The organism is Streptacidiphilus sp. PAMC 29251, from assembly GCF_054208735.2.
Map to the genome: position 1 here is coordinate 3403221 of NZ_CM135725.2, position 230686 is coordinate 3633906.

At 71.8% G+C, this 230686-nt stretch carries 192 protein-coding genes, 8 tRNA genes and 7 pseudogenes (1 of these 207 running past the window's edge); 80 read left to right on the top strand and 127 right to left on the bottom strand.

All coding sequences use genetic code 11. The features are described 5' to 3' along the window. Positions 1–1231 carry the 3' portion of an MFS transporter gene (locus ACXKR8_RS15930; RefSeq protein ID WP_458273565.1) on the top strand. Its footprint begins 263 nt before the window's first position, so the window shows 1231 of its 1494 coding nt (coding positions 264–1494); its start codon lies off the left edge, out of view; the stop codon is at positions 1229–1231. Positions 1232–1321: 90 nt separating this feature from the next. Here ACXKR8_RS15930 and ACXKR8_RS15935 read toward each other — a convergent pair whose 3' ends face one another. The 6 genes from ACXKR8_RS15935 to ACXKR8_RS15960 form a co-directional block, all read right to left on the bottom strand. Beyond that, complete coding sequence (locus ACXKR8_RS15935; RefSeq protein ID WP_458273566.1) at positions 1322–1738, bottom strand: hypothetical protein; 417 nt, start codon at positions 1736–1738, stop codon at positions 1322–1324. Between the two features lie 435 nt (positions 1739–2173). Beyond that, a complete protein-coding gene (locus ACXKR8_RS15940) occupies positions 2174–2362 on the bottom strand; it encodes a hypothetical protein (RefSeq protein WP_458273567.1) in 189 nt (62 codons plus the stop codon). Between the two features lie 58 nt (positions 2363–2420). Then, positions 2421–2624 (bottom strand): hypothetical protein, encoded by a 204-nt coding sequence (locus tag ACXKR8_RS15945; protein ID WP_458273568.1) that lies wholly within the window; start codon positions 2622–2624, stop codon positions 2421–2423. A 62-nt stretch (positions 2625–2686) separates the two neighbouring features. After that, positions 2687–3541, bottom strand: a complete 855-nt coding sequence (locus tag ACXKR8_RS15950; RefSeq protein ID WP_458273569.1) for a helix-turn-helix domain-containing protein — start codon at positions 3539–3541, stop codon at positions 2687–2689. Between the two features lie 15 nt (positions 3542–3556). Further along, positions 3557–4009, bottom strand: a complete 453-nt coding sequence (locus tag ACXKR8_RS15955; RefSeq protein ID WP_458274995.1) for a DUF6879 family protein — start codon at positions 4007–4009, stop codon at positions 3557–3559. Positions 4010–4052: 43 nt separating this feature from the next. Beyond that, positions 4053–4277, bottom strand: a complete 225-nt coding sequence (locus tag ACXKR8_RS15960) for a hypothetical protein (protein WP_458273570.1) — start codon at positions 4275–4277, stop codon at positions 4053–4055. Between the two features lie 217 nt (positions 4278–4494). On the opposite strand from ACXKR8_RS15960, the gene ACXKR8_RS15965 reads away from it, so the two are divergent. Further along, complete coding sequence (locus ACXKR8_RS15965; protein ID WP_458273571.1) at positions 4495–5085, top strand: NADAR family protein; 591 nt, start codon at positions 4495–4497, stop codon at positions 5083–5085. Positions 5086–5098: 13 nt separating this feature from the next. On the opposite strand, the gene ACXKR8_RS15970 is transcribed toward ACXKR8_RS15965, so the two are convergent. After that, positions 5099–6055 carry an SMP-30/gluconolactonase/LRE family protein gene (locus ACXKR8_RS15970; RefSeq protein ID WP_458273572.1) on the bottom strand — a complete coding sequence of 319 codons (957 nt, stop codon included), beginning with the start codon at positions 6053–6055 and terminating at the stop codon, positions 5099–5101. A 103-nt stretch (positions 6056–6158) separates the two neighbouring features. On the opposite strand from ACXKR8_RS15970, the gene ACXKR8_RS15975 reads away from it, so the two are divergent. Then, positions 6159–6602, top strand: coding sequence for an Lrp/AsnC family transcriptional regulator (locus ACXKR8_RS15975; protein ID WP_458273573.1), 444 nt, complete (start codon positions 6159–6161; stop codon positions 6600–6602). An 11-nt stretch (positions 6603–6613) separates the two neighbouring features. Here ACXKR8_RS15975 and ACXKR8_RS15980 read toward each other — a convergent pair whose 3' ends face one another. The 3 genes from ACXKR8_RS15980 to ACXKR8_RS15990 are packed head-to-tail and all read right to left on the bottom strand — an operon-like array spanning position 6614 to position 9311. After that, positions 6614–7384, bottom strand: a complete 771-nt coding sequence (locus ACXKR8_RS15980) for a DUF4097 family beta strand repeat-containing protein (protein WP_458273574.1) — start codon at positions 7382–7384, stop codon at positions 6614–6616. Continuing rightward, complete coding sequence (locus ACXKR8_RS15985; protein WP_458273575.1) at positions 7381–8025, bottom strand: response regulator transcription factor; 645 nt, start codon at positions 8023–8025, stop codon at positions 7381–7383. Before ACXKR8_RS15985 ends, ACXKR8_RS15980 begins: the two co-directional genes overlap by 4 nt. After that, positions 8013–9311, bottom strand: a complete 1299-nt coding sequence (locus ACXKR8_RS15990; RefSeq protein WP_458273576.1) for a sensor histidine kinase — start codon at positions 9309–9311, stop codon at positions 8013–8015. Before ACXKR8_RS15990 ends, ACXKR8_RS15985 begins: the two co-directional genes overlap by 13 nt. 199 nt (positions 9312–9510) lie before the next feature. On the opposite strand from ACXKR8_RS15990, the gene ACXKR8_RS15995 reads away from it, so the two are divergent. Next, positions 9511–9945: a hypothetical protein gene (locus ACXKR8_RS15995; RefSeq protein WP_458273577.1), complete on the top strand. Its 435-nt coding sequence runs from the start codon at positions 9511–9513 to the stop codon at positions 9943–9945. Beyond that, positions 9942–10352 carry a hypothetical protein gene (locus tag ACXKR8_RS16000; RefSeq protein ID WP_458273578.1) on the top strand — a complete coding sequence of 137 codons (411 nt, stop codon included), beginning with the start codon at positions 9942–9944 and terminating at the stop codon, positions 10350–10352. Before ACXKR8_RS15995 ends, ACXKR8_RS16000 begins: the two co-directional genes overlap by 4 nt. 99 nt (positions 10353–10451) lie before the next feature. Here the strand turns inward: ACXKR8_RS16000 and ACXKR8_RS16005 are convergent, their stop codons facing one another. Further along, complete coding sequence (locus ACXKR8_RS16005; protein ID WP_458273579.1) at positions 10452–11840, bottom strand: glycine--tRNA ligase; 1389 nt, start codon at positions 11838–11840, stop codon at positions 10452–10454. 301 nt (positions 11841–12141) lie between these two features. Here ACXKR8_RS16005 and ACXKR8_RS16010 point away from each other — a divergent pair, with 301 nt between their 5' ends. After that, positions 12142–12558, top strand: a complete 417-nt coding sequence (locus ACXKR8_RS16010; RefSeq protein ID WP_458273580.1) for a Fur family transcriptional regulator — start codon at positions 12142–12144, stop codon at positions 12556–12558. 171 nt (positions 12559–12729) lie between these two features. On the opposite strand, the gene ACXKR8_RS16015 is transcribed toward ACXKR8_RS16010, so the two are convergent. The 4 genes from ACXKR8_RS16015 to leuA form a co-directional block, all read right to left on the bottom strand. Beyond that, positions 12730–13563, bottom strand: a complete 834-nt coding sequence (locus ACXKR8_RS16015) for an isoprenyl transferase (RefSeq protein ID WP_458273581.1) — start codon at positions 13561–13563, stop codon at positions 12730–12732. A gap of 50 nt (positions 13564–13613) precedes the next feature. Beyond that, a complete protein-coding gene (gene recO / locus ACXKR8_RS16020; RefSeq protein ID WP_458273582.1) occupies positions 13614–14360 on the bottom strand; it encodes a DNA repair protein RecO in 747 nt (248 codons plus the stop codon). A gap of 61 nt (positions 14361–14421) precedes the next feature. Further along, a complete protein-coding gene (locus ACXKR8_RS16025) occupies positions 14422–15084 on the bottom strand; it encodes a TerB family tellurite resistance protein (RefSeq protein ID WP_458273583.1) in 663 nt (220 codons plus the stop codon). Between the two features lie 171 nt (positions 15085–15255). Then, positions 15256–17025: a 2-isopropylmalate synthase gene (leuA, locus tag ACXKR8_RS16030; RefSeq protein WP_458273584.1), complete on the bottom strand. Its 1770-nt coding sequence runs from the start codon at positions 17023–17025 to the stop codon at positions 15256–15258. Between the two features lie 217 nt (positions 17026–17242). On the opposite strand from leuA, the pseudogene ACXKR8_RS16035 reads away from it, so the two are divergent. Continuing rightward, a pseudogene (locus ACXKR8_RS16035) lies at positions 17243–18406 on the top strand (M4 family metallopeptidase). A 49-nt stretch (positions 18407–18455) separates the two neighbouring features. Further along, positions 18456–18725, top strand: coding sequence for a protealysin inhibitor emfourin (locus ACXKR8_RS16040; RefSeq protein ID WP_458273585.1), 270 nt, complete (start codon positions 18456–18458; stop codon positions 18723–18725). A 62-nt stretch (positions 18726–18787) separates the two neighbouring features. Here the strand turns inward: ACXKR8_RS16040 and ACXKR8_RS16045 are convergent, their stop codons facing one another. Genes ACXKR8_RS16045 through ACXKR8_RS16055 form a run of 3 tightly spaced genes read right to left on the bottom strand, consistent with a single transcriptional unit; the run spans position 18788 to position 23293 of the window. Continuing rightward, positions 18788–21289, bottom strand: coding sequence for a beta-glucosidase (locus tag ACXKR8_RS16045; protein WP_458273586.1), 2502 nt, complete (start codon positions 21287–21289; stop codon positions 18788–18790). Positions 21290–21291: 2 nt separating this feature from the next. Then, positions 21292–22005: an alpha/beta fold hydrolase gene (locus ACXKR8_RS16050; RefSeq protein WP_458273587.1), complete on the bottom strand. Its 714-nt coding sequence runs from the start codon at positions 22003–22005 to the stop codon at positions 21292–21294. 13 nt (positions 22006–22018) lie between these two features. Beyond that, on the bottom strand, positions 22019–23293 hold the full coding sequence (locus ACXKR8_RS16055) for an MFS transporter (RefSeq protein WP_458273588.1): 1275 nt from the start codon (positions 23291–23293) through the stop codon (positions 22019–22021). 138 nt (positions 23294–23431) lie between these two features. Here ACXKR8_RS16055 and ACXKR8_RS16060 point away from each other — a divergent pair, with 138 nt between their 5' ends. Beyond that, on the top strand, positions 23432–24535 hold the full coding sequence (locus ACXKR8_RS16060) for a LacI family DNA-binding transcriptional regulator (RefSeq protein ID WP_458273589.1): 1104 nt from the start codon (positions 23432–23434) through the stop codon (positions 24533–24535). Positions 24536–24587: 52 nt separating this feature from the next. Here the strand turns inward: ACXKR8_RS16060 and era are convergent, their stop codons facing one another. The 5 genes from era to ACXKR8_RS16085 all read right to left on the bottom strand — a co-directional run bounded on the left by era (position 24588) and on the right by ACXKR8_RS16085 (position 27359). Beyond that, entirely contained in the window at positions 24588–25583 is a 996-nt protein-coding gene (gene era, locus ACXKR8_RS16065) for a GTPase Era (RefSeq protein WP_458273590.1), read from the bottom strand. Between the two features lie 27 nt (positions 25584–25610). Then, entirely contained in the window at positions 25611–26204 is a 594-nt protein-coding gene (locus ACXKR8_RS16070; RefSeq protein WP_458273591.1) for a Uma2 family endonuclease, read from the bottom strand. A gap of 84 nt (positions 26205–26288) precedes the next feature. Continuing rightward, a complete protein-coding gene (locus tag ACXKR8_RS16075; RefSeq protein WP_458273592.1) occupies positions 26289–26447 on the bottom strand; it encodes a hypothetical protein in 159 nt (52 codons plus the stop codon). Positions 26448–26547: 100 nt separating this feature from the next. Beyond that, on the bottom strand, positions 26548–26904 hold the full coding sequence (locus tag ACXKR8_RS16080) for a cytidine deaminase (protein WP_458273593.1): 357 nt from the start codon (positions 26902–26904) through the stop codon (positions 26548–26550). Continuing rightward, the gene (locus ACXKR8_RS16085) at positions 26901–27359 is read right to left on the bottom strand and encodes a nitroreductase/quinone reductase family protein (protein ID WP_458273594.1); all 459 of its coding nucleotides are present in this window, start codon (positions 27357–27359) and stop codon (positions 26901–26903) included. Before ACXKR8_RS16085 ends, ACXKR8_RS16080 begins: the two co-directional genes overlap by 4 nt. A 66-nt stretch (positions 27360–27425) precedes the next feature. Here ACXKR8_RS16085 and ACXKR8_RS16090 point away from each other — a divergent pair, with 66 nt between their 5' ends. Continuing rightward, entirely contained in the window at positions 27426–28310 is an 885-nt protein-coding gene (locus ACXKR8_RS16090; protein ID WP_458273595.1) for an LLM class flavin-dependent oxidoreductase, read from the top strand. A 22-nt stretch (positions 28311–28332) separates the two neighbouring features. Here ACXKR8_RS16090 and ACXKR8_RS16095 read toward each other — a convergent pair whose 3' ends face one another. Then, complete coding sequence (locus ACXKR8_RS16095; protein ID WP_458273596.1) at positions 28333–29541, bottom strand: M20 metallopeptidase family protein; 1209 nt, start codon at positions 29539–29541, stop codon at positions 28333–28335. 82 nt (positions 29542–29623) lie between these two features. Further along, the gene (locus ACXKR8_RS16100; RefSeq protein WP_458274996.1) at positions 29624–30442 is read right to left on the bottom strand and encodes a helix-turn-helix transcriptional regulator; all 819 of its coding nucleotides are present in this window, start codon (positions 30440–30442) and stop codon (positions 29624–29626) included. A gap of 141 nt (positions 30443–30583) precedes the next feature. Between ACXKR8_RS16100 and ACXKR8_RS16105 the strand changes: the two genes are divergently transcribed. Then, the gene (locus ACXKR8_RS16105) at positions 30584–32059 is read left to right on the top strand and encodes an MFS transporter (RefSeq protein WP_458273597.1); all 1476 of its coding nucleotides are present in this window, start codon (positions 30584–30586) and stop codon (positions 32057–32059) included. A gap of 79 nt (positions 32060–32138) precedes the next feature. On the opposite strand, the gene ACXKR8_RS16110 is transcribed toward ACXKR8_RS16105, so the two are convergent. From ACXKR8_RS16110 to hrcA, 9 genes and pseudogenes are all read right to left on the bottom strand, one after another. Beyond that, positions 32139–33488 (bottom strand): hemolysin family protein, encoded by a 1350-nt coding sequence (locus ACXKR8_RS16110; protein WP_458273598.1) that lies wholly within the window; start codon positions 33486–33488, stop codon positions 32139–32141. Next, positions 33485–33973: an rRNA maturation RNase YbeY gene (gene ybeY, locus ACXKR8_RS16115; RefSeq protein WP_458273599.1), complete on the bottom strand. Its 489-nt coding sequence runs from the start codon at positions 33971–33973 to the stop codon at positions 33485–33487. Before ybeY ends, ACXKR8_RS16110 begins: the two co-directional genes overlap by 4 nt. Positions 33974–33987: 14 nt before the next feature. Beyond that, positions 33988–35054 (bottom strand): annotated as a pseudogene (locus tag ACXKR8_RS16120) (PhoH family protein). A 136-nt stretch (positions 35055–35190) separates the two neighbouring features. Then, positions 35191–36108 (bottom strand): ribonuclease Z, encoded by a 918-nt coding sequence (locus ACXKR8_RS16125; protein ID WP_458273601.1) that lies wholly within the window; start codon positions 36106–36108, stop codon positions 35191–35193. A 7-nt stretch (positions 36109–36115) separates the two neighbouring features. Next, positions 36116–36490: an HIT domain-containing protein gene (locus ACXKR8_RS16130; RefSeq protein ID WP_458273602.1), complete on the bottom strand. Its 375-nt coding sequence runs from the start codon at positions 36488–36490 to the stop codon at positions 36116–36118. A 95-nt stretch (positions 36491–36585) separates the two neighbouring features. After that, positions 36586–39867, bottom strand: coding sequence for a S41 family peptidase (locus ACXKR8_RS16135; protein WP_458273603.1), 3282 nt, complete (start codon positions 39865–39867; stop codon positions 36586–36588). 114 nt (positions 39868–39981) lie between these two features. Beyond that, complete coding sequence (locus ACXKR8_RS16140; RefSeq protein WP_458273604.1) at positions 39982–40725, bottom strand: 16S rRNA (uracil(1498)-N(3))-methyltransferase; 744 nt, start codon at positions 40723–40725, stop codon at positions 39982–39984. Positions 40726–40767: 42 nt separating this feature from the next. Continuing rightward, positions 40768–41916 carry a molecular chaperone DnaJ gene (dnaJ, locus tag ACXKR8_RS16145; protein ID WP_458273605.1) on the bottom strand — a complete coding sequence of 383 codons (1149 nt, stop codon included), beginning with the start codon at positions 41914–41916 and terminating at the stop codon, positions 40768–40770. Positions 41917–41969: 53 nt separating this feature from the next. Further along, on the bottom strand, positions 41970–43001 hold the full coding sequence (hrcA, locus tag ACXKR8_RS16150; RefSeq protein ID WP_458273606.1) for a heat-inducible transcriptional repressor HrcA: 1032 nt from the start codon (positions 42999–43001) through the stop codon (positions 41970–41972). Between the two features lie 197 nt (positions 43002–43198). Here hrcA and htpX point away from each other — a divergent pair, with 197 nt between their 5' ends. From htpX to ACXKR8_RS16165, 3 genes are read left to right on the top strand one after another with little or no spacing between them, the layout of a single operon-like run. Further along, on the top strand, positions 43199–44119 hold the full coding sequence (gene htpX, locus ACXKR8_RS16155) for a zinc metalloprotease HtpX (RefSeq protein WP_458273607.1): 921 nt from the start codon (positions 43199–43201) through the stop codon (positions 44117–44119). A gap of 57 nt (positions 44120–44176) precedes the next feature. Beyond that, positions 44177–44761, top strand: coding sequence for a PspA-associated protein PspAB (gene pspAB / locus ACXKR8_RS16160; RefSeq protein WP_458273608.1), 585 nt, complete (start codon positions 44177–44179; stop codon positions 44759–44761). After that, positions 44758–45582, top strand: coding sequence for a DUF3097 domain-containing protein (locus ACXKR8_RS16165; protein WP_458273609.1), 825 nt, complete (start codon positions 44758–44760; stop codon positions 45580–45582). The genes pspAB and ACXKR8_RS16165 overlap by 4 nt, the downstream gene beginning before the upstream one ends. A gap of 6 nt (positions 45583–45588) precedes the next feature. Here ACXKR8_RS16165 and hemW read toward each other — a convergent pair whose 3' ends face one another. Continuing rightward, the gene (gene hemW, locus ACXKR8_RS16170; RefSeq protein WP_458273610.1) at positions 45589–46818 is read right to left on the bottom strand and encodes a radical SAM family heme chaperone HemW; all 1230 of its coding nucleotides are present in this window, start codon (positions 46816–46818) and stop codon (positions 45589–45591) included. An 84-nt stretch (positions 46819–46902) separates the two neighbouring features. Here hemW and lepB point away from each other — a divergent pair, with 84 nt between their 5' ends. Further along, positions 46903–47766 carry a signal peptidase I gene (gene lepB, locus ACXKR8_RS16175; protein ID WP_458273611.1) on the top strand — a complete coding sequence of 288 codons (864 nt, stop codon included), beginning with the start codon at positions 46903–46905 and terminating at the stop codon, positions 47764–47766. Positions 47767–47804: 38 nt separating this feature from the next. On the opposite strand, the gene ACXKR8_RS16180 is transcribed toward lepB, so the two are convergent. Further along, positions 47805–49712 carry an AMP-dependent synthetase/ligase gene (locus ACXKR8_RS16180; RefSeq protein ID WP_458273612.1) on the bottom strand — a complete coding sequence of 636 codons (1908 nt, stop codon included), beginning with the start codon at positions 49710–49712 and terminating at the stop codon, positions 47805–47807. Positions 49713–49990: 278 nt separating this feature from the next. On the opposite strand from ACXKR8_RS16180, the gene ACXKR8_RS16185 reads away from it, so the two are divergent. Together ACXKR8_RS16185 and ACXKR8_RS16190 are read left to right on the top strand one after the other, a co-directional pair. Next, a complete protein-coding gene (locus tag ACXKR8_RS16185) occupies positions 49991–51724 on the top strand; it encodes an ABC transporter ATP-binding protein (protein ID WP_458273613.1) in 1734 nt (577 codons plus the stop codon). Further along, positions 51721–53691: an ABC transporter ATP-binding protein gene (locus ACXKR8_RS16190; protein ID WP_458273614.1), complete on the top strand. Its 1971-nt coding sequence runs from the start codon at positions 51721–51723 to the stop codon at positions 53689–53691. The genes ACXKR8_RS16185 and ACXKR8_RS16190 overlap by 4 nt, the downstream gene beginning before the upstream one ends. A gap of 4 nt (positions 53692–53695) precedes the next feature. Here the strand turns inward: ACXKR8_RS16190 and ACXKR8_RS16195 are convergent, their stop codons facing one another. Further along, on the bottom strand, positions 53696–54541 hold the full coding sequence (locus tag ACXKR8_RS16195; protein ID WP_458273615.1) for an AraC family transcriptional regulator: 846 nt from the start codon (positions 54539–54541) through the stop codon (positions 53696–53698). Positions 54542–54606: 65 nt separating this feature from the next. Between ACXKR8_RS16195 and ACXKR8_RS16200 the strand changes: the two genes are divergently transcribed. Beyond that, complete coding sequence (locus tag ACXKR8_RS16200) at positions 54607–55188, top strand: TIGR03086 family metal-binding protein (protein WP_458273616.1); 582 nt, start codon at positions 54607–54609, stop codon at positions 55186–55188. A gap of 18 nt (positions 55189–55206) precedes the next feature. Here ACXKR8_RS16200 and ACXKR8_RS16205 read toward each other — a convergent pair whose 3' ends face one another. The 4 genes from ACXKR8_RS16205 to ACXKR8_RS16220 all read right to left on the bottom strand — a co-directional run bounded on the left by ACXKR8_RS16205 (position 55207) and on the right by ACXKR8_RS16220 (position 59675). After that, on the bottom strand, positions 55207–56772 hold the full coding sequence (locus ACXKR8_RS16205; protein ID WP_458273617.1) for a protein kinase domain-containing protein: 1566 nt from the start codon (positions 56770–56772) through the stop codon (positions 55207–55209). Between the two features lie 12 nt (positions 56773–56784). Then, positions 56785–57120, bottom strand: coding sequence for a protein kinase family protein (locus ACXKR8_RS16210; protein WP_458273618.1), 336 nt, complete (start codon positions 57118–57120; stop codon positions 56785–56787). 148 nt (positions 57121–57268) lie between these two features. Further along, positions 57269–59140 carry a translation elongation factor 4 gene (lepA, locus tag ACXKR8_RS16215; protein WP_458273619.1) on the bottom strand — a complete coding sequence of 624 codons (1872 nt, stop codon included), beginning with the start codon at positions 59138–59140 and terminating at the stop codon, positions 57269–57271. A gap of 112 nt (positions 59141–59252) precedes the next feature. Beyond that, the gene (locus tag ACXKR8_RS16220) at positions 59253–59675 is read right to left on the bottom strand and encodes a DoxX family protein (RefSeq protein WP_458273620.1); all 423 of its coding nucleotides are present in this window, start codon (positions 59673–59675) and stop codon (positions 59253–59255) included. Positions 59676–59737: 62 nt separating this feature from the next. Here ACXKR8_RS16220 and ACXKR8_RS16225 point away from each other — a divergent pair, with 62 nt between their 5' ends. Then, the gene (locus ACXKR8_RS16225) at positions 59738–60052 is read left to right on the top strand and encodes an antibiotic biosynthesis monooxygenase family protein (RefSeq protein WP_458273621.1); all 315 of its coding nucleotides are present in this window, start codon (positions 59738–59740) and stop codon (positions 60050–60052) included. 188 nt (positions 60053–60240) lie between these two features. Next, positions 60241–60507 carry a 30S ribosomal protein S20 gene (gene rpsT / locus ACXKR8_RS16230; RefSeq protein ID WP_458273622.1) on the top strand — a complete coding sequence of 89 codons (267 nt, stop codon included), beginning with the start codon at positions 60241–60243 and terminating at the stop codon, positions 60505–60507. A 208-nt stretch (positions 60508–60715) separates the two neighbouring features. On the opposite strand, the gene ACXKR8_RS16235 is transcribed toward rpsT, so the two are convergent. From ACXKR8_RS16235 to ACXKR8_RS16250, 4 genes are all read right to left on the bottom strand, one after another. Then, on the bottom strand, positions 60716–61903 hold the full coding sequence (locus ACXKR8_RS16235; RefSeq protein WP_458273623.1) for a hypothetical protein: 1188 nt from the start codon (positions 61901–61903) through the stop codon (positions 60716–60718). Between the two features lie 122 nt (positions 61904–62025). Then, complete coding sequence (holA, locus tag ACXKR8_RS16240) at positions 62026–63009, bottom strand: DNA polymerase III subunit delta (protein WP_458273624.1); 984 nt, start codon at positions 63007–63009, stop codon at positions 62026–62028. 127 nt (positions 63010–63136) lie between these two features. Further along, positions 63137–63403 carry a hypothetical protein gene (locus ACXKR8_RS16245; protein ID WP_458273625.1) on the bottom strand — a complete coding sequence of 89 codons (267 nt, stop codon included), beginning with the start codon at positions 63401–63403 and terminating at the stop codon, positions 63137–63139. Between the two features lie 7 nt (positions 63404–63410). After that, positions 63411–63635, bottom strand: coding sequence for a hypothetical protein (locus ACXKR8_RS16250; protein WP_462100536.1), 225 nt, complete (start codon positions 63633–63635; stop codon positions 63411–63413). Positions 63636–63674: 39 nt separating this feature from the next. Here ACXKR8_RS16250 and ACXKR8_RS16255 point away from each other — a divergent pair, with 39 nt between their 5' ends. Further along, the gene (locus ACXKR8_RS16255; protein ID WP_458273627.1) at positions 63675–65099 is read left to right on the top strand and encodes a recombinase family protein; all 1425 of its coding nucleotides are present in this window, start codon (positions 63675–63677) and stop codon (positions 65097–65099) included. Between the two features lie 217 nt (positions 65100–65316). Here ACXKR8_RS16255 and ACXKR8_RS16260 read toward each other — a convergent pair whose 3' ends face one another. Next, a complete protein-coding gene (locus ACXKR8_RS16260; protein WP_458273628.1) occupies positions 65317–66741 on the bottom strand; it encodes a replication initiator in 1425 nt (474 codons plus the stop codon). Between the two features lie 215 nt (positions 66742–66956). Between ACXKR8_RS16260 and ACXKR8_RS16265 the strand changes: the two genes are divergently transcribed. Continuing rightward, entirely contained in the window at positions 66957–67745 is a 789-nt protein-coding gene (locus ACXKR8_RS16265) for a GntR family transcriptional regulator (RefSeq protein ID WP_458273629.1), read from the top strand. Positions 67746–68307: 562 nt separating this feature from the next. Here the strand turns inward: ACXKR8_RS16265 and ACXKR8_RS16270 are convergent. Both ACXKR8_RS16270 and ACXKR8_RS16275 read right to left on the bottom strand, forming a co-directional pair. Beyond that, the gene (locus tag ACXKR8_RS16270) at positions 68308–68628 is read right to left on the bottom strand and encodes a hypothetical protein (protein ID WP_462100537.1); all 321 of its coding nucleotides are present in this window, start codon (positions 68626–68628) and stop codon (positions 68308–68310) included. An 830-nt stretch (positions 68629–69458) separates the two neighbouring features. Next, on the bottom strand, positions 69459–69659 hold the full coding sequence (locus ACXKR8_RS16275) for a hypothetical protein (protein WP_458273631.1): 201 nt from the start codon (positions 69657–69659) through the stop codon (positions 69459–69461). A gap of 231 nt (positions 69660–69890) precedes the next feature. Here ACXKR8_RS16275 and ACXKR8_RS16280 point away from each other — a divergent pair, with 231 nt between their 5' ends. Beyond that, positions 69891–71177, top strand: coding sequence for an XRE family transcriptional regulator (locus ACXKR8_RS16280; RefSeq protein ID WP_458273632.1), 1287 nt, complete (start codon positions 69891–69893; stop codon positions 71175–71177). Positions 71178–71182: 5 nt separating this feature from the next. Here ACXKR8_RS16280 and cutA read toward each other — a convergent pair whose 3' ends face one another. The 3 genes and pseudogenes from cutA to ACXKR8_RS16295 all read right to left on the bottom strand — a co-directional run. Then, entirely contained in the window at positions 71183–71515 is a 333-nt protein-coding gene (gene cutA / locus ACXKR8_RS16285; protein WP_458273633.1) for a divalent-cation tolerance protein CutA, read from the bottom strand. Positions 71516–71541: 26 nt separating this feature from the next. Beyond that, positions 71542–72930 carry a ComEC/Rec2 family competence protein gene (locus ACXKR8_RS16290; protein ID WP_462100538.1) on the bottom strand — a complete coding sequence of 463 codons (1389 nt, stop codon included), beginning with the start codon at positions 72928–72930 and terminating at the stop codon, positions 71542–71544. Between the two features lie 76 nt (positions 72931–73006). Continuing rightward, a pseudogene (locus ACXKR8_RS16295) lies at positions 73007–73063 on the bottom strand (hypothetical protein); the annotation flags it as partial. A 166-nt stretch (positions 73064–73229) separates the two neighbouring features. On the opposite strand from ACXKR8_RS16295, the gene ACXKR8_RS16300 reads away from it, so the two are divergent. Next, positions 73230–73415: a hypothetical protein gene (locus tag ACXKR8_RS16300; protein WP_462100539.1), complete on the top strand. Its 186-nt coding sequence runs from the start codon at positions 73230–73232 to the stop codon at positions 73413–73415. Positions 73416–73872: 457 nt separating this feature from the next. Here the strand turns inward: ACXKR8_RS16300 and ACXKR8_RS16305 are convergent, their stop codons facing one another. The 5 genes from ACXKR8_RS16305 to ACXKR8_RS16325 form a co-directional block, all read right to left on the bottom strand. Beyond that, positions 73873–74565, bottom strand: a complete 693-nt coding sequence (locus ACXKR8_RS16305) for a helix-hairpin-helix domain-containing protein (RefSeq protein ID WP_458273635.1) — start codon at positions 74563–74565, stop codon at positions 73873–73875. 602 nt (positions 74566–75167) lie between these two features. Beyond that, positions 75168–76007, bottom strand: a complete 840-nt coding sequence (locus tag ACXKR8_RS16310) for a DegV family protein (RefSeq protein ID WP_458273636.1) — start codon at positions 76005–76007, stop codon at positions 75168–75170. 97 nt (positions 76008–76104) lie between these two features. Then, a complete protein-coding gene (locus tag ACXKR8_RS16315) occupies positions 76105–76680 on the bottom strand; it encodes a hypothetical protein (RefSeq protein WP_458273637.1) in 576 nt (191 codons plus the stop codon). Between the two features lie 151 nt (positions 76681–76831). Then, positions 76832–79720 carry a leucine--tRNA ligase gene (leuS, locus tag ACXKR8_RS16320; RefSeq protein WP_458273638.1) on the bottom strand — a complete coding sequence of 963 codons (2889 nt, stop codon included), beginning with the start codon at positions 79718–79720 and terminating at the stop codon, positions 76832–76834. Between the two features lie 255 nt (positions 79721–79975). After that, positions 79976–82117, bottom strand: coding sequence for a S53 family peptidase (locus ACXKR8_RS16325; protein WP_458273639.1), 2142 nt, complete (start codon positions 82115–82117; stop codon positions 79976–79978). A 282-nt stretch (positions 82118–82399) separates the two neighbouring features. Between ACXKR8_RS16325 and ACXKR8_RS16330 the strand changes: the two genes are divergently transcribed. The 3 genes and pseudogenes from ACXKR8_RS16330 to ACXKR8_RS16340 all read left to right on the top strand — a co-directional run bounded on the left by ACXKR8_RS16330 (position 82400) and on the right by ACXKR8_RS16340 (position 85226). Next, the gene (locus ACXKR8_RS16330; protein WP_458273640.1) at positions 82400–83716 is read left to right on the top strand and encodes a hypothetical protein; all 1317 of its coding nucleotides are present in this window, start codon (positions 82400–82402) and stop codon (positions 83714–83716) included. 11 nt (positions 83717–83727) lie between these two features. Next, positions 83728–84228: pseudogene (locus ACXKR8_RS16335) on the top strand (oxidoreductase); the annotation flags it as partial. Between the two features lie 272 nt (positions 84229–84500). Next, positions 84501–85226 (top strand): NADH-ubiquinone oxidoreductase-F iron-sulfur binding region domain-containing protein, encoded by a 726-nt coding sequence (locus ACXKR8_RS16340; RefSeq protein WP_462100682.1) that lies wholly within the window; start codon positions 84501–84503, stop codon positions 85224–85226. Here ACXKR8_RS16340 and ACXKR8_RS16345 read toward each other — a convergent pair. Beyond that, complete coding sequence (locus ACXKR8_RS16345) at positions 85186–85716, bottom strand: NUDIX hydrolase (RefSeq protein ID WP_458273642.1); 531 nt, start codon at positions 85714–85716, stop codon at positions 85186–85188. The two genes, ACXKR8_RS16340 and ACXKR8_RS16345, sit on opposite strands and share 41 nt — an antisense overlap. 128 nt (positions 85717–85844) lie before the next feature. On the opposite strand from ACXKR8_RS16345, the gene ACXKR8_RS16350 reads away from it, so the two are divergent. Beyond that, complete coding sequence (locus tag ACXKR8_RS16350; RefSeq protein WP_458273643.1) at positions 85845–86240, top strand: cupin domain-containing protein; 396 nt, start codon at positions 85845–85847, stop codon at positions 86238–86240. A 20-nt stretch (positions 86241–86260) separates the two neighbouring features. Here the strand turns inward: ACXKR8_RS16350 and ACXKR8_RS16355 are convergent. Both ACXKR8_RS16355 and ACXKR8_RS16360 read right to left on the bottom strand, forming a co-directional pair. Next, positions 86261–86333: transfer RNA gene (locus ACXKR8_RS16355), tRNA-Ala, on the bottom strand. A gap of 160 nt (positions 86334–86493) precedes the next feature. Beyond that, positions 86494–88017 (bottom strand): MFS transporter, encoded by a 1524-nt coding sequence (locus tag ACXKR8_RS16360; protein ID WP_458273644.1) that lies wholly within the window; start codon positions 88015–88017, stop codon positions 86494–86496. A gap of 101 nt (positions 88018–88118) precedes the next feature. On the opposite strand from ACXKR8_RS16360, the gene ACXKR8_RS16365 reads away from it, so the two are divergent. Next, complete coding sequence (locus ACXKR8_RS16365; protein ID WP_458273645.1) at positions 88119–89027, top strand: helix-turn-helix transcriptional regulator; 909 nt, start codon at positions 88119–88121, stop codon at positions 89025–89027. Here the strand turns inward: ACXKR8_RS16365 and ACXKR8_RS16370 are convergent. The 8 genes from ACXKR8_RS16370 to ACXKR8_RS16405 all read right to left on the bottom strand — a co-directional run bounded on the left by ACXKR8_RS16370 (position 89009) and on the right by ACXKR8_RS16405 (position 93432). Further along, positions 89009–89081 (bottom strand) — tRNA-Ala (locus ACXKR8_RS16370). The two genes, ACXKR8_RS16365 and ACXKR8_RS16370, sit on opposite strands and share 19 nt — an antisense overlap. A gap of 26 nt (positions 89082–89107) precedes the next feature. Further along, positions 89108–89180 (bottom strand) — tRNA-Ala (locus tag ACXKR8_RS16375). A gap of 103 nt (positions 89181–89283) precedes the next feature. Continuing rightward, positions 89284–89931 (bottom strand): histidine phosphatase family protein, encoded by a 648-nt coding sequence (locus ACXKR8_RS16380; protein WP_458274997.1) that lies wholly within the window; start codon positions 89929–89931, stop codon positions 89284–89286. After that, positions 89928–90398, bottom strand: coding sequence for a ribosome silencing factor (gene rsfS, locus ACXKR8_RS16385; RefSeq protein WP_458273646.1), 471 nt, complete (start codon positions 90396–90398; stop codon positions 89928–89930). Before rsfS ends, ACXKR8_RS16380 begins: the two co-directional genes overlap by 4 nt. 190 nt (positions 90399–90588) lie before the next feature. Continuing rightward, positions 90589–92229, bottom strand: coding sequence for an LCP family protein (locus tag ACXKR8_RS16390; protein WP_458273647.1), 1641 nt, complete (start codon positions 92227–92229; stop codon positions 90589–90591). Next, positions 92226–92894 (bottom strand): nicotinate-nucleotide adenylyltransferase, encoded by a 669-nt coding sequence (gene nadD / locus ACXKR8_RS16395; RefSeq protein ID WP_458273648.1) that lies wholly within the window; start codon positions 92892–92894, stop codon positions 92226–92228. The genes ACXKR8_RS16390 and nadD overlap by 4 nt, the downstream gene beginning before the upstream one ends. Positions 92895–93008: 114 nt before the next feature. Then, complete coding sequence (locus ACXKR8_RS16400) at positions 93009–93161, bottom strand: hypothetical protein (protein WP_458273649.1); 153 nt, start codon at positions 93159–93161, stop codon at positions 93009–93011. Between the two features lie 127 nt (positions 93162–93288). Continuing rightward, positions 93289–93432, bottom strand: a complete 144-nt coding sequence (locus tag ACXKR8_RS16405) for a hypothetical protein (RefSeq protein ID WP_458273650.1) — start codon at positions 93430–93432, stop codon at positions 93289–93291. 248 nt (positions 93433–93680) lie between these two features. On the opposite strand from ACXKR8_RS16405, the gene ACXKR8_RS16410 reads away from it, so the two are divergent. After that, the gene (locus ACXKR8_RS16410) at positions 93681–94751 is read left to right on the top strand and encodes a M48 family metallopeptidase (RefSeq protein WP_458273651.1); all 1071 of its coding nucleotides are present in this window, start codon (positions 93681–93683) and stop codon (positions 94749–94751) included. A 75-nt stretch (positions 94752–94826) separates the two neighbouring features. Here ACXKR8_RS16410 and ACXKR8_RS16415 read toward each other — a convergent pair whose 3' ends face one another. The 13 genes and pseudogenes from ACXKR8_RS16415 to ACXKR8_RS16475 form a co-directional block, all read right to left on the bottom strand. Then, positions 94827–96182, bottom strand: a complete 1356-nt coding sequence (locus ACXKR8_RS16415; protein WP_458273652.1) for an SCO2583 family membrane protein — start codon at positions 96180–96182, stop codon at positions 94827–94829. 140 nt (positions 96183–96322) lie between these two features. Beyond that, entirely contained in the window at positions 96323–96760 is a 438-nt protein-coding gene (locus ACXKR8_RS16420; protein WP_458273653.1) for an SCO2583/SCO2584 N-terminal domain-containing protein, read from the bottom strand. Between the two features lie 169 nt (positions 96761–96929). Continuing rightward, positions 96930–98261, bottom strand: coding sequence for a glutamate-5-semialdehyde dehydrogenase (locus tag ACXKR8_RS16425; RefSeq protein WP_458273654.1), 1332 nt, complete (start codon positions 98259–98261; stop codon positions 96930–96932). Positions 98262–98348: 87 nt separating this feature from the next. Beyond that, positions 98349–98852, bottom strand: coding sequence for a hypothetical protein (locus ACXKR8_RS16430; protein ID WP_458273655.1), 504 nt, complete (start codon positions 98850–98852; stop codon positions 98349–98351). Between the two features lie 145 nt (positions 98853–98997). After that, positions 98998–100116 carry a glutamate 5-kinase gene (gene proB / locus ACXKR8_RS16435; RefSeq protein ID WP_458274998.1) on the bottom strand — a complete coding sequence of 373 codons (1119 nt, stop codon included), beginning with the start codon at positions 100114–100116 and terminating at the stop codon, positions 98998–99000. A 105-nt stretch (positions 100117–100221) separates the two neighbouring features. Further along, a complete protein-coding gene (locus ACXKR8_RS16440; RefSeq protein WP_458273656.1) occupies positions 100222–101250 on the bottom strand; it encodes an adenosine deaminase in 1029 nt (342 codons plus the stop codon). Between the two features lie 2 nt (positions 101251–101252). Then, entirely contained in the window at positions 101253–102752 is a 1500-nt protein-coding gene (gene obgE, locus ACXKR8_RS16445; protein WP_458273657.1) for a GTPase ObgE, read from the bottom strand. 105 nt (positions 102753–102857) lie between these two features. Continuing rightward, entirely contained in the window at positions 102858–103112 is a 255-nt protein-coding gene (gene rpmA, locus ACXKR8_RS16450) for a 50S ribosomal protein L27 (protein WP_458273658.1), read from the bottom strand. A 12-nt stretch (positions 103113–103124) separates the two neighbouring features. After that, on the bottom strand, positions 103125–103439 hold the full coding sequence (gene rplU, locus ACXKR8_RS16455; protein WP_380506924.1) for a 50S ribosomal protein L21: 315 nt from the start codon (positions 103437–103439) through the stop codon (positions 103125–103127). Positions 103440–103737: 298 nt separating this feature from the next. Beyond that, positions 103738–107540, bottom strand: a pseudogene (locus ACXKR8_RS16460) (Rne/Rng family ribonuclease). A 282-nt stretch (positions 107541–107822) separates the two neighbouring features. Further along, on the bottom strand, positions 107823–108617 hold the full coding sequence (locus ACXKR8_RS16465; protein ID WP_458273660.1) for a TIGR03936 family radical SAM-associated protein: 795 nt from the start codon (positions 108615–108617) through the stop codon (positions 107823–107825). A gap of 51 nt (positions 108618–108668) precedes the next feature. Next, positions 108669–108911 (bottom strand): S26 family signal peptidase, encoded by a 243-nt coding sequence (locus ACXKR8_RS16470; RefSeq protein ID WP_462100540.1) that lies wholly within the window; start codon positions 108909–108911, stop codon positions 108669–108671. A gap of 31 nt (positions 108912–108942) precedes the next feature. Then, the gene (locus ACXKR8_RS16475; RefSeq protein WP_462100541.1) at positions 108943–109227 is read right to left on the bottom strand and encodes a hypothetical protein; all 285 of its coding nucleotides are present in this window, start codon (positions 109225–109227) and stop codon (positions 108943–108945) included. A gap of 230 nt (positions 109228–109457) precedes the next feature. On the opposite strand from ACXKR8_RS16475, the gene ACXKR8_RS16480 reads away from it, so the two are divergent. The 4 genes from ACXKR8_RS16480 (at position 109458) to ACXKR8_RS16495 (ending at position 112819) form a co-directional block, all read left to right on the top strand. After that, the gene (locus tag ACXKR8_RS16480; RefSeq protein ID WP_458273662.1) at positions 109458–109667 is read left to right on the top strand and encodes a hypothetical protein; all 210 of its coding nucleotides are present in this window, start codon (positions 109458–109460) and stop codon (positions 109665–109667) included. Between the two features lie 122 nt (positions 109668–109789). Then, the gene (locus ACXKR8_RS16485) at positions 109790–110350 is read left to right on the top strand and encodes a MauE/DoxX family redox-associated membrane protein (RefSeq protein WP_458273663.1); all 561 of its coding nucleotides are present in this window, start codon (positions 109790–109792) and stop codon (positions 110348–110350) included. 192 nt (positions 110351–110542) lie between these two features. Then, entirely contained in the window at positions 110543–110932 is a 390-nt protein-coding gene (locus tag ACXKR8_RS16490; protein WP_462100542.1) for a TlpA family protein disulfide reductase, read from the top strand. A 3-nt stretch (positions 110933–110935) separates the two neighbouring features. Continuing rightward, on the top strand, positions 110936–112819 hold the full coding sequence (locus ACXKR8_RS16495; RefSeq protein ID WP_458273665.1) for an ABC transporter ATP-binding protein: 1884 nt from the start codon (positions 110936–110938) through the stop codon (positions 112817–112819). Between the two features lie 62 nt (positions 112820–112881). On the opposite strand, the pseudogene ACXKR8_RS16500 reads toward ACXKR8_RS16495, so the two are convergent. From ACXKR8_RS16500 to folC, 9 genes and pseudogenes are all read right to left on the bottom strand, one after another. Further along, positions 112882–114845: pseudogene (locus ACXKR8_RS16500) on the bottom strand (TIGR03960 family B12-binding radical SAM protein). Positions 114846–114935: 90 nt separating this feature from the next. Beyond that, positions 114936–116072, bottom strand: a complete 1137-nt coding sequence (gene rodA / locus ACXKR8_RS16505) for a rod shape-determining protein RodA (RefSeq protein ID WP_462100683.1) — start codon at positions 116070–116072, stop codon at positions 114936–114938. Between the two features lie 70 nt (positions 116073–116142). After that, positions 116143–118341, bottom strand: a complete 2199-nt coding sequence (gene mrdA, locus ACXKR8_RS16510) for a penicillin-binding protein 2 (RefSeq protein WP_458273668.1) — start codon at positions 118339–118341, stop codon at positions 116143–116145. A 22-nt stretch (positions 118342–118363) separates the two neighbouring features. Beyond that, entirely contained in the window at positions 118364–119050 is a 687-nt protein-coding gene (mreD, locus tag ACXKR8_RS16515; protein ID WP_458273669.1) for a rod shape-determining protein MreD, read from the bottom strand. Between the two features lies 1 nt (position 119051). Next, positions 119052–119993, bottom strand: a complete 942-nt coding sequence (gene mreC, locus ACXKR8_RS16520; RefSeq protein ID WP_458273670.1) for a rod shape-determining protein MreC — start codon at positions 119991–119993, stop codon at positions 119052–119054. A 48-nt stretch (positions 119994–120041) separates the two neighbouring features. Continuing rightward, positions 120042–121068, bottom strand: a pseudogene (locus tag ACXKR8_RS16525) (rod shape-determining protein). 277 nt (positions 121069–121345) lie between these two features. After that, a complete protein-coding gene (gene ndk / locus ACXKR8_RS16530) occupies positions 121346–121756 on the bottom strand; it encodes a nucleoside-diphosphate kinase (protein ID WP_458273671.1) in 411 nt (136 codons plus the stop codon). 114 nt (positions 121757–121870) lie between these two features. After that, positions 121871–122203, bottom strand: a complete 333-nt coding sequence (locus ACXKR8_RS16535; RefSeq protein ID WP_458273672.1) for a DUF4233 domain-containing protein — start codon at positions 122201–122203, stop codon at positions 121871–121873. A 35-nt stretch (positions 122204–122238) separates the two neighbouring features. Next, positions 122239–123618, bottom strand: coding sequence for a bifunctional tetrahydrofolate synthase/dihydrofolate synthase (gene folC, locus ACXKR8_RS16540; RefSeq protein ID WP_458273673.1), 1380 nt, complete (start codon positions 123616–123618; stop codon positions 122239–122241). Positions 123619–123697: 79 nt separating this feature from the next. Here folC and ACXKR8_RS16545 point away from each other — a divergent pair, with 79 nt between their 5' ends. Continuing rightward, complete coding sequence (locus ACXKR8_RS16545; RefSeq protein ID WP_458273674.1) at positions 123698–125077, top strand: glycosyltransferase family 2 protein; 1380 nt, start codon at positions 123698–123700, stop codon at positions 125075–125077. Positions 125078–125133: 56 nt separating this feature from the next. Here the strand turns inward: ACXKR8_RS16545 and ACXKR8_RS16550 are convergent, their stop codons facing one another. Continuing rightward, complete coding sequence (locus ACXKR8_RS16550; protein WP_458273675.1) at positions 125134–127773, bottom strand: valine--tRNA ligase; 2640 nt, start codon at positions 127771–127773, stop codon at positions 125134–125136. Positions 127774–127855: 82 nt separating this feature from the next. Between ACXKR8_RS16550 and ACXKR8_RS16555 the strand changes: the two genes are divergently transcribed. Both ACXKR8_RS16555 and ACXKR8_RS16560 read left to right on the top strand, forming a co-directional pair. Next, entirely contained in the window at positions 127856–128647 is a 792-nt protein-coding gene (locus ACXKR8_RS16555) for a peptidylprolyl isomerase (RefSeq protein ID WP_458273676.1), read from the top strand. A 71-nt stretch (positions 128648–128718) separates the two neighbouring features. Next, complete coding sequence (locus ACXKR8_RS16560) at positions 128719–129588, top strand: hypothetical protein (RefSeq protein WP_462100543.1); 870 nt, start codon at positions 128719–128721, stop codon at positions 129586–129588. 89 nt (positions 129589–129677) lie between these two features. Here the strand turns inward: ACXKR8_RS16560 and clpX are convergent, their stop codons facing one another. From clpX to ACXKR8_RS16590, 6 genes are all read right to left on the bottom strand, one after another. Next, complete coding sequence (gene clpX / locus ACXKR8_RS16565) at positions 129678–130967, bottom strand: ATP-dependent Clp protease ATP-binding subunit ClpX (protein ID WP_458273678.1); 1290 nt, start codon at positions 130965–130967, stop codon at positions 129678–129680. A 279-nt stretch (positions 130968–131246) separates the two neighbouring features. Continuing rightward, entirely contained in the window at positions 131247–131909 is a 663-nt protein-coding gene (locus ACXKR8_RS16570) for an ATP-dependent Clp protease proteolytic subunit (RefSeq protein WP_458273679.1), read from the bottom strand. A gap of 97 nt (positions 131910–132006) precedes the next feature. Further along, a complete protein-coding gene (locus tag ACXKR8_RS16575) occupies positions 132007–132630 on the bottom strand; it encodes an ATP-dependent Clp protease proteolytic subunit (RefSeq protein ID WP_458275000.1) in 624 nt (207 codons plus the stop codon). Positions 132631–132956: 326 nt separating this feature from the next. Next, entirely contained in the window at positions 132957–134366 is a 1410-nt protein-coding gene (gene tig, locus ACXKR8_RS16580) for a trigger factor (protein ID WP_458273680.1), read from the bottom strand. Between the two features lie 278 nt (positions 134367–134644). Beyond that, complete coding sequence (locus tag ACXKR8_RS16585; RefSeq protein ID WP_458273681.1) at positions 134645–136138, bottom strand: DHA2 family efflux MFS transporter permease subunit; 1494 nt, start codon at positions 136136–136138, stop codon at positions 134645–134647. A gap of 164 nt (positions 136139–136302) precedes the next feature. Further along, positions 136303–136379, bottom strand: a tRNA-Pro gene (locus ACXKR8_RS16590). 222 nt (positions 136380–136601) lie between these two features. Here ACXKR8_RS16590 and ACXKR8_RS16595 point away from each other — a divergent pair. Next, positions 136602–136672, top strand: a tRNA-Gly gene (locus ACXKR8_RS16595). A 272-nt stretch (positions 136673–136944) separates the two neighbouring features. On the opposite strand, the gene ACXKR8_RS16600 is transcribed toward ACXKR8_RS16595, so the two are convergent. The 3 genes from ACXKR8_RS16600 to ACXKR8_RS16610 form a co-directional block, all read right to left on the bottom strand. Beyond that, positions 136945–137166 (bottom strand): hypothetical protein, encoded by a 222-nt coding sequence (locus ACXKR8_RS16600; RefSeq protein WP_458273682.1) that lies wholly within the window; start codon positions 137164–137166, stop codon positions 136945–136947. A 177-nt stretch (positions 137167–137343) separates the two neighbouring features. Beyond that, positions 137344–137658, bottom strand: a complete 315-nt coding sequence (locus tag ACXKR8_RS16605; RefSeq protein WP_458273683.1) for a DNA-binding protein — start codon at positions 137656–137658, stop codon at positions 137344–137346. Positions 137659–138247: 589 nt separating this feature from the next. Further along, positions 138248–139144, bottom strand: coding sequence for an RpnC/YadD family protein (locus tag ACXKR8_RS16610; protein ID WP_458273684.1), 897 nt, complete (start codon positions 139142–139144; stop codon positions 138248–138250). A gap of 145 nt (positions 139145–139289) precedes the next feature. Between ACXKR8_RS16610 and ACXKR8_RS16615 the strand changes: the two genes are divergently transcribed. Then, positions 139290–140048: a DUF6348 family protein gene (locus ACXKR8_RS16615; protein ID WP_458273685.1), complete on the top strand. Its 759-nt coding sequence runs from the start codon at positions 139290–139292 to the stop codon at positions 140046–140048. 39 nt (positions 140049–140087) lie between these two features. On the opposite strand, the gene ACXKR8_RS16620 is transcribed toward ACXKR8_RS16615, so the two are convergent. The 6 genes from ACXKR8_RS16620 to ACXKR8_RS16645 all read right to left on the bottom strand — a co-directional run bounded on the left by ACXKR8_RS16620 (position 140088) and on the right by ACXKR8_RS16645 (position 144703). Further along, complete coding sequence (locus ACXKR8_RS16620; RefSeq protein ID WP_458273686.1) at positions 140088–140285, bottom strand: hypothetical protein; 198 nt, start codon at positions 140283–140285, stop codon at positions 140088–140090. Between the two features lie 254 nt (positions 140286–140539). Next, positions 140540–141697 (bottom strand): PP2C family protein-serine/threonine phosphatase, encoded by a 1158-nt coding sequence (locus ACXKR8_RS16625; protein WP_458273687.1) that lies wholly within the window; start codon positions 141695–141697, stop codon positions 140540–140542. 205 nt (positions 141698–141902) lie between these two features. Then, positions 141903–142715 carry an Fpg/Nei family DNA glycosylase gene (locus ACXKR8_RS16630; RefSeq protein ID WP_458273688.1) on the bottom strand — a complete coding sequence of 271 codons (813 nt, stop codon included), beginning with the start codon at positions 142713–142715 and terminating at the stop codon, positions 141903–141905. A 14-nt stretch (positions 142716–142729) separates the two neighbouring features. Next, positions 142730–143215 carry a ribose-5-phosphate isomerase gene (locus ACXKR8_RS16635; RefSeq protein WP_458273689.1) on the bottom strand — a complete coding sequence of 162 codons (486 nt, stop codon included), beginning with the start codon at positions 143213–143215 and terminating at the stop codon, positions 142730–142732. 80 nt (positions 143216–143295) lie between these two features. Further along, on the bottom strand, positions 143296–143898 hold the full coding sequence (locus ACXKR8_RS16640; protein ID WP_458273690.1) for a biotin transporter BioY: 603 nt from the start codon (positions 143896–143898) through the stop codon (positions 143296–143298). Positions 143899–144067: 169 nt separating this feature from the next. Continuing rightward, complete coding sequence (locus tag ACXKR8_RS16645; RefSeq protein WP_458273691.1) at positions 144068–144703, bottom strand: DsbA family oxidoreductase; 636 nt, start codon at positions 144701–144703, stop codon at positions 144068–144070. A 226-nt stretch (positions 144704–144929) separates the two neighbouring features. On the opposite strand from ACXKR8_RS16645, the gene pepN (ACXKR8_RS16650) reads away from it, so the two are divergent. Both pepN (ACXKR8_RS16650) and ACXKR8_RS16655 read left to right on the top strand, forming a co-directional pair. Further along, positions 144930–147542 (top strand): aminopeptidase N, encoded by a 2613-nt coding sequence (gene pepN / locus ACXKR8_RS16650; RefSeq protein WP_458273692.1) that lies wholly within the window; start codon positions 144930–144932, stop codon positions 147540–147542. Between the two features lie 140 nt (positions 147543–147682). After that, entirely contained in the window at positions 147683–149212 is a 1530-nt protein-coding gene (locus tag ACXKR8_RS16655) for an outer membrane protein assembly factor BamB family protein (protein ID WP_458273693.1), read from the top strand. On the opposite strand, the gene ACXKR8_RS16660 is transcribed toward ACXKR8_RS16655, so the two are convergent. From ACXKR8_RS16660 to ACXKR8_RS16680, 5 genes are all read right to left on the bottom strand, one after another. Then, positions 149131–150231 (bottom strand): cation diffusion facilitator family transporter, encoded by a 1101-nt coding sequence (locus ACXKR8_RS16660; protein WP_458273694.1) that lies wholly within the window; start codon positions 150229–150231, stop codon positions 149131–149133. The genes ACXKR8_RS16655 and ACXKR8_RS16660 overlap by 82 nt on opposite strands. Positions 150232–150302: 71 nt before the next feature. Continuing rightward, entirely contained in the window at positions 150303–151769 is a 1467-nt protein-coding gene (locus ACXKR8_RS16665; RefSeq protein WP_462100544.1) for a S8 family serine peptidase, read from the bottom strand. A 111-nt stretch (positions 151770–151880) separates the two neighbouring features. Next, a complete protein-coding gene (locus ACXKR8_RS16670; RefSeq protein WP_458273696.1) occupies positions 151881–153365 on the bottom strand; it encodes a WXG100 family type VII secretion target in 1485 nt (494 codons plus the stop codon). Positions 153366–153395: 30 nt separating this feature from the next. Further along, positions 153396–153719 carry a hypothetical protein gene (locus ACXKR8_RS16675; protein WP_458273697.1) on the bottom strand — a complete coding sequence of 108 codons (324 nt, stop codon included), beginning with the start codon at positions 153717–153719 and terminating at the stop codon, positions 153396–153398. A gap of 99 nt (positions 153720–153818) precedes the next feature. Next, the gene (locus ACXKR8_RS16680; RefSeq protein WP_458273698.1) at positions 153819–154526 is read right to left on the bottom strand and encodes an alpha/beta hydrolase family protein; all 708 of its coding nucleotides are present in this window, start codon (positions 154524–154526) and stop codon (positions 153819–153821) included. 140 nt (positions 154527–154666) lie between these two features. Between ACXKR8_RS16680 and pepN (ACXKR8_RS16685) the strand changes: the two genes are divergently transcribed. Further along, on the top strand, positions 154667–157261 hold the full coding sequence (gene pepN, locus ACXKR8_RS16685) for an aminopeptidase N (RefSeq protein ID WP_458273699.1): 2595 nt from the start codon (positions 154667–154669) through the stop codon (positions 157259–157261). Positions 157262–157301: 40 nt separating this feature from the next. Here the strand turns inward: pepN (ACXKR8_RS16685) and malQ are convergent, their stop codons facing one another. After that, positions 157302–159545, bottom strand: coding sequence for a 4-alpha-glucanotransferase (malQ, locus tag ACXKR8_RS16690; protein ID WP_458273700.1), 2244 nt, complete (start codon positions 159543–159545; stop codon positions 157302–157304). 158 nt (positions 159546–159703) lie between these two features. On the opposite strand from malQ, the gene ACXKR8_RS16695 reads away from it, so the two are divergent. Together ACXKR8_RS16695 and ACXKR8_RS16700 are read left to right on the top strand one after the other, a co-directional pair. Continuing rightward, on the top strand, positions 159704–163621 hold the full coding sequence (locus tag ACXKR8_RS16695; protein WP_458273701.1) for a beta-N-acetylglucosaminidase domain-containing protein: 3918 nt from the start codon (positions 159704–159706) through the stop codon (positions 163619–163621). Continuing rightward, positions 163618–163986 carry a YrdB family protein gene (locus ACXKR8_RS16700; RefSeq protein ID WP_458273702.1) on the top strand — a complete coding sequence of 123 codons (369 nt, stop codon included), beginning with the start codon at positions 163618–163620 and terminating at the stop codon, positions 163984–163986. The genes ACXKR8_RS16695 and ACXKR8_RS16700 overlap by 4 nt, the downstream gene beginning before the upstream one ends. Positions 163987–164043: 57 nt before the next feature. Here the strand turns inward: ACXKR8_RS16700 and ACXKR8_RS16705 are convergent, their stop codons facing one another. Continuing rightward, positions 164044–164613 carry an HNH endonuclease gene (locus tag ACXKR8_RS16705; RefSeq protein WP_458273703.1) on the bottom strand — a complete coding sequence of 190 codons (570 nt, stop codon included), beginning with the start codon at positions 164611–164613 and terminating at the stop codon, positions 164044–164046. A gap of 247 nt (positions 164614–164860) precedes the next feature. On the opposite strand from ACXKR8_RS16705, the gene ACXKR8_RS16710 reads away from it, so the two are divergent. The 7 genes from ACXKR8_RS16710 (at position 164861) to ACXKR8_RS16740 (ending at position 173398) form a co-directional block, all read left to right on the top strand. Next, complete coding sequence (locus ACXKR8_RS16710; RefSeq protein ID WP_458273704.1) at positions 164861–165943, top strand: mechanosensitive ion channel family protein; 1083 nt, start codon at positions 164861–164863, stop codon at positions 165941–165943. Positions 165944–166129: 186 nt separating this feature from the next. Continuing rightward, positions 166130–167326: an ROK family transcriptional regulator gene (locus ACXKR8_RS16715; RefSeq protein ID WP_458273705.1), complete on the top strand. Its 1197-nt coding sequence runs from the start codon at positions 166130–166132 to the stop codon at positions 167324–167326. Positions 167327–167493: 167 nt separating this feature from the next. Next, positions 167494–168873, top strand: coding sequence for an ABC transporter substrate-binding protein (locus tag ACXKR8_RS16720; protein ID WP_458273706.1), 1380 nt, complete (start codon positions 167494–167496; stop codon positions 168871–168873). A 94-nt stretch (positions 168874–168967) separates the two neighbouring features. Further along, positions 168968–169936: a carbohydrate ABC transporter permease gene (locus ACXKR8_RS16725; RefSeq protein WP_458273707.1), complete on the top strand. Its 969-nt coding sequence runs from the start codon at positions 168968–168970 to the stop codon at positions 169934–169936. Positions 169937–169971: 35 nt separating this feature from the next. Then, on the top strand, positions 169972–170904 hold the full coding sequence (locus ACXKR8_RS16730) for a carbohydrate ABC transporter permease (protein WP_458273708.1): 933 nt from the start codon (positions 169972–169974) through the stop codon (positions 170902–170904). After that, complete coding sequence (locus ACXKR8_RS16735) at positions 170904–172223, top strand: 6-phospho-beta-glucosidase (RefSeq protein ID WP_458273709.1); 1320 nt, start codon at positions 170904–170906, stop codon at positions 172221–172223. The genes ACXKR8_RS16730 and ACXKR8_RS16735 overlap by 1 nt, the downstream gene beginning before the upstream one ends. A 116-nt stretch (positions 172224–172339) precedes the next feature. Continuing rightward, on the top strand, positions 172340–173398 hold the full coding sequence (locus ACXKR8_RS16740) for an N-acetylglucosamine kinase (protein ID WP_458275001.1): 1059 nt from the start codon (positions 172340–172342) through the stop codon (positions 173396–173398). A gap of 91 nt (positions 173399–173489) precedes the next feature. On the opposite strand, the gene ACXKR8_RS16745 is transcribed toward ACXKR8_RS16740, so the two are convergent. Beyond that, positions 173490–173864, bottom strand: a complete 375-nt coding sequence (locus ACXKR8_RS16745) for a cupin domain-containing protein (RefSeq protein WP_458273710.1) — start codon at positions 173862–173864, stop codon at positions 173490–173492. A gap of 110 nt (positions 173865–173974) precedes the next feature. Here ACXKR8_RS16745 and ACXKR8_RS16750 point away from each other — a divergent pair, with 110 nt between their 5' ends. The 10 genes from ACXKR8_RS16750 to ACXKR8_RS16795 all read left to right on the top strand — a co-directional run bounded on the left by ACXKR8_RS16750 (position 173975) and on the right by ACXKR8_RS16795 (position 186002). Beyond that, the gene (locus ACXKR8_RS16750) at positions 173975–174424 is read left to right on the top strand and encodes a MarR family winged helix-turn-helix transcriptional regulator (protein ID WP_458273711.1); all 450 of its coding nucleotides are present in this window, start codon (positions 173975–173977) and stop codon (positions 174422–174424) included. A 100-nt stretch (positions 174425–174524) separates the two neighbouring features. Further along, complete coding sequence (locus ACXKR8_RS16755) at positions 174525–175241, top strand: hypothetical protein (protein WP_458273712.1); 717 nt, start codon at positions 174525–174527, stop codon at positions 175239–175241. Positions 175242–175358: 117 nt separating this feature from the next. Then, positions 175359–176726, top strand: a complete 1368-nt coding sequence (locus ACXKR8_RS16760; protein WP_462100545.1) for a hypothetical protein — start codon at positions 175359–175361, stop codon at positions 176724–176726. A gap of 23 nt (positions 176727–176749) precedes the next feature. After that, positions 176750–177703, top strand: coding sequence for a glutamate ABC transporter substrate-binding protein (locus tag ACXKR8_RS16765; protein ID WP_458273714.1), 954 nt, complete (start codon positions 176750–176752; stop codon positions 177701–177703). Between the two features lie 72 nt (positions 177704–177775). Next, the gene (locus ACXKR8_RS16770; RefSeq protein ID WP_458273715.1) at positions 177776–179074 is read left to right on the top strand and encodes a hypothetical protein; all 1299 of its coding nucleotides are present in this window, start codon (positions 177776–177778) and stop codon (positions 179072–179074) included. Positions 179075–179114: 40 nt separating this feature from the next. Next, positions 179115–181832 (top strand): serine/threonine-protein kinase, encoded by a 2718-nt coding sequence (locus ACXKR8_RS16775; RefSeq protein WP_458273716.1) that lies wholly within the window; start codon positions 179115–179117, stop codon positions 181830–181832. A gap of 84 nt (positions 181833–181916) precedes the next feature. Continuing rightward, entirely contained in the window at positions 181917–183143 is a 1227-nt protein-coding gene (locus ACXKR8_RS16780) for a PP2C family protein-serine/threonine phosphatase (RefSeq protein ID WP_458273717.1), read from the top strand. Positions 183144–183146: 3 nt separating this feature from the next. Next, positions 183147–184502, top strand: a complete 1356-nt coding sequence (locus ACXKR8_RS16785) for a vWA domain-containing protein (RefSeq protein WP_458273718.1) — start codon at positions 183147–183149, stop codon at positions 184500–184502. Between the two features lie 63 nt (positions 184503–184565). Then, entirely contained in the window at positions 184566–185564 is a 999-nt protein-coding gene (locus ACXKR8_RS16790) for an FHA domain-containing protein (RefSeq protein ID WP_458273719.1), read from the top strand. A gap of 33 nt (positions 185565–185597) precedes the next feature. Beyond that, positions 185598–186002, top strand: coding sequence for a globin (locus tag ACXKR8_RS16795; RefSeq protein ID WP_458273720.1), 405 nt, complete (start codon positions 185598–185600; stop codon positions 186000–186002). A 4-nt stretch (positions 186003–186006) separates the two neighbouring features. Here ACXKR8_RS16795 and ACXKR8_RS16800 read toward each other — a convergent pair whose 3' ends face one another. Beyond that, positions 186007–187149, bottom strand: a complete 1143-nt coding sequence (locus ACXKR8_RS16800) for a dihydrofolate reductase family protein (RefSeq protein ID WP_458273721.1) — start codon at positions 187147–187149, stop codon at positions 186007–186009. A 25-nt stretch (positions 187150–187174) separates the two neighbouring features. Further along, positions 187175–187972 carry an alpha/beta hydrolase gene (locus tag ACXKR8_RS16805; RefSeq protein ID WP_458273722.1) on the bottom strand — a complete coding sequence of 266 codons (798 nt, stop codon included), beginning with the start codon at positions 187970–187972 and terminating at the stop codon, positions 187175–187177. Positions 187973–188109: 137 nt separating this feature from the next. On the opposite strand from ACXKR8_RS16805, the gene ACXKR8_RS16810 reads away from it, so the two are divergent. The 3 genes from ACXKR8_RS16810 to ACXKR8_RS16820 all read left to right on the top strand — a co-directional run bounded on the left by ACXKR8_RS16810 (position 188110) and on the right by ACXKR8_RS16820 (position 191781). Further along, on the top strand, positions 188110–189711 hold the full coding sequence (locus tag ACXKR8_RS16810) for a CYTH and CHAD domain-containing protein (RefSeq protein WP_458273723.1): 1602 nt from the start codon (positions 188110–188112) through the stop codon (positions 189709–189711). A 94-nt stretch (positions 189712–189805) separates the two neighbouring features. Next, complete coding sequence (locus tag ACXKR8_RS16815; RefSeq protein ID WP_458273724.1) at positions 189806–191290, top strand: MFS transporter; 1485 nt, start codon at positions 189806–189808, stop codon at positions 191288–191290. 26 nt (positions 191291–191316) lie between these two features. Then, entirely contained in the window at positions 191317–191781 is a 465-nt protein-coding gene (locus tag ACXKR8_RS16820; RefSeq protein ID WP_458273725.1) for a YchJ family protein, read from the top strand. Between the two features lie 56 nt (positions 191782–191837). Here the strand turns inward: ACXKR8_RS16820 and ACXKR8_RS16825 are convergent, their stop codons facing one another. Then, the gene (locus tag ACXKR8_RS16825; protein ID WP_458273726.1) at positions 191838–192206 is read right to left on the bottom strand and encodes an SCO5918 family protein; all 369 of its coding nucleotides are present in this window, start codon (positions 192204–192206) and stop codon (positions 191838–191840) included. 307 nt (positions 192207–192513) lie between these two features. Between ACXKR8_RS16825 and ACXKR8_RS16830 the strand changes: the two genes are divergently transcribed. Continuing rightward, a complete protein-coding gene (locus ACXKR8_RS16830) occupies positions 192514–192717 on the top strand; it encodes a cold-shock protein (RefSeq protein ID WP_034088259.1) in 204 nt (67 codons plus the stop codon). 81 nt (positions 192718–192798) lie between these two features. On the opposite strand, the gene ACXKR8_RS16835 is transcribed toward ACXKR8_RS16830, so the two are convergent. Continuing rightward, a complete protein-coding gene (locus ACXKR8_RS16835) occupies positions 192799–193434 on the bottom strand; it encodes an NAD(P)-dependent oxidoreductase (protein WP_458273727.1) in 636 nt (211 codons plus the stop codon). Between the two features lie 109 nt (positions 193435–193543). Here ACXKR8_RS16835 and ACXKR8_RS16840 point away from each other — a divergent pair, with 109 nt between their 5' ends. The 3 genes from ACXKR8_RS16840 to ACXKR8_RS16850 all read left to right on the top strand — a co-directional run bounded on the left by ACXKR8_RS16840 (position 193544) and on the right by ACXKR8_RS16850 (position 198230). Next, positions 193544–194152 (top strand): TetR/AcrR family transcriptional regulator, encoded by a 609-nt coding sequence (locus ACXKR8_RS16840; RefSeq protein ID WP_458273728.1) that lies wholly within the window; start codon positions 193544–193546, stop codon positions 194150–194152. A gap of 311 nt (positions 194153–194463) precedes the next feature. Then, the gene (locus tag ACXKR8_RS16845; protein WP_458273729.1) at positions 194464–195924 is read left to right on the top strand and encodes a ricin-type beta-trefoil lectin domain protein; all 1461 of its coding nucleotides are present in this window, start codon (positions 194464–194466) and stop codon (positions 195922–195924) included. Between the two features lie 56 nt (positions 195925–195980). Then, complete coding sequence (locus ACXKR8_RS16850; protein ID WP_458273730.1) at positions 195981–198230, top strand: RICIN domain-containing protein; 2250 nt, start codon at positions 195981–195983, stop codon at positions 198228–198230. Between the two features lie 77 nt (positions 198231–198307). On the opposite strand, the gene ACXKR8_RS16855 is transcribed toward ACXKR8_RS16850, so the two are convergent. The 4 genes from ACXKR8_RS16855 to ACXKR8_RS16870 all read right to left on the bottom strand — a co-directional run bounded on the left by ACXKR8_RS16855 (position 198308) and on the right by ACXKR8_RS16870 (position 202437). Next, a complete protein-coding gene (locus tag ACXKR8_RS16855) occupies positions 198308–198949 on the bottom strand; it encodes a hypothetical protein (RefSeq protein WP_458273731.1) in 642 nt (213 codons plus the stop codon). A gap of 73 nt (positions 198950–199022) precedes the next feature. Then, complete coding sequence (locus tag ACXKR8_RS16860) at positions 199023–199865, bottom strand: transglutaminase family protein (protein ID WP_458275002.1); 843 nt, start codon at positions 199863–199865, stop codon at positions 199023–199025. 5 nt (positions 199866–199870) lie between these two features. Then, positions 199871–200842: an alpha-E domain-containing protein gene (locus ACXKR8_RS16865; RefSeq protein ID WP_458275003.1), complete on the bottom strand. Its 972-nt coding sequence runs from the start codon at positions 200840–200842 to the stop codon at positions 199871–199873. Positions 200843–200853: 11 nt separating this feature from the next. After that, positions 200854–202437: a circularly permuted type 2 ATP-grasp protein gene (locus ACXKR8_RS16870; RefSeq protein ID WP_458273732.1), complete on the bottom strand. Its 1584-nt coding sequence runs from the start codon at positions 202435–202437 to the stop codon at positions 200854–200856. A gap of 81 nt (positions 202438–202518) precedes the next feature. Here ACXKR8_RS16870 and ACXKR8_RS16875 point away from each other — a divergent pair. From ACXKR8_RS16875 to ACXKR8_RS16885, 3 genes are all read left to right on the top strand, one after another. After that, positions 202519–202592, top strand: a tRNA-Gly gene (locus ACXKR8_RS16875). Positions 202593–202604: 12 nt separating this feature from the next. After that, a tRNA-Ala gene (locus ACXKR8_RS16880) sits at positions 202605–202676 on the top strand. A gap of 22 nt (positions 202677–202698) precedes the next feature. After that, complete coding sequence (locus ACXKR8_RS16885) at positions 202699–204048, top strand: SDR family NAD(P)-dependent oxidoreductase (protein ID WP_458273733.1); 1350 nt, start codon at positions 202699–202701, stop codon at positions 204046–204048. Here ACXKR8_RS16885 and ACXKR8_RS16890 read toward each other — a convergent pair. After that, positions 204027–205787: an AAA family ATPase gene (locus ACXKR8_RS16890; RefSeq protein ID WP_458275004.1), complete on the bottom strand. Its 1761-nt coding sequence runs from the start codon at positions 205785–205787 to the stop codon at positions 204027–204029. The two genes, ACXKR8_RS16885 and ACXKR8_RS16890, sit on opposite strands and share 22 nt — an antisense overlap. 53 nt (positions 205788–205840) lie before the next feature. Further along, positions 205841–207253, bottom strand: coding sequence for a DUF2201 family putative metallopeptidase (locus ACXKR8_RS16895; RefSeq protein ID WP_458273734.1), 1413 nt, complete (start codon positions 207251–207253; stop codon positions 205841–205843). Between the two features lie 42 nt (positions 207254–207295). Between ACXKR8_RS16895 and ACXKR8_RS16900 the strand changes: the two genes are divergently transcribed. Further along, positions 207296–207368, top strand: a tRNA-Trp gene (locus tag ACXKR8_RS16900). Between the two features lie 1052 nt (positions 207369–208420). Here ACXKR8_RS16900 and ACXKR8_RS16905 read toward each other — a convergent pair. After that, positions 208421–209221: a heavy metal-binding domain-containing protein gene (locus ACXKR8_RS16905; RefSeq protein ID WP_458273735.1), complete on the bottom strand. Its 801-nt coding sequence runs from the start codon at positions 209219–209221 to the stop codon at positions 208421–208423. Between the two features lie 26 nt (positions 209222–209247). After that, positions 209248–210732, bottom strand: coding sequence for an MFS transporter (locus ACXKR8_RS16910; RefSeq protein ID WP_458273736.1), 1485 nt, complete (start codon positions 210730–210732; stop codon positions 209248–209250). Positions 210733–210798: 66 nt separating this feature from the next. Between ACXKR8_RS16910 and ACXKR8_RS16915 the strand changes: the two genes are divergently transcribed. Both ACXKR8_RS16915 and ACXKR8_RS16920 read left to right on the top strand, forming a co-directional pair. Further along, positions 210799–211770 carry a LysR family transcriptional regulator gene (locus ACXKR8_RS16915; RefSeq protein ID WP_462100546.1) on the top strand — a complete coding sequence of 324 codons (972 nt, stop codon included), beginning with the start codon at positions 210799–210801 and terminating at the stop codon, positions 211768–211770. Between the two features lie 380 nt (positions 211771–212150). Then, positions 212151–214406, top strand: a complete 2256-nt coding sequence (locus tag ACXKR8_RS16920) for an endonuclease/exonuclease/phosphatase family protein (RefSeq protein ID WP_462100547.1) — start codon at positions 212151–212153, stop codon at positions 214404–214406. Between the two features lie 30 nt (positions 214407–214436). Here the strand turns inward: ACXKR8_RS16920 and ACXKR8_RS16925 are convergent, their stop codons facing one another. Then, complete coding sequence (locus tag ACXKR8_RS16925) at positions 214437–215654, bottom strand: hypothetical protein (RefSeq protein ID WP_458273739.1); 1218 nt, start codon at positions 215652–215654, stop codon at positions 214437–214439. Between the two features lie 86 nt (positions 215655–215740). On the opposite strand from ACXKR8_RS16925, the gene ACXKR8_RS16930 reads away from it, so the two are divergent. From ACXKR8_RS16930 to ACXKR8_RS16955, 6 genes are read left to right on the top strand one after another with little or no spacing between them, the layout of a single operon-like run. Next, positions 215741–219079, top strand: coding sequence for a DUF4132 domain-containing protein (locus tag ACXKR8_RS16930; RefSeq protein WP_458273740.1), 3339 nt, complete (start codon positions 215741–215743; stop codon positions 219077–219079). Positions 219080–219114: 35 nt separating this feature from the next. Next, positions 219115–222471 (top strand): DUF4132 domain-containing protein, encoded by a 3357-nt coding sequence (locus tag ACXKR8_RS16935; protein WP_458273741.1) that lies wholly within the window; start codon positions 219115–219117, stop codon positions 222469–222471. After that, complete coding sequence (locus tag ACXKR8_RS16940) at positions 222468–223577, top strand: ATP-binding protein (RefSeq protein WP_458273742.1); 1110 nt, start codon at positions 222468–222470, stop codon at positions 223575–223577. Before ACXKR8_RS16935 ends, ACXKR8_RS16940 begins: the two co-directional genes overlap by 4 nt. Continuing rightward, positions 223577–225907 carry a DUF5682 family protein gene (locus tag ACXKR8_RS16945; RefSeq protein WP_458273743.1) on the top strand — a complete coding sequence of 777 codons (2331 nt, stop codon included), beginning with the start codon at positions 223577–223579 and terminating at the stop codon, positions 225905–225907. Before ACXKR8_RS16940 ends, ACXKR8_RS16945 begins: the two co-directional genes overlap by 1 nt. After that, positions 225904–227055, top strand: a complete 1152-nt coding sequence (locus tag ACXKR8_RS16950; protein ID WP_458273744.1) for a VWA domain-containing protein — start codon at positions 225904–225906, stop codon at positions 227053–227055. The genes ACXKR8_RS16945 and ACXKR8_RS16950 overlap by 4 nt, the downstream gene beginning before the upstream one ends. Continuing rightward, positions 227052–229058 (top strand): hypothetical protein, encoded by a 2007-nt coding sequence (locus ACXKR8_RS16955; protein ID WP_458273745.1) that lies wholly within the window; start codon positions 227052–227054, stop codon positions 229056–229058. The genes ACXKR8_RS16950 and ACXKR8_RS16955 overlap by 4 nt, the downstream gene beginning before the upstream one ends. A gap of 9 nt (positions 229059–229067) precedes the next feature. Here ACXKR8_RS16955 and ACXKR8_RS16960 read toward each other — a convergent pair whose 3' ends face one another. Further along, positions 229068–230495, bottom strand: a complete 1428-nt coding sequence (locus ACXKR8_RS16960; RefSeq protein WP_458273746.1) for an alkaline phosphatase family protein — start codon at positions 230493–230495, stop codon at positions 229068–229070. Positions 230496–230686 lie beyond the last annotated feature (191 nt).

Genomic DNA, 230686 nt, shown 5'->3' on the forward strand with positions numbered 1-230686 from the left:
CGGCATCGCCTATGCGGTCCTGCTCGTCCTCGGCGGACGCCTCGGCGACCTCTTCGGGCGGCGACGGCTGTTCATCGCCGGATCGCTCGCCTTCGGCCTGGCCTCGCTGGCCTGCGGCCTGGCCCCCACCGCGCTGACCCTGGTCGCCGCCCGGGTCGCCCAGGGCGCGGCGGCGGCGCTGATGCTGCCGCAGGCGCTGGCCACCATCCAGTCCGCGACCGAGGGCGAGCGCAAGGCCCGCGCCATGGGCATCTACGGCGCGGTCGCCGGGATCTCGGTCGTCATCGGCCAGGTGGTCGGCGGGGTGCTGCTCTCCGCGAACCTCTTCGGCACCGGCTGGCGCTTCATCTTCCTGGTGAACGTCCCGGTCGCACTGGTCGCCGCGGTGCTCGCGCTGCGCTCCGTCCCGGAGACCCGCTCGGCCAACCCGGCCAAGGTGGACCTGCCCGGCACCGCGCTGCTCGCCGGCACCCTGCTCGCCCTGCTGGTACCGCTGATGGAGGGCCGCGCCGTCGGCTGGGCCTGGTGGACCTGGACCCTGCTCGCCGCCTTCCCGTTCCTCGCCGCCGCCTTCATCACCGTGGAGCGCCGGGCCGAGGCAGCCGGGGCGATCCCGCTCATCCCGCTGTCGCTGCTCCGCATCGACGGGCTGCGCACCGGCCTGACCATGGCCGCGCCCTTCTTCACCGGCTTCGGCGGCTTCATGCTGGTCATGGCCGTGGCCCTGCAGCAGGGACTGCACGAGGGCCCGATCGCCTCCGGCATGGCCATGGTCCCGATGGCGGTCGGCTTCTTCGTCGCCTCACTGGCCGGACCCCGACTGCTGACCCGCTACGGCACCAAGGTGATCGTCACCGGGACCGTCGTCCAGACCGTGGGCCTGATCGTCCTCACCCTCACGGTGCTCACCGACTGGTCCGGACTCAGCCCGCTGGTGCTGCTGCCCGGCATGGCCATCGCCGGCACCGGCCAGGGCCTGGTGATGCCCCCGCTGATCCGCCTGGTCCTCTCCGAGATCCCGCCGGCCCGCGCGGGCGTCGGCGGCGGCATCCTCGCCACCACCCAGCAGTCCAGCCTGGCCCTGGGCGTGGCCACCCTCGGCACGCTGTTCCTCACCCTCTCCCCCACCTGGGGCATGCAGAACGCCCTGGCCCTGGTCCTCGCCCTGCAACTGGCGCTGACCCTGGTCGTGGTGGGGCTGTCCACCCGCCTCCCCAAGCGCATCGGCTGACCCCGGGGCGGCGCTCCGGCGCTCCGGCGCTTCGGCGCTCCGGCTTTCCGGCTCTCCGGCCGGTGGGGCCGGGGCGGTCGGACACGCTGGTCAGGCGTCGGCGGCGTGGTCGGCGTCGGCGGCGCTGACGTGGTCGGCGTCAGCGGCGGTGGCGTGGTCGGCCCAGACGCGGTCGCGTTCGTGCAGCCAGAGCCGGTCGCCGCGGAGGGTGCGTGAGAACGGCGGCTGCGCGGCGAACTCGAAGAAGCCGACCGCCGGGACGCCGAAGTCACGGGTCACCACCAGCGCCGAGAGCATGCCGCGGGAGCCGTCCTCGTTGTTCAGGGTGGACGCGTCGCTCAGCAGATAACGCATCAGATCCCCGTGCGGGGAGATCCGGAACTTGCGGCGGGCCAGCAGATCGCTCAGTTCGCCGTATTCGATGGTGCGCCGCTGCCGGGCGCATTCCTTGAGGATGTCGACAGTGGCGAATATCGCCTCGGGGTAGTCCGGGTCCGTCTTCCGCACGGTCTACCTGCTCTCTCCGTAGTCGCGGCCCGGTTCAGCCGCGCGTGGGCTCCAGGAGGAGCACGCCGACGCTCTCAGAGCTTCGACTGAACTCCCCTGCGTGACAGTACCGCTGTCAGCGCTGTCTGGAATGCTCCGTATTATGACGGCAGTTCAACGAAAGGATCCCGCCCAGGCGCGCAGCCGCGAGGAGTTGGCGACCAGGGCGGCCCCCGCCGGGGCGCGGCCGACGTCAAAGGGAGTACCGCCGAGGTTCGGTGCCGCTGCCGGGGGCGCGCCGCCGGGTCGGACGCAGGTCGCAGGCCCGGCAGCGGACCACGGTGCCCCCGGCCCCTGAGTCCGTGTGGATCTCGGCAATGATCCGCGCCTGCGCCGACCATGTCCCACACCGGTGGCAGTAGCCTGCGGCATCGCCAGTCGGCTGCTCGATGTCCTTCACGACACCTCCGTGGTGTGGTGCGGGCATGCGCAGGAGACAGGCATCCATCCGAGGACCGGGTGCTGGTAGCCGGGCGCCTGGCACATGGGGCAGCCATGACGCCATGTCGGGTCGGTGCGGCCGACGGAGCACTCCGGGGTGACGTACGGTTCGGGCTTCTGCAGCGCGGTGGGTGCGGTCGTCATTCCTGCACCTCGACGCAGCAACGGAAGCTCTGCATCGTGTCCAGCACGGGAGGGCTGCTCATGCCGCCCACCGGTGCTCGGGGCAGGCGACGACGGGCCAGCCGTGCCGGCTGCCGTCACCATCACCGGTGTAGGCGTGCCCGGCGGAGAGCAGCGGCCCGGTGGTGCTGCCGCAGGTGATGCAGGCCTGGCCGTGCAGGCGGACGAGCAACGCGTCGTCCACCGGCAGGGAGAGCGTTGAGGGAGCCGCTGTGTTCGCCATGCAATCGACGTTAGGGACGGCCGGAATCAGTCTTCAAGGAATGTGCGGCAACGTGCGCCCGGCTACCCCAGGGCCTGGATGGCCGCCCCGATCAGCCGCCGCGCATTCCCTCCGTACACGGCCAGCGCTGCCAGATCGGAGAAGGTCCGGCCGTACATCGCGACCTCATGAGGCTGGGTCACCGTCAGATGGGCGGCGACGAGCTCCACGTTCACCTGCTCGTCGTCGTAGAGCGTGAATGACTCCACGGGCCAGCCCGCGCCTCGACGCGCGCCCATCGGGATGACGCCCAGGCTGACCGAGGGAAGCAGCGCGACCTGCACCAGGTGGCCGAGTTGGGCACCCATGATGTCAACATCGCCGATCACCGTTCGCAGGACCCACTCTTCGACCAGGACCGCGAAGCGGTGGTCGTGCGAGCGCAGGATGTGTTGTCGGGCCATGCGGACCGCTACGGCTTCGGCGACATCATCGTGGACACCACGCAGAGCAACGATCGTGTTCAGCACAGCCGTGCTGTAGGCCTCGGTCTGGAGCAGCCCGGGGATCACCCAGGACTGGTACATGCGGAATCGCCGAGTGCGCTCGAACAGCGGTTGCACGCTCTCCTGGACCTGCCTGAGGCCGGCACGCTCGAAGCGTCGCCATTCGACGTACATGCCGTCGATGCCGCGAGCCACGGCGATCAGATCCGGGGCCCGGTCAGGGACACCGCAGTGGAGCGTCCAGGCTCGAATGTCCGCGTCCGAAGGTGTCATCCTGCCGTGTTCGATGCGTGAGCACTTCGATTCGTGCCACCGGCACAGCGCGGCCAGCGCCCGCGCGGTGATCCCGAAGTCGAGCCGGATCTCGCGCAGACGCCGGCCCAGGGCCTGCTTGGCCTGCTCAACGGTTGACGCTGGTGAAGTGGGCGACACGGTCCCAACTGTCGGCTAGACGGGCCGGTAGTCCTCGTGCGGAACGGCGCGATCCCAGACTGCCTCGAATGCGGAGGCGCAGAGCTTCACCACAGCCGCGTCACGGGTGACCTCCTCCGTGACGAAGTCACCGTCGCCGCTGAAATGATGGACCATGACGAGGTCGTCATCGATCAGCCAGAAGTCATTGCCGGGCAACGCCAGATCCGTGCTCCTCGCCCGCGGAAGCCACCGAACCTGCTCCCCCGCAGCCGTGTTGGTGAACGTGATCTCATGCTCGAACCGGATGTACTCGCTGATCGGCTCGGAAACGATCCGTGCCCGGCGCAGGACGACGCCTCGATCCCTGGTGTCCGCGATCAGTTGCAGCCACGGACGCCACCACGACGACCGGTCGGCCGGGTCGAGACGGCTCCCGGCCTTCCACTCCGTGTAGAGCGGGTCGTCCAGCATGTAGCCGTCCCGCATCTCCAGATGCACCGCGGATCGCTCGCAGGCGCGAAGGAGATCTTCAAGCGTTGGAGCCGCCACCGTTGACCTCCGGGAAGAACTGCATCATCCGCCGGGGGAATTCGATCACAGTCTCGTGGTCGGGGATGTCCATCTGGGCGAGCCGGTCGGCATCCACCACCTTCCAGCCCTGCAGCACGTAGTTACCAGTGGCGTCGTCGAGGTACACGGTCGGCGACTTCCCGTCGGGCGACTCAGGATCCTTGCCGAGCTTGTGCAGGGCCATGACTGTGCCTCTCTCAGTCGGAGAAATGCTGTGACTGATCCTGCACGCTCCGTCATCGACCAGGCCATGGGTATGCGGAAACTTGCGCCCCCACGCGCAGTGGCACCACCGTGGCGGACTTCGCCTTCGCTTCGACGTCAGCGAGTAGGTGCAGTCGTTCGCCCGAACCCCCTGCGCGACGGTAGCGCTGTCAGGGGTGTCTGGAATGCTGCTCGGTATGACGACAGGCGAACGGCAGGATCCGGCCCAGGCGCGCAGTCGGGAGGAGTTGGCGGGGATGGTGGCGGGCGGGGCTCGGCCGAAGTGGCTGATGTTCTGGGGGCATCAACCCGAGCGGGACGGGTCGGTCGGGGCCGGGAGTCTGAGTCAGTGGTGGCCGTCGCGGTTCACCGTGGACGGGGTGGAGTACGCCACCGCCGAGCACTGGATGATGGCCGGCAAGGCCCGGCTGTTCGGGGACGAGGCGGCCGTGCCGGGCATCCTCGCGGCGCGGACGCCGGCTGAGGCGAAGAACCTGGGCCGGCTGGTGCGCGGGTTCGACGACGCCCGGTGGAAGGCGGCCCGGTTCGAACTGGTGGCGGCCGGGAACGTGGCCAAGTTCGGGCAGGACCCGGCCCTGCGCGCGTACCTGCTCGGGACGCGGAACCGGGTGCTGGTGGAGGCCAGCCCGCGGGACCAGATCTGGGGCATCGGTCTGGGCGCGGCCAATGAGCGCGCGGTCGACCCGTCCCGCTGGCGCGGGCTGAACCTGCTCGGCTTCAGCCTGATGGAGGCGCGGGCGCGGTTGGCGGAGCCGATCGCGCCCTGACAGCGATCAGCACTCAGGCGGTGTCGAGCCAGGGGCGGCGGCCGGGGCCGGTCGGGTGGGTGCCGGTGACGGCCATGACGATCGAGTAGAGGCTGGTCTCGGCGGTGATGAAGAGGCGGTTGCGCTTGGCGCCGCCCCAGGAGATGTTGGACACGCTCTCCGGGATGTTCAGGCGGCCGAGCAGGGTGCCGTCCGGGTCGTAGCAGTGCACGCCGTCGTTCATCGCGGCGGCCCAGAGCCGGCCGCCGTCGTCGAAGCGGAGGTTGTCGAAGCGGGCTCCGCTGTCGGACTCGGCCTTGGCGAAGACCTCTCCGGCCGAGAGGGTGCGGCCGTCCGCGTGGACGTCGAAGACGCGGATGAAGCCGGCCCGGGTGTCGGAGACGAACAACTGCCGCTCGTCGTGGGAGAAGACCAGCCCGTTGGGGGCGCCGAAGCAGTCGGCGACCAGCTGGACCTCGCCGGTGGCGGGGTCGATGCGGTACACATTGCAGGCGCCGATCTCGCTCGTCGCGCGATAGCCCTCGTAGTCGCTGTTGATGCCGAAGTCCGGGTCGGAGAACCAGATCGAGCCGTCGGACTTCACCGCCGCGTCATTGGGGCTGTTGAGGCGCTTGCCCTGCCAGCGGTCGGCCAGCACGGTGACGGTGCCGTCGTACTCGGTGCGGGTGACCCGACGGTTTCCCTGCTCGCAGGTGACCAGGCGGCCCTCGCGGTCCAGGGTGTTGCCGTTGGTGTGCCCGGCCGGCTCGCGGAAGACGCTGACGGTGCCGGTGGTCTCGTCCCAGCGCAGCATGCGGTCGTTGGGGATGTCGCTCCAGATCAGCTGGCGCCAGGCAGGGAGGTAGATCGGACCCTCCGCCCAGCGGCAGCCGGGGTACAGCACCTCGAGACCGGCGTCGCCGTTCATGCACTTGCCGATGCGGAAACGGTCGTCGAGGCACTCGTAGAGACCGGGGTGTTCGGTGGCCATGTGCGTCTTCCTTCCCTGGAGTCAGCCGCGAAGCTCGTTCGGCTTGAGGCGAGTATGGCAGGATGAAGTATGGTCGTTTCAAGTTATTAGCGAATGGAGTGTTGTGGATCACGTGGACCGCGCCCTGCTGACGCAGCTTCAGCAGGACGCCACCCAGTCCTACGCCGCCCTGGGACAGTCCGTCGGCCTCTCCGCCGGCGCCGCCCATGAACGCGTCCGAAAGCTGCGGGAGCGCGGCGTGATCCGGCACACGGTGGTCGAGGTGGACCCGGTGGCGGTGGGACGCGGCGTGCTCGCGTATGTGATGGTCGACTCGACGTCCTGGATGGGCGATTCCAAGGAGCGCTTCGCCGCGCTGCCCGAGATCCAGGAGGCGCACATCATCGCGGGCAGTGCCTCGGTGATGGTGAAGGTCAGAACCGCGACCACCGAACAGCTCCAGGACGTGCTGCGCCGGATCTACTCGATCGAGGGCGTCAGCGGGACGCAGGCCACCATCGTGCTGGAGACCTTCTTCGAGCGGCCGATCCAGCTCCTGGAGGAGTGAGGAGTAGGGGCTCAGGAGCGGTAGGCGATGTCGACCGGGCCCGAGTCGCTGGTCGCGGTGAGGGTGTCGGCCGCCGTCGGGGTGTCGAGGCCGTCGTCGACCGAGGCGGGGCCGCTGTCCGACTGGGCCGTCGCCCGGTAGTGGTCGCCGCGCGGGACGTCGATGTCGATCGGGCCCGAGCTGGTCCGCGCGGTGACCTGGTGCGGTGCGTCGGCGAAGGTCAGGCTGATCGGGCCGGAAGCGCTGCGGACCTGGGCCAGGGCCGACCGCAGGTCGTTCCCCTGGATCGGTCCCGAGGCGGAGTCCAGATCCAGCGCCCCGGACAGCCCGGACACGGTGAGGGCACCCGAGGTCGACTCCGCGTCCACCGGGGTGCCCGCGGGCACCTGGATCCGTACGTCGGCCTGGCAGCCCAGCAGCACCAGCGGGCCGCCGGCACCGGGGCAGATCACGGTGACCGCCAGGGTGTCGCCGTCCCAGTGGCGTTCGACCCGCGGCCGGCTGGTCACCCAGCCGAGGTCCTGACGCAGCACCAGCTGCCCGGCCGGGCCCGCCTCGATCGCCACCGCGCCCCGGCCGGCGTCGATCCGGAGCAGGGTCAGCGGATGGGCCGAGGTGTAACTGCCGGAGGAGTGCTGGGTCGCGATCCGGCTGACCAGGGTCGCCCCGGTGAGGCTCGCGACGACCAGCCCGGTGACCGCCGCCAGCGCCCACCACAGCCGTCGGCGCAACCGCAGCTCGGACCCGCCTGTACGTGTCCCGCCCCCACGTGACTCGCTCACGCGTTGTCCAGGAACTGCAGCACCGCCATCACCCGGCGGTGCTCGCCCTCCGTCGGGGAGAGGTCCAGCTTGGTGAAGATGCTGTTGATGTGCTTCGCCACTGCGCTCTCGCTGACCACCAGGGCCTGCGCTATCGCCGCGTTGGAGCGCCCCTCCGCCATCAGCGCCAGCACCTCCCGCTCGCGCGGGGTGAGCGAGTCCAGCGGGCCGCTCTGCCGGCGCAGCAGCAGTTGCGAGACCACCTCGGGATCCAGCGCGGTGCCGCCGCCGGCCACCCGCTCCAGCGCGTCCAGGAAGTCGTCCACATTGGCGACCCGCTCCTTCAGCAGGTAGCCGACGCCACGGGTGTCGCCGACCAGCAGGTCCGCCGCATAGCGCTCCTCCACGTACTGGGAGAGCAGCAGCACCGCGGTCCGCGGCCACTGCCGGCGGATCACCAGGGCGGCCCGGACCCCCTCGTCGGTGAATCCCGGCGGCATCCGGACGTCGGTCACCACCACGTCGGGGCGGTGCTCCGCCACCGCCGAGAGCAGTGCTTCCGCGTCGCCCACGGCGGCCGGCACCTCGTACCCCACGGCTTCGAGCACCTTGACCAGCCCGACCCGGAGCAGGACCGAGTCCTCGGCGATCACAGCGCGCACGGCAACTCCACGGTGAGGACGGTCGGACCCCCGAGGGGGCTGGTCATGGCCAGGGTGCCGTCCACCGAGGCGGCGCGCTGCCGCAGCCCGGCGAGCCCGGTTCCCCTGGCCGGGTCGGCACCGCCGACACCGTCGTCGGCGACGGTGATCACGATGCGGGTGCCACTCTGCCGTACCGCGACCTCGGCGCGCGAGGCCCGGGCGTGCTTGGCGATGTTGGCGAGTGCCTCGGAGACCACGAAGTACGCCACCGCCTCCACCGCCGGGGCGGCCCGCCGGGGCAGCTCCACCACCAGCCGCACCGGCAGCGGCGCCCGGGCGGCGATGCCGGACAGGGCCGCGTCCAGCCCTCGGTCCTCCAGCACCACCGGGTGCAATCCCCTTACCAGATCCCGGAGTTCGACGATGGCGGCCTGCGCCTCCAGATGCGCCTCGTCGAGGGCGGCCATGGCCTGGGCCGCCTGCTGCTCCACCGGCAGTCCGCGCAGCATCCGCCGGGCCAGGCCCAGGTTCATCGCCAGCGCCACCAGCCGCTGCTGGGCGCCGTCGTGCAGATCCCGCTCGATCCGGCGGCGCTCGGCGTCGGCCGCGTCCACCACCTCGCTGCGGCTCTCGGCCAGCGACTCGACCCGCTGCCGCAGTTCCCTGGCCCGGTTCGGCCCGAGCAGCGCGGCGGCGGCGTAGGTGTCCAACTGCCTTACCAGCCGGGCTGCCCAGGGCATGGCGAGCAGCAGGGCCAGCCCGAGCGCCGAGAACCAGATGTCGCCGAAGTCCTGCGCGCTGAAGACATAGCTCTGCGGCGGGGAGGCCCAGGCCCAGGCGAACACGGTGGCCAGCACCGCCCCCGCGGCCCAGCCGGCCAGCACGCCCGCCGCCAGCGCGGCCACCAGCGGCGCGGCCAGGAAGTGGTAGCCGAGCTGCCGCCAGGTGGTGTCGGAGGACAGCCAGCGCAGGGTCGCCCGGCTCAGCAGCCGGCCCGGCCGACCGGGCGCGGCCGGGATGTCCAGCCCCAGCAGCGTGCTGAACCGGTCCCGCTGCAGCCGGGTCAGCGGCCGGTGCAGCAGCACCAGCGCCACCACCAGCACCGGGGCCGAGGTCGGGTGCAGCAGCAGGGCGGCCACCGGCAGCAGCGCCAGCGGCACCCCGGCCGCGACGAAACCGGTGTCGCGCCAGGCCCAGCGGCTGAACGGGGCCCCGACCGCCCGCAGCACCGCATGCCACAGCCTGCCCGGGGCGACCCCAGTGGTACGGGTCGCCCGGGTCGCCCGGGGATCGGTGGTTGCCATGACCGAGAGCCTAGGGGGCCGGATCAGCCGCCCACCATGAACCCTGATGCCGTCTCAGGGTGTAGCAGGCACCACCCCCAAGTCGGTTCTGTGCACTACCGACTCGTCCGGCGCGTTTCGGGAAGCTGGTTACTGCGGGCAGCCGACTGGTTGCTGCAAGGCCCTGTGCAGGAAACGCACAGCTTGGGGAGGAATCCTGATGACCATGCAGTATCCGACACCTGCTCCCGATCTCCACTCCGACCACGACGGCCTGCCGCTGCTGGGCTCCCCCTGGTCCGTCCGCTTCGGACAGGGCACCCGGGGCCGGGTGGCCCTGGAGGTCTACAACGCCGGCCTGCTGCTGGACGTGCTGGTGGCCCAGCCGCTGGCCGCGGACCTGCTGCGCGGCGCCCGCAGGACCGAGCACGAGGGCCGGTCCTCGGTGCTCGCCTGGGGCCATCTGCCACCCGACGGGATCCCCCCGGACGTGGTCCTCACCCAGCGGCACCGGGCCCGGTACGCCGCCGAGCCCGCCGCCAGCGCCGGAGCGTTCTGGATCGCCCTGGCCGAGGGCTGCTTCGACCGGGTCACCGCGACCCACCGCGACGGTACGAGCGAGCAGTTGCGGGTCCGCGCGGGGTGGTCCCGTTGAGCATCGCCCTCAGCCCCGGCACCGGAAGAACCAGCACCCTCACCGGCACCGGCCTCGGCACCGGCCGCGCCCGCCCCGCACCCCTGCTGCCCTGGCTGCTGGTCGGGCTCGGCACCGTGCTGCTGCCCTGGCTCGGCGCGCTGGCCGCTGCCGGGCAGTGGAACTGGGTCGGCCTGGACTCCCTGGAGGCGGCCGGGCTGATCACCACCGGACTGCTGCTGCGCCGCGCCGACCCGCGGCACAGCCTCACCGCCGCCGCGACCGCCGTGCTGCTGCTCACCGACGCCTGGTTCGACAGCACCACCGCGGCGCCGGGGCCCGCGCTGGCCACCGCGCTGGGGCTGGCCTTCCTGGTCGAGCTGCCGCTGGCCGGGCTCTGCGCCCGGATCGCGCTGCGCCGGCCGTAAGCACGCACGCAACGCACAGCGCGCCGCCGCCCCTTCCGAAGGTCAGGAAGGGGCGGCGGCGCGCTGCGTTCAGCGTCGCGATTCAGCGTAGGGCAGGCCTCAGCAGCCCAGGAGCTTCCCGGCGAGGAAGCCCTCGACCTGGTCCAGCGAGATCCGCTGCTGCTCCATGCTGTCGCGGTCACGCACGGTCACCGCGTTGTCGTCGAGGGTGTCGAAGTCGACGGTGATGCAGAACGGGGTGCCGATCTCGTCCTGGCGGCGGTAGCGGCGGCCGATCGCGCCGGCGTCGTCGAACTCGACGTTCCAGTGCTTGCGCAGGTCAGCGGCCAGGCCGCGGGCCTTCGGCGAGAGCGCGGCGTTGCGCGACAGCGGCAGCACCGCGACCTTGACCGGGGCGAGCCGGGGGTCGAGCCGCATCACGACGCGCTTCTCCATGACGCCCTTGGCGTTGGGCGCCTCGTCCTCGCGGTAGGCGTCGAGCATGAACGCCAGCATGGCGCGGTTCACGCCTGCCGCCGGCTCGATCACGTACGGGAACCAGCGCTCGCCGGACTCCTGGTCGAAGTACTTGAGATCCTGACCGGAGTGCTCCGAGTGCTGCGCCAGGTCGTAGTCGGTGCGGTTGGCGATGCCCTCGAGCTCGCCGAACTCGTTGCCGCCGAACTGGAAGCGGTACTCGATGTCGACGGTGCGCTTGGAGTAGTGCGAGAGCTTCTCCTTGGCGTGCTCGTAGAAGCGCATGTTCTCCTCGCGCAGCCCGAGGTCGAGGTACCAGTTCCAGCGCTCCTGGAGCCAGTACTCGTGCCACTGCTCGTCCTCGCCGGGCTTGACGAAGAACTCCATCTCCATCTGCTCGAACTCGCGGGTCCGGAAGATGAAGTTGCCGGGCGTGATCTCGTTGCGGAAGCTCTTGCCGGTCTGGGCGATGCCGAACGGCGGCTTCTTGCGCGAGGTCTGCTGCACGGCGGCGAAGTTGATGAAGATCCCCTGGGCGGTCTCCGGGCGCAGGTACGCCAGGCCCGCCGGGTCACCGGCGTTGAACGCGCCGAGGTGGGTCTCCAGCATGCCCGACATCGGCTTGGGCTCGGTGAAGCCGCCCTTGTTGCCGCAGTTGGGACAGTTGATGTCAGCGAGCCCGTTGGCGGGGACGTGGCCGTGCTTGGCCTCGTACGCCTCCTCCAGGTGGTCGGCCCGGTACCGCTTGTGGCAGGAGACACACTCGGTCAGCGGGTCGCTGAAGGTCGCGACATGGCCGCTGGCCTCCCAGACCTCGCGGGCGAGGATGACGGACGAGTCGAGGCCGACCACGTCCTCACGGGCGGTGACCATGTTGCGCCACCACTGCCGCTTGACGTTCTCCTTCAGCTCGACACCCAGCGGTCCGTAGTCCCAGGCGGCCTTCTGGCCGCCGTAGATCTCGCTGCAGGGGTAGACGAAGCCTCGGCGCTTGCTCAGGCTGACGATGGTGTCGATCTTGTCGGCGGCCACAGTGCTCTCTTCAGTACGACGAATGCGGTCAGTGATGGATTTCATTGCACGCGGGGCACGCCAGAGCCGCCCGAACGGGGGCCGAGGACGCGACCGAATACCTCAGGTTACCGGCCTGGGCGGTGGACGTTTCAAATCCATTCCGCCGCATCTGTTCGAAGCGGCGGTGTCGCCCGCGCCGCTGGTGGCTGACAAACGCCACCCGGCTGGCACAATGGCGGCGGGAGCCCCTGTACGAGACCGGTTCGGGACCGGTACGGGCCGATGTTCGGGATCAATGAGAGTTCGAGGAGACCACAAGGTGACGCCGCCGTCAGCGAACCAGTCGTCCCCGGCCCGATCCACCCGGCAGCGGACGGCCGTCGCCTCGCTCCTCACCGAGGTCGACGACTTCCGCAGCGCCCAGGAGCTCCACGACCTGCTGAAGCACCGGGGCGACTCGGTCGGTCTGACCACGGTCTACCGCACGCTCCAGTCGCTCGCCGACGCCGGCGAGATCGACGTGCTGCGGACGGACGACGGCGAAGCCGTCTACCGACGGTGCAGCAGCGGTCACCACCACCACCTGGTCTGCCGCAGCTGCGGGCGGACGGTCGAGGTGGAGGGACCTGCGGTCGAACGCTGGGCGGAGGGGGTCGCCCGCGACAACGGGTTCGTGGACGTGGCCCATACGCTGGAGATCTTCGGCACCTGTGCGGAGTGCGCGGCCCGCGACTAGGCCTCCGCTGCGGGGGGGTGCTGCGGGCGGGGGGTGACACGTCGGCGGTGGTTGCTGTTCGCGCAGTTCCCCGCGCCCCTGAGGTACGACGTGGCTCAGCCAGGCAGTTCGCTGGGGGCGCGGGGAACTGCGTGAGGAACCACCCGCGACGAGTGACCCTCCGCGCGACGCTCACCCCTGCTGCGGGAGGACCACCTCGTTGGGGAGGGCCCCGCCGTAGCGCCGGTCGCGCGAGGCGAATTCCTCGCAGGCGCGCCACAGGTCTCGACGGTCGAAATCCGGCCAGAGAACGTCCTGGAACACCATCTCCGCGTACGCCGACTGCCACAGCAGGAAGTTGGAGGTGCGCTGCTCCCCGCTGGGGCGGATGAAGAGGTCCACGTCCGGCATGTCGGGGTGGTACATGTACTTGGCCAGGGTCTTCTCGTTGACCTTCCTGGGGTCCAGCTTCCCGGCCGCCACGTCGGCCGCCAGCGCCGCCGCCGCGTCCGCGATCTCGGCCCGGCCGCCGTAGTTGACGCACATGTACAGGGTCATCGCGTCGTTGTCGCGGGTCATCTCCTCCGCGACCTGGAGCTCCTGCACCACGCTCTTCCACAGCTTGGGCATACGGCCGGCCCAGCGGATCCGGATGCCCATCTCGTTCATCTCGTCCCGGCGGCGGTGGATCACGTCCCGGTTGAAGTTCATCAGGAAGCGCACCTCCTCCGGCGAGCGCTTCCAGTTCTCGGTGGAGAAGGCGTACAGGGAGAGGTTCTTCACGCCCAGCTCGATGCAGCCCTTGAGGACGTCGAGCACGACGCTCTCGCCGACCTTGTGGCCCTCGGTACGGGGCAGCCCGCGCTCCTTGGCCCAGCGGCCGTTCCCGTCCATGACCACGGCGACGTGCTCGGGCACCAGCTCGCCCGGGATCTTGGGCGGCTTGGCGCCGCTGGGGTGCGGCGGCGGGGGGAGGTACTCCCGCTGCCGAGCGCCGCCGAAGAGTCCACGTCGTGCAGTTGCCATGAGCTTTCAGTTCTCCCGTAGGTCAGCGGTGACCGGTCAGCGGTAGCCGGTCAGCGGTCCACATAGCGGAGCGACCGCAGGCCCCGCTCCAGGTGCCACTGGAGGTAGGCCGCGACCAGGCCGCTGCCCTCCCGGGCGTGGCGGGGTTCGGCGGCGTCCGCCGTCTCCCAGTCGCCGGACAGCAGCGCGCCCAGCAGTTCCAGTGTCTCAGGGGAGGGTACGACACTGCCGGGAACCCGGCAGTCGGGGCAGAGCGAACCGCCGGTCTGCACCGAGAAGAAGCGGTTGGGGCCCGGCATCCCGCACTTGGCGCAGTCGTCGAACGACGGAGAGTAGCCGTTCACCGACAGCGAGCGCAGCAGGAAGGCGTCCAGGACCAGCGGTGAGTCGTGCCCGGCGGCGGCGAGCGTCCGCAGCGCCCCGACCAGCAGCAGGTACTGCTGGACCGCGGGCTCGCCCTCGTTCTCGGTGAAGCGCTCGGCGGTCTCCAGCATCGCGGTCGCCGCGGTGTAGCGGCCGTAGTCGTCGACGATCCGGCTGCCGTACGGGGTGATCGTCTCGACCTGGGTGCACAGCGCCAGATGCCGTCCGACCAGCTCCTCCCCCCGGGAGAAGAACTGCACGTCGACATGGGAGAAGGGTTCCAGCCGGGCGCCGAACTTGGACTTGGTGCGACGCACCCCGCGGGCGACGGCGCGGACCCGGCCGTGCTGGCGGGTCAGCAGCGTGATGATGCGGTCCGCCTCGCCCAGCTTCTGGGTGCGGAGCACCACCCCGTCGTCGCGGAACAGACTCATGCCCGCCATTGTCGCCCATGGGGGCGACAACCAGACCCAGGACAACCAGACCCAGGGTCGGTCAGGAGTGCGGGGTCCTAGCCGCCGCGACCAGCGTGGCCTCGATCCGTCCGGCGCTGAGCTTGAGGCAGCGGCCGGCCGCGCGCAGCGCCTCCTGCTCGGCGGGGCGGTAGGGGCCGTCGGCGAGGGCGATCCAGGCGCCCTGGGTGAGCAGCCGCTCCCGCCCCGGCTCGGCCAGGTGCGGGGCCAGCGGTTCGAGCGCGGTGTGGAGTTCGACGGCGAGGCCGCTGCCGCAGCCGTACAGCTCGCCCAACTCCTCGTCGCCCGCCGTCAGCGCGCCGAGGGCGGCCAGGATCTGCGGTTCGTCCAGGTCGCTGTGGCCGGCCTCGTGGACCACGCCGAGGGCGGCGTCACGGGCGCTGCGGGCGGTCCCGCCGGCGGCCAGCATCGCCAGCACGATGGTGAACTGCGCGGTGCGCAGCATCGCCAGCAGATTGCCGGAGGTCGGGTGCTCCAGGGCGTCCAGGCCGTAGCGCTCGCGGCAGGCGGTGCACTGGAGGGTGGTTCCGGCGTCGCCGAGCGGCAGCACCGGCAGTCCGAGCAGCCGCAGCCATCTGCGCCCGCCCTGGCGGCGGTAGTTGCGGTCGCCACCGCATCCCGGACAGAAGAACTCTCCGAGCGCCTCGGTACGCCACCGGGCTCGGACACCTGCCAGCTGTGCCACGGCGCACTCCCACCTGACTGCAGACCGACTCCGATGTCGGTCGCACCGATGCTGCCATGCGCAGTGACACCCTGTCAGTACCCCGGGCGGCCGACGGATCAGAAATTTGTGGCCGAGAACACACTGGCTCCCCGCCGGGACGGCGGGGAGCCAGTGCTGTAACTGCGGGTGTCAACCGCGCTGCGCCCGGTTGACGGCGCTGACGACGGCCTTGATGGAGGCCAGCACGATGCTGGTGTCGATGCCGACGCCCCACAGCACCTGGCCGTCCACGGCGCACTCCCAGTAGGAGGCCGCCTGGGCGCCGGAGCCCTGGCTCAGGGTGTGCTCGACGTAGTCCAGCAGCCGGGCGTCGATGCCGATCGAGGCCAGCGCCACGAAGAAGGCGTCCAGCGGGCCGTCGCCCACCCCGGCCAGCTCGACCGGGGCGCCGTCCACCGTGGCCTGGACGTTGATCGCGTCCTTGCCCTCGGGGGTGCTGCTCAGCCGGTACGCGCCCAGCTGGATCCGGCCCCAGGGGGCGTCCGGGGTGGGCAGGTACTCGTCCTCGAAGGCGGACCAGATCGCGGCGGGGGTGACCTCGCCGCCGTCGGTCTCGGTCTTCGCCTGGATGATCTTCGAGAACTCGATCTGCATCCGGCGCGGCAGGTCCAGCTTGTGGTCGTTCTTCAGGACGTAGGCGATGCCGCCCTTGCCGGACTGGCTGTTGACCCGGATCACGGCCTCGTAGGAGCGGCCGACGTCCTTGGGGTCGATCGGCAGGTACGGCACGCCCCAGGTGTGCTCGCCGACCGGGTGCCCGGCGGCCGCGGCGTCGGCCTCCAGCGCGTCGAAGCCCTTCTTGATGGCGTCCTGGTGCGAGCCGGAGAAGGAGGTGTAGACCAGGTCGCCGGCGTAGGGGTGGCGCTCGGGGACGACCATCTGGTTGCAGTACTCGTACGTGCGACGGATCTCGTCGATGTCCGAGAAGTCGATCATCGGGTCGACGCCCTGCGAGAACAGGTTCATCCCGACGTTGACCAGGTCCAGGTTGCCGGTTCGCTCACCCTGCCCGAACAGGCAGCCCTCGACCCGGTCGGCTCCGGCCATCACGGCCAGCTCGGCGGAGGCGACGCCGGTGCCCCGGTCGTTGTGGGGGTGGGTGGACAGCGCGACGAACTCGCGGCGGGACAGGTTGCGCGACATCCACTCGATCATGTCGGCGTAGACGTTGGGGGTGCAGCGCTCCACCGTGGTCGGCAGGTTGAGGATGATCTCGCGGCCCGCGGCGGGCTGCCAGACGTCCATCACCGCCTCGCAGACCTCCAGCGCGTAGTCCAGCTCGGTGTCGATGAAGATCTCCGGCGAGTACTGGTAGCCGAAGACCGTGTCCTCGGCCAGCAGCTTCTCGGCGTACTCCATCACCAGCCGGGTGCCGTCCACGGCGATGTGCTTGATGTCGTCCTTGGAGCCCTTGAAGACCACCCGGCGGAACAGCGGCGCGGTGGCGTTGTAGAGGTGGACGGTCGCGCGGGGGGCGCCGACCAGCGACTCCACGGTGCGGGCGATCAGATCCTCGCGGGCCTGGGTCAGCACGCTGATGGTGACGTCCTCGGGGATCGCGCCCTCGTCGATGATGGAGCGCACGAAGTCGAAGTCGGTGGCCCCGGAGGAGGGGAAGCCGACCTCGATCTCCTTGTAGCCCAGCCGCACCAGCAGGTCGAACATCGCCCGCTTGCGGGCCGGGGACATCGGGTCGATCAGCGCCTGGTTGCCGTCCCGCAGGTCGGTGGACAGCCAGCGCGGGGCCTTGCTGATCACCTTGGACGGCCAGGTCCGGTCCGGCAGGTCGACCGTGCCGAAGGGTACGTACCGCTGGAACGGCATCTTCGAGGGCTGTTGGCGGACCGAGGCCGCGGTGATCGGAGTGGGCCGCTCGCTGAAGGGGGTGGTGTCTGACATGGGTGCTCCCTCGGGTAGGTACGGGCTAAAACCCGACCGACGGAACTGCGGCATATGGAGAGCGCACAGCACGAGTCCCCGCGGCGAGGGAGTCGGCCTTGTGTGAACTACAGGCCCTCGCCGCGGCAGCTAAGAAGAAGCAGCCCGGTACGCATGATGCGAACCACACTAGCCCAGCCCTGTGGGATGCCACAACGCCGTCCCACGAACGAGGGACATGACAGGCAGTGAGATCTCTGTCACTTTTGGTGAGGTGAGTACTCAGCCCGCCGCCCCCGCCTTCTGCGGCATCGTCCCGCCGCACATCCTCGAACACCTGGTCGCGCACGCCACGGACCTCGCCGTCCGCGAGGCCGCCGAACGCTCGCTGGCGCTGGACGCGCTGCACCGCGAGCAGCGGGTACTGGCCCCGCCGGGCGGCAGGCGGTCGCTCGGCGAGCGGTCGCTCAGCGCGCGCGAGCGGTCCGCCGACGCCCTCGCCGACACCCCGGAGCGGACCGTCAGCGACGACCGCCACACCGAGAAGCTGCCCGGCCGCACCGTGCGCACCGAGGGCGCGGCGGCGGTCGCCGACCTGGTCGTCGACCGCGCCTACGACGGCCTGGGCGCGACCTTCGACTTCTACCTGGCCGCCTACCAGCGGCACTCCATCGACGGCCGGGGCCTGCCGCTGGACGCGACCGTCCACTACGGGCGGAAGTACGACAACGCCTTCTGGAACGGCTCCCGCATGATCTTCGGCGACGGCGACGGGGTGCTCTTCAACGACTTCACCGTCTCGGTGGACGTGATCGGGCACGAGCTCACCCACGGGGTGACCCAGTACAGCGCCAACCTCGACTACCAGGGGCAGTCCGGGGCGCTGAACGAGTCGGTGTCGGACGTCTTCGGCTCACTGGTCAAGCAGTACGCGCTGGGGCAGACCGCGGCGCAGGCCGACTGGCTGATCGGCGCGGGGCTGCTCGCGCCCGGCGTGCACGGGGTCGCCCTGCGCTCCATGAAGGCGCCGGGCACCGCCTACGACGATCCCGACCTGGGCACCGACCCGCAGCCGGCCACCATGGCCGGCTATGTCGACAGCAGCGACGACAACGGCGGGGTGCACCTCAACTCGGGCATCCCCAACCACGCCTTCTACCTGGCCGCGACCGCGATCGGCGGCCACGCCTGGGAGCGGGCCGGGCAGATCTAATACGACGTGCTGACCGGCGGCCGGCTCGCCGCCTCGGCCGACTTCGCGGCCTTCGCCGCGGCCACCGAGGCGGCGGCCCAGGCCCGCTACGGCGCAGGCGCGGAACTGCGGGCGGTACGGGACGCCTGGACCCAGGTCGGGGTCGGGGTCGGAGCCGGAGCTGAGTTGAGCAGAAGTGAACGAATGTGACCAGGCAACCCCTGTTCCCGCCGCTACTAAACGGTGCACACTGGCCACTATGCGTATCCAGGTCACCCGCTCCGGCGGGATCCTCGGCGCCGAGCGCCGCTCCGTCCTCGACACCGAGGGACGTCCGGACGCCCCGCACATCCATGCTCTGGCCAGGGAGGCCCTCGGCTCCTGCGACCGCAGGCCCGGCTTCGGCGTGCCGGACGGCTTCCACTATGCGATCAGCGTCGACCAACGCAGCGTCGGCCACTGTGCGGAGCCGCAGTTGACGGACAGTCAGCGGAGCCTGATCTCACTGGTGCTGACCCAGGGACGCTGAGGCGCGCGCCGCCTCGCCGGTCCGGGAAGGCACTCCCGGGCGGGCGAGGCGGCTGCCCCCCGTCAGCCCTCGACAGGCACGTCGAAGGCCACCGCCAGCCTGCGGTCCCCGGCGCTGCGGCCGGCCTCCACCGCGTAGCTGCCGGGACGCAGGGTCCAGCCCGTGTCGCCCCAGGTCTGGAAGGCCCGCAGCGGCAGCTCCACCCGCGCCTCGACCACCTCGCCGGGCTCGGCCGTCACCACCGCGAAGCCGGCCAGCCGCCGGTCCGGACGGGTCCGGTCGGCGCCGTCCGGGGCCAGATAGACCTGGACGGTCTCCCGCCCGGCCCGGGCCCCGGTGTTGCGGACCCGGACCACGGCCACCGCCCGGGCCGCATAGGGGTCCTCGCCGCCGCCCGAACCGGCGGCATCGGCCGCGTCGGCCAGCCGCAGCTCCAGCCCTTGGTACTCCCAGTCGGTGTAGCCGAGGCCGTGGCCGAACCAGTAGGCGGGCTGCGCGGTGCCGCGGCGCTGCCAGGCCGGGTAGCCGATGAACAGTCCCTCCGCATAGGCGAGGGCGCCGTCGGTGGTCTCCACCTCCCAGACCGGGCAGTCCGCCTCCTCGGCCGGCCAGGTGGTGGGCAGCCGGCCCCCGGGCTCGGCCAGGCCGAGCAGCACATCGCCGAGAGCGGCCCCGGCCTCCTGCCCCGGGAACCAGGTCAGCAGCACCGCGGCGACCTCCTCGCGCCAGGGCATCAGCACCGGCGCACCCGCGTTGACCACCACCACGGTGCGCGGGTTGACCGCGGCGACCCTGGCCACCAGCTCGTCCTGCCGGCCGGGCAGGACCAGGCCGGTGCGGTCCACTCCCTCGCTCTCCACCTCCTCGGTGGTGGCGACCACCACCACCGCGACATCGGCGGCTGCGGCCAGCGCCACCGCCTCCTCGATCAGTTCGTCAGCGGTGGCGACCGGCTCGGAGTGCCCCAGTGCGAAGGACACCAAGCCGAAGCCGGCGAACGCCGACGCCTCGGGCAGGGTGTGGGTGAGGATCAGCTCGACCGGCGCGGTGCTGGGCAGCTCCAGCTCGAACACCGCCTCCGGAGGGTTGAGGAAGGCAGCGGCCGGATCGGTGCCCTCGACCTGCACCACCCCGTCGAACAGCAGCTCGCCGCGGGCCTCCAGCCGGAACCGTCCGGCGCCCCTGATCGCCACCCGGTGGGTGCCGGCGGACCGCGGGGTGAGCCGGCCGGTGGCCCGGACCGAGCCCAGCACGTCGAAGCCGACACCGGCCGGCAGCTCACCGATCCAGCGGACGCCGCCGTCCGGCAGCGGTACCGCGGCCAGCGCGGCGCCGTCCCGGCCGATCAGCTCCGCGCTCAACGGCGAGGCCAGCGGCGGCACATGGGTGCGCGGGTCGGCGCCCAGGGCGTAGCCGAGCGAGGTGCTCGGCGGCAGCGCCGCGCGCAGGCCGTCCAGCGGGCTGACCACCCGGGTCGGGAAGACCTGGGCGCTGCCCCCGCCGCCGATCCTGGCCTCGGCCGCCGCCGCGCCGATCAGCGCGATCGAGGCGGGGGCGGGGTCGAGCGGGAGGATGCCGTCATTGCGGACCAGGGTGAACGAGCGCGCGGCCACCTCGCGGGCCAGCGCCTCGCCGTCGATCTGCGCGGGCGGTGCGGGCACCGCGGCCGGGGCGTCCGCCAGCAGGCCGACCCGGGCGGCCAGCCGCAGCACCCGGCGGGCCAGCTCGTCCACGGACTGCTCGGGCACCCGTCCGTCGCGGACGGCGGCGACCAGGTGCTCCCCGTACACGGTGACCGGGCCCGGCATGGCCACGTCCAGGCCGCCGAGGGCGGCGCGGACGGTGTCGCGGGCACCGGTCCAATCCGAGACCAGGACCCCGTCGAAGCCCCACTCCTCGCGCAGCAGACGGTTGTTGAGCTCGTCGTTCTCGCTCATGCTGACGCCGTTGACCCGGTTGTAGGCGGCCATCAGGCCCCACGGGCGGGCCTTGCGGACGATGGCCTCGAAGGGGGCCAGGTAGAGCTCGCGCAGGGTCCGCTCGTCCGCCCGCACGTCCACGGTGTAGCGCTCGGTCTCGGAGTCGTTGGCGACCCAGTGCTTGGGGGTGGTGGCCACTCCCCCGGCCTGGACGCCGCCGACCAGGGCCGCGCCGATCTCGCCGGTGAGCAGCGGATCCTCGGAGTAGGCCTCGAAGTGGCGTCCGCCGCGCGGGCTGCGGTGCAGGTTGACGGTGGGCGCCAGCACCACGTGCGCGCCCTTGCGGCGGGCCTCCTGGGCCAGCAGGCCGCCGAGCCGGCGGGCCAGCTCCGGATCCCAGGTGGCGGCGAGGGCGGTCGGCGAGGGGACGGCGACGGACGGGTCGTCCGGGGTCCAGTGCTCGCCCCGGACGCCGGCCGGGCCGTCCGACATCACCATGCGGCCCAGGCCGATGTCCGCGTTGGCGGGAAGGGACCACATGTCGGCGCCGGCCAGCAGCGCCACCTTCGCGGTCAGGTCCAGCTTGCCGAGCGCGGCCTCGACGGCGGCCTCGCGCAGGTCATCGTTGGCTACGTCCTTGCTCATGGTCAGATCCAGCCTTCCAGCGAGGTGATGAAGCCGTCGAAGTCGTCCCGGTGGATGGTGTGCCCGGCCCCGGCGACGGCCCGCACCTCGAAGCCGCGGTCGCGCAGGGTCGCCGCGTCCTCCGGGTCGATGAGGAAGCTCGGGTCGGCCAGCTGCACCAGCGAGGGGACCACCGGCTTGTCCGGCAGCACCGCCCCGACGGCGAAGGGGGCCAGCGCGGTCGCGGTGGCGCTGTCCCAGTCGGCCAGGGTGGCCAACTCGACCTGGATGTCGGCCTCTTCCCAGCGCGGGTTCATCGCGGCGATGGTGTCGTGGTCCGCCATAGCGGCGAACTCCACGAACATGGACGGGTCGAAGCCCGGGCCGGGCTGGGCGCCGCGGCTCTTGCCCAACTGCCAGGCCGGGTCCGAGTAGACGGCCCGCTGCGGGAGCAGCCGGTCCACCGCGCCGACCAGGGTGAGACCGCCCAGCGAGTGGCCGATCGCCAGCTCGGCGCCCTGCGGCAGGGTCTCCACCAAATCGTCGGCATACAGCGCGGGGGTGTACTCGCCCCGGCCGGAGGCGCCGTGGCCGCGCAGGTCCACCGCGATGACGCGGTAGCCGCGCTCGGCCAGGGCCGGGCCGACCCGGCGCCAGGTCCGTGAGTCCGACATGATGCCGTGGACCAGCAGGGCGACCCGGTCGCCGCTGCCCCACTCGCGGGTGTTGAGCTTCATGATGTGGTGCCTTTCAGCGAACGCTGCGGATGGGACGGACGGCCAGTGCGCCGAGGATGCTCAGCACACCGCCGACCAGGAACAAAGTCGTGTAGCCGGCCAGGCTCACCACCACGGAGGCGACGAACGGCGCGACGATCTGCGGGGCCGCGTTGGCGATGTTCAGCACACCCAGGTCGCGGGCGGCGTCCTCGGCCCTGGGCAGGACCAGGGTGACCAGCGCGGTGTCGACGGCCATGTAGCAGCCGAAGGCCAGGCCGTTGACGACGCCGAAGACCACCATCCCGGTGAAGGTGGGGCTCACCATGGGGATGACCATGGCACAGCCGGCCGCCGCGGCCGAGACGCCGACGAAGCCCTTCCGGGCGTCCAGCCGGTCCGAGAGCGGTCCGCAGACGGCGATGGAGACCAGCATGGCGACGCTGGCGACGGGGGTCAGCACGGCGACGGCGCCGGCCGGGGACATCCCGTGCGGCAGGCTGATGTGGTCCTGCAGGATGTAGAGCTGGTAGCCGCTGACCGAGAAGTAGCCGAGCACCAGCAGCGCCCGGCCGACGAAGGCCCAGCGGAAGTCGTGCGCTCGCAGGCTGTCGGCGAAGGCGGCGAGCTGCGCCCTGAAGCCGCCGGACTCGCGCAGCTGGGTGGTGACCGCCGGTTTCGGCTCCCGGCTGAGCCCGGTGAAGAGCACCGCGCCCGCCGCGACCAGCGCCCCCAGGGTGAGGTAGCCGGTGCGGAAGTGGTCCGCGAAGCCGTTGGCGACGACCACCCCGACGATGCTGCCGACCGGCAGGCCCAGGCCCACCGCGGCCGAGGCCGCGCCGCGCCGCCGGGCCGGGATCCGGTCCGGGACGACCGAGGTGATCGCGGCCTGGTAGATGTTCATGACGGCCTGGCCGAGGCACCAGGCCACGGCGACCAGCAGGATCGAGTTGACCGCGCCCATCAGCGCCATCACCGGCACCGCCAGCAGGCCGCCGGTGAGGATCCACGGGTTGCGCCGGCCCGAGCGGTCCGAGAGGGCTCCCGCGACCGGGTTGAACAGGGCCGCGAAGACCGCGCTCACCCCCGAGACCAGGCCCAGCATGGTGACCTTGTCGTCCGGGGCGATGTGCTCGACCTGCAGTGGCAGCAGGATCCCGCCGACGCCGATGTAGAGCGCGTACATCACCGAGTTCCCGGCGAACAGCAGCGGCAGGAGTCCGCGCTGCACCGGTCTTGGCAGGTCCGGATCGGCGTCGGCGGAGACCGGGGTGCTCGACGCGGCTTCGGTGGCGGGAGACAGGGCCACACTGCCCTCCATCTTCGGGTGCGGTGGGAGCGCGCCGCACAAGCAGGGTTACACGTGTCGTGGTGACTCGTGTAACCATAGGTTTAACACCTCCGCCCGCCCCGCACCAGCCCTCGGTCTGGAAAGATGCCGAAAGCGATGACTCAGCAACCGACCACCCCCACCGGCATCCCCACCAGTGCCGACGTCGCCCGCCGGGCGGGCGTCTCCCGGGCCACCGTCTCGTACGTCCTCAACGACACCGCGGGCGGGCGGGTCGGCGAGGAGACCCGGCAGCGGGTCCGCGCCGCCGCCGACGAGCTGGGCTACATCCCGCACGCCGCCGCACGCGCGCTGCGCGCCGGGCACAGCGGGATCGTGCTGCTGGCCACACCCGAGATCACCTTCGGACCGCTGTTCAGCGAGTTCTTCGCCGAGCTGCGGGCCGGGCTGCGGGACCACGGCTACACCGCGGTGATCTACGGCGACAACGGCCAGGGCGGCGCCGCCGGGCCGGGTGACGACCGGGTGGGCGGCGAAGAGTCCGCCGCGCGGGTCTGGGCCGAGCTGCGTCCCACCGCGGTGCTGGCCGGACTGGGCACGCCCGTCACCGCCCGCTCCGCCGAGCTGCTGCGACGCTCGGGGACCAAGGCGGTGATCACCATGGCCGGCCCGCCGGTGCCCGGCACCCACGCCCTGCTGCTGGACCAGAGCCAGGTGGGCGCCGCGGCGGCGGAGCATCTACTGGCACGCGGCCACCGCGCCATCGGCGTGGTGGTCCCCACCGACCGCTCGCTGGAGCTGTTCAGCCTGCCCCGACTGGAGGGAGCGCGGACGGCCGCGGCGGCCTTCGCCGAGGCCCTCCCCGGTACCTCAGGCGCCGCAGCCGCCCCAGCCGCCTCAGGTGTGCGGATCGAGCGGATCGACCTGGACTACACCGAGCAGGCCGCCGCCCGGCTCGCCGCCGACTGGCGCGGGCTCGGCCTCAGCGGCCTGTTCAGCTACAACGACGAGTTCGCGATGCTGCTGATGAGCGCCTTCCAGGACGCCGGCATCGGCATCCCCGACGAGGTCGCCCTGGTCGGCGCGGACGATCTGATGCTGGCCCGGCTGCTGCGCCCGCGGCTGACCTCGGTCCGGCAGATCCTGCCCTCGGGCCGGATCCTGGCCGACCTGATCGACCGGCTGATCCGCAACCCCGGCACCCCGCCGGAGATCCACGACCTGAGCACGGCCAACATCGTCACCCGCGACTCCAGCTGAGCGGCCGTCAGCCGAACAGCTGACCGGCCGTCAGCCGCCGGCTGTCACGACGTCAGAAGCCCAGCTTGCGCAGCTGCTTGGGGTCGCGCTGCCAGTCCTTGGCCACCTTCACATGCAGGTCGAGATAGACCGGGGTGCCCAGCAGCGCCTCGATCTGCTGCCGCGCCACCGTGCCGACATGCTTCAGCCGGGAGCCCTTGGAGCCGATCACAATGGCCTTCTGGCTCTGCCGCTCGATGTAGACATTGGCGTGGATGTCCAGCAGCGGCTTGCCCTCCGGACGGCCCTCGCGCGGCAGCATCTCCTCGACCACCACGGCCAGCGAGTGCGGCAGCTCGTCCCGCACGCCCTCCAGCGCGGCCTCGCGGATCAGCTCCGCGACCATGATCTGCTCGGGCTCGTCGGTGAGGTCGCCCTCCGGGTAGAGCATCGGGCCCTCGGGCAGCATCGGCACCAGCAGGTCCGCCAGCAGCCCCACCTGGACGTCCCCGGTGGCCGACACCGGGACGATCTCGGCCCACTCGATCCCCAGCTCGGCGCCCAGCTGGGCGATCGCGATCAGCTGCTCGGCCAGCTGCTTGGAGGTCACCAGGTCGGTCTTGGTGACCACGGCGACCTTGGGAGTGCGCTTGATCCCGGCCAGTTCCTTGGCGATGAACTTGTCGCCCGGGCCGAGCTTCTGGTCGGCGGGGAGGCAGAAGCCGATCACGTCGACCTCGTTCCAGGTGGCCCTGACCACGTCGTTCAGCCGCTCGCCCAGCAGCGTCCGCGGCTTGTGCAGACCGGGGGTGTCCACCAGGATCAGCTGCGCGTCGGGGCGGTGCACGATGCCGCGGACGGTGTGCCGGGTGGTCTGCGGGCGGTCGGAGGTGATCGCGACCTTGATCCCGACCAGGGCGTTGGTGAGGGTCGACTTGCCCGCGTTGGGACGCCCGACGAAGCAGGCGAAGCCCGACCGGTGCGGGCGGGCCCCCTGGGGGGCGGCGTCGGCGGAGTCAGTGGCGGGCTTGGCGGACTGCTGGGTGGGGCGAGAGCTCATAGGGACCATTCTCCCCCATGCCGGGGAGCAGCATGGTCACAGCCAGCGTTGCGGATCGGTCAGGTCGATGTCGACCGGAAAAGGCAGCTCCAGCGCGAGCCGCTTGCGATGGATCCCCATTGGCGCGTAGGTGCCGGTGGCGACCCCGCGCTCGAAGACGTGCACGGCGAGTTCGCCCTCCTCGTTCTCGACCCGCCAGTAGTGCGGGAAGCCGGCCTCGGCGTACTTCCGGGGCTTGACCTCGCGGTCCCGCTGAACCGAGTCCGGGGACACCACCTCGACGGCGAGCAGGATGCCCTCGGGCGAGTAGGTGGTCTGCTTGTCGCTCACCACGGCGGTACGCGGGACCACCATGAGATCCGGTTCCGGCCGATCCCTCTTACCGAGGGTCACCGTCATCTCCTGCATGACAACCAGATGCGCAGGCCTGAACTGGAGCAGAGCGAACTCCAGCAGCCTGATTGCATAAACGTGGAAGTTGGACTGCGGACTCATGAAGACGAGACTTCCGTCGAGCAGTTCCGTGTGCGGAGGCAGGTCCGGAAGCTGGTCGAGGTCGTCCGCGATCCACCCGCGCTCGGGCGGGACGGGCCACGTGAGGTGAGGTTCGACGGTCACTAGTGCTCCCATGGGCAGGATCATCGCCGACAGGTCAAGCGTACCCACGGTGGATTGGTGATCACTCACCCGAACGAGGGAGCGCAGGACAGCGCACTACTTGCCACGTTTGAAGAGGGCGCCCAGGCCGCCGAAGAAGGTGAAGAGGGCGACGATGATCGAGGCGGCCAGCCAGCCCGGGTTGCGGTGTTCCTGCCAGTGGCCCATGCCCATGAGCACGAACAGGACACCCGCGATGAAACCTATGCCCCCCACGGCAGCATCCCTCCCTCGAACAAAACGTCCGCCCCGACCCTAGCGGGGTCGGGGCGGATGGCAAGACGTTCGTTCGACACCCGGGCGATACCGGCCGGGGTCAGCCGGTTTCGGTGGTCGACCGCAGGGCGCCGTCGGGGGCGGCCAGGAGGACCGGGGTGCCCGGGCCGCCGAGGTCGTGGACGGCGGCGAGGTCCGCGGTGGCGACCTGTGTCGCGGCGCTGACCACGGCCGCCGCCTCCAAGCTCTTGGCGCCGCTGGCCACGGCCATCGCCACCGCGGTCTGCAGCGCGCTGAGGCGCAGCGACTCCAGGGCGACCGTCCCGGCGACGTAGGTGCGCCCGGTCTCGTCCCGCACCGCTGCTCCCTCGGCCACGCCGTTGCGGGCCCGCACCGAACGCGCCAGCGTGATGATCTTCTTGTCCTCGGGATCGATTCCCGCCAGGTCGTCGCTCATGCGTCCGAGGATACGGCCCGGTCCTGCCTGGTCAGCACGACCACCGGGATCGGCCCCGGTGCGGTGGCCTGGAAGTCCGCCAGCGCGGGCAGTCGGGCCAGCTGGGTTGCCCACAGCTGCTCCCGCTCCGCGCCCGCCGCGTCGGCGGCCACCGCCGCGAAGGACTCCGTGCCGATCTCCACCGTCACCGACGCCGGGTCGGCGAGCAGGTTGTAGTACCACCCGGGCCGGGCCGGCCGGCCGCCGTTGGCGGCGAACACCGCCCAGCGTCCCTCCCCCGCCGGAAGCGCCGCCAGCGGCATGGTCCGCTGCTCACCGCTGCGGGCGCCCCGCGTGGTGAGCAGCAGCAGCGTCGCCCCGGCGAAGGGGCCGCCGACCACCCCCTGGTTCGCCCGGAACTCCTCGATGATCTGCTGGTTCCACTGCAACCGCTGGGCCTGTTCCTGCTCCGTCACCTGGACTCCTCCGCCGCTCGACCGGTCGGAGTGAATCCTGGCAGGTTCCGGCGATAGCGTGCGGGTATGACGAGTCATCGGATCGGTGTGATGTACGACCGCGACTGGGCGCCGGAGGAGCTGCCGCAGTTCGCCAGGGACGTGGAGCGGCTCGGGGCGGACGAGCTGTGGGTGGTCGAGGACCTGGAGTGGACCGGGGCGATCGCCTCCGCCGCCACCGCGCTCGCGGTGACCGAGCGGCTCCGGGTCGGCATCGGGATCACCCCGGCGCCGCTGCGCAATCCCGCGCTGCTGGCGATGGAACTGGGCGCACTGGCGCGGATGTTCCCGGGACGGCTGACCGCCGGGGTGGGCCACGGGGTGCGGGAGTGGATGGCGAAGGTCGGGGTCGCCCCGCGCAGCCCGCTGGCGCTGCTGGAGGAGACGGTGACCGCCGTGCGCGGGCTGCTGCGCGGCGAGGAGGTCACCGTGGACGGCCGGGAGGTGCACCTGGACGCGGTCCGGCTGGTCCATCCGCCGGCCGTGGTGCCGCCGGTGGTGGCCGGGGTGGTCCGGCCGCGCTCGCTGGAACTCGCCGGCCGGGTCGCGGACGGCACGATCCTGGCCGAGGGCCACGGTCCGGCCGACCTGGCCGAGGCGCTCGCCCATATCGCCAAGGGAGCCGAGGGAAGGGCCGAACCGGCCGAACACAGCCTGACCGTGTTCAGCTTCCTCTGTGTGCAGGACGACCCCGAGCTGCTGCAGGCCACGGTCGGCCCGGCCCTGGACGGCCACGCCGCCTGGCTGCAGCGTCCGACCGAGCAGGTCTTCGCCGCGGTCGGCCCCGCCGCCACCGCGGCCGCGCGGGTGCGCGAGCTGTGGGCGGCGGGGGCCGACACGGTGGTGCTGCGGGCGGTCGGGCCGGAGCCGTTCGAGCAGGTGGCGGCGACGGTCAGGGAGCTGCGCGGCTGAAGGGAGCTGCGCGGCTGAACGGTCAGGGAGTCGCGCGGCTGAGCCGTCCCAGCGCCAGCGCCGCCAGCAGCGCCGCGCCGTCGGCCAGCACCGAGTCCGCGAAGGCGGCCAGCGGTGAGTGGTTGTACGGCGCGGTGGCCGGGTCCTGGCCGTCCACGCAGGCGCCGAGGAAGAGGAAGGCGGCCGGGACCTGCTGGGCGACGAAGGAGAAGTCCTCGGCCCCGGCCAGCGGCTGCGGCATCGTGGTCCAGCGGTGCTCGCCGAGCAGCTCCCGGGCGGTGTCGGCGGCGAACGCGGCCTCGGCGGCGTCATTGACGGTGGGCGGGTAGACGTCCACGTACTCCACCTCGGCCTCAAGGCCGTGGGCTGCGGCGATGCCGTGGACCACGCGCAGCGACTCGGCCCGGACCAGCGCCCGTGCTTCCGGCGAGAAGGAGCGGATGGTGGCCTCGAAGTAGGCGTCGTCCGGGATGACGTTGTTGATGGTCCCGGCCCGGAGCAGTCCGGTGGTGACCACCACCGGGTCGAAGACGTCGAAGCGCCGGGTCACCATGGTCTGCAGCGCCAGCACCGCCTCGCAGGCGGCCGGGACCGGGTCCACCGCGGCGAACGGCGCGGAGCCGTGGCCGCCGCGTCCGCGCAGGGTGACCACCAGGGTGTCGGCGGCGGCCATCATCGGGCCGGGACGGCCGAGCACCTGCCCCTGCGGCATCGAGGACGAGACATGCAGCGCGTAGGCGGCCACCGGTATCGAGCCGCTGGCCAGCAGCAGCCCCTCGTCGATCATCACCTGGGCGCCGCCGCGCCCCTCCTCCCCCGGCTGGAACATGAACACCACGTCCCCGGCCAGGGTCTCCCGCCGCTCGCAGAGCAGCCTGACCGCGCCGACCAGCGCCGTGACATGGAGGTCGTGGCCGCAGGCGTGCATCGCCCCGGCCAGCGCGGAGGCGTACGGCAGGTCCGCGGCCTCCTGCACCGGCAGCGCGTCCATGTCCCCGCGGAGCAGCACGGTCGGCCCGGGCAGGGCGCCGCGCAGCACCGCGGTCACCGAGCTGAGCTTCTGGCCGAGGGTGATCTCCAGCGGCAGCCCCTCCAGCGCGGCCAGCACCTTGGCCTGGGTGAGCGGCAGGTCGAGGCCTATCTCCGGTTCCCGGTGCAGGGCGTGCCGCAGCGCCGCCAGCTCGGGCTGCAGCGTGGCGGCGGAGGCGCGGAGGACGGTGGCAGCGGTCATGGGCGGGACTCCTGAACGGAGGGAGGATGTACCAGGGAGAGCACTATCACTGGACGGCGGTTCCGGTCACCACCGCCTGCCCTCAGCCGACGACCTGCCGCATCGCTCCGCGGCGGCCCTCGGGCGAGGCCAGCCACTCCAACTTCCGTGCGGTGTCCGTCCCCTGGCTGGGGTTGTGCAGCACGATGGTGAGGTCGGGGCGGGCCGGCACCTTCAGCTGGGTGGCTTCGAAGGAGAGCTCGCCGACCAGCGCGTGGTCGATCCACTTCACCCGCTGGCCCGGCGCCCGGACGTCGCCCCTGGCCCACAGCTCCGCGAAGAACGGGTTCTGCCGGGCGAGTTCGTCGGTGACCACCCGGAAGCCCTCGTCGTCGGGGTACTCGGCCGCGGCGTAGCGGTACTCGGCGACGACCAGGGCCGCGTCCTCCTCCCAGCCCCGGTGCCGGCCCCGGTAGACCGGGTTGGTGAAATAGCTGACCAGGCAGTTGCGCCAGGTGTCGTTGAAGTCGTAGACCGCCGCGCCGGCCTCGTTGTAGACGATGTTGTTCCAGTACCGGTCGATGATGTTCGCCGGGAACGGCATCCAGGAGTCGATGATCCTGGTCAGCCCGTCCGACACGGGTGCCTGCACCGCATCGGCCCGCAGCAGCGGCGGGTTGAGCCCGGCCAGCACGTAGAGGTGGCGGCGCTCGGGGTCGTCCAGCCGCAGCACCCGGGCGACCGCGTCCAGCACCTGTCCGGAGACGGTGATGTCGCGGCCCTGCTCCAGCCACTGGTACCAGGAGACACCGACGCCCGCCAGCACGGCGACCTCCTCCCGACGCAGTCCGGGGGTGCGTCGGCGGGCTCCGCCGTCCGGCAGTCCTGCCTCGCGCGGGGTGACCCGGCCTCTGCGGTTCATCAGGAACTCGCGCAGATCGGCGCGGCGACGGTCGTCGACGGTCTTGGTGCTCGCTTCCACGTGGCTCCCCTACCTGGTGGTCGTACCAACAGGATAAGCACACTCTCTCCAGCCCCTGCGGCCCGCAACAACCATGGGGTCATGGCAATCGACACCTCAGCGGCGACAAAAGGCACCCCCGCCGGAACAGCGGGCACCGGCTCCGATCCAACGGCCGCCAGGCTGTCCGTCCGGGCCCGACTGGTCCTCTTCCTCCTGTGCGCCGCCCAGTTCGCGGTCGCGCTGGACTTCTCCATCCTCAACATCGCGCTGCCCACCCTGGGCCGCGACCTGCACATGACGCAGGCCAACCTGCAGTGGGGCATGACCGCCTTCGCGCTGCCCTCCGGCGGCTTCCTGCTGCTGTTCGGCCGGATCGCCGACCAGGTGGGCCGGCGCCGGATCTTCATCACCGGCCTGGCCCTGTTCACCGCGGCCTCGGTGCTGGCCACCGCGGCCTGGTCGCCGGGGGTGTTCCTGGCCGGACGCGCGCTGCAGGGGCTGGGCGCGGCGGCCATCGTCCCGTCCGGGATGGCGCTGCTGACCACCACCTTCAAGGAGGGCCCGCAGCGGGACCGGGCGCTGGGCATCATGGGCAGCCTGATGGCGCTGGGCTTCACCTTCGGCATGGTCCTGGGCGGCGTGCTGACGCAGACCCTGACCTGGCGTTCCACCATGGCGCTGAACGTGGTGATGGGCCTGCTGGTGCTGGTCGGCGCCCCGCTGCTGCTGACCGAGTCCCGCAACGAGGTCCGCGGCCGGATCGACGTGCCCGGCGCGATCACCGTCACCGGCGGTCTGCTGGCGCTGATCTACGGCCTGTCCACCGCCGCGCAGTCGGGCTTCGGCGCCGTCTCGGTCGTGGTCTCGCTGGTGGCGGCGGTGCTGCTGCTGTCCGGCTTTGTGGTGATCGAGTCCAGGACCGCCGAGCCGCTGGTCTCGCTGCGGATCCTGCGCCGCCCCACGGTGGCCTTCGGCAACCTGGCCGGGCTGGCCACCTTCTCGATGATGAGCGCCGTGATCTTTCTGGGGACGCTGTACCTGCAGCAGGTCAACGGCCTGTCGCCGGTCAGCACCGGGCTGATCTTCGGGGTGCTCGGGGTCTCCTGCGCCGTCAGCGGCAGTGTCGCCCCCAGGGTGGTGGCCAGGATCGGCTCCGCCCGTACCGTGGTCGGCGGCCTGCTGCTGCAGGCGGCGATGACGGCAGTACTACTGACGATCAGTCAGGGCAGCGCCGGGGCCTGGGTGTTCACCATCGCCGGGTCGGCCGCGGCGTTCGGCCACCTGGCCGCGATCGTGGCCTACAGCGTCACCGCGACCTCCGGACTGCCGAACGAGGAGCAGGGGCTGGCGACCGGGCTGGTCACCACCACCCAGCAGGTCGGCCTGACCATCGGCATCCCGCTGCTGAGCGCGCTGGCCTCGGCCCGCTCCGACAGCCTGCGGGCGGCGGGCCGCAGCCTGGGCCAGGCCACCCTGGGCGGGGTCCGGCTGGGCCTGGGCGCGGACGCGGCCCTGGTCGCCGCGCTCGCCGTGGTGGTCGCCCTGGGCCTGCGGACCCGGCGCGGCAGCCGCTGAGCCGGAGGTCCGCTGAGCCCAGGCGTGCCGCAGGGCCGGACCCCGATCGGGTTCCGGCCCTGCGGCACGCCGCGACAGCTCAGTCCGACTCCGGCAGCTGCCCGCGGTCCTCGGCGTCGTCCTCGCCGGCCCGCTTGAGGGGCACCGGTTCCGCCAGCAGTGTGCCGATCCGGTTGCGGCGGCCCGCCGTGCTCTCCGCGGTCAGCCGGATCGCGCTGATCGGCAGCTCGTGCTCCTCCGGCACCGGCACCTCGATGCCGGAGCCGGGGATCGGCACCCGGCCCAGCGCCTTCGCCAGCAGCCCGCCGACGGTCTCGACGTCCTCGTCCTCCAGCTCGATGCCGAACAGCTCGCCCAGCTCCTCCACCGGCAGCCGCGCGGTGATCCGGTAGGAGCCGTTGCCCAGCGGCTCGACCGGCGGGGACTCGCGGTCGTACTCGTCGGTGATCTCGCCGACGATCTCCTCCAGGATGTCCTCGATGGTGACCAGACCGGCCGTGCCGCCGTACTCGTCGATCACCACCGCGACGTGGATCCGGTCCCGCTGCATCTCCCGCAGCAGGTCGGCGACCGGCTTGCTGTCCGGGACGTAGGTCGCCTGCCGCATCACCGCGGCCACCGGCTCGGTCTCGGCCTCGCGGTTCACATGGGTGCGCCGGACCAGGTCCTTGAGGTAGACGATGCCGACCACGTCGTCCTCGTTGTCGCCGACCACCGGCATCCGGGAGAAGCCGCTGCGCAGCGCCAGCGTCAGCGCCTGCCGTACGGTCTTCTCCCGCTCGACCATCACCAGGTCGGTGCGCGGCACCATCACCTCGCGGACGATGGTGTCGCCGAGTTCGAACACCGAGTGCACCATCCGGCGCTCGTCGTCCTCGATCAGCGAGTCCTTCTCGGCCAGGTCGACCAGCGCCCGCAGCTCCGCCTCGGAGGCGAACGGGCCTTCGCGGAAGCCCTTGCCCGGGGTCAGCGCGTTGCCGAGCAGGATCAGCAGCCGCGGGATCGGGCCGAGGATCCGGTTCAGCGGCAGCAGCACCACGGACGCGGCCGTGGAGACGTTCATCGGGTGCTGCCGGCCGATGGTCCGCGGCGAGACGCCCACCGCCACGTAGGAGACCAGCACCATCGCGCCGATGGCGACCAGCAGGGCCAGCCAGGTCTCGTGGTAGGAGCGGACGCAGACCACGGTCACCAGGACCGCGGCGGCCATCTCGCAGGTGACCCGGATCAGCGTGGCCAGGTTGAGGTAGCGGATCGGGTCGGCGGCGAGGGTCAGCATCCGCGCCGCCCCGCGCCGGCCGTTGCGGACGGCTTCCTCGGCGCGGAAGCGGGACACCCGGGAGATGCCCGCCTCCGCACACGCCGCCAGCCACGCGAGGATCACGAGCAGGACGGCGATGACGAGGAAGCCGGTACTACTGCCGCTCATCGGGTCGTCGGGGCCGGGGACGGCCCGGTATCGCCGCGCTCGGCGCGCCAGTCGTCCAGGATCCGCTTCTGCAGCCCGAACATCTCGCGCTCCTCGTCCGGGTCCTCGTGGTCGTACCCGAGCACGTGCAGCACCCCGTGGACGGTGAGCAGCTGCAGCTCGGCGTCCATGGAGTGGCCGTTGGCGGTGCCCTGGGTCTCGGCCACCTCGGGGCAGAGCACGATGTCGCCGAGCAGGCCCTGCGGCAGCTCCTCGTCCTCCTTGCCGGGGCGCAGCTCGTCCATCGGGAAGGACATCACATCGGTCGGTCCCGGCTCATCCATCCACTGGATGTGCAGCGCCTCCATCGCCTCCGCGTCGATGACGATCACGGACAGCTCGGAGAGCGGGTGGATGCGCATCCGGTCCAGGGCGAAGCGGGCGATGTCCAGGATCGCCTGCTCGTCCACCTCCGTGCCGGACTCGTTGTTGATGTCGATCGACATGAGGGGTGTGGTTCTCAGCTTTCGGTACGTCGGGGCTTGCCGGGTTTGCCTGCGTCCTGCGCTTCATGTGCTGCGTCGTACTGCCCGTAGGCGTCGATGATCTTGCCGACCAGCTTGTGGCGGACCACGTCCTGGCTGGTCAGACGACTGAAGTTGATGTCCTCGACATCGGCCAGGATGTCCTGGACGATCTTCAGCCCGCTGACCGTGCCACCGGGCAGGTCGATCTGGGTGACGTCGCCGGTGACCACGATCTTGGAGTTGAAGCCGAGCCGGGTCAGGAACATCTTCATCTGCTCGGCGCTGGTGTTCTGCGCCTCGTCCAGGATGATGAAGGCGTCGTTGAGGCTCCGGCCGCGCATATAGGCCAGCGGAGCGACCTCGATCGTCCCCGCGGCCATCAGCCGGGGGATGGAGTCCGGGTCGATCATCTCGTGCAGGGCGTCGTAGAGCGGCCGCAGGTACGGGTCGATCTTCTCGTTGAGGGTGCCCGGCAGGAAGCCGAGCCGCTCCCCCGCCTCGACCGCGGGGCGGGTCAGGATGATCCGGCTGACCTGCTTGGCCTGCAGCGCCTGGATCGCCTTGGCCATCGCCAGGTACGTCTTGCCGGTGCCGGCCGGGCCGATGCCGAAGACGATGGTGTGGCGGTCGATGGCGTCGACATAGGTCTGCTGGTTGAGCGTCTTGGGGCGGATCGAGCGGCCCCGGCTGGACAGGATGTTGGTGGTGAACACCGCCGAGGGTTCTGCGAGCCCTCGGGGCTGTTCGGGTCCTCGGCGGCCTTGCGCAGCATGGCGATCGAACGCTCCACGGAGTCCTCGGTCAGGGGCTGGCCGGTGCGGAGCACCAGCATCATCTCGTCGAACAGGCGCTGGACCAGGGCGATGGCGACCCGGTCGCCGGTGGCCGTGATCTCGTTGCCCCTGGCATGGAAGTCCAGGTCGGGGAACGCCTTCTCGATCACCTTCAGGAGTGAGTCCCCGGCGCCGAGAACGGTCACCATCGGGTGGTTCTCCGGAACGATGATCTTTGCCTGGGCCTGCGCGGGCACCTGCTGGGCGCGTGGTTTCGTTGATGTCATGGGTCGGCGCTGTGGCCTGCCTCTTCCCAATCACTGTCGGGTCCGTGGTGTGACTAAGGGTACGACGGACGGTAGGGCTGGAATGCATGATGCTCCGCCTGTGCCGGGCGTGGCGCCAGTCGTTTTATGGGTCCGGTTACCCACGGTTCGGCACCGGCACCCGGATCAGGTCCTCGGCGAGCACGATCTCGCCGTCGAAGAACCGCCGGGCCTCGGCCAGATGCCCCTTGGTGTCGGGGTAGCGCTGGGAGAAGTGGGTCAGCACCAGCCGGCGCACCCCGGCCTCGGCCGCGGTCCGGGCCGCCTCGGCCGCGGTGAGATGCCCGTGGTCGCGGGCCAGCTGGGCGTCCGCCTCCAGGAAGGTGGCCTCGATCACCAGCAGGTCCACCCCTTCGGCCAACCGGGCCACGCCCTCGCAGAGCCTGGTGTCCATGACGAAGGCCGCGCTCTGGCCCGGGCGCGGCTCGCTGACCTGCTCCAAAGTGACCGTGGAGCCGTCCGCCAGGGTCACCGCGCCCTCGCGCTGCAGTCGGCCGACGGCTGGCCCGGCCAGGCCGTGGGCGGCCAGCCGCTCGGGCAGGATCCGGCGGCCGTCCGGCTCGGTCAGCCGGTAGCCGAAGGACTCGACCGGGTGCGAGAGCCCCACCGCCTCCAGCGTGAAGGGGGCGCCCGGGGCCTTGAGCTCACCCGGCTCGGTGATCGGCTCCGGGCACAGTTCCACCGTCTCGTGGAAGGCGCTGGCGTGCCGCAGCCGGTCGAAGAAGTGCTGGCCGGAGGCCGGGTAGTAGGCGCTCACCGGGTGCGGCGCCCGGTCCAGGTTGAGCCGCTGGATGATGCCGGGCAGCCCCAGGCAGTGGTCGCCGTGGAAGTGGGTGACGCAGATCCTGGTGATCGTGGAGGCACTCACCCCGGCCCGCAGCAGCTGCCGCTGGGTGCCCTCGCCGGGGTCGAACAGCAGGCCCTCGCCGTCCCAGAGCAGCAGGTAGCCGTTGTGGTTGCGGTTCCGGGTCGGCACCTGGCTCGCCGTCCCGAGCACCACCAGTTCGCGTGGCACGACCGGGTCAGACCAGCTTCTCGCGGAGGCCGTCCCCGCCGCCGAGGACATGGACGTGCGCGTGGAACACGGTCTGGCCGGCCCCGGCCCCGGTGTTGAAGATCAGCCGGTAGCCGGCCCCGCCGACCGACTCGGCCACCTTCTCGTCCTCGGCCACACGTCCGGCCTCGGCCAGCAGCGCACCGGCCAGGGCCGGGTCGGCGTCGGCGAGGGCGACCGCGTTGGGGTGGTGCGCCTTGGGGACGACCAGCACATGGGTCGGCGCCTGCGGGGCGATGTCGCGGAAGGCGAGGGTGGTCGGGGTCTCCCTGACCACGGTCGCCGGGATCTCCCCCGCCACGATCCTGCAGAACAGGCAGTCCGCCTGCGGCTCTCCCGCCACGTCGTCAGCTCCTTCTGGTTCCAGCCCCGATGGCCCGGCTGCCTCGGCCGCTCCAGCCGCATCGTACCCGCGGCCGGAGCGGCAGCCGGGCACTCCTACAGCGCCGGGATGCTCGGCGGGGTGACCGCCGGGGTCTCCGCGAGGGCGGCCAGGGCGATCCGGATCGCCTCGTCCAGCTGCGGGTCCCGCCCGGCGGCCCAGTCCTGCGGGGTGCAGACGACCTCGACGTCGGGGTCGACGCCGTGGTTCTCCAGGTTCCAGCCGTAGCCCTCCATCCAGGTCGAGTAGCGGGGCTGGGTGACCCTGGTGCCGTCGACCAGGCCGTAGCGGCCGTCGATGCCGACCACCCCGCCCCAGGTCCTGACGCCGACCACGGGGCCGAGCTTCAGCGCCTGGAAGGCGGCGTTGACGATGTCGCCGTCCGAGCCGGAGAACTCGTCCGCGACCGAGACCAGCGGGCCGCGCGGGGCGATCTCCGGGTAGGTGTGCGGGGTGAGGTCGCGGACCACGCCCCAGCCGATGACCCGGCGGTTCAGCTTCTCGATGATCAGCTGCGAGGTGTGGCCGCCGCGGTTCTCCCTGACGTCCACCACCAGGCCGTCCCTGGCCATCTCGGTGCGCAGGTCGCGGTGCACCTGGGCCCAGCCGTTGGCCACCATGTCCGGAACGTGCAGGTAGCCGAGCGCCCCGGCGGACCGCTCGTGCACGTAGGCGCGGCGGTCGGCGACCCAGGCGTGGTAGCGCAGCGCCTCCTCGTCGGCGAGCGGAACCACGACCACGGAGCGGGTGCTGCCGGCCTCGGCGGCGTCCCCCTCGGCATTGGTCGGAGTGGCCGAGCCGATGGTCAGCTCGACCGGCTTGCCGGCCGTGCCGACCAGCAGCGGTCCGGGACCTGACACGGTGTCGACCGGGCGGCCGTCCACCTCCAGGATCGACTCCCCGGCCCGGACGCTGACGCCGGGGGCGCCCAGCGGGGAGCGGGCCGCCGGGTCCGAGGACTCGCCGGGCAGCACCCTGGTCACGCGCCAGACCCCGGCCGGGTCCCTGGCCAGGTCCGCGCCCAGCATGCCCTGGCGGCGGTTTCCGGCGACGCCGTGCCCGCGCGGGGTCACATAGGCGTGCGAGGTGCCGGGCTCGCCCTGGAGCTCCCAGAGCAGGTCCACCAGGTCGCTGTGGCTGCCGACCCGCTCCACCAGCGGGCGGTAGCGGGCCTGCACGGCCGGCCAGTCCAGGCCGCCCATGTCGATCCGCCAGAAGTTGTCCCGCATCAGCCGGGCGGTCTCGTCGAACATCTGCCGCCACTCGGCGGCGGGGTCGATGGTGACCCGGATCCGGGAGAGGTCCACGGTGACGGCGTCGTCCCGCTCGTCCTTGCCGACCCTGCGGTCGGCGGGGACGATCCGCAGCTCGCCGTGGTCCACCACGGCCAGCCGGGAGCCGTCGCCGGAGATCTCGAACCCGTCCAGCTCGTCGACCAGGGTCTCGGCCCGGCGGGTGGCGAAGTCGAAGCGCTGCAGACTGCTGCGCTCGGCCTCGTCCTCGGGAGTGGCCTTGCTGGTGCCCAGCTCACCGGCGAGCGGGTGCTCCAGCCAGACCACCCCGCCCTTGACCGCGCGCAGCCGGCTGTAGCTGCCGCTGGGCACCGGGAAGGGCACGATCCGGTCGGCCAGGCCCTCCAGGTCCAGCCGGGTCACCGCGGGGGCCTCCTCGGCCCCGTCAGCGGCCCCGCTGTCGGTGCCGGCCTCGTCGCCCTCGGCGCCGGTCGCCGCGGCGGCGTCCTTGCCGTCCTTGCCCTCCGCCTCGTCGCCGCCCTTGCCCAGGGCGCGGCCCTGCGGCTGCGGGCCGAACGGGGAGAGCGTGTCCGCGGCCAGGGTCAGCAGATAGGGGCGGCAGGCGACCGGGAAGGACAGGTCGAAGACATGGGCGTCGTAGACCGGGTCGAAGTCGCGCATCGACAGGAAGGCGAGGTGCTTGCCGTCGGTGGTGAAGGCCGGCGCGTAGTCGGTGAAGCGCGGCGGCGTCAGCTCGGTGACCGTGCCGTCCGCCAGTTTGGCCATCCGCAGCTGGCGCGGCACCTCCTCGACGCCCAGCGCGTGCGACCAGACCAGCCACTGCGAGTCCGGGGAGAAGGCGAGGTCGGTGGCGTGCGAGCTGGTGCCGCGGTCGATCTGGCGGACCGTGCCGTCGGCGACCTGGACCAGCAGCACCAGGCCGTCCCGGTTGGCGACGGCCAGCTGCTTCCCGTCCGGGGAGGCAGCCAGCTCCTCGACCCGGCCGAGCTGTCCGTGCGCGATCCGGCGGCCGTCGGAGAGCTCCAGGCCGTCCTCGCCCCCGGCGTCGGAGACCCAGGCCGACGCACCGTCAGGAAGCGCCTGCGGCAGCCGGTTGCGCACCCCCGGCACGGCCGAGAGGGTGCGCGCGGGGCCGTCCCGGTGGGTGACCCGGTGGATGGTGCCGCGGACCTCGACCACGCTGGAGCGGGCCTCCGCGTCCGGGGCGACCCGGCCGAGGTGCCGGCCCGCCGCGACCGGGAACGGCTGGCGGTCGACCCGGGGGCCGCCCAGCCTGATCTCCAGGCGGCGCGGCTCGGCCCCGGCCAGGTCGTCGACCAGGAAGAGGTCGCCGCCGCTGTGGTAGACCACCCGGGCGCCGTCGGTGGCGGCGTTGCGGGCGTAGAACTCATGGTCGCTGTGCCGACGCAGGTCGGAGCCGTCCGGCAGGCTGGACCAGAGCTGCCCGATCCCGTCGTGGTCACTCAGGAACGCAACTCGGTCTCCGACCCACATCGGCGATTCGATGTTGCCGTCGACCTCGGCGTGCAGCCGGGCGAAGTCACCCTCGACCCCGATCCACAGCTTGCCCGCCGTACCGCCCCGATAGCGCTTCCAGTGGGCCGGCTCGCGGCCCATCCCGGCCGAGGAGAGCAGCACCCGCCCCGCGCCGCCGGCCGGCTCCTGGGCCACCCCGCCGATCCGTCCGTACGGGAGCTGCCGGGCCGGGCCGCCGTCCAGCGGCACCGCGAAGGCCCACGGGTGCGCCCGGGACATCCGGCCGACCGAGCTGCGGGCGAGGATCTCGCCCTCGGCCGTCCAGCCCAGCACCGCCGTCTGCGCGCTGCCCCAGAACGTCAGCCGCCGGGCCGGACCGCCGTCGACCGGGGCGACATGCACCTCGGGCGCACCGTCGCGGGTCGAGGTCCAGGCGAGCAGGGTTCCGTCGGGCGAGATCCGGGGGCGGGTCACCGGCACCTGGTCGGCGCTCACCCGCCAGGCCCGGCCACCCGCGAGGGGGGCCAGCCAGACGTCGTCCTCGGCCACAAAGGTGACCAGGTCAGCATGGATATGGGGGAACCGGAGATAGCTGTCGGCTTCAGTCACGCGGCCACCCTAGCCGCCACCACTCTCCGTGCGACAGAAGATTCAGCTCGCAGCGGACCGACCCGGACGATCAGCGCAGGCGGCTCGGACGATCAGCCGCAGCCGCTCGGACGATCAGCCCCAGCGTCCGGTGCGCCCGAGCAGCAGGGCTCCGGCGGCGACCCCCGCCGTGGAGGTCCGCAGCACCGTGGACCCGAGCCGGTACGGGGCGGCGCCCGCCTCGGCGAAGCGCGCCAGCTCGTCCGGGGAGACCCCGCCCTCGGGGCCGACCACCAGCACCAGCTCGCCCCGGGCCGGCAGCCCGGCCGAGGCCAGCGGCAGCGAGCCCTCCTCGTGCAGCACCGCGCCCAGCGCGGCGCCGGCGAGCAGCTCGGCCACCTGCCGGGTGCTCATCGGGTCCCGGACCACCGGGAAGCGCAGCCGGCGGGACTGCTTGCCGGCCTCACGGGCGGTGGCCCGCCACTTCCCCAGGGCCTTGAGGCCCCGGTCGCCCTTCCACTGGGTGATGCAGCGCGAGGCCGCCCAGGGGACCACCTCGTCCACGCCGACCTCGGTCATCAGCTCGACCGCGAGCTCGCCCCGGTCGCCCTTGGGCAGCGCCTGCACCACCACCACCCGCAGCGCGGGCTCGGGTTCGGCCAGCAGCCCGGAGACCTGAACCTCCAGCGCCTCCTTGCCGAGCACGGCGGCGACCGAGCCGGACACCCCCTGGCCCGCGCCGTCGGTCAGCACCAGCTGCTCGCCGACGGCCAGCCGCCGCACCGCGACCGCGTGCCGGCCCTCCGCGCCGTCCAGCCGGACCACCGAGCCCACCGGGCCCAGCTGCGAGGTCTCCACCACGAACACGGGGGCTGTCACGACGTACGTTCCTGTCCTTGCTGTTCCTGGGAGCCGTGCGGCTCAGGCGCGGCCGTTGAAGGCGTCCTTCAGCCGGGAGAAGAGGCCCTGCTGGCCCGGCTCGAAGGTGCCCTTGGGGCGCTCCTCGCCGCGCAGCGCGGCGAGCCGCCGCAGCAGGTCCTCCTGCTCCGGGTCGAGCTTGCCGGGGGTCTGCACCTCGACGTGCACTATCAGGTCGCCGCGGCCGCCGCCGCGCAGGTGGGTGATGCCGCGCCCGTGCAGCGGGATGGACTGCCCGGACTGGGTGCCGGGGCGGACGTCGATCTCCACCTGGCCGTCCAGGGTCTCCAGCGGGACCTTGGTGCCCAGCGCCGCCGCCGTCATCGGCAGCGTCACGGTGCAGTGCAGGTCGTCGCCGCGGCGCTGGAAGATCTTGTGCGCGTTCTCGGCGATCTCGACGTAGAGGTCGCCGGCCGGGCCGCCGCCGGGGCCGACCTCGCCCTCGCCGGCCAGCTGGATCCTGGTGCCGTTGTCGACACCGGCCGGGATCTTCACGGTCAGCGTGCGGCGGGCGCGGACCCGGCCGTCGCCGGCGCACTCGGGGCAGGGGGTGGGCACGACGGTGCCGAAGCCCTGGCACTGCGGGCAGGGGCGGGAGGTCATAACCTGGCCCAGGAAGGACCGGGTGACCTGCGACACCTCGCCGCGACCGCGACACATGTCACAGGTCTGGGCGGAGGTGCCGGGGGCCGCGCCCTCGCCGTTGCAGGTGGTGCAGACCACGGCGGTGTCGACCTGGATGTCCTTGGTGGTGCCGAACGCGGCCTCTTCGAGGTCGAGGTCGATCCGGATCATCGCGTCCTGGCCGCGCCTGGTCCGCGACCGCGGTCCGCGCTGCGCGCCGCCGGCCGCGCCGAAGAAGGCGTCCATGATGTCGCTGAAGCCGAAGCCCGCGCCCGCGCCGAAGCCGCCGGGGCCCGCGCCGCCGCCGTTCGCCGACAGGGGATCCCCGCCCAGGTCGTAGACCTGCCGCTTGTTGGGGTCCGAGAGGACCTCGTAGGCGGCGTTGATCTCCTTGAACCGCTCCTGGGTCTTCGGGTCGGGATTGACGTCAGGATGGAGTTCGCGCGCCAGTCGGCGGAACGCCTTCTTGATCTCGTCCTGACCGGCGTCACGCCGGACGCCGAGTACCGCGTAGTAGTCCGTGGCCACCAAAATGCTCCGCTTGTTCTATTCGCGCCGACGTTCCCGACACCGCTGTAAGGCTATGACGCAGCCAGGATCTGACCGACGTACCGTGCAACCGCCCGGACGGCACCCATGGTTCCCGGGTAGTCCATCCTCGTCGGCCCGAGCACACCCAGTTTGGCGACGGTCTCGTCGCCCGAACCGTAGCCCACCGACACGACCGACGTGGAATTGAGCCCTTCGTAGGCGTTCTCGTGACCGATACGGACCATCATGCCCGCGTCGGCGGTCTCCCCGAGCAGCTTCAGCAGGACCACCTGCTCCTCCAACGCCTCCAGCACGGGGGCGATGGTGAGCGGGAAGTCGTGCGGGAAGCGGGTGAGGTTGGCGGAGCCGCCGATGACGATCCGCTCCTCGGTCTGCTCGGCCAGCGCCTCGAACAGCGCGGTGAGCACGGCCGTGACCGCGCCCCGCTCCTCGCGTTCGAACGCCTCGGGCAGATCCTGCAGCAGGGTCGGCACCTCGGCGAAGCGCTGGCCCGCGGCCCTGGTGTTCAGCCGGCTGCGCAGATCGGCGAGGACCGTCTCACCGACCGCGCCGGGGCAGTCGATCAGCCGCTGCTCCACCCGGCCGGTGTCGGTGATCAGCACCAGCATCACCCGGGTCGGCGTCAGCGCCACCAGTTCCACATGGCGCACCGTCGATCGGGACAGCGAGGGGTACTGCACCACGGCGACCTGCCGGGTCAGCTGCGCCAGCAGCCGCACCGTACGGGCCACCACGTCGTCCAGGTCCACCGCGTGGTCCAGGAAGCTGCCGATGGCCCGGCGCTCGGGCGCGGACAGCGGCTTCACCTCGGTCAGCCGGTCGACGAACAGCCGGTAGCCCTTGTCGGTGGGCACCCGTCCGGCGCTGGTGTGCGGCTGGTGGATGTAGCCCTCGTCCTCGAGTGTCGCCATGTCGTTGCGCACCGTGGCCGGCGACACGCCGAGGTTGTGGCGTTCCACCAGGGCCTTGGAGCCGACCGGCTCCTCGGTCCCGACGTAGTCCTGGACGATGGCACGCAGAACCGCCAGCTTGCGGTCGTCGAGCTTGCGCTCCTCATGCACGGGCCACGCACCTCCTGTCCTCGGACACCGGCTGTCCTGTGGAGACTGGCACTCTGGCCGAACGAGTGCCAACGCCTGTTCGGCCAGTGTAAGGCGCGAGGGTAGGCCACCGGAACGCCCGCGCCCTCCCATACGTACCTGTTGGTAGGCCCTACAGGGCAGAATTGCAGCACAGGTCCATCTTGAGGAGTGGCTACATGCCCAGAACACGCTTTGCACCCGACCGCGGACTGACCAGCCGGATGCTGCTGACGATGTTCCTCATCGGGCTGCTGTATGTCGTCTTCGTCGGCGCCCTGCTGGTCTTCCTCAAGGGAGCCTGGCTGATCATCGTGATCATCGCCGGCGGCCTGTTCATCGCCCAGTTCTGGTTCAGCGACCGGATCGCCTCCTTCAGCATGGGCGCCCGCGAGGTCAGCGCCCAGGACTACCCGGAGCTGCACGGCACGGTCGACCGGCTCTGCGCCCTGGCCGACATGAAGAAGCCCAAGGTCGCCGTCGCCCAGAGCGACATCCCCAATGCCTTCGCCACCGGCCGCAACGAGAAGAACGCCGTGGTCTGCGTCACCACCGGGCTGCTCCGCCGGCTGGAGCCGGAGGAGCTGGAGGGCGTGCTCGCCCACGAGATGTCGCACGTGGCCCACAAGGACGTGATGGTGATGACCATCGCCGGCTTCCTCGGCGTGCTGACCGGCATCCTGACCAGGGTCGGCCTGCAGGCCGGGCTGTTCGGCGGCTTCAGCAGCCGGGACAACCGGGACGGCGACAACACCGGCATGGTGCTGCTGATCGTGATCGGGGTCAGCGCCGTGGCCTACAGCATCAGCTTCCTGCTGACCCGGCTGCTCTCCCGCTACCGCGAGCTCTCCGCCGACCGCGCCGCCGCGCTGCTGACCGGGCGCCCCTCGGCGCTGGCCTCCGCGCTCACCAAGGTCAGCGGGGAGATGGCGGCCATCCCCACCGAGGACCTGCGCCGCGCGCAGCCCTTCAACGCGTTCTACTTCGCCCCGGCGGTCTCCGCCCGCAAGGCGGCCAGCCAGGCCTTCTCCACCCACCCCTCGCTGCAGCAGCGGCTGGAGCAGCTGGGCCGGATCTCCGCCGAGCTGGGCCGTCCGTAGTCCTTCGCTGTATCCATCACCTCCCGTGTTTTCCGTCACCTCCCGAGGAGTGAACCCGTGGGCTTCCTGGACACGCTGCTGGGCCGTACCAAGCCGGTGAAACCGGACCTCGACCAGCTGTTCGGCCTGCCCTCGGCGGCGATCACGCTGGAGGCGGCCGCCGACTTCCGGCCGACCGGGGTCGGCTCGGTCTGCTTCTCCGCCGTCGAGGGCGGCGCCTTCGCCCAGGTCCAGCAGGAGGTCCAGGCGCTGCTGGACGCCGACACCGGGCGCGGGGGCGTGCCGATCGAGTCCACCCAGGACTCCTACGGCTACACCTGGCTGACCGCCCGGCAGAGCCCGGACGACATCGTCTCCCTGGTCAACGACGTGCACGCGGTGAACTCGGCGCTGGAGAGCACCGGCTTCGGGCCGCAGCTGCTCTGCTCCCTGGTCAACTTCACCGACAGCAGGCACCGCTCGCTGGCGCTGGTCTACCTCTACAAGCGCGGCACCTTCTACCCCTTCGCCCCGGCCGCGGGCGGCGGCGAGAAGCGGGACAACTCGCTGGAGCTGCAGATCAAGGCGATGCTCGGGAACGACCTGCGGGTCGAGCAGGACCTGACCCGCTGGTTCCCGGTCTGGGGAGCGCCCGGCCTGTGACCCGTAGCTACGGCCCCGACCTGACGCCCCCGTGGAAGCGCTCGGTCCCGGCCCCCGAGGTGCCGGCCGAGCGGGATCTGGTGGTGGAGGAGGTCGTCACCGGCTTCTGCGGCGCGGTGGTGCGCTGCGAGAAGACCGCCGAGGGCTTCACCGTCACCCTGGAGGACCGGCACCGCAAGCACCGGGTCTTCCCGCTCACCCCGAGCGGCTTCCTGCTGGAGGGGCGTCCGGTGACCCTGGTCCGCCCCGGCTCGGTCGCCCCGCCGGTCCCGGTCGCCCCGGCCCGCACCGCCTCCGGCTCGGTCGCGGTGCGGGGGGTGCGGGCCCGGGTGGCGCTGCCCAGCCGGATCTACGTCGAGGGCCGGCACGACGCCGAGCTGGTCGAACGGGTCTGGGGCGACGACCTGCGGATCGAGGGCGTGGTGGTCGAGTACCTGGAGGGGGTGGACGACCTGCCCGCGATCGTCGCCGAGTTCCGCCCCGAGCCGGGGCGGCGGCTGGGGGTGCTGGTGGACCACCTGGTCCCGAACTCCAAGGAGTCCAGGATCGCCGCCCAGGTCAGCGGGGCGGACGTGCTGGTGGTGGGGCACCCCTTCATCGACATCTGGGCCGCGGTGAAGCCCTCCTCGGTGGGCATCGCGGCCTGGCCGGAGGTCCCGCGCGGCGAGGAGTGGAAGGAGGGGGTCTGCCGCCGGCTGGGCTGGCCGGTGAACACCCCGGCGGCCTGGAAGCGGATCCTGGCCTCGGTGGACTCCTTCAAGGACCTGGACCCCTCGCTGCTGGGCCGGGTCGAGGAACTGATCGACTTCGTCACCAGCTGACGGAAATCAGTCGACCAGGTCCCGGACCACCGCGTCGGCCAGCAGCCGTCCGCGCAGGGTCAGCACGGCCCGGCCCTCGGCATAGGGCGCCGGGTCGAGCAGACCGTCCGCCAGGGCCTGGTCGGCGGCCTTGCGGCCGGCCTCGTGCAGCAGCTCCAGCGGGCAGCCGTCGGCGAGGCGCAGTTCCAGCAGGATCCGCTCCACCCGGCGGTCCTCGTCCGCCAGGCGCTCGCGCCCGTGCGCCGGGGTGCGGCCCTCGGCGAGCGCCTGCGCGTACGCCGCCGGGTGCTTGACGTTCCACCACCGCACGCCCCCGACATGGCTGTGCGCGCCGGGGCCCGCGCCCCACCAGTCCGCGCCGGTCCAGTACAGCTCGTTGTGGCGGCAGCGGGCGGCCGGTCCGGTGGCCCAGTTGGACACCTCGTACCAGTGCAGCCCGGCCGCGCTGAGCAGCTCCTCGGCGATCAGGTAGCGGTCGGCGTGGACGTCGTCGTCGGTCATCGGGATCTCGCCGCGGCGGATCCTGGCGGCGAGCTTGGTGCCCTCCTCGACGATCAGCGCATACGCGGAGACATGGTCGGGCTCGGCGCCGAGGGCCGCCTCCAGCGAGGCGCGCCAGTCCTCGTCGCTCTCCCCCGGGGTGCCGTAGATCAGATCCAGGTTGATGTGCTCGAAGCCGGCCGCGCGGGCCTCCGCGACGCAGGCCTCGGGCCGTCCCGGGGTGTGCCGGCGGTCCAGCAGCTGCAGCACGTGCGGGCGGGCGCTCTGCATGCCGAAGCTGAGCCGGTTGAAGCCGCCCTCGCGCAGCTCCGCCAGGTAGGCCGGGTCGACCGACTCCGGGTTGGCCTCGGTGGTCACCTCGGCCCCGTCCGCGAGCCCGAACTCCTCCCGGATCGCGGCCAGCATCCGGACCAGGTCCCGGGCCGGCAGCAGGGTGGGCGTGCCGCCGCCGAGGAAGACGGTCTGCACCGGCAGCTCGGCCTCCCCCAGCACCCGGCGGGCGTGCCGGATCTCGGCGACCAGGTTGTCGGCGTAGGTGTCCTGGGAGGCCACCGCGCCGGACGAGCGCAGCTCGGTGGCGGTGTAGGTGTTGAAGTCGCAGTAGCCGCAGCGGGTGGCGCAGTACGGCACATGGACGTAGAAGCCGAAGGGCCGCTGCCCCAGCTCGCTGAGCGCGGACGCGGGCAGGGCCCCGTCGGTGGGGACGGCTTCACCGTCGGGAAGTGCGGAGGGCATGGGCCCATTGTCCGGCATTGCGCGGGCAGGGAACTCCCGAACGTTGGGTTGATGGGTTTGATCGGTGTCGGAGGGGGCGCGGGGATGGGTCAGCAGACTGCAAGCGAGGTCGCGGCGGGGGACGCCGGCACCGGGCGGACGGAGAAGCCGCGGCGGCCGCTGTGGAAGGAGCTGCCGCTGCTGGTGCTGTTCGCGCTGGTGCTGGCGCTGGTGGTGAAGACCTTCTTCGTGCAGGCCTTCTCGATCCCCTCGGACTCGATGAACAACACCCTGATGAAGAACGACCGGGTGCTGGTCGACAAGTTCAGCCCCTGGTTCGGGGCCCAGCCGCAGCGCGGCGACGTGGTGGTCTTCCACGACCCGGGCAACTGGCTGTCCAACGCCGACCTGCCGCCGCGGAGCAGCAGCGCCACCGTGCGGAACATCCAGTCGGCGCTGAGCGACATCGGGCTGCTGCCCTCGGCGACCGAGAAGGACCTGATCAAGCGGGTGATCGCGGTCGGCGGCGACACCGTGGTCTGCAACGCGGGCGCGCCGGTCTCGGTGGACGGGGTGAAGCTGCAGGAGCCGTACGTCTTCCCGGGGGCCACCCCCTGCGACGACTACTCGGTCGGCACGGTGACGGTGCCCAAGGGCTACCTCTGGGTGATGGGCGACCACCGCAACGACTCCGAGGACTCCCGCTACCAGCGGCTGCACAACAACGGCGGCGGCTACGTCCCGGTCGGCGACGTGGTCGGCCGGGCCTTTGTGGTGGCCTGGCCGGTCAGCCACTGGGCCACCCTGCCGATCCCCTCCACGTTTGACCAGGCCGGTCTCTCCCAGCCGGCCGGCAGCCCGGCCCCCTTCGCCTTCGGCGGCCTGGTGGCGCTGCTGGCGGCGGTGCCGCTGACGGTGTGGTGGCGCAGGCGGCGGCACCGCCGGGCAGCGACCGCCGCCCGGCGGTGAGACCTGTGTAGGGAGAGACCCGCGGAGCAGGAAGCGGTTCAGGCCTCGTTGGCGCCCGCGTACATGGCCTCGATCGCGGCGGCGTTCTCGCGCTCCACGACCGGGCGCTTGACCTTGAGGCTGGGGGTCAGCTCGCCGTGCTCGATGTCCAGGTCGCGGGGCAGCACGGTGAACTTCTTGACGGTCTGCCAGCGCTGCAGGTCGCCGTTGAGCCGCTGGACGAAGCCGTCCACCAGCGTGTGCACCTCGGCCGAGGAGCAGACCTCCGCGTAGGACTTCCCGGCCAGGCCGTGGGCGCCGGCCCACTGCATGATGGTGGGCTCGTCCAGGGTGATCAGCGCGGAGCAGTAGTTGCGGCCGTTGCCGATCACCAGGATGTTGCTGACGAAGGGGCAGACCGCCTTGAACCGGCCCTCGACCTCGCTGGGCGCGACGTACTTGCCGCCCGAGGTCTTGAACATGTCCTTCTTGCGGTCGGTGATCTTGACGAAGCCGTCCTTGTCGATCTCGCCGATGTCGCCGGTGTGGAACCAGCCGTCGCTCTCCAGCACCTCGGCGGTCTTCTCCGGCTGGTTGTGGTAGCCGCGCATCACGGCCGGGCCGCGCAGCAGCACCTCGCCGTCCTCGGCGATCCTGACCTCGGTGCCGGGCAGGGGGGTGCCGACGGTGCCGATCCGGTAGCCCTCGCCGGGGTTGACCGTGGATCCGGCGCTGGTCTCGGTCAGCCCGTAGCCCTCCAGGATGTGCACGCCCGCGCCGGAGAAGAAGAAGCCGATCTCCGGGGCCAGCGCGGCGCTGCCGGAGACGCAGGCGCGCATCCGGCCGCCGAAGGCCGCGCGGATCTTGGTGTAGACCAGCTTGTCGGCGATCGCGTGCTGGGCGCGCAGCCCGAACGGGACGGTCCTGACCCCGGTCGCGATCTGGGACTCCTGACCGGTGCGGGCGTAGTCGCGGGCCACCTTGGCGGCCCAGAGGAAGATCTTGTACTTGGCCCCGCCCTCGGCCCTGGCCTTGCCGGCGATGCCGTTGTAGACCTTCTCGAACACCCGCGGCGCGGAGGCCATGTAGGTCGGCTTCACCACCGGGAGGTTGTGGATGATCCGGTCCACCCGGCCGTCGACCGCGGTGATCGAGCCCAGCTGGATCTGACCCGAGGTCAGCGTCTTGCCGAAGACGTGCGACAGCGGCAGCCACAGGTACTGCACGTCGTCGGCGCTGAGCAGCCCGGTGCTGGACTGGGCGGCGGCCTGGTAGGCCCAGCAGTCGTGGACCAGCCGGACGCCCTTGGGCCGGCCCGTGGTGCCGGAGGTGTAGATCAGGGTGGCCAGCTGCTCGCGGTCGATGGCGGCGACGGCGGTGGTGACCGCGTCCGGGTGCTCCTTGAGGTACGCGGCGCCGCGCTCCTCCAGCTCGGCCAGCGACATCACCTCGACCCCCTCGGGCGGCTCGGCGCCCTCGGCCGGCTTGCTGCCGTCGATGGTGATGACGTGCCTGAGCTCGGGCAGGTGGCCGCACTCGCCGAGGATCTTGGCGAGCTGCTTGCCGTCCTCGGCGATGATCGCCCGGCTGCCGGAGTCGTCCAGGATGAAGGAGGTCTCGTCGGCGTTGGTGCTGGGGTAGACGGCGGTGACCGCCGCGCCGGTACACATGATGCCCAGGTCGGCCAGGATCCACTCGATCCTGGTGGAGCAGGAGATCGCCACCCGCTCCTCGGGCTGGATGCCCAGGGCCATCAGGCCGCCGGCGATGGCGTACACCCGTTCTGCGGCCTGCCCCCAGGTGAGCGAGCGCCACTGCTCGGCGCCGGGCGCGCCGTCCGCGGCGTGCTCGTCCACCGGGACCGGGTAGCGGTACGCCTCGCGGTCGGGCGTCTCCGCGACCCGGGAGAGGAACAGCTGCGCCACCGAGGCGGGACGGCTGTCGATCAGCGGTGCTGCGGAATTCACGGCTACCTCCGGGGCCCGGATTCAGGGGCCGAGACGTTTGTTAACTCACGAGTAACTAGCTGGCAACGATCAGATTAGGACGTTCGGGCGGCGAGCGTAAGAGGGGTGTTTCCGCCCCGGGCCAAAATACCTTGCCGGTCGGCAGGTAAGTTGCCTACGATGACCGTCCTGAAGCGATGCCCTCCCCGGTTCGCGCAAAACCGAGTACGGTGTACGCAGATATGCTGAGCAGATTCTCCCGCCCGCCGACCCGCCCTTCGAACTCCTGAGAGAACCGTGTGCTGATCCGACTCCTGCGGGCCCACCTGGGCCCCTACACCAGGCCCATCACGCTCCTGGTGCTGCTGCAGCTGATCCAGACCATCGCCACCCTGTATCTGCCGACCCTCAACGCCGACATCATCGACGACGGCGTGATCAAGGGCGACACCACCTACATCCTGCAGACCGGCGGGATCATGCTGGGGGTGACCCTGGTCCAGGTCGTGTGCGCCGTCGGCGCGGTGTTCTTCGGCGCCAGGACCGCGATGGCCCTCGGCCGGGACATGCGCGCCTCGGTGTTCGACCGGGTGCAGTCCTTCTCCTCCCGCGAGGTCGGCCACTTCGGCGCCCCCTCGCTGATCACCCGCAGCACCAACGACGTCCAGCAGGTCCAGATGCTGGTGCTGATGACCTTCACGCTGATGGTCTCCGCGCCCATCATGTGCGTCGGCGGCATCATCATGGCACTGAACCAGGACGTGCCGCTCTCGCTGCTGCTGGTGGCCATCGTCCCGCTCCTCGCCGTGGTGATCGGACTGATCATCAGCCGGCTGCGCCCGCTGTTCCGGTCCATGCAGGTGCGCATCGACAGCATCAACCGGATCCTGCGCGAGCAGATCACCGGTATCCGGGTGATCCGGGCCTTCGTCAAGGACACTCATGAGCGCGAGCGCTTCGCGGTCGCCAACGACGCGCTCACCGACAACGCGATCCGCGTCGGCAAGCTGCTGGCGCTGATGTTCCCGCTGGTCATGATGGTGGTCAACGTCTCCAGCGTGGCCGTGCTGTGGTTCGGCTCGTACCGGATCAACAGCGGCGGCATGCAGATCGGCGCGCTCACCGCGTTCCTCAGCTATCTGATGCAGATCCTGATGTCGGTGATGATGGCCACCTTCATGTTCATGATGGTGCCCCGCGCCGAGGTCTGCGCCGAGCGGATCCAGGAGGTGCTGGACACCGAGAGCACCGTGGTCCCGCCGCTGGCCCCGGTCCGCGAGCTCAAGCGGGCCGGCTACCTGGAGCTGCGCGGCGCCGAGTTCCGCTACCCCGGCGCCGAGTCGGCGGTGCTGCGCGACGTCAGCATCGACGCCCGCCCGGGCCAGACCACCGCGATCATCGGCAGCACCGGCTCCGGCAAGACCACGCTGCTGACCCTGATCCCGCGGCTGTCCGACGCCACTGACGGCAGCGTCCTGGTCGACGGCGTGGACGTGCGCGACCTCGACCCGGTCCTGCTCGCCAAGACCGTCGGGCTGGTCCCGCAGAAGCCGTACCTCTTCTCCGGCACCGTCGGCAGCAACCTCCGCTACGGCAACCCCGACGCCACCGACGAGGAGCTCTGGGCGGCCCTGGAGACCGCCCAGGCCAAGGACTTCGTGGAGAAGCTGGCCGAGGGCCTGGACGCCCCGATCGCCCAGGGCGGCACCAATGTCTCCGGCGGGCAGCGCCAGCGCCTGGCCATCGCCCGGGTGCTGGTCCGCCGTCCGGAGATCTACCTGTTCGACGACTCCTTCTCGGCCCTGGACTACGCCACCGACGCCCGGCTGCGCGCGGCCCTGCTCCGGGAGACCGCCGACGCCACCGTCATCATCGTCGCCCAACGTGTCAGCACCATTCGCGACGCCGACCGGATCATCGTCCTGGACGAGGGATCCGTCGTCGGCACTGGAACCCACCACGAGTTGATGGACAGCAACGAGACCTACCGCGAGATCGTCCTCTCCCAGCTGACCGAGGAGGAGGCCGCATGAGCTCCGAACAGGAAGCGGCGGCCAAGCGCCGCGGCCCCGCCCCGATGCCAGGACCCGGCCGGATGATGGCCGGCGGACCGGTCGAGAAGTCGATGAACTTCAAGGCCTCCGGCAAGCGGGTGCTCGGGCTGCTGCGCCCGGAGCGCGCGCTGCTGAGCATCGCGGTGGCACTGGCCCTGGCCGGCGTCACGCTGTCGGTGATCGGGCCGAAGATCCTCGGCCACGCCACCGACCTGATCCTGGCCGGGGTCTTCGGCAAGCAGCTGCCGGCCCATGTCACCCAGGCCCAGTACGCGGACCAGCTGCGCCAGGCCGGCCACGGCAAGCAGGCCGACCTGATCGCCTCCATGCAGCACGTCAACCCCGGCCACGGCATCGACTTCCACGCCGTCGGCGGGGTGCTGCTGTGGGTGCTGGGGATCTACCTGCTGGCCGGGCTGTGCGGCATCGTCCAGGCCCGGCTGATGAACCGGGCGCTGCAGCGCGCGGTCAAGCGGCTGCGCGGCAATGTCGAGGACAAGATCGCCAGACTGCCGCTGAGCTACTTCGACCAGCAGCCGCGCGGGGAGGTGCTGAGCCGGGTCACCAATGACATCGACAACATCGGCCAGACCCTGCAGCAGACGCTCAGCCAGATCCTCACCTCGCTGCTGACCATCATCGGCGTGCTGACCATGATGTTCTACATCTCCTGGATGCTCGCGCTGATCGCCCTGGTCAGCGTCCCGGCCTCGATCCTGGTCGCCACCAAGGTCGGCAAGCGGGCCCAGCCGCAGTTCGTCGCCCAGTGGAAGACCACCGGCAAGCTGAACGCCCACATCGAGGAGATGTACAGCGGGCACGCCCTGGTCAAGGTCTTCGGCCGGCAGGAGGAGTCGGCGGAGCTGTTCCGCGAGCAGAACGAGAAGCTCTACGCCTCCAGCTTCAAGGCGCAGTTCGTCTCCGGGCTGATCCAGCCCTGCATGATGTTCATCGGCAACATCAACTACGTGCTGGTCGCGGTCGTCGGCGGGCTGCGGGTCGCCTCCGGCGCGCTGTCCATCGGCGATGTGCAGGCCTTCATCCAGTACTCGCGGCAGTTCAGCCAGCCGCTGACCCAGGTGGCCAGCATGTCCAACCTGGTGCAGTCGGGCGTCGCCTCCGCGGAGCGGGTGTTCGAACTGCTGGACGCCCCCGAGCAGGAGCCGGACCCGGTCGAGCCGCTGCGTCCGACCGAGCTGCGCGGCCAGGTCTCCTTCGAGCACGTGGCCTTCCGCTACGACCCGGCCAAGCCGCTGATCGAGGACCTCTCGCTCACCGCGGCACCGGGCCACACCGTCGCCATCGTCGGCCCCACCGGCGCGGGCAAGACCACCCTGGTCAACCTGCTGATGCGGTTCTACGAGGTCAGCAGCGGCCGGATCACCCTGGACGGGGTGGACGTGGCCCGGATGTCCCGGGAGGAGCTGCGCTCCGGCATCGGCATGGTGCTCCAGGACACCTGGCTGTTCGGCGGCTCCATCGCCGAAAACATCGCCTACGGCAGGGAGGGAGCGACCCGCGAGGAGGTCGTCGAGGCGGCCAAGGCCGCCCACGTGGACCGCTTCGTCCGCACCCTGCCGGACGGGTACGACACCGTCATCGACGACGAGGGCACCGGGGTCAGCGCCGGCGAGAAGCAGCTGATCACCATCGCCCGCGCGTTCCTGGCGAACCCGTCCATCCTGGTCCTGGACGAGGCCACCAGCTCGGTGGACACCCGCACCGAGGTGCTCATCCAGCGCGCCATGGCGACGCTGCGCACCGGCCGCACCGCCTTCGTCATCGCCCACCGGCTCTCCACCATCCGCGACGCGGACACCATCCTGGTGATGCAGGACGGCGCGATCGTGGAGCAGGGCAGCCACAGCGAACTCCTCGCGGCGGGGGGCGCGTACGCGCGGCTCTACGCGGCGCAGTTCTCGCAGGCCGTGGCCGAGGTCGACTGACGGCTTACCTCTGTACGTAGCGGGCCGGGGGCAGGCCCACCACAGCCGTGAAGTCGCGGGTGAGGTGGGCCTGGTCGGCGTAGCCGAGGTCGGTGGCCAGGGCGGACCAGTCGACCGCGGCGTCCTCGGCGCGCTGCGCCGCCTCGTGCAGCCGGGCCCGGCGCAGCACCCACTTGGGCCCCGCGCCCACGTACTCGGCGAACAGCCGCTGCAGGGTGCGGACGGACACCCCGTGGCGTTCGGCGAGCTGCTCCACCCGCAGCAGGGTGTGGTCGCTGGTCGCGGTCGCGACCATGGCCGCGACCTCGGCCGCCTGCGGGTCGGTCACGCCTCGTTCGGTCGCTCCTGGGCCGGTCGCGCCCGGGCCGGTTCTGGGGAGGCGGGCGAGCAGGAAGGCCTCGGCGAGGCCGGCCATCACCACGGAGTCCTGCTCGGCGAGGATCTGACGGCTGGTCTCCTCGACCGCCGCGCCGAAGACCTCGGTCGCCGGGACCACCTGGTCGGCCAGCTCCTGGACCGGCCGCCCCCAGAACGCACGGAACCCGCCCGGCCGGAACCTCACCCCCAGCACCTGCCCCTGGTCCACCAGCCGCCGCACGAACAGACCGCGGTCGACCCCGTAGACCGCCGCCCTCGGCTCCTCGAAGACCAGGTGGATATTGGGGTGCGCAAGCACCTTCTGCTCATACGGAGGCCGGTCGCGCAGATCCCAGCAGACCCGCCAGTAGTACTCGACCAGCGGCTCCAGCGCCGGGGAGGGCGGCTGCCGGTCGAGGGTGAAGCGCCCGGCCGCCCCCTGCGGGTGGAGCACTCCGCGCGGTGCGTCCGAACCGGCCGTGTCCGCTGTCATCTGCCCAGCCTAGGCTGTCGCGTTTCTTCAAGACAGGTGATCGCGCCGCGCCTAGCGTGGTGGGCATGACGAATCTACTTCCGCAGCTCACCGCCGCCTCCGCCGAGGCCGCCAGGATCACCCGCGCCGTTTCCGACGACCAGCTCTCCGCCCCCACTCCGGACACTGAGTGGGATGTCAAGACTCTTGCCAATCACCTGGTCCTCTGGACCTCCTACAACTTCGAGCTCCGCGCCCGCGGCGAGTCCGTCCCCGACGACTGGCAGCAGCGCGACTTCACCGCCGAGCCCGGCTGGGCCGAGGCCTACGCCGCACAGCTGGACCGGGCGCTGGCGGCCTGGTCCGACCCGGCGGTCTGGGAGGGCGAGCTCAAGATGGGCGACGCCAGCATGCCCGCGGCGGCCATCGCCGGGATGATGCTGCTGGAGCTGGTGCTGCACGGCTGGGAGCTGGCCGTGGCCACCGGCCAGGAGTTCCACGTCCCCGGCAGCGCGGAGGCGGCCACGGTCGGCCTGGTCGAGGAGTACGCCGAGATGTACCGGCAGTACCAGGGCTTCGCCGAGGCGCTGCCGGTGCCCGCCGGCGCCACCCCGTTCGACCGGGCGCTCGCCCTGTCCGGCCGCGACCCGAAGTGGTCGGCGGCCTGAACCCTTTTGCTTGCAAGGCTAGTTGGCGCTGCGGAGAGCGGCCCAGGTCTGCGGTCCGACCTGGCCGTCCACCTCCAGGTGCTTGGCCGTCTGGAACTTCTTCACCGCGTTCTCGGTGTCCTTGCCGAACTGGCCGTCCACCCCCGAGGAGCCGACGCTGTAACCGCGGTGCACCAGCAGGCACTGCAGCTCGGTGACCCGGACGTTCGCGGCGCCGTACTCGGTTTCCGCGTTGCCCGAGTAGTAGGTGCAGGCCTGGTCCCAGGGCGGCACCGCCTTGGTGGCCGGGGCGGAGGTGTGCGGCGCGGGCGGGGGCGCGGCGGTGGTGGCCGCGGGGGGCTGGGGTTGGTGGGCGGCGGGCGGGGTCGGCGCCGCTGCGCCGGACGTTTTCGCCGCGCCGGTGGCCGGCGGCTGCTGCCCTGGCGTGCTGTTGGCGGGGGCCGAGGGGTGGTTCCCGGCCGAGGGCGGTGCCGAGACTGCCGTGGTGCTGGTCGGAGTCGACGCCGAGGCGCTGCTTGGATCCGTCGTTGCGGACGAGGTCGCGGCGGTTGTCCCCGCCGTGCCCACCGCCGCCGCGGAGCCGCCCGGGGAGCCGGTCAGCAGCACCGCCGTCCCGGCGATGGCGGCGACAGCCAGCACCGCGCCCGCGACCAGCGTCCAGGTCCGCGCCCCGCGCCGACCGGCCCGGGTCTCCCGGGGTGGAGCCGCTGGGACTGGTGGGACTGCTACCGGCGGCGGCAAATAGGGGGCCATCGGCGCGGGGATCGCCGCGACCGTGGGCGGCGTGGGCGGCTGATGCGGCCCCTGCAGCGGCGTGGGCGGCAGCACCGGCTCGGCTGCCGGCTCGGCTCGTGGCTCAGCTGCCGGCTCGGCTCGTGGCTCAGCTGCCGGCGCGGGCACCGCACCGCGGCCGAGCACCACCGTCTCCTCCACCGGAACCAGGTCCAGCGGCAACTGCCGTACCGACGCCGCGATCTGGATCCGGCTCTGCACCGCGTCATTCAGCGCCTGCGGCCACGGGGCCGGGACCTGCCGGGTCGCCGCCGTCTCCATCACCGCCTCGGGACCGGGCCGCCGTTGCTGGTCCTTGTCCAGGCAGGAGGTGACCAGCTCGGCCAGATCCGGGTCGATCCCGGCGATCCGCTCCAGCACCTCCTCCTTGGGCGGCTCGTAGGCGACCCGGTGCAGCACGTCGACGCTGGTGCCGTCACCGAAGGGGGCGTTCCCGGTGAGCGCGTAGGCCAGCACCGAGCCCAGCGCGAAGATGTCCGAGGGGGTGCCCACCGGGAGGCCGCGCACCTGCTCCGGTGACATATAGGCCGGGGTGCCGACCTGCTGGCCGGTCAGCGTGATCGAACTGCGGTCCCCGGCCTGGGATATGCCGAAGTCGATCACCCGGCAGCCGTCGGGTCCGAGGATCACATTGGACGGTTTGATGTCCCGGTGCACCACCGCGGCCTCGGCCATCGCCGACACCGCCTGGCCCAGGTCGGCGGCCAGCCGCCAGGTCGCCGCGAGGTCCAGCGTCCCGTGCTCGGCGACCGTCGCGCTGAGGCTGAGGCCCGGGATGTACTCGGTGGCCATCCAGAGCAGGTCCTAGTCGAAGCCGCTGCCGAGCAGCACCGCGGTCTGCCCGCCCTGGACCTTGGCCAGCGCCTCCGCCTCACGCTTGAAGCGACGGCGGAACTGGTCGTCCTCGGCGTACTCGGGCCGGATCACCTTGACCGCGGCCAGGCCGCCCCGCCCGGGGTCGCGGTCGGTGTCGCGCGCGAGGTAGATCCGGCCCATGCCGCCGCTGCCGAGCAGGGCCACGATCGCGAACGGGCCGACCCGCCGGGGGTCGGCGCCGCGCAGCGGGGCGGCTCCGAGCCGGTCGAGGCCCAGGTTGGCGAAGACCCTCGGGTCGGACAGGGGCTGGCTGTGCTCTGGCATCAGGCGTCCCGGCTTCCACGCACGACAGCGGTTGGCAGCGGGAGGCTACCGCACCTCTGTGCACGGCGCCGTTCATGCTGGTGGGGCCCGTCGTTCGACGGGCCCCACCCATGCTGCTGACGCTGCGGTGCTACTGACGGCGCCGGCGCTACTTCTTCTTGTCGGCCGGGGCGTCGGCGTCGGTGGACAGCGCGGCGATGAAGGCCTCCTGCGGGACCTCCACCCGGCCGACCATCTTCATCCGCTTCTTGCCCTCCTTCTGCTTCTCCAGCAGCTTCCGCTTCCTGGAGATGTCACCGCCGTAGCACTTCGCGAGGACGTCCTTGCGGATCGCGCGGACGGTCTCGCGGGCGATCACCCGGGAGCCGATGGCGGCCTGGATCGGCACCTCGAACTGCTGGCGCGGGATCAGCTTCTGCAGCTTCCCGGCCATCATCACGCCGTAGTTGTAGGCCTTGTCCTTGTGCACCACGGCGGAGAAGGCGTCCACCGCGTCACCGTGCAGCAGGATGTCGACCTTCACCAGGTCGGCCGCCTGCTCGCCGATCGGCTCGTAGTCGAAGGAGCCGTAGCCGCGGGTCTTGGACTTCAGGATGTCGAAGAAGTCGAAGACGATCTCGGCGAGGGGAAGGGTGTAGCGGAGCTCCACCCGGTCCTCGGAGAGGTAGTCCATGCCCTGCAGGTTGCCGCGGCGGTTCTGGCAGAGCTCCATGATCGCGCCGACGAACTCGTTGGGCGCGAGGATGGTGCCGCGCACGATCGGCTCGTTGACCTCGGTGATCTTGCCGCCGGGGAACTCGCTGGGGTTGGTGACGGTGATCTCGCTGCCGTCCTCCAGCACCACCCGGTAGACCACGTTGGGGGCGGTGGAGATCAGGTCGAGGTTGAACTCGCGCTCCAGGCGCTCCCGGATGATCTCCAGGTGCAGCAGCCCGAGGAAGCCGCAGCGGTAGCCGAAGCCCAGCGCCACCGAGGTCTCCGGCTCGTAGACCAGCGCGGCGTCGTTGAGGCGCAGCTTGTCCAGCGCGTCGCGGAGCAGCGGGTAGTCGGAGCCGTCCAGCGGGTAGAGGCCGGAGAAGACCATCGGCCGCGGTTCCTTGTAGCCGCCCAGCGCCTCGGTCGCGCCCTTGTGCATCGAGGTGATGGTGTCACCGACCTTGGACTGCCGGACGTCCTTCACCCCGGTGATGATGTAGCCGACCTCGCCGACCCCCAGGCCGTCCGCGACCTTGGGCTCCGGCGAGATGACGCCGATCTCCAGCAGCTCGTGGGTGGCGCCGGTGGACATCATCTGGATGCGCTCGCGCTTGGTGAGCTCGCCGTCGACGACCCGGACGTAGGTGACCACGCCGCGGTAGGTGTCGTACACCGAGTCGAAGATCATCGCGCGGGCCGGGGCGTCCTTGACGCCGACCGGGGCGGGGACCTTCTTGACCACCTCGTCCAGGATCGCCTCGACGCCCAGGCCGCTCTTGGCGCTGCAGAGCAGCACGTCGGCGGGGTCGCAGCCGATGATCCGGGCGAGCTCCTCGGAGTACTTCTCCGGCTGGGCGGCCGGCAGGTCGATCTTGTTGAGCACCGGGATGATGGTGAGGTCGTTCTCCAGCGCCAGGTAGAGGTTGGCGAGGGTCTGCGCCTCGATCCCCTGCGCCGCGTCCACGATCAGCAGGGTGCCCTCGCAGGCCGCCAGCGAGCGGGAGACCTCATAGGTGAAGTCCACGTGACCGGGGGTGTCGATCATGTTCAGGATGTGAGTGGTGCCCTGCTGGTCGCCGCTGAGCGGGGCCCAGGGCAGCCGGACCGCCTGCGACTTGATGGTGATGCCGCGCTCGCGCTCGATGTCCATGCGGTCGAGGTACTGGGCGCGCATCTGCCTCGGGTCGACCACGCCGGTGATCTGCAGCATCCGGTCAGCGAGCGTGGACTTGCCGTGGTCGATGTGGGCGATGATACAGAAGTTGCGGATCAGCGCCGGGTCGGTGCGGCTGGGCTGCGGAACGTGGACGGGGATGGCGGGCACTCAGGGTCCAATGGTGTCGAGTGGCTGGAGCAGGCTCCTTCCGCGCGGCGTCCGCGCGACAGCGCGACTCGGGAAGGTACGCCTATCGTCCCACGACCGGGGACCTCGCCGCTCAGGCGCTTCCGGACGCCTTGACGGGGGCCCGGCCCCGCACCGCGAGGGCCCAGCCGATCAGCGGGGCCTGCAGCGGCAGCCGCCCGAACGCGATGGCGCGCTTCAGCCTGGGGGCGTTCCGCCAGTCGTAGGCCATCTGCACATTCGCCGGGTAGACGGCCGTGAGCAGACCGGCCGCGGCCAGGGCGCCGACCCGTCGGGTCGGCGGCAGCGCGACGGCGGCGGCGATGACCAGCTCCACGGCGCCGCTGGCCTTGGTCCAGGTCCGCGGGCTACCCGGGAGCAGCTTGGGGACGATCGCGTCGTACGGCCCCGGCACGGCGAAGTGCAGCGCGCCGGAGCCGGCCAGCAGACCGGCCAGGAGCAGGGCGGAACGGTTACCGGAGACCTTGGCTTGCAGGCGGCTGACAGCAGGGATCATGCGGCCCACCCTCGCACAATTCAATGGCACAGCGGGAGGGGAACGGGCAAGGATCACCGGTCATGGTCCTTGAATCCGCCGTGCTCGACATCCTCCCCGGCCCCGGCAGCCGGGAGGCCTTCCTGGCCGCCTTCCGGCAGGCCCGCCCGCTGATCGCCGCCCAGCCCGGCTTCCTCGCCCTGCGGCTGCTGCCCTGCCTGGACCCGGGGCGGGAGTCGCGGTTCCTGCTCCAGGTGGAGTGGCAGCGCATCGAGGACCACACCGAGGGTTTCCGCCGCTCCCCCGAGTACCAGCGGTGGCGCGCCCTGCTGCACCCCTTCTACGACCCGTTCCCGCTCGTGGAGCACTACGGGGAGCCGGTTCCCGGGCTGGGGTGAGCGGTTCCCGGGCTGGGGTGAGCGGTTCCCGGGCTGGGGTGAGCGGTTCCCGGCCTGGGGTGACCGGTTTGGGATAGCCGTAGGGCCGCTGGTAGTCTGGGCCATCGTGTCTGCGATGCCCCATGCCCTCGGGCCGGTGGCGCAGCAGGCACACCTTCCGTTTCAACCAATCAGACTGAGGCTCTTTCGTGGCGAACATCAAGTCCCAGATCAAGCGCATCAAGACCAACGAGAAGGCTCGGCAGCGCAACAAGTCTGTCAAGTCCTCGCTGAAGACCGCCGTCCGCAAGGCCCGTGAGGCCGTGGAGGCGGGCGACTTCGAGAAGGCCATCGTGCTGACCCGCGAGGCCAACAAGAAGCTCGACAAGGCCGCCAGCAAGGGCGTCATCCACAAGAACCAGGCTGCCAACAAGAAGTCTGCTCTTAGCGCCAAGGTTGCCGGCCACCAGGCCTGATCTGCCTGCTGTCCAACCTCCGCGCAGACTTCGTCCGGCCCTCTATCCAGACGCTGCGCGGAACCCTCGCACCGCACGCGGCCTGCGTTCGCCACGCCTACCGTTCTCCGACGGTAGATCCTAGGCCGCTGTGGTGCTCTCAGGAATGAGCCTCAAGGGAATCCCCCCGACCGGAGTCCGGTCAGGGGGATTCTTGGCGTTTCAGCAGTCAGGCGCAGTGCGGGAGGGGCGGGAGGCGGCGGGCGTCGACGGCCCACTCGTTCAGCGGCGCCGCCTTGGCGCCCCCGGGGAGTGAGCCGACCTCGATGGAATCGCCGTCGACGTTGGCTACGCCGTACTCCTCGGTGACCTGGGTGCGGGCGCCGGAGCGCAGATCGACGACGAAGGTGGCGACGCTGTCGGTGTACGTGAGCAGGTCGCCGGCCAGTCCGAGCCACTGGACCTCCTCGCCGCCGGAGACACGTTCCACCGGGCTCTTCCAGCCGGGCTGCCATTCGTAGATCCCGGAGTAGTCGGCCGCCAGCCACAGCCACCGCTTGCCGTCCCCGACCACCTCACCGGTCCCCCGCACGGCGGCCACCTGGGGCGGAAGCTTCGCCGGTGCGCCGGTGCGGGCGACGACCGCCCTGAGCTGCGTCGGCGCGTCCGGGGCCGGAGCCTCCTGCCACACCAGCAGCGAGCCGACGAAGAAGCTCCGGTAGGCGTGCGAGGTCCGCACGATGCGGTCCTTCCGCGTCACCAGGTTGTAGACGTGGACCTGCTTGCGCCCGTCGCGCAACGGCTGGATCCAGGTGGCCAGCCCCTTGCTGACCTGCGGGACGACAAACGGTCCTGCCGGCATCTGGGCGTCCTGCTGCTGTCCGATCAGCCTCGGTCCGGCGGTGTGCTGGGTGTCGTAGGAGTAGAGCTTCCAACGGCCCTCACCGTCCGCGTCGGTCTCCACCAGGTACACCAGGAAGCGGCCGTCGAAGTGCGCCAGGGCGAACCCGGCCGCGGACTGCGCGGCGGCCGGGTAGGACGCGATCACCCGGTAGCTCGTCGAGCCCCGCCGGACGGCGACCAGCCGCTGCCGCTTGCCGTCCGTCAGGACCGCGAACCGGCTCCAGGGCCCAGTGGACGTGGCCAGGGTGACGGTGCGCTCACCGGGGAACTTGGCCAGCGCCCCCTTGGCGATCGCCTGCTTCCAGGCGGGCGGTGTGGCGACCAGGCACGCGGTGGTCGCGTGTGTGACGGTCGCGGGCGCGGTGGTCGTCGCGGTCACCGTCTGCGTGATCGTCGCCATCGCCGTGGTTCCGGCGCCGGGCTGCTGCTGCGAGTAGGCGGCGGGCGCGAGCCCGCAGACGGCCGCCAGGACCACACCGCTCACCAGCAGCCGTCGATTCACCATTGCATCCATGTGTGTCTTCCCATCCCCGTTGGGCACTGCCGTGGTCTTTTTGACACCTGGTCAGACGTCGGCGGCGGCGCAACTGCTGCACGGATCCGAGGATTTCTCGAATCCGGGCGGGGGGCGAGGGGTCAGCGCTGGGAGCGGGCGGCGCGGGAGACCGCGACGATGCACTGCTCCAGGGCGTAGGCGGGGTCGCCGGAGCCGCCCTTGACGGCGGCGTCGGCGTCGGCGATGGCGCGGAGGGCGGTGGCGACGCCGTCGCCGGTCCAGCCGCGGAGCTGCTGGCGCACCCGGTCGATCTTCCACGGGGGCATGCCCAGCTCACGGGCCAGGTCCCCGGGGCGCATCCCGCGGTCGGCGGTGGCGACCCGGCCGATGGCGCGGACGCCGGAGGCCAGCGCGAAGACGATGCCGGTGGGCTTCTCCCCCACCGCCAGGGCCCAGCGGAGCTGGCCCAGGGCCTCGGCGGTGCGGCCGGTCACCGCCAGGTCGGCGACCTGGAAGCCGGAGGACTCGGCGCGGCCGGTGTAGTAGCGGGCGACGACGGTCTCGTCGATGGTGCCCTCGGTGTCGGCGGCGAGCTGGCTGCAGGCCGAGGCCAGTTCGCGCAGATCGCTGCCGACCGAGTCGAGCAGGGCCTTGCAGGCGTCCTCGGTCGCGGAGCGGCCGGTGGCCCGGAACTCGGAGCGGACGAATGACAGCTTCTCGGCGGGCTTGGTCAGCTTGGGGCAGACGACCTCGCGGGCGCCTGCCTTCTTCGCCGCGTCCAGCAGGCCCTTGCCCTTGGCTCCGCCCGCGTGCACCAGGACCAGCATCACCTCGGGAGCCGGGTCGTCCAGGTACGCCTTGATCTCCTTGACGGTGTCGGCGGCGAGGTCCTGGGCGGCGCGGATCACGATGACCTTGCGCTCGGAGAACAGCGAGGGGCTGGTCAGCTCGCTGAGCATGCCCGGCTGCAGCATGCCGGGCTGCAGGTCGCGCAGATCGGCGTCCGGGTCGGTCTGCCGGGCCGCGGTGGTGGTCTGCGCCACGGCGCGGTCCAGCAGCAGCTCCTCCTGGCCGACGACGACGGTCAGCGGGGCGAGCAGGTCTTCGGTCGGGTTCTTAGCCATCGCGGTCAGCCTATCGGCCGGGGCCGACAGCCCGGGCCGGGTCCGGCCCGGCTCGGGCCGTCCAGGCTTGGGCCGTCCGGGCTTGGGCCGTCGAGGCTCGGGCCATAGCGGCTCGGGCCGTCCAGGCTCAGTCTGCTGCGGGGTGGCCCTCGAGCCAGCCGTCGTGGTCGGCGGCGAGTGCGTCGAGGACGGCGGGGGTGAGCGGCGGCGGAAGCGAAGGCTGGAGCACGACCAGCCACTGGGCGTCCTCGGCGTCGTCCTCACCGGCCAGCGCCTCGCGGTGCAGCTCGGCCTCGGGAAGCGCGGGATGCTCCGCGGCGAGCTGCTCGGCGACGGCCTCGGCGGCATCGCGGTCGGGAAGGACCAGAACGTAGGGGTCATCGGAAGTACGCACCTCGGCATTATCGGGGACGGGTGGCGACGGAGACCCTGCCGGCCTCGTCGAGCACGGCGAGGTCGCCCTGCTGGTCGGTGCGCAGCACGGTGCTGCCGACCGAGCGGAGCAGGCGGACGGTGGAGGGCGCGGGATGCCCGTAGTTGTTGTCGACACCGCAGGAAATGAGCGCGAGCCGGGGGCGAGGGCACGGATCAGGCCGGCATCCTGGTTCGCCGATCCGTGGTGGCACGGCTTCACTTAAGGGCATCAAGAGCCTATGCTAAATGCCATGGGGACAAAGCGAGTTGGGATCTACTGCCGGATCAGCAACGACAAGGAAGGAGCGGGGCTTGGCGTGAAGCGCCAGGAAGCAGACTGCCGCCTCATGGCCGCCGCTCTCGGCTGGACTGTGATCGGTGTCTACGTCGACAACGACGTCTCAGCGGCCGATCGGCGGAAGATCCGTCATGAGTACCAGCGCTTGTTGAGCGACATCGAAAACGGGCGCATCGACGCCGTTATCTCCTGGCATACCGACCGGCTGCACCGCCAGCCTCGGGAGCTCGAAGACTTCATCGACCTGGTCGAGGATATGAAGATCGAGATCAACACAGTCAAGGCAGGCATCCTGGACATCACGAGTCCCTCAGGACGAATGATCGCTCGCGTACACGCAGCCATCGCGAAGCACGAGGTCGAGCACAAGCGAGAGAGAGTTCTGAGCAAGGTGGAAGAACTGGCCCGACAGGGAAAGATCCACAATGGCGGCCACCGGCCGTTCGGCTACACGCGGATCTACGAGGGCGAGGGCCCCCGGCGGAAGGTCATACGCGATGAGGTGAATCCGGAAGAGGCGAAGATTATTCGCGAGTGTGCACGACGCGCGCTAGAGGGCGAGTCACTGTCGACCATTGTCCAGAGCCTCCACGCCCGCGACATATTGACCTCCACCGGCCGCCCCTGGACCCTCCAGGCCATGCGCGCGATGCTCAGGTCAGGACGGATAGCCGGACTTAAAGAGCACAAGCGACAGGTCATCGGGAAGGCCGTGTGGCCCGGGATCGTTCCGCAAGACCAGCATGATCAACTTCGCGCCCTCCTAGATCACCCCACGCGCTTTAGCGGAGGCCTGCGCGGAGTGCGCAAGCACCCTTTGAGCGGCCTTGTGCGGTGCACATGCTCACCCCACCACCCGGCCATGAAAATCCGCACCAGGACCGACACCAAGCGACTGGCCTACGCCTGCCCGGCCAGGGCAGATGGCGGATGCCAAAGTCGAACTATTGATCACGACCATCTCATGAACCACATGAAGGCACTCATCCTTGCCCATGTGGAAAAAATGGAGGCAGCGGAGGAGGAGGACACAGACGACCCAAGCGCCGAACTGGAAGCCAAGATCGCAAACTGGGAATTCCGGATGGGGGAACTCACCGAAGCGTTTGCCGACGGCGACCGGAACGCGCGCGAGTATCGCGATGCCACCGAGGCACTGCGCAGCCGAATCGACGGAGCCCGTTTTGAGATAGCTAAGCATGGCGTGAGGCAACGCGTTGAGGTGACATCAGCCGAGATGCGCGAAGCATGGGACGACTGGCCCCTAGAGCGGAAGCGGACCATCCTAGTCGGTCTCTTCCAAGAAATCCTCATTCACCCCGCGACCCGCCCGTACAGCGTTTTCAATCCTGCCCGCATCGAAACGGTCCCCCGATAGTCGCCGAGAACTCGCCAAGCTCTCCAGGTCGCGTTTGGCCCGCCTTAGGATCAAAACCTGGCGCGATGTCAGTTCGGATGCTCGCGCCAGCTCTCGCGCCACCCACTCTTCTGTCGTCATTACCTCCGCAGCCCCTTGCCGCTCACCATCCGGCGCGTTGGGGCCTTCCAGGCGACGCGACCGCGTTTGCGTCCGATCATGACCGGTCGTCATACGGTCACCCCCTGCCGTCTTGGTTGGTGAGGGCTTCCTTGGCGATTTCCCGGTTTTGGGTGATGGTGTCGGCGATGCCGGCTGCGAGTGCTGCTTCGCCGGGGGTGTAACCGCGTCCGGCGTAGCGCCAGGCCGACTCCGTGACCACCTCAGCCTCAGACAGAGGCGGTCCTGTGCGGTGGGCGGATCGGACGGCGCGCAGGGTTCCGTAGGTCGTCGAGTAGGCGCGGGATTTGGTCAGGCAGTGGCCCCGGTAGCCGAGCATGTGTGCCCAGGCCCGCAGGTGCAGCGGTTCCAGTTCCGGCAGTGCCCCCAGCCGCCAACTGGTCCCGATCAGGGCCCGGACGTGTCCGCTGACCGGAAGGTAGGGGATGTAGGCGGCGGAGGGGATCGGGTAGTCGACTGCTCCGGCTGTCTCTGCGCTCTTGGTGACGTACTTGGCCACGTACCCGGCCACCGCGTCATCGGACAGTGTCTGGCCCGCGTCGCCGAAGGCGCGGATGGGACGGACGTTGAGTTGCTCGCCCCAGGAGAGCCGGTGGGAGCCGTAGGCGTCGCTGTCCGGTGCGTCCACCCACACCAGGCCCGCAGCGGCCCGGACGCAGCCCTCCAGCATCTCCGCACCGGCCCATGGGGGCGGAGGTGTGCCGGGCCCTTCGGGGCCGTCCAGGCGGACCACGGCGTGGAAGTGGATCGCGCCGCGTCGCTGGTATTCGGCGACTTTGGCGAAGGACACCCGCAGGTGGTCCCCGAGCCGTGCGCGGGGGATGCCCAGCGTGGTGGCCAGGGTGCGGCGCACGGCGGTGGTGAAGCGGTCCCAGAGCCGTCCGGCGTGCGCGTGCCACAGCACGTGTGCGGTGTAGTCGTAGCAGCAGGCGCACAGCGGCGAACCGACTATGGCGTCGTCTGCGGTGTGGACCAGGTGGCAGCCGAGGCGGGCCCCGTGCTCGCAGTGGCCGCGCCGACGCCGACAGGCACCGTCGCCCGTGCGGTGGACCGGTCCGAACGAGGGCGCGGTCAGGGTCAGGAACAGGCGCGGGTGGCCGGCCACGGTGTCCGGGATGCCCTTGCCGCCGACCAGGCCCGAGCGCACCAGGTGGAACGTGTCGCCCTGATACAGGTACGAGCAGGAGGGGCAGCGCGAGGCACGCCGGTTGCCGCAGCGCACCGCCAGACGCTCCCCGGGCTCTCCGGCTGTCGAGTAGGCCGACAGGACTTCCCCCGTGGCCGGGTCCACGGTGCGGGTCCAGCCGTTGAGGTAGATCGGGTTGGCGCAGCCGCCGACGTCATGAATCTGCTCCAACCACCGTGCCAGCAATGGCTGTTGGGCAACGCGGATGATGTCGCGGTCCACCTCGGACAGCGAGCGCAGCACCGCATCACGGGCCAGCAGCTCCCGACGCGCGGCCGGATCGGTGAGCGAAGGCACGGGCGAGCTTTCCAATAGACCTCGGTCGTCAGTCGTCATGATGAATCCCCATGCCTTGAGGATGCGCCCGCTTGACCCGAGGAGCAAGGGGATTCATGCTGACCTCTGACGACTGACGACAGTCGCACCATGAGTGACCAGCGAAGACCTGTTCGAATTTCTGTTCGAACTTAGTCGCGGGCGGCGCGACGAACCGGCGTATAAGGGGTGCAGACGTGGCGATCATCAAGACCGAAGCCCTGTACAAGCAGGTCGCGAACGAGATGCGGGCTGCGATCACCAGCGGCGCATGGGCCCCGGGCAGCCAGATCCCCCCGGAGGACCAGCTGTCTGCCCTCTACGAGGTATCCCGTCCCACGGTGCGCCAAGCCGTCGCCTCCCTGCGGACCGAAGGCCTGTTGGACGTCCACCAGGGCAGGGGCAGCTTCGTACGCGCCCACCAGGGCGACAGCACCGTGCCCATGGAGCAGGCGATCACCCGCACCGGGGCCCGCTACACCACCGGGGACGGGCACTGGCACCAGGCCGAGCCGCCGACCACCGTCCACCAGCGCATCGACCCCCAGACCGCCGCACAGCTCGCCATGGCCCAGGCCGAGGGCGAGGCCGCGTTCACAGTGGACTCCCTGATGGCCCATCAGCCCAGCGGCACCCGCGCCCTGCACCGCATGATCCTCCCGCTGGAGACGATCACCGGCACACCCCTGGCCAAGAACCCAGCCGTCACCCCCGCGAAGGCCTACGCGATCCTGGCCACCGCCCACGGCAACCTCGAATGGCGCGAGACCGTCACCGCCCGCATGCCCCACCCGGACGAACGCACCACCCTGCACCTGGCCGAAGCAGTCCCCCTGCTGATCTCCCACCGCCTCACCCGCACCCAGGCCGACCACCGCCCGCTCATCCTGGAGACCACCACCCTCGGAGCAGGCAGCGCCCAGTTCGCGTACACCGTCCACGCCACCGGCCCGAGCAGCACCAGGCCCCGCACCCGGCAGCCCTGACCCCGGGGGCAGCACGCCCGGACCATCACCACGGGGACCGTGTGGCGGAACTTCTCTGTACTTACTCAAGGGCGGCGCTCGCGCGCCGCCGCGCGGCCCTTACCGCGCCGCCCTTGCGCATGCGGCCTTCGGCCGTTCGCGGGCGCGCGGACGGGCCGCGCGTCGACGCGCACACTGCCACGAGCAGCACGGGAACCCGCACCCGACCCGAACACTCCCGGGCAGCAGTTCAGGGGCGGGCCCAGGTCAGGGCAGTGCCTCCGGCGGGGGCGCAACCGGCACCGGGACCAGGGCCCGCACGCGGGTCACGGTCACCAGATGGCTGGGGTGGGCTGCCGTCCCGTCCACCGCCGTCCCAGGCAGAGCCGAGCACTCTTGCCCCCGGGTGTCCAGGTCGTACGTCCAGCAGGGCGCTCCACCTGGACACCCGGGGGCAAGAGCGCTCCACGGTGTGTGGGACGACGGCGAACGGGACGGCAGCAGGCAGGAGCGTGGTTCCTGCGGAGCACCACACCCCCGCCGGCTTCGGAGCAGCCCACCACACCACCGCAGACCAGAACCCCTAGGCAGCGCCGCGTTCACCCTCGGCCGAGCCGGGCGGAGCCTGCCGGTTCACCTGGCCCAGCAGCCGGGCAAGGCGACGCACCGCCAGCGGCGAGCCGACCACCCGCACCGTCCCCCGGCCGTCCTCCAGCATGCCCCCCGTCGCCTCGACCTCCCACAGCTCGAACCCGCACTGCGCCAAGGCGTAGTTCAACCGACCAGCAGCAGCACGCCCCGACCACCACCCCGACGCGCAGTCCTCCCCCGGCGCAGGCCCCCAGCAGTCCGCATCCCAGGCCTCAAACTGGCCCTCCCACTGCTCCGCGTCCTCATCCCGCATCGACCTACCAGCCCCTTCCAGGCACTTGACGACAAGTCATGTTGCTAATAGGAAGCGGGATGCCCACGAACATGCGTGCGCACCCGAGTACCATCGGCACCGGGTGCGAACCCACCGGACCACCTCCTCCCGTCAAAGTCGGGGGTGGTCCGGCACCATCATTCAGTTGTTGAACTGGTCAGCTCCCGATCCCGGACGGGGTGCCGGGACCGGGAACCAGTCCCGTACGAGGCGATGACCAGACCGCCCCGCACGGGAGCTTGGTACGGGCAGGCCCAACCGGGCGTTGAACCCGGCCACCTCAAAGACCTGCCCCGCCGCTACCACCGCTTCGAGGCCAGTGGCAGCAACCCGCCCGCAGTCCAGGCCCACCGGATCGGCGAAAACGGCCCAACCTGAACCACAGCGGGAGTCTTCAGCGGATCAACCGCCCCTCACCCGCGCGCACCGGATGCCAGGTGTGCACGAAACGCACCACCCCGGCCACCGTCGCCAAACGCGAATGCGCCACCCGCACAAAGCCCCGGCAGTACCCGCACCGGAACACCGAACCCCGCGCCGCAATCCGACCCGCCGCACCAGGCAGCCGACCCATCACAACCAACCCCCAGTCCGGCTAAGCTGGTTCAGCTCGGTCACGCGCGCGGACAGCGACTCCGATTTCGTGGCCGGGCGTACATGCGCGGGCATCGCCTCCCACTCATCCCCCCACCCGGGCGGACGCAGGTACAGCCGACCCGCACGGACATCGGTCACCATCGCGGTTCGATCCGTGCGCGTGTCCACCACCCAGGTACCGATCTCCGGCACCAACGGTCGCTCAACAGCCATCACAACCACCGCCCGTCAGGACAAGCCGCCCGCTCCAGGCCCCGCATCACGTCATAGGCAGCGTTGAAGCCAATCCAGGAGCGCACTTCGCCGTCGTCGCCTCTGATCCGCCCATCGCCGATCTTGACAAACCAGAGATGGATTGACCGATCCCACTCCAACTCGGGAAACGGCGAAGCCGCCGGGTCGACAAGCTCCATAGCACCCACCACCGTCCCTGCACCTAGCCCCAGGTGACTCCCAGCGCCCTGATGAGTAGGGTGCCGCCAGGTCGGGAGTGCCCGCTTCCCCATCACGGGGGTACCCATCATGGGTACCCTTACGGTTAAAGGGTTACTACGCACCGTGATCAGCGCGTTCTACGGGGATGTCAAGTGGCCAACTATCAACCGCCAACGGCCTTACCACAGACGGTAATTGACCGCCCTGACATGCGGGCCGCCCTCGCCACGCACGACTTCGGCCAGGTCTTCGCCCTCGCTCGCAAATGGGGCAGGATCAGCTACTCGAAGATCGCCGCAGAATGCGACATCAAGCCCGCACGTGTGGGAACTTTGGCCAGAGGCATAGGCCGCATCACCTCCTATGAGAAGATCGCGGAGATCGCCGACGCGCTCCGAATTCCGGGCCACCTACTCCGTCTCGCCCCGCGCCCGTGGGAGGCGAGCAGGCCAACTGCGCGGTCTGGCACGACGGCAGTTCAGGGCGCCGTAGCAGGCGGAGACGGAGACCAACGAGTGTTGCGCAGAGACCTCTTCAAAGCCACATCTGCCCTAGGGGCCAGCCTCATCCTCGACTTGCCCGAGCTGGCCCAACTCAGCACGGGCTCTCGCATTGGTCCTGACCTGCCGGACAAACTGCGACGCCGCACCGCGCGCCTACGTAGGCTTGACGACATCCTTGGAGGAGGCGACACCTACCCCATCTACTTGCGTGAGTACCTGTCCACAAAGGCGAAACTCCGTGACGCAAGCAGCACCGAGGATATACAACGGGCCATGCTGTCCGTCGCTGCCGAGCAGGCCCAGCAGGCCGGTTGGGCAGCATTCGATGCCGGAGATCATGCTGCTGCCCTGAACCTATACCTGGAGAGCCTGAAGGCCGCCACGGAAGCCCAAGATGCCGCTCTTGCCGGGAATGCCCTCGCATTTCTTGCCTACCTCAAGATCGACGCAGACCCCCGCGCAGCTGTCGTTACCGCTGTCGAGTCATGTCACCGGGCAGGCCCCGCCGCGCCTGCCCAAGTCCGAGCCCTTCTCCATGAGCGCCTCGCATGGGCTCATGCGATCAATGGGAACGCCGTTGAGACTGAACGCTCCCTCGGAATCGCCGAGGTGGCCCTTTCGTCGCTTGACGACACCCCCCAGCCCGATTGGGTTGCGTGGGTGGATCACAACGAGCTGTCGATCATGACCGGCCGCTGTTGGACGGAACTCCGCCGGCCTCTGCGCGCCGTACCTGTGTTGGAGCAGGTCCTTGCTGGTTTCAACGACACGCACGCACGCGACAAGGCCCTGTATTCGTGCTGGTTGGCAGAGTCGTACCTCGCAGCGGGGGAGATCGAACAGGCCGCCGACGTAACCAGTCGAGTCCTGGATCTTTCCGCTGGAGTGGCCTCGGTTCGTCCTCGTGAGCGCATTACCCCCGTCCTGCGGCAGCTAACAGCGCACCGTGAACTACCGCAGGTTGCCCAGGTCCTAGAGAAGGCGATGGCGTGACGGCATCAAACCGCCGTCTCTGCCTCCGTTGAACTACTGATCCACTTGAGGCATGAGGCCGAGCCGTTGACGATGGGCACCGCGATGATCTCTGGATTCTTCCAGGGGTGATGCTTCAACAGGTGCGCCTCCAGTTCGGCGTACCGATCGGCACGGGTCGTGAGTAGCAGACGCCACTCCTCCCCCGTCCCGAACTCCCCCAGGTGCCAGAACGCCGAGATCACCGGCCCGATGATCTGCGCACCGGCCGCAAGTCGCCCCTCCACCACCGATCGGGCCAGCGATTCAGCCGCCCCCCGGCTCTCCGTTGCTGTCGACACCTGCACGAAGTCAGTCAATGGGATCGAGCCTAGATGATGGAGGATCACGGAACGGTCCCAAGCTGGCAATCTTGATACCCTTTAGTGAAATCGTGGTGGGCCACCTTGAGGACGTCGACGTGGCGCAGCGCCGGGTAGTCGGCGAGGTGGTCCAGCAGTCGGGACTGGGCGGGCGGTTCCAGGTCGCCGAGGAAGGCCATCCGCAGCTGCGGGGTGGTGACCAGCAGGGCCACACTGGCGTTGTTGGGCCCTGGGGTGCCGGCGTCCAACGGGCCGTCCGGCCAGAGCACCTGCCAGTGCAGGTCGCCCAGGCTGCGGCGCTCGCCGGGGGCGGCCTGCAGCAGCGGGACGTGCGCCGCCCCGGACCAACGCCGGATCCTGGCCCATTCGGCGGGCGGGTCCTGGTCCGGGGTGGTCTCGATGGCGCCCACCTCGCGGTCGTGCAGCACCCCGGGCAGGCCCTCGGCGTGGTCGGCGTGGTCGTGGGTGAGCAGCAGCAGCGGGATCCGGGTGACCTCCAGGCTGCGCAGACAGCTGTCGACGGCGTGCGGGTCGGGTCCGGCGTCGATCACCAGGGCGGTGTCCGGCGCCGTCCCCGAGGAGATCACCAGGGCGTCGCCCTGGCCGACGTCGCAGGCGACCACCCGCCAGTGCGGCGGCGGCCAGCCGGTGACCAGCCGGGTCAGCGGGGCAGGTCGCAGCAGCAGGGCGAGCAGCGCCAGCGTCAGCCCGACGGCGACGAAGGGGTGGCGCAGCACCGGCAGGCAGGCGACCGCCGCGCAGGTGACGGCGACCAGCAGCAGTGCGCCGCCCCAGCCGCCCGGCCAGGCCAGCTCCGCCCCGGGCAGGTCGGCGGCCCAGCGGGCCAGCAGGATGATCCAGCCGGTCGGGACGGCGGCCAGCCTGGCCAGCAGCACGGCTGCCATCATCGACACCGGCGCTGCCGCCAGGGCGGCGAAGCCGAGCAGGGTGGCCGGGGCGACCGCGATCTCGGCGAGCAGATTGCAGGGGATGGCCACCACGCTGACCCTGGCCGCCTTGAGCGCGAGCAGCGGACCGCACATGGCCTGGGCGGACGCCGCGCAGCCGATCGCCTCGGCAAGCCGTTCCGGCCAACCCCGGTGCACCAGGGCCTCGGCCCAGCGTCGGCCGAGGACCAGGATCCCGGCGGTGGCCAGGGCCGACAGCGCGAACCCGTAGGAGCGGGCCAGCCAAGGGTCGACCAGCATCAGCAGCAGGGTGGCGCCGCAGAGGGCCGAGAGCGCGGCGGCCCGGCGGCCCGTGGCGAGGGCCAGCAGCATGATCAGGCCGGTGGTGGCGGCCCGCAGCACGCTGGGATCGGGTCGGCAGAGGATGACGAAACAGGCCGTCAGCAACGCCCCGACCAGGGCGGTGGGTTCGCAGCGGCAGCCCGAGCCGGGCAGCCAGCCCACCGCGCTCAGGAGTGCGGGAGCGGGAGGCCGCGCCGATCAGCAGGACCAGCAGAATGCTGAGGTTGGCACCGCTGACCGCGGTGATGTGGGCGAGGTCGGTGGCGAGGAAGGCCTCCTCCAGGTCGGCGGGCATCCGGCTGGTGTCACCCACCACCAGGCCCGGCAGCAGGGCCCTGGGGTCGGGCGCGAGCGGGGCGCTGGCGCGGCGGAGCCCGGCGCGGAGGGCCCCGGCCAACCGCTGCACCTGCCCGGGCGGTGCCAGCACCTGCGGTGGGCCGCGGGTGAGCAGGAGGGCGGCCGTGTCCCCGCCGGGCGCGGTCTCCCGCAGCCGGGCCTGGACGGTCAGCCTGGTGGAGGGGAGTAGCGCGAGCCAGTCGTCGATGCCCCGGCCTGGGCCCTTTCCTCTGGACTGGGCGATCACCACGACCGGGGTTCTGACGGCGGTCGCACCGACCCGGTCGACGGTGGCCTGGAACACGGCGTAGGGAGCGATCCCGCCTTGTCCCTGCCGCGGGTCCTTGGTGACGGTCAGCTCAACGGTCACGGTCGCCTGGCGACGGGCGAGTTCGGGCAGCGGGCCGCGATGCAGGTCGGCGGTGGCCAGCGTGGTGGCGACAGCCGCCGCGCCCGCACTGAGCAGCAGGCCGGCCAGCGGGCCACAACGGCTGCCCGAGTGGCGGGAACGGCCGGAGCGAAGGAGCAGGAGCAGCGCGGAGGCTGCGGCGAGCAGTGCTGCCAGGCGTACCCATGGCACGCCGGCGGAGCCGACCCCGAGCAGGGCTGCGGCGGTGGCCCATGCGGTCAGGGCGGGGCCGACCAGGCGGAGGTCCTGGGGCGGCGGGTCGGTGGACGTCGGGTCAGTGGACGGCGGGTCGGTCGAGGTGGGGTCGGCGGACGTCGGGTCGGTGGAGGGTGGCTGGTCCATGGGTGCTGCTCCCCTCCTCAGGGTCGGAGCAGGGCGCGGAGGTCTTTGAGCCGGCGCTCGCCGAATCCGCTGATCTGGCGGAGGTCGTCGACCGAGCGGAATCCGCCGTGCTGGTCGCGGTACTGGATGATGCGCTTGGCCAGCACCGGGCCCAGGCCGGGCAGCGCGTCGAGCTGCTCCACCGTGGCGGCGTTGAGGCTCAGCGGGCTGCCTGCCGCGGGGGCGCCCGGGGCGCCCGGGGCTGCCGCAGCCGCCACCCCGCCGACGATGATCTCCTCGCCGTCGTTGACCATCCTGGCCAGGTTCAGGCTGGTCAGGTCGGTGCCGGTCAGGGCGCCTCCGGCGGCACGCAGTGCGTCCTGGACCCGGGAGCCGGGGCGCAGCGTCCGCACCCCCGGGCTGCGGACCCGGCCGGCGACATCCACGATCACGCCGGTCCCGGCGCTTCCGGCGGTCCCAGCAGTACCGGCGGTCCCGGTGGTTGTGCGGGTGGTGGGGCCCAGGGAGACGGGAGAGCCGGTGGACGCGGGCTGCCCGGCCGGCTCGGCGACGGGGACAGCCACAGGCTCGGGGCGGCCCGCCCAGAAGTGCTGCACCCCGTAGCCCAGGGCGAGGACCAGCAGGACGCAGAGGCCGACCACCGCGCGGCGGTCGAGGTCGAGCCGCTCCTGCAGGCCGAGCGGCAGCAGGGAGCGGACCCGCGCGGACACTGAGAGCGGGGTCCGGGGCCGAGGACGCGGCAGGATCGGCACGGGCGCGGGTTCCTCGGCCGGCACCGGATCCGCCCGTGGCGGCGGAAGCGGAGCCGGGGCGGCGCCACCCGCACCCGTCGCGGCGCGGACCGTCGCGGCGCGAACAGGTCGGGGTGATCGGGGTGGTCGGGGTGGTCGGGGTGGTCGGGCAGGTCGGGCAGGTCGAACGGGTCAGATGGGCCGGGATGGCCAGGGTGGCTGGACTGCCTGGGGTGGCCGGGCCAGCCATAGGGGCCTGGCCGGTCAGGGGCCACGGGTTGGCTGAACTGGCCGGCGCGGCCGGGGCGCCCGCCGCGCCCGGCAGAGCCAGGCTGCCCGGCCCTGCCCGGACCCCCGGCCTGCCCGGGGCGCACGGAAGGGCCCGGCCGCTCCCCGCCGAACAGCGTGTCCATTCGCTGGCGCACCAGGTCGTCCATGGAATCCCGGTGCGAGCCGGGCAGCACGGTTCTCATGGCGCCGACGCTAGACCCGCAAAGCACCTGCCCAGCACGGTTGCTGATGCCCTGTGGACAACTCGGGGGGTGTGCATAGAACCGTCACCCGGAAGGGTGGAAGACGGCTCAGCGCGGTGACACCACGACCCCCAGCAGCCCGGGGCCGACATGGGCGCCGATCACCGCGCCCACCTCCCCCACATACAGCTCCCGCAGCCCAGGGACCCGTTCCCGCAGCCGCTCGGCCAGCGCCCGCGCGGCCGCCTCCGAGGCCAGGTGATGCACCGCCAGGTCCACCTCGGCCGTCCCGGCCTGGGCGATCGCGATCTCCTCCAGCCTGGCGATGGCCTTGCTGGACGTCCGTACCTTCTCCAGTGGCTGGATCCGGCCGTCGGCCAGGTGCAGCAACGGTTTCACCGCCAGCGCCGAGCCCAGCATGGCCGCGGCCGCGCCGATCCGGCCGCCCCGCCGCAGGTACTCCAGGGTGTCGACGTAGAAGAACCCGGTGGTGGCGGCGGCCCGCTTCTCTGCGGCGGCGGCGACCTCGTCCAGGCTGCCGCCCGCCTGGGCCACCTCGGCCGCGGTCAGCACCGGATAGCCCAGGGCCATCGCGACCATCCTGGTGTCCACCACCCGGACCGGGACCGGCGCGTCCTCGGCGGCCAGCACCGCGGCCTCGTACGTCCCGGACAGCTCGGCCGACAGGTGCAGCGAGACGATCCCGGTGGCGCCCCGCTCGGCCGCCGCGCGGTACGCGGTGGCGAAGGCCTCGGGGCTGGGCCGGGAGGTGGTGACATGGACCCGGGCCCGCAGCGCGGCGGCGACGTCCCCCGGCGCGACTCCGACGCCCTCCTCCAGATCCGTGTCCCCCATCACCACGCTCAGCGGCACCACGTCCACCCTGTGACGGGAGACCGCCTCGTCGGAGAGATAGGCGGTGGAATCGGTGACGAGCGCGACGGGCATGTCCCGGAGATTACCTGGCCGCGGAGGCGAGGGACAGGGACAAAGCCCAGGTGACGCCACCGGCAACGGCACGTGTCGGTCGGACGGCGTTCAGGCGTCAGGCCTTTCGCAGCGGATCGGCCTCGACCGCGACCGGCGCCCAGTGCCGCAGCGCGCCCGCCTCCGCCTCGCACTCCTCGCCGAGCCGGGCGAGGTCGTCGTCAGTGAACCGGTGCTGCCGGTCCTGGGCGGCCCAGCGCAGCGAGGAGGCCAGATGGACGATCCGCTCGCCGCGCTCCTTGGCGTGCGCGAACCGCGCCTCGACCCGCTCGGTGTCCGGTTCCCGCTCCAGCAGCCGCAGTTCCGCGTCGAGCTCGGACGCGTGCGCGTCCAGCCGGGCCAGCAGGCCCAGTGCCTCGACCAGCTGCGGATCGCTCGGGGCGCCGGTCTCCAGCACCCGCCGGGAGGCGGCCAGCGCGCCGCGCACCTCGCTGCGCAGGGCGGCCACCCGTCCGTGCACACCGCCCCTGGTGAGCGAGCGGGCCTTGATGCCGACGTCCTCCACCGCCCGCTTGGCCTGCGGCGCGGCGCGGCGGAGGGCGCGCTTGGTCTTCACCACCACCAGCGCGGTGACGGCCGCCGCACTCCCGAAGAACAGCACCAGGATGCCCAGAACAATGGCCAGCGCTACCACGACGGCTCCCTCCACAGTGAACTGCTCGACAGAACGGCCGGACTGTCGTCCCACGGTAGCCCCATGGAACAGCAGTCCGGCCGCCACAACCGGTCATCCGGGACAGATCAGGGAAACCTCAGGGGTTCCCCGGCGCGGGTCAGCTGACGATTCAGACGACGATGTTGACCAGCTTCGGCGCCCGGACGATCACCTTGCGCACCTCGGCCCCGGCGATCGCCGCCCGTACCGCGGCGTCGCCCAGCGCCAGCGCCTCCAGGTCGGCGTCGGCGATCGACGGCGGGACCTCCAGCCGGGCCTTGACCTTGCCCTTGACCTGGACCACGCAGGTCACCGTGTCGTCCACCAGGTAGGCGGGGTCGGCCACCGGCAGCGCCTCGTGCGCCAGCGACTCCTGGTGGCCCAGCCGCTGCCACAGCTCCTCGGCGATGTGCGGGGCCAGCGGCGCGACCAGCAGCACCGCCTGCTCGGCCACGACCCGCGGTGTGCTGCCGCGCTTGACCAGGAAGTTGTTCAGCTCGGTGGCCTTCGCCACGGCGGTGTTGAACTTCAGCCCGGCCAGGTCGCCGCGGATGCCGTCGATGGCCTTGTTCAGCGCCCGCAGTGTCGCCTCGTCCGGCTCCTCGTCGGTGACGACGACCGCGCCGGTCTCCTCGTCCACGACGGTGCGCCACAGCCGCTGCAGGAAGCGGAACGAGCCGACCACCGCGCGGGTGTCCCAGGGGCGGGAGACGTCCAGCGGGCCCATCGCCATCTCGTACAGGCGCAGGGTGTCCACGCTGTAGGCGTCGGTGACCTCCTCCGGGGCGATCACGTTCTTCAGCGACTTGCCGATCTTGCCGATCTCCCGGCTGACCGGCTCGCCCTCGTAGTACCAGGCGCCGTCGCGCTCCTCGGCCTCGGCCGCGGGGACCGGGAAGCCGCGGGCGTCGCGGTAGACATGGCCCTGGATCATGCCCTGGTTGAACAGCTTGTGGAACGGCTCCTTGGAGCTGACGTGGCCCAGGTCGAACAGCACCTTGTGCCAGAACCGCGCGTACAGCAGGTGCAGCACCGCGTGCTCGGCTCCGCCGACGTACAGGTCCGCGCCGCCGGCCGGCTTGGCGGCGTCGGGGCCCATCCAGTAGCGCTCGTTGACCGGGTCGACCACCTGCTCGCTGTTGTCCGGGTCGACGTAGCGCAGCTCGTACCAGCAGGAGCCGGCCCAGTTGGGCATGGTGTTGGTCTCGCGCCGGTACGTCCGCACGCCCTCGCCGCGGCCCAGGTCCAGCTCGACGGTGACCCAGTCCTCGCGGCGGGACAGCGGGGTCTCCGGCGAGGTGTCGGCGTCATCGGGGTCGAAGGTGCGCGGCGAGTAGTCGTCGATCTCGGGCAGCTCGACCGGCAGCATCGACTCGGGCAGCGGGTGCGCCACGCCGTCCTCGTCGTAGACGATCGGGAAGGGCTCGCCCCAGTAGCGCTGGCGGCTGAACAGCCAGTCGCGCAGCTTGAAGTTGACGGTGCCGGCGCCGATGCCCCGCTCGGTCAGCCAGTCGGTGATGGCCTTCTTGGCGTCGACCACGCCCAGGCCGTCCAGCGAGATCTCGGCGTTGGCGGAGTTCACGATCGCCGCGTCGTAGGAGACGAAGGCGTCGTCCCAGGTCGAGGCGTCGGTGCCGCGGTCGTCGCTGGGCTGGACCACGCAGCGCACCGGCAGCCGGAAGGCGCGGGCGAAGGCGAAGTCGCGGACGTCGTGGGCCGGCACGGCCATGATCGCGCCGGTGCCGTAGCCCATCAGCACGTAGTCGGCGATGAAGACCGGGACCTGCTCGCCGCTGACCGGGTTGGTCGCGTACGCGCCGGTGAAGACGCCGGTCTTGGCCTTGGCGTCGGCCTGGCGCTCGATGTCCGACTTGCTCGCGGCCTGCTTGCGGTAGGCGGCGACGGCCTCGGCGGGGGTGGAGTACCCGCCGGTCCACTCCTCCGGCAGTCCGGCCGAGGGCCAGGCGTCCGGGACGATGCCGTCGACCAGCGCGTGCTCGGGGGCCAGCACCATGTAGGTGGCGCCGAACAGGGTGTCCGGGCGGGTGGTGAAGACGGTGATCGCCGCGCCGCCTGCGGCCTCGGCGGCCTGTCCGGTGACCGTGAAGTCGACCTTGGCGCCCTCGCTGCGGCCGATCCAGTTGCGCTGCTGCAGCTTGATCGCGTCCGGCCAGTCCAGCAGGTCCAGATCCTCGATCAGCCGGTCGCCGTAGGCGGTGATCCGCATCATCCACTGGCGCAGGTTGGACTTGAACACCGGGAAGTTGCCGCGCTCGGAGCGGCCGTCCGCGGTGACCTCCTCATTGGCCAGCACGGTGCCCAGCCCGGGGCACCAGTTGACCGGGGCCATCTTGATGTAGGCCAGCCGGTAGTCGCTCAGCACCTCGCCGCGCTCGGCCGGGCTCAGCGCGGCCCAGGCGCGGCCGTCCGGGGTGGCCTGCTCGCCGCGCTCGAAGCGGGCGACCAGTTCGGTGATCGGCCGTGCCGCGTCAGCTTCCGGGTCGTACCAGGAGTTGAAGATCTGCAGGAAGATCCACTGGGTCCATTTGTAGTACGCGGGGTCGATGGTGGCGATCGACCGCCGCGAGTCGTGGCCCAGGCCCAGGTGCCGCAGCTGCTTGCGGTACATGGCCATCGCGGCCTCGGTGGACACCCGGGGGTGCGTGCCGGTCGCCACGGCGTGCTGCTCGGCCGGCAGGCCGAAGGCGTCGAAGCCCATGGTGTGCAGCACATTGTGGCCGGTCATCCGCATGTGGCGGGCGTAGACGTCGGTGGCGATGAAGCCCAGCGGGTGGCCGACGTGCAGGCCGTTCCCCGAGGGGTACGGAAACATGTCCATGATGAACGCGTGCGGACGCGAGGCCAGGTCGGAATCGGCGTCGGCCAGGCTGCCGACCGGGTTGGGGGCGTCGAAGACGCGCTCACGCTCCCAGCGGTCCTGCCATTCGCGCTCGATCCTCGCGGCCAGCGCGGGGGTGTAGCGGTACGCCTCGGGCGCCTCGGGTGTGGTCTCGCTCATCGTCCTCAGACTCCATCAGGGGTTGCTCGCTGCCGACTGCTCGGTCCGGTCCGGAGGGGTCCGGGGGTGCCGGAAAACAGAAAGACCCCTCACATGAGGGGTCGCCACGCTGACTCCGACTGGAAGTCGGCTCGTTGTCAGCGCGGCCGGCTAAGAAGCAGGCGCACGGATCGCATGGGCACAGGGTACCGCAGCGCCCGGACCGTACGCCTGCCTCTTCTCCCGCTGCGGTTGCTGCCGCTACGGCTTTTCCTGCTACGGCGTCCGCGGGGTGCTGATGCCGTGCGGGCCCTTCGCGGCGACCGGGCCCTTGGCGGCGCCGGGTCCCTTGGCGCCCTTCGGGGCCGGACGGTACGAGGCCAGGTAGCCCGCGGCGGGCGAGCCGACGCCGGTCACATTGTCGAAGCCCTTGACCGCCTGCAGCGAGGAGTCGTGCCCCATCGTCCGCAGCGTGGTGACGAGTCCGTTGGCGTTGTTGACGCCGTTGCGGAAGTCGGTGCGGACCATCGCCGGGGTGGCCGGCGCACCCGCCGGGGTGTCGGTGACGTCGTGGTACGCGGCGGTGCCGTAGCGCTGGTAGAGCGCCGGGTTGGCGAAGCCCAGCGGGGTGCCCTGGGCCTGCTGGGCCAGCGCCTGGATGGCGGAGAAGACGGGGGTGGCCAGCGAGGTGCCGCCGATCCGGTACTCGCCGTAGTGGACGCTGTTGTCCGGCCAGGTCTGGGTCTGGCCGACCAGGAAGCCGGTCCCCGGGTCGCCGACCGCGGCGACGTCCGGGGTCACCCGGTAGTGCCCGCCGTTGGCCGTGGCCAGCCGCTCGGGGACGACCTTCTGCTGGTAGGACGGCTCGGGCACGCGCTGGCTGGTGCCGCCGCCGGATCCGCTGGAGAAGGCGCCGGGCAGCCTGCCCCAGGACGTCCCGTCCTTGGACAGCGGGGAGGTGTCGCTGCCCCAGCCGGTCTCGAAGCGGTAGTCGCCGTTGCGGTCGGTGGCCAGCGAGGTGCCGCCGACGGCGGTCACCCAGGGCAGCGAGGCCGGCATCGGCGCCTGCTTGCCCGCGCCCATGGCGGCGGCGAAGTCGCCGTCGTCGCCGGTGGCCACGTAGAACCCGATCCCCTCGACCGCGCCGCGCTGGAAGATGTCGTCGTAGACCGGGTCGGCGGCCGGGTCGCTGCCGGTCTCCTCGGCCTCGCCCCAGGAGTTGCTGACGATGTCCGCGAGCCGGTCGTCCACGATCCGGCCGAGGGCGTCGGTGAAGGCGTCGTCGCCGCAGTCGGAGGCCGCCGAGTAGAGGATGTCGGCGTCGGGGGCGACCCCGTGCACCGCCTCCACGTCCAGGGTCTGCTCGCCGTACCAGCCGGAGGCGCCGCAGCCGTCCGGGAAGGTGTCCGGGCTGAAGGCGTAGGTGTGGCTCCAGTCGGCCGGGCCGATCCGGGTCAACTGCCCTGGGCGGTACGGGGCTTCGCCGTGTGCGGCGGAGTAGGCGGCGGTGTCGTCGCCGAGCGTCGGCGAGTCGTAGGCGTCGACCACGGCGACGGTGACCCCGGAACCGGTCAGCCCGCTCGCCGCGACGCCGTAGGCGCGGCGCAGCTGGGCGCCGGTATAGCCGCTGAGCGCGTAGGGCTGCGTCTGCCCGTACGCCTTGGGGGTACCGGTGGCCGGCGCGGCCCCGAAGTAGGACGAGAAGGGGCCGGAGACGGCCAGCGCGTCGCCGGGCGGCGGCAGCAGGTCGCGGCGGGAGGAGGCTTCAGCACCAGGGGCGTCCGCGCCCGAGCCGTCCCCGGCGGCGGCGTTGCTCGGCCGCATCAGGTGCGGGGCGTTGTCCAGGCCGGTCACCGAGAGCACCGACGCGGCGATCGAGGCCGGGACGGTGGCGGCGACGGCCGGGGCGCGGTAGGTGTGGCCGCCCTTGCGATAGGAGTGCAGCGCGGTGCCGAAGGCCTTGCGGACGGCGGCGGCGTCGCCCTTGACGGTGAGGAAGTGCGGGGTGACCGCGACCACGCCGAATCCGGCCGAGGTGAGCCAGCCGCGGACGGCCGCCGCCTGGGCCGGCGTGGAGCCGAACCTGGCCTTGACCTGAGCCGCGGTCAGGAAGTGCCCGTGCGAGGCCGATCGCGGATCGGAGACCGCAGTCGCCAGCGCGGCCAGCCCGGCCCGATCCCGCCCGGCCAGGTAGACCCGGACGGTCACCTGGGAGGAGGCGGCGACCTCACCCCGGTCGGCGGCGGGCGCGGCCCAGGCCGGCCGGGTGCCGGGGATGGCCACCCGCGCGGACTGCGCCTCGGCCCCGGCGGGGGCGCCGCCGACCAGACCGCCGATCAGCAGCGGTACCGCCACCAGGGCGGCCGTACCGGCTCTGGGGCCGAAACGGGAGGTGGGTCGGGGTCTGCTGAAACGCATGGGGTACCTCTCCTCGATGGGCGCACTTGTGTGAAGAATGCGCAGCAGCGGGAGAGGGCCGAATGTCGAGTGCCGCCGATCGACGGATCGGCAGCTGAATATTCATCAGTTCGGGTCTATTGCCGGATGTTGTTGTCTAAGTCGCTCGGGTGCGCGAACCGTATGGCATCTCGCTCACCTCCGTACGGGGTTTCCGCGGACCTGATGGACAGCTCAGGTTGTCCGGCTAGCATCACGGCCACATCACGATTCGGGGGATGCAGGACGAGTCGGAGGCTGATGATGACCGCCCGTACCAGGCACATCCGGCGTACCAGGCGCACCGGGCGCCCGCACGCCCTGTCCTTTCCGCTGTTCCTGATCCTGGTCTGCGCCGCCGTGACCATCGGGGCGACCGCGATCCGGGCCCTCGGCGGGGGCCCGGGCGCACCCGGCATGAGCGGGGCAGTGGCCGGGACCGCGGGGCGGTTCATGGCCTTCCTCGACTACTTCGCCGGGGTCTTCACCCTGCTCTCGCTCACCGCCGCGGTGGTCTGCGGGCTCGCCGCGACCGACCGGCTGGTGCTCAGCGCCCGGCACCGGGTCGCCATGCAGTCGGTGCACCGGGCCACCTCGGTCGCGGCGCTGGGCTTCCTGGCCACCCATATCGCGGTGAAGATCGCCGAGCAGGACGCGACCCCGCTGGTCGCGCTGCTGCCGTTCGGCGGCGGAGCCACCTTCGCGGTGGGGCTCGGCACCCTCGCCGCGGACCTGCTGGTGCTGACCGCGGCGACCGGCGCGGTACGCGGCCGGTTCGCCGGCAGTCGTCGGCCGTGGCTGTGGCGGGTGCTGCACAGCGGCGCCTACGCCTGCTGGCCGATCGCGCTGGCGCACGGCCTGACGGCGGGTCGGGCGGCGGCGGTGTGGGTGCTCTGGAGCTACGGGCTGTGCGCGGCGGCGGTCGCGCTGGCCCTGCTGGTCCGACTGCTGGGCGCGACCGGACGCGGCTCCGCCCGCCGCCGGAACGTCCGGACGCTGCGGGCCTACCGGCCACGCACGGTCAAGGGCGCGGTGGACGAGGAGTCGCTGTCGCTCGCCACCCACGGACAGTTCTCGGTCTACGCCGAGCCGGCGGGGCCGGCGGCAGCTTCGGCTTCGGCTTCGATGGCGGGCTCGGCAGCGGCTTCGATGGCGCCCCCGGCGGCCCACCCCGTGCCCGAGCCGGTGCAGCTCCCCGGCCCCGACTACGCCCAGCACGCCGCGTACCCCTACCAGCCGCAGTACGCCGAGGCGGCCTACGGTTACCCGGTCCCTTCGCCCTGGTCCGGCGACGGCCAGGCCCGCCCGCATCCGACCCTCGCCGAGACGCCGCCGCACGGTTTCTCCGTCCCCGGCGACCTGTTCGCCACCCCCTACGCCCCGGCCCCCTCCCCCGCCGCGGCCGCGGCCCCGGACTGGATGGACGACAGCGGGGCGTGGGCCGCCTGGAGCGCCCTCAGCTGGGACACCCCGCCGCAGGGGGTGCCGGGTTTCCCGGAGGCGCCCGGAGCCGCCAGCGTGTACCTCAACGGCGCTGCCCCCTACCAGGGTTCGACCCACGAGCACGGCGGCGGCTGGTGAGCGCCCCGGACGTGCTGCGGCTGGGACCGGCCCGGCTCACCGCCGGACTCGACCAGTACGCCCGGCTCGACCTGCCCCGCCACCGCACCGCCCACGGTCCGCTGCCCCGCTTCGGCCGGGTCGCCCTGCTCGACCTGGTCGAACGCCTTGACCTGCGCGGACGCGGCGGGGCCGGCTTTCCGTTCGCCCGCAAGGCGCGGGCCGCACTGGCCGCCGGGGAGCGCACCCGGCAGCCGCTGGTCGTGGTCGTCAACGCCACCGAGGGTGAACCGGCCAGCGCCAAGGACCGGATGCTGCTCGCCCGCGCCCCGCACCTGATCCTGGACGGCGCCTGCCTCGCCGCGGCGGCCTTCGGCGCCGAGGAGATCATCATCGGCGTGGCCGCCGGCGGCCCGGGCGAGACCTCGATCCCCCGGGCGATCGCCGAACGGAAGCGCGAGTCCGACGGCTCCGCCCACCGACTGCCCTGCCCCACCCGGACGGTGTGCCTGCCCGAGCGCTTTGTCTCGGGCGAGTCCGGCGCGCTGATCCGGGGCATCTCCGGGCTGCCCGCCGTCCCACCGGCCCGGCGCGCCCGCGCCACGACGGCGGCCCCGCGGGCGTCCGCGGCCGCCCCACCCTGCTCTCCAACGCCGAGACCTACGCCCAACTCGCCATCGCCGCCCGGCTGGGCCCGGACGGCTACGCCGTGGTCGGCACCCCGGCCGAACCCGGCACACTGCTGCTCACCCTCACCCGCCCGGAGCTGCCGCCGCTGGTGGTCGAGATCCCGGCGGGCGCGCCGATGGGACGGGTGCTGGACGCCTGCGGCATCCCGCCCGGGCAGGGCCTGCTCGTCGGCGGCTACCACGGCGCCTGGCTCCGGCCCCAGGACGCCGCGTACGCTCCCGTCTCCTGGGCCGGGCTCGCGGCCGTGGGCGGCACGCTCGGCGCGGGAGCGGTGGTCTCGCTGCCGGCCGGCACCTGCCCGATCGGCGAGGTGGCCCGGGTCACCGCCTGGCTGGCCGCCGAGTCCGCCGGACAGTGCGGGCCCTGCCGGCTCGGCCTGCCCAACGCCGCCGACGCCCTGGCCCAGCTCGCCCTCGGCGGCGGGGGGCCGTCCGCGCTGGACGAGGCCCGCCGCACCATCTCCGCGGTCCGCGGCAGGGGCGCCTGCGCCCACCCGGACGGAACGGCGAGGTTCGTCCTCTCCGCGCTGACCGTCTTCGCCGAGGACCTCGCCGTGCACGAGTCGGGCCGCGGCTGCGGACGCCCGGTGCGGGGTGTGCTGCCGCTGCCGGGGGACGCCGCCTCCGCGCTGCCGCCCGCGGAGCCGGGGCTGACCCTGGAGGTCGACTGGTCCCGCTGCGACGGCCACGGCCTCTGCGCGGCGCTGGCCCCGGAACTGATCGCCCTGGGCCCGCACGGCTACCCGGTGCTGGGCACCACCCCGATCGCCCCCTGGCTGGTCCACCGCGCCCGCCGCGCCGTCAGCCAGTGCCCGGCCCTGGCGCTGCGCCTGCGTCCCTGACCTCCTCGGTCAGCACGCGGGCGATCAGTTCGTGGATCAGGAAGTCCCCGGGAGCGCAGTTCTCCTTGAGCCGAGGGAGGTCGGCCCGACCGAACCAGGCGTACCCGGAGTGCTTGGACCACTCCAGGGCGGGGGCGTCCAGATCCCCGTCGACCTCGACGAGGTAGTCGGCCTCGTGCCGCAGCCTGCCGTCGTCGTCCCCGGTCCAGGTGGTGGTCCCGAGGAACCGCCGCACGCGCCGAAGCCGCCAGCCGGTCTCCTCCTCGACCTCCCGGGCCAGGGCTTCGAGCAGGGTCTCGCCGGGCTCGACGTGGCCGCCCACGATGTCCCAGGCGTCGGGAAAGAGCCGACGATCAGCGCTCCGCTTCTGCGCGAAGGCCTCCCCCCGCGCATTGAGGATCACCGCCCCGACCGCCCAGACCTCCCCGTCCACCGGCACCGGCACGTCCACGTCCTGGCCCACCGTCACTGACTGCTCGTCGCCCGCCATGGACGCCAGCGTAGGTGGCGCTGGGTGGCCCTGGGTGATCGTTTCCCGAAGTCTGCCAAGAAAGCGCTGGTCAGCCCCTGCCCCGGCAGCGAAACAGCGTGACGGCTTGGCTGATAGCGTCCGCGTGCATGAGCGACAGTGTGTATGTGGGCAACGCAGGCAGGGACGCGGCGCTGGACCGGGGATGGCTGCTCGGACACTTCAAGGGCCCCGGCGATCCCCGGCACAGCGAGGCTGCCGAGATCAAGTGGGGTGTGCACCCCCGCGGTGACAAGCGGGCCCAGTGGGTGACGGGCGAGGCTCGAACGGCTCTGCTGGTCCTGATCAGTGGCAAGTTCCGCGTTGATCTGCCTGAACGCAGCGTGCTCCTCGCCGAGCAGGGCGACTACGTCGTGTGGGGTCGAGATGTCGACCATTCCTGGTACGCGGAGGAAGAATCAGTCGTCCTGACGGTTCGCTGGCCCTCCCTCCCCGGCTACAGAGTCCCCGACCCAGAAGCAGAAGATCCCGCCCGGTCGAGGTGACCGGGCGGGATCGTGATCTGTGGAGCTACGGGGAATTGAACCCCGGACCTCTTGCATGCCATGCAAGCGCTCTACCAACTGAGCTACAGCCCCATGTTTCCTGCCGCGCTGCGGTTCCCCGTGGCGACATGCCCCACTCTACACGTCCGGGGACCCCGCTTACCAATCACTTCCCTGGCCTCCCACCGGCGCCGCCGCGCAGGTGGGAGGCCAGGTGAACCGGGGCGGGACCAGCGCCGGACCAGCGCCGCGGCTACGCCCGGGCCGCCGCGTGGCGGCGGGTTCGGGCGGCCAGGGCGGCGGCGGCGAGGAAGGCGGCCAGGGTGCCCAGCGTGGTGATGAGCAGGGCGTGGCCGGAGACCTGGGCCGGGGCCGGGTAGCTGACGCCGCTGAGGAAGAGGGTGCCCAGGGTGGCGACGCCGATGACGCTGCCGAGCTGGATCGTGGTGATCACCACCCCGCTGGCGTCCGCCGCGTCGCCCGGGGCGACCCGGGCCAGCGCGCGGCCCATCAGCGGGCCGAAGGCGCAGCCGCCGATCAGGCCCAGCGGCAGCATCAGCGCCTCGACCCCGACGCCCACCCCGCCGCCGCTCCGCAGCAGCAGGCCGATGCCGAGGTAGCCGAAGCCGCTGAAGGCCAGTGCCACGGCCGGCAGCGTCCGGTGCAGCCGCTGGGGCAGCCGCTGCCAGTACATCCCGGAGAGGCCGAAGCCCACCGACAGCGGCAGGAAGACCAGCCCGGCGTGCAGCGGGGTCAGCCCGAGGCCCGCCTGGGTGTGCATCGCCATGGCGAACATGAAGGCGGAGACACTGGCCATGGTCAGGAAGAGCGCGCAGACCGCCGGCGCCAGCCCGGGCGCACGCAGCACCCGGACCTGGATCAGCGGGCTGCCGCCGCGCGCGGCGATCCGCTGCTCCACCCTCCAGAACAGGGCGGACACCAGCACGCTCGCGCCGAGCATCAGCCAGCCCCAGACCGGCCAGTGCTCCTCGTGGCCGAGCACCAGCGGCACCACCAGCAGGCCGAGCGCCGCGGCGAGCAGGACCAGGCCGAGCAGGTCAAGACCGCGCTCGGGGTTCCCCGGCAGGACCGGAAGCAGCTTGCGCCCGGCCAGCAGCAGCACGATCCCGATCGGCACGTTCACCAGGAAAACCGGGCGCCAGCCCGAGCCGAACAGGTCGGCACTGACCAGCACTCCGCCCAGGACCTGGCCGACCACCCCGGCCCCGGCCAGCACCGCGGTGTACGTGCCGAGGGCGCGCAGCCGGGCGGCGCCGCTGAAGGTCCGCTGGATCAGGCTCATCACCTGCGGCACCATCAGCGCCGCGCCCACCCCCTGGAGCACCCGGAAGCCGATCAGCGCCCCGGCGGTGGGGGCCAGTCCGCAGGCGAGCGAGGCCAGGGTGAACCCGGCCACGCCGAACTGGAACACCCGGCTGAAGCCGTGCCGCTCGCCGAGCCGGGCCCCGGTGATCAGCAGCACGGCGTAGGCGACGGTGTATCCGGCGATGATCAGCTGCAGCGCCGAGCCCGAGGTGTGCAGGTCGGTCCTGATCACCGGGGCGGCGACATTGACGATGAAGACGTCGAGCACGGCCATGAACTGGCCGGTCAGGATCAGCCCGAGCAGCAGCCCGGGACGCGCCGTCCCCGGCGGGGGTGCGGCACCGGCGGAACTTGGCTCGACACCTAGTTCGACACTTGGCCCGAAACTTCGGTCAACTACCTTGTCGGCGAGGGGAGTCGGGACGGTGCGGGTGCTCTCGGCAGCGGTCATGGGTCCATCCTGGGACCGCGCCGGTACAGGTAGTTAGAGCCTGCTGATGCTGGTACTGGCAGTACCTGTCAACCGCGCGGATTCTGCGGCACCATGGCTGCATGAGCCTGACCGAAGCCAGGCCGGCGGCCACCGCGCCCCGGCGGACCGAGCTCGCCGCCTTCCTCAAGGCGCGCCGGGCCAGGGTCACCCCGGAGGACGTCGGCATGCCGCCGGGCCTCCGCCGCCGCACCCCTGGCCTGCGGCGGGAGGAGGTGGCGCAGCTCGCCGGGGTCGGCGTCACCTGGTACACCTGGCTCGAACAGGGGCGGCCGATCAACGCCAGCGAACAGGTGCTAGCCGCGATCGCGCGCACCCTCAAGCTGGACGGCGTGGAGAAGGCGCACCTGTTCCGCCTCGCCGGGCTGCAACCGGCCCAACCGGCGCTGGACGACTGCCCGTTCACCCCGGAGCTGCAGTCCGTGCTGGACGCGCTGTGCCCGCTGCCGACCGCGATCAGCAACTCCCGCTACGACATCCTGCGGTGGAACGCCGCCTACGAGGCGCTGTTCCCCGGTCTGGTGCGGGGCGAGGGGGCCCGCTGCAACAGCCTGTGGTCCACCGCCACCACACCGGCCTGCTGCAACGCCTTCGTCAACCGGGACCAGGAGCTGCCCCGGATGGTCGCGGTGCTCAGGGCCGGCTACGGGCGGCATGTGGGCGAGCCGTACTGGGAGGAGTTCATCCGCGACCTGCTGGCGGCCAGTCCGGACTTCAGCCGGCTGTGGGCCCAGCAGGACGTGGCGGCGCACTCCAGCCGGCAGAAGGTGTTCCGGCACGCGGCGGTGGGCGAGGTACGGCTGGCGGCGACCAATCTGGGCGTCACCGGTGTGCCCGAGGCGAGGATGGTGGTCTACACACCCATGGACGAGCAGAGCCGGGAGCGGATCGCCCGGCTGATGGCCGAACCCGGCCTGCCGGTGGTCGACCACCTACACAAGAACGAGGGAAGTGGAGCTACGGGGAATTGAACCCCGGACCTCTTGCATGCCATGCAAGCGCTCTACCAACTGAGCTACAGCCCCGAATACACCTATGTGATTGTCCTGCGTGGAGCTACGGGGAATTGAACCCCGGACCTCTTGCATGCCATGCAAGCGCTCTACCAACTGAGCTACAGCCCCGCTGCCCGGCACCGAATCCGTGCGGTGCGAACGAGGAAGACTTTAGCGGCAGGGGGGCCGAACTGCGAAATCCGGCCCCGTCACCCCACACCCCGGCTGCGCCTCAGGTGTCGTCCCCGATCACGGGCTCCGGAAGGGTCCCCGCGTTGTGCTCCAGCAGGCGCCAGCCGCGCGCGCCCTCGCCCAGGACGGACCAGCAGCAGTTGGAGAGGCCGCCCAGCGCCTCCCAGTGGAAGGAGTCGAGCCCCAGCATCCGGCCGATGGCCATCCTGATCGTCCCGCCGTGGCTGACCACGACCAGCGTCCCCCGGTCGGGGAGGTTCTTCACCGCGTCCAGGACCACCGGGACCGCCCGGTCGGCGACCTCGGTGCCGAGCTCGCCGCCGCCCCTGCGGACCGGCTCGCCGAGCTTCCAGGCCCGGTACTCCTCGGCGTACTGGTCCTGGATCTCCTGGTTGGTCAGCCCCTGCCAGGAGCCGGCGTAGGTCTCCCGCAGCCCGGCGTCATGGGCGACCTCGATCCCGGTCACCGCGGCCAGCTCGGCGGCGGTGTTCGCGGCACGCTGCAGGTCGGAGGCGACGACCGCGTCCGGCCTGAGCGCGGCGAGCAGCCGCGCGGCACGGCGGGCCTGGAACACGCCGGTCTCCGTCAGCGGAATGTCCGTGGTGCCCTGGAAGCGGCCCTCCAGGTTCCAGGCGGTCTGGCCGTGCCGCCAGAAGACGACCCGCCGACCGCGTGAGCTCCCGTTCAGCGCAGGCTCCGATCAGCCTCGGCCTGCAGCACGGCCTCCACGTGGTCGAACTCGTTGGGCTCGCGGATGTACTCGTCCTCGCCGGACCGGTTGCGGCTGGCCTTGGCGTCCTCGGGGAGGTCGATCTCCGGGCAGTCCTTCCAGAGCCGCTCGAGACCGTAGTAGGAGCGCTCCTCGGAGTGCTGGACGTGCACCACGATGTCGAGGAAGTCCAGCAGGATCCAGCGGCCCTCGCGCTCGCCCTCGCGGCGCACCGGCTTGGTGTCGCACTGCTCCCGCAGTGCCTCCTCGATGCCGTCGGCGATGGCCTTCACCTGGCGGTCGTTCGGCGCGGAGGCCAGCACGAAGGCGTCGGTGATGGCGAGCACGTCGCTGACGTCGAAGGCGATGATGTTGTGGGCCAGCTTGTCCGCCGCGGCCTGGGCGGCAGTGGTGACAAGTTCTACGGCGCGGTCTGTCGCGGTCACAGGATGCTCTCGGTTGGGGGACACAGGTACCCTCCAGGATCTCATGGACGGCCGACAACCCGCTCCGGCGTTGTTTCGGGGCCGGAGCGGGCCGGGGCGGGCCGGAGCGGGCTGCCGGGTGTCCGCCTTGTCCCGGTACCGGCGTGCGACCAGCGCCAGTACCGGGAAGCGGCCGGGTGCCAGCCGGGAATCAGCCCTTGAAGTCCTTCCCGAGGACCACCATCACGTCCACCGACTGGTCGGTGGTGACCTTCCTCACTGCCGAGGCCGGCAGCCCCAGGTCCTGGGCGACCTGCTTGGCGTCCCCGGCCCGGGCCGGATCGGTGTAGTCGACGGTGCTGACCGCCTGGCTGGAGCCGGCCTTGGCGGTGCCGGGGACCAGGGTGAACCCTCCGTTGACCACGTCCGCGGCGGCCAGGTTGGCGCCGTTGGCGCTGCCGGTGGCGTCCTTCACGGCGACCCTGGCCACCGTGGCGGTGTCCCCGCTGTCGCTGACCTGTCCGCCGAGCAGCCGCTTGACCAGGTCGCCGGCCCCGGGGCCGAGCGTGCCGTCGCCCTTCACCGCGAGCGTGCTGGTGCTGTACTTCCCGGCCTTGGCGTCCTTGGAGAGGGCCGCCAGCACCGCGCCCAGCGTGCTGTCGGACAGCGAGGGGTCGGGCACCGCTCCCATCTGGGTGATGTCGCTCGCGGCGGTGGACGGGTCCTCCGGCATGGCCGCGACCAGGGCCGCCATCACCTGGCCGAAGCGGGACAGCTGGGCGCTCGGGCTCTCGCCCTTGGCCTGGTAGGTGGCGTAGGCGATGGCCGCGTCCCCGTGCAGGGTCGCCTTGCCGGGGCTGACCAGCACCTTGCCGCCGACCGAGACGGTGGTGTTGGCGTCCACGGTGATGCCGCCGACCGCGACGATGTCCACCAGCTTCTGCAGGAACGGCGTGTAGAGGCCCCAGGTCGCCGAGATATTGGCGCCGAGCAGGGTGTTCAGGCCGTCCCTGGTGGCGGCGTTGCCCTGGCCGTCGGCGGAGCCCGGGGTGCCGGGGATCCCCAGCGGCATCGGGGCGCCGCCGCCCTCGGTCGGCACCCCCAGGGCGCCGGGGATCAGCACGGTGGCGCCGGTGCCCGCGGCCGGGTCGGAGACCAGCAGGGCGGTGTAGATGTTCTTGTTGAGGTCGTGCAGGTGCACCGCGATGACGGTGCGCTTGGTGGACGCGGCGACGGCCGTCCCGGTGGAGCCGAAGAGGCTGCCCTTGGCCCAGAGGTAGCCGACGGTGCCGCCGGCGATCAGCACCAGCGCCACGACCGCGGCCAGCAGCCGGTTGCGCAGCCGCTTGCGGCGTTCGTCGCGGCGCTCGCCGCGGGTCTCGCTGAACTTCATCCAGTCGATGACGTCGGCCGACTCCTCGGCGTCGTCGACGAAGGTGAACTCCTCGGTGCCGTAGCCGGGCTCACCCGGGCCGGGAGCCGGGGCCGCCTGCGCGGGGGCGGGTTCGGTGCGCGGCGGGGGGACGTAGGCGGGAGGCTGCTGGTAGGGCGGGGGCTGCTCGTAGACGGGCGGAGCCTGCTGTTCCGGTATCGCGTAGTACTGGCCGGAGTCCTGGTAGGGCTGCTGCTCGTACTGCGGCTGCTGCGGTTGCTGCTGGTAGTCGTAGCCGGGCTCCGCGTAGTACTGCGGCTGCTGTTGCTCCACCGGCTGACCGTAGGCGTCGTAGCCGTACTGCTGCTGGTAGCCGTACTGCTGCGGCGCCTCCCGGTAGGGGGCGGCGGGCGGTATCGGCTGACCCCACTCGTCGTACTCCTGCTGCTGCGGCTGCCTGCCGTCCGCGGTCCCGGTCACGCCGCCCCTGTCCCTGTGTCGTCCTCGCGAAGGCCGTCCGACTGCCCCGGCTGGTCCAGGTAGAGCCTTCGCTTGTCGATGTACCGCACCACGCCGTCCGGCACCAGATACCAGACCGGCTCGCCCCGGGACACCCGCATCCGGCAGTCGGTGGAGGAGATCGCCAGCGCGGGCACCTCGACCAGGGACACCCCGCCGACCGGCAGCCCGGGGTCGGTCAGGGTGTGCCCGGGACGGGTCACCCCGATGAAGTGGGCGAGGTCGAACAACTGCTCGGCGTGCCGCCAGGAGAAGATCTGGCCCAGGGCGTCGGCGCCGGTGATGAAGAAGAGGTCCGCGTCCGCGTGCTCGGCCCGCAGGTCGCGCAGGGTGTCGGTGGTGTACGTCGGGCCCTTGCGGTCGACGTCGATGCGGCTCACCGAGAACTGCGGGTTGGAGGCGGTGGCGAGGACGGTCATCAGATAGCGGTCCTCGGCCGGGGAGACCGGTCTGCCGTCCTTCTGCCAGGGCTCGCCCGTGGGGACGAAGATCACTTCGTCCAGCTGGAACTGGCTCGCGACCTCGCTGGCCGCGACCAGGTGGCCGTGGTGCACCGGGTCGAAGGTGCCGCCCATGACTCCGAGGCGCTTCTTGGCCGGTCCGTCACCGGGCTGACGCTGCTCCATGGGCGCTCACCCTACGTGATTCGACGCCGGACCTCGGTCCCGGCCGCCGGCCGGACTGCTCCGGGACGGCCGGGCTGCGCTGACCAGCGGATCCGGACGGGATCCGGAGCGGATCTAGCGGTCCTTGTTGAAGCGGGTGGTGAGGAACAGCAGGACCAGCAGGATCAGCAGCGCGCCACCACCGGTGACGATCGGGTTCAGACTGTGGTGGTCGCTGTCGCCCTCGGCGAACAGGGCGAGGGCTGGTGCGGCGGCGTGGAGGCTCATCGGTGGCGGACCTTCTGACTCGGAGGCGTACGGGGGCCTGCTTGACCGTGCTCATGGTACGGGCAGCCCTCAGGCAACCGCTCGGCGGCACCACGCGTCTGACTGCGTGTGTGCCCGTGAGCGGATGCTATTCGCGGTAGCCGCGGAGGAGGATGAAGGCCAGCAGGACCACGCCGACGATGGCGGCGATGACGATGATCCGGAGGAACATGCCCGGGCCCGCGCCGTTGGAGATGGCGGCGAGCTGCTGCAGGGCGGTAGTGGTGCGCATGGGGTGTGACTCCCTCGGGGGAACGGCCGGACAACTCAGGTTAGACCGGGCGGTCCGGCGAATTGTCGGCGGGATCGCCGGTTCAGTGTCACGGGCCGCGCGTAGTGTGTCGGACAGAAACTATTCGCTGTGGGGACGAGCGCGGCAGCAGAACAGTGCGGCAGCAAGACAGTGCAGAGGATTCAACACAGGACGGCGGGGGCCCGGCGGTACGCCGGGGTCCGCGGTCGACCGGGAGGACGCAGCAGATGACCCAACCCAACGACAACGTGCCGAGCCGCACCCGCCAGCGCTTCCCTGGCATCTCCACGCGCGCCTGGGAGCACCCCGCGGACCGCTCGGCGCTGGTCGCCCTGCGCAAGCTCAGCGGCTTCGACGACATCCTCAAGAAGCTCGGCGGCCTGGTCTCCGAGCGCTCGGTCCGGCTGCTCTTCCTGGCCTCCGCCGTGCGCACCTCGGAGCGGCAGTTCTCGCACCTGTACGACATGGTCCGGGACGCCGCCTACACCCTGGACCTGGAGAAGGTCCCCCCGCTCTACGTCAGCCAGGACCCGCAGCCCAACGCCTTCTGCATCGGCATGGACACGCCGGTCATCATGGTGACCACCGGCCTGGTCGACTTGCTCGACGAGGAGGAGATGCGGGCGGTGATCGGCCACGAGGTCGGCCACGCCATGTCCGGCCACGCGGTCTACCGGACCATGCTGCTGATCCTCACCAACCTGGCCTCCAAGATCGCCTGGATCCCGCTGGGCAACATCGCCATCCTGGGCATCATCACCGCGCTCAAGGAGTGGTTCCGCAAGGCCGAGCTCTCCTGCGACCGGGCCGGGCTGCTGGTCGGCCAGGACCTGCAGGCGTCCATGCGCGGCCTGATGAAGCTGGCCGGCGGCCACCACCTGCACGAGATGAACACCGACGCCTTCCTGGAGCAGGCGGAGGAGTACGACCGGGCCGGCGACCTGCGGGACGGCGTGATCAAGCTGCTGCAGGTGCTGCCGCAGACCCACCCGTTCGTGGCGGTACGGGTGCAGAAGCTCAAGAAGTGGGCCGAGAGCGACGAGTACAGCTCGATCCTGGCCGGCGCCTACCCGCGCCGGGAGCAGGACGGCGAGGCCTCGGTCGGCGACCAGTTCAAGTCGGCGGCGGACTCCTACGCGCAGTCCATCAAGGACACCAAGGACCCGCTGATGGGCCTGATCCGGGATGTCGCGGGCGGCGCCGGCGACCTCGGCGGCAAGCTCAGGGACGTCTTCGCCGGCAACCGCGGCGGCAGCCCGTCCGGCGGCACGGAGGAGCCCCCGCCCGCGCAGGCCTGACCTCTGCACCGAAAGCACAGCACCGAACGACCGCACGACGACCCCGGCCGACGTCCTGACCTCACGCACCACGGGTCAGGGCGTCGGCCCCGTCATGTACCCGCAGACCGACCAGGCCGGGCGGTTCTGGTCGAAGGGGTCGGTCCCGGCGACGCCGCGGGTCCGCGAGGGGGTCGCGTTCGGGCTCGCCGCGCCGTCCGGGACGGCGGTCGCGGTCTGCGGCGCCACGGTGGGCTGGGCGAAGGCCGAGGAGGTGCTGGACGGCAGGGCGAAGACCGGCTGCAGGAAGCGGCTCTGGTCCACGTCGCAGGAGGTGGCGCCGATCTGGGTGACCGAGTCGGAGAGCTCCAGGTGGCCGTCGTCGATGTCGGCCGCGGTGAACCGGTAGGTGATCTCCCGGCGGACCGTGAACAGCACCACCGGATGCGGCGCGGCCAACGCCGTGGTCCGGGGCTGGAGCGGCGTCGCGGCGGCGGAGGCGGCCGAGGCGGAGGCGATCGCCGCCGGGGTCTGGGCCAGCGCGTAGACGAAGGTGTAGTCGCTGGTCAGCTCAAGGGTGTTGGCGCCGACCTCGGCGAAGTTCATGGTGCCCTGGTCCAGGATCGGCTGCCCCGGCGCCAGTTTCACCTGCCGGGGGTCGAAGCGGACCATCCAGCCGGTGGCCGCGTGCCTGCGGTCGTCGGTCGGCTTGGAGATGCTCTGGTCGAACTGCGCGTACTGGCCGGACGCCAGCAGATTGCGCACCGCGTCGGTGTCACCGCCGGTCAGCACATTGGGACTGAGCGAGGACACCTCCAGGTAGTGCTGGACCAGCTGCAGCGCCTGCAGCACCTGGGTCTTGCTGAAGTTGTCGGTGTGCCGCGGATTGGGCAGCCCGAGCCCGTTGCTGCCGGAGGGGTACGCGTCCGGCAGCATCTCGACCGGCTGCGACGCCGACGGCGAGCCCGGCGCCGAGGCCGTGGGCGAGGCATTGGACGACGGCGTGGGCGAGGCTGAGGACGACGCCGACGAGGACCCCGAAGCGGACGCGGAGGCGCCGGCGGAGGCCGAACCGCTCGCCGTGGGCAGCTCGGGCGTCAGCGTGGGCACGCCCGCCGGGCCGGCCTGCAGCGGGAGCAGCGAGATGCTGAGCTCGGCCGCGCTGCCGCGTACCGGTGTATAGGGGTGCTTGGTGCCCAGGTAGACGGCGGCGGCGAAGGCCATCGAGACCAGCAGCATCAGCGCCAGCGCCTGGCGGGAGAGCCCGCCCCCGCCGCGCAGCCCGCGCCTGCGGACCGGGCGGGTGCCGGAGGAGGTCCGCTCCTGGGCCGAGAGCTCCTGGATCCGGGCAGCTCTCACGAACGACTCGTCGAACACGACGGATCGGAACTCGTCCTCGCCCCCGGGACCGCCCTCGGGCGTGCCCTCCGGAGGCTCTGCCCGGCCACCCATGGCTCAAGGGTATGTCGCTCCCCCGGGTGTGAAAGGTCCTCAGGGGTCAACTTCTGGATCCGGATTGACCGGAGCCGACTGCATCACGACAAAAAGGGCATATCCCACCGAAGAGCGGACCTGGCTATGACCAAGTTCACTTAGCGCGGAACACCGGCAGCCGAACTACCGCTCGAACTGCGGCCCGCGCCGCTGCTGGAGCCCGGCACCGGCTGGCCGCTGGAACTCGTGCCCCGGTACACCGCAGCCGCCGCGACCAGCACCGCGAGCATCCCGATCACCACCAGCATCACCCGGGCGACCACCCGCTGCCAGCGTCCGGGCACGGCCTGGTAGCGGCCCCGCCGGGTGATCCCGACCACGGGCCGGCCCGCCAGGTCGCGCTCGTAGTGCTTGGGGACGGTCACCGCCGCGCGGCCGCGCCGCCTGGCGCCGGAGGAGCGCAGCGCCTTCAGCCGCTCCTCGGCGGAGGGCTCGTGTATCAGCGCGGCCAGGACGAAGGCCTCGTCGAGGACGAGGCCGGCGAAGATGTCGGGCACGCCGGCTTGCGGCATGTTGGTGTCGGGTTCTCCAGGCACCGCGTCACTGGCACCCGTGTCAAAGCCATCGGGATTCACGGCACCCCCCGGTCTCAGCAGGACTACGGCCTGATCGCACCACTCCGAATCAGCGTAGCGCCGCCATCACCGCTTGTCTGTGGCTTCCGGTGACCGGAGCAGGGGGCGCGGCCGGCCGCGCCCCCGCGACTCAGCCCCTGATGTGCCCGTCGCCGGTGACGATGTACTTGGTGGAGGTGAGCTCGGGCAGCCCCATCGGGCCCCGGGCGTGCAGCTTCTGGGTGCTGATCCCGATCTCCGCGCCGAAGCCGAACTGGCTGCCGTCGGTGAACCGGGTGGAGGCGTTGACGGCGACCGTGGTCGCGTCCACCAACTGGGTGAAGCGGCGCGCGGCGGCCTGCGAGGTGGTCACGATGGCCTCGGTGTGGCCGGTGGACCAGAGCCGGATGTGGTCCACCGCGGCGTCCAGCGAGGGCACCACCCGGGCGGCGATGTCGTAGGAGAGGTACTCGGTCTCCCAGTCCTCCACCGTCGCCGGGACCACGGTGGCCCTGGACTTCTCGCCGTGGGCCAGCACCTCCTCGTCGCCGTGGACGGTCACCCCGGCCTCGGCCAGCGCCTCCAGCGCCAGCGGCAGGAAGGCGTCGGCGACGTCCCGGTGCACCAGCAGGGTCTCGGCGGCGTTGCAGACGCTGGGGCGGGAGGCCTTGGAGTTGATCAGGATCTCCACCGCCATCGCCAGGTCGGTGTCGGCGTCCACATAGACATGGCAGTTGCCGGTGCCGGTCTCGATGACCGGGACGGTCGAGTTCTCGACCACATTGCGGATCAGCGCGGCCCCGCCGCGCGGGATCAGCACGTCGACCATGCCGCGGGCCCGCATCAGCTCGGTCACCGAGTCGCGGGACTCCCCCGGCACCAGCTGGATGCAGTCGGCCGGGAGCCCGGCCCCGCCGACCGCGTCGCGCAGCACCTCCACCAGCTTCTGGTTGGAGGAGTACGCCGAGGCGGAGCCGCGCAGCAGCACCGCGTTGCCGGACTTCAGGCAGAGCGCGGCGGCGTCGACCGTGACATTGGGGCGGGCCTCGTAGATGATCCCGACCACTCCCAGCGGCACCCGCACCTGGCGCAGGTCCAGGCCGTTGGGGAGGGTGGAGCCGCGGACCACCTCGCCGACCGGGTCGGGCAGCCCGGCCACGTGCCGGACGTCGGCTGCGATGGCGGCGACCCGCTCCCGGTTCAGCGACAGCCGGTCGATGATCGCCTCGGAGGTCCCGGCCGCGCGGGCCCGGGCCACGTCCTCGGCGTTGGCCTCCAGGATCTCCCGGGTCCGCACCACCAGGGCGTCGGCGATCGCCAGCAGCGCCTCGTCCTTGGGGGTACGCGGCAGCGGCGCCAGGCCGGTCGCGGCGGCCTTGGCCCGGTAGGCGGCCTGCAGCACCGGCGACTGCGGCAGCGGGGACGGGAGGTCCGGGGAGGGGAACGCCGTCAGTTGGAAGTCGCTCTCGGGGCTGCTGCTCATACGGCCAAGCCTAATCGCCCCGCCGCGGCCGGGCCCGGTCCTTCCAGGGAGTGAGAAATCCGCCGGAAAGCCCCTGGCCCGGGCGCCTCAGTACGGGTGCACGCCGCCGAGGAAGACCCGGGACTCGCCGTACCCCTCGGCGATCCGCTTGTGGTAGGTCGCCCGGTCCACCACTTCCAGGCCGACGATCTCCCAGGGCGGCAGCTGTGCGCTGGCCTTGTGCTCGCCCCAGAGCCGCAGCGCCATCGCCGCCGCGTCCTGGAGGTCCTCGGCCTGCTCCCAGTAGCGGATCTCGCCGTGGTCGGTGGCATAGCGCGCGGTCAGGAAGGGGGTGTGGTCATGGGCCAGCTGTTCGAGCCCGCGTTTGAGCTCGGTCAGCGGGGTCGCCCGCCCGGCGACGCTGAGCACCACGTGCCAGAGCCGGGAGCGGCCGCCGTCCTCGTCCGTGGACGTGGACGGCGGGGTAGCGGCGATGGGGGCGTTCTGAGGTGTGCGGGTGGCGCGCGCCGAGTGCGATGCGCCCCCTTCGATGCTGGTGAGCACCGTGTCCACCGCCCCTGCGGGTCTCGTCCCCTGGCGTCTGCGTGCCACCGGCGGCCTCCTGTCGGTGTCGGTCGGTCATGGTCCGGCAGGGCCCGAAGGCCTTCCGTACCCGCGCACCCCCGTGCCACCCTCCTTGTTGACGCGGGCAGGACCGCGCCAGTTCCCTCCCTCGCTGCCGTCGGTTACCGGCCGGTCAGGCCCGGCTCAGCGGCGCGGGCAGGACGACCAGGTCATCGCGGTGCACCACCTCGCGCTCGTACGCAGGACCGAGCTCCCGAGCCAGCTCGGGCGTCGAGCGTCCAAGCAGTCGGGGAAGCTCCCTCACATCAAAGTTGACCAGCCCTCGGGCGACGATGTTGCCGTTTTCGTCAAGAAGGTCGACCGGATCGCCCGCAGCGAAATCACCCTCAACTCCGGTCACCCCGGCGGCCAGCAGCGACGTGCGGCGTTCGACCACGGCCCGGACCGCGCCGGGGTCCAGCCGGACCGCGCCGCGCGGGGCGCTGGCGTGCTCCAGCCAGAGCAGCCGGTCGGCGGAGCGGCGCCCGGTGCGGTGGAACAGGGTGCCGGTGTCGCGTCCGGCCAGCGCGTCGGCGGCGTGCCGGGCGGCGGTGAGCACCACCGGGATACCCGCGCCGGTGGCGATCCTGGCCGCCTCCACCTTGGTGACCATGCCGCCGGTGCCGACGCCCGCCTTGCCGGCGCTGCCGATCTCCACCCCGGCCAGGTCCTCCGGACCGCGCACCTCGGCGATCCGGCGGCTGCCGGGCCGGCTCGGATCCCCGTCGTACAGGCCGTCGACGTCGGAGAGCAGCACCAACAGGTCGGCCCGGACCAGGTGCGCCACGATCGCGGCCAGCCGGTCGTTGTCGCCGAACTTGATCTCCGCGGTGGCGACCGTGTCGTTCTCGTTGACCACCGGCACCGCGCCCATCACCAGCAGCTGCTCCAGCGTCCGGAAGGCGTTGCGGTAGTGCACCCGGCGGCTGGCGTCCTCGGCGGTGAGCAGCACCTGGCCGACCCGCAGCCCGTAGCGGGCGAAGGAGGCGGTGTAGCGGGCCATCAGCAGGCCCTGGCCGACGCTGGCGGCGGCCTGCTGCCGGGCCAGGTCCCGCGGCCGCCGGTCGAGCCCCAGCGGCGCCAGACCGGCCGCGATGGCGCCGGAGGAGACCAGCAGCAGCTGGGTGTGCTCGCCGTGGTTCTTCGCCAGGACGTCCACCAGGGCGTCCACCCGGTCGGCGTCCAGGCCGCCGGCGGCGGTGGTCAGCGAGGAGGACCCCACCTTCACGACGATCCGCCGCGCGTTCCGCACGTCGTCCCGCAGGGTGCCTGTCACGCCGTCGCTCCCGAACTCGAGTGGTGGCCGGTCCACCGGGTCGCAATCTACGCGAACCGGAGGACCGGCCTCACCTGGATATCAGCCGCTGGACGGGTGCGCGTCCAGCTCGGCCAGCAGCTCGGCCCTGCGGTCCTCGTCGACGAATGACGCCAGGAAGGAGTTGCGGGCCAGCAGCCGGAGTTGACCGTCCGTCAGACCCAGGGCCCGCTGCAGGCCCTGGTAGTTGTCCTCGACGTAGCCGCCGAAGTAGGACGGGTCGTCGGAGTTGACGGTGACCAGCAGCCCGGCCGCCAGCATGGCCGGCAGCGGGTGTTCCTCCAGCCGGTCCACGCAGCGCAGCCGGACGTTGGAGAACGGGCAGACGGTCAGCGGGATCTGCTCGGCCACCAGCCGCGCCACCAGCGCCTCGTCCTCCAGGCAGCGGATGCCGTGGTCGATCCGCTCCACGTGCAGCAGGTCCAGCGCCTCGCTGATGTACGCGGGCGGGCCCTCCTCGCCGGCGTGGGCGACCAGCCGCAGCCCGAGCCGCGCCGCCTCGGCGTAGACCTCGGTGAACTTGGCCGGCGGGTGGCCGACCTCGGCCGAGTCCAAGCCGACTGCCGAGATCAGCCCCAGGTAGGGACCGGCGTCGGCCAGGGTCTTCAGCGCGTCCTCGGCCGGGAGGTCGCGCAGGAAGCTGAGGATCAGCCCGGTGGAGACGCCGTGCCGCTGCTCGCTGCCGTCCAGGGCCTTGGCCAGGCCGCGGATGACCGTGCCGAGGTCCACCCCGCGCCCGGTGTGCGCCTGCGGGTCGAAGAAGATCTCCGCATGGCGCACCCCTTGCGCGGCGGCCCGGACCAGGTACGCCTCGGCCAGGTCGGTGAAGTCCTGCTCGGTCAGCAGCACCGCCGTGAGCCGGTAGTACAGGTCGAGGAAGGACTGCAGATCGCTGAAGGCGTACGCGCTGCGCAGCTCCTCCGGCGTCGCGTACGGCAGGTCGATGCCGTTGCGCTCGGCCAGCACGAAGGCCAGCTCGGGTTCGAGCGTGCCCTCGATGTGCAGGTGCAGTTCCGCCTTGGGAAGGGGTGGCAGCGGAGCCGACGCGGACCGCGGGTCGTGCGGGGCCATGCTCAGTCGTCCTCGCCGTCTTCGATCGCGAACTCCTCGGGGGCGGGCTCGACCTCGCGGCGCGGCATCGGGTCGAAGCGGGCGAACTCGGAGGCGGCGTCGTCGCGGATGGCCTCGCGCTCGCGCTTGCGGGTGACCGCGTCGCGCGGCGACTCAAGCCGGTGGTCCTCGCCGCGGCGGCCGAGCATCTCGGCGCCGGCGGCCATGCTCGGCTCCCAGTCGAAGACCACGGCGTTGTCGGACTCGCCGATGACGACGGTGTCGCCCTCCTTGGCGCCGGCCTTGGCGAGCGCCACCTCGGCGCCCAGCCGGGCCAGCCGGTCGGCGAGGTAGCCGACCGCCTCGTCGTTGGAGAAGTCGGTCTGCTTGATCCAGCGCTCCGGCTTGCTGCCGACGATGCGGTAGAGGTTCTCGGCGCTGTCGAAGGTGACGGTGAAGCCGGCGTCGTCCACGGCGACCGGGCGCAGCACCACCCGGGTGGCCTCCTCGACCGGGCGGGCGGCACGGGCGCCGTCGACGATCCGGGCCAGGGCGAAGCTGAACTCGCGCAGGCCCTTGCGGGACACCGCGGAGACCTCGAACACCTCGTAGCCGCGCTCCTCCAGCGAGGCGCGGGTGATGTCGGCCAGATCCTGCCCGTCCGGCACGTCGACCTTGTTCAGCGCGACCAGCCGGGGCCGGTCCTCAAGACCGCCGTACTGGGCCAGCTCGGCCTCGATCATGTCGAGGTCGGCCAGCGGGTCGCGGTCGGTCTCCAGGGTGGCGCAGTCCAGCACGTGCACCAGCACCTCGCAGCGCTCGACGTGGCGCAGGAACTCCAGGCCGAGGCCCTTGCCCTGGCTGGCCCCGGGGATCAGCCCGGGGACGTCGGCGATGGTGTAGACGTGGTCGCCCGCGGTGACCACGCCGAGGTTGGGGACCAGGGTGGTGAAGGGGTAGTCCGCGATCTTCGGCTTGGCCGCCGAGAGCACCGAGATCAGCGAGGACTTGCCGGCGCTGGGGTAGCCCACCAGCGCGACGTCGGCGACCGACTTGAGCTCCAGGACGATGTCCAGGTTGTCGCCGGGCTCGCCCAGCAGCGCGAAGCCGGGGGCCTTGCGGCGGGAGGACGCCAGCGCGGCGTTGCCGAGCCCGCCGCGGCCGCCCGCGGCGACGACGAAGCTGGTGCCGTTGCCGACCAGGTCGGCCAGCAGCTTGCCGTTCTTGTCCATCACCACGGTGCCGTCCGGCACGACCAGGACCAGGTCGTTGCCGTCGCCGCCGGTGCGGTTGTCGCCCGCGCCCGGCTTGCCGTTGGTGGCGCTGCGGTGCGGCGAGTGGTGGTAGTCGATCAGGGTGGTGACCTGCGGGTCGACGACCAGGGTGACATCGCCGCCGCGGCCGCCCGAGCCGCCGTCGGGGCCGCCCAGCGGCTTGAACTTCTCCCGGTGCACGGAGGCGCAGCCATGGCCCCCGTTACCCGCGCTGACGTGCAGCTCGACGCGGTCCACGAAGGTGGTCATAGTGACGGTGCCTCTCTGAGCAACTGGGAATCTAGATCAATCAAACAAACGCCGAGGGTGGACCGGAATGTTCCGATCCACCCTCAGAGTTACGGTTTGCCTGGATCAGGCAACCGGCACGATGTTCACGACGCGGCGGCCGCGGTGAGTACCGAACTCAACCGCACCGGCCAGCAGTGCGAACAGGGTGTCGTCGCCGCCACGGCCGACGCCGGAACCCGGGTGGAAGTGGGTGCCGCGCTGGCGGACGAGGATCTCGCCGGCGTTGACCTTCTGGCCGCCGAAGCGCTTCACGCCGAGGCGCTGAGCGTTCGAGTCACGACCGTTACGGGTAGAGCTTGCGCCCTTCTTGTGTGCCATCTCCCGAGCCCCTTACTTCGCCGAGTCGATGCTGGTCACACGAAGCGCGGTGTGGCGCTGACGGTGGCCCATGCGCTTGCGGTAACCGGTCTTGTTCTTGTACTTCATGATGTTGATCTTCTCGCCCTTGTGGTGGTCGACCACCTCGGCGCGAACCTTCACACCGGCCAGGACCCAGGGGTCGCTGGTGACAGCCTCACCATCGACGATGAGGATCGTCGACAGCTCCACGGTCTCGCCGACCTTGGCGTCGACCTTGTCGGACTCGAAAACATCGCCGACAGCAACCTTGTGCTGCCGACCGCCGCTACGCACGATCGCGTACACCGCGAACCCACTCTCCACTCGGACGGAACTCCTGACGCCAGCCACCTCGCAGCGAAACGGCGCGGGGCCTCCCCCGGTGGGGTGAGGCTGACGCCTCGAACCGGGAGGGTGTGTGCTCAGGAGCGGGGCGTGACGGTGCTGAAATGCAAAGCACGCCGAGGGTCAAGGCTACGGAACCACGGCCTGCGGGTCAAACCAGCCCAGGTGGGACGGGGTGAGCAGGGCACATGGCCTGGTATGCGGCCCTGGAATGCGGCAGCCCGCCCCGGGGTGCGGGGCGGGCTGCCGGACGTACGTGCTACTCCGCGGCGGGAGCGGCCTTCTTGGCGACCCGCTTGGTGGCGGTCTTCTTGACCGCCGCCTTCTTGGTCGCGGTCTTCTTCGCCGCGGCCTTCTTGGCGACGGGAGCGGGGGCCTCAGCCTCAGCCTCAGCCTCGTTCGTCGCGGGCTCCGGCTTCTCGGCCGGGGCCTTCTTGGCGGCGGCCTTGCGCGGGGCGCGCTTGCGCGGAGCGGGCGCCTCGGCGGCGGGCTCCTCGACCGGGGCCTCGGCGACCACGGGCTCGGCGACCACGACCGGGGCCTCGACCACCTGGGCCTCGACCACGGGCAGTTCGGCCGTCACAGCCTCGACCACCGGGGCCGGGACGACCAGCACGGCCGCCTCCTGCGCCGCGGGCGGACCCGCCGGCGAGGTGGCCTTGCGGACCGCGCGGCGGCGGGTGCGCGCCGGGCGGGCCGAGGACTCGATCATGGCCTCGGCCAGTTCCTCGGCCTCGGCCTGCACCGCGGCGTCCAGCGGGGCCGGCGCCACGGGCTCGGCGACCGGAGCCGCGACCGGAGTGGCGACGACCTCCACCACGGTCTGCGCCGGGGTCTCGACCAGCGCGGCGGCGACGGCCGGCTCGGACTCGACGATCTCGAGGTCCTCGACCTCCTCCGCGGTCAGGCCGTGCGAGACCACGTGCTGCGCGAGGTCTTCCAGGCTCTCCTCGTGCTCGTGCTCGTGTCCGAGGGCCTCCGGCTGGCTGTCGCCGCCGCGGCCGCGGCGCCGGCGCTTGCTGCCGCCACCGCTGCCGTTCTCGGACGCCTCGGTGTCGGCCGCGCCGTAGGACTCCTCGCCCATCGGCCCGGAGAAGCCCTTGGGCACCGGCGGGGCCTGCTCCATGTGGACGATGACGCCCCGGCCGTTGCAGTGCACGCAGGTCTCGGAGAAGGACTCCAGCAGGCCCTGGCCGACCCGCTTGCGGGTCATCTGCACCAGGCCGAGCGAGGTGACCTCGGCCACCTGGTGCTTGGTCCGGTCCCGGCCCAGGCACTCCAGCAGCCGGCGCAGCACCAGGTCCCGGTTGGACTCCAGCACCATGTCGATGAAGTCGATCACGATGATGCCGCCGAGGTCGCGCAGCCGCAGCTGGCGCACGATCTCCTCGGCCGCCTCGATGTTGTTGCGGGTGACCGTCTCCTCCAGGTTGCCGCCCTGGCCGGTGAACTTCCCGGTGTTGACGTCGACCACGATCATGGCCTCGGTCTTGTCGATCACCAGCGAGCCGCCGCTGGGCAGCCAGACCTTGCGGTCCAGCGCCTTCATCAGCTGCTCGTCGATCCGGTACGTCGCGAAGACGTCCACCTCGGAGGTCCACCGGGTGAGCCGGGGCACCAGGTCGGGGGCGACCCCGTCCACGTACTCGCGGATGGTCTCCCAGGCGGTGTCGCCGGAGACGATGACCTTGGTGAAGTCCTCGTTGAAGATGTCGCGGACGACCCGGACGGTCATGTCCGGCTCCCCGTAGAGGAGGGTCGGCGCGTTGCCGCTGCTGACCTTCTTCTGGATGTCCTCCCACTGCTGCTGCAGCCGCTGGACGTCGCGGGTCAGCTCCTCCTCGGAGGCGCCCTCGGCGGCGGTGCGCACGATCACGCCGGCGTCGTCCGGGACGATCTTCTTGAGGATGTTCTTCAGCCGGGCCCGCTCGGTGTCCGGCAGCTTGCGGCTGATCCCGGTCATCGAGCCCTCGGGCACGTACACCAGGTAGCGGCCCGGCAGCGAGATCTGGCTGGTCAGCCGGGCGCCCTTGTGGCCGATCGGGTCCTTGGAGACCTGGACCAGCACGGACTGCCCGGACTTCAGCACCGACTCGATCCGGCGCGCGCCGCCCTTGGAGCCGAACGAGGCGAAGTTGACCTCGCCGGCGTAGAGCACCGCGTTGCGGCCCTTGCCGATGTCGATGAAGGCGGCCTCCATCGACGGCAGCACGTTCTGGACCTTGCCCAGGTAGACGTTGCCGACGTAGGAGGTGGCCTGCTCCTTGTTGACGTAGTGCTCGACCAGGACGTTGTCCTCGAGCACGCCGATCTGGGTGCGCTCGCCGTGCTGGCGCACCACCATCACCCGCTCGACCGCCTCGCGGCGGGCCAGGAACTCGGCCTCGGTGATGATCGGCACCCGGCGGCGGCCCTGCTCGCGGCCCTCGCGGCGGCGCTGCTTCTTGGCCTCCAGGCGGGTGGAGCCCTTGATGGACTGCACCTCGTCCGGGTCGAACGGCACCTCGGCGGTGCTGGCGGCGGGGGTGCGCCGACGCGGCTCGCGGACCTTCACCACGGTGCGCTCGGGGTCGTCGGTGACGGCCGCGGCCTCCACCTCGGACGCGCCGTCCCCACTGCGGCGGCGACGGCGGCGACGGCGACGGCTGGACGCGGACAGGGCCTCGCCCAGGTCCTCGTCGTCCTCGTCGTCGTCCTCGTCGACGTCCGGCTGGGACGGCGACCGGTCGGCCTGCTGCTGGTTGGCGGCGGGGGCGTCGAAGTCGTCGCCCTCCCGCGGCGGCGGCGCCGGCCACCGCGACGGCGGCGGCGCGAGGGGCGGCCCTCGTCGTCGTTGTAGGAGTCCTGCGAACCCTGGGCGTCCTGGCCGTCCTCGGCGTCGGTCGCGTCCTCGGCGTCCTCGTCCTCGTCCAGTTCCTCGGGCTCGGCCACCACCGGGGCGGCGAAGGTCGGGGCCTGCGAAACCGCGCGGCGGCGGTTGCGGCGGCGGCCCGTGGGCGCGTCGTCCTCGTCCGGGACCTCCTCGACCGGCGCGCTGCGCACCGGCTCGGGGGCCGGGGTACGGGCCGGTGCCGGGGCGCGGACCGGCTCGGGAGCGCCGAGCGGGGCGCGGCCGGTGGAGAGCTGGAACACGGCGGGCGCGGTCGGCGCGGCGGGCGCGTTGGAGCGGCTGCGGGTCCGGCGGGCCGGGGCGCTCTCGGTGGCGGTCTCGGCCGGAGCCTCGACCACCGGGGCGGCCTCGGCCGCGGGGGCCGCGACCGGCGCGGTGGCCCGGCGGCGGTTGCGACGGCGACCGTCCTCGGGCTCGGCCTGCGAGCTCTGCGCGGCCTGCTGCGTGGCGGCCGGGGCCACCGGGGCCACGGCGCCGGGCTCGGCGAACGCGGCCGGCGGGGTGAACGCGGCGACCGGTACGGCCGGGCGGGTCGCGACCACGATCTCGGGCTGCTCCTGGAACACCGGCGCCTGGAACACAGCGGTGGACGGGCGCACGGCCCGGCGGCGCGAACGGGTGGTCTCCACGACCGGGGCGGGCTCCACAGCGGGGGCGGGCTCGGGGGCGACCGGGGTCTCCGCCTCGGGCTCCTCCTCCAGCACCACCACGACGAGCGGCTCCTCGACCACCGGGGCCTCGACCACCGCAGCGGGCTGCTCCGGCACGTCGATCTCGGTCTGCACCGGCTCGGCCTTCTTGCGGGTGCGACGCACCCGCTTCACCGGCTCGGCGGGGGTCTCGGCGACCGGCGCCTCAGCCACCGGGGCCTCAGCTGTCGGCGTCTCGGCCGCAGTGGTCTCGGCCACAGCGGCCTCGGCGGCCGGCTCGGCGTCGGCCTTCTTGCGGGTGCGGCGCACCCGCTTCACCGGCTCGGCGGCCGGCTCTGCCGCTGCCTGCGGGGCTGCGGCGGCTTCCGCGCCGGTCGAGGCCTCGGCCTCGCCCTGCGGGGGGCCGGCCGGGCGGCTGGCGGCGCGGCGGCGACGCGGGGCGGCCTTGGGGGCCGATCCCTCCGCGGCGGCGCCGTCGCCCTGCGGGTCGTTCTGTTCGTTCTGGTCATTGATATCGAGCATCCGGGCGGTTCTCCCGTTCATGCCCCCGGGCACCGCGCTTCTTGGGCGGGCGCCGCACAGGGGCTTGCGTGTGTCGATCGACGCTCCGCAGTGCGGTACGCCGAAAAGTCTTCTGGTCGAGCCAGTCTTCAGGTCTTGGCTGCGCGGGACCGTCCCCAGTGGAACGGGACGGTCGGGTGTCCGGGCCCCGGGTGGCTCCCAGAGGCCCTGGACGGGCGCCGACGACGAAGCCGCGATGCACCCGGAAAGGTGCAGGGCGCGGGCCTGACCGGCCGCCGCTGCCTACACGGGCTGCGGCTCGGCCGCCTCGGATGGGAGGGCCGGTGCCGCGCCGCGGTCGGGCGCGAACGGGTCGGTCACCGCACCGGACTCCTCGTCTAGCGGCCCCTGCGCCAGCCTGGTCGCCCCAGCGGGGACCGGCAGCGCCAGGTCGGCCGTCACACGGAGACCGGACAGGACGTCATCGGGTCGGACGGCGGGTGTAGCGTGCCGAACAACCAGCCGCAGTATCGCACAGGCATGGCCTGCGGCGATATCGGTACTACTTTCAGGTAGGCCGCCGACACCGGCGACGACCTGGGATTCGACCACTTCCAAGGACACCACGGCCCCGCGCGCGTCGAACGTGCGAATACCGTTCTTCATGGTCCGCTGGACCTCGACGGTCTCGGCGGCCATGAACGCCGCCACAGCGGCACCGGCGGTCTCGGGCGTCACCCCGTTGAGGCGCAGCTCCCACAGGGAGGCCTCCAGCCGGTCGGTGAAGTTGCTGCCGGTCGCCTCGACCGCGTCCACGATGTCCAGGCCGGTCGGCAGCGACTCGTCCAGCATCGCCCGCAGCGCCTCCACGTCACGCGGGGCGCTGAGCGCCAGCTCCACGTACTCCGCCTCGCTGGCGGAGCCGGTGGGGGCGGCATTGGCGAAGCTGATCCTGGGGTGCGGCGAGAAGCCCGCCGAGTACGCCATGGGGACGGCGGAGCGGCGCAGCGCGCGTTCGAGGGCCCGCTGGAAGTCGCGGTGGCTGGTGAAGCGCAGACGGCCGCGTTTGGTGTAGCGCAGGCGAACGCGCTGGACCACCGGGGCAGGGGGAGGACCGTCGGGCGTGCGGCGTGCCAGAGCGCTCAGTCCTTAGGGAGTAGGGGTGTATCCGTTCCCTGCCAAGGGTACGCGGCCCCGGTCGGGCGACGAACTGCTCGGCCGCAAGGCGGTCGGCGCGGCGGACAGGACGCGCAGGGGGACGGCGTAGAGGCGGTCCTCCGGGACCGGGCCCCAGTCGCGGGAGTCCTCGCTGTTCTCCCGGTTGTCGCCCAGCAGCACCAGGCGCCCCGGCGGGACCAGGCCGTCCGTCCGGCCCCCGGGGGCGGCGTCCACCCCGGGGGCAGCGGCTCGCCGGGGAGCGCGCTCAGTCGCTTGACCGCCAGCACCGGGGGGTGGTCGGGGTCGGCCGAGGGGCTGAACGGTCCGCGGGCGACCACCAGCGAGCCGCCGCGCAGCAGGCCGGAGCGGTACAGCAGGTCGCGGCGGACCGGCGCGGGCAGCCGCAGGCACAGCAGCCGGTCCCCTCGGTCAGCGCGGGCTCCATGCTCGCCCCCTCCACCGTGATCAGCCGCAGCACGGCCCGGGCCGCGAAGACGGAGCCGAGCAGCGCCGCGGCCGCGGTCAGTGCGGTGGATGCCTTGCGATTCACGGTGCCCCCTCGGCCTTCCCCGGCTTCTTACGTCCCCTTATTGCAAGGCTTGCAGGAGCCCGCAGGGCCGTCAAGCGCCGTGCAGGCAGATATTTTTCGGGCAATGCGACGCTTTTTGCAGTAATGCCCTCGGTGAATTTGCTCAAGGGGCTTGAATTCTTGCTGGAGCTGGCGCACAGTCAACTCGGCACCGAGCCAAGACACTCAAAGCAACAGAGAGGTGGACAACGATGCGCGGCACCTTCGAGCGAATCGGCGAACACGTTCTGCGGGTACTGGCACCGCAGGAGAAGGCCCAGGCGTGCAGCTGGGCACCGGGGCGCATCATCGGCACCTACGGGAGCGTCACCGAGTACAAGTCGACGACCTCCTGCGGCGGCACCCACTGCTACGTGATCTACGCCGGCAGCAGCGTGCAGCTCGGGGCCACCTGTCCGTGACCCGGCCCTGCTGATCGGCGGACCCGGTCCACCCAGGTGACAGGGGTGGTGCGTGGGGGCGACTGCAATTCGCCCCCACGCACCACGCCGAGTATCCAGCATCCCCGCCCGGAGGAATCACGATGGTTCGGCACTGGACCCAGCTGGAGGCCAGGCTGGCTCTGGCGGCGGTCCTCACCCTGTCCGCGTACGCCAAACTCCGCAGCCGCGCCGCCTTCGCGGCCTTCAGCCGCTCCGCGCTGGCCCTGACCGGAGGCGTCGGCCGCCGGATCGCGGCCGGCCCCGACCGCTCGCCGGCCCGGTTGCTGCCCGCCGCCGTCCCGCTGGCCGAGGCACTGCTGGTGGCGGCCCTGCTGCCGCCCGCCACCGCGGCTCCCGCGCTCGTGCTCACCCTGCTGCTGATCGCCGCCTTCACCGCGGTGCTGTGGGCCGCGCTGCGGCGCGGCGAGACCGTGCCCTGCAACTGCTTCGGCACCGCCGCCCAGACCCCGCCGTCGACGACCCAGCTGCTCCGCAACGCGATGCTGCTCGCGATCGCCCTGCTCGGCTGCCTGGCGTCCTTCCCGGCCCCCGCGCCCGTCGGCACCGGCCTGGGCGGCCTGGGCGTCGCCCTGCTCGGAGCCGTCGGCGTGGCCTGGATCGCCGCCCTCTGGGACGAGCTGTCCGCGCTGCTGCTGGGCTAGCTTCCGTCCACCCACCGCACCGACCCCTGAGAGGTCCCGCATGGCTGTGCTGACCGCGGCAGTCGTCCTGCTCGCCCTGCTCTGTCTGCTCAACCTGGCCGTCAGCGCCGCCGTCATCCGCAGGCTGCGCGACGCCGCTGGCTCCGCGCCGGGCGGCGTGGCGCCGCCCCCCGCACCGCCCAGGGGCTGGTCGTGGGCGAGCGCCCGGCGCCGTTCAGCGTCGTCGCGACGAACGGCGCCACCGTGGACCGCGACACGCTCCAGGCCCCCGTCCTGGTCTCCGCCTTCGCCACCAGCTGCCCCGACTGCGCGCGGCACGCCCCCGAGCTGCTCGACCGGGCGGCCCAGTGGTCGGACGCCGGGATCGACCGGCTCAGTCTGCTGGTGGACACCGGTCCTGACCGCAAGGGCCTCGCCGAGATCCTCGGCCGGGCCGGAAACCTGGTCACCGGGGACCAGGCCGCCGCGCTGATGCGCGTGCTGCGGGTCCCCTCCACGCCCGCCTACCTCCTGCTCGACACGGACGGCTCGGTGCTGGCCACCGGGAGCGAACTCGACGCCCTGCCGCTGCCGGTCCGCTGACCCATGCGCACCCCGTCCAGGGCCACACCGTCCAGAGAACTGGAGGCCGGACCGGAAGGCGGCCGGGTCACCGGTGTCCAGCTGCTGCTGCGCACCCTGTCCATCTACGTCGGCGCCGCGCCGCTCTCCGCCGTCCTGCTGCTGGCCAACGCCCTCCTCTCCGGAGTCACCCCGGTGGTCGCCGCCTGGCTGACCAAGGGCCTGCTGGACCGGCTCACCCACCACGGCGGCCCCCCGGTGGCGGTGTCGGCCATGGCGCTGGCCGTGCTGGGCGCGGTCGGCGCGGTCGCGGCGCAGGTCGACCGCTACGCCAGCAGGGAGAGCGGGCGCCGGATCTCGATCCGCACCCAGGCCGAGCTGTTCACCGCCGTCAGCCGGCTGGACGGCCTCGCCGAAGTGGAGGACCCCGGCTACCGGGACCGACTGCAACTCGCCCTCCAGTCCAGCCAGACCGGGCCGCAGGAGCTGGTCAGCGCACTGCTGGGGATCGGCCAGTCCGCGTTGACGGTGTTGGGCATGGCCGGGGTACTGCTGGCCTTCTCGCCGACCATCGCCCTGGTCGTGCTGTGCTCGGCGGTCCCGGCCCTGGTCGGGCAGCTGCGGCTGGCCCGGCGGCGCACCGACCTCTACCTGGCCAACAGCCCGCTGGTCCGGCGGCAGCTCTTCTTCATGGCGCTGCTGACCGACCTGCGGGCGGCCAAGGAGATCCGCCTGTTCGGGCTCGGCCACTTCTTCCGGGACCGGCTGCTGCGCGACCTGGGCGCGGCGCAGCAGGGCGAACGAGGGATGGACCGCGCCGCGCTGCGGGTGGACGGGCTGCTGGCCGGCCTAGGCGCCGCCATCGCGGGGAGCGCACTGGTGGTCGCCGCGCTCCGGATCGGCGCGGGCCACGGCAGCATCGGCGAGATCAGTGTGGTCACCGCCGCGCTGGCCGTGGTGCAGGGCGGCATCGCCTCGATCGCCCAGCAGACGGCCGGCCTCGGCCAGACCGCGGCGCTGCTGCGCCACTACTTCCGGCTGACCGCCCCGCCCGCGGATCGCCCGAGCAGCAGGCCGGTCCCCCCGCAGACCGGTGAAGTGGAACTGCGGGACGTCTGGTTCCAGTACGCGCCGGGCCATCCCTGGGTGCTCAAGGGCCTCGATCTGACCATCGCCCCGGGCGAGTCGGTCGCCCTGGTCGGGCTGAACGGGGCCGGCAAGTCCACCGTCGTCAAGCTGCTCTGCCGGCTCTACCGGCCGACCCGGGGCACGGTCCGCTGGAACGGGGTGGACATCCAGGAACTGGACGGGGACGAGCTGCGCGGCCGGATCGGCGCCGTCTTCCAGGACTTCATGGAGTACGACCTGACCGTGGCCGAGAACATCGCCCTCGGCGACCTCGGCGCGCTGCACGACCGGCCCCGGATCCGGGCGGCGGCCGAGGCAGCGGGCTTCCACACCGTCGCCGAGGCGCTGCCCGACGGCTACGACACCCAACTCAGCCGGATCTTCTTCCCCACCCGGGGCGCCACGTCCGAGGACGGCGGCCCGGGGCCGGCCCAACAGGCCGGCGTGCTGCTGTCCGGCGGCCAGTGGCAGCGGCTGGCCCTGGCCCGGGCGCTGCTGCGGAGCGGGTCCGAGCTGCTGATCCTGGACGAGCCCTCCTCCGGACTCGACCCGGCGGCCGAGGCCGAGATCCACCACAGCCTGCGGGGGCTGCGGGCCGGCCGCAGCAGTCTGCTGATCTCGCACCGGCTCGGCGCGGTGCGCGGCGCGGACCGGATCGTGGTGCTGGCGGACGGGGTGGTGGCCGAACAGGGCTCCCACCGCGAGCTGCTGGCCTTGGACGGGATCTACGCGGAGCTCTTCCGCACCCAGGCGGAGGGGTACGCGCCGGTGCCGTCCTGAGGTCCGGCCCGAGCGAAAGGCCCGGCCCGAGAACTACTCGGGCCGGGCCTCAGCGGTCGCGCTCAGTGGCTGTGCGTGGTTCCGGCCGGCTGCTTGACGGCCAGCGGCAGCAGCTTCACGCCGGTCGGGCCGATCTGGATCTGGGTGTCCATCTGCGGGCAGACGCCGCAGTCGAAGCAGGGGGTCCAGCGGCAGTCGTCCACCTCGACCTCCTCCAGCGAGTCCTGCCAGTCCTCCCAGAGCCAGTCCTTGTCCAGGCCCGAGTCCAGGTGGTCCCAGGGCAGGACCTCCTCGTACTGGCGTTCGCGGGTGGTGTACCAGGCGAGGTCGACGCCGGTGCCGGCCAGGCCCTTCTCCACGGCGCGCATCCAGCGGTCGTAGGAGAAGTGCTCGCGCCAGCCGTCGAAGCGGCCGCCGTCCTCGTAGACCGCGCGGATCACCTTGCCGATCCGGCGGTCGCCGCGGGAGAGCAGGCCCTCGACGATGCCGGGCTTGCCGTCGTGGTAGCGGTAGCCGATGTTGCGGCCGTACTTCTTGTCGTTGCGGATCGCGTCGCGCAGCTTCAGCAGCCGGGCGTCGGTCTCCTCGACGCCGAGCTGCGGGGCCCACTGGAACGGGGTGTGCGGCTTGGGCACGAAGCCGCCGATGGAGACGGTGCAGCGGATGTCGTTCTGGCCGGTGACCTCGCGGCCCTTCTGGATCACGTTCTTCGCCATGGTGGCGATCTGCAGCACGTCCTCGTCGGTCTCGGTGGGGAGCCCGACCATGAAGTACAGCTTCACCTGGCGCCAGCCGTTGCTGTAGGCGGCGGCGACGGTGCGGATGAGGTCCTCCTCGGACACCATCTTGTTGATCACCTTGCGGATCCGCTCGCTGCCGCCCTCGGGGCGAAGGTGAGCCCGGAGCGGCGCCCGTTGCGGGTCAGCTCGTTCGCCAGGTCGATGTTGAAGGCGTCGACCCGGGTGGACGGGAGGGACAGGCCCACCTTGTCCTCCTCGTAGCGGTCGGCGAGGCCCTTGGCGATGTCGGCGATCTCGGTGTGGTCGGCCGAGGACAGCGACAGCAGGCCGACCTCCTCGAAGCCGGTGGCCTTGAGCCCGCGCTCCACCATCTCGCCGATGCCGGTGATGCTGCGCTCCCGGACCGGGCGGGTGATCATGCCGGCCTGGCAGAACCGGCAGCCCCGGGTGCAGCCGCGGAAGATCTCCACGGACATCCGCTCGTGCACCGTCTCCGCCAGCGGGACCAGCGGCTGCTTGGGGTAGGGCCACTCGTCCAGGTCCATCACGGTGTGCTTGGACACCCGCCACGGCACGCCGGAGATGGTCGGCACCACGCGGCCGATCCGGCCGTCCGGCAGGTACTCGACGTCGTAGAACTTGGGGACGTAGAAGCCGCCGGTCCTGGCCAGCCGGAACAGCAGCTCGTCACGCGGGCTGCGGCCGTCGGCGCCGGGGCGGCCCTCGGCCTTCCAGGCCCGGATGATCTCGGTCATGTCCAGCACGGCCTGTTCGCCGTCGCCGACCACGGCCGCGTCCAGGAAGTCGGCGACCGGCTCCGGGTTGAACGCGGCATGGCCGCCGGCCAGCACGATCGGGTCGTCGAGGGTCCGGTCCGCGGCCAGCAGCGGGATCCCGGCCAGGTCCAGCGCGGTGAGCATGTTGGTGTACCCGAGCTCGGTGGAGAAGCTCAGCCCGAACACGTCGAAGGCCTTCACCGGGCGGTGCGCGTCCACGGTGAACTGCGGCACGTTGTGCTCGCGCATCAGGGCTTCCAGGTCCGGCCAGACGCTGTAGGTGCGCTCGGCGAGGACGCCCTCGCGCTCGTTCAGCACCTCGTACAGGATCATCACGCCCTGGTTGGGGAGTCCCACCTCGTAGGCGTCCGGGTACATCAGGGCCCAGCGGACGTCGCAGGCGTCCCAGTCCTTGACGGTGGAGTTCAGCTCGCCACCGACGTACTGGATCGGCTTCTGGACGTGCGGGAGGAGGGCCTCCAGGCGCGGGAAGACCGACTCGACAGACATAGAGGAGGACTTTCAGTGTGGACGCAGGGGTGGACCACTCAGGGTAACGCGATCGGGCCGGTCCGGCCGACGGCCGAGCGGCTCAGGGCCTCAGGCGCCGAGCGAGCGCTGCATCTTCACCGACTGCAGCAGCCCGATCCCGATCCAGATCGCGAACATGGAGGAGCCGCCGTAGCTGACGAAGGGAAGCGGGATGCCGGCCACCGGCATGATGCCCAGGGTCATCCCGATGTTCTCGAAGGCCTGGAAGCCGAACCAGGCGATGACGCCGGCCGCGACGATGGTGCCGTAGAGGTCGGAGGCCTGGCGGGCGATCCGGCAGGCCCGCCAGAGGATGATGCCGAGCAGCAGGATGATCAGCGCGGCGCCGAGGAAGCCCAGCTCCTCGCCGGCCACCGTGAACACGAAGTCGGTCTGCTGCTCCGGCACGAACTGCCCGGTGGTCTGCGTGCCGTGGAACAGGCCCTTGCCGAGCAGCCCGCCGGAGCCGATGGCGATCCTGGCCTGGGCGGTGTTGTAGCCGACCCCGGACGGGTCCAGGGCCGGGTCGGCGAAGGCCGCGAAGCGGGCGATCTGGTACTGCTTCAGCAGATGCAGCTGGACCACCGCGAAGGCGCCCAGGGTGCCGACGGCGATCAGGCCGAAGAGCCAGCGCTTGGGCGCCCCGGAGGCCAGCAGGATGCCCAGGATGATCACCACCATCACCATGGTGGAGCCGAGGTCCGGCATCAGCAGGATGATCCCGATCGGCACCGCGGCCAGGCCCAGCGACTGGGCGATCGAGCGCCCGTCCGGGATCTCCTGCTCCCCCGCGTCCACCCGGGCCGCGAGCAGCGTCGCCATGCCGAGGGTGATCGCGATCTTGCAGAACTCGGAGGGCTGCACCGAGAAGCCGCCGCCGAGCACGATCCAGGAGTGCGCGCCGTTGACCGTGGAGCCCAGCGGGCTGAGCACGGCCAGCACCCCGAGGATGGCCAGGACGTAGACGAACGGCGCGGCGGTGCGCAGCCGGTGGTGTCCGATCAGCACCACCGCGGCGCACAGCCCGGCCCCGATCGCCAGGTTCACCAGGTGGCGGACCAGGAAGTACTGCGGGTCGCCGTGGTTGATCTCGCTGCGGCTCCGGGTCGCCGACCAGACCAGCAGCGAGCCCATCCCGGACAGCGCCAGCGCGGCCAGCACCAGCAGCCAGTCCATCCGGCGCAGCGGGGACTCGCGGGAGAGCAGCCGGCCGACGGCGCCGCGCTGCGGGGCGTAGCGGGGGGTGCGGTAGCCGGTGCCGGCCCGGTGTAGCCGGTCATGCGAGCGGCCTCCGCTGCTCGGGGGCGAGCGCGTACGCGGTGAACGGGCCGACCGGGGCCTGCAGCGGCGACGGCGAGCTGACCACCGGGCCGGTGTAGGCGGCCTGCTCGGCGACGCTGCCGTTGGCGTTGAAGGCCGGCAGGGTGGTCTGTGCCCGGGGCAGCAGGGCCTTCTTGGGGTTGATGGTGTTGTTGGCCTGGATCCCGTAGAGGGCGTTGTAGATGCTGCGGACGGCCGGTCCCGCGCCACCGGAGCCGGTGCCGCCCTGGGAGATCGTCATCACGATCGCGTAGTCCTTGGTGTAGGTGTCGAACCAGGACGTGGTCTGCTTGCCGACGACCTCGGCGGTGCCGGTCTTGGCGTGCAGTGCGATCTTGTCCTGCGGCCAGCCCTGGAACTTCCAGGCGGCCGTACCCTGGGTGACCACGTTGGCGGTGGCCTGGTCGATGTACTGCAGCGTCTTCTGGCTGTCCGGGAGCTTGCCCTGGACCACCGGCGGAAGGTTCTTGACGACCTGTCCGGACGGGGAGACCACGGCCTTGGCCACCTGCGGCTGGTAGAGCGTGCCGCCGTTGGCGAGGGCGGAGTAGATCCGGGCCATCTGGATCGGGGTGACCAGGGTGTCGCCCTGGCCGATCGCGTAGTTGACCTCGTCACCGGCGCGCAGGGTGGCGAAGTCGGCGCAGTCCTCCTTGGCGACCTCGGTGGCGTAGTCGTCCTTGCCGCTCTTCGCCTGCTTGCACCAGGTGTCCTTCATGGCGTTGTAGTACGCCTGGTGCCAGGCCCGGTCGGGGACCCGTCCGGGGACCTCGCTGGGCAGGTCGATGCCGGTCTTCTGGCCGAGGCCGAACTGGTGCGCGGCCTTGTAGAGGAAGTCGTTGGGCTTCTTCGGCTTGGTCCCGCCGTCCTTGAGCCACTGCGCGTAGGCGATGTTGTAGAAGACCGTGTCGCAGGACACCTCCAGCGCCTTCGACAGGTTGATCGCGCCGAAGTTCTCCCCCTCGAAGTTCTTGAACACCCGGCCGCCGATGGTCATCGCCGAGGTGCAGGGGAAGGTGTCGCTGTAGGTGTAGCCCGCGTTGATCGCCCCCGAGGTGGTGACCACCTTGAAGGTCGAACCCGGGGCGCTCTGACCCTGTATGGCCCGGTTGATCAGCGGGAAGTCGGAGGACTTGCTGGTCAGCGCCGCGTAGTCCTTGGTGGAGATGCCGCCGGTCCAGACGTTGGGGTCGAAGGTCGGGGCGCTGGCCATGGCCACCACCCGGCCGGTGTGCACGTCCATCACCACCACGGCGCCGGAGTCGGCCTTGAAGTTCTCGTGGGTGACCGGGTCGTAGGTCTTCCGCAGGGTCAGCAGCGCCTGCTGCAGCTGCTTCTCGGCGATGCCCTGGATCCTGGAGTCGATGCTGGTCACCACGTCGTCGCCGGGGACCGCGGCGCTGCCGCCGGCGGTGCCCATCACCCGGCCGAGGTTGTCGACCTCCAGGTCGGTGGTGCCCGGCTTGCCGCGCAGCGCGGTGTCGTACACGGATTCCAGCCCGGAACGGCCGATCTGGTCGGCCGGGGCGAAGCGGGACTTGCCGTCCGGGCCGGTGGCGGCGTCGATCTCGTCCTGGGTCACCGGGGAGAGGTAGCCCAGCACCTGGGCGGCGTTGGCGCCGTTCGGGGCCGGGTACTCACGGACCGCGGTGGGGTCGGCGGCGACCCCGGGGAAGTCCTCGCTGCGCTCCATGATCTGCATCGCCTGCTGGGTGGTGGCCTTGTCGGTCACCGGGATCGGCTGGTAGGGCGAGCCGTTCCAGCAGGGCTGCGGGGTCTTCGCGTCGCACAGCCGGACCTTGTCGTGCACCTCCTCCGCGGGCAGCCCGAGCACCTGGGCCAGCCGGTCCAGCACCGCCTTGCCGCCGTCCTTCTGCTGCAGCAGCGAGGTGCGGCTGACCGAGACCACCAGCTTGGTGGCGTTGTCGGCGATCGCGGTGCCGTTGGCGTCCAGGATCTGCCCGCGCACGGCCGGCACCAGCACCGTCCGGATGTGGTTGGAGGAGGCCTGGTCGACGTAGTGCTGGCCCTCGCGGATCTGCAGGTACCAGAGCCGGCCGCCCAGGGTCGCCAGCAGCGACAGCACGAGGACCTGGAGGATCAGCAGGCGTCCGGTGACCCGGCGGGTGCGGCCGGTCGGCGGGATGTTGGTCATGGAGAGGATTCGCTTCCCGGTGTCAGTTCTTGGCGCTGCTGCCGGCCTTGGTCCGGGGGCCGAAGCCGGGGACCGTGCCGAGTCCGGCCACTCCCCCGCTGCGGCTGCCGCCCTCGCCGAAGATCGAGCCCCTGCGGTTCAGTCCGTTGCGGGTGCGGGCCGGTTTGCGGGTCGCGCCGCCGGCCCCGCCGCCGCTGCTGACCGGCTGCACCGTGGAGCGTCTGGCCAGCGCCATCACGGCCGGCACCACGAACGGGGCCAGCAGCACGTCGTAGATCACGGCGGTCAGCAGCAGGCTGACGATGCCGACGTGGCGGGCCGCGGTGTCGCCGACCATCGCGCCCACCCCGGCGTACAGCAGGGTCGCGGCGAAGGCCGCACCGGCCACCACCAGCAGCGGGGTCAGCACCGAGCGGATCTGGCCGCTGTTCGGACGCAGCAGTCCGGCGCCGTAGCCGAGCACGCAGAGCACCAGCGCGTAGCGGCCCACGGCGTGGTCGGACGGCGGGGCCAGGTCGGCCAGCAGCCCGGCCGCGAAGCCGACCAGGCAGCCGCCGACCGGCCCGTAGACCAGGGCCAGCCCTATCACCACGAGCAGCATCAGGTCGGGGACGGCGCCGGGCAGTCCGAGCCGGGCGAGGACGCTGACCTGGATGACCAGGGCGACGACGACGAGGACGGCCGAGAGCAGGATGCGGTGCAGCCACATGTCACTGGCCCTTTCCATGAGTCGGCGTGGGCTTGGGTTTGGCGGCGGGCTTGGCCGGCGGCTTGGCGGTCGGCGCGGGCGTGGGCTTCGGCGGCAGCAGCGCGTACCTGGGGTCGGTGGCCGGGGGTTCGACCACCACGCCGACCAGGTCCAGCCGGGTGAAGGTGACGAAGGGGCGGACCAGCACGGTCCGGGTCAGCTGGCCCGGGGTGTCCTCGACCTTGGTGACCGTGCCCACCGGGACGCCGGGGACGAACGGGCGGTCGTTCTGCGAGCCGAAGGTGACCATCCGGTCCCCCGCCTTCACCTGGGCCTGGCCGTTGAGGAGCTCCACCCGCATCGGCCCGGTGCCCTGCCCGGTCGCGAAGCCGACCTCGCCGTTGCCCTCCAGCCGGGTGCCGACCGAGAAGCCGGGGTCGCTGGCGAGCAGCACGGTGGAGGTGCCGGGGCCGACCGTGGTGATCCGGCCCACCAGGCCGTCGCCGTCGATGACGGTCATGTCGCGCTGGATGCCGTCGTTGCTGCCGATGTCGATGGTCACGGTCCAGGAGAAGCCCTGGGCCGCGCCGATGGCGACCACCTGGGCGGCCTTGACGGTGTACTGGCCCGCTCCGGCCGCGCCGAGCATCCGGTCCAGCTGCGCCTCCCGGCCGTGGGCCAGGTCGGAGCTGGACAACTGCTGCTTGAGCAGCGAGTTCTGCTGCTGCAGGGTGCGGATCCGGTCACCGCTGGTGCCGGACTCGCGGAGCGAGCGCATGGCGTCGGCGACCGGGTTGACCATGCCGGAGACGCCGCTCTCGACCGGACCGAAGACCGAGGCGGCGACGTTTCTCGGCCCGTTCAACGGGGAGTCGTCGCCACCGCGGATGTCCACGGTGATCAGTGCGAAAGCGATCGCGACCAGCAGGACCAGCAGCAGCCGGCTCTCTCGTGTGTCCCTCACGGTCCTCGGCAGAGCCCTTCATATCCATGACGCCGGGTCAGCGACGGGTCAGCGACGGGGTTGGGAGTCCAGTACCTGCTGCAGCGCCTCGAACTCCTCGACGCACTTGCCGGAGCCGAGGGCCACCGAGTCGAGCGGGTTCTCCGCGATGTGGACCGGCATACCGGTCTCACGGCGCAGCCGTTCGTCCAGGCCGCGCAAGCAGTGCGCCGCCCCCGGTGAGAACGATGCCGCGGTCCATGATGTCACCGGCGAGTTCCGGCGGGCACTGGTCCAGGGTCGTCTTCACCGCGTCGATGATCTGGTTGACCGGCTCCTCGATGGCCTTGCGGACCTCGGCGGCGGAGATCACGATGGTCTTCGGCAGGCCGCTGACCAGGTCCCTTCCGCGGAGCTCGCTGTGCTCCTCCTTGTCCCCGTCGACCGGGTAGGCGGAGCCGATGGTCATCTTGATGTTCTCCGCGCTGCGCTCGCCGAGCAGCAGCGAGTACTCCTTCTTGATGTGCTGGATGATCGCGTTGTCCAGCTCGTCCCCGGCGACCCGGATGGACTGCGCGGTGACGATGCCGCCGAGCGAGATCACGGCGACCTCGGTGGTGCCGCCGCCGATGTCCACCACCATGTTGCCGGTGGCCTCGTGCACCGGGAGCCCGGCGCCGATGGCGGCGGCCATCGGCTCCTCGATGATGTGCACCTGGCGCGCGCCGGCCTGCCGGGACGCCTCGATGACGGCGCGTCGCTCGACCCCGGTGATGCCGCTGGGCACGCAGACCACGACCCGGGGGCGGGCCATGTAGCGGCGGCGGTGGATCTTCAGGATGAAGTAGCGGAGCATCCGCTCGGTGATCTCGAAGTCGGCGATGACGCCGTCCTTGAGCGGCCGGATGGCGACGATGTTGCCGGGCGTCCGCCCGATCATCTTCTTCGCCTCGGAGCCGACCGCCAGGATCCCGCCGGTGTTGGTGTTCACCGCGACGACCGACGGTTCGTTGAGGACGATCCCGCGGCCCCTGACGTACACGAGCGTGTTGGCGGTGCCGAGGTCGACAGCCATGTCACGACCGATGAACGACAAGTTGTTCGCCATGGGTATACGGGGCCTTCCCGAGGTCGAGGGTGGGCGCGGAGGCGGGCGGACACAGAACACCATGGTAGCCATGCGGGCACTGAGGGTGACCATGGGGGCTGGCACTGACCCTGCTGCCATTGTCATGGCAGACGATCACATTTCCCGTTATTGGGACGCCGGTGTCGGCGGTGTGGTTCCACGGAATACTACGTTCCAGTAAACCGGTTGCCCGTTCGACACATGGTCAAACGAGCGAATATCTGCACACGTTCTTGACGAAATCTCAGCTTTTGGGAAAGAAGATCGCGATCTCGCGCTCGGCGGACGCCTCCGAGTCGGACGCGTGCACCAGGTTCTCACGGGTGATGGTCGCGAAGTCGCCGCGGATGGTGCCGGGCCCTGCCTCCAGCGGGTTGGTCTTCCCGGCCAGCGCGCGGATCCCCTCGATCACGCTTTCGCCCTGCACGATCAGCGCCACCACCGGGCCCGAGGACATGAATTCCACCAGCGGCTCGTAGAACGGCTTGCCGAGGTGCTCGGCGTAGTGCCGCGCCAGCGTGTCGGTGTCCAGGGTGCGCAGCTCCATCGCCGCGATGCTCCAGTTCGCCTTGCGCTCGATCCGGCTGATGATCTCACCGATGAGGCCGCGGCGGGTGGCGTCGGGCTTCAGGAGGACAAGGGTGCGCTGGGACATGGAGCGGCTCCGTGGTGGTCGAACACTGCGAGTGCTGGAACGCTGCGGAGGCGATCGCGGCAGCGTTGTCAAGGTTGGGGCTGAGCCTACCCGAGGGAGTGACTCGTTCGAACGTCAGGCCGTGTTCATACGCGCAGCCTTGATGGTGTCGATTTTCCGGCCGTAGTGGACCGAGGCCCACCAGAGCACGGCGAAGATGATTCCGAGGCCGTACATCATGCCGACCACCGCGCCGGAGGCGATCAGGGCCAGCTGGAGCACCCAGCCCACCCCGACCATGCCCGGACGGGTGATCACCCCGCAGAGCAGCACGCAGACCGCCATCGCGGCGCCGCAGACCGTCCACAGCGTGGTCGAGGAGATGTCGGAGAGGTGCATCGCGACGAGGGCGGCGAAACCCACCACCATCGCCTCGGCGATCAGCGTGGACGAGCAGAGCGTACGCACGGTCAGGTGCCTTTCCGGGCAGGTCAGTGGAAGTCTTAGCGAGGGCTGAGCAGGATGCGGGCCTCGCCCACGGTGATGATGGAGCCGGTGATCAGGACGCCGGAGCCGCCGAGTTCGCCGACCTCCTCGGCCAGTGCGACGGCCGCGTCGATGGCGTCGTCCAGACGCGGCTCGACCAGGACCCGGTCGGACCCGAAGACCTCCACCGCGGCCTCGGCCAGCTTGTCGATGTCGGTGGCCCGCTGGGTGGAGTTCTTGGAGATCACGACCTCGGCCAGGACCGGCTCCAGCGCCTCGAGCAGCCCGTAGGAGTCCTTGTCGCCGCTGGTGCCGATCACCCCGACCAGCCGGGTGAAGCCGAAGGACTCGCCGATGGCCTCGGCGGTGGCCCGGGCGCCGGCCGGGTTGTGGGCGGCGTCCAGGACGATGGTGGGGCTGCGCCGGATGACCTCCAGCCGGCCCGGGGAGCTGACCCCGGAGAAGGCGGCGCGGACCTTGCCGATGTCCAGCGGCTCCTCGCGGGCGCCGCCGACCCCGAAGAAGCCCTCCACCGCGGCCAGCGCCAGCGCCGCGTTCTGCGCCTGGTGCGCCCCGTGCAGCGGGACGAAGATGTCGGTGTACTCATGGCCGGAGATCCCGCGCAGGGTCAGCTGCTGGCCGCCGATGGCCATGTCCCGGTGCACCACGCCGAACTCCAGGCCCTCCCGGGCCACGGTGGCGTCCCGCTCCACCGCGCGGCGCAGGATCACCTCGGCGGCGTCCGCGGGCTGGTGCGCGACCACCGCGAGGCCGCCCTTCTTGATGATCCCGGACTTCTCGACGGCGATCTTGCCGGGCGTGTCGCCGAGCTTGTCGACGTGGTCCAGCGCGATCGGCGCGATCACCGAGACCACGGCGTCGATCACATTGGTCGCGTCCCAGGAGCCGCCCAGGCCGACCTCGACCACGGCCACGTCCACCGGGGCGTCCGCGAAGGCGGCGTAGGCCATCGCGGTCATGATCTCGAAGAAGGAGAGCGGGACCGGCTGGGTGGCGTCGACCATCGCGATGTAGGGCTCGATGTCGCGGTAGGTCTCGACGAAGAGCTCAGGGCTGATCGGGTCGCCGTCCAGGCTGATCCGCTCGGTGACCGACTCCACGTGCGGGCTGGTGTAGCGGCCGGTGCGCAGCTCGAAGTGGCGCATCAGCTGCTCGATCATCCGGGCGGTACTGGTCTTGCCATTGGTTCCGGTGATGTGGATCGACGGATAGGACCGCTGGGGCTCGCCCAGGATGTCCATCAGCGCGGCGATCCGGTCCAGCGAGGGCTCGATCTTCGTCTCCGGCCAGCGCGCGCCGAGCTCCACCTCCACGTCACGGAGCTGCTCGACGGCGGAGAGACCGGGCTGCGGGGTACTGCTGGATACGTCGCTCACCCCGCCAGTCTACGGAGCCGGGCCCGGCACCGGCACAGCCGGGCTCGCGGGCTGACCGGCGACCGACAATTCTGGTGATATGACCCGCGACCTGGTGCAACTGCTCACCTATCTGCTGCTGGCCTACTCCGCGTTCCTGCTGCTGCGCTTCCTCGTCTACTGGGCCGGGGCCCACCACTGGTACCGGGTCCGCCAGCCCTTCGCCCCCGGCGATCCCGCAGCCTTCAGCTGGCACTTCATGGTCCCCTGCCGGGACGAGGAGGCGGTGGTCGGGCGAACCGTCGCGGGGCTGCGCGCCAGCTTCCCGGCGTCCCGGGTCTGGGTGGTCGACGACGCCAGCGAGGACCGCACCCGGGCCATCGTGCTCGCCCTGATGGCCGAGGACCCCCGGCTGCACCTGGTCCGGCGGGCCCTGCCGGAGGCCCGCACCGGCAAGGGCGCGGCGCTGAACGCCGCCTACCGCGCCATCGGCGCCTGGCTGCCGCCGGACACCGACCGGTCCAAGGTCGTCCTCTGCGTGGTCGACGCGGACGGACGGCTGGCGCCCAACGCGCTCGCCGCGGTCTCGGGACCCGAGGTGTTCGGCCGGCCGGAGACCGGCGGGGTGCAGATCGGGGTACGGATCCGCAACGTCGGCGAGCCGACCCCGCTGCCCGGCCGGGGCCGGCTGGCGAACGCGCGGGGGCGGGCGCTGGTCCGGATGCAGGACATCGAGTTCAGCACCAGCAACGCGGCCATGCAGATGCTGCGGCGCCACCTCGGCAGCGTGGGCATGGGCGGCAACGGACAGTTCGCCCGGCTCTCCGCGGTGGACGCGATCACCCCGCCGGGCGGCGGCCCCTGGCCGGAGCAGGCACTGCTGGAGGACTACGAGTCGGGCCTGGAACTGCGGCTCTCCGGGCAGCAGCTGGTCTACGTCCACGACACCCATGTCGACCAGGAGGGGCTGTCCTCGACCCGGCGCTTCCTCACCCAGCGGGCCCGCTGGGCCCAGGGCAACCTGCAGTGCCTGCGCTACACCCGGCGGGTGCTGCGCTCCCCCGTCTACACCCTGCGCGGCAAGCTGGAGGTGGTGTACACCTTCCTGCAGCCGGTGTCGGTGATCGCGCTCACCCTGCTCACCGTGCTGACCCTGCTGGGCGTGGTGCTGACCTGGCTGTGGATTCCGCCGGAGATCCGGCCCTGGGCCAACTCGCTGCACTGGCCGTTCCTGCTCGCCTTCGTGCTGGCGGTGACGCCGCTGGTGCTCTGGGGCTTCGCCTACCGCAGCGCGCAGCACCCGGAGGCGCCGTGGCTGGCCGGGCTGGTCTGGGGGATCGGCATGTGGCTCTACCTCTACCACCTGTTCCCGGCCTCGCTCACCGGCATCTGGCGGATCGTGCGCGGGCGCAACGGCTGGGCCAAGACCCGGCGCAACGCCGAACCCCTGGGGAACGGGCCGGTGGCCCGAAGCAGCTGAGCCCCGCCAGGACCTGGGGATCCGGACGGGGCTCAGCCACTGGTGCTCTGATTGCTTCAGCTTTCGGGCAGGGCCGCGAGCTGGGCGGTGAGGCGGGTGATGTCGCCCTCGGCCTTGGCCTGGCGGGCGTGGATCTTCTCCACCGCGGCCGGGGCCGCCTTGGCCAGGAAGGCCTCGTTGCCGAGCTTGGCCCGGGCCTGGACCAGCTCCTTCTCCGCCGACGCCAGGTCCTTCGCCAGCCGCTTGCGCTCCGCGGCGACGTCGATGGTGCCGGACAGGTCCAGGGCCACCGTCGCCCCGGCCACCGCGAGGGTGGCCGTCGCGCTGAAGTCCGCCCCGGCGGCCTGCAGCTTGGCGAGGGCGCGCAGGGCGTCCTCGTGCGCCGCCAGCGTGGTGCCGGACAGGTCCAGCAGCGCCGGGACCTTCTGGCCGTCCTTGAGGCCCTGGTCCGCACGGAACCGGCGGACCTCGGTGATCACCTGCTGGAGCTGGGCGATCTCCGCCTCCGCGGCGGCGTCGGCGCGGCCGGCGTCCACCGTCGGCCAGGCGGCGACGACCACGGACTCACGGCCCGTCAGCGCCGTCCACAGGGCGTCGGTGACGAAGGGGATCACCGGGTGCAGCAGCCGCAGGGTGACCTCCAGGACCTCGCCGAGCACCCGGCGGCTGGCGTCGGCCTGCGGGCCGCCGGCCATCAGCGTGGTCTTGGACAGCTCCAGGTACCAGTCGAAGACCTCGTCCCAGGCGAAGTGGTAGAGGCCGTCGCTGAGCTTGGCGAACTGGTAGTCGTCGTAGAGGGCGTCGGTCTCGGCGACGACCGCGTGCAGCCGGGACAGGATCCAGCGGTCGGCGGCGGTCAGCTGCTCGGCGGGCGGGAGCGGGCCCTCCAGGGTCGCGCCGTTCATCAGCGCGAAGCGGGTGGCGTTCCAGACCTTGTTGCAGAAGTTGCGCGAGGCCTTGACCCAGTCCTCGCCGATCGGCACGTCCGCGCCCGGGTTGGCGCCGCTGGCCAGGGTGAACCGGACCGCGTCCGCACCGAACGCGTCCATCCAGTCCAGCGGGTCCACGGCGGTGCCCGAGGACTTGGACATCTTCTTGCCGAGGTGGTCGCGGACCAGGCCGGTCAGCGCGATGGTGTGGAACGGCGCCTGGCCGTCCATCGCGTAGAGGCCGAACATCATCATCCGGGCGACCCAGAAGAAGATGATGTCGTGGCCGGTCAGCAGGACGTCGGTCGGGTAGAACTTCTCCAGGTCCGGGGTCTGCTCGGGCCAGCCCAGGGTGGAGAAGGGCCAGAGCGCGCTGGAGAACCAGGTGTCCAGGACGTCCGGGTCCTGGTGCCAGCCCTCGCCGGTGGGCGCCTGCTCGTCCGGTCCGACGCAGACCACCTCGCCGTCCGGGCCGTACCAGACCGGGATCCGGTGGCCCCACCACAGCTGGCGCGAGATGCACCAGTCGTGCATGTTGTCGACCCAGCTGAAGTAGCGGCCCTCCAGCTCCTGCGGGTGGATCTTCACCCGGCCGTCCCTGACCGCGTCGCCGGCCAGGGCCGCCAGCGGGGCGACCCCGACCCACCACTGCAGCGACAGCCGCGGCTCGACCACGGTGTGGCAGCGCGAGCAGTGGCCGACGGCGTGCAGATAGGGGCGCTTCTCGGCGACGACGCGCCCCTGCTCGCGCAGGGCGCCGAGGACCGCGGAACGGGCCTCGAAGCGGTCCTGGCCGAGGAACGGGCCGTGCACGGTGATCACGCCGTGCTCGTCCATGACGCTGATGTTGGGCAGGTTGTGGCGCTGGCCGATGGCGAAGTCATTGGGGTCGTGGGCCGGGGTGACCTTGACCGCGCCGGTGCCGAACTCCGGGTCGACGTGCTCGTCCGCGACCACCGGGATCCGACGGTCCGTCAGCGGCAGCGCGATGGTGCGGCCGACCAGGTGGGCGTAGCGGGCGTCGTCCGGGTGGACCGCGACGGCGGTGTCGCCGAGCAGGGTCTCCACCCGGGTGGTGGCGACCACGATCGAATCGTCGCCGTCGCCGTAGCGGATCGAGACCAGCTCGCCGGGCAGCTCCTCGTGCTCGACCTCGATGTCGGAGAGCGCGGTGAGGCAGCGCGGGCACCAGTTGATGATGCGTTCGGCGCGGTAGATCAGGCCGTCGTCGAAGAGCTTCTTGAAGATGGTCTGGACGGCCTGGGACAGGCCCGCGTCCATGGTGAAGCGCTCACGGGACCAGTCGACGCCGTCGCCGAGGCGGCGCATCTGGCCGAGGATCCGGCCGCCGTACTGCTCCTTCCACTCCCAGACCTTCTCGACGAAGGCCTCGCGGCCGATGTCGTGCCGGGACAGGCCCTGCTCGGCGAGCTGCTGCTCGACCCGGTTCTGGGTGGCGATACCGGCGTGGTCCATGCCCGGCAGCCACAGCGCCTCGAAGCCCTGCATCCGCTTGCGGCGGGTCAGCGCGTCCATCAGCGTGTGCTGGAAGGCGTGGCCCAGGTGCAGGGCGCCGGTGACATTGGGCGGGGGGATGACGATGGTGTACGGCGGCTTGTCGCTCTTGCTGTCGGCCTCGAAGTAGCCGCGCTCGACCCAGCGCTCGTACAGCGGGCCCTCTACCTCCGCCGGGGAGTACTGCGTCGGCAAGGTCTCATGGGCGCCGTGGTCCCCGGTCTGTTCGGGGCGCTGGTTCGTGTCGGTCACGACGCACAGTTTACGAGGCCGCGAGCATGGTCACGAACGGCTTTCCGTCCGGGCGGGCCGTGGACCACGGTGGAGGCACCAGGTGAGCAGCGGCAGCGGCGAGGACCCGAACACGGCCAGGCGCGCGCGGATCGAGGACCTGCGGACCGCGGAGCGGGCCAGGGCCAAGCGGCGGCGGACGCTGGTGCTGGTCGGCGCGGTGGCGGCGGCGGCCGTGATCGCGGGCGGCATCACCTGGGCGGTGACCGGTTCCAATTCCTCCTCCGGTACCCCTTCGGCCTCGGGGTCCGCCTCCGGCAGCGGCTTCTGCGGCGGCGCGGTGGCGGGCAGCCCCAACGGCAAGCAGTGGAAGGCCGCGCCGGCCATGACCATCGACACCGCGGCGACCTACTCGGTGACGCTGAAGACCTCCTGCGGGGACATCGGCCTCAAGCTGAACGCCAAGGCCGCGCCCACCACCGTCAACAGCTTCGTCTTCCTGGCCCAGCAGGACTACTTCAACCACGTCAAGTGCCACCGGCTCACCACCAGCGGCATCTATGTGCTGCAGTGCGGCGACCCGACCGGCTCGGGCAGCGGCGGGCCCGGCTACAGCTTCCCCGACGAGAACCTGAAGGACCCGGCGATCCAGGGCGGGACCTACCCGGCCGGGACGCTCGCGATGGCGAACTCCGGTCCGAACACCAATGGATCGCAGTTCTTCCTGGTCTACCAGGACAGCCAGCTCTCGCCCGCGTACACGCCGTTCGGGACCATCACCGCCGGGCTCGACATCCTGCGGCAGATCGCCAAGGACGGCACCAGCACGCCCGGCGGCGACGGGGCGCCCAAGGACAATGTGGTGATCAACAGCGCCCCGGTGACCAAGGGCTGAGGACACACATAGGGAACGGAAAGGGGCATCTTAGGAGAACGCGATGGACAGTCGTACGTCCTGCTGATCTGATGTTCGACTATGTCGATGTACCCGCCGCCGCCCGAGCCCAACTCCGGCGAAGCCGCTCCCTACGGACAACAGCCCGAGCCGCAGTACGGGCAGCAGCCGCCCTATGGCCAGCCTCCGCAGTACGGGCAGCAGCCCCCGCCGTACGGGCAGCAGCCGCCGTACGGGCAGCAGCCCCCTATCAGCCGCCGCCGCAGCCGGACTACTCGCAGCAGCAGCCGGACTACTCCCAGCAGCCCCCGCTGCCGCCGCAGCCGGACTACTGGCAGCAGCCGCCGCCGCAGAAGAGCCGCAAGGGCCTGAAGATAGCCCTGAGCATCGGCCTGGTGGTGATCCTCGCCGTCGGCGGGGTCGTCGCCTACGCCCTGTCGGTGGCCACCAAGAACCTGGGCACCTACAAGCTGGTCGCCCCGGCCAGCTTCCAGGGGCTGTCCCGCCAGGACGACAACTCGATCACCAAGGCGATGCAGTCGTCCGCCGACAGCCTGCAGAAGGACGGGGCCACTCCGGTCGTCACCAGCTATGTGACCTCGCCGACCGCCAAGCTGCCGGACTTCCTGGTGCTCGGCGGCTACGGCAAGCTGCCCCTGGCCAGCCTGCAGCTCGGCCAGTTCTGGAGCGGCATCGCCGGCGCCGACGCCGGCAACTCGGTCACCCTGAAGACCGACGAGGACGCGGGTCCGCTCGGCGGCTCGATGCAGTGCGGGCTGGTCAAGGAGGACGGGATCTACTTCCCGACCTGCGTCTGGGCCGACAACAGCACCTTCGCCGGGGTCATGGACACCGCCCACACCACCGACAGCACCCCCGACCTGGTGGCCCTGGCCGCGCGGACCCGGGCCCTGCGCGGGGTCATGGAGATCAAGAAGTAGCACCCGCACGCACACGCACAAGAGGGGCCCCGGTACCTGGTACCGGGGCCCCTCTGTGCGTGTGTGCTACTACCTGTGCGTGAGTGCTACTACGCCGACTTCTCGCGGCGCTCGCGCTGGGTCCGCAGGTCGCGCGGCACCAGCGTGGGGTTGACGTGCTTCAGGACGACGTCCTCGGTCACCACCACGCGGGCGACGTCCTTGCGCGAGGGCACCTCGTACATCACGGACATCAGCACCTCCTCCATGATGGCGCGCAGCCCGCGCGCCCCGGTGGTGCGCTTGATCGCCTGGTCGGCGATGGCGTCCAGCGCGGTGTCGGTGAACTCCAGCTCCACGCCGTCCAGCTCGAAGAGCTTGCGGTACTGCTTGACCAGGGCGTTCTTGGGCTCGGTGAGGATCTGCAGCAGCGCGTCGCGGTCCAGGTTGTGGACGCTGGTGATGACCGGGAGGCGGCCGATGAACTCCGGGATCATCCCGAACTTCACCAGGTCCTCCGGCATGACCGCCCGGAACTGGTCGCTGGACTCGATCTCGTGCTTGGAGCGGATGGTCGCCCCGAAGCCGATGCCCTTCTTGCCGGCCCGGGACTCGATGATCCGCTCCAGACCGGAGAAGGCGCCGCCCACGATGAACAGCACGTTCGTCGTGTCGATCTGGATGAACTCCTGGTGCGGGTGCTTGCGGCCGCCCTGCGGCGGGACCGAGGCGGTGGTGCCCTCGAGGATCTTCAGCAGGGCCTGCTGCACGCCCTCGCCGGAGACGTCGCGGGTGATCGACGGGTTCTCGCTCTTGCGGGCGACCTTGTCGATCTCATCGATGTAGATGATCCCGGTCTCGGCCTTCTTGACGTCGTAGTCCGCCGCCTGGATGAGCTTCAGCAGGATGTTCTCGACGTCCTCGCCGACGTACCCGGCCTCGGTCAGCGCCGTGGCGTCCGCGATGGCGAACGGCACGTTCAGCATCCGGGCCAGGGTCTGCGCCAGCAGGGTCTTGCCGGAGCCGGTCGGGCCGAGCAGCAGGATGTTGGACTTGGCCAGCTCGATGCCCTCGTCGCGGCCGTGCTTGCTGCCGCTGCTCTCACCGGCCTGGACCCGCTTGTAGTGGTTGTAGACCGCCACCGAGAGCGACTTCTTCGCCGCTTCCTGGCCCACCACGTACCCGTCGAGGAACTCGTAGATCTCGCGGGGCTTGGGCAGCTCCTCGAACCTCACCTCCGAGGTCTCGGCGAGCTCCTCTTCGATGATCTCGTTGCACAGGTCGATGCACTCGTCGCAGATGTACACGCCGGGCCCGGCAATGAGCTTCTTCACCTGCTTCTGGCTCTTTCCGCAGAACGAGCACTTGAGCAGGTCGCCACCGTCACCGATGCGTGCCACGAGGTGAATCCCCTTCGCCAAAGGCTCCGTGGGGACAGGAGCCTGGTGCTTGGTTTCCGACGGTACTCCGTCAGGACCCCCGATCCGCCCTGTTCGGCGGTCTTCCCTCTTCCGCCCTGGGCGAATTACGGCCGAGTGGCCGGAAGGAAGCAGTGTGTGACCGCAGCGCGGTGCACGGTCGGTAGTACCGATGGTGCCAGGCCGCGGCCCCCGCTCCAAGGGCGGGGGGCCGACGGCCTGCGTGGTGCTCGTCTCAGTACGGGCACCGAGCGCGGGAGCTCAGTCGGAGAGCGAGCTCTTGCGGGTGGAGGTGATCTGGTCGATCAGCCCGTACTCCAGCGCCTCGGCGGCGGTGAGGATCTTGTCGCGCTCGATGTCCTCGCTGACCTGCTGCGGGGTCTGATTGGAGTGCTTGGACAGCATCTCCTCGAGCTGCTCCCGCATCCGCTGGATCTCGTTCGCCTGGATCTCCAGGTCGGACACCTGGCCGCGGCCGGTCTCGGTGTACGGCTGGTGGATCAGGATCCGGGCGTTCGGCAGCGCCAGCCGCTTGCCGGGGGCGCCGGCCGCCAGCAGCACGGCCGCGGCCGAGGCCGCCTGACCCATGCAGACCGTGGCCACGTCGGGCTTCACGAACTGCATGGTGTCGTAGATGGCGGTCAGCGCCGTGAAGGAGCCGCCGGGCGAGTTGATGTACATGGAGATGTCCCGGTCCGGGTCCATCGACTCCAGGCAGATCAGCTGCGCCATGATGTCGTTCGCGGAGATGTCGTCCACCTGGGAGCCCAGGAAGATGATGCGCTCCTCGAACAGCTTGGCGTACGGGTCGTACTCGCGGACGCCCTGCGAGGTGCGCTCCACGAAGCGAGGGACGATGTAGCGGCCCTCGGCGCGCATGTCCGCCACGCGCCCGCGGGCGCTGGACAGGCTGGGGATGTTCATTACGGTATGCCTCCGGAAGCGTTCGAGACGGCTCACGTCACGGTCATTGACGGTCTGCGGCGGGTGGTCGGCCGTATCGGCCGACCGTCGGCTGTGGTCAGCCGGCCGCGCCGGTGCCGCCGCCGCCGGGGACGTCCGCGGCGCTGTACATGATGGCGTCGATCAGGCCGTACTCCACGGCCTCCTTGGGCTGGAACCAGCGGTCGCGGTCCGAGTCCTTGGTGATCTGCTCGGTGGTCTGGCCGCTGTGCTCCGCGATCAGCTCCGCCATCCGGTGCTTGAGCCGGATCAGCTGCTGGGCCTGGATCCGGATGTCGGTGGCGGAGCCGCCGAGGCCGGCCGAGGGCTGGTGCATCAGGATCTCGGCGTTGGGGAGCGCGAAGCGCTTGCCCTTGGCGCCGGCCGTGAGCAGGAACTGGCCCATCGAGGCGGCCATGCCCATGGCGATGGTGACCACGTCGTTCTTGATGTACTGCATGGTGTCGTAGATCGCCATGCCCGCGGTGACCGAGCCACCGGGAGAGTTGATGTACAGGTAGATGTCGCGGTCGGGGTCCGCCGCGAGCAGCAGCAGCTGCGCCGTGATCTTGTTGGCGATCTCGTCGTCGACCTGCTGGCCGAGGAAGATGATGCGCTCGTTGAGCAGACGGTTGTAGACCTGGTCACCCAGACCGCCACCGCCGATGTCACCGGCGGCACGGGGCGCCATAAGGCCGGGCATCTGGAACTGGGGAGTCGTCACGTAATCCACCCGCTCATTGTGTTCGGACGGCTGATCGTCCGCCGTCACTGCGTCTCTTACGAAGGTCGGTCGTCGTCGTTTCGGTCATCAGGCTCGGACGGGTACGTCGGGGTCCTGATGGACCGACAGTCACCCTGCCCCTCGTACAAAGGACCCTAACGCGCAGGCAGGGCCTGGCCATCCCCTACACAGAACTGTTCGCTGTGAGCGCAGGGTCACCGACCTCGCCTGCGGCATGCGGAAGGGCCCGGACGCGTGGTGCGTCCGGGCCCTCTCGCGGTGCGCTTCGGCGGGGCTGCCTGGGATCAGGCCTCGACGGCCTTGGCGGGCTCGTCAGCGGCGTCGTCAGCGGTCTCCACGGCGTCGGTGACGGCCTCGCCGTCCTCGTCCTCGTCGTCCTCGAAGTCGACGACGTTGCCCTCGGTGTCGACCACCTTGGCGGCCTCGACGACCACGGCGAGGGCCTTCCCACGGACGACCTCACCGACGAGCAGCGGCACCTGGCCGCCCTCGACGACCTGCTGGGCGAACTGGTCCGGCGTCATGCCGGAGCCGGCCGCACGGCGCAGCAGGTGCTCGGTGAGCTCCTCCTGGTTCACCGCGAGCTCCTCCTTGGACGCGATGGCGTCCAGGACGAACTGGGTCTTGATGCCCTTCTTGGCCTGCTCGACCAGCTCCGCCTCGAACTCCTCGGCGGTCTTGCCCTGGAGGGTGAGGTAGCCGTCCAGGTCGATGCCCATCTGCGGCAGCTGGTGGTGCTCCAGGTTGTGCTTGCGGGTCTCCACCTCGTCCGCGAGCAGCTTCTCCGGGTACGGCATGTCGACGAGCTCCATCAGCTTGTCGAGCACCCGCTCCTGGGCCTGGGTGGCCTGGTCGAACTCCTTCATCTGGACGAGCCGCTTGCGCGAGTCCTCCTTGAGCTCGTCCAGGGTGTCGAACTCGCTGGCGAGCTGGGCGAAGTCGTCGTCCAGGGCCGGGAGTTCCTTCTCCTGCACGGTGGTCAGGCTGACCGTGACCTCGGAGTCCTTGCCCTCGGCGGTGCCGCCCTTGAGCTCGGTGGTGAAGGTCGCGGTGCCGCCGGCCTCGAGGCCGGTCAGGGCCTCGTCGATGCCGTCGAGCAGGCGGCCGGAGCCGATCTCGTAGCTGACGCCGGTGGCGGTGCCGTCGTCCGGGACCTCACCGTCGACCTTGGCCTCGAGGTCGACGATCACGACGTCGCCCACGGCGGCGGCGCGCTCGACGGTCTTCAGCGAGGCGAAGCGGTCGCGGAGCTCGTTGAGCTTCTCCTCGATGTCCTCGTCGGACACGGCGATCGGGTCGACCTCGACCTCGATGCCGGTGAAGTCGGGCAGGGTGATCTCGGGGCGGATGTCCACCTCGGCGGTGAACTTCAGGTCGCCGCCGTCCGCGATCTTCTCGACGCCCTCGAGGCCGTCGATATCGGGCTGGCCCAGCACGTCGACCTTGTTCTCGTCGACAGCCTGGGTGTAGAAGCGCGGCAGGGCGTCGTTGACAGCCTCTTCCAGCACGGCAGCCCGGCCGAAACGCTGGTCGATGACGCGAGCCGGGATCTTGCCCTTACGGAAGCCCGGAACCGTGACCTGCTGGTTGATCTTCTTGTACGCCGCGTCGAGGCTGGGCTTGAGCTCCTCGAAGGGCACCTCGACGGTGAGTCGAACCCGGGTCGGGTTCAGAGTCTCCACGGCGCTCTTCACGGTTGGGTCTCCTTGGGGGCTTTGCGGTCGGGGTGTCCGCCGCACACCCGTTTCCAAGGGCGCACGGCGAGACGGGAGATAGGTCAGAGGCGACATCACCCGCCGGGTGGGTGGACGGTGAGCTCGCTCCTCGCCCTCGGGCGGGCGTCCCTCGTGGCATTTCCCCAGGATCGGGCCCCGGTTTCCCCGGGCACTTCCTGAGGGCGTGCACACGCAGACAGCCGCCAGCGGCCCATCCTACCGGTACCACAATCTGCATTGGTCCCGGCAGGAGCAGGTTAGGGGGTCGGGGCCGGTTCCCGCGCCTGCTCAGCAGCCCGCTCCGGGGCGTCGGCAGGGGCCTTGCGCACCATGGTGGGAGCGGCGTCGCGGTCGGAGATGAACAGGGCCAGGACCGCGGCGAGGGCCGCCAGACCGGCCGCCACCAGGAAGGCGGCGTGGTAGGCGGTCAGATTCGCGGTCGGCTTGCCGCTCGCGCCGGTGGTGACCGTGCCGATCCCGGCCAGGACCGTGCCGAGCAGGGCGACGCCCATCGCCGAGCCGAGCTGGCGCTGGGCGTTGAAGAGGGTGGAGGCGCGACCGGTCGCGGCCGGCGAGATCGTCGCGAAGGCGGCGGTCTGGGCGGGCATGAAGACATGCGCCATCGAGAAGCCGGTGGCGAACATCAGCGCCCTGGCCGCCCAGACCGTGGTCTCCGGGGTGAGCAGCGCCATCAGCGCCATGCAGACGGCCACACCCGCGGCGCCGGCCGCGATCAGCCGGCTGGGGCCGAACCTCGGGTAGAGGCGGCTGGCGATCTGCGAGGCGATCATCACGCCGATGGCCTCGGGGAAGGTGTTGAGGCCGGTCTGGAAGGCGGTCGCGCCGACGGCGTTCTGGTAGTAGAGCGGGAAGAGGTAGAGCATCCCCAGGAACGCGGCGCCGGAGATCAGGCTGACCAGGTTGGTGGCGCGGAACAGCCGGTCCTTGAACAGCCGCAGGTCCAGCATCGGGTCCTTGATCCGCAGTTCGACCAGCACCAGGCTGACCACGGCCGCCAGGCCCACCACCGCGGAGGCCACGATCCGCGGGGTGCCCCAGCCCTTGTCCGCGCCCTCGGCCAGCGCGTACATCACCAGGCCGAAGCCGACCGCGGCGAGCAGGAAGCCGGCGGCGTCGAAGCGGCCGGCCCGCTCGGACCGGAAGTCGGGGAGGAAGAGCAGGCCGAAGACCATCGCGGCGATGCCGATCGGCACGTTGACGATGAAGACCCAGTGCCAGGAGAAGGCGTCCACCAGCCAGCCGCCGAGGACCGGGCCGAGGGCGGGGGCGACCGCGGTCGGGATCATCAGCACCCGGGTCGCCCGCATCCGCTCCTCCTGCGGGAAGGCCCGGAACAGCATGGTCATCCCGACCGGGGTCAGCATCCCGCCGCCGGCGCCCTGGACGATCCGGTAGAGGCTGAGCTGGTCCAGACTGTCGGCGGTGCCGCAGAGCAGCGAGGCGACGGTGAACAGCGCCAGCGCGAACAGGAACACCCTGCGGGTGCCGAACCGGTCCCCCATCCAGCCGGACAGCGGCACGAACACGGCCAGGCTGACCAGGTAGCCGACGTTCACCACGCCCACGGAGGCCGCGTCCACGTGGAACTGGTTCCCGATGGAGGGCAGCGCGACATTGACGATGGTGGTGTCCATGATCGACATGAACAGCGCGGCGACGAAGACCACCGCGACGGCGGTCTTGGGTGCGATCCGATCGGTCAGCGGACGGCGTGCGGATGCTGCGGACATGGGCGTTGATCACGCCTTCCGGCGGTGGACGGACGAGGGGCCGTCGGGTGGGAACAACATCTGACCGCTCAGTTATTCCCGGCTGCGGTTCCGGCGCTGCTCCAGTTCGCCACAGCAGGAGGGCCCCGCCGACGTCCCGGCGGGGCCCTCTACTGCTGTGCTGATGGTCGGGGTGACCGGATTCGAACCGACGACCTTCCGCTCCCAAAGCGGACGCGCTACCAAACTGCGCCACACCCCGTACCGTCCAGTGCCTGGACGACACGTAGCGTACATGCAGAACGCCCAGCCACCCGCCGCTTTTCCCGGGGAGCCGCAGCTTCGCCCCCGCCCGCCCGGCCGCGTCCCCTGCCCCGCCCCCAGGCCCGTCCAGCGCCGGGAGCCGCCACGCGATCAACCGGCGTGCATCGTCCCGCCCCGGTCCGCTACTCTGTTCCTCGAACGCGCCCCTGCGGCGCGCTCCGCGGGCGTAGCTCAATGGTAGAGCCCCAGTCTTCCAAACTGACTACGCGGGTTCGATTCCCGTCGCCCGCTCCGAACAGTTCGGCCCCAGCTCAGCGACATGATCGCGAAGCTGGGGCCGAACGTCGTCTCCGGCCCGGCTGAGCGGCCGAAGCGGGCACCGGACGCTCGCCCGAAGGTCATGCCGACAGCCAGGTTCGCCCGTCACGCGCCACAGCGGAGATCACTTCAGCCTCCGCACCGGTGCGACGAATGCGAGCACGGGGCGCACCGTCACCGGAAAGCCGCACAGCTTGGTCAACAGCCGGCCGGCTCGCTCCGCCTGCGGCCACCGGACCTCAGGCTCAGGTGAAGGGGGAGAGTCCAGCAGTCTCAAGGTGATCAAGCAGGTCTTGAAGGCATGCGTCCGACGAAGGCTGGTCGGTACGAAAGAACGAATCCTTGCCCAAGGCTCCGCCAGAGACGATCACCATCCACCGAGTGCCGGGGGTGCGCTCGCCGTCAGCTTTGAAGACTGCGCAGCACCCCTGCTCGATCAGCCATTCCATGAGTTCCACGATGTCCATACCCACCCCTCCTCTGAAGATCCTGCCAGCCCGAAGCCTCAGGTGACCGGTGGGGCCGCGGCCCCGGGCCGTGCAAGGGTGGCCAAGAGTGCACAACGACGACGACCGCTCCCCCACCGCTCGGGGCAGTAGTCGACGGTCGGTCCGCCGCAATCGTCAAGACCTGTGGATCGGCGCCTACAGGAAGCCGATCGTGTCTTTGGCCAAGCGGGTGAGTTTTGCTCGGAGCGAGGCAGTCTGCCGCCAGTGGTGTTCTGCGGCGACGCTGACACGGGTGACACCCGCATGGCCTGCCTGGTTCTCTGCCGGGGTCAGGTGTTCGCAAGCGATGAGCACGCCGATTCGGATCACCGCGATGCCGAGTTCGGCAGCCGCAGCGGGCTGGGACAGCCATGCGTCATCGCCGACGCCGGCCACACCTCCCATGATCTTCGGGTAGCCGCGCTGCTCCCTCGCCGCCATCCGTCCAGCCTTGCGCTCACGCCAGTTCATGCTGACCTCTCGTCCGCACGCTCAAGCAGCGCGCCTTCCCGGACCGCGACGCGGGCCTGCTCGGAGACCCTCAAAGGATCGTTCGGGAAGATATGTCATCCGCATGGTCTGCCGGAACCGTTCCGGACGAAACGGCCCGCCGGCCCGTGCGTGGCATGATGCGCTGCGGCGAAACCCACGATCACGGAGGCTGCAGATGGCACGGTCGATCGGCGCTGTTCTGCGGTCCTGGTTCCTATCGGGACGGCCACGGCTCGAACCCCAGCGCGCCAGGAACCTGCCCGTTCCGGTCGCGACCCAGGACCGTGCGCGGGAGTTGATGCAACAAGGTCACAGGTTGCAGGCCATCAGGGACATCCGTGCGGCAACTGGCTATGACTTTCGCGACGCGAAAGACGTCGCCTTCGCGCTGCTCCACGGTATCGAGGTTCCAGCAGGGTCCGTCCCCCGGGACGAGCAGGCTTAGACCGACCGGCAAAGGGGGTGCCCGAGGCTGTCGCCGAACCGACCCGTTGCCCGCTCACAACGGTTCGGCCCCAGCTCAGCGACGTGATCGCGGAGCTGGGGCCGATCGTCGTTTCCCGGGGGGCTACTGCTGGTCGAAGAGGTCTGCGGCCGTGGTGGCGGTGAGGGAGTGGTCGAGCCAGAGCTCGAGCTGGTCCAGGTCGGTGCAGGCGGTGATGCGACCGTGCTCGGCCTCGGAGAGGGTGATGCCGCGCTTTTCCAGGACCAGCAGGACAGCTTCGGCCAGGCCCTTGGCGCGGCCTTCCTCGCGGCCCTCGTCCCGGCCCTCCTGGCGTAGGCGTTGCGAGGTCTCCGAGCGGAAGAAGGAGAGGTCGACGGACATCAGGTCCCTCCAGGTCTGTGCGGCCGGGGCAGTGCCGAGGCCGAGTTCGGTGAGCTCGGCGAAGATCCTTGCGGTCTCCTCGTCGACGGTCTTCAACGCGGCGGCCAGCGCCTTCAGTATGGCACCTGCGTTCGCGTCCTTACCATGCGTGATCACTGAGAATGTCGCCAGTGGGATGTCCTCGGCGGCAGTCACCGGATCGGTGATGACGGGGACGTTGTGCGGCCCCAATACCAGCGGGCGGACCGTGAGCGTCGGCCACTCGGCCGGGCCGATGACGATCGGCTCGGCGGCCCAGGCCGCGGTGGAGCGGTCCTGGCAGACGATGAGCAGGACCGGCGGCAGCCGGTACTTCGCGTAGAGGTGGGCCAGGTAGTAGGCCCAGCTGCCCGGCTTGTCCGGGTCCTTCTTCCCCTGTGCCTCGACGGCCAGCAGGTGGCTTCCGCTCGATGCCGTGTCGACCTGGAGCAAGGTGTCCACGCGCCGTTCCAGCGGCTTGATCTCGGTGAGGTCCGTGGGCAGGAGCGACACCGCCACCGGGTCGGGGAAGGGGATCCCGAGCGTGCGGAAGGCCCGGGCGAAGATCCCCGGGTCCTCCTGGAAGATGCGGTGCATCGCCTCATGGGATGAGCTGACCATGGGGACAGGCTAGGGATCCGCTGGGGGCGAGGATCGGGCTTTGAGCGGTGTCACTCGAACGAAGGAACGCCGGTACGCTCCGGGGGTGGTGAAGTGTTCACCGCAACCACACATTTGGAGACGCTCCTTGCGCGGGCCACAGCGGATGAAGGTCATACAGCGCAGCGTGGTGCGGGAGATGGCGTGCCTCGGGCTGGAGTTCCGGGCCGAGGGCAGCGTCGTGCGGGGGCCGGGGACGACCGCGGTGGCGGTGCGGGAGCACGGGGGGCACGGCGAGGGGCACGTCGATCTCGGCTACGTGCTGCGGCTGGGCGAGGGCGACGGCCCGGTGGTCTGGGACTGCAGCGTGGGGTTGGGGCGGACCGAGGAGGAGCAGCTGCAGAACGCGGTGCGGATGTGGCGGACCACCACCGCCTCCGCGGTGGTGGAGCTGTTGGAGGGGCGGGGGGTGCACGGGGACCACTTCGCGCCGGGGGCGGTCGGCGGGGTCGCCGGCTGGCACGCGGTGCAGGGTCCCGCGTGCGTCTTCGGGTTCCGCAGCGGGCCGCTGGGCGACTGGGTGGCGGAGCACCAGCTGCTGCCGACGGTCGCGGACGCGGTGCTGCCGTTCCTCACCGACCCGGTGGTGAACGGGGTGAAGTTCTTCTTCGGCGGCCGGGAGGGCGACGAGGTCGCCGAGGTACGGGTCAACGGCGAGCCGGTCGCGGCGGCGTCGGCGGCGCTGCGGGGGCTGCCCTGGCCGAGGGGTGAACGGCTCGCCTGGGCGCGCTGCTTCGTCCTGCTGGCCGCTGATCCGCAGGGTCTGGCTGGAATCGAACGGCTGGGGGACGCCCGGAAGGCGCGGTGGGGCGCGCCCGGAGCCGCACGGCTGCGAAGCTGGTTGCAGCAACAGCAGCAGCGGTGATCCGACGGACCGACGGGTGCTGAGGCCGAGCCCGATCTGCTACTTCGTCAGGCTGTTGATGGTGGTGGCGAGTTGGTTGAGGAAGTCCTGGATCGGCGCCGCAGCTGAGGTCTTGTCGAGAAAGAATCCGAAGAGCGCGGCCAGTATCGCGTAGCCGAGCTTCATGCTCTTGTTCCTGATGAAAACGATCAGAAGGATGCCCAACAGGACAACGGCGGAGACTGAGAAGGTCGTCACTCTGTTCCACTTCCTCGTTCAAGACGTGCTCGGGGCCCGGGCCACCCGGCAGGCCGGTCCGCCGCGCCGATCTCCGGCACTGCCCCTCCCTCCCCCACGCCCGACCATCAGTGTCTCCGGAGCGAACGGCTCCGTAAAGCATTTCTGGAACAAAGCTCACCTGGTGATCCCTATCCGGCCGATATTGGCCGAACAGCACCAGGAGATCTTGGGAACGATGGTACAGGTGTACTGAACTGGGCATCGAGGGACGGCTATTCACGCCAGATCAGCAGCAGGGCCCGGTCGTCGTTGAGGTCCTTCGCCACGGTCTCGATGAGCCGCCAGGCGGTGCCGGTGAAGGTCGAGCCGACCAGCCGGTCGGCCTCCCCCATCAGCCGGTCCATGCCCTCGGAGAGGTCCCGGCCCGGCTCCTCGACCATGCCGTCGGTGCAGAGCATCAGTACGTCGCCGCGGGCGAGTTGGCCGCGCAGGCCGATGAACTTGGCGCCGTCGAAGATGCCGAGCAGCGGCCCCTCGGCCTCCTTGGTCTCCCAGTGGCCCTTGCCCATGCACCGCTGCATCCCGGGGAGGTGTCCGGCCGACAGCAGTTCGTACTCGCCGGTGTCCAGATCCAGCACCAGGTGCACGGCGCTGGCGAAGCCCTCCTCCCACTCCTGGCGCAGCAGGTAGCCGTTGGCGGCGGGGAGGAAGTCGTGCGGGGGCAGCGAGCCGAGCAGCCCGCCGAAGGCGCCGGAGAGCAGCAGCGCGCGGGAGCCCGCGTCCATGCCCTTGCCGGAGACGTCGGCGAGGACGGCCTCCAGCACCCGCTTGCCCTCGCCGGTGCGGGCGGCGACCAGGAAGTCGCCGGAGAAGGACTGGCCGCCGGCCGGGCGCAGCGCCATCTCCGCGTGCCAGCCGGCCGGCAGGGACGGGATCTGCGACTGCACCTTGAGGCGTTCGCGCAGGTCGAACAGCATGGTGCCGCCACCCCGCCAGGGCACGCCGACCCGGCTGCGGAGCTGGGCCACCAGCAGCCCGGCCGCCCCCACCGCGCCGACCACCAGCACGCTGCCCGGGGTGACCCGGCCCGCGCCGAGGCGGTACGGGCCGAGCAGCGCGGACTCGACGCCGAGGGCGGAGGCGGCGGCGGTGTAGAGCAGCACCAGGCTGCTGGGGCGCAGCAGCAGGGCGCCAGCCAGCACCGGGAGGACCAGCATCGAGGGCGGGCACCAGATGGCGTCCAGCAGGGTGAGCACGGTGATCAGCGGCACCAGGGCGAACAGCGCGGCGAAGGCGAGCCAGTCGGAGGCGTCGCCGCGGAAGTAGTCGACGGCGGAACGGCGCAGCTTGCGGCGGACCCGGTAGAGCGCCCTGCGCCCCCGTGCCGCCAGTCTGTCCCGAGGGGGTCCCCCGGGTGCTCCGCCTGCCATGCCCGCTGACCCTACCGAGGAGACCGGGCGCGCGTCGATGGCCGTCCGGGGGCTGGTCCCGCCGGACGGGCGGGAAGGGACGCGTCGCTGCGGCTTCTTCAGGGTCACCTGCGGACTCCCCCCGAGGCAGTCGTTGCGCCGGTGTGGCGCACCGGGGTGGCACTGTGGTGGCGCTCTGGTGCACTCCGACCTTACCTGGGCGACCTTACCTGGGCGGTTGGCAGCGGGGGCACCAGAAGAGGTTGCGGCCGGCGTGGGTCTCGGCGCTGACCGGAGCGGCGCAGACCAGGCAGGGCAGCTGGGCCCGGCGGTAGACGTAGACCTCGCCGCCGTGGGCGTCCTCGCGGGCGGCCCGGCCCATGGCCTCGGGCATGTGCTCGGGGCGGACGGTGTCGATCCAGCCGTCGCGGACGCCGTCCCGCATCAGGGCGCCCAGGTCGGTCCAGACCGCGTCCCACTCGGTGCGGGTGAGGTCTCGGCCGGGCAGGTGCGGGTCCAGGCCCTGCCGGAACAGCACCTCGGCGCGGTAGATGTTGCCGACGCCGGAGAGCACCTTCTGGTCCATCAGCAGCGCGGCTATGGTGCTGCCGCTGCGGCTGATCCGCTGCCAGGCCGCCTCCCCGGTGTCGTCCGGACGGAGCGGGTCGGGGCCGAGCCGGTGCTGCACCGCCTTCTTCTCGACGTCGCTGATCAGCTCGCAGGTGGTGGGGCCGCGGAGGTCCGCGTAGTGCTCGTCGGTGGCGATCCGCAGCCGCAACTGGCCGACCGGGGCGGGCGCGGGCCCGTCGCCGAACCGGACCTTGCCATAGAGGCCGAGGTGGATGTGGATCCAGCCGACGTCGGCGAAGCCCAGGAAGAGGTGCTTGCCATGGGCCTCGGCACGGGTCAGCGGGTGCTGGTCGAGGCGCGCCGCGGCCGCGGCGAAGGGCCCCTGCGGGCTGGAGACGTGCACGGACTCGCCGCCGAACACCTGGCGGTATGCGGCGGCGAGTCGGTGCAGGGTGTGGCCTTCGGGCATCGGTGGGCCGGGGCTCAGCTCTGCGGGTGGTGCGCCGGGACCGGCGGGAGTTCGCCGGTGGTCTCGTACTCGCTGATCATGTCGATCCGGCGGATGTGGCGGGGGTCCTCGGAGAACGGGGTGCCCACGAAGACCTCGACGAACTTGGTGGCCTCGTCCAGGGTGTGCATCCGGGCGCCGAGGCTGATCACATTGGCGTTGTTGTGCTCGCGGCCGAGCTCGGCCGTCTCGGCGCTCCAGGCCAGCGCGGCGCGGACGCCCTTCACCTTGTTGGCGGCGATGGCCTCGCCGTTGCCCGAGCCGCCGATCACGATGCCGAGGGCGTCGGGGTCGGCGGCGGTGCGCTCGGCGGTGCGGAGGATGAACGGGGGGTAGTCGTCCACCGCGTCGTAGATGAGCGGGCCGCAGTCGATCGGCTCATGTCCGGCGCTGGTCAGCCACTGGACGAGGTGCTGCTTGAGTTCGTATCCGGCATGGTCGGATCCCAGGTACACGCGCATGGTCGCCAGTGTGGCACGAGGGGGTGACCGGGCGCCGCCCAGGCCATGGGTGTCAGACCCGGCGGCTCGGGCGCAGAGCTTCAGCCCCTGCGGCCGGCCAGCTTCCAGGCGGCCGGGAGCAGGCCCATCGCCAGCACGATCTTGAGGCCGTCGCCGAGCAGGTAGGGGTAGAGGCCGAGCGAGGCGGCCTTCCCCAGGCCGACGTGCAGCGAGACGGCCAGGTACGGAACGCCGACCGCGTAGATGGCGAGGTTGCCGAGGACCATGGCGACCGCGGTGCGCAGCGGGCTCCGGTCCGCCCCGCGCCGGGCCAGTTCGCCGACCAGCGCGCCGGCCAGGACGAACCCGATCACATAGCCGAAGGTCGCCCCGGCGCCGGAGCTGCCCGCGGCGAACCAGGGCAGCCCGGCCAACCCGGCGAGCAGGTAGAGCGCCAGCGAGGCCACGCCGCGGCGGGTGCCGAGGGCGGTGCCGACCAGCAGCGCCGCCAGGGTCTGGCCGGTCACCGGGACCGGCGAGCCGGGGACGGACACGGCCCACTGCGCCGCTATGCCGGTGAAGGCCGCGCCGCCGGCCACCAGGGCGAGGTCACGGAGGTGACCGCGGGCCCGGGTGGAGGCGGGGAGCAGATCGGCGAGGACGGCGCCGGGGCGGGCGACAGCGGCGGCGGGGGCGAGGCTCATCAGGGGATCTCCGCAGGTCGGGCGAGGGTGTGAACGACTGTGAACCTATCGGCCGGCGAGCGGGCGTGCGTATGGCGTTCCCCACAGAAGTGCAGGTCGGTGCGTTGTGGGCACCGCACCCCCGGCCCCGCACCAGGGTTCGGTACGGGGCCGGGGAGGTAGCCGGCTGCTACTCGAAGCTCGGGCCCGCGGTGCGGGTGCGCTTCAGCTCGTAGAAGCCGGGGGTGGAGGCGACCAGCAGGGTGCCGTCCCAGAGCCGGGCGGCGGCCTCGCCGCGGGGGGTGGGGGTGACCACCGGGCCGAAGAAGGCGACCCGCTCGCCGGTCGGGCCGGGCACGGCGATCACCGGGGTGCCGACGTCCTCGCCGACCAGGGTGATGCCCTCCTTGTGCGACGCGGTCAGGGCCTCGTCGTACTCGGTGGAGTCGGCGGCCTCGGCCAGCTCGACCGGGAGACCCGCGTCGGCCAGGGCGGCCTTGATGGTCTCCTTGGTGCGGGGCTCCGCGTTGTTGTGGAAGCGGGTGCCGAGCGCGGTGTAGAGCGCGCCGAGGACCTCGTCGCCATGGGCCTGGGCAGCGGCGATGCAGACCCGCACCGGGCCCCACGCCTCCTTCAGGAACTCGCGGTACTGCTCGGGGATGTCCTTGTCGGCGTTGAGCACGGCCAGGCTCATCACGTGCCACTTGACGGTCACCGGGCGCTGCTTCTCGACCTCGAGGATCCAGCGGGAGGTCATCCACGCCCAGGGGCAGAGCGGGTCGAACCAGAAGTCGGCGGTGACGGGGGCGGTGGAGGTAGCGGACATGAGTCCTCCGGGACGAGGGACGTACGGTCACCGGGGCGAACACGGCACCGCCGCCGTGCATTCCCCGCTGGTGGGAGCGCTGGTGGGAGCACCGGCGGGAGCGTCGGCCGGTGCGCGCAGCCGCTGTTGTCCCCGGCCCGTGAAAAGATGCCGGGATCGACTCGACCGATGACCGGGCCCTCACCCGGTCGCGCCGAGCCGCAGTCCGTACGTAGGGAGAACCGCAGTGCCCGGGACCAATCTCAGCCGCGACGAGGCCCGCGAACGGGCCCGCATCATCAGTGTGGACAGCTACGAGGTCCAGCTCGACCTGCGTTCGGCGCTGCAGCCGGTCAAGGAGGGCCAGGGCGCCGGGAGGTTCGCCTCGCGAACGGTGCTGCGGTTCCGCTGCTCCGAGCCCGGTGCGGACAGCTTCGCCGACCTGCTGGCGCCGGCGGTCCGCAGCGTGGTGCTGAACGGGCGGGCGCTGGATCCGGCCGAGGTGTTCGACGGCTCCCGGATCGCCCTGGCCGGGCTGGCCGCGAGCAATGAGCTGGTGGTGGAGGCGGACTGCGCGTACAGCCGTACGGGTGAGGGGCTGCACCGGTTCACCGATCCGGTGGACAAGGAGACCTACCTCTACACCCAGTACGAGCCCGCCGACGCGCGCCGGGTGTTCACCACCTTCGAGCAGCCCGACCTGAAGGGGCCCTTCACCTTCACGGTGACCGCGCCCGCGCACTGGCAGGTGTTCTCCAACTCCCCCACCGGCGGCGACCCGGAGCTGGTCAGGGACGGCCTGACCTGGCACTTCACCCCGACGCCGCGGATCTCCAGCTACATCACCGCGGTCGTCGCCGGCCCGTACCACGTGGCCAGGGACCACTACAGCCGGGTGCTGCCGGACGGCCGACGGCTGGAGATCCCGCTGGGCGCGCTCTGTCGGGCCTCGCTGGCGCAGCACTTCGACTCGGACGAGATCTTCACCGTCACCAAGCAGGGGCTGGACTTCTTCCACCAGGAGTTCGACTACCCGTACCCCTTCGGCAAGTACGACCAGGCCTTCGTCCCCGAGTACAACCTCGGCGCGATGGAGAACCCGGGGCTGGTCACCTTCCGCGAGGAGTACGTGTTCCGGTCCAAGGTGACCGAGGCGGCCTACGAGGGCCGGGCGAACGTCATCCTGCACGAGATGGCGCACATGTGGTTCGGCGACCTGGTCACCATGCAGTGGTGGGACGACCTGTGGCTGAAGGAGTCCTTCGCCGACTTCATGGGCGCGTTCGCGCAGGTCGAGGCCACCAAGTACGGCGCGGGCTGGATCACCTTCGCCAACCGCAGGAAGGCCTGGGCCTACCGGGCGGACCAGCTGCCGACGACGCACCCGATCACGGCCGACATCCACGATCTGGAGGACGCCAAGCTCAACTTCGACGGCATCACCTACGCCAAGGGCGCGTCGGTGCTGAAGCAGTTGGTGGCCTATGCGGGGCGGGACGCGTTCTTCGAAGGCGCGCGGCGGTACTTCAAGCGCCATGCGTTCGGCAACACCACCCTGGCCGACCTGCTCGCCGTGCTCGCCGAGACCTCGGGGCGCGGCGCGGAGGCGATGGCCGAGTGGTCCCGCGCCTGGCTGGAGACCGCCGGGGTGAACGCGCTGACGCCGCAGGTGGTCACCGACGCGGCGGGGATCATCACCTCGTTCGCGGTGCTGCAGGACGCCGTGGCGGCGTACCCGACGCTGCGGCCGCACCGGATCGCGGTGGGCCTCTACGGCAAGGACGGGACCGGCGCGCTGGTGCGGACGCACCGGGTCGAGCTGGACGTGGCCGCGACCGGCCGCACCGAGGTGCCGGAGCTGGTGGGGCTTCCGCGACCGGCGCTGGTGCTGGTCAACGACGACGACCTGACGTACTGCAAGATCCGGTTCGACGAGGCGTCACTGGACACGCTGCGGGACGGTCTCGGCGACATCGCCGATCCCCTGGCGCGGGCGCTGTGCTGGTCCGCGCTGTGGAACCTGACCAGGGACGGGCTGATGCCGGCCCGCGACTACCTGGAGACCGTGCTGCGGTTCGCCGGGTCCGAGAGCGACATCGGCGTGCTGCAGTCGCTGCACCAGCAGGCCAGGTCGGCGCTGGACGTGTATGTGGCGGGCGGCAGCGGGGCGCGGGAGGAGTGGGCCGCGCGGCTCGCCGAGGGCGCGCTGCGCGAGCTGCGCGCGGCCGAGCCCGGCGGCGACCACCAGCTGGCCTGGGCCCGGTTCCTGGCCCAGACCGCGGGATCCCCGTCCGACCTGCAGCTGATCGAGGGCCTGCTGGCCGGAACGGCCAGGATCGACGGGCTCGACATCGACCAGGAGCTGCGCTGGGCCCTGCTGCACACCCTGGTCGCGACCGGCCGGGCCGGCGAGGAGGAGCTGGCGCTGGAACTGCTGCGGGACGACACCGCCAGCGGCCGGCGGCTGCAGAGCGCCTGCCTGGCGGCGCGGCCCACCGCGGCGGCGAAGGCCGAGGTCTGGCGATCCGTGGTGGATTCCGACGAGCTGCCCAACGCCCTGGTCGAGGCGCAGATCAGCGGCTTCCAGTCGGCGGGGCAGCGGGAGTTGACCGCGCCGTACACGGAGCCGTACTTCGAGGTGCTGGAGAAGGTCTGGGGCGAGCGGTCGATCGAGATCGCGCTGCGGATCGTCAGCGGGCTGTTCCCGCGGCTGGCCACCACCCCGGAGACGCTGGCCAGGACGGACGCCTGGCTGGCCGAGCACGACGCGGCGGCGCCGGCGTTGCGGCGGCTGGTGCTGGAGGGCCGGGACGACCTGGCCCGCGCGCTGCGGGCGCAGGAGTGCGACGCACGGAGGTAGTCGGCCGCGGCCTACGATGGCCCCCGGACGTTGCGGTTGTCGGCGGCAACGGTGTTGACGAGAGGCGCGTGCGGGGGATGTCCGAGAACACGGCGGGGCCGGGTGGGCCGCCTGCGGAGCAGTATCCGTACCCACAGACGGTGACTGACGGGGCGTCGGCGGTTCCGCCGCAGGCGCCGCCGCCTCCGCCTCCGGCGGGGTATGTGCCGGTCCAGGGGTACCCGCCGGCGGCCTACACGCCGACGCAGGCGTATCCGCAGCCGGGGCCTCCGCCGCAGCCTCCGTACGGGGGTTACGGGCCGCCGCAGCCGCAGTTGCCTTACCCGCAGCAGAGCGGCTATCCGCCGCCGCAGCCGCCCTACCCGCAGGCCGGGTACGCCCCGCCCGGGTACCCGCCGCCGCCCGCGGCGGGGCGCCGTGGCATCGGCAAGGGCGGGATCATCGGGATCATCGCCGGGGTCGTCGTGATCGCTGTCATCGCCACGCTGGTGATCGCGATCACCAGCAAGAGCGGCAGCAAGGGCCCGGGTGGCCGGACCCTCAGTACCGCGTGGACCGTCCCGTCCTCCGGGAGCGACGACCGGATCATCGGCTCCTGGCTGACCCCGACCACCCTGGTCCGGGCCGGCACCCAGGGCGGCGTCTCCGGCTACGACCCCGCCACCGGGCACAAGACCTGGACCCTCACCCCGCCGGCCGGCGCCGCCACCCCCTGCGCCATGTCGGAGGGCGTGAACACGGCCGGCATCGGGGCCATGGCCTTCGGCACCAACGCGAACTCCTGCACGTACTTCGTCGCGGTGGACTCCGCCACCGGCAAGATCCTCTGGAAGATCGCACTGACCAACACCGAGCACCCGCTGGCGACCCAGGCGACGGTCCTGATCCAGGGCTCGGTCGCGACCGTCCTCAGCCTCGGCCGGGCCGGCGGCTTCGACGCCAGGACCGGGAAGCAGATCTGGATCAACGCGTCCCGCGGCGACTACTGCACCGAGGACGCCTACGGGACGACCGGTGTGGTGGTCATCGAGGACTACTGCTCCGGCATCAGCCCCGCGCAGACCATGACCGCCCTGAACGCGAGCACCGGGAAGCGGCTGTGGCGCAGGACGATCACCGGCACGGCGGTGGAGGGCTACGTACTGAACGCCAGCCCGCTGGTGGCCCAGCTGTCCCCGGACTTCAAGGCCCCCGTCAGCGTCTACAGCAGCACCGGAACCCCGACGGCGTTCGACATGACCGGCTTCGACCTCAGCGAGGACAGCGAGGTGCCGGTGAAGCTGGCCGGCCAGACCCTGGTCGTCCAGGGCGGCGAGGACACCGAGAACGCCAGCTCGGACACCACCGCCGGACAGATCATCGCCTACAACCTGACGGACGGTCAGCAGCTCTGGCGCTACAACGGGGAGAGCGGCCACGGCGCGGTGCTGGCCCGTCCCGCGAGCGACGGCAATCTGTACGCGCTCTCCACCGGCACCTACAGCGGGTCGCCGCACTACGTCCGGCTGGACCCGGTGACGGGCAAGTCCACGATCCTGGGCACGCTGCCCTCGGACGCGGAGGGCTGGACGGTCAGCGGCGGCAGCCTCTACGCCCTGCCGGGCGGCGGACTGCTGATGCTGAACTCGTTCGCGAGTTCGTCCATTCCGGCGGTGGAGTCGTTCAAGTAGGCGTGATCGTGGTGGTCATGGTCGTGGTGATGATGGTCGTGGTGGTGGTGCGGCTTTCGGGCGGAGGTGCGCACGGTCGCGGCGGCGAGGTGGGGGACGGCCGCGTGTAGCGCCTGCTCGGCCTCGGCGGCGAGCGCCTGCGCGGCGGCGACGGTGAGGGCCGGGTCGACCAGGATCTCCGCCTCGGCCCGGAGCGTGTGTCCGGCCCAGCGCAGCCGCACGACGGTGGGGCCGCCGCCGTGGCGGTCGTGGCCGCCGCTGCCGTCGTGGCCGGGGACGGTCGCCAGGGCGGCCTCGGCGGCGTCCAGCAGGGCCGGGTCGACGCCGTCCATCAGCCGGCGCAGCACCTCGCGGGCGGCGTCGCGCAGGACCAGCAGCACGGCGGCGGTGATCAGCAGCCCGACCAGCGGATCCGCCTGGCGCCAGCCGAGCGCGGTTCCGCCCGCGCCGAGCAGTACGGCGAGGGAGGTGAAGCCGTCGGTCCTGGCGTGCAGACCGTCCGCGACCAGCGCGGCCGAGCCGATCCGCCGCCCGGTGCGGATCCGGTAGCGGGCGACCAGCTCGTTCCCGGCGAAGCCGACCAGCGCGGCGACGGCCACGGCGGCCAGATGGGTGGCCGGGCGGGGGTGCAGCAGCCGCTCGACGGCGGCGAACACCGCGAAGCCGGCCGAGGCGGCGATCACCGCGAGGACGGCCAGCCCTGCCAGATCCTCGGCCCGTCCGTAGCCGTAGCCGTAGCGGCGGGTCGGCGCGCGGCGTCCGAGCAGGAACGCGACCGCGAGCGGCAGCGCGGTCAGCGCGTCGGCGGCGTTGTGCACCGCGTCCCCCAGCAGCGCGACCGAGTGGCTCGCGGCGACGACCGCGAACTGGACGGCGGCGGTCGCCGCGAGGGCGGCGAGGGAGATCGCCAGCGTCCGCAGGCCCTCGGCGGAGGCGGTGAGGGCCGGATCGATCCTGTCGACCGGGTCGTGGCTGTGCGGGAGGTGCGCCATGAGCACACGGTGACAGAAGGAACGCATTGCGGCTACTGCCGAGATACCGGCTGTGACCAGGTGCGATGTCCTTGCAGGAGCGGGGGTTGGGCAGCGGTTCAGCCCTGTGGAGGGTTGCCTCCGCCTCCGTAGTACGGGGGCTGGGGTTGCTGCGGCTGGGGCGGCTGGGCGTAGGGGTTGTTCTGGTAGACCGAGGGCGGGGGCTGCTGGCCGCCACCGCCGCTGCCCTGCGGGGGCTGGTAGTAGGGGGGTTGCTGCGGCTGCGGCTGCTGGTAGGGGGGCTGCTGCGGGGGGTAGGACTGCTGCTGGTACGGGGGGTAGGGCTGCGGGGACGGCTGTTGCTGCGGTGCTCCGTAGCCGCCACCGGGGCCGCCAGGGGTGCGGTTTTTCTTTCGGCGGACGATCAGCGCGATCACGACGATCACCACCAGGAGCAGCAGTCCGCCCGCCACGGCGAGGACCAGGCCCGCACCGCTGGACTTGCTGCTGTCGGGGTGCGCGCCGTTGGTGGGGTGCGGAACGGCGGCACCGGTGCCCGGGACGGCCGTCGCGGCCCCGGACAGCGGCGTCTGCGGCAACGGGCCGGCCGCGGGGCCGGGGTTCTTCGCCAGCGTGGCCCAGAGTTTGAAGTTGGGGCGGGCGAGGCCGTAGCCCCAGGTCGAGTTGTGCGCGGCGGAGCCGACGGGGCCGTGGTCGGCACCCTTGATGATGAGGTTGACCACCTGGCCCTGGGTCAGCTTCGGGTAGGCGGAGCGGATCAGGGCAGCGATGGCGGACACATATGCGGCGGAATAGCTGGTGCCATCGCTCTTGTACTGCCTGGTATTGCTGTCGCCACCGTCACGCACAATTCCCACGGCCGGTGCCGTAACCGTCAGATGGGAACTGGCCGTGGAATCGCTCCACAGGTTTCCCTTTTGATCGACGCCGCCGACGGATACCACTCCGGGATAGGAGGCCGGATAGTCGTCCTCATCCGTCCCGGTGTTCCCGGAGCAGGCGACGACCACCACATTGTGCGCCTCCGCATAGGCGATGGCCTGTTCCTCTTCCGCACCGGGGGCTCCAGGGGCGCCCAGGGAGAGGTTGATCACCGAGGCGCCATGGTCGACCGCATAGCGAATGGCCGTGGCCAGGACCTGCGGGGTGTCACCATTGCCGGGATCGACCCCGATCGGCAGGATCTTTGCATCGGGTGCCATTCCCATAATTCCATCAGCGCCGCCGGGGCCGTCGCCGTGACCGGCGATAAGGCTGGCAAGCCCGGTCCCGTGACCGATCGAGGAATAGTCCTTCTGGCCGTTTCCGCCGTGGACCAGGTCGGTCCCGGGAAGGACCTGGCCGGTCAGGTCGACATGGGTGGCCCGGACGCCGGAGTCGATGACCGCCACGACCACGCCCTTGCCCGTGGAGTGCGGCCATACGTTCTTCGCCATCTGGTAGGCCGTCAGCGGCCATTGCGCATCGCGGGTCACATCGGCCTGGGCCACCGGCGCGGACGCCATGACCAGGGCCCCTGCCAGCACCGCTCCGCCGAATGCACTCAATGCCCGCGTGAAGCCCATCCCGCCCACCTGCGTCCTCTCCTCGCACCGACGGCCCCGCAGGTCGCACCTGCAGGGCCGCCATGGCGCTGTCCGGTCTTCTTGCACCCGTCGCCACTCAACCGCGGTCGGTCAGCCGATCACCGGAGGATTCGGCGCGGCGTCCTGGGCCCAGGTCTCGTCGTCCTCAAGAAGGTACGCCGCGCGGCTCTTGCGCTTCTTCTTGTTGTTTCCGCCGCGCCCGGCCCCGCCCATACCGCCCATGCCCATACCGGTGCCGCCAGCCCCGCCCTCACCGGCGACGCCCGCGCCCCGCTCGCCCGCGGCGAGTGAGGCCTCGCTCTCACCCATGGCAGCCGCGGACTCCATCCCGGCGCCCTCGCCGGCCAGTCCCGCGCCCTCACCGAGGCCGCCGCCGCCGAAGCCCTTGCCGAGGTTGGCGCTCACCCGGCCGCCGCCCCCGAGTCCGCCTTCTCCGAGACCGCCGCCGCCGAGGCCACCGCCGCCGGGCCCGCCGCCGAGGCCGACCCCGCCGACGCCGCCGTAGCCGGCGCCGCCCGAGCCGCTGCCGCCACCGGAGCCGGTTCCGACACCGCCGACGCCACCGACCCCGGTACCGCCCGTGCCGACCGTCCCGGTGCCGGTGCCCGAGGTCGGGCCGCCCTGGACGCCGTCCAGCGTGCTGCCGGGCGGGGGGACCGGCGCGACCGGCGTGCCGACACCACCGCCGCCGTTGACCCCGCTGGGGTCGCCGACCGGGACCAGCTTCTGCGGGGATTCCGGGGTGACTCCGCCCTGGATCGGCTTGACCTTCCCGGTGCTGTTGTCGCCGTTGCCGGGAACACCGCCATGGCCGGGCGAGCCGGGGACGGTTCCCTTGGGCTTCGACACCGGCGGCCCGGGCGGCGGTGGCGGAGGAGGCGGCCACGCACCGGTGCCACCGTCGTGCGGGGGAGCCTTCACTGACAACTGCGCGGCGGCCGCGTTGTACTGGGTGCCCACGTTCTCCATCACCAGCACGGCCTTCTGGTGCGCCTCCTCGACCGCGGACAGCTGCGAACCGTCCTTCTGGATCGCGTAGTCGAGGCTGTGCGAGGCGGCGTCCTGCTTGAACTGGATGTCGCCGCTCTCACTGGTCATCGCACGCGAGAAGCGGGACCAGCCGCTGGGCATCTTCGGCATCTCGCTCTGCGCGGTGGACAGCGCGTGGCTGGCGTCCGTCATCGCGGACGAGGTCTGGTGGGCGTACTGCGCACTGTTGGTGATGCTGGTCTTCAGCGTCTCCGCGTTCTCCCGGAACGCGTCCGCGCTGGCCCCGGTCCAATGCTCGAGCAGGTTGTTGACGTGCGTACCGAGGTCGTGGGAGGTGTCGTCCAGCGTGGTGCCTATGGTGGTCCACTGGGTGGCGACGTGCTGTATGCCGTCCGGGTCCGCATCCATGATCATGCTGCGGAGGTCCAGCAGTCCGCCGGTGCCCTCGAAGTTCGTCGTGAACTGGTCGCCGTTGGCCTTACCCCCGGCGTTCTTGACCTGGACCTTCTTCCACTGCTGATCCGCGTCCTTCTGCTGCTTGGCGTGCTGGTTCGCGCCCGCCCCAAGACCGCCGACTGCTGGCACTTCCGACCCCTCTCCCCGTGCGACCGAATCTCAGGACGTGGTGCCGAACTGGGCACTCGTGGTGTTCTCCTGCTGGGTGTACGCCGTGTGGACCGCGACCGTTTTGTCGGTGAAATTGCCAACCATGTCCGTCAATGTCTGGATCATCTGGTTGATCTGGTCCTTCATCGACTCATGCGCGTTGAACAGGTTTCCGGATTCGACGAACGCGTCGGAGCCGAACTGCTTGCGTGTCAGATTGGTGTTGTAGTTGACCTTGGTGCAGGCGCCGTCCATCCCGGACAGCACGACCCTGAGCTTGGTGATCGTGTCCCTCAGGTAGTCGAGGTCGACCTCGTAGCCGGTTCCGCTCATTGACCCATCTCCCCGTTCATCCACCTTCGGCGTCCGCCTTGACGCCGCCCCAGCAGGCATACAAACCACGGCCATCATAATGACCACATCAAGTCACTTTTAGATCGCCTCCCCTTCCTTGACGCCACCTGCACATACGGCGAGGGCCCACTCCCCCGCCGCGTCGGTGATCAGCTTCAGCAGCTCCGGGCCGTCCAGCGGCGCCGACTTGAGCACCGCGAAGGAGTGGTTGCCGTAGGGGAGGGCGAGCAGCCGCTGGTGCGCGCCGAGCGGGGGGAACTCGGGGCCGCCGCCGAAGGGGTCGGTCGCGCCCTGGACCACCAGGGTCGGCACCGGGCAGCCGAGGAGTTCGTCGGCGCGGCTGCGTTCCGGCTTGCCCGGCGGGTGCAGCGGGAAGGCCAGCGCCAGCACGCCGGCCGCGCCGGTCTCGGCGGCGGTGCGGCAGACCACCCTGGCGCCGGCGCTGCGGCCGCCGACCAGCAGCGGGACACCGGCCGGGAGGTGGTGCCCGGTGCGCAGCGCGGCGATGACCGGCAGCCAGCCGGCGTCCAGGGTCTTCGGGGCCGGTGCGACCTTCTTGCCCGCCACCCGCCAGGGCTGCTCCACCAGGGCGACGGTGATGCCCAGCGGGGGCAGGGCCGCGGCGAGGGCCTGCAGATCGGGGGCCTCGATACCGCCGCCCGCGCCGTGGCCGAGGGCCAGCAGGCCGCGGGCCCGGCCGTCCGGGTTCTGGGTCGGGGCCTGGGCCGGGGCTGGGAACAGGGTGCAGCGGGCGTCGCCGGCCGGGGTGCTGACAAGCAGGTTCATGGAACCGACCATAGAGGGGACATCCATGGCCGGACGGCAGCCCGCCGGGAGCGCCAGCCTGCGGGGACGGCCCGACATGGGAGGATGCCGAGAAGCGCGTAGCAAGCGTGCGGCAAGAGTCAACGAAGGAGTCACGCAGCGTGCCTGGCACCAATCTGACCCGTGAGGAGGCCCGTACCCGGGCTGAGCTCCTCCACGTGGACGCGTACGAGATCGAGCTCGACCTGAGCACGGCCCCTGAGGGCGGCACGTTCCGGTCCACCACCGTGGTCCGTTTCACCGCCGCCACCCCTGGCGCGTCCAGCTTTGTCGACCTGGTGGCGCCGACGGTGCTGGAGGTCGTCCTCAACGGCACCGCGCTCGACCCCGCCGAGGTGTTCGCGGACAGCAGGATCGCGCTGCCGGCCCTCGCGGCCGAGAACGAGCTGCGGGTGGTCGCCGACTGCGCCTACACCAACTCCGGTGAGGGCCTGCACCGCTTTGTCGACCCGGTCGACAAGGAGACCTATCTCTACACCCAGTTCGAGGTCCCGGACGCGCGTCGGGTGTTCGCGTCCTTCGAGCAGCCCGACCTCAAGGGGACGTTCCGGTTCACCGTGACCGCCCCCACCGGGTGGAAGGTGATCAGCAACGAGATCTCCCCCGAGCCCGAGCAGGGCCCGGTCGCGGGAACCCAGCTGCACCGCTTCCCGGCGACGCCGCGGATCTCCACCTACATCACCGCGCTGATCGCGGGCCCGTACGTGGGCGTGTTCGACGCCTACGACGGCCCGAACGGGCAGAGCGTGCCGCTGGGCATCTACTGCCGCCCGTCCCTCGCCCAGTACCTGGACGGGGAGGCGATCTTCGAGGTCACCAAGCAGGGGTTCGACTACTTCCAGGAGAAGTTCGACACCGTCTACCCCTTCAGCAAGTACGACCAGCTGTTCGTCCCGGAGTTCAACGCCGGCGCGATGGAGAACGCGGGCGCGGTCACCATCCGGGACCAGTACGTGTTCCGGTCCAAGGTGACCGACGCGGCGTACGAGGGCCGCGCCGAGACGATCCTGCACGAGCTGGCGCACATGTGGTTCGGCGACCTGGTCACCATGGAGTGGTGGAACGACCTGTGGCTGAACGAGTCCTTCGCCACCTTCACCTCGGTGCTGTGCCAGTCCGAGGTGGCCGGGGGCCGCTGGCCGCAGGCCTGGACCACCTTCGCCAACTCCATGAAGACCTGGGCCTACCGGCAGGACCAGCTGCCTTCCACGCACCCGATCATGGCGGAGATCAACGACCTGGAGGACGTGCAGGTCAACTTTGACGGCATCACCTACGCCAAGGGCGCCTCGGTGCTCAAGCAGCTGGTGGCGTACGTCGGCCAGGACGCGTTCTTCGCCGGGGTGCAGGCCTACATGAAGCGCCACGCCTGGGGCAACACCCGGCTCAGCGACCTGCTCGGCGCGCTGGAGCAGACCTCGGGCCGCGACCTGAAGTCCTGGTCCACGGCCTGGCTGGAGACCGCCGGGATCAACGTGCTGCGCCCGGAGCTCGAGGTGGACGCCGACGGCGTGCTGACCTCGTTCGCCGTCCGCCAGGAGGCCCCGGCGCTGCCGGTCGGCGCCAAGGGCGAGGCAGTGCTGCGCCCGCACCGGATCGCGGTCGGCATGTACGACCTGGACGAGAGCGGTGCTCTCGTCCGCGACTACCGGATCGAGCTGGATGTCGAGGGCGAGCTCACCAACGTCCCGGTGCCGGCCGGGCGCAAGCGTCCTGCGGTCGTCCTGCTCAACGACGACGACCTCTCCTACGCCAAGGTGCGTCTGGACGCCGAGTCGCTGGCGAACGTCGCCGCGCACATCGCCGACTTCACCGAGTCGCTGCCGCGCGCGCTGTGCTGGGCCTCGGCCTGGGACATGACCAGGGACGGCGAGATGGCCGCCCGGGACTACCTGTCCCTGGTGCTCAGCGGGATCGGCCGGGAGTCCGACATCGGCGTGGTCCAGTCGCTGCAGCGGCAGGCCATGCTGGCCGTCGACCTCTACGCCGACCCGGCCTGGCGGGCCGAGGGCCTGGCCGCCTACGCCGACGCCGCGCTGGAGCTGCTCCGGGCCGCCGCGCCCGGCAGCGACCACCAGCTGGCCTGGGCCCGGGCGTTCGCCGGGACCGCCCGTACCGAGGAGCACCTCGCGGTGCTCAGCGGGCTGCTCGACGGCAGCGTCCCGATCGCCGGCCTCGCCGTGGACGACGAGCTGCGCTGGGCGCTGCTCGGCCGGCTGTCCGCGACCGGGCTCGCCGACGAGGACGCGGTGCTGGCCGAGCTGGACCGCGACAACACCGCCGCGGGCCAGGCGCACGCCGCCACCTGCCGGGCGGCGCGTCCGACCGCCGCCGCCAAGGCCGAGGCCTGGGCCTCGGTGGTGGAGTCGGAGACGCTGACCAACACCGTCCAGGAGGCGGTCATCGGCGGCTTCGTCCAGACCGACCAGCGGGAGCTGCTCGCCCCCTACACCGCGAAGTACTTCGCGGCGATCAAGGGGATCTTCGAGGAGCGCTCGCACGAGATGGGCCAGCAGATCATCGTCGGGCTCTACCCGGTGGTGCAGGTGGAGCAGAGCACGCTGGACGCCACCGACGCCTGGCTGGCCTCGGCCGAGCCGGCGCCGGCGCTGCGGCGGATGGTGGTGGAGGCCCGCGCGGGTGTCGAGCGGGCGCTCCGGGCCCAGGCCGCGGACCGGGCGGCGGCTCAGCGCTGAGCGGCCGACCGGCCTGAACCGGCCCCGGACCCCGCCGAGTTCACTTGGCGGGGTCCGGGGCCGAGCCGTCTCGGGGCTCGTTCATCACGGCGGCCAGGGCCGCGGTGCGGCGGGAGGCGGTGAAGTGCTCCAGGTCGGTGGGGCTGCCGGTGGCGTCGGCCAGCGGCAGCCGCCAGTTGGGGTACTCCGAGGAGGTGCCCGGGAGGTTCTGCGGGCGCGGGTCGCCGAGGGCGTCCGGGAGCCAGACCCCGACCAGCTCGGCCGGGGTGCGCAGCAGATAGCGGTGCAGGGCCGCCACGGTCTCCGGCAGGACCTCGCCGACCACCGGGTCGGCCACGTCCGCGGCCGGTCCTTCCCCGTACGGGGAAACCGAGAGCAGGCCCTCCCGGGCCAGTTCGCCGAGCCACTCCTCGACGTCGGACTCGGCCTCGGCCTGCTCCTCGGCGAGCGGGCGGGCGAGCAGGCCGAGCCGGTGCCGCAGCTCGACGTGCTCGCCGCTGAGGCGGGCGGCGGTGCTGGGCAGGTCGTGGGTGGTCAGGGTGGCCAGGCACTGCTCGCGCCAGCGCTCCGGCGGCAGCGGCGCGCCGCCCTCGTCCGCCTCGTAGTCGCGTTCGAACCAGAGCACGGAGGTGCCCAGGATGCCGCGGTCGGCCAGCTGCTCGCGGACCCCCGGTTCGACCGTGCCGAGGTCCTCGCCGATCACCACCGCGCCCGCCCGCTCCGCCTCCAGGGCGAGGATGCCGAGCATCGCCTCCTGGTCGTAGCGGACATAGGTGCCCTCGGTCGGCGGGCGGCCCTCGGGCACCCACCAGAGCCGGAACAGGCCCATCACATGGTCGATCCGCAGCGCGCCCGCGTGCCGGACCACGCCGCGCAGCATCCCCGCGTAGGGGGCGTAGCCGACGTCGGCGAGGGTGTCCGGACGCCACGGCGGCAGGCCCCAGTCCTGGCCGTGGGCGTTGAAGGCGTCCGGCGGCGCGCCGATCGAGATGCCGGTGGCGAGGCAGTCCTGCAGGGCCCAGGCGTCGGCGCCCTCGGGGTGGCAGCCGACCGCCAGGTCGTGGATCAGACCCACCGTCATGCCCGCGCCGACGGCGGCCGACTGGGCCGAGGCGAGCTGGTCGTCGACCAGCCAGCTGAGCCAGCGGTGGAACTCGACCCGGTCGGCCAGTTCGGCGGCGGCGCGGCGGACCGCGGCGGAGCCGGGGTCGCGCAGTCCCGAGGGCCAGGAGTGCCAGGCCGGGCCGTGCACCTCGGCCAGCGCGCACCAGGTGGCGTACCGGTCCAGCGGAGTGCCCTCGCGGCGCAGGAAGGCGTGGTACGCGGCCTCCCGGCCCGGGCTGCGGACCACCTGGTGCAGCACGGTCAGCGCCTGGTGCTTCAGCGCCCAGGTCGCGTCCCGGTCGATCAGCCCGTCGCTGAGCAGCACCGCGTCCCGCAGCGCCGCCCCGCGCTGGGCCAGTCCGGCCAGCTGCTCGCGGGCGGCCGGAGCCAGGTAGGCGTACTCGGGGACGGCCTCGATCCGCAGGTGCACCGGGTCCGCGAAGCGGCGCGAGGAGGGGCGGTACGGGGACGGGTCGCTGGCCTGGCCCGGCGTCGCCGGGACGCCCGCGTGCAGCGGGTTGACCTGGACGAAGCCAGCGCCGTGGGTGAGCCCGGCCCACTGCGCCAGGTCGGCCAGGTCGCCGAGGTCGCCCATGCCCCAGGAGCGCTGCGAGAGCACCGAGTAGAGCTGGGCCAGCAGCCCCCAGCTGCGCTGCCGCACCCCGGGCAGCCTGGCCGGGGCGACCAGCAGCGGGGCGGCGGAGGCGCCGCCGTAGCGGCGGGCGCAGAGGGTGTGCCGTCCCGGCGGGAGGTCGCCGGGGATGCGTCCGGTGGCGGGGTGGCGGTCCAGGCTGCGGGCCGGGCGGCCGTCCTCGAACTCGATCCAGACCTCGGTGTCGCCGGGCACGGTGAGGTCGTGGGCTTGTCCGGCGCGGGTGGTGATGTGACGCGGCAGCAGCCGGTTGGCCCGACGCTGGTGCAGCCGTTCCAGGGCGTGCGCGGCGGCGTCCGGGGTGGAGGCGTCCACGTCCAGGGCGGCGAGGACGGCGACCAGGGTGTCGGGGGCGATCGCCACCCGCCCCTCGGGGCCGTCGCGGACGGTGTCCACCCCGTGTGCGCGGGCCAGTTCGGTGAGGGCCTGCGACGGGGTGGCCACCGCGGGGTCGGCGGGCGGCTGGGACGTTGTGGCCACGGAGGCTCCTCGGCGCGAGGGTGGACGAACAGCGGGTGGGAGGACCATAGGACGAAGCGGCGGGCGGATCGCGGACCACGCCGGGGTTCCTCCTACCCGAATCCGAAGCAGTTTGACACCGGCCGTCGGGATGCTCGTTGACAGTGCACATACTCTCTGATGGTCTTAGCGAAATCATCCACCGATCGCTTGCCCGAGGAGACCGCGTGGAGCACCGGCCCTCCCTCCCCGCCACCGTCGGCAGCGGTCTGCGCCGGCGCTTGGAGCAGCACGCCGCGCTGCAGTCGGTGGTCTTCTCCGGGCCCGCGCTGAGCGCCCGGCGGACCGCCGCCAGGACCGCGCGCAGACTGGCGCCGGCGACCGCGGACCGGCTGATCTCGCAGCTCAAGGGCACCGAGCCGCTGCTCGGCCGGGTCGGCGCGGCAGCCGAGCGGGGACGCCGGAAGAGCGCCGCGCTGCGAGCCAGCGCCGCGCTGACGGTGGCCGCGGTGGTGGGCGGCATGGTGGTCGGCGGCCAGGGCGCGTTCGCGGCGGCCCCGCCGGCCGGCCGGGTCGGATCGGCGTCGGCGCCGGGCGCGGTGACGGTTCCTCAGGTGTTTCCGCAGCCGCAGTCGCAGACCGGGTACGGGCAGGCCGTCCAGGTCCCGGCGACGGTGACCCTGGTCGCCGCGCCCAAGGCGGATCCCGGCGCGCTGGAGGCGGTGCGCCAGGTGCTGGCGGGCGCCGGGGTCCGGCAGATCGACGAGACCTCGGCGGACGCGGCCCCGACCGGCCGGCCCGCCGCCGGCAGTCTGACCGTCTATGTCGGCGGGGTGGCCGAGGGCGCCGGCGGCGGGACCGACCGCGCGCTGCGCGACCTGGCCTCGGCCGGGGGCCTGGAGGCGCCGCTGAGCCCGATCGGGCTGCCGGCCGGCGGCTATGTGCTGGCCGCGGGCCGTACCGACGCCAATGGCGCCGGCGCGCTGGTGCTGGCCGGGGTGGACGCCACCGGGACCTTCAACGCCGCCCAGTCGCTGCGCCAACTGGTCGTCAGCGGCGCTACCGGCTCGGCCCTGCCGGGGGTGCGGATCTCGGACTGGCCGACCACGCCGGTCCGGGGCACCGAGGAGGGTTTCTACGGCACCCCGTGGACGGCCGCGCAGACCCTGGACGAGGTCGACTTCCTGGGCCGCACCAAGCAGAACTACTTCCTCTACGCCCCCGGCGACGACCCCTACCGCAGCAGCCGCTGGCGCGACAGCTACCCGGCCGCCCAGCAGGCGCAGCTGCGCGCGCTGGCCGACCGGGCGGCGCTGAACCATGTGGTGCTCGGGTACGGCCTGGCCGTCGGCGGCTCGGTCTGCTTCACCTCGGCCAAGGACCAGCAGGCGCTGCTCGACAAGCTGGACTCGCTCTGGGGCCTGGGGGTGCGCTCGTTCCAGCTGCAGTTCCAGGACAGCAGCTTCACCCACTGGCACTGCGACGCCGACCACGCCACGTACGGGCTGGGACCGGCGGCGATGGCCAAGGCGCAGGGCGACCTGGTGCAGCTGGTGCTGCGGCGGTTCTCCGCCGAGCACCCGGGCGCGGCCCCGCTGTCGGTGCTGCCCACCGAGTACTACCAGGACGGCGCGACCCCGTACCGGACCGCGCTGGCCAAGGCGCTGGACCCGTCGGTGCAGGTGGCCTGGACCGGGGTCGGGGTGCAGCCGGCCGCCATCACCACCGCGCAGACCGTCGCGGCCGGACAGGCGTTCGGGCATCCGCTGGTGACCCAGGACAACTACGCGGTCAACGACTCCGCCCCGGACCGGCTCTACCTCGGCGCCTACCTGGGCCGGGAGCCCGGCGTCGCCACCGGTTCGGCCGCGCTGGTGGTCAATGCCATGCAGCAGCCGGTGGCCTCCCGGATCCCGCTGTTCACCGCCGCCGACTACGCCTGGTACCCGGCCGGGTACGACGCCGCGAGCTCCTGGCAGGCGGCGACCCGCGCGCTGGCCTCCGACCGGCCCGAGGCGGCGGCGGCGCTGGCCGCGCTGGCCGGGAACAGCGCCTCGCCCGCGGCCACGCCCGCACCGGACAGCACAGCAGCGGGCGGCGCCCAGCAGGAGTCCGCTTACCTGCGTCCGCTGATCGCCGCCTTCCGGCTCGGCCAGGGCACCCCGGCCGCGGCGGCCGCGCTGCGGGCCGCGTTCACCACCATGGCCACCGCGCCGCAGGTGCTCGCCGTCGACAGCTCCGGGGTGAGCGGCGAGGACGGCCCCTGGCTGGCCCAGCTCGCGGCCTACGGGCGGGCCGGGCAGGCGGCGGTGGACATGCTGACCGCGCAGCACACGGGCCAGGGCGCCAAGGCCTGGTCGGCCCAGGTGTCGCTGCGCGCGCTGGTGCAGCAGCTGGGCCAGTCGGACGTCACCGTCGGCGCCGGGGTGCTCGACCCCTTCCTCAAGCGGGCGCTGACCGCCTCCGACAGCTGGGCCGGGGTCGGCGGGACGCAGGCCGTGCCGAGCAGCAGCATGGGCACCGCGCAGGACCACGACCCGGCGCAGATGGTCGACGGCGACAGCACCAGCTACTACTGGAGCGACGCGCCGCCGCAGGTCGGCGACACGGTCGGGATCGACCTCGGCAGCGCCCAGCCGGTCGGCACGGTCACCGTGCGGATGGGCGCCGGGGACGGCGGCGTGGCCGCCGACGACTACCTGCACCACGCCGTACTGGAGTACTCCTCCGGCGACGGCGGCTGGCACCGGGTGGCGGCGTACCAGGACCAGAAGGTGATCACCGCGACCCTGCCGGCCGGCACCACCGCCCGCTATCTGCGGCTGCGGGCGACCGCGACCCAGACCAGCGCGGTCGCGGTGAGCGAGTTCTCGGTCTCCGCGCCGAGCAGCACCACCGCGACGGTCAGCGGCGGACCGGCCGGGCAGCCCGGCTACCCGGCGTCCAATGTGGCCGACGGCGACCTCGACACCGCCTACCGGGCGGTGGCCCCGCCGCAGGCGGGCGACGCGCTGACGATGACCCTGGGCGCGGCGCGGCCGATGAACCAGGTGGTGGTGCTCACCGATCCTGAGGTGGCGTCAGCGGGCTGGGTCGAGGTGCACCAGGCAGGCAAGGGGTGGGTCCGGCTGGGCGCGCTGACGGCGGGTTACACCGACCTCCCGGTGAGCCCGGCGGTCCCGGTCGACCAGATCCGGCTGGCCTGGGCCGGCGGCGGCCCGGCGCCGGTGGTGCAGCAGATCGTGCCCTGGTACGCGGACGCCCCGACCGCCGCGCTGCAACTGCCGGAGCAGGATCTGGACCTGGAGATCGGCGGCGCGCCGACCACGCTGACCGGCGGGCTGCAGGCGCTGGGGGCGGGCGGTGCGACCGGGACGCTGGCCGCGGTGCTGCCCAAGGGCCTGAAGGGGCTGACCGTCAGCGCGCCCGGCGCGGTGGCGCTGCCCCGGGGCGGGCGGCTGAACCTGCCGCTGGTGTTCCGGGCGGCGGCGGGCACCACGCCGGGCACGTACACCGTGCCGGTGGTCTTCAGCGCCGCCGGGCACACGGTGACCCAGTCGGTGCAGGTGCATGTGTACCCGCGCACGGATGGCCCCGACCTGGCGCTGAGCGCCACCGCGAGCTCCTCCGGCGACGAGACCCCCGACTTCCCGGCCGCCGGGGTCAGCGATGGCTCCGCCACCACCCGCTGGTCCTCCCCGGCCAAGGACGACGCCTGGGTGCAGCTGGAGCTGGCGCAGCCGACCACGGTCGGCGAGGCGGTGCTGCACTGGCAGGACGCCTACGCCGCGCAGTACCGGATCGAGACCTCGGCCGACGGGGTGCACTGGAGCACCGCCGCGACCGTGCTGAACGGCGCCGGCGGGGACGAGACGGTGCACTTCGACGCGCCGGACGTGCGCTACGTCCGGATGCAGGGGGTGCAGCGGGCGACCCGCTTCGGCTACTCGCTGTTCGGCATCGAGCTCTACGCCGTGGCCGGCAGCAGCTCGGTCGGGACCCCGGTCAGCGTCACCCCGCCGAGCGCGCCGGCGACGCCGCCCACACCTCCGGTGAACGCGCCCAGCGGGGTGCCCAGCGGGGTGCCGACCCCGACCCCGCCGGCCGACCCGACCGCACCCGCCGACCCGGGAGAACCAGGGTGATACCCAGACCGCTGCACGCGGTGAACGAGGGGCTGGCCTTTCTGCTGGAGCTCGCCGCATTTGCCGCGATGGCCTGGTGGGGCTTCGGCACCGGCGGAAACCTGCTGCTCCAGCTGCTGCTGGGGCTGGGCGCACCGGCCGTGGCGATCGTGCTGTGGGGGCTGATCGCGGCCCCGAAGGCGCGGTGGAAGGTGCCGCTGCCGGGGGTGCTGCTGCTCAAGGCGGCGGTCTTCGGCGGCGCGGCGCTGTGCCTCTACGCACTGGGGCACCACGTACTGGCTGTGGCGTTCGCGCTGGTCGCCCTGGCCAACACGGCGCTGGCCACCGCCGACCGGGACGCCTTGATGCATGAGCGGCGCGCCTGACGTACAGCACCCTCCGGTTCCTGCTGGGGCAGGTCGGAGGGTGTTGGGACCAGCGGGTCACGCGGAGAGGGGTTCGGCCGTGGCCTCCCATGGAGGGACGTCGGGGGCGACGTGGGAGACCTCCTCACGGGAGCCGTACGGCTCCAGGTAGGGACGCCAGCGGGGGTCCCGGTGGCCGGTGCCGATGATCCGCCAGGCGAGGCCGCTGGGCGGGGCCGGTGGTCGCTTCATACGCCAGCCGAGGTCGGCGAGATGGCGGTCGGCCTTGACGTGGTTGCAGCGGCGGCAGGCCGCCACCACGTTGTCCCAGCGGTGCTGGCCGCCGCGGCTGCGCGGCACCACGTGGTCGACGCTGGTTGCGACGCCACCGCAGTACACGCACCGTCCCCCGTCGCGAGCGAAGAGGGCACGGCGGGTCAGCGGAACGGGACCACGAAAAGGAACCCGCACGAAGCGGGTCAGACGGACGACGGACGGCGCCGCGAGGGCGCTGGTGGCGCTGTGCATATAGACCCCGGAGTCCTCAAGGCTGACAGCCTTCTTGTCGAGGACCAGAACGAGGGCGCGGCGCATCGATACGACGCCGAGTGGCTCGTACGACGCGTTGAGGACCAGGACATAGGGCACGAAGGCCTCCCTTTACGCCGACGGCGCGTGGCTCGCGCCGGGACGGGCACGCAGTCCGGGGTGGACTCCGTGCCGGTCACACATGAATCGCTTGCGATCTCCCCCAGTGTCGCCGTATGCCTCCCCGCAGCGCCACCAATCCCGGAGAACAGGACCCGTGTGTCCTGCCACACAGTTCATGCCCACGATCTTGGCCTGTTGCACTTCCCGTTCTTGGACACCCTTCCGGCCCCGCTAGGGTGACTGGATGCCTACCACGACCCCCTCCCCCGCCCCGTCGCTCGGCGACGCGACCAAGAGCGCAGGTCAGGCAGCCGGCTATCTCGGCAGCCACTGGGAATCATGGGTCACCGGAACGGTGAAGATCCTCTTCATCCTGGTGATCGCCATGGTGGTCCGCGCGCTGATCCGCACCATGATCAGCAAAATGGTGGCCCGGATGGCCCAGGGCAGCCAGCACAACCAGCCCGCCCTGATATCCGGACTGATCGAGAACGCCGAACGGCGCAAGCAGCGCTCCCAGGCGATGGGGTCGGTGCTGCGCAGCGTCGCCTCGTTCATGGTGCTGGGCACCGCCGCGCTGACCGCGCTGTCCGTGCTCGGCATCAATCTGGCGCCGCTGCTGGCCAGCGCCGGGGTGGCCGGGGTCGCGATCGGCTTCGGCGCGCGCAACCTGGTCACCGACTTCCTGTCCGGGGTGTTCATGATCCTGGAGGACCAGTACGGGGTCGGCGACGAGATCGACACCGGGGTGGCCTCGGGAAAGGTGATGGAGGTCGGGCTGCGGGTGACCAAGCTGCGCGGCGCCGGCGGCGAGATCTGGTACATCCGCAACGGCGAGGTGAAGCGGATCGCCAATATGAGCCAGGGCTGGTCCACGGCCAGCGTCGAGGTGCCGATCGGCTATCACGAGGACCTGGCCAGGGTGCAGGAGCTGATCCTGCGGGCGGCCGAGGACATGGCCAAGGACGAGCCCTGGAGCGAGCAGCTCTGGGAGCCGGTGAAGGTGCTCGGCGTGGACACGCTGGGCCCGGAGACGGTGGTGGTGCAGGTCGCCGGGAAGACCATGCCGGGCAAGGCGCTGCCGGTGGCCCGGGAGCTGCGGCAGCGGATCAAGGCCGCGCTGGACGGCGCCGGCGTCCAGATCGGCAAGGTCGCCGCGCTGCCGGCCGCGCGCAGCGACTCCTCCTCCACCGGGGAGATCGCCGCTCCGTCGGTGCTCGGAGACCCGACCTCGGCGCAGTCCCGGGCGGCCACCGAGATCGTTCAGCCGACGCCGCCCGCGCCCGAGCCCGCCTCGCGGCAGCCGGGACACGAACAGGACAAATAGCGTCCGCACAGTGCAGCGCCCCGCCTCGGCGGGGCGCTTTTGCGTGCGGCAACGTAACGCTTCGGTTTCCGAGCGGCGGGAACGGGATCAGGCCATTGACAGCATCTTGGCGTCGGCCTTACGTTCCTCCACACCGTTAGGAAACTTTCCTATTAGTTCAGCTACGCGTAAGGAGTGTCGGGGCAGATGACCGCCGCAGGCAACGGCAACTCCGGGCAGCCAGGCACCCCCAGCCTCCTGCGCGCCATCAACGACCGGGCGGCGCTGGAACTGCTGCTGGAGCAGGGACCGCTGTCGCGGAGCCAGCTCGGCGGCCTCACCGGGCTGTCCAAGCCGACCGCCTCACAGCTGCTCGCGCGGCTGGAGAGCGCCGGGCTGGTCGTCCCGGTCGGCACCACGGCCGGTCGACCTGGCCCCGGCGCACAACTGTACGAGATCAACCCGGAAGCCGCGTTCGTGGCCGGCCTCGACGTCAACCCGGCCCGGATCCGGGTCGCCATCGCGGACATCACCGGCCAGGTCGTCGCCGAGCACCGGCAGCCCACCCCGGGCCGGCAGGCCAGCGGCACGGTCGAGCGGGTCCGCGAGGCGGTGGACGCCGCGGCGGCCCTCGCCGGGCTGCAGCGGCAGGCGCTGCGGCAGATCGTGATCGGCACCCCGGGCGCCCTGGACGGCACCACCGGCAAGCTGCGCTACGCCCCCCACCTGCCGGGATGGCATTCGTCCCGGCTGCTGGAGGAGCTGACCGAGGGCCTCGGCGTCCCGGTCGCCCTGGAGAACGACGTGAACCTGGCGGCGGTCGCCGAGCAGCGGGTCGGCCAGGCGGTCGGCGTCGCCGACTTCGTCCTGCTCTGGGTCGAGGACGGGGTCGGCGCGGCCATCGTGCTCGGCGGCAAGCTGCACCGGGGCCACACCGGCGGCGCTGGCGAGGTCGGCTACATGCCGCTGCCCGGCGCCCCGGTCGTCAAGAACGTCCGCCGGGAGAACGCCGGCGGGTTCCAGCAGCTGGCCGGCGCCCCCGCCGTGCTGGCACTCGCCCGGGAGCGCGGCATCACCGCGCGGACCGCGGCGGAAGCCGTGTCCCGCGCCGCGGAGGCGGCCGAGCAGGGCGACGACAGCGTCCTGGCCGTCCTGGCGCACCGGCTGGCGACCGGCCTGGCCGCGATCGTCGCAGTGGTCGACCCGGAGCTGGTGCTGCTCAGCGGGGACATCCCGCAGGCCGGCGGCGAGCGGCTGCGGGCGCTGGTCCAGGAGGAGCTGACCGGACTGGCCGTACCCCGGCCCCGGCTGCTCATCAGTACCGTCCAGGGCTCACCGGTGGTCGTCGGAGCGCTGCAGTCGGCGCTCAGCACCGCCAGGGAGCGCGTCTTCACCACCCACTAGACCCCTTTCCCTCCCACTTTCCCTCCCACTTCCACCCCCACCAGAACGTCCCGGACCGGCGCCCGCGCCGAGCCGTGGATCAGCACACCCTCGCACCGCCCGCATTCCAGAAACGAACTCCCCCCTCGGCCGGGCACAGCCGCCCGCCATCCCACTGGAGGAAACCCGTGACGACCTCTCCCTCCGAGAGATTCCGCAATGTGCGCTTCGGCCGCGCCACCGCGGTACTGGCCTGCGCCGCCGCGCTCAGCCTCACCGCGGCGGCCTGTACCGGCAGCAGCAACAGCACCGGCAGCAAGGGCGACGTCGGCAGCTCCGCCGCCCCGGTGACGATCACCTTCTGGCACGGCTGGAGCGCCCCCAACGAGCTGAAGGCGATCAACACCAGCATCGCCGCGTTCGAGAAGGCCAACCCGAACATCAAGGTCAAGGCCGTCGGCAACGACACCGACGACAAGGTCAACCAGGCCCTGCGGGCCGGCGGCGCCAACGCCCCGGACGTCGTCTCCACCTTCTCCACCAACAACGTGGGCCAGTACTGCAGCAGCCACGCGTTCGCGGACCTGACCCCGTTCATGAAGGCGGACGGGCTCGACCCGACCAAGACCTTCCCGAAGTCGATGCTGGACTACACCAACTACAAGGGCGACCAGTGCGCGCTGCCCCAGCTGGGCGACGCCTTCGGCCTGTACTACAACACCGACATGTTCAAGGCCGCCGGCATCGCCTCCCCGCCGAAGACCCTGAGCGAGTTCAACGCGGACGCGGTCAAGCTGACCAAGGTCAGCGGCGGCTCGTACAGCCAGCTCGGCTTCATGCCGAACTTCCACGGCTACGAGACCCAGTCCGAGCACCTGCTCGGCCAGTGGGGCCCGACCTACTTCACCGCGGACGGCAAGTCCAACGTCGCCACCGACCCGGCCTTCACGCAGATGCTCAACTGGCAGCAGGGCTTGGTGAAGCAGCTCGGCGGCTTCACCAAGCTGGAGAAGTACCGCAACACCTTCGGCGACGAGTTCAGCGCCAAGAACCCGTTCGAGACCGGCAAGGTCGCGATGGCGATGGACGGTGAGTGGCGGGTCTCCATGATCAAGGGCGACGCCCCCGACCTGCACTACGCCACGGCGCCGTTCCCGGTCCCGGACGCGCTGGCCAGCACCTACGGCCGCGGCTACCAGACCGGCACCATCATCGGCATGAACGCCAAGAGCACCAAGCAGGCCGCTGCCTGGAAGTTCCTGAAGTTCATGACCACCGACACCCCGATGCTGGTCCAGTTCGCCAACGCGATCTCCAACGTGCCGAGCACCTTCGACTCGCTCAAGGACCCGGCCCTGGACCACTCGCCGCAGTTCCAGACCTTCCTGGACATCGCCAACAACCCCAACACCAACACCACCCCGGCCACCGTCAACGGCGGCAAGTACCTGACCTCCATCCAGAACTTCGAGTACGACTTCGAGTCCGGCAAGGTGAAGAACCTGCAGACCGGTCTGACCGGCCTCGCCAGCACCATCAACAACGACCTGGCCCAGGCCGGCCAGTAGTCCGTCCGGAGCAGTCAGGGCCGGTGTCCGCGAGGGCACCGGCCCCCTCCCCCGCCCCTCTCCCTGCTCGTCCTGACCTGGTGGTGACACTCAGATGGCAACCCCACAGAGCGCTGTGAAGCTGCCGGTTCCGCCGGCGCTGCGTCGCAAGCGCCGCAAGGAGCTGTCGACCGCGGTCGGCTTCCTCTCCCCCTGGCTGATCGGCTTCGCGGTCTTCTTCGCGTACCCGCTGATCGCCACGGTGTACTTCTCGTTCACCCACTACACCGGTTTCGACGCGCCGACCTGGGTGGGCTTCCAGAACTACACCTACGTCCTGACCAAGAACGCGGACTTCTGGCAGGCCGCCCGCAACACGGCCTGGCTGGTCGTGGTGATGGTGACGCTGCGCACGGTCTTCGGGCTCGGCATCGGCCAGCTGATCATCAAGGTGAAGAGCGGCGCGGGCTTCTTCCGCACCGCGTTCTACCTGCCCTACCTGGCCCCGCCGGTGGCGGCGACGATCGGCTTCGCCTTCCTGTTCAACCCGGGCACCGGACCGGTCAACCACTTCCTCGGCGAGGCCGGGCTGCCGCAGCCGGGCTGGTTCACCGACCCGAACTGGTCCAAGCCCTCGCTGGTGCTGCTCACCCTGTGGGGCATCGGCGACCTGATGGTCATCTTCATGGCCTCGCTGCTGGACGTGCCGCTGGAGCAGTACGAGGCGGCCTCGCTCGACGGCGCGTCCGCCTTCCAGCGCTGGCGCTACGTCACCTTCCCCAACATCACCCCGATCATCATGTTCGCGGTGGTCACCGGGGTGATCCAGACCATGCAGTTCTACACCCAGGCCATCGTCGCGGGGCAGGTCGCCTCCGGTGTGGTCGGCAACTCGGGACAGCCGTTCCAGCCCGGCTACCCCAGCGGCTCCACCTGGACCCTGCCGCAGCTGGTCTACAACGTCGGCTTCCAGAACTTCGACTACGGCTCGGCCTGCGTCATCTCGATCATTCTGTTCGTGGTCGCGATGGCCTTCACCACCCTGCTGATGCGCCGCCGTTCCGGCCTCATGGGCGAGGACTGAGCGCTGTGTCCATCGAAAGGAAAGGTGTCCCCACCATGAGCGACACAGCAGTCCAGTCCCCCGCCCCCGACGACGCGCCGGTCACCGTGAAGTCCCGCAGCGGCGTGGGGTCCAGCTCGGACGCGGCCTGGCGCCGGGCCAAGCGGCAGCGCCGGCTGGAGTGGATCGCGGTGCACTCGGTCGCGATCACCGTGGCCCTGATCTTCATCCTGCCGTTCGTCTTCCTGTTCCTGACCTCGGTGATGACCGACGACCAGGCGCTGACCACGGACTTCTGGCCGCACCACTGGGTCTGGAGCAACTACCGGACCGTCTTCAACGTCCCCGGCTTCGGCACCTGGTGGAAGAACACCCTCGAGTACGCCGTGCTGGGCACCGTGCTCACCGTGGTCTCCTCGGTGCCGGTCGCCTACGCGCTCGCCAAGTTCCGCTTCCCCGGCCGCCGGCTGGCGATGCTGCTGGTCATCTCGATGATGATGCTGCCGCCGCAGGTCATCATCATCCCGATGTACCTGTTCTGGGCCAAGCAGATGCACCTGGACGGCACGCTCTGGCCGCTGATCATCCCGATGGCCTTCGGTGACGCGTACTCCATCTTCCTGCTGCGCCAGTTCCTGCTGACCATCCCCAAGGAGTACCTGGACGCGGCCCGGGTCGACGGCTGCGGCGAGGTGCGGACGCTGATCAAGGTCGTGCTGCCGATGGCCAAGCCGGCCATCTCCGCGGTCGCCCTGTTCCAGTTCTTCAACTGCTGGAACGACTACTTCGGACCGCAGATCTACGCGTCCGACAACCCCGCGGCCTGGACCCTGTCCTACGGGCTCCAGTCCTTCCACGGGGCGCATCAGACCAACTGGAACATGACGATGGCCGCCACCCTGCTGGTCATGGCACCGGTCATCATCGTCTTCTTCTTCGCACAGAAAGCCTTCATCGAAGGCGTGACACTGACAGGGGTCAAGGGCTGATGAGCCGCACCACCGCACCTTCAGGCTCCGGCCCGCTCAAGCTCGTCGTCGTCGGCGGCGGGTCCACCTACACACCGGAGCTGATCGACGGCTTCGCCCGGCTGCGGGACTCGCTGCCGATCGGCGAACTGGTCCTGGTCGACCCGGCCGCCGACCGGCTCGAACTGGTCGGCGGGCTGGCCCGCCGGATCTTCGCCAAGCAGGGCCACCCCGGCCTGATCACCACCTCCTCCGACCTGGACGCCTCGGTGCAGGGCGCCGACGCGGTGCTGCTGCAGCTCCGGGTCGGCGGCCAGGCCGCCCGCGGCCAGGACGAGACCTGGCCGCTGGAGTGCGGCTGCGTCGGCCAGGAGACCACCGGCGCCGGCGGCCTGGCCAAGGCGCTGCGCACGGTCCCGGTGGTGCTGGACATCGCCGAGCGGGTGCGCCGGGCCAACCCGGACGCCTGGATCGTGGACTTCACCAACCCGGTCGGCATCGTCACCCGGGCCCTGCAGACGGCCGGCCACAAGGCCGTCGGCCTGTGCAACGTCGCCATCGGCTTCCAGCGGAAGTTCGCCGGGCTGCTCGGGGTCGTCCCGGAGCGGATCCGTCTTGACCACGTCGGGCTCAACCACCTCACCTGGGAGCGCGGCGTCCACCTGCTGGACGAGCCCGGCGGCGCGACCGGGCGGGACGTGCTGCCGGAGCTGCTGGAGAACTTCGGCCCGGCCATCGCCGAGGACCTGGAGCTGCCGCTGTCGCTGGTGCGCCAGCTGGGCACCGTCCCCTCGTACTACCTGCGCTACTTCTACGAGCACGACAACGTGGTCGCCGAGCTGAAGGTCAAGGGCTCGCGCGCGTCCGAGGTCGCCGCGATCGAGAAGCAGCTGCTGGAGATGTACGGCGACCCGGCCCTGGACGAGAAGCCCGCGCTGCTGGCCAAGCGCGGCGGCGCGTTCTACTCCGAGGCGGCGGTCAACCTGGTCGCCTCGCTGCTCGGCACCGGCTCCCCGGCGGGCGCGATCCAGGTGGTCAACGTCCGCAACGACGGCACCCTGCCGTTCCTCGCCGACGACGCGGTGATCGAGGTCCCGGCGACGGTGGGCCGGGACGGCGCCGTGCCGCTGGCCGTGCCGACGGTGGAGCCGCTCTACGCCGGGCTGATCGCCCATGTCACCGCGTACGAGCAGCTGGCCCTGGACGCCGCCCTGCTCGGCGGCCGGGACCGGGTCTTCCAGGCCCTGCTGGCGCACCCGCTGATCGGCCAGATCGATCAGGCCAACCAGCTGACGGACCGTCTGATCGCCCACAACCACGAGCATCTGGCATGGGCGTGACGGCAACTGGCGAGCAGGCCACGGGGAATCGAGCAGCGGGGAATCGAGCAACGGGGACAGAAAGCGACAATGCGTTGACGCACATTCAGGGTGGCCCGGACTCGGTCGGGAACCCGATCGGGGCCGGCAGCACCGGCGCCGTCGGGCGTGAGCTGGTGACCGGGGTCCTGGCCATCGACGCCGGGAACAGCAAGACCGACGTGGCCCTGGTCACCGCCGAGGGCCAGGTGCTCGGCACCGCCAGGGGCGGCGGCTTCGTCCCGCACCAGATCGGCGCCGACGCGGCCGTGGCCGCGCTCGCCCCGCTGGTGACCGCCGCGGCGGCGGAGGCCGGGTTCGACCTCACGGCCGGTCAGGGCCCGCTCGCCACGCATGTGTCGGCCTGCCTGGCGAACGCCGACCTCCCGGTCGAGGAGCAGCTGCTGCAGGAGCTGATCGCGGGCTACGGCTGGTCGAAGACCACCGTCGTCGCCAATGACACCTTCGCGCTGCTGCGCTCCGGCACCGACGCCCCGCGCGGGGTGGCCGTGGTCTGCGGCGCCGGCATCAACTGCGTGGGCCTGCTGCCGGACGGCCGCACCGCGCGGTTCCCGGCGCTGGGCATGATCACCGGCGACTGGGGCGGCGGCGGCGGACTCGCCAACGAGGTGATGTGGGCGTCCTCCCGAGCCGAGGACGGGCGCGGCCCGCAGACCGCGCTGGCCGCGGCCGCGGCGGCGCACTTCGGCCTGCCGAGCGCGAGCGCGGTGGCGGAGGCGGTGCACCTGGGCACGATCGCCGACGCCCGGCTGCACGAGCTGGTCCCGGTGCTGTTCGCGGTGGCCGAGGCCGGCGACCCGACCGCGCTGGCGCTGATCGACCGCCAGGCGGACGAGATCGTCCGGCTCGCGGTGGTCGCCCTGGGCCGGCTCGACCTGCTGGACTCGCCGGCCGACGTGGTGCTCGGCGGCGGGGTGCTCGCCTCCCGGCAGCCGCTGCTGCTGGACGGCGTGAACGCGCGGCTGGCGGCGGACGCCCCGTACGCCGTACCGCGGATTGTGACGACCCCGCCGGTGGTGGGTGCGGCCCTGCTGGGCCTCGACCACCTCGCCGCGGCGGGCCTGGGCAGCACGCCCGGAGCGCAGGAGCGCCTGCGCGCCTCCTACGCGCTGCGGCGTGCGGCACGCGCTGTCTGAGGGGGCGGCGCGAGCCATCGAGAAGGGGCCCGGCGGGGTGCACTCCCGCCGGGTCTCTCTGTTTCCCGGGTAGCTGTTCTTCCGTTGTTCTTCAGTTGGCCCAGGGCGGGGTGAGGGTGCTGCCGTCGGCGAGGGTGGCGGTCAGGCCGACGCCGGTGGCGACCCACAGGGTGGCGGGCTCGGTGGAACGGTTGTCCAGCCCGAGCAGGGCCCCGGCCGGGGCGATCACGGTGTCCCCGGCGACCAGGTCGGCGACCTCCCCGTCGACGCTGAAGCGGAGCGCGCCGGAGAGGAGGTGCAGCACCTCCTCCCGGCTGATGGTGTGCGGGACCCCGACCGTCCCGGCCGGAACCTCGCCGAGCCAGGCCGCCAGCTCCTTGCTGCCGGTGCCGGGATTGGCATGGGCGGTGAAGCGGACGCCGTGGATCTCATGGACGACGGCCTCGGGGCCGCGAACGTAGGGCATAGGGGTGCTCCTTCGAAAATGGTCAAGCTGCTTGCCGTTTCTCTAGAAGTAGTCAAGCCGCTTGTCTATCTATAGTCAAGCGGCTTGTCCATTCATGAAATACTGGGCCCATGGACACCAGCGCCGACATCCAGGCCCTCCCCTATCTGCTGCTCGCCCTCAACGGCGAGCTCGTCGCCGGAATCCAGGCCGGCGTCGTGGCCCGCGGCTTCGACGACCTCCGCCCCGTGCACGGATACGCTTTCGCCCGGATCGGTCAGAACGGCGCCACCGTCGGTGCCCTCGCCGAGCACCTCGGCGTCACCAAGCAGGCCGCCAGCCAGCTGGTCGAGGAACTGATCGGCAAGGGCTACGTCGAACGCCACCCGCATCCCCGCGACGCCCGGGCCCGCCTGATCGTCCTCACCGAACGCGGCCACGCCTGCACCCGCGCCGCCGAGGAGGCGGCCGACGACACCGTCCGCCCCTGGATCTACGTCCTCGGCCCCGAACGCTTCCACTCCCTGGTCGGCGACCTGACCCGACTGGACCCCATCGGCCCGATCCGTCCGGGCTGGTGACCGGGCCAACCCCAAAGCCCGTTGCCGGATGCGGCCGGAGGCGCGATGATCAGGCATTCTTGCTCATTGTCGGATGAACGCCAGGGGATAAACCGCCGTTATGCACCGCTCTGTCCATGCTCTCGCTGCCGGGTCCGCGCTGATCGCCGCCGTGGCCCTGGCTTCAGGCTGCCAGGGCAGCGGCCGGGCCCCGGTGCCGTCCAGCGCGACCCCGACGCCGGTCCGGACCCCGGCGGCCACCACGGCCGCCGCCGCGCCCCAGCCGAGCGGGCCGGTGACCGCAACCCAGCTGGTGGCCGCGCTGCCGCCCCGGCCGGCCGGGGCCAAGGGCTGGGCCGGAAGGGGCGGGCCCAGCGGGGCACTGTCCCAACGGCAGTACCTCACGGTGGAGTTCGGAGCGGCCAGTGCAGCGAAGCTGCTGCCGGGGGAGCAGCAGGCCGGGCTGACCTCGGGCGCGCAGCGGTCCTGGCGGCAGCCGAACGGGACGCTGGTGCTCGCGGTGGTGGGCGACTACCGGGACCGGGCCGGGGCGAAGGCGTCCTACCTCCAGATCGAGTACGAGTTGGAGCTGGGCGACGCCGGGGACACCGACTTCACCCTCCCCGGCGCCGCCGACAGCTACGGGATCGGCGACCCGACCCTGGACCAGGCCGGGAACACCGAGAGCGACCTGCTGGTGCTGGCCGGGAACACGCTGCTGCACGTCGAGGTCAAGGCCCCCGGCACAGTGGACCAGGCAACGGCGAAGGCGGTCGCCGCGCAGGTCTACGCGAACCTCTGCCGAATCTCGGACTGCACGGCGGGCAGTACCAGCTGACCAATCTCGTCACAGCTGGGAGACGAAACCTCAAGATCGACGCAAGTCCGGTGTGGATGTCACAGGGGTTGGCCATACTGCTCCCAAAGGCCGCAGCAGGGGAAGGGGGCGCGACTGATGGCGACGCCGGGACAGGCCAACCGTCCGGAGTGGGAGCAGGGCGGGGGCACGGCCGTGCTGCCCGCACGCGACAGAGCCGGCGGGCAGCAGCAGCGCGCGGGGCGGGGTCCGCAAAGCACCCCGCCCCGGCGGCTGTGGACCATGGGTTCGCTGCTGGCCCTGCTCGCGGTGCTGTTCGGCGCGCTGACGGTGGTCCAGGTCGTGCAGAGCTCCGACGCGGCCTCCAGCGTGGTGAACCACAGTCAGCCGCTGAGCGACGACGCGGCCCAGATCTTCCACTCCCTCGCGGACGCGGACACCACCGCGGCGACCGGCTTCCTGCAGGCGGGCAACGAGACCGCGGCCATGCAGAAGCAGTACGACAGCGACATCAGCACCGCCTCCACCCTGCTGGCGCAGGCCGCGGCGAGCACCTCCCCGTCGGACCCGGGGCAGAAGCAGATCCAGCTGCTGAACGCGCAACTCCCGGTCTACACAGGGCTGGTGGAGACGGCACGGGCGGACGACCGGCAGGGCCTGCCGCTCGGCGGGGCGTACCTGCGGTACGCGTCGGGGCAGTTGCAGGACACCATGCTGGTCGAGGCGCAGTCCCTCTACACCGCCGAGACCGCGCGGCTGCACCAGGACTACAGCGACGCGCAGGCGCTGCCGTGGGCCGCGATCGGGCTCGGCCTGGTGACCCTGGGCGCCCTGGTCTGGTCCCAGATACGGCTGTTCCGGCAGACCAACCGGGTGCTCAACATCGGGCTGGTGGCGGCGACCGGGGCGACCGCGCTGGCGCTGCTGTGGCTGGTGACCGCGCAGAGCCTGTCGGCCTCCGACCTCAGGGCCAGCAACACCAGGGGCGCGGCGCCGCTGCAGGTGCTGAACGAGGCCAGGATCAAGGCGCTGCAGTGCCGGGGGCGGAGAACCTCAACCTGGGTGGCGCGCGGCTCGACCGACGCCTATGAGACCGCCTGGAGCAAGGACAGCGCCCAACTCGCTGGCAAGGACGGCTTCCTGGTCCAGGCGACCGCGATGACCGGGGCCGACCCGGCCGCGCAGCAGACCATCAGGGCGGCGGCGGCCGCGTTCACCACCTGGCAGCAGCGGCACGACACCGCGAAGACCGCCAACGACAGCGGCGACTACGCCACGGCCGTGGACACCACGATCGGCTCGAACGCCACCACCAGCGCGGCGTTCAGCCAGCTGGACGCCAATCTCAACAGCGCGATCGGCCGCGAGCGGGCGAACTTCCACTCGCTGGCAGGCAACGGCCGCAATGACACCGCCCTGCTGGCCGAGGGCACGGGGGTGCTGGCGCTGATCGCGGCGGCCGGCGCCCTGCTGGGGATCAACCGTCGAGCGGCGGAATACCGATGACCGGAACAACGAGGGGGACACGGATGGGACGCGGAACCAGGGCGGCCGTACTGGCGGCCTCCGCGCTGCTGCTCGGTGCGGTGGCACTGCCCGGAAGCTCCTCGGCCGAGTCGCTGCAGGGCCTCCCGGCGTCGGGACCGGTCCGGATCGGGCTCGCGCCGCAGGCGGCGGCCTGCACCCCGGCCACCCTGAACACCAGCCTGACCCCGAGCGCCTCCGACGCGGGCACCGACATCCAGCGGATCGTCAAGCGCGGCAAGCTGATCGCGGGCATCGACACCAACAGCTACCTCTGGGGCTTCCGCAATCCCTCCGACGGCAGCCTGCAGGGCTTCGACATCGACCTGGTGCACGCGCTGGCCAAGTCGATCCTCGGCAACGCCAACGCGGTGGAGTTCCTGGCCGTGCCGACCGCCAACCGGGTCTCGGCGCTGCAGAAGGGCCAGGTCGACGTGGTGGTGCGGACCATGACGATCACCTGCGACCGACTGGCGCAGGTGTCCTTCTCGGTGCCCTACTTCAACGCCGGACAGGAGGTCGTGGTACCCAAGTCCTCCCCGGTCACCGGCTTCAACGACACCCTCAAGGGCAAGAAGGTCTGCGCGGCGACCGGCTCCACCGCCGCCGACATGCTGAAGGACCCGGCCAAGGACCACGGGGCGACCGTGTTCCCGGTGGCGAACCAGCTGGACTGCCTGGTGCAGATGCAGCTCGGCAACGTGGACGCCACCATCACCGACAACGCCCTCGGCGCCGGCCAGGTGGCCCAGGACCCGACGATCCACCTGGTCGGCGGCCCGCTGGACAACGAGGTGTACGGGGTGGCCATGAAGCTGGGCTCGGACGACCTGGTGCGCCGGGTCAACTACGTCCTGCGGGACTTCTTCACCAGCCAGTGGACCGCCGAGTACAAGCACTGGCTGACCCCGCTCGGCAGCACTCCCCCGCCGGCCCCGGTGCCGCACTTCGCCAACTGATTCATTACCCGAACGGACGCCGATCTGACAATCTGACGACCGAAGCATCACAGCGAGACGAATGGCGGGCGGATGGCGCTGACAGGACCCAACGGTCCGGTGATGACCCGGGAGGAGGTGGACCGTACCCTGACGCGCCTCGGCGCCGAGCGGGACGCGGTCGAGGCCTCACTGCTGGCATTGCAGGACCACCCGGGCCGCCGGCTGCTGGAGGGCGCCGAACTGTCCGGACGCACCCATGAGCGCTGGTCGCAGGCCGAACCGGGGCTCGGGCTGCTCTGGACCATGTTCGACACCTACTCCGAGGCGCTGGCCGCCGCCCGCGCCGTCCGCTCCCGCCGGGCCCGCCCCGGGCAGTCCGAGCTGTACGAGATGACCGAGCTGCTGCGCGGACGCGGCGTCACCGTCTCGGCCGGGCAGCTGCCGCAGGGCGGCGGCCACATCACCGGCAGCACCAGAATGAGCGAGCAGGTCAGCCTGACCGAACTGGTCGAGCGGATGAACACCTGGTACGGCCGGATCATCGAGGTGGCCTCCGCCGCCGACGCGGTCTGGACCGCGCTGCCGGCCCGGATCGACCTGCTGTCGGCGGAGCTGGGCCGGGTCAGGGCGCTGGCCCGCTCGGTCGGGGTGCACCCGGGCGAGCACCCGGCCGGGGACGCGCTGGAGGAGATGGCCAAGGAGCTGGCCGCGCTCCGCGGCGAGGTCGTCGCCGACCCGCTGGCCTTCTGGACGCCGCGTCCGGGCGCGCCGAGCACCCACACGCCGGGATCCGCCCCTGGAACGGTCGACACCAGCCGCTACGACCGCTCCGCCAGGACCGTGGACGGCCTCCGGGTCGAGCTGGAGGACCTGCTGCGGCTGCGCGACGACGCCGACGAACGCCTTGAGGGCATCGGCGAGACGCTGGCCCGCGCGGACGCCACCCTGGCCGAGTCCAGGCGGGCCCGCGGCGAGGTGCTGGCGAAGATAGCGGCGACCGAGGTGCCCGCCGTGCCGGGACCGGCCAGCGCGATGCGGGAACGGCTGGCCCAGGCGGACCAGCTGCGTCGGCACGGGCAGTGGCACCGGCTCGGTCCGCTGCTGGACACCCTGGAGGGCGCGGCGCAGCGCGAGCTGCAGCGCGCCCGCGAATCGCTGACCTCGGTCACCGCGCCGCTGGCGATACGGGCCGAGCTGCGCGGCCGGCTCGACGCCTACAAGGCGATGGCGGCGCGGCTCGGGGTCTCCGAGGACCCGGAACTGATCGAGCGCTACGACCAGGCCCGACGGATGCTCTGGAGCGCGCCCTGCGACCTCCGGGCGGCGGAGTACGCGGTGACGCGCTATCAGCAGGCGCTGCGGCCCGCGGCCGGGCCGGGCAGGAACTGAGCATGACCACCGAAGCAGCACCGACAGGGGGACGGCAGGGATGACGGCGACGACGGGCACACCGTGCACACGGCCCGACTGCACCGGCAGCGGAGTGATCGACGAGGACGGCTACTGCAGCGAGTGCGGGCTCGCCCCCGCCGCGGTGCCGGCCCGGGCAGCGGCATCCGTGCAGGCCCAGGCACCGGCGCAGGCCGCAGGCCCGGGTTCGCCCTGCACCCGCCCGGACTGCACCGGCGACGGAGTGATCGACCCCGACGGCTACTGCACCGAATGCGGACTCGCGCCGGCGCCGGTGTCGGCGCCGGCCAGGGGCAGCGTCCCGGCGCAGGCGTCCAGCCGCTCGTCCAGCACCTCGCGGGGCTCCTCCCGCTCGCTGTCCGGGCGCTCCCGCTCGGCCAGGACCGGCTCGTCCCGCTCCTCGGTCTCGGTGCGCAGCACCCGCGGCAGCACCTCGCAGTCCAGCCGGGGGGCGCTCGGGGCCGGCCTGGTGACGGTGCCGCCGATCCCTCGCTCCGACCCGCGCAGCATGGTGCAGGCGAACCCCGAGGTGCCCGAGCGCAAGCGCTACTGCAGCAAGTGCGAGGCTCCGGTGGGCCGTTCCCGCAACGGCAACCAGGGCCGCCCGGAGGGCTTCTGCACCAAGTGCGGCACCGAGTACTCGTTCACCCCCAAGCTCTTCGCCGGGGACCTGGTCGGCGGCCAGTACGAGGTGGTCGGCTGCCTGGCGCACGGCGGCCTGGGCTGGATCTACCTCGGCATCGACCGCCGGGTCAACGACAAGTGGGTGGTCCTCAAGGGCCTGCTGGACACCGGCGACGAGGAGGCCCTCGCGGTCGCCATCGCCGAGCGCCGCTACCTGGCCGAGGTGGACCACCCCAACATCGTCCGCATCATCAACTTCGTCGAGCACCCGGACCTCAGGACCGGCAGCACCGACGGCTACATCGTGATGGAGTACGTCGACGGCAAGTCGCTCAAGGACATCGCCGACGAGCGGCGCGGCCCGGACGGGCGGCGGATCCCGCTGGCGGTGGAGCAGGCCATCGCCTACGCGCTCGAGGCGCTGCCGGCCATGGGCTACCTGCACAGCCGGGGGCTGATCTACTGCGACTTCAAGCTGGACAACGTGATCCAGTCCGAGGACCAGCTGAAGATCATCGACATGGGGGCGGTCCGCCGCCAGGACGACGACGGCTCGATCTACGGCACCATCGGCTACCAGGCCCCGGAGATCGCCACCGACGGCGTCTCCCCGTCCTCCGACCTCTACACCGTGGCCCGTTCGCTGGCCGTGCTGACCTTCGACTTCCAGGGCTTCGCCACGGTCTACCGGGACACCCTGCCCGGGCCCGAGGACGTCGAGGTCTTCGCCCAGTACGAGTCCTTCTACCGGCTGCTGGTGCGGGCCACCGACCCCGACCCGGACAAGCGCTTCTCCTCCGCGCAGGAGATGGCGGAGCAGCTCACCGGGGTGCTGCGGGAGATCCTGGCGCTCCAGGACGAGCGGCCCCGGCCCGCGCTGTCCACCCTGTTCGGGCCCGAACTGCGGGTGGTCGACACCGAGTTGGTGGGCCCGTCCAGCTTCGACGCACCGGGCCGGGCGACCCCGGGCCGCAACGGCCGGAAGGGCAGCAACGGCCGGAAGGCCGCCCCGCCGACCGCCCCGATCCCGCTCGGCGCCACCCCCGCCGGGGCCGCCCCCGCGCCCGCCACCGGCGCCCCGGTCCATCCGGCCACCCTGGTCGGCGTCCCCGCGCTGGGCCCGGCCGGAGCCGCGCCGGTCGGCTTCGCCCAGGCCGCGCCGCAGGTGCTGCCGCTGGACGCGCGGCAGGCCGCGCTGGCGCTGCCGGTGCCCCGGATCGACGCCGCCGACCCCAACGCGGGCTTCCTGGCGGCGCTGATGGCCACCGGTCCGGCCGATGTCATCGCGGCGCTGCGCTCGGCCCCGGTCAACTCGGTCGAGCTGCGGCTGCGCGAGCTGCGCGCCCTGGTCGAGCTGGGCGACCTGGCCGCCGTCGACGCCGCCCTGGGCAGCCTCTTCGCCGACCACCCGGACGACTGGCGGGTGGTCTGGTACCGCGGCCTGGCGTCCCTGGTCGCCTCCGGCGCGGGCGGCGGCAACGCCGAGGCGCTGGCCCGGCTCGCCGCCGACTCCTTCGACGCCGTCTACGACGCGTTCCCGGGCGAGGCCGCGCCCAAGCTGGCGCTGGGCCTCTGCGCCGAGGCGCTGGGCGAGCGCGAGGACGCGGCGGAGTTCTACCGGCTGGTGTGGACCACCGACCGCGCCTACGTCAGCGCGGCGTTCGGGCTGGCCCGGGTCCGGCTCGCCTCCGGCTACCGGGCCGGCGCGGTGCACGCGCTGGAGTCCGTGCCGGAGACCTCCAACCACTATGTGGCCGCACGGGTCGCCGCGGTCCGGGCCCGGCTGCGGGACCGGTCCCCGGCCGAGGCGCTCCGGGGCGACCTGGACGCCTGCTCGGCCCAGCTCGGCGGGCTCGGCCTGGACGCCCGGCGGCGCGAGGAGCTGTCGGTCGAGGTGCTCGGCAAGGCCCTCGGCTGGGTGCTGGCCGGACGCCCGGACGGGCCGGCCGGGGCCGGGCCGATCATGCTGCTGGGACATCCGGCGGAGGAACGGGAACTACGGTTCGCACTGGAACAGTCGTACCGGGTACTGGCGCGTCTCGCGGAACAGCCCGAGAAGCGGATCGAGTGGGTGGAGCGGGCCAACCGCACCCGGCCCAGGACGTGGGTGTAAGCGGAGATGGACCAGTTGACCCTTTCCTGTCCGAACTGCGCACAGCCGGTCGGTGAGTCCGACCGCTTCTGCGAGGGCTGCGGCATGGACCTCCGGTCCACCGCGGGGATACCGCCCCTGCCGGCCGGTCCCCCGCCGGGAGCGGCGGACCCGCGCGGCGGACGGCCCGTGCCCGCGGCGACGCCGACCTCCGCGCCGACGCCGCCCGGCACCACCGGGGACTTCGTGCTGGCGGCCCCTTCCCGGCTGCTGGTCAGCGAGACCGACCAGGACGACGACCTCGAAGAGGACCACGCCCCGACCGAGCCCAACCCGATCGTCCAGGCGCCGCAGGCCACCGGCCCGGTCTGCGTCGGCTGCGGCGCCCAGCGGATCGACGCGGACGGCTACTGCGAGGCCTGCGGCCGGGCCCAGCCCCGGCCGAGGGACCATCAGGAGCGCGCCCTGGCCGGCGTCACCGGCGTCAGCGACCGGGGCCACCGGCACCACCGCAACGAGGACGCCTTCACCGTCGCCGCCACCTCCCGCCCCGGCGGGATCCCGGCCGTGGTCGCGGTGGTGTGCGACGGCGTGTCCTCGGCCACCCGTCCTGACGAGGCGTCACAGGCCGCCGCCGACACCGCCAGCGAGTACCTGCTGGAGTCGCTGGAGTCCGGCGCCGACCCCAAGTCGGCGATGCACGCCGCGATCATGGCGGCGGCCCAGCGGGTGGAGGCGCTGGCCTCCGAGGGCCCGCAGGAGCCCAGCCGCAACTCCCCCGCCTGCACCATCGTCAGCGCCGTCGCGGTCGGCCCCGAGGTGACCATCGGCTGGGTGGGCGACAGCCGGGGCTACTGGTTCCCGGACGAGCGGGCCGGCTCCGAACGGCTGACCCTGGACGACTCCTGGGCCGCCCGGATGGTCGAGGCCGGCCTGATGGGCGAGTCCGAGGCGTACGCGGACCCGCGGGCGCACGCCATCACCGGCTGGCTGGGGGCGGACGCGATCGAGGTCGAGCCGCACACCCTGGTCTTCACGCCCCCCGCCGCCGGGGTGGTGCTGATCTGCACCGACGGCCTGTGGAACTACTGGGAGGCCGCCGGGGACCTGGCCGCGGTCGTCCCCGCGGACGCCAGGACCCGGCCGCTGGAGGCGGCCAGGGAACTGGTCAGGTTGGCCTGCGAGCGCGGCGGGCACGACAACATCACCGTGGCCGTGCTGCCCTGCCTGCCCGTACCGGTATCGACGAACCGCCCGCCCGCCGCATCGTCCTACACACCGACCGAGCTCTCGCTGCCCGTCCTGGGCGCGGGAGAGAAGCGGGAGAACTGACCCATGGCCAGGCTCACCAAGTCCAACCTTCCCCAGTTCGCCGTCGACATCTTCCAGAACGAGTACCTGGCGGAGGGCTCCCGCGAGGTCAACGCGATCGTCACGGTCACCGCGACCGGCGGCGGCACCAGCGGGGCGACCGGTACGACCGGCGCGCAGGCGGGCAGCCCCAGCGACGGCCCGGACGCCGCCGTGGTGATCATGGTCGACTGCTCGGGGTCGATGGACTACCCGCCCGCGAAGATCCGCGCCGCCCGCGAGGCCACCGCCGCCGCGATCGACGCGGTCCGCGACGGGGTGGCCTTCGCCGTGGTCGCCGGGACGCACGAGGCCAAGGAGGTCTACCCGGGCTCCGGGCAGCTCGCGGTCTCGCACGCCGGCAGCCGGGAGGAGGCCAAGCAGTCGCTGCGCCGGCTCACCCCCAGCGGCGGCACCGCCATCGGCACCTGGCTGAGCAAGGCCGACCAGCTGTTCCTGTCCCGCCGGGACATCTCGATCCGGCACGGCATCCTGCTCACCGACGGCCGCAACGAGCACGAGAAGCCGGCCGACCTGCAGCGCACCCTGGACCGGGTGCAGGGCCACTTCACCACCGACTGCCGCGGCGTCGGCACCGACTGGGAGGTGGAGGAGCTGCGCCGGATCTCCTCGGCCCTGCTCGGCACGGTCGACATCGTGGCCGACCCGGCCACCCTGGCCGACGACTTCCGGGCGATGATGGAGAACGCCATGGGCAAGGCGGTCGCGGACGTCGCGCTGCGGGTGTGGACGCCGGCCAACGCCTCGGTGAAGTTCGTGAAGCAGGTCGCCCCGGCCGTGGAGGACCTGACCGCGCGCCGCAAGGACACCGCTCCGCGCGCCGGGGACTACCCCACCGGCTCCTGGGGCGACGAGAGCCGCGACTACCACGTCTGCATCGAGGTCCCCAGCGCCGCCGTGGGCAGCGAGATGCTGGCCGGGCGGATCAGCCTGGTGGTGCCGCAGCCGGACGGCACCTCCGAGGTGCTGTCGCAGGGCCTGGTCAAGGCCGTGTGGACGGACGACATCTCCGCCTCGACCAAGATCAGCCCGCAGGTGGCCCACTACACCGGCCAGGCCGACCTGGCGAACGCCATCCAGGAGGGCATGGACGCGCACCGGCGCGGAGATGTCGACAACGCGACCTCCCGGCTCGGCCGCGCCGTGCAGCTGGCGCACGAATCGGGCAATGAGGACACCTTCCGGCTGTTGGCGAAGGTGGTGGACGTGGTGGACGCCAAGGAAGGTACCGTTCGATTCCGTAAGAACGTCAGCGAGGCCGACTCCATGACCCTGGACACCCGCTCGACGGTGACCAAGCGAATGAAGAAGACTCCGTAGCGACCAGGACGCAGCAGGCCACCCGGCCCGGCGCTGCACCCACGAGCCAGAGGGGGGCTCCCCATGCCGATCTGCCCGCAGGGCCACGATTCGCCGACCGCCGACTACTGCGACTACTGCGGCTGGCCCATAGCCGAGCAGGGACAGCACGGGCAGCAGCAGCACGGGCAGCAGCAGCCCGCGCAGCAGCAGCAATGGGCCCCGGAGCCGACCCCGCAGACGGCCGGACTGGAGATGTGCCCGATCTGCAGCACCCCGCAGACCGGCCGGTACTGCGAGGAGTGCGGATACGACTATGACCTCCCCTCCCCCTCCCGCCGGGCCCAGCAGCCCCAGCAGCAACCACCGCAGCAGCAACAACAGGGCTACGGCCAACCCCAACAGGGCTACAACCCCGACTACGGCCAGCCCCAGCAGCAACCCCAGCAACAGCAACCGCAGCAGGGCTACGGCCAGCCCCAGCAGCAGCCCAACGCCTACCAACCGCCGACCCCGGCCCCGGCGCCGGCCCCCTCACCCCCCTACGGCGTCCCGGCCGGGACCTACGGCGGGGTGCAGTACTCCACCGGCGACACCAGCGGCGGCTTCGGCACCGACTTCATGCTGCAGCCCCCGCAGGAGTCCCAGTCCCAGCAGCAGCGCCCGGCGGGCCGGGGCACCTGGGTCGCCACCGTGGCCGCCGACCGCGACTACTTCAACGACATGATGGCCCGTAGCGGCCCGGACGCGGCCGGGCTCTACTTCCCGCCGTACTCGCAGGACCGCCGGGTGCCGATGACCGGGCGCGGCCAGCTCCGGATCGGCCGCCGCAGCCACCAGCGCGGCACCGTCCCGGAGATCGACCTGTCGACCGCCCCCGAGGACCCGGGCGCCTCGCACCAGCACGCCCTGCTCCAGGAGCAGCCGGACGGCGGCTGGGTGCTGATCGACCAGGACTCCACCAACGGCACCACCCTCAACGGCGCCCCCGACGCCATCCCGGCCCATGTCCCGCACCCGCTCAAGGACGGCGACCGGATCCATGTCGGGGCCTGGACCACGATCACCGTCCACCACGCCTGACGGTCCCGCGGCCCCGTCTGGGAGGATGGGGCCGTGGACCAGATCAAGCGGGGAACCTTGCAGGCGGAGACCTTCTACGAGCAGGTCGGCGGGGAGCCGACGTTCCGGCGGCTGGTGGCGGCGTTCTACCGGGGGGTGGCCGGGGATCCCGAGCTCCGGGCGATGTACCCGGAGCAGGACCTGGGGCCCGCCGAGGAGCGGCTGACCCTGTTCCTGATGCAGTACTGGGGCGGCCCGCGCACCTACAGCGACAACCGGGGCCACCCCCGGCTGCGGATGCGGCACGCCCCGTTCACCGTGGACCGCGCCGCGCACGACGCCTGGCTGCGCCACATGCGCGCGGCCGTGGACGAGCTGGGCCTGGCCGAGGAGCACCGGCAGCAGCTCTGGGACTACCTCACCTACGCAGCCGCCTCCATGGTCAACACCCCGGACTAGCGCCTCAGACCAGAAGGTGCGCGTTCACCGCGCGCGCCGCCGCGGCCAGCTCCGGACACTCCAGCACGGTCAGCCCGGCCTGCTCCAGCAGCTCGATGCCCTGGCAGTCGGCGACGAACAGCCCGGGCTCGCGCCAGGCCACGACCACCCGCCGCAGCGCCGAGGCCCGGATCAGCTGGGCGCAGGGCACCGGGCGGGACGCCCGCCTGCTGCAGGGCTCCAGGGTGCTGTAGAGGGTGGCTCCGGCCAGCCCCGGGTGCTCCGGGTCCAGCTTGGCCAGGGCGACCTCCTCGGCATGGCTCCGCGGGTCGTCCTCCCGGGAGTGGCCCCGGGCCAGCTCGGTGCCGTCCGCGGCGACGACGATCGCGCCCACCGAGTAGGCGGTGGCGGACGGCGGGCAGAGCTGGGACTCGGCCACCGCCAGCCGGAGCCAGTGCCGGTCGGCGGCGGTCAGCGCGGGACGCCGGACCAGGTAGCGGAGCAGCGCGGTGTCGCCCAGGGCGCGGGTCTCGACCAGGTCCATCCGGTGCAGCGCGTCCTGCGGGAACACCCCGGCGCCGACGAAGCGCGGGGCGAAGTCGTCGCCGACGAAGAAGGGGGCGACGGCCAGCTGCAGCTCGTCCACAAGACCGGCGGTCAGGAACAGGGTGTGCACTGCTCCCCCGCCCTCGACCATCAGCCGGCGCACGCCGCGGGCGCCGAGGTCGTCCAGCACCGCGCCGGGGTCGAGCCCGGGCCCGGTGCCGACCACGTCGGCCAGGCCGTCAAGGCGCTCGGCGAGCTTGGCGACGGCGGCGTCCGGGGCGTAGGCGACCTTGGCCCCGGCGCCCTGCCAGAAGCGCAGCCCGGGGTCCAGGTCGCCGCTGCCGGTCAGCGCGACCTTGAGCGGGTTCTCCGGCAGCCCCTGGGCCAGCCGCTCGGCCCGGCGCTCGGCCGAGGCCACCGTCAGCCGGGGGTCGTCGCTGCGCAGCGTGCCGGCGCCGACCAGCACCGCGTCGCTGTCGGCCCGCAGCTGGTCGACCCGGTCGAAGTCCTCGGGCGAGGACAGCAGCAGCCGCTCCGGCGTGCGGTCGTCGATGTGGCCGTCGATCGACATGGCGACACTGAGCCGGACCTGCGGGCGGAGATCTGCGGAAATGTCGTTCATAGCCGCAACAGTGCCACAGCCCGGATCAGTGCACGCCGACCGGCAGTCGCACCCCCGCGGCCTCGGCGATCAGCCGGGCGGTGACCTCGCCCGCGCGCAGCGCGTGCTCCGCCGTGGCGCCGCGGCAGCGGCCGAGGCCGCGGTCGTACTCGGCCATCACCACGCCGGAGTGGTCCGAGTCGGACTCGGTCAGGGTCACCGGCCAGTGCCGCCGCCGCAGCGCCGCGGCGAACTCGCGGGAGCGGTCGACGTCCACCACCGCGTCGGCGGTGCCGTGGTGCAGGTGGACCGGGATCGGGGTGGCGGCGGAGCAGGTCAGCTCCTCCATCACGGTGGGGTGCATCAGTTCGTCCTCGGAGCGGTAGTTGCTGCCGAGGCCGACCACGGCCATCGGCCGCCAGCCGTCCGTGCTCGCGGCGGACGGCCGCAGCGCGGTGGCCAGCGCCGCGCGGCCGCCGAGCGACCAGCCGGCCAGCACCGTCCGGCGCGGGTCGCCGCCGTGTGCGGCCGCGCGGCGGCGGGTGTAGGCGAGGGACTCCCGCAGCTCGGTCCAGCCGCCGTCCGGCGCGTCGGTGCGCCAGTCCGGGACCAGGACCAGCAGGCCGTGCCCGGCCACGGTGGTGGCCAGCGAGGCCAGCACGGCCCGGTTGTCGGCCGGGCGGCCGTGCCACAGGAGTACGGTCGGCAGCAGTCCATCGCCGTCGTGGCGGCCGTCGTGGCGGCCGCCGGGGGGCGCGGCCGGCCGGTAGACGTCCAGCAGCTGCCCGCTGGGGCCGTAGCGGAGGCCCCGCCGTACCACCACGCGTTCCGCGAGTTCGTTCATGTACACCTTCTCCTCCACTGGGGGCCTGCTGAAACGGCAGCGACGGGACGAGCTTGTGGGAATCAGCTGACAGCTGAGCCGCCGCCGCCGCCGGTCCTGACGTGCATGGTGTGAACGACCCCGGGCAGGGGAGGGTCATGAGGACTGGACATCTGGAGCAGGAACGCAAGTTCGACGGCAGCGGCGACGCGGCACTCCCCGCACTTGACGGGATACCCGGTGTGGCGCAGATCACTGATGCCGACGCGGAGGACCTGGACGCCGTCTACTACGACACCGCCGACCTGAGACTGCTCGCCCACGGTGCCACCCTGCGCCGGCGCACCGGGGGCCATGACGCCGGCTGGCACCTCAAGCTGCCGGTCGGGCCCGACCTGCGCCGCGAGATCCAACTGCCGCTGAGCGCGGGCGCGCCGAACCGGGTCCCGCGCGAACTGGTGCTGCGCACCCGGGTGTACGCCCGCGGCGGGGCGCTGACCCCGATCGTCCACCTCCGTACCCACCGCCGCCGCAGGCTGCTGCTGGACGACCGGCAGCAGCCGCTGGCCGAGATCGCCCAGGACACGGTGTCCGCCCAGGTGCTGGGCGCGGAGCGGCTGCCGGACCAGCCGCTGGTCCCGGCCCAGCGCGGCCGGCCGGGGGCCAGGAACAGCGGCGGCGGTGGCGGCGGCACCGTGCTCAGCGCCTGGACCGAGGTGGAGGCCGAGCTGCTCGGCGGCGGCACCGCGCTGCTGGACGCGGTGGAGCGGCGCTTCGCGCAGGCCGGGCTGCGGCGCTCGACCAGCCCGTCCAAGCTGGCCCGGGCGCTCGGGCGACCGGCCGACGTCCCCGCGGCCGAGCGGGGCAGGCAGCCACGGGCCGGTTCGGTCGGCGCGGCCGTGACCGCGCTGCTGCGCGAGCAGACCGCCGCCCTGCTCGCGCTGGACCCCGCGGTACGGGCCGACCAGCCCGACGCCGTGCACGCCATGCGGGTCGCCGTGCGCCGGCTGCGCAGCACCCTGCGGATCCATCAGCGGCTGCTCGCGGAGCAGCCCGCCGGGTCGGTGGCCGGGGAACTGCGCTGGCTGGGCACGGTGCTGGGCGAGGCGCGGGACCAGGAGGTGCTGGGCGCGCGGCTGACCGAGCGGATCGGCCGGCTGTCCGCCGAGGAGTGCCCGGGACCGGTCCGCGAGCGGGTGGCGGCCTGGACCTCGGAGCGGTACCGCGGCTCCTGGAAGCGGGCCGGCGACACCCTCGAAACCCCCCGCTACTACGCGCTGCTGGACGCGCTGGAGCAGCTGGCCGCCCGCCCGGCCCTGCGCCACCGGGCCCGCCGCGGCGCGGTCGGCGAGTTCCAGCGCATCGTCGGCCTTGAGCAGCAGCGGGTCGGCCGGCGGCTCGCCACGGCCGCCGCGACCCCGGCCGGGCCTGCCCTGGACGTGGCGCTGCACGACGCCCGCAAGGCCGCCAAACGGGCCCGCTACGCCAGTGAGGGCGCCGTCCCCAGCGCCGGGAAGCCGGCCAAGCGGCTGGCCCGCCGGATGAAGGCCGTGCAGGAGCTGCTCGGCGAGCGCCAGGACGCCCTGCTGGCCCGCGCCGCGCTGCCGGGGCTGGCCGAGGCCGCGCACCTGGCCGGCGAGCCGGGCTTCGGCTACGGCGTGCTGTACGCGGGCGAGCTGGCCGCGATCGACCGGGTCGACCGCGCCCTCCCCACCGTCCGCCGGGCCGCTTGCCTCCGCAGCCTGCCCCACTTCCACTAGGACTGTCCGGCACGAGGACTGTCCTGGTGCCCCCCGGGCAGACGCCAGGACGGCCGCACGGGGACGGCGGCCCGGAGCGACAGGAGGTGGCGCCATGACCGACGCCAGTACGGACACCAGGAGCGGCCGGGGCCGCGACGACGACGTGGTGGAGACGGACGTACCGGCCAGACTCGACCGGCTGCCGTGGTCGCGCTGGCACTGGCGCATCGTGATCGGGCTCGGCACGGTCTGGATCCTCGACGGGCTCGAGGTCACCATCGTCGGCAACATCGCCGGACGGCTGTCCGAGAAGGGCAGCGGCCTGTCGATCACCACCGGCCAGGTCACCACCCTGGCCGCGGCCCTGTACGTCGCCGGCGCCTGCGTCGGCGCGCTGTTCTTCGGCCGGCTGGCCGACAAGTACGGCCGCAAGAAGCTGTTCATGATCACCCTCGCGGTGTACCTGGTGGCGACCGCGATCAGCGGCCTGGCCTGGACCGCCTGGTTCTTCTTCCTCTGCCGGTTCTTCACCGGCTTCGGCATCGGCGGCGAGTACGCGGCGATCAACTCGGCCATCGACGAGCTGATCCCGGCCCGGGCCCGCGGCCGGATCGACCTGATCATCAACGGCAGCTTCTGGGTCGGCGCGGCCGTGGGCGCGTTCGCCTCGATCGCCCTGCTGAACACCTCGCTCTTCGCCACCGACGTCGGCTGGCGGCTGGCCTTCGCCATCGGCGTGGTGCTCGGCCTGGTGATCCTGCTGGTCCGCCGGCACGTCCCGGAGAGCCCGCGCTGGCTGTTCACCCACGGCCGGGTGCAGGAGGCCGAGGACCTGGTCGCCGAGGTGGAGCGGACCGTGAGCGAGGAGACCGGGCAGGAACTGCCGCCGGTCGACCCGTCCAAGAAGATCAGGATCCGCGAGATCGGGCTGATCAGCTTCACCACCATCGCCAAGACCGTGTTCCGCACCTACCCGAAGCGGACCACGCTCGGGCTGTCGCTGTTCGTCGGCCAGGCCTTCCTCTACAACGCGGTGACCTTCGGCTACGCGGTGATCCTGACCACCTTCTTCAAGGTGCCGGACGGCAACACCGGCTACTACTTCGCGGTGATCGCGGTCGGCAACTTCCTGGGCCCGCTGCTGCTCGGCGGCCTCTTCGACTCGGTCGGCCGCAAACCCATGATCGCCGGGACGTACATCGCCTCGGGGCTGCTGCTGTTCGGCACCGCCGCGCTGTTCCAGAACGGCTCGCTGAGCGCCTTCACCATGACCGCCTGCTGGGTCGCGGTGCTGTTCTTCGCCTCCGCCGGGGCCAGCTCGGCGTACCTCACCGTGAGTGAGATCTTCCCGCTGGAGACCAGGGCGCTGTGCATCGCCTTCTTCTACGCGGTCGGCACCGCGCTGGGCGGCATCACCGGGCCGCTGGTCTTCAACGGCCTGGTCAACAGCGGCAAGACCAGCGACACCACGCTGGCCTTCTGCATCGGCGCCGGGCTGATGGTCGCGGCCGGGCTGGTCGAGGCGGTGATCGGGGTCAAGGCGGAACGGCAGAGCCTGGAGTCGCTGGCCGCCCCGCTCAGCTCGGTGCCTGCCTAGCAGGGCGGACCAGGCACAATCAGGACATGGCCCGACCCAGGAAGAAAACACCCGCCCGGCGCACCGCCGCCGTCACCCCCCGCCCCTGCCCCTGCGGGCTGGACGGCAGAAGCTACGGCGACTGCTGCGGCGTCCTGCACGCCGCGGACGCGGGCTCGCCGGGCGGAGCCACCGCGGCCACCGCGGAGCTGCTGATGCGCTCGCGCTACAGCGCCTTCGCCGTCGGCGACGCCGGGTACCTGCTGCGCAGCTGGCACTCCAGCACCCGCCCGGCGGAGCTGGAGCTCGACCCGGCGCAGCAGTGGCTGCGGCTGGAGGTGCTGGCGGCGAGCGAGGGCGGCCCGTTCCATGTGGGCGGCACGGTCGTCTTCCGGGCGCACTGGAGCGAGCAGGGCCGCACCGGCGTGGTGGAGGAGAGCAGCAGGTTCGTCCGTGAGGGCGGCGCCTGGAAGTACCTGGACGCGCTTCCGGACGAACCTGCGGGCCGCTGAGGCCCGAGGGGGCCCAGAGCTGAACCCGGGGGCCCAGAGCTCAGGCCCGGACGGCGCTAGAGCTGCTGCTCCGGCGAGCTGAGCGGCCAGACCTCGGCGTCCGAGTCCAGCATCATCGAGGGACCGCCGCCGAGGCCGAGCTCCTGCTCCGGCGTGGCGGGCGCGGCGGCGGGCTCGGGGGCCGCGGGGGCGGGCGCCGGGTTGCAGGTGAAGCCGAGCCGCTGCATCGCCCGGATCACGTCGGCGGCGCTGAAGTCGCGCCGGTCCTGCTTGGTGATCATGGCTCCGACCTGCTTGATCGGATAGGTTCGGCGTCCGATCCGGACCGACTCGCCGGTGACTGGCTCGGCCTTCACATCCTTCATGAGGGCGACCACCTCTGGCGCCTGCAGATAGAAGGAGCAGCCGGCGATGGTGACGCGCATCGTGCCTCGCAGTCGGGAAGGGGACAGGAATCGGGAGGACGGGGGGTGGCGTCCAACGTCCAGCCTCGCACAGCGCGCCCCGGACGGAAAGAACGGCCGGTCCGGCGCGGCGTGTGCTAGCTTTGGTGTTGTTGCAGTTTTGGTTCCCATGAACGTTGTGTGCGCCTGCCGGGTTGTGACCCCAGGCGCACTTTTGTTTTTCCGGTCTTTTGTGTCACATGTCGCATGCCGGAGCGGGGCGATCATCGCGGCGACTCGGATCCCGCACAGTGTGGGCTCCGAACTCTGCCCCATGAAGGAGATAGACATGGCTACTGGCACCGTGAAGTGGTTCAACGCGGAAAAGGGCTTCGGATTCATCGAGCAGGACGGCGGCGGCGCCGACGTCTTCGCCCACTACTCGAACATCAACGCCCAGGGCTTCCGCGAGCTGCTCGAGGGCCAGAAGGTCGAGTTCGACGTCACGCAGGGCCCCAAGGGCCCGCAGGCCGAGAACATTCGCCCGCTCTGACGTTCTGAGTGAAGAGGTCCCCACCGCCTTCGGGCGGTGGGGACCTCTTGCGTTCTGCCCGTTCCCCCGTAGGGCAGGTCTTCAGTGGGCCACCCCGACCGCCTGCCGGAAGGTCGCCGGGTCGTCGACCATCGCCAGCATCGCGTGCGCCACGTCGGCCCGGGAGACGGACATCCCCCTGGGGACGGCGCCGCCGACCACCCGGCGGCAGCTGCCGGTGAGCGGCTTGTCGGTGAGCCGGGGCGGGCGGACCGAGGTCCACTCGGCCGGGCTGTCGCGCAGGGCCCGCTCCATCTCGGCCAGATCCGCGTAGCTGTCCTTGAGCACCACCCGGATGAGCGGGGTGCCCAGGCGGCGCAGGAAGAAGCTCTCGCCGTCCGGGATCGGGGCGAGCGGGGCGGCGCTGACCACGAGCAGCCGGCGCACCTCGGCGGCGGCCATGGCCTGCAGCACCGCGACGGTCCCCGCGGCCGCGATGCCGACCGCCTTGCGACTGCGCGGACCCAGGGCGGAGAGGACCGCGTCGCGGCCGGTGACATGGGGCACCAGGGCCCAGGCGTCGGTGGGGTCGGCGGTGACCACGCGCAGCTCCGGGTGGTCGACGCCGAGCCGGGACCTCTCCCGGACCACGGCGGTGACGTCATGGCCGGCCCCGAGGGCCTGCCGGACGATCTGGCTGCCGATACCGCCGGTGGCGCCCAGGACGGTGAGCTTCATAGCTGCCTCCTCTTGCGTGATGCTGGTTGGTGAGTATTCACTCACCTGTCTAGAGTGAGTATTCACTTACCCTTGCGTCAAGCCCTCACGCCCAAGGAGACCGAACCCCGTGACGCGTAGCACGCCCACCGCCCCCACCCGGGAACGGATCCTCGACGCCGGCTCACAGCTCATGCGCACCATCGGCCTGATCCGGGCCACCACCAAGGAGATCGCCCGGGCCGCCGACTGTTCCGAGGCGGCCCTGTACAAGCACTTCTCCAGCAAGGAGGAGCTCTTTGTCGCCGTGCTGCAGGAACGGCTCCCCCCGCTCGGACCCACCCTGCTGAAGCTGATCGAGAACCCGGGCGACCGCGGCACCGAGCAGTGCCTGACCGAGATCGCCGCTCTGGCCACCCTCTTCTACCAGGCCAGCGCCCCCATCGCGGCCTCCCTCTTCGCCGACCCGGCGCTGCTGCGACGCCACGTCAGCGAACTGCGCCGGCTCGGCGCGGGCCCGCACCAGCCGCTGTACGCGCTCGCCCGCTACCTGCGGCTGGAACGGCAGCAGGGCCGGATCCGCCGCGACACCGATCCGGACGCCGCAGCCGCGCTGCTGCTCGGCGCCTGCTTCCAACGCGCCCTGCTGGCACCGTTCCTGGACGGGTCACCGGAGCCGCTGGACAGCTTCGCCGCCTCACTGGCCCGCACCCTGACCCGCGGGCTCACCGGGTCCTGACCGGGTGTCAACAACCCACTGGGAGCCCTCCCAAGGGCAGTTGACGGCAGGCAGACCGGGCCAATCCTGGTAAAACTTCCGAACAGCAGCCCTGAGCTGCGAATACGGCCTTTCTGGCAGCAATGGTCTGCACCAATCTTGGGCCGGGCCATTGACGCGGGCATGCGACATGAGTTCAATCAAGACCTGAACAAAGAAGCCGAGAGAGCGCTTCCTCTGTTCACTACTTGACGCCGACAGCGGGACCCCCACCCTGCCCGCCTCTGTCCGCGTACCTGGACGCCCCCCACCGTCCCCAGGAGGACACCGCCATGCCCCGGTCCAGCATGCTCAGAAACAAGGGCTTCCGCGCCCGCACCGCACTGATAGCCGCGGCCGTGCCGCTCGCCTCGGCCGGAATGCTGCTCGGCGGCAGCACCGCCGCCCACGCCGCGGCAAACCCGGGGCCCGGCTTCCCGGCCCACTACGCCGCGCCCTATGTGGAGACCTGGAACTCCGCCTCGGCGCTGACCAACGCTTTCAACGCGACCGGGAACAAGTACTACACGCTGGCCTTTGTGATCAGCGGCAGTTGTACCGGCCTGATCAACGGCGACATCTCACTCAGCGACCCGGGCTGGACCAGCGCCATCAACAGCCTGCGCGCGGCCGGCGGCGATGTGATCGCCTCCTTCGGCGGGGCCTCCGGCACCGAGCTGGCCCAGGCCTGCACCTCGGTCTCCTCGCTCCAGGCCGCGTACAAGTCGGTCATCGACACCCTCAACCTGACCAGGATCGACCTGGACGTCGAGGGCGCGCCGCTGGACGACACCGCCGCCAACGACCGCCGCAACCAGGCGCTGGCCAACCTGCAGACCCAGTACGCCGCGGCGGGCAAGACGCTGTCGGTGGACTACACCCTGCCGGTGCTGCCGACCGGCCTGCTGTCGGACTCGTTGAGCCTGCTCAACAACGCCAAGAGCCACAACCTGAACGTCAACCTGGTCAACATCATGACCATGGACTACGGCAACGCCCAGAACATGGGCACCGCCGCCACCAGCGCGGCCACCGCGCTGCACACCCAGCTCGGCCAGATCTGGACCACCAAGTCCTCGGCCCAGCTGTGGGCGATGGAGGGCAACACCCCGATGATCGGGGTCAACGACTCCACGGTCGAGGTGTTCAGCACCGCCAACGCGTCCACCCTGGAGAGCTTCGCGGCCACCAACGGCATCCAGGAGCTGTCCTTCTGGGCGCTCGGCCGGGACAAGGCCTGCTCGAGCAACGGGACGCTGTCCGACACCTGCAGCGGCACCTCGCAGAGCGCCTACCAGTTCACCAACACCTTCAAGGCGATCACCGGCGGCGGTACCGTCACTCCCCCGCCGCCGCCCCCGCCCGGCTCGCCCACCGGCGCCATCACCGGCTACGGCGGCAAGTGCGTGGACGTCGCCGCGGCCAGCAGCGCCAACGGCACCGCGGTCCAGCTCTACGACTGCAACAGCACCGCGGCGCAGACCTGGACCGTCGCGTCCAACGGCTCGCTGCAGGCGCTCGGCAAGTGCATGGACATCACCTCGGCCGGCACCGCCAACGGCACCAAGGTCCAGCTCTACGACTGCAACGGCACTGCCGCGCAGGTCTGGCAGCACCAGAGCAACGGAACCCTGCTGAACCCGGTCTCCGGCAAGTGCCTGGACGCCACCGGACCCAGCTCGGCGAACGGCACCCGGCTGCAGATCTGGACCTGCGGCACCGGCGCCAACCAGCAGTGGACCCTCCCCAGCTGACGCTCCACCCGTGTCAGCAGACCCCCGTCCCACCCTCGAAGACGCAGGAGACCCCCATGAGGGCAGAACGACGTGTGCGACGAAGGAACGTCGTATTCGCAGGAACAGCAGCATCAGCCCTGGTCGCGGGCGGCCTGGCGTTCGGCCTCAGCCCCACGGCCTCGGCGGCGACGCCCGCCGCCGTGGTCTCGGGGACCAGCTACACGGTGGTGAACAGCAACAGCGGCAAGTGCGTGGACGCCCGCGCCGCCGCGACCGCCAACGCCACCGCGGTGCAGCAGTACACCTGTAACGCCACCGCCGCGCAGAACTGGGTCTTCACGGCCACCAGCGGCGGCTACTTCCAGGTCGGCAGCGCCCCCAGCCCGGCCCAGGTCTGGGACGTCACCGGGGTCTCCACCGCCGACAGCGCCCTGATCCAGCTGTGGGCCTACGGCGGCGGCAACAACCAGCAGTGGCTGCCGGTCGCCGAGTCCACCGGCACCTACCACTTCGTCAACCGCAACAGCGGCAAGTGCCTGGACGTGCCGGCCGCGTCCACCGCCGACAGCGTCCAGCTGCAGCAGTACGCCTGCAACGGCACCACGGCCCAGTCGTTCACCCTGAACGGCGGCGGCACCACACCGCCGCCGACCACGCCCCCGCCGACGTCTCCCCCGCCCAGCGGTGGCGCGCCGGACCTCGGCCCGAACGTGCTGACCTTCGACCCGTCGCAGTCGGCCTCCTCGATCCAGAGCCAGATCAACAGCGTCTACAGCTCGCAGGAGACCAACCAGTTCGGCACCCAGCGCTACGCCCTGCTGTTCAAGCCGGGCAGCTACAACGTCAACGTGCCGGTGGGCTACTACACCCAGGTGCTCGGCCTCGGCCAGAACCCGGGCCAGGTCACCATCAGCGGCGGCGGCGTCAACGCGGACGCGCAGTGGGACGGCGGCAACGCCACCCAGAACTTCTGGCGCTCCGTCGAGAACCTCACCGACAGCCCGTCCAACGGGCAGGTCAAGTGGGCCGTCTCGCAGGCCTCGCCGATGCGCCGGGTGCACGTCACCGGCAACATGATCCTCTCCGACAACGGCGGCTGGTCCAGCGGCGGCTTCCTGAGCGACTCCAAGGTCGACGGCCAGGTCAACTCGGGCACCCAGCAGCAGTGGCTGTCCCGCAACGACCAGTGGGGCAGCTGGACCGGCTCCAACTGGAACATGGTCTTCGTCGGCGACACCAACGCCCCGGCGCAGAGCTTCCCCACCTACACCACGGTCGCCAAGACCCCGGTGATCGCCGAGAAGCCGTACCTGTACATCGACTCCTCCGGCAACTACCAGGTGTTCGTGCCGGCCGACCAGACCAACACCAGCGGCACCACCTGGTCCGGCGGCAACACCCCCGGCACCTCGCTGCCGATCAGCCAGTTCTACATCGCCAAGCCGGGTGACAGCGCGGCCACCATCAACGCGCAGCTGGCCGCGGGCAAGAACCTGCTGTTCACCCCGGGCGTCTTCCACCTGACCAGCCCCATCAACGTGACCCGCGCCGACACCGTGGTGCTGGGCCTGGGCCTGGCCACGCTGGAGGCCGACAACGGCACCACCGCGATGACCACCGCCGACGTCAACGGCATCCGCATCGGCGGCCTGCTGTTCGACGCCGGCACCACCAACTCCCCGGTGCTGCTCCAGGTCGGTCCGACCGGCAGCAGCGCGGACCACTCGGCCGACCCGACCGTCCTGTCCGACATCTTCGCCCGCATCGGCGGCGCGGCGGTCGGCAAGGCGACCGTGAGCGTCCAGGTCAACAGCAACAACACGGTCGGTGACGACTTCTGGCTCTGGCGTGCCGACCACGGCAGCGGAGTGGGCTGGACCACCAACACCGCCCAGAACGGTCTGGTGGTGAACGGCACCAACGTCACTATGTACGGGCTGGCCGCGGAGCACTACCAGCAGTACGCGGTGCTCTGGAACGCCAACGGCGGCCGGACCTACTTCCTGCAGAACGAGCTGCCGTACGACCCGCCCAACCAGTCCAGCTGGATGAACGGGTCGACCAAGGGCTACGCGGCCTACAAGGTCGCGGCCAATGTCACCACCCATGAGGGCTGGGGGCTCGGCGTCTACTGCTACTTCAACGTCAACAGCTCGATCGTGGCGGACCACGCCATCGAGGTCCCGCAGGTCTCCGGGGTCAAGCTGCACGACATGGTGACCGTCTCGCTGGGCGGTGTCGGCACCATCAGCCACATCGTCAACAGCTCGGGCGGACCGTCCAACTCCAGCAACAACGTGGCTGACCTGACCAGCTACCCGTAGCGGAGCCGTAGTAGGTAGTGCCTAGCACCTGAGGGCGGGTCAGCAGCAGCTGACCCGCCCTCTTCGCTGTCCTCGGCTCAGCCGGTGAAGCGGCTCCAGAAGATCGCCACCGAGGCCAGCAGCCCCAGCCCCATCGCGTACAGGCCGGGCCGGAAGCGGTGCCGGCGCAGTCCGGTCGCGGGGACCGGGAAGGGCTTGGCGGGGATGGTGCTGACCGGGGCCGAGTCGATCTTGGCCAGGACGGCCCGGGCGGACCATTCGGCGCTGGGGTTGCGCAGCAGCTCGACCCGCCAGGGCCGGTCCGGGTCGTGCGCGGCGACGATGATGCGGCCGACCCGGTAGTCGTCCATGTCCATCAGGTTGACGGTGGCGTTGAGGTCGACCCGGTAGCCGGGGCGGCCGTCGGGGGCGACCGTGAGGCCCAGGTACAGCGGCAGGTCGGAGCCCATGCCGATGGCGCGGGAGGCGTCGATCCTGGCCAGCACCGGCTGCAGGGCCGGCAGCGGGTCCGCGGCGGCCTCCCGGGCCCTGGCCGACCGGCGGGCGGCGGCGGCCAGCAGGGCGAAGCCGGCGAAGGCGGTCCACGGGGCCAGGTTGATGCCGATCACGAAGAAGGGGACCCCGCCGGCGTCGGCATCCCCGAGGTGGATCGCCCCGGCGGCGGTGGCGCCGAGTTCGATCCCGGCCAGGGCGCAGAAAAGCAGCCCGAACAGCAACATCAGACGTGTGTCCCCCCACTGTGCGGCGCCCCGCGCTTGCCGGGCACCGCACAGTGTGCCGGAAGGGCACCGCTTAGGCGAGACGGACGAACTCCACCTCCACCCGGGGCATTCCGCCCGGCGCGCCCCGGTAGACGCCCTTGTGCGGGGGGACGTCGCCGTACTCGCGGCCGCGGCCGACCACCACATGGGACTCGCCGGCCCTGGTGCCGTTGGTCGGGTCGTGGCCGATCCACTCGCCGGCCCAGTACTCGACCCAGGCGTGGCTCTGCCCGGCGACCGGCACCTGCGCGTCGGCGTCCGGGTCGGGGTGCAGGTAGCCGGAGACATAGCGGGCCGGGATGCCGACCGCGCGGAGCAGCGCCGCGGTCAGATGGGCGAAGTCCTGGCAGACGCCGACCTCCAGCTCCCAGGCCTCCTGTGCGCCGGTGTAGACCCCGGTCGCGCCCTGGGTGTAGACGACATGGCCGCGGACCAGCTCGGCCACGGCCGCGGCGGCGGTGTGCGCGTCCAGGCCGTCCGCGGCGTCCAGGGCCTGTTCCACCGGTTCGCCGTACAGGGTGGTGCGGGGGGTGGCCGCCAGGTACTCGGCCAGCGCGCTGCTGCCGGCCCTGGCCCGGATCTCGTGCCGGCCGGGCGGCGGCGCCAGCGGCAGCGGCGGGGAGGTCTCCACCAGGCTGGTGGCGGTGACCGCCAGCCTGGTGTGCGGGTCGGGCAGGTCGAAGACGGTGACCTGGGTGCCCCAGTAGTCCCAGTAACTCCAGGTGGGGACGCTCGGGTTGACGGTGATCCGGGCGTCGAGCACGGTCTGTGCGGGCAGCGTGAGCGGGGTCATCCTCACCTCGTTGTAGGAGGAGGTGGCCGGCCCCTCGTACGCCGCGACCGTCTCGTGCTTGATCCGGAGCCTGCGGCCCATGTCGATCACGCCCCCTCCATCGACCACTCGACGGGTCCGTCGTACGGGAAGAACCGCTCGGCGACGGCCCGGGCGGCGTCGCCGCAGGCCTGCTGCAGATCGCGGAGCAGCCCGGGCAGGCCGTCCGCGCCAGGGCCGCCGAGTTCGCTGGTGTCCAGGTACTCCAGCCGGGTGCGCATCCGGCCGATCGGCAGCCGGGCCGGGTCGGGGCGGCCCCAGTGCCCGGCGTTCGGGACGCCGGCCAGGGCCGGGGTGCCGAGTTCGGCCAGGCACTCCTCGGCGGTGGTGAGCGCGTGCAGCACCGACCGCGGGAAGCCCCGGTCCAGCAGCAGGAACTCGGCCACGCCGACCTGGTCCCCGGCCGCGCCGTGGGTGCGCATAAAGGCCTCGTCGGCGCCGCTGGCGCTGAGGAGGGTGGGCCAGTCCGGCGCGTGCACGGCGGCCAGCACCCGGACCGCGAGCAGCCGGGCGGTCATGTCCACCCGTTCCAGGCTGCGGCCGAGCAGCACGAAGCGCCAGCCGTCGTCCCGGCTCATGGTGGAGTCGGCCAGGCCGAAGAACAGCGCGGCCCGGCGGCGGACCAGGCCGAGGTAGGCGTGCGGTCCGCTGCGGCGGGCGGCGAGGCGCTGCTCGGCGAGCTGGTGCCAGGTGGAGTTGAGGCACTCCCACATCTCGGTGGAGACCACCTCGCGGGCGGACAGGGCGTTCTCCCGGGCGGCCCGCAGCGCGCCGTCGATGGAGCCCGGACTGGTGGCGTCGAAGGCGAGCCGGTCCAGCACCGAGTCCATGTCGCAGGGCTTCTCCTGCTCGGCGGCCAGGCCGAGGATCGCGTGCAGCGAGCGGCAGGCGGCGTCCTCGTCGCTCCAGGGGTCCTCCAGCAGCCGGTGCAGATAGGCGTCCAGGATCCGGGCGGTGTCGTCGGCGCGTTCGACGTAGCGGCCGAGCCAGAACAGCGACTCGGCGATGCGGCAGAGCATGGTGTCGGTGGTCACTGCTGCTGGGCCCCCTGATCGGTGGTGGAGGGCGCGCCGGGTCCGAACTGACGTGGCGTCACTCCGTCGGCCGCGGCGAACGCGTGCTGCTCGTAGGGCTCGGGGGCGGGCGGCGGGGTCTCCCGCGGGGCGCGCGGCCCCGGCAGCACCCAGGTGTCCTTGGAGCCGCCGCCCTGGCTGGAGTTGACCACCAGGTTGCCCGCGCCGAGGGCGACCCTGGTCAGACCGCCGGGGAGGAGCCAGATGTCGTCGCCGTTGTTGACCGCGAAGGGGCGCAGGTCGATGTGGCGCGGCGCGACCCCGTCGTGCCCCTCGGCGGTGCCGGTCAGCGTGGGCGAGGTGGACAGCGCCACCGGCCGCTGGGCGATCCAGCCGCGCGGGTCGGCCCTGACCTGCTTGGCCAGCCGGTCCAGGGTGGGCCGGTCGGCCTGCGGCCCGATCACGATGCCCTTGCCCCCGGCCCCGTCCACCGGCTTGAGCACCAGCCGGTCCAACTGGTCCAGCACCGCTTCCAGTTGGCCCGGCTCTTCGGGCCGGAAGGACTCCACGTTGGGCAGCGCGGGCTCCTCGGCCAGGTAGTAGCGGATCAGGTCGGGGACATAGGTGTAGATCAGTTTGTCGTCGGCGATGCCGTTGCCGACGGCGTTGGCCAGGGTGACGTTGCCGGCGTGCGCGGCGGAGAGGATGCCGGGGCAGCCGATCACCGAGTCCGGGCGGAAGTGCAGCGGGTCGAGGTAGTCGTCGTCCATCCGCCGGTAGACCACGTGCACCGGGGTCTCGCCCCGGGTGGTCCGCATCCGGACCCGGTTGCCGGAGCAGACCAGGTCACGCCCCTCGACCAGCTGAACGCCCATCAGCCGGGCCAGCAGCGCATGCTCGAAGTAGGCGGCGTTGGCGACGCCGGGGGTGAGCACCACCACTACCGGGTCGGTGACCCCCTCCGGCGCGCAGGCCCGCAGCGCGCCCAGCAGCCGCTGGGCGTACTCGTCCACCGGACGCACCGGCTGCTCGGCGAAGAGCGAGGGCAGCACCCGGGTCATCACCCGCCGGTTCTCGATGACGTAGGAGACCCCGGACGGGACCCGGACGTTGTCCTCCAGCACCCGGAAGCCGCCGTCCTCGTCCCGGACCAGGTCGATGCCGGCCACATGGATCCGCACCCCGCCCGGCGGCTCGATGCCGTGCGCGGCCCGGTTGAAGTGCTGCGAGGAGTACAGCAGCCGGTACGGGACCACACCGTCCTTGAAGGCCCGCTGGTGGCCGTAGGCGTCGGCGAGGAACGCCTCCAGCGCGCGTACCCGCTGCTGGACGCCCCGGACGATGGTGTCCCACTCCACCGCGTCCAGGATCCGCGGCACCAGGTCCAGCGGGAAGGGGCGCTCCTCACCGCCGAAGGAGTAGGTGACGCCCCGGTCGGTGAAGGCCCGGGCCATCTGCTCGGTGCGGAAGCGCAGCTCATTGGCGTCCAGCGACTGGAGGGCGGTGAAGACCGCTCCATACGCGGGACGCACGATGCCGGGCCGTTCGAACATCTCGTCCCACGCGTCCGCAAGCGTGTACGAGTCGAAGATATCCGCCATGTCGTGACGGTAGGGGCGACCCGTTTCGTAGGAATGACGGGAACACTTCCGAATGCGTACAGGTACCATCCTCGGCAATGCCCGGACGTAGCGCAGAGGCAGGCGCAACCCCCTTGCCAAGGGGGACCACGCCGGTTCGAATCCGGCCGTCCGGGCAGCCGCACGCGGGACCCGTAGCGCAGAGGCAGGCGCGCCTCCTTCGCATGGAGGTCACGCCGGTTCGAATCCGGCCGGGTCCCACCGAACCACCAGGGGGACGGGATGGACGGGCAGGTCAGCGCGGAGGAGCTGGAGGTCTACTCCCGCACCGTGCGGAAACTGCGTGCCCTGCCGGTCGACGATCTGGTCCGGCTGCACGCGGAGCGGGTCGCCGAGTCCTTGGTGAACGACGGCCGACGCCGCCGACGGAAGGCCCGCAGGGACGGCATGCAGGCCGAGGACGCCGCGGTCCGCGCGGCCACCACCACCGGCGCCACCGACCGGCGCGAGGACGCACCCCTCACGCCCCCGGCAGCGCCAGGAAGCAGCGTCGGAACGTACCGGCGCTCGCGGCACTGCTACGTCTGCAAGACCGCCTACACCACCGCCGACGCCTTCTACCACTCGCTCTGCCCCGCCTGCGCCGCCGAGAACCTGGACCGGCGCGAGGCCAGGACCGACCTGCGCGGACGGCGGGCGCTGCTCACCGGGGGCCGGGTGAAGATCGGCTTCCAGCTGGCGCTGATGCTGCTCCGGGACGGCGCCGAGCTGACCGTCACCAGCCGCTTCCCGCAGGACACCGTGCGCCGCTTCCGGGCCGAGCCCGGCAGCGCGGAGTGGCTGGACCGGCTCACCGTCGCGGGCATCGACCTGCGCGACCCGCGCCAGGTGCTAGGCCTCTGCGAGCAGCTGCGGTCGGACGGCCGCCCGCTGGACATCCTGGTCAACAACGCGGCGCAGACCGTCCGTCGCGCGCCCGGCGCGTACGCGGTGCTGGCCGCCGGGGAGCGCGAGGCGCTGGAGCCGCACGGCCAGCGGATGCTGGAGGCCCCCGGCTTCCGGACCGGGCAGGAACTGGCCCCGGCCCGCAGCGGGCAGTCCGCGCTCGCGCTGCTCACCGACGAGGCCGGGCTGCTGCCCGACACCGCGCCGGAGAACTCCTGGTCGGCCCGGCTCGGCGGGCTCGACCCGGCCGAGCTGCTGGAGACGCACCTGGTCAACGCGGTCGCGCCGACCCTGCTCTGCGACCGGCTGCTGCCGCTGCTGCTGACCTCCCCGCACCCCCGCCGCTACATCGTCAACGTCACCGCCGTGGAAGGGCGGTTCGCCGTCCGCAACAAGACCGCGGGCCACCCGCACACCAATATGGCCAAGGCCGCGCTGAACATGCTGACCCGGACCAGCGCGGAGGAACTCGCCGCCCAGGGCGTCCATCTGAGCAGCGTCGACACCGGCTGGATCACCGACGAGAACCCCGCCCCCAAGAAGGCCCGGATCGCCGGGCACGGCTTCCGCACCCCGCTGGACATCGTCGACGGCGCGGCCCGGGTCTACGACCCGATCGTCCGTGGCGAGGCCGGGAGCCCGGTGTCGGGCGTGTTCCTCAAGGACTACCGCGTCGCCGACTGGTGACGCACCATCAGCGCGAAGGTCTCGATCCAGAAGCGCTGCTGCTGCTCGGTCGCCCCGACCAGGTAGGTGGAGCGCAGCTTCGGCGGCAGCAGTGCGACCAGCCGGGCCACCGCCGCCTGGTGCTTCCGCAGTTGCGACAGCTCGGCGTTGGCGACGGCCTGGTGCACCAGGTCGGTGTCGTTCGTCCCCTCCGCCGACTCCAGCCCGGCCCGGCGCAGCCGCGCCTCCCACCCCGCCACATCGGCGACCATCTCCCGCAGACCGGTGACCGGCCGGTGCTTCAGCCGGTCGATCAGCGCCGTGAGCGGGACCGGGGCGTACTCGCCGTCGCCGAGGTAGATCGTGCCCAGGTGCAGCGGCAGGCCCTTGCCGTGCAGTTTGATCAGCCGCTCCAGGGTGCGCTTGCTGATCCAGGCCCGGCCGTCCTCGTCGATGTCGTGCTTCCACCACTCCAGCACGGTCTCCGCGACCGGGCCGTAGCGGGCGATCAGCCACTCGTTGGCCGGGATGTCGGCCGGGTCGACCACCACCGAGGCGGTGAAGCGGGTCGCCTGGGCGATGTTGTTGCGGGCGACCTGGAGCTTGCGGCCGAGGAAGTACGGCGGGTTCTGCAGCGCGATCTGCCCGCGCAGCCCGGCGATCCGCTGTCCGGCCAGGGACCACTCCTGAGTGATCTCCATCAGCTTGGCGAAGGCGGCCTTGTCCTTCGGGCGGTTGTACTCGTCCCAGACGATGGCCTTCGGCCGGTCGCCGGTGAAGTGCACGGCCAGCAGGTTCTCCAACGAGCCGTCAGCGGTCGGGAGCGGGGCGCACAGGTCCTCGACATTGGTCACCGGCATCGAGTAGTACAGCGGCTCGTGCCCCAGCTCCTCGCGGACCAACTCCTTCACCAGTTCCGTCTTTCCGCAGCCGGGCGGCCCCTGCAGCAGCACCGTCCAGCGGTTGCGCAGCGCGGCACGGACCACCCGGCGCACCGGGTCGGGGACGGTGGACGGGTTGGCGACGCCGAGGGCGGCCGCGATCCGGTCCAGGATCTCCCCGGTACGGTCGGGCTGCGGCTTGCCGTTGCGCCCCGGCGCCGGGTCCGCCAGCCGCAGCCGGCTGCCGTTGACCAGCGGCAGGCCCCAGACCAGCGGAAATCCCTCGCGGGCATTGGCCAGGACGTGCTCCAGGGTGCGCGGGGACAGCAGCTCCCGGACGGCCGGGGGCTGCGCGGCCCAGATCCGGAACACCGGGGTGAGGTCCCAGGCCGGGAAGCGCCGGGAGAGCGAGGCCCGCCAGGAGGTGTCGTTGGCGCCGATCCTGAGGGTGACCATCCGGTCCAGGATGGCCAGGTCCTGCCGCCCGGCCGAGGTCTCGGCCAGTGACTCGTTGTCGGTCAGGAAGACGCCGATGCAGCCCAGTTCGCGCAGGTCGAACTCGCCCAGCGTCCAGTTGCAGGCGATCTGCATCAGCTGCGACTGGATCGACTCCCCCGCCTGCAAGGAGTCGTCGATGAGCAGGACGAAGCGCTTCCCCGGCCGCAATTGACGCATCACCAGCTGACGCAGCACCAGTTCCCCGGTGGCCGCGTCCCGGACCGGGGCGTTGGCGAGCAGATCGTCCGGCGTCAGATTGGCCGCGGGGACGAAGACCAGCTCGGTGTCCTGGTAGGCGGCGGCGATGTGGGCGAAGAAGGTCGCGGTCTTGCCGATGCCGTGCTCGCCGAAGACCTGGCCGGTCAGGCCGAGTTCGATCATCGCGTCGATGAACCGCTCCAGCGGGGAGAGTTCGGGTTGGTCCTCGCTGGTGTTCACTGCTCTCCTGTGGTGACGCGATGGCAGGCCATCGGCGGGGTGTGGGTCTCGGGCCAGTCGTCGCCGCCCTCGGTGATCAGCCAGATCCACCGGTCCGGGTCGGCCGGGGTGACCGGCGGGGCGTAGCCGTCGGTCACCATGACCACCGCGTCCGGGCGCTCCTCGAACAGTTGCCCGTCCACCGTGGTCCGGCCCTCCACATAGTCGGCGACGGCCTGGAAACTGGTGCCGCCGCCGCCGAGCACCCGCTCCCCCGGCTTGAACGGCATGACCCGGGCGTCGAAGGACAGCCAGTGCGCCTCGACCCCGTCGATCTGGCCCACCAGCTCGGTCAGCCAGCGCACCACCGGGTCCGGCATGGACCCCGAGGTGTCGAAGGCGATCACCAGCACCCGGTCCCGGACCGGCCCGCGCCGGGCCAGCATCGGCTCGTGGCCGAGAGCAGTGAGGATCGCCCCGCGCTTCTTCGGGTAGACCAGCCGCTCGCCCTCGCGCAGCTTGGACGCCAGCACGTCCACCAGCCAGCGCTGCCACCAGTCCACCCGCCGGGTGCGGACGGTCTGCCCGCGCAGCGCGCCCGCGCCCAGATCGCCCCAGATCCGGGCGGCGCCGGTGGAGCCGTCCTCGGTGCGGCGCATCAGGTCGAGCAGCTCCTGCTCGGCCGTGCGGTTGCCGCGGCGGGCCGCCAGCAGCACATTGAGCAGCACGGACGAGGCCACCGCGGCCACCGTCTCCGGGTCCGTCGGCACCCCGCCCGGGTCCAGGTGCACGCACCGCGGGACCGGGACCGGCGGGTGCGCCATCCGCTTCAGCTCCACGTAGCAGCCGTGGTCGGTGTCGGTGAACTCCTCATAGGGGACGGCGTCCAGGCCCTGCCGCGCCAGGTCGGCGGTGTAGAGCTGATGGATCGTGCGCGGGTCGATGCCGACCGGCTCGCCGTCCAGCAGCGGCAGCGTGGAGCGGCCCAGCCGGTGCAGCGCGACATGGTTGACGGTGACCTCGGTGGCGACGGTGAAGACCGGGTCCTCGCGCAGCTCGGGGTCGGCGAAGAGGTGACGCTGGATCAGGTGCCTGGCCTCGTGGAACAGCACGAACTTCACCCCGCCGAGGCCCAGCGCGACAAAGAAGTCGGGGTTGTAGAGCAGCAGACAGGTGCCGTCGCCCGAGGCCACCACGGCCGCGGTGTCCACGGCTGCGGTGGGGATCTGGTGGTGGCACTTGGCGTACAGCCAGGAGGCGATCGCCGACTCGGTGAGGCCGAAGTCCAGCAGCGCGGCCTCCTTCAGCCGCCGGGCCGCGGCGACGGTCGCGGGCGCGGCCGGGCGGTACGCGGCCAGGGCGCGGCGGTCGGTGGGGTCGACCACGTGCAGCCGGGGCCTGCGGAGGTCGTAGGAAGGATCGGCGGGCATGGCCCGGTCACCCGTTCCGCCGGTAGAGTCGCAGGCGGCGACGGGGCTGTAGCGCAGAGGCAGGCGCGTCGGTCTCCAGAACCGGAACACGCTGGTTCGAATCCAGCCGGTCCCGTCGCTCCCCACCTCTGCTTCCTCGTCCTGGTCCTCGGGGTCGTCCTGGTCCTCGGGGTCGGGGTCCGGATCCGGGCCGGCGATGGCGCCTGCCGTGGTGATCAGCTCGGGGAGCGTGCCGGTGAAGGTCGGCAGCAGTTGCGCCAGCACCGCCCAGGCCTCGGCGTGGCCGCCCAGTTCCGCCCGCACCAGCGGGGTCAGCAGCTCGCGGATCCGCGCGTCCTCGGCCGCGCCGGTGCCCGCGAACGCGCCCAGGACCAGCAGTGCCTCACCCGCGGGGCACTGCTCGACGAACGCGCGGACATCGGTCAGGGCCCCCGCCCGGTGCAGCCGCCGGGTGAACTTGGGGTGACTGCCGAACTGCTCGCGCAGCGACGGCGGGCAGGTCAGCCGACTGGCCAGGGCCCACCGCGCGTACCCGGGCAGCGGGTCCTCCAGGTCCGCGCGGGCCACGGTGGCCCAGTCCCCGGGACGCTGCTGCTGCCGCTCCGGATCCCAGGCCGCGCGCCGGACATTGCCGGCGAGAGCGCGGCACCGCCCCAGCTGCCGGGCCGCCCCGACCGCCCGCAGCCGGAGCAGCAGCTCCTCGACCGGCAACTCCTCGGGCAGGTCGAACTCGGGGTGCACGCGGCCCTGCCGCCGGGAGACGCCCAGGGCGGGCGAGAGCTCCACCCGCTCGGTGCGGCCGGGCCCGAAGGGCACCCCGTTCAGGATGTCCCGGCGGATGGCGTCGCCCAGTTCGCGCAGCTGGAAGGCCTCGGCGTTCCACTCAGGACGGTCGCAGCCCAGCATCCACAGCCAGACCGCGAGCGGCGGCCGGGACTGCAGCAGGCGGCTCAGGTTGGCCGACTTCAGCGAGGTCCCGGCGAGCGGGCCCAGCCGCGTCCGCGCGCGACGTGCCTGCTCGGGCCCGGCCAGCTTCAGCAGATGGGCCAGTTTCCGTCCGTCCTCGACCGACGCATCCATACGACAGCAACCCCCTCCGGTGATCCGAAAGGGTATCCAGCCGGTCCGACCCGCCGCACCGGGGTTTCGGCCGGCGCAACGACAGCGTCAGCGCAGCGGCATGGTCATGTGGGGCTGGACCGGGATGGTGTCCGGGCGGATGCGGTTCACCGCGGTGCCGGTGGCCAGGAACTCGATCGCGTGCTCGCCCCAGAAGCGGTAGTCGTTGACGCTGGTGCCGACGATGCCGTCGGCGCCGATCTGCTGGCCCTCGTACTGCATCCGGGACATCGCCAGTTCCCGGGCGTCGTAGATGGCCTGGGTGAAGTTGGGCAGCTCGGTGTTGACCCCCGCCTGGGAGAGGGTCTGCCGCAGGGTCTGGTGCGCCACGTGGTAGACGCAGGTGCCCAGCACCATCCGGCGCGGGAGCCAGCCGTGCTGCCACAGGGTCCAGAAGTCCTGGCCGGAGAGGCTGGTGGTGAAGGGCTTGCCGTCGACATTGCGGTAGGGCTGGCCGTCGGTGCTGCGGATGGCGGTGCCGACCGCGACGAACTCGATGACGTCGCCGAAGAACTGGTAGTTCATCGGCCGCAGCACCACCCCGATCACCCCGTCCGCGCCGAGCTGGGCCGCCTCGGCCTCCAACCGGGACATCGCCAGCTCCCGCGCGGTGTACATGGCCTGGCTGAGGTAGCCGAGCTCCTGGCTGACCTTCCAGCCCGCGTTCTGCACCCCCACGTGGTAGACGCTGCTGCCCATCACCATCCCCAGCGGCTCGAACCCGGCCTGGGTGACCAGGACGAACTCGTTCACGGACAGGTCGGAGGTGAAGCAGGGCCGGCCCTGCTGGGACTGCGTCAGTCGTCCCTTGGCGGTCTCGGGCAGCGGGGGGTACGTCGGTGTGGTCATGGCCGGAGAATAGTGGGTCCGCCCGCTCAGCCGGAGCTGGAACTGGCGCTCCGCGCAGGACTGGCACCGGCCGGCACCCGGCGCACCGCGTCCCCGGCGCCGGGGCGCAGCCGCAGCGTGCCGACGGTGGAGCCGAGCACGACCAGGGCCAGCAGCAGGAACGCCGTCCCGTACGGGACGCCTGCCGCCGAGTGCCCGGGGACCAGCCCGCCGACCGAGTCGCCGATCCGCAGCGCCACGGTCGCGGCGACCACGCCGAGGCCTGCCGCGGTCTGCTGCTGGGTCGCGGCCAGGGTGTTGGCGTCGCGCATCAGCTCGGCCGGGACGTCGCTGAAGGCGATCACCGAGTAGCAGGTCAGCCCCAGCGAACGGGCGGCGCCGCTGGCCGTGGCGACCAGGGCGATCACCGGCAGCGGGGTGCCGGCGCTGAAGAAGGCGCAGGCCACGGCAGTGGCGGCGAGCCCGACCGAGGCGGTGAGCAGCAGCGGACGGAAGCCGAAGCGGTTCAGCAGGTAGGTGGTGGCGGGCTTGATCCCGATGTTGCCGACGAAGACGAACAGCACGATCGCGCCGGACTTGACCGGGCTCCAGCCGAAGACGGTCTGGAACAGCAGCGGCAGCAGGAACGGGATCGCGCTGACGGCCACCCAGAACAGCGAGCCGCCGGTGGTGGAGGCGCGGAAGGTGGTGACGCGCAGGGTGCGCAGGTTCAGCAGCGGGTGCGGGCTGCGCAGCAGGTGCCACGTGGCGGCGGCCAGGGTGAGCAGCGAGGCCGCGGCGACGGCCAGGATGCCGGCGGCTCCGGAGCCGGCCGAGACCAGGTGTCCGGCCCAGGTCAGCCCGCCCAGACCGGCGCAGGTCAGCAGCACCCCGGCCCAGTCCAGCGGCGGCGGGGTCGGCAGCGGTTCGGCGGTGATCAGCCGCCAGGCGGTGGCGAAGGCGGCCAGCCCCAGCGGCAGGTTGACCAGGAACAGCCAGTGCCAGCTCAGATAGGTGGTGATCACCCCGCCCAGCAGCGGAGCCAGCACCGGGGCGACCAGGGCCGGCCAGACCACATAGGCCATCACCTTGGGGATGTCCTGCTTGGCCGTGCCCGACAGCACCACCAGCCGTCCGACCGGGACCATCATCGCGCCGCCGACCCCCTGCAGCACCCGTAGCGCGACCAGTTCACCGAGGCTCCCGGCCGCCGCGCAGCCCACCGAGGCCAGGGTGAACACGGCGATGGCGCCGAGGAAGATCCGGCGCATCCCGAACCGGGCGGTGAGCCAGCCGCTCAGCGGGATCAGCACGGCCAGGGTCAGCAGATAGGCGGTGACCACCAGGCCGACCGAGGTCGGGCTGGTGTGCAGGGAGGCCCCCAGTTGCGGGGCGGCGGTCGAGACGATGGTGCCGTCCAGCATCTCCATGAAGAAGCAGCCCGCCACCAGCAGGGCGGTGCGGCGGCGGCGCGGGGATATCGAGTCGGTCGTGGAGGTCGGGGTGGCCGGGGTGGCCGGGGTGGTGGTCATGTCCCCAGGCTGACGGGCCCGACAGCTGCGCACAAGTTCCTATTCGGCACCCTAGGATTGCGTCCCATGCAGCTACCGGACATGAATCTGCTCCCCGCCCTGGACGCCCTGCTGCGCGCGGGCAGTGTGGCGGGCGCGGCCGCGGAGATGAGCGTCTCCCCCTCGGCGATGAGCCGCACCCTGACCCGGCTGCGCCGGGTGGTCGGCGATCCGCTGCTGGTCCCGGCCGGCCGGGGGCTGCAGCTGACGCCGCGGGCCCGGGAGCTGCAGCCGCGGGTGCAGGCCGCGCTGGGTGCGGCGCTGGCCGCGCTCCGTCCGCCAGGCGAGCTTGAACTGGCGACCCTGGAGCGGGAGTTCACCATCCGCACCAATGACGGCACGGCCATGGCACTGGGCCCGGCGCTGACCGCGCTGTGCGGCCGGGAGGCGCCGGGGGTCCGGCTGCGACTGGTGCCCGAGGGCGACGAGGACCCCGCCGACCTGCGCCGGGGCATCGACCTCGACCTCGGCGCGCTGCCCCCGCTGCCGCCGGACGTGTGCAGCCGCGAGCTGGGCCGGGACACCATCGTCGCGGTCGCCAGGACCGGCGCCCCTTACGCGCGCGGTCCGCTGACGGTGGAGCAGTTCGCCGCGCTGCCGCACATCACCGCCACCCGGCGCGGCCGGGCCCGCAGCGTGGTGGACGAGCTGCTGGCCGAGCAGGGGTTGCGCCGCGACGTCCTGGCCACCGTTCCGACCCAGGGCGCCGCCTGCTACTTCGCGCTGGAGGCGGACGCGCTGGCGCTGGTGCCCGGCAGCGTCGCCGAGTACGCCGCCCGGTACCTTGCCGCTGACCGTGCTGGACATCCCGCTGGACCTGCCCCCGGTGCCGCTGGGCATGGCCTGGCACCTGCGCCTGGACGCCGACCCGGCGCACCGCTGGCTCCGCGACGCCATCGCCGGGCTGGCCGCCGGAGCCGGCCGCGGCCCGTAGCTCGGGCGCGTGGACGAGGCGCGTGGATCAAGCGCGTAGACGAGGCGCGTAGACGCAGCGCGTAGACCGGCTCTCACCTGTACGGATGCGGATCGATCAAGAAGTCGGTGCCAGCAGTATTCCCAAGTGACATGCAGGGTTCATCCGGGGCGTCCATGATGGCTCCTGATAACGGCTCAGAACCCCCGCTCCAGCCAGGTATCAGGTCTAGGAGGACCGTGTCCAGATCCCGCTCACGCTCCCGTGTGCTACTCGCCGCCACCGCCGCCGCAAGGCACCATCGCCGCCATCGCGCTGGCCCCCACGGCCAACGCCACCTCCTCCTCGGACGTCGTGGTCAACGAGGTCTACGGCGGCGGCGGCAACTCCGGCGCCACGCTGAAAGAACGACTTCATCGAGCTGCACAACAACGGCAGCACCGCCGTCGACCTCAGCACCTGGTCGGTGCAGTACATCTCGGCCGCTCCGGGCGCGACCACGACCTGGCAGGTCACCGCGCTCACCGGCTCGATCGCCCCCGGCGGCTCGTACCTGGTCCAGGAGGCCGCCGGCACCGCGGGCACCGACAGCCTGCCGACCCCGGACGCCACCGGCGTGGTCAATATGAGCGGCACCGCGGGCACGGTCGCACTGGTCACCTCGCAGACCGCGCTGACCTGCAAGACCACCGCCGACTGCGCCGCCGACGGCAGCATCCACGACCTGGTCGGCTACGGCACCGCCATCGTCCACGAGGGCTCCGCGGACGCACCCGCGACCAGCAACAGCACCTCGGACTCGCGCAACGCGAGCAGCGCGGACAGCGACCAGAACGGCACCGACTTCACCGCCGGCACCCCGAGCCCGGCCAACTCGGCCAGCGCGCCGACCGGGCCGACGCCCACGCCGTCCTCCAGCGACAGCTCCACTCCGACGCCGACCCCGACGCCCACGGCCACCCCGGGCCCGCTGCGGATCCACGACATCCAGGGTGCCAAGTGGGTCTCCCCCCACAACGGGGACACCGTCACCAACGTCCCCGGCATCGTCACCGCGCTGCGCACCAGCGGCTCCAAGGGCTTCTGGATCCAGGACCCGACCCCGGACGCCGACCCGGCCACCAGCGAGGGCGTGTTCGTCTACACCTCCTCGGCGCCGACCGTCGCCGTCGGTGACTCGGTGCTGGTCTCGGCCAAGGTCTCCGACTACTACCAGCTGGCCAGCGGCGACACCCTCGCCACCACCTCCAACCTCTCCGTGACCGAGCTGGCCACGCCCACCGTCACCGTGCTGAGCAGCGGCAACGCGCTCCCCGCGCCGATCGTGCTGAGCGCCGCCAACGTCCCGGCCACGTACGCGCCGGACCTCGGCGGGGCCAACATCGAGAGCACGCCGATCACCCCGGCCCGCTCGGTGCTGGACTTCTACGAGTCCATCGAGGGCATGCGGGTCGAGGCCGACAACGCCCGGGTGGTCGGCCCGTCCGACGCCTACGGCGAGCAGTACGTCACCGTGAAGCCGACCGAGGCGGTGACCTACCGCGGCGGCAGCGAACTGCTGGCCGAGAACGCGACCCCGTCCGGACGCCTTGAGGTGGTCGCCGACGACGGCAGCAACCCCGAGGTCAGCGTGGGTGACACCTTCACCGGCGCGACCGTCGGCACCATCGACTACTCCCAGTACGGCGGCTACGTCCTGGCCGCGTCGAGCCTCGGCACCGTCCACGCGGGCAACCTCGCCCCGGTCGCCGCCAAGCCGACCACCAGCAACAAGCAACTCTCCATCGCCACCTACAACGTGGAGAACCTCGCCCCCGGCGACGCGGCCACCAAGTACCAGAAGCTGGCGTCGGGCATCGTCACCAACCTGGCGAAGCCGGACATCATCGCGCTCGAAGAGGTCCAGGACAACAGCGGTGCGACCGACGACGGCACCGTCGCCGCGGACCAGACCATCGCCAAGCTCACCGCCGCGATCGTGGCGGCCGGCGGCCCGCAGTACAGCTACCGCGAGATCGACCCGGTCAACGACAAGGACGGCGGCCAGCCCGGCGGCAACATCCGGGTGGTGCTGCTGTTCAACGACGCCCGGGTCAGCTTCGTCGACAAGGGCGCGAGCACGGTCAACCGCTCCACCACCGGCACCCAGGTGGTCTCCAACGGCGGCAACCCGGACCTCACCCTCTCCCCCGGCCGGATCGACCCCAACAACCCGGTCTGGAACTCCAGCCGCAAGCCGGTGGTGGCCGAGTTCGCCTTCGGCGGCAAGACCGTGTTCGTGGTCGCCAACCACTTCGACGCCAAGCTCGGCGACCAGAGCCAGGACGGGCGCTTCCAGTTCCCGGCCCAGTCCTCGGCGCTGCAGCGCTCGGGCCAGGCCCAGGTGGAGCACGACTTCATCCAGAACATCCTGAACATCAAGAAGAAGGCCGACGTGGTCGTCCTCGGCGACCTCAACGACTACCAGTTCAGCCCGGCCCTGGCCTCGCTGCGGACCGGTACCTCGGACGGCACCGGCCCGTCGATCCTGACCGACCTGATCACCACGCTGCCCGTCAACGAGCAGTACACCTACGACTACGACGGCGTCTCCGAGGTGCTCGACCACATCCTCACCGCCCCGGGAATCACCTCCCCGGTGTACCAGGTGGTCCACGTCAACTCCGAGTACGCGAACCAGACCAGTGACCACGACCCGCAGGTGGTCCAGTTCCGGCCGTAACCCGGTAGCGACCCGGTCGCACCCCGGTCGTCAGCGGGCGTCCCCTCCGTGGAAAGCGGAGGGGGCGCCCGCTCTGCTGTCTCCCTTGTCTCCCTGGAACCGGTCCGCCAGCCAGCAGGCGGCCAGGACCGTCACCGCGAACGCGGCGAAACCGCGGAGCACGGTGGCCTCGTAGTAGGGGTCGGTGACCGCGCGGGCGGCCGCGTACCCGGCCAGCAGACCGAGGACGGTGGCGCCGATCAGAGTCAGCAGCAAGCGAGCTGATCTGTCGTCACTTTCGCGCAGGGCCAGCTGGCACGCCGTCAGCGCCAGTACGCCCGCAGCGGCGATCGCGACCGACAGGTTGCCGAAGTTGACGGCGTAGCGCACGGCCAGGGCCGGCGCGAAGAAGAGGACCAGGAACCACCGCAGGCAGGACCCGGCCGCGGCGAGCGCCGGCCCCGGCGGCGGCCCTGGCGGCGCGGTCTTCCGCAGCCGGGCGGCCAGCACCCGACAGGTGATCAGGATTGCCAGGGCCACTGCCGCACGCGGTAGTTGCGCACCCAGCAGCCCGAGGTTGTAGAGCAGCACCGTCCCGTACAACACCAGCACCAGATAGCCCAGCGCGCCCGCGGCGCCGCAGAACAGCAGCAGTTCGCTGGCCGAGGAGGTCCGGCTCTCGCCCTGTTCCCGCCCGGCGATCGCGGCGATCCACAGCGGGGTCAGCACCGCGGAAACGACCCTGAGCCCGATGTCCCAGGCGGTGTAGGGACTGTGGAAGAACCACTCCACCGCGCAGAACACCACCGTGTACGCCACCGACGCGCAGGCGATCAGCGGCGAGCGGGCCACCCGCCGGTACAGCCCCGGGTCGAGCCAGCGCAGCGCCGACAGATAGGCGAGCAGGCCGAACGGCAGCTCCAGCAGCGCCTGCGACCGCAGGATGGTGGGCGAGAGCAGTCTCGGGGCCGGCCAGGCGGTGGCCAGCCGGCGGATCAGCGGATTGCCCTGATCCGTCTCGAACCAGCCGGGGGCCAGGTAGCGGGTGACGAACGACGAGTCCCCGCCGTGCACCCGCAGCACATACACGCTGACCAGCACCTGGTTCAGCAGGATCAGCCCCACCACCAGCGCGAGCGCCGCCTCCGGCCCACCCGCCGTCCACCACCGGCGCCGGCCGCCGGCCCCCGATGCCGCACGCCGCCACACCAGCGCCCCGGCGGTGGATCCGACAACGGTGGCGTCCACAAGGACAGTGACGGTGGTCATGGGAGGCCACCCTAGAGGGTCATGCTGTCAGTGCCGGAGGCTACGGTTCCGACATCCGATCAGGGAGGTCGGGGGGAGGATCCGTCATGGACGAGGACACGTTCACGCTGCCCAGCAGCTGGCACCGGCAGTTGCACCCCCGGCGGGGCGGTATCGCGCGGAAGGTGACCCCGCGCGGCGACCAGGCTCGGCAGACGGTGCAGCGGCTGCTCGCCGAGAACGCGGAGTGGATCGAGGACGTGCTCACTCGCACCACCAGCGCCCCCGAACTGGTGCAGGCCGCACGGGCGCAGCAGGGCGACGACAAGACTCCGCTCGGCGCCGCCGTACTCGCGGCCACCGCCCTGGCGCGGGACTGGAAGGAGTCGTTCGAGCCGTTCGCCGACGCCTGGGCCGCCGACCACGGCCTGCCCTTCGCCGCCTGCGCGACGGCCGAGTTGTTCGAGGTCCAACTCGACGCTGTGGTAAGGGGAATAGCCAGCCCGCACGCCCCACTCGGGCGCACCCCGGCCGGGGAGTACACCGCGCACTCCCGCCGCCGCCGCCCCGTCGCCGACCGGATGCGGGCGCTGCTCGCCGCAGCCGACGAGGAGACCTACCAGGACGCCGTCACCGCGCTGGCCGCCCATCGGGACGGGATCCGCCGCCGGGTGATCGTCGCCTATCTGCTGCCCAGCGAGACCGAGTGGGTCACCGAGGCCTGCGCGCAACCGGGTCCGAGCGGTCGGGTCGACGACGGCATGACGCTGATGCTGCTGTCCTCGGTGAGCACCCCGGAGCAGCAGGCCCTGGTCACTTGGCCGCTCCGGCTCGGCTGGGGCGAGTGGTCCATCGCCAACTTCGCCACCCTCGCCGAGGGCCTCGGGACGGGTGTCGCCACGGTGATCGGCGAGATGATGGGCAACAACGCCTACCTGTCGGCCGACTACCTCAAAACCGTGTCCGGCGTACTCGCCGAGATCCCCGGCGACGAGGCCTTCGGTCTGCTGCTGGAACAGGTCCAGGACCGTTACGCCCGAGCCGCGCTGTCGGCGTCGGCGAAGCGTCAACCCCGCCGGGCGCTGCGGCTGTTGGCCACGGCGGCGAACGCCCCCACCGCCGCCACGGCGAAGCCGGCCAGGGAACTGCTGCTGCTGCATGTCTCGGCCCACCGCGAGCTGGCGGCAGCCGCCCTGCCGGGCCTGGCCCCGGAACTCGCCGCCACCGTCGCCCCGCTGCTCACCCGGTCCGACCGGATCGCCGAGGCACCCGTCGAGGCGCTGCCCGCGCTGCTGGTGAGCCCGCCGTGGACCCGCAGGCGCCCGGCGGCGAAGCCGCGCGTCCTCACCGGCCTGGCCCCCAGCCCGGAGCAACCGCAACTCGCCTGGGCCGAGGGCGAACAGCAGGACTGGGCCGTCGACCGCTCCTGGCACATGGGGCAATCGCCGCTGCCCGACTGGGACACCCAGATCGAGACCATGCGTGCGGGAAGGCTGCAGTGGTACCTGGCCGTCCACCTCTTCGTCGACGGGCCGACCGAGCAGGTCCAGCCGCTGCTCGCCGACTGGGATCCCGGCGAAAGCTGGGACACCGTGAACATCCTCAGGCCGATCGTCGCCAAGCACGGCGTCCTCGCCCTGCCGCCGGTGCTGCGGGCCGCCGTCCGCACCCCGGCCTCGGCCGGTTCACTGCTGCTGCCGTTCCTGGACGTCAGGGCGGCCCGGTTGATGGCCGAGTGGCTGGTCCGGCTGAAGTCGGCGGGCCAGACCGCGCGCACCTGGTTCGCCCGGCACGGCCTCCCCGCGGTGGCGCTGCTGGTGCCGGACGCGGTCGGCCCGGCCGGTGCCGCACGCAAGCGCGCCGAGGCCGTGCTGCGGCTGGCCGCCGGGCAGCACGGCGCCGGGCCCGTCCGTGAGCTGGCCACCGCCGGGTACGGCGCCGAGGCAGGTCAGATCGTCGCCGAGCTGCTGTCCGCCGACCCGCTGGAGGCCGCGCTCCCGGCCCGGATGCCGGTGGTCGGCGACTGGGCCGAGCCCGCGCTGCTGCCGCAGATCACCCTGGTCAAGGGCGGTGCGCTGCCGGAGGAGTCGGTGCGGCACGTGATCACCGCGCTGGCGCTGTCCAAGCCGGGCGACCGCTACCCGGGCCTGGACATCGTGCTGGAGGCCTGTGACCGCGAGTCGCTGGCCGAGTTCGGCTGGGCCCTGTTCGAGGGCTGGCGGAAGGCCGCGATGCCGCCCAAGGACAGCTGGGCGCTCCAGTCCCTGGTCTGGCTCGGCGACGATATGACGGTGCGTCGGCTCACCCCGGTGCTCCGGGCCTGGCCCGGCGAGAGCATGCACCAGCGGGCGGCGGAGGGGCTGGACGTCCTGGCCGCGATCGGCTCCGACCTGGCGCTGATGAGCCTGCACGGGATCGCCCAGCGGGTGCCGTTCAAGGCGTTGAAGGTCCGGGCCCAGCAGAAGATCGCCGAGATAGCCGAGACCCTGGGCCTGACCGGCGATCAGCTGGCCGACCGCCTCGTCCCCGACCTCGGTCTGGACGCCGACGGCAGCACGGTCATCGACTACGGCCCGCGCCGCTTCACCGTCGGCTTCGACGAGCAGCTGCGCCCCTACGTCCTGGACCAGGACGGCAAGCGCCGCAAGGACCTCCCGCTCCCCGGTGCCAAGGACGACGCCGACCGCGCTCCGGCCGAACGCAAGCGCTTCGCCGCGCTGAAGAAGGACGTCCGCACCATCGCCGGCAACCAGGTGGCCCGACTGGAGGCGGCCATGGTCAGCCAGCGCTCCTGGACCGCCGCCGAGTTCCAGGAACTCTTCGTCCAGCACCCGCTGACCTGGCACCTGGTCCGCCGTCTGGTCTGGCTCGCCGACCATGACGGCAGCGTGCTGTCGTTCCGGGTCGCCGAGGACCGCAGCTACGCCGACGCCGACGACGAGGCGCTGACCCTCCCCCCGGAAGCGAGTATCCGCCTCGCCCACCCGCTGCTGCTCGGCGACACCCTCCCCACCTGGTCGGAACTCTTCGCCGACTACCAGATCCTGCAACCCTTCCCGCAACTCGGCCGCCCCGTCCACTCCCTCACCGAGGAGGAGGCCGACACCGGCAGGCTCAGCCGCTTCGAGGACGTCACCGTCCCGGTCGGCAAGCTCCTCGGCCTGCAACGGCACGGCTGGGAGCGAGGGCAGCCGCAGGACGCCGGGATCGAATGCTGGATCTCCCGGCAGGTCGCCGACGACCGCTTCCTGGTGATCGAGCTGCACCCCGGCATCCCGGTCGGAGCCGTCGCCGAGCTCGGGGACCAGACCCTGGCCGTCGTCGGGCTGGCCGCCCGGGCCGACACCTTCTGGCGCGGCCGTGAGAACACCCTGAGCCTGCGTCAGCTGAGCCCGCTGCTGGCCTCCGAGCTGATCGCCGACCTGACCGAGCTGGTGACCCAGTGACCTCACCGAACCCCGGCAACCTCACGGAGCCCCCGTTGTCAGCCGACTTCCCGTTCCCCGACGAGGACACCTTCACGCTGCCCGCCCGCTGGCACCGGCTGCTGCACCCCCGGCGCGGGGGCATCCCGCGGGCGGTGACCTCGCGTGCCAAGGCCGCGCCGGGCACGGTCGAGCAGTGGATCGCGGGGCAGGCGGACTGGTTGGAGCGAGTGCTCGGCGCCGCCGACAGCAGCGCGGCGCTGGTGCAGGCCGCCACCGCGCACCGGTCCGGCGCAGCGGACCCGCTGGGCGCGGCAGTGCTGGCGGCCGCCGTGCTGGGTGAGGACCGCAAGGCGGTGCCCTCGGTGTTCGTGGACGCCTGGGTGGCCGAACACGGCCTGCCCTTCGCCGCCCGCGCCGTGGTGGACCTGTTCGACCTCTGGGTCAACGGGCTGGAGCAATGGGGCTGCCGCGACGGCAGGCCGGGGGTCCGTCCGGTCGGGGCGCGCAACGACCAGAGCGTGATCGAGCGCCACCGGCCGGCCGCCGACCGGCTGCGGGTGCTGCTCGCGGCCGCCGACGAGACCGCCTATCTGGGGGTCGTCGAGACGCTGCGCGACTGCCGCAGCAGCGAACGGCGGCGGGTTCTGGTCTCCTACCTGCTGCCGACCGAGACCGCGTGGGCGACCGAGTGCTGCGTCCCCGCCGACAGCTACACCTCGGGCGACTGGACCCTCCGTTCGCTGCTGCTGTGCTCGCTCGCCTCCGCCGAGCAGTGGGAACTGCTGGCCCTGGACTCCACCGAGAACCAGCCGGTCTGGCCGGACTGGACCATCGGCACCCTCGCCACCATCGCCGAGGGTGTGGGGGCGGCGGTCGTCCCGCTCATCGTGGACTCGCTGGCGCTCTACAACGTCCCACCTGCCCAGCGGAAGCTGATGTTCGAGTTCCTCAGCGAGACCCCCACCGACGAGGCCTTCCGCGTGCTGCTCGATCACGCCGCTGACAAGTACACCCGTCCCGCCCTGTGGTCCGCCGCCCAGCACTTCCCGGTGCGGGGCCTGCGGCTGCTGGGCGGTGAACTGCTCGCGCAGCATGTCGAGGCCAACCGGGAGCTCGCAGCGGCCGCGCTCCCGCTGCTGGAACCGCAGGTCGCCGCCACCGTCGCCGCGCTGCTCGCGGACAGCAACGCAAGCGCCGCCGCAGGCGCGGTGAGCGAGCCCGCCGCCCTCCCGGAGCTGCTGCGGAACCCGCCGTGGACCTGGCAAGCCAAGGCCGTGAAGCCGCGGGTGGTCAAAGGCCTGGCCGCCCCGTCCGACCTACAGCTGCGCTGGCTGGAGGGCGAGCAGGAGTCCTGGCAACTCCCGCTGATGCGACGCCTCTCCGGCTTCCCCCCGGAAGGCTGGGACGACCGGTTCAAGTCCTTCCGCACCGGCAGTCTGGCCTGGCACCAGTACGCCGAAACCCTGGTGCTGGGACCGGCCGACCGGGTCCTGCCGCTGCTGGCCGACTGGGATCCCAAGCCCAAGGAACTCTGGGGCGCGGTCGACGTCCTCAGGCCGATCGTCGCCGAGCACGGCACGGCCGCGCTGCCCGCGCTGCGGCGGGTGGTGGCCGCCGACTCGGTCCGGACCGGCGTCCTGCTGCTGCCGTTCCTGGACGTCAGCACGGCCAGGCTGATGGCGGACTGGCTGCTCCGGGCCAGATCCTCGGCCGGCACCGCCCGCAGCTGGTTCACCCGGCACGGGCTCGCCGCCGCCGCGCTGCTGGTGCCGGACGCGGTCGGGCCCGCCGGGGTGCTCCGGCGGCGGGCCGAGAACGCGCTGCGCTTCGTCGCCCTCACCCACGGCGCCGAGGCCGTGGTCGCGCTGGCCACCGCCGAGTACGGGGCCGAGGCCGGGGCGGTCATCGCCGAGCTGTCCGCCGCCGACCCGCTGGTGTTCACCCTCCCGGCCCGGCTGCCGGTGCCCGGCGACTGGGCCGACCTGGCCCTGCTGCCGCCGATCGCGCTGGTCGGGGGCGGTGTGCTGCCAGCGGGGGCAGTGGGCCATGTGCTGACCATGCTGGCCCTGTCCAAGCCCCGGGAGCCTTACGCAGGGCTGGCCACCGTCCTGGACGCCTGCAGGTCCGATTCGCTGGCCGGGTTCGCCTGGGCCCTGTTCGAGGGCTGGCGGAAGGCGGCGATGCCGACCAAGGACGTGTGGGCGTTCCACGCCCTGGCCTGGATCGGCGACGAGGGCACGGTCCAGCAGTTGGCGGGGGTAATCCTGCAGTGGCCGAACGAGGGGTCGAACCAGCGGGCCGCGCAGGGCCTTGAGGTGCTGGCCGAGATCGGCAGCGTCCCCGCGCTGATGCAGTTGCACCGGATCGCCCAGCAGCCGCACTTCCGCTCACTGAAGGCCAGGGCGAAGGAGAAGCTCGACGAGGTGGCCGCAGCGGTTGCCCTGACGCAGGATCAACTGCTGGACCGTCTGGTTCCTCATCTCGGGCTGGACAGCGACGGCAGCACCGTCATCGACTACGGCCCGCGCCGCTTCACCGTCGGCTTCGACGAGCAGTTGCGCCCCTACGTCCTGGACGAGGACAGGCAGCGCCGCAAGGACCTCCCGGCCCCCGGGGTGAAGGACGACCCGGTGCGCGCCCCCGCCGAGCGCAGGCGCTTTGTCGCGTTGAAGAAGGAGGTGCGCAAGGTCGCCGCCGAGCAGACCCGGCGGCTGGAGTCGGCGATGACCAGCCGTCGCTCCTGGACCGCGGCCGAGTTCCAGGAGTTGTTCGTCGACCACCCGCTGAGCCGGCACCTGGCCCGCCGCCTGGTCTGGACGGCCGACGTCGCCCCCGTCGAGGGCACTGCCTCCCCCACCGCCTTCCGTATCGCCGAGGACGGCAGCCTGGCCGATGTGGACGACGCGCTGCTGACCCTGCCGGCCGAGGCCGTGGTCCACCTGGCCCACCCGCTGCTGCTCGGCGACGCCCTGGCCGGGTGGGCCGAGCTGTTCGCCGACTACCAGATCCTGCAGCCCTTCCCCCAGCTCGGACGCCCGGTGCACCGCCTCACCGCGGAGGAGGCCGCTGGCGACCGGTTCACCCGTTTCGAGGGCCGGACCGTAGCCGTCGGCAAGGTACTCGGCCTGCAACGGCGCGGATGGGACCGCGGCGAACCCGGCGACGGCGGCGTGGAGACCTGGGTCCAGCGGCGGACCCCCGACGACCACTACCTGATCGTCGCCCTGGACCCGGGCATCCAGGCCGGGGCGGTGACCATGCACGGCGACCAGGCGCTGACCAGGATCTGGCTGGGCGACAAACCGACCGACTACTGGGAGGGGCACACCGCGGCTCTGACGCTCGGTCACCTCGACCAGGTGACCGCCTCCGAACTGATCGCCGACCTGACCGAACTGGTGACAATGTGACGACGACGGACACCGGCCAGTGGCAGCGCCCGCCCGCCGAGCTGCGCTACGCCGACGAGCTGGCCGCGCTGCGGGCCGCCGACAGCGACCCCCGGCCGCCAGGGTGGGAGCTGAGCCTGCGCGCGGCGCGGCGGTTCATCGTCGGCGACGCGGCGGCCGGGATCAGCCGGAAGTTCGTCGGGGCGCCGTCCCTGGTGGACCGGGCACTGGTGGCGCTGGCCACCAGCCGCGGGCTGATGCTGGTCGGCGAGCCGGGGACGGCGAAGTCGCTGCTGTCGGAGCTGATCGCGGCGGCCGTCAGCGGCACCTCCACGCTGACCGTTCAGGGCGGGGCGGCGACCACCGAGGACCAGATCAAGTACTCCTGGAACTATGCGCTGCTGGTCGCCGAGGGCCCGTCCACCCGCTCGCTGGTGCCCGCGCCGATGCTGAGGGGGATGACGGAGGGGAAGATCGTCCGCTTCGAGGAGATCACCCGCTGCCCGCTGGAGGTGCAGGACTCGCTGCTGTCGCTGCTCTCCGAGCGGGTGGTGGCGATCCCCGAACTCGGCGGGGCGGACGGCATGGTGTTCGCCCGGCAGGGGTTCAACATCATCGCCACCGCCAACACCCGCGACCGGGGCGTCAATGAGATGAGCGCCGCGCTCAAGCGCCGGTTCACCTTTGAGACGGTGTTCCCGATCGCCGACTTCGAGGTCGAACTCGCCCTGGTCGAGGCCGAGGCCGGGGCGCTGCTGCGCAGCTCGGGGGTGACGGCCACACCGTCCCGGGAGGTGCTGGAGGTGCTGGTGTCCACCTTCCGCGAACTGCGCGCGGGCACCGGCGGCGGCAACGGCAGTGGCGGCACCGGCAGCGACCGGCTGACCTCGGTGATGAGCACCGCCGAGGCGGTGTCGGTGGCCCACGCGGTGGGCGTGCGGGGTTGGTTCCTGCGCGGCGAGGCCGGCAGCGCCGCCGATGTGGTGGCCTGCCTGGCCGGCACCGCCGCCAAGGACAACCCGGAGGACCTGGCCCGGCTGCGCCGCTACCTGGAGCAGCGGGCCTCGCGCCACCGCGGCGCCGCCTGGCAGGAGCTGCATGCCGCGCGCCATCTGCTGGACGACTGATGGGCGGTGCGGTCACCTTTGTCGGCGTGCGGCACCACTCCCCCGCCTGCGCCCGGCTGGTGCAGCGGACGATCGAGGCCTTGCAACCCGCGTTCGTGCTGGTGGAGGGCCCGTCCGATATCAACGGCAGGCTGGACGAGCTGTTGTTGGGCCATCAGCTGCCGATCGCGGTGTTCAGCCACTACCGCGACGCCGAGCGCACCGCCACCTCCTGGGCCCCGCTCTGCGACTACTCCCCGGAGTGGGTGGCGCTGCGGGCCGGACGGGCGGCCGGGGCCGAGGTCCGCTTCATCGACCTGCCGTCCTGGCACCCGGCCTTCGCCGACCGCAGCAACCGCTACGCCGACGCGGAGGCACGCTATGCCGAGGCCACGGCGCGGCTCTGCGAGCAGTTCTCCGCCGACTCGGTGGACGCGCTGTGGGACCGGCTGTTCGAGGTCGAACCCGAGCAGGGCCTGGCCGAACGACTGGCGGCGTACTTCGAGCTGGTGCGGGGCGACGCTGATGCCGACGACAGCGACCGGGCCCGCGAGCGGTACATGGCCGGCTGGGTCAGGGCCGCGGTGGCTGAGGCCGGGGAGCGTCCGGTGCTGGTGGTGACCGGCGGCTTCCACCGGCCCGCGCTGCAAGCCCTCTGCGCCGAAGCGGCGGACGGTTCCGGCTGGCCCGAGGTGCCCGCGCCGCCGACCGGGGCGGTCGGCGGGAGCTTCCTGGTCCCTTACTCCTTCCGGCAGTTGGACGCCTTCGCCGGCTACCAGTCGGGGATGCCCTCCCCCGGCTACTACCAGCAGCTCTGGGAGGAGGGCGCGGAGCAGGCGGCGGACGGGCTGCTGCGCGCGGTGACCGGTCGGCTGCGTCGGCGGCGGTATCCGGTGTCCACCGCCGATCTGGTCTCGGCGCGGGTGCTCACCCGGGGCCTGTCGCTGCTGCGCGGCCATCCGCAGCCGGCCAGGACCGACGTCCTGGACGGCCTGGCCAGCGCCCTGATCGCGGACGACCTGGACCAGCCGCTGCCATGGACCGGACGCGGCCAACTGGCCCCGGGAGCGCACCCGGTGGTGGTGGAGATGGTCGCCGCGAGCAGCGGCGACCGGGTCGGCCGACTGCACCCGGACACGCCCGCGCCACCGCTGGTCCATGACGTGGCGGCGCAGCTGACCCGACTGGGGCTGGACGGGACGAAGTCAGCCACTCTTGATCTGATGAATAGTCAAGAATTGACGATCAGTCAAACACTGCATCAGCTGAGGGTCCTGTCCGTCCCCGGCTACCAAAGGGTGGCGGGTCCGGCCCATGGTGCGGACCCTGTGTTCAGCGAGCGCTGGGAGCCGGAGACACCCGGCCCTCAGGGCCGAGAAGCGGCGCTGATCGAGGCAGGCGCCTATGGCGCGAGCCTGGCGGAGGCAGCGGGCGCCCTGCTCGGCGAGCGGTCCCGCACCGCCGCCGCTGACGGAGGCGCGGAGACCGGCGCGGACGGCCTCGCCGCGCTGCTGTTCGACGCGGTGCTGTGCGGGGCCGCCCAACTCTCCGGCGAGATCCTGACCGCGCTGGCGGCAGGGGTCCGCGACCTGCGCGAACTCGGCCCGTTGGGCGCGACGCTGGCCACCGCCCTCGGCCTGTGGCGGCACGACCGGGTGTACGGGGTGGGCCACAGTCCGCTGCTCGCCGCTGTTGTCGACGGCGCGGTCAGCAGGGTGATGTGGCTGGTCGAAGGCCTGCACGGCGGCTCGGGTGGAGCGGATGCGGACCGGCTGCGCGCGCTGGTCGCTGTCCGCGACGCCCTGCTGCATGCCGCCCCGCTGCTGGCGCTGACCAGGGCGGACGCCATCGGGCTGGCGCTGCGGGTCAGCCGCGACCCGGCCGCCCCCGCCGACCTGCGCGGCGCGGCGGTCGGCCTGGTCTGGTCGCTCGGCGGCACCGGCGACCATGCCTCGTCCATCCGGGCCGCCGCCGACCCGCGCACCCTCGGCGACTGGCTCGCCGGGCTGTTCGCCCTGGCCCGCGACGAGGTCAGTGCCAGTACCCACAGCACTGCGGGATCGGTCATCGACGTGCTGGACGGCATCGTCTCCGAACTGACCGAGGCCGAGTTCCTGATCGCCCTGCCCGCCCTGCGGCTGGCCTTCGGCTACTTCCCGCCGCGTGAGCGCGAGCGGATCGCCCAGCGGCTGCTGGACCGCCGCGGCCTGCGCGGCTCGGCCCGCGCCCTGCTGCGCACCGGCGCCGATCCGCTGCTGATCGGCCGTGCGAGATCCCTGGAGGGCGAAGTGACCAGGCTGCTCGACCACTACGGGCTGCTCGACGACCACGGACTGCGAGCCCAGCCATGACCCCGCCACCCTCGGAGCAGGCGCCCGCCGACCTGGAGCGCTGGCGGCTGATCCTCGGCGCCGCCGCCGAGGGCCGGACCGGTTCGCTCGGCGCCGAAGCCGCCGCCCGGGACGCCGCCCTGGAGTGGCTCTACGGCCGCGATCCCGACCATGGCCCCCGGGGAGTCCGCCGCAGCGCGCCCACCCGCGAGGGCGGCGAAGGACCGTCCCCGGTCACCGCCGTGGACTGGCTGGACGGCATCCACCGGCTGTTCCCCAAGGAGACCGTCGAGCGGCTGGAGCGGGACGCGGTGGAGCGCTATGAACTCCATGAGATCGTCACCGATCCCAGCGTGCTGGAGCGGATCGAGCCCAGCCAGACCCTGCTCCGCGCCGTGCTGCGGACCAAGCACCTGATGAACCCCCAGGTCCTGGCGCTGGCCCGGCGGATCGTGGACAGCGTGGTCCGGCAGCTGCTGGAGCGGTTGCAGCCGGAGGTGCGACGCGCCTTCACCGGCACCCGGGTGCGGAGGCCCAGCCGCCATGCGCTCGCCCGCGACTTCGACTTCCAGCAGACCGTCCGCGCCAATCTCAAGCACTACCAGCCGGAGCAGCGAAGGGTGCTGATCGAGCACCCGCACTTCCACTCCCGCACCCGGCGGCATCTGGAGCAGTGGCAGCTGGTGCTGCTGGTGGACCAGTCCGGATCGATGGTCAGCTCGGTGATCCACTCCGCGGTGACCGCCGCCTGCCTGTGGAACCTGCCGGGGCTGAAGACCCATCTGATCGCCTTCGACAGCAATGTCGTGGACCTCACCTCCGATGTCACCGACCCGGTGGAGCTGCTGATGCGGGTCCAGCTAGGCGGCGGCACCGACATCGCCAGGGCCGTCGACTACGGCGCGGGCCTGGTCGACAACCCGCGCCGCTGCGTGTTCGTGGTGATCAGCGACTTCTACGAGGGCGGCGATCCGTACCGGCTGGTCCGCGCGGTCCGGGCGCTGGCTGAGCAGGGCACGACCGTGCTGGCCCTGGCCGCGCTGGACGAGGAGGCCGAACCTGCCTACGACCGCGTGCTCGCGGGCAAACTCGCCGAGGTCGGCGCGCACGTCGGCGCGATGACACCGGGCCAACTGGCCGAGTTCGTCGCCGAGAGGCTGGGCCGTTGACCCCCACCCGTACTGACCTGCTGGCGCTGGATCAGGACACCCTCGCCGCCATGGCCAACCGCGGCCTGGTCAAGCGCGCCGCAAAGGAGCTGGACGCGGGCGGCGGCCCGGAGCTGGACAGCGATCCGGACGGTACGGTTCGCGGCCGGTTCCCGGACGGCGCGAGCACGGTGCTGCCTCCCGGCGCGGGGCTGACCTCGGCCGCCTGTGACTGCGGCGCGGCCGGGGTGTGCCGACACCGGATCGGGCTGGTCCTCGCCTACCAGCGCGCGGCTGCGACAACTGATCTGCCTCCCGAGCCCGTCCTCGTGGACTGGTCGCCGGGCAGCATCGACGACGAGACGCTGACCCTCGCCGTGGGCCGGCGCGCGGTCGCCAACGCCCGCCGTACCTTCGACCGCGGCTACACCGCCCGGCTGCACCGTCCGACCGCCGAGCAGCCCGCCGCCTGGGTGGAACTGCCCACCTGCACCGTCCGCTTCCCGGTCGCCGGGGAGCTGGGCCATGTGATCACTGACGCCACCACCGCCCTGCGCGGCGAGGTCACCGCCCTCGCCGTCTGGGCCTTCCGGGCCGCCGACAGCACGACCGCCGCCGACGCCACGCAGGTGGACGTGGGCGGACGAGCCGCCACCGGCCACCCGACCGGCGCGCTGGACGCCGCGGCCGCCCTGGTCGACGAGCTGCTGCTGGAGGGCGCGGCGCACGCGGGCCCGGTCCTGGTCGGCACCCTGCGCCGGCTCCGGGACGACCTGTCGGCCGCCTCGCTGCACTGGCCGGCCGGGGCCCTCGGCGACGCCGCCGACCAGTTGGACGCCTATGCCGCCCGCAGCGCCCGCTACCAGGCCACCGCCTACGCCGACGCCCTCGGCGAGCTGCACGCCCGGCACCGTGCGGCGGCCCACCCCGGAGGCGCCGCGACCTCGCAGATCCTGGGCTCGCGGGAGAGCGGGACCACCGCGCTGCGCCGGGTCCGGCTGACCGCGCTGGGGTGCAGGGTCGGCGGCAGCGCCCGGGAGCCGGTCGCCGAGGTGTTCCTCGCCCACGCCGGGACGGTGCTGGTGCTGCGGCGGCGCTGGGCGTCCGCCGAGGCCGACCCGCCCCAAGCCCAAGCCCAAGCAAGCCAACTCGCGTCCCGCCGCCTGCTCGGCACCACGCTGGGCGCGCTGGCGGCGTCCAATGTGGTCAGCGAGAGCGTGACCCGCTCGGCCAGCCGCACCCTCACCGTGGGCCGCAGCCGGGTCGCACCCAGCAGTGTCACCCCGCTCGGCGCGGCCTGGTCCGAGCTGCCGCCGCCGTTGCTGGTCCGGGATCTGGCCGCCCACGCACGCGGCCTGACCGGGCTGCCGCCACGGCTGCTCCGGCCCAGGGTGGAGGCCGAGAACCTGCATGTGCTGGAGATCGCGGCGACCGGCCCGGTCGGCTACGACCCGGCGCAGCAGCGCCTGCAGGCCGTGGTCACCGACCCGGCGGGCCACACCGCGACCGTGTCAGCGACCTACCACCCGCTCTGCCCGCTGGCGTTGGACGTCCTCGCGGACGCACTCGGCTCGGGCGGCGTGCGCTACCTCAGCGGCTCGCTGACCAGGTCCGGCGGCGGCATCGTGATCGACCCGGTGGCCCTGATGACGGCGGACGGCAACGTCCTCGTCCCCGACCTCGCCCCGTACGACGGCGGGGCGCAACTGCCCGCCGACTTCGGCAGGCCGCAGGGCGACCCGGTCGCCGCCGCGCTGGACGCCGCGCTCTCCGCCCTGGCCGACGCCGCCCACCAGGGCCTGCGGCGACTCCGCCCGGCCACCCTGGCCGGCCTCGACGACGCGGCGAGCGGACTGTCCCGGATCGGCCTGGCCGACTGCGCGGCGCTGCTGCGAAGACTTCTGACAGATAGTCACTCACCGTCTGACCAAGCGTCAACTCCTCAGGCCTGGACAGATGCCCAGATCCGGCTGACCGTCGCCGCCGAACTCCACCGCGAGGGCGGAGCCGACGGCGACGGCTGAGAGAGGCGACTACACGTGCGGGCGGTGGCCGCGTTCCTGGCGCGGCGGGTGCTGCTTGGCGCCGGGCAGGGTGGGTGCGGGGAGGGTGGCGACCTCCTGCTCGGCCCTGGCCAGCTGGGCGGCGGTGTCGTCCGGCAGCTTGGGCGCGCGCTTGGCCCGCTGGTCGAACTGGAAGGCCGAGGTGAGGTCACCGAAGGCGCGGCGGCGCCAGTTGGTGATGTTGCTCTCCTTCACCCCGGTGAAGCGCTCCAGGAACTGCAGCACCGAGGTGTGGTCGAAGGCCTCGGAGGCCACCCAACCACCCACCGTCCAGGGCGAGATGACGATGCAGGGGACCCGGAAGCCGCCGCCGACCGGCAGCCCGCCGACGAACTCCCCGGCCGTGCCGGCCTTGGGCACCGGCGGCGGGACGTGGTCGAAGAGGCCGTCGTTCTCGTCGTAGTTGAGGATGAACACGGTCTTGGCCCAGACCTCGGGGTTGGACGCGATCGCCTCGATCTTGGAGGCAACATAGTCCGCCCCGGCGGCGGGCAGGTAGTCCGGATGCTCGGACTGGTAGCTGGTCGGCAGGATCCAGGAGACGGCCGGCAGCCGGTCGTTGCGGGCATCGTCCTCGAAGGTGCCGTGCGGCTGGGCGGTCATGCCCTTGTCGTAGAGCGGGTCGCCGGGCTTGGCCTGCTGGAAGGTGTCGAACAGCGACAGCATGTCGGTGCCGTAGTTGTCGGTCTCCTGGTAGACCTTCCAGCTGACGCCGGCCGCCTCAAGACGCTCCGCGTAGGTGGTGTAGGTGAGCGGGGTGGGCGCGGCGTTCTTGATGATCGGGCCGCCGTGGGTGCCGTCGGCGTCGATCGAACCGGTCATCCAGTACAGCCGGTTGGGCCAGGTCGGCCCCTGCACCGAGCAGAAGTAGTTGTCGCAGATGGTGAAGCTCTCGGCCAGCGCGAACTGGAACGGGATGTCGTCCCGGGTGTAGTACCCCATCACATAGGGGCCGTTGACGCCGTCGGCCGCGCGGTGGGCCGGCAGCCACTGGTCCATCTTGCCGTTGTTCCAGGCCTGGTGCTGGACCGCCCAGGCATGGCTGGTGGAGGGGATGGCCTGGGCGCTGGTCTCGGTGGTGTCCAGGTGGAACGGCAGCAGGTAGCCGTCCGGGTTGACGCTGTCGGGCTGGTAGAAGACCGAGCGACCGGTGCTCAGCTTCAGCGCCTGCGGGTCCTCGAAGCCGCGCACCCCGGACAGGGTGCCGAAGTAGTGGTCGAAGGACCGGTTCTCCTGCATCAGCAGCACCACGTGCTTGACGTCGCGCAGCGAGCCGCGGGCCGGGACCCCGGCCGCCACCGCCGCCTGAACGCTCGGTGGCAGCAGCGTCATCGCCGCCGCGCCACCGGCTACTCCCGCTGCTGAACCCAGCAGCCTGCGTCGAGTCATTCCTGACATGAGCCGTCTCCCTCTCGCTGTCACGGCCGGACCGGAGACGACTCTGACGTACCGGGGTCCGACCGCGCGGGACCCGCACGGTGAACAACGCACCAATGTCAGGGACACGACGTAACCGCCAGGGAAACCCAGCCCCAACCGGACCCTTCCGGAACGAACCCTTCCCGTACCCGGATCACCGCGCAAGACTG

Bases quoted from the DNA above. Each gene is read 5' to 3' on its own strand.
- holA (WP_458273624.1), bottom strand. From the start codon at position 63,009: ATGGCTAAGAACCCGACCGAAGACCTGCTCGCCCCGCTGACCGTCGTC.
- ACXKR8_RS16545 (WP_458273674.1), top strand. From the start codon at position 123,698: ATGACCCGCGACCTGGTGCAACTGCTCACCTATCTGCTGCTGGCCTAC.
- ACXKR8_RS16800 (WP_458273721.1), bottom strand. From the start codon at position 187,149: ATGAACGACATTTCCGCAGATCTCCGCCCGCAGGTCCGGCTCAGTGTC.
- ACXKR8_RS16060 (WP_458273589.1), top strand. From the start codon at position 23,432: ATGACTCAGCAACCGACCACCCCCACCGGCATCCCCACCAGTGCCGAC.
- ACXKR8_RS16495 (WP_458273665.1), top strand. From the start codon at position 110,936: ATGCGCACCCCGTCCAGGGCCACACCGTCCAGAGAACTGGAGGCCGGA.
- ndk (WP_458273671.1), bottom strand. From the start codon at position 121,756: ATGTCCCAGCGCACCCTTGTCCTCCTGAAGCCCGACGCCACCCGCCGC.
- ACXKR8_RS16640 (WP_458273690.1), bottom strand. From the start codon at position 143,898: ATGAGCCTCGCCCCCGCCGCCGCTGTCGCCCGCCCCGGCGCCGTCCTC.
- ACXKR8_RS16220 (WP_458273620.1), bottom strand. From the start codon at position 59,675: ATGATCCCTGCTGTCAGCCGCCTGCAAGCCAAGGTCTCCGGTAACCGT.
- ACXKR8_RS16360 (WP_458273644.1), bottom strand. From the start codon at position 88,017: ATGACCGCTGCCGAGAGCACCCGCACCGTCCCGACTCCCCTCGCCGAC.
- era (WP_458273590.1), bottom strand. From the start codon at position 25,583: ATGGTCCCTATGAGCTCTCGCCCCACCCAGCAGTCCGCCAAGCCCGCC.
- ACXKR8_RS16630 (WP_458273688.1), bottom strand. From the start codon at position 142,715: ATGCCCGAAGGCCACACCCTGCACCGACTCGCCGCCGCATACCGCCAG.
- ACXKR8_RS16715 (WP_458273705.1), top strand. From the start codon at position 166,130: ATGACCGCCGCAGGCAACGGCAACTCCGGGCAGCCAGGCACCCCCAGC.
- ACXKR8_RS16605 (WP_458273683.1), bottom strand. From the start codon at position 137,658: ATGAACTGGCGTGAGCGCAAGGCTGGACGGATGGCGGCGAGGGAGCAG.
- leuA (WP_458273584.1), bottom strand. From the start codon at position 17,025: ATGTCAGACACCACCCCCTTCAGCGAGCGGCCCACTCCGATCACCGCG.
- ACXKR8_RS16015 (WP_458273581.1), bottom strand. From the start codon at position 13,563: ATGGCAACTGCACGACGTGGACTCTTCGGCGGCGCTCGGCAGCGGGAG.
- ACXKR8_RS16200 (WP_458273616.1), top strand. From the start codon at position 54,607: ATGACGAATCTACTTCCGCAGCTCACCGCCGCCTCCGCCGAGGCCGCC.
- ACXKR8_RS16410 (WP_458273651.1), top strand. From the start codon at position 93,681: ATGACCCAACCCAACGACAACGTGCCGAGCCGCACCCGCCAGCGCTTC.
- ACXKR8_RS16625 (WP_458273687.1), bottom strand. From the start codon at position 141,697: ATGGCAGGCGGAGCACCCGGGGGACCCCCTCGGGACAGACTGGCGGCA.
- ACXKR8_RS16730 (WP_458273708.1), top strand. From the start codon at position 169,972: ATGAGCGACACAGCAGTCCAGTCCCCCGCCCCCGACGACGCGCCGGTC.
- ACXKR8_RS16350 (WP_458273643.1), top strand. From the start codon at position 85,845: ATGAGCGACAGTGTGTATGTGGGCAACGCAGGCAGGGACGCGGCGCTG.
- ACXKR8_RS16345 (WP_458273642.1), bottom strand. From the start codon at position 85,716: ATGGCGGGCGACGAGCAGTCAGTGACGGTGGGCCAGGACGTGGACGTG.
- ACXKR8_RS16750 (WP_458273711.1), top strand. From the start codon at position 173,975: ATGGACACCAGCGCCGACATCCAGGCCCTCCCCTATCTGCTGCTCGCC.
- ACXKR8_RS16895 (WP_458273734.1), bottom strand. From the start codon at position 207,253: ATGCCCGCCGATCCTTCCTACGACCTCCGCAGGCCCCGGCTGCACGTG.
- ACXKR8_RS16850 (WP_458273730.1), top strand. From the start codon at position 195,981: ATGAGGGCAGAACGACGTGTGCGACGAAGGAACGTCGTATTCGCAGGA.
- ACXKR8_RS16100 (WP_458274996.1), bottom strand. From the start codon at position 30,442: ATGAACCGCAGAGGCCGGGTCACCCCGCGCGAGGCAGGACTGCCGGAC.
- ACXKR8_RS16885 (WP_458273733.1), top strand. From the start codon at position 202,699: ATGGACGGGCAGGTCAGCGCGGAGGAGCTGGAGGTCTACTCCCGCACC.
- ACXKR8_RS16325 (WP_458273639.1), bottom strand. From the start codon at position 82,117: ATGCGTTTCAGCAGACCCCGACCCACCTCCCGTTTCGGCCCCAGAGCC.
- ACXKR8_RS16615 (WP_458273685.1), top strand. From the start codon at position 139,290: ATGAAGGTCATACAGCGCAGCGTGGTGCGGGAGATGGCGTGCCTCGGG.
- ACXKR8_RS16960 (WP_458273746.1), bottom strand. From the start codon at position 230,495: ATGTCAGGAATGACTCGACGCAGGCTGCTGGGTTCAGCAGCGGGAGTA.
- ACXKR8_RS16710 (WP_458273704.1), top strand. From the start codon at position 164,861: ATGCCTACCACGACCCCCTCCCCCGCCCCGTCGCTCGGCGACGCGACC.
- ACXKR8_RS16090 (WP_458273595.1), top strand. From the start codon at position 27,426: ATGACGAGTCATCGGATCGGTGTGATGTACGACCGCGACTGGGCGCCG.
- ACXKR8_RS16110 (WP_458273598.1), bottom strand. From the start codon at position 33,488: ATGAGCGGCAGTAGTACCGGCTTCCTCGTCATCGCCGTCCTGCTCGTG.
- ACXKR8_RS16830 (WP_034088259.1), top strand. From the start codon at position 192,514: ATGGCTACTGGCACCGTGAAGTGGTTCAACGCGGAAAAGGGCTTCGGA.
- ACXKR8_RS16560 (WP_462100543.1), top strand. From the start codon at position 128,719: ATGTTCGACTATGTCGATGTACCCGCCGCCGCCCGAGCCCAACTCCGG.
- htpX (WP_458273607.1), top strand. From the start codon at position 43,199: ATGCCCAGAACACGCTTTGCACCCGACCGCGGACTGACCAGCCGGATG.
- ACXKR8_RS16870 (WP_458273732.1), bottom strand. From the start codon at position 202,437: ATGGCGGATATCTTCGACTCGTACACGCTTGCGGACGCGTGGGACGAG.
- ACXKR8_RS16905 (WP_458273735.1), bottom strand. From the start codon at position 209,221: ATGACCACACCGACGTACCCCCCGCTGCCCGAGACCGCCAAGGGACGA.
- ACXKR8_RS16815 (WP_458273724.1), top strand. From the start codon at position 189,806: ATGACCGACGCCAGTACGGACACCAGGAGCGGCCGGGGCCGCGACGAC.
- ACXKR8_RS16585 (WP_458273681.1), bottom strand. From the start codon at position 136,138: ATGTCCGCAGCATCCGCACGCCGTCCGCTGACCGATCGGATCGCACCC.
- ACXKR8_RS16805 (WP_458273722.1), bottom strand. From the start codon at position 187,972: ATGAACGAACTCGCGGAACGCGTGGTGGTACGGCGGGGCCTCCGCTAC.
- ACXKR8_RS15955 (WP_458274995.1), bottom strand. From the start codon at position 4,009: ATGCGGGACGGCTACATGCTGGACGACCCGCTCTACACGGAGTGGAAG.
- ACXKR8_RS15965 (WP_458273571.1), top strand. From the start codon at position 4,495: ATGACGACAGGCGAACGGCAGGATCCGGCCCAGGCGCGCAGTCGGGAG.
- ACXKR8_RS16925 (WP_458273739.1), bottom strand. From the start codon at position 215,654: ATGACCACCGTCACTGTCCTTGTGGACGCCACCGTTGTCGGATCCACC.
- ACXKR8_RS16400 (WP_458273649.1), bottom strand. From the start codon at position 93,161: ATGAGCCTCCACGCCGCCGCACCAGCCCTCGCCCTGTTCGCCGAGGGC.
- ACXKR8_RS16780 (WP_458273717.1), top strand. From the start codon at position 181,917: ATGGACCTCCGGTCCACCGCGGGGATACCGCCCCTGCCGGCCGGTCCC.
- ACXKR8_RS16610 (WP_458273684.1), bottom strand. From the start codon at position 139,144: ATGGTCAGCTCATCCCATGAGGCGATGCACCGCATCTTCCAGGAGGAC.
- ACXKR8_RS16480 (WP_458273662.1), top strand. From the start codon at position 109,458: ATGCGCGGCACCTTCGAGCGAATCGGCGAACACGTTCTGCGGGTACTG.
- ACXKR8_RS16280 (WP_458273632.1), top strand. From the start codon at position 69,891: ATGCGGGCCGCCCTCGCCACGCACGACTTCGGCCAGGTCTTCGCCCTC.
- ACXKR8_RS16105 (WP_458273597.1), top strand. From the start codon at position 30,584: ATGGCAATCGACACCTCAGCGGCGACAAAAGGCACCCCCGCCGGAACA.
- ACXKR8_RS16440 (WP_458273656.1), bottom strand. From the start codon at position 101,250: ATGGCCCCGCACGACCCGCGGTCCGCGTCGGCTCCGCTGCCACCCCTT.
- ACXKR8_RS16855 (WP_458273731.1), bottom strand. From the start codon at position 198,949: ATGTTGCTGTTCGGGCTGCTTTTCTGCGCCCTGGCCGGGATCGAACTC.
- ACXKR8_RS16080 (WP_458273593.1), bottom strand. From the start codon at position 26,904: ATGAGCGACGACCTGGCGGGAATCGATCCCGAGGACAAGAAGATCATC.
- mrdA (WP_458273668.1), bottom strand. From the start codon at position 118,341: ATGACCAACATCCCGCCGACCGGCCGCACCCGCCGGGTCACCGGACGC.
- leuS (WP_458273638.1), bottom strand. From the start codon at position 79,720: ATGAGCGAGACCACACCCGAGGCGCCCGAGGCGTACCGCTACACCCCC.
- ACXKR8_RS16845 (WP_458273729.1), top strand. From the start codon at position 194,464: ATGCCCCGGTCCAGCATGCTCAGAAACAAGGGCTTCCGCGCCCGCACC.
- nadD (WP_458273648.1), bottom strand. From the start codon at position 92,894: ATGGAGCAGCGTCAGCCCGGTGACGGACCGGCCAAGAAGCGCCTCGGA.
- ACXKR8_RS16910 (WP_458273736.1), bottom strand. From the start codon at position 210,732: ATGACCACCACCCCGGCCACCCCGGCCACCCCGACCTCCACGACCGAC.
- ACXKR8_RS16405 (WP_458273650.1), bottom strand. From the start codon at position 93,432: ATGCGCACCACTACCGCCCTGCAGCAGCTCGCCGCCATCTCCAACGGC.
- hemW (WP_458273610.1), bottom strand. From the start codon at position 46,818: ATGCCCTCCGCACTTCCCGACGGTGAAGCCGTCCCCACCGACGGGGCC.
- ACXKR8_RS16735 (WP_458273709.1), top strand. From the start codon at position 170,904: ATGAGCCGCACCACCGCACCTTCAGGCTCCGGCCCGCTCAAGCTCGTC.
- ACXKR8_RS16820 (WP_458273725.1), top strand. From the start codon at position 191,317: ATGGCCCGACCCAGGAAGAAAACACCCGCCCGGCGCACCGCCGCCGTC.
- ACXKR8_RS16195 (WP_458273615.1), bottom strand. From the start codon at position 54,541: ATGACAGCGGACACGGCCGGTTCGGACGCACCGCGCGGAGTGCTCCAC.
- ACXKR8_RS16950 (WP_458273744.1), top strand. From the start codon at position 225,904: ATGACCCCGCCACCCTCGGAGCAGGCGCCCGCCGACCTGGAGCGCTGG.
- ACXKR8_RS16680 (WP_458273698.1), bottom strand. From the start codon at position 154,526: ATGAACCTGCTTGTCAGCACCCCGGCCGGCGACGCCCGCTGCACCCTG.
- ACXKR8_RS16310 (WP_458273636.1), bottom strand. From the start codon at position 76,007: ATGCCCGTCGCGCTCGTCACCGATTCCACCGCCTATCTCTCCGACGAG.
- ACXKR8_RS15990 (WP_458273576.1), bottom strand. From the start codon at position 9,311: ATGGCAACCACCGATCCCCGGGCGACCCGGGCGACCCGTACCACTGGG.
- ACXKR8_RS16365 (WP_458273645.1), top strand. From the start codon at position 88,119: ATGAGCCTGACCGAAGCCAGGCCGGCGGCCACCGCGCCCCGGCGGACC.
- ACXKR8_RS16645 (WP_458273691.1), bottom strand. From the start codon at position 144,703: ATGTCCGCTACCTCCACCGCCCCCGTCACCGCCGACTTCTGGTTCGAC.
- ACXKR8_RS16330 (WP_458273640.1), top strand. From the start codon at position 82,400: ATGACCGCCCGTACCAGGCACATCCGGCGTACCAGGCGCACCGGGCGC.
- ACXKR8_RS16045 (WP_458273586.1), bottom strand. From the start codon at position 21,289: ATGAGCAAGGACGTAGCCAACGATGACCTGCGCGAGGCCGCCGTCGAG.
- ACXKR8_RS16255 (WP_458273627.1), top strand. From the start codon at position 63,675: ATGGGGACAAAGCGAGTTGGGATCTACTGCCGGATCAGCAACGACAAG.
- ACXKR8_RS16790 (WP_458273719.1), top strand. From the start codon at position 184,566: ATGCCGATCTGCCCGCAGGGCCACGATTCGCCGACCGCCGACTACTGC.
- ACXKR8_RS16930 (WP_458273740.1), top strand. From the start codon at position 215,741: ATGGACGAGGACACGTTCACGCTGCCCAGCAGCTGGCACCGGCAGTTG.
- ACXKR8_RS15945 (WP_458273568.1), bottom strand. From the start codon at position 2,624: ATGGCGAACACAGCGGCTCCCTCAACGCTCTCCCTGCCGGTGGACGAC.
- ACXKR8_RS16600 (WP_458273682.1), bottom strand. From the start codon at position 137,166: ATGGACATCGTGGAACTCATGGAATGGCTGATCGAGCAGGGGTGCTGC.
- ACXKR8_RS16675 (WP_458273697.1), bottom strand. From the start codon at position 153,719: ATGAGCGGAACCGGCTACGAGGTCGACCTCGACTACCTGAGGGACACG.
- ACXKR8_RS16660 (WP_458273694.1), bottom strand. From the start codon at position 150,231: ATGCGTTCCTTCTGTCACCGTGTGCTCATGGCGCACCTCCCGCACAGC.
- ACXKR8_RS16775 (WP_458273716.1), top strand. From the start codon at position 179,115: ATGACGGCGACGACGGGCACACCGTGCACACGGCCCGACTGCACCGGC.
- ACXKR8_RS16865 (WP_458275003.1), bottom strand. From the start codon at position 200,842: ATGCTCTGCCGCATCGCCGAGTCGCTGTTCTGGCTCGGCCGCTACGTC.
- ACXKR8_RS15970 (WP_458273572.1), bottom strand. From the start codon at position 6,055: ATGGCCACCGAACACCCCGGTCTCTACGAGTGCCTCGACGACCGTTTC.
- ACXKR8_RS15995 (WP_458273577.1), top strand. From the start codon at position 9,511: ATGACCATGCAGTATCCGACACCTGCTCCCGATCTCCACTCCGACCAC.
- ACXKR8_RS16210 (WP_458273618.1), bottom strand. From the start codon at position 57,120: ATGCCAGAGCACAGCCAGCCCCTGTCCGACCCGAGGGTCTTCGCCAAC.
- obgE (WP_458273657.1), bottom strand. From the start codon at position 102,752: ATGACCACCTTCGTGGACCGCGTCGAGCTGCACGTCAGCGCGGGTAAC.
- ACXKR8_RS16415 (WP_458273652.1), bottom strand. From the start codon at position 96,182: ATGGGTGGCCGGGCAGAGCCTCCGGAGGGCACGCCCGAGGGCGGTCCC.
- ACXKR8_RS16785 (WP_458273718.1), top strand. From the start codon at position 183,147: ATGGCCAGGCTCACCAAGTCCAACCTTCCCCAGTTCGCCGTCGACATC.
- ACXKR8_RS16070 (WP_458273591.1), bottom strand. From the start codon at position 26,204: ATGGGAGCACTAGTGACCGTCGAACCTCACCTCACGTGGCCCGTCCCG.
- ACXKR8_RS16095 (WP_458273596.1), bottom strand. From the start codon at position 29,541: ATGACCGCTGCCACCGTCCTCCGCGCCTCCGCCGCCACGCTGCAGCCC.
- ACXKR8_RS15940 (WP_458273567.1), bottom strand. From the start codon at position 2,362: ATGACGACCGCACCCACCGCGCTGCAGAAGCCCGAACCGTACGTCACC.
- ACXKR8_RS15960 (WP_458273570.1), bottom strand. From the start codon at position 4,277: ATGGCCCTGCACAAGCTCGGCAAGGATCCTGAGTCGCCCGACGGGAAG.
- ACXKR8_RS16040 (WP_458273585.1), top strand. From the start codon at position 18,456: ATGCGTATCCAGGTCACCCGCTCCGGCGGGATCCTCGGCGCCGAGCGC.
- ACXKR8_RS16270 (WP_462100537.1), bottom strand. From the start codon at position 68,628: ATGCGGGATGAGGACGCGGAGCAGTGGGAGGGCCAGTTTGAGGCCTGG.
- ACXKR8_RS16235 (WP_458273623.1), bottom strand. From the start codon at position 61,903: ATGGATGCAATGGTGAATCGACGGCTGCTGGTGAGCGGTGTGGTCCTG.
- ACXKR8_RS16205 (WP_458273617.1), bottom strand. From the start codon at position 56,772: ATGGCCACCGAGTACATCCCGGGCCTCAGCCTCAGCGCGACGGTCGCC.
- ACXKR8_RS16770 (WP_458273715.1), top strand. From the start codon at position 177,776: ATGGCGCTGACAGGACCCAACGGTCCGGTGATGACCCGGGAGGAGGTG.
- ACXKR8_RS16825 (WP_458273726.1), bottom strand. From the start codon at position 192,206: ATGCGCGTCACCATCGCCGGCTGCTCCTTCTATCTGCAGGCGCCAGAG.
- ACXKR8_RS16745 (WP_458273710.1), bottom strand. From the start codon at position 173,864: ATGCCCTACGTTCGCGGCCCCGAGGCCGTCGTCCATGAGATCCACGGC.
- ACXKR8_RS16570 (WP_458273679.1), bottom strand. From the start codon at position 131,909: ATGAACATCCCCAGCCTGTCCAGCGCCCGCGGGCGCGTGGCGGACATG.
- ACXKR8_RS16275 (WP_458273631.1), bottom strand. From the start codon at position 69,659: ATGGAGCTTGTCGACCCGGCGGCTTCGCCGTTTCCCGAGTTGGAGTGG.
- lepB (WP_458273611.1), top strand. From the start codon at position 46,903: ATGGGTCAGCAGACTGCAAGCGAGGTCGCGGCGGGGGACGCCGGCACC.
- ACXKR8_RS16810 (WP_458273723.1), top strand. From the start codon at position 188,110: ATGAGGACTGGACATCTGGAGCAGGAACGCAAGTTCGACGGCAGCGGC.
- ACXKR8_RS16725 (WP_458273707.1), top strand. From the start codon at position 168,968: ATGGCAACCCCACAGAGCGCTGTGAAGCTGCCGGTTCCGCCGGCGCTG.
- mreD (WP_458273669.1), bottom strand. From the start codon at position 119,050: ATGTGGCTGCACCGCATCCTGCTCTCGGCCGTCCTCGTCGTCGTCGCC.
- ACXKR8_RS16755 (WP_458273712.1), top strand. From the start codon at position 174,525: ATGCACCGCTCTGTCCATGCTCTCGCTGCCGGGTCCGCGCTGATCGCC.
- rpmA (WP_458273658.1), bottom strand. From the start codon at position 103,112: ATGGCACACAAGAAGGGCGCAAGCTCTACCCGTAACGGTCGTGACTCG.
- ACXKR8_RS16665 (WP_462100544.1), bottom strand. From the start codon at position 151,769: ATGGGCTTCACGCGGGCATTGAGTGCATTCGGCGGAGCGGTGCTGGCA.
- ACXKR8_RS16760 (WP_462100545.1), top strand. From the start codon at position 175,359: ATGGCGACGCCGGGACAGGCCAACCGTCCGGAGTGGGAGCAGGGCGGG.
- ACXKR8_RS16050 (WP_458273587.1), bottom strand. From the start codon at position 22,005: ATGAAGCTCAACACCCGCGAGTGGGGCAGCGGCGACCGGGTCGCCCTG.
- ACXKR8_RS16915 (WP_462100546.1), top strand. From the start codon at position 210,799: ATGCAGCTACCGGACATGAATCTGCTCCCCGCCCTGGACGCCCTGCTG.
- ybeY (WP_458273599.1), bottom strand. From the start codon at position 33,973: ATGTCGATCGACATCAACAACGAGTCCGGCACGGAGGTGGACGAGCAG.
- ACXKR8_RS16835 (WP_458273727.1), bottom strand. From the start codon at position 193,434: ATGAAGCTCACCGTCCTGGGCGCCACCGGCGGTATCGGCAGCCAGATC.
- ACXKR8_RS16190 (WP_458273614.1), top strand. From the start codon at position 51,721: ATGAGCTCCGAACAGGAAGCGGCGGCCAAGCGCCGCGGCCCCGCCCCG.
- ACXKR8_RS16575 (WP_458275000.1), bottom strand. From the start codon at position 132,630: ATGCCCGGCCTTATGGCGCCCCGTGCCGCCGGTGACATCGGCGGTGGC.
- ACXKR8_RS16860 (WP_458275002.1), bottom strand. From the start codon at position 199,865: ATGGGCCGCAGGCTCCGGATCAAGCACGAGACGGTCGCGGCGTACGAG.
- ACXKR8_RS16425 (WP_458273654.1), bottom strand. From the start codon at position 98,261: ATGAGCAGCAGCCCCGAGAGCGACTTCCAACTGACGGCGTTCCCCTCC.
- ACXKR8_RS16945 (WP_458273743.1), top strand. From the start codon at position 223,577: ATGGGCGGTGCGGTCACCTTTGTCGGCGTGCGGCACCACTCCCCCGCC.
- ACXKR8_RS16485 (WP_458273663.1), top strand. From the start codon at position 109,790: ATGGTTCGGCACTGGACCCAGCTGGAGGCCAGGCTGGCTCTGGCGGCG.
- malQ (WP_458273700.1), bottom strand. From the start codon at position 159,545: ATGGTCCTCCCACCCGCTGTTCGTCCACCCTCGCGCCGAGGAGCCTCC.
- ACXKR8_RS16635 (WP_458273689.1), bottom strand. From the start codon at position 143,215: ATGCGCGTGTACCTGGGATCCGACCATGCCGGATACGAACTCAAGCAG.
- ACXKR8_RS16890 (WP_458275004.1), bottom strand. From the start codon at position 205,787: ATGATCGAACTCGGCCTGACCGGCCAGGTCTTCGGCGAGCACGGCATC.
- ACXKR8_RS16340 (WP_462100682.1), top strand. From the start codon at position 84,501: ATGGGACGGGTGCTGGACGCCTGCGGCATCCCGCCCGGGCAGGGCCTG.
- ACXKR8_RS16765 (WP_458273714.1), top strand. From the start codon at position 176,750: ATGGGACGCGGAACCAGGGCGGCCGTACTGGCGGCCTCCGCGCTGCTG.
- ACXKR8_RS16225 (WP_458273621.1), top strand. From the start codon at position 59,738: ATGGTCCTTGAATCCGCCGTGCTCGACATCCTCCCCGGCCCCGGCAGC.
- recO (WP_458273582.1), bottom strand. From the start codon at position 14,360: ATGAGTCTGTTCCGCGACGACGGGGTGGTGCTCCGCACCCAGAAGCTG.